Annotated in this window: 141 protein-coding genes and 15 pseudogenes; 95 read left to right on the forward strand and 61 right to left on the reverse strand. The window is 58.6% G+C overall.

The genetic code is table 11. The features are described from left to right. Together J2X71_RS31810 and J2X71_RS31815 are read right to left on the reverse strand one after the other, a co-directional pair. Window positions 1–2,105, reverse strand: a pseudogene (locus J2X71_RS31810) (hypothetical protein); the annotation flags it as partial. 447 nt (window positions 2,106–2,552) lie between these two features. After that, window positions 2,553–3,524, reverse strand: coding sequence for a 3'-5' exonuclease (locus J2X71_RS31815; protein ID WP_310388660.1), 972 nt, complete (start codon window positions 3,522–3,524; stop codon window positions 2,553–2,555). Window positions 3,525–3,665: 141 nt separating this feature from the next. On the opposite strand from J2X71_RS31815, the gene J2X71_RS31820 reads away from it, so the two are divergent. The 5 genes from J2X71_RS31820 (at window position 3,666) to J2X71_RS31840 (ending at window position 8,109) form a co-directional block, all read left to right on the forward strand. Continuing rightward, window positions 3,666–4,349, forward strand: coding sequence for a LuxR family transcriptional regulator (locus J2X71_RS31820; RefSeq protein ID WP_310388662.1), 684 nt, complete (start codon window positions 3,666–3,668; stop codon window positions 4,347–4,349). A 334-nt stretch (window positions 4,350–4,683) separates the two neighbouring features. Next, window positions 4,684–5,733, forward strand: a complete 1,050-nt coding sequence (locus tag J2X71_RS31825; protein WP_310388663.1) for a class I SAM-dependent methyltransferase — start codon at window positions 4,684–4,686, stop codon at window positions 5,731–5,733. Between the two features lie 60 nt (window positions 5,734–5,793). Then, on the forward strand, window positions 5,794–7,185 hold the full coding sequence (locus tag J2X71_RS31830; protein WP_310388665.1) for a hypothetical protein: 1,392 nt from the start codon (window positions 5,794–5,796) through the stop codon (window positions 7,183–7,185). Between the two features lie 43 nt (window positions 7,186–7,228). Beyond that, entirely contained in the window at window positions 7,229–7,738 is a 510-nt protein-coding gene (locus tag J2X71_RS31835; RefSeq protein ID WP_310388666.1) for a GNAT family N-acetyltransferase, read from the forward strand. 77 nt (window positions 7,739–7,815) lie between these two features. Continuing rightward, complete coding sequence (locus J2X71_RS31840; RefSeq protein WP_310388898.1) at window positions 7,816–8,109, forward strand: type II toxin-antitoxin system HigB family toxin; 294 nt, start codon at window positions 7,816–7,818, stop codon at window positions 8,107–8,109. On the opposite strand, the gene J2X71_RS31845 is transcribed toward J2X71_RS31840, so the two are convergent. Continuing rightward, the gene (locus tag J2X71_RS31845; RefSeq protein WP_310388669.1) at window positions 8,030–8,473 is read right to left on the reverse strand and encodes a hypothetical protein; all 444 of its coding nucleotides are present in this window, start codon (window positions 8,471–8,473) and stop codon (window positions 8,030–8,032) included. The genes J2X71_RS31840 and J2X71_RS31845 overlap by 80 nt on opposite strands. A gap of 173 nt (window positions 8,474–8,646) precedes the next feature. On the opposite strand from J2X71_RS31845, the gene J2X71_RS31850 reads away from it, so the two are divergent. From J2X71_RS31850 to J2X71_RS31890, 9 genes are all read left to right on the forward strand, one after another. Then, window positions 8,647–9,051, forward strand: coding sequence for a hypothetical protein (locus J2X71_RS31850; protein ID WP_310388671.1), 405 nt, complete (start codon window positions 8,647–8,649; stop codon window positions 9,049–9,051). Between the two features lie 53 nt (window positions 9,052–9,104). Then, entirely contained in the window at window positions 9,105–9,476 is a 372-nt protein-coding gene (locus J2X71_RS31855; RefSeq protein ID WP_310388673.1) for a hypothetical protein, read from the forward strand. Continuing rightward, entirely contained in the window at window positions 9,473–9,670 is a 198-nt protein-coding gene (locus J2X71_RS31860; RefSeq protein WP_405049778.1) for a DUF982 domain-containing protein, read from the forward strand. Before J2X71_RS31855 ends, J2X71_RS31860 begins: the two co-directional genes overlap by 4 nt. A gap of 257 nt (window positions 9,671–9,927) precedes the next feature. Further along, a complete protein-coding gene (locus J2X71_RS31865; protein WP_310388674.1) occupies window positions 9,928–10,116 on the forward strand; it encodes a hypothetical protein in 189 nt (62 codons plus the stop codon). A gap of 47 nt (window positions 10,117–10,163) precedes the next feature. Continuing rightward, a complete protein-coding gene (locus J2X71_RS31870; protein WP_310388676.1) occupies window positions 10,164–10,379 on the forward strand; it encodes a hypothetical protein in 216 nt (71 codons plus the stop codon). 152 nt (window positions 10,380–10,531) lie between these two features. Continuing rightward, the gene (locus J2X71_RS31875) at window positions 10,532–11,311 is read left to right on the forward strand and encodes a hypothetical protein (RefSeq protein ID WP_310388677.1); all 780 of its coding nucleotides are present in this window, start codon (window positions 10,532–10,534) and stop codon (window positions 11,309–11,311) included. Continuing rightward, entirely contained in the window at window positions 11,308–11,889 is a 582-nt protein-coding gene (locus J2X71_RS31880; RefSeq protein WP_310388679.1) for a PIN domain-containing protein, read from the forward strand. Before J2X71_RS31875 ends, J2X71_RS31880 begins: the two co-directional genes overlap by 4 nt. A gap of 1,133 nt (window positions 11,890–13,022) precedes the next feature. Next, window positions 13,023–13,286 (forward strand): DUF982 domain-containing protein, encoded by a 264-nt coding sequence (locus tag J2X71_RS31885; protein ID WP_310388681.1) that lies wholly within the window; start codon window positions 13,023–13,025, stop codon window positions 13,284–13,286. A 1,513-nt stretch (window positions 13,287–14,799) separates the two neighbouring features. Then, entirely contained in the window at window positions 14,800–15,057 is a 258-nt protein-coding gene (locus tag J2X71_RS31890) for a DUF982 domain-containing protein (RefSeq protein ID WP_310388683.1), read from the forward strand. Window positions 15,058–15,502: 445 nt separating this feature from the next. Here J2X71_RS31890 and J2X71_RS31895 read toward each other — a convergent pair whose 3' ends face one another. Both J2X71_RS31895 and J2X71_RS31900 read right to left on the reverse strand, forming a co-directional pair. Further along, on the reverse strand, window positions 15,503–16,006 hold the full coding sequence (locus J2X71_RS31895) for a hypothetical protein (RefSeq protein WP_310388685.1): 504 nt from the start codon (window positions 16,004–16,006) through the stop codon (window positions 15,503–15,505). Window positions 16,007–17,353: 1,347 nt separating this feature from the next. Then, window positions 17,354–17,673 (reverse strand): annotated as a pseudogene (locus tag J2X71_RS31900) (terminase small subunit protein); the annotation flags it as partial. Between the two features lie 121 nt (window positions 17,674–17,794). Here J2X71_RS31900 and J2X71_RS31905 point away from each other — a divergent pair. The 3 genes from J2X71_RS31905 to J2X71_RS31915 all read left to right on the forward strand — a co-directional run bounded on the left by J2X71_RS31905 (window position 17,795) and on the right by J2X71_RS31915 (window position 19,522). Next, entirely contained in the window at window positions 17,795–18,037 is a 243-nt protein-coding gene (locus J2X71_RS31905) for a DUF982 domain-containing protein (protein WP_310388687.1), read from the forward strand. Window positions 18,038–19,088: 1,051 nt separating this feature from the next. Further along, on the forward strand, window positions 19,089–19,319 hold the full coding sequence (locus tag J2X71_RS31910) for a hypothetical protein (protein ID WP_310388688.1): 231 nt from the start codon (window positions 19,089–19,091) through the stop codon (window positions 19,317–19,319). Between the two features lie 2 nt (window positions 19,320–19,321). Continuing rightward, a complete protein-coding gene (locus J2X71_RS31915) occupies window positions 19,322–19,522 on the forward strand; it encodes a hypothetical protein (RefSeq protein ID WP_310388689.1) in 201 nt (66 codons plus the stop codon). 79 nt (window positions 19,523–19,601) lie between these two features. Here the strand turns inward: J2X71_RS31915 and J2X71_RS31920 are convergent, their stop codons facing one another. From J2X71_RS31920 to J2X71_RS31935, 4 genes are all read right to left on the reverse strand, one after another. Further along, window positions 19,602–19,895: a DUF982 domain-containing protein gene (locus J2X71_RS31920; RefSeq protein ID WP_310388691.1), complete on the reverse strand. Its 294-nt coding sequence runs from the start codon at window positions 19,893–19,895 to the stop codon at window positions 19,602–19,604. Window positions 19,896–19,995: 100 nt separating this feature from the next. Continuing rightward, window positions 19,996–20,217, reverse strand: coding sequence for a hypothetical protein (locus J2X71_RS31925; RefSeq protein ID WP_310388692.1), 222 nt, complete (start codon window positions 20,215–20,217; stop codon window positions 19,996–19,998). A 165-nt stretch (window positions 20,218–20,382) separates the two neighbouring features. Then, complete coding sequence (locus J2X71_RS31930; protein ID WP_310388694.1) at window positions 20,383–20,631, reverse strand: hypothetical protein; 249 nt, start codon at window positions 20,629–20,631, stop codon at window positions 20,383–20,385. Next, window positions 20,628–20,882 (reverse strand): hypothetical protein, encoded by a 255-nt coding sequence (locus J2X71_RS31935; protein WP_310388697.1) that lies wholly within the window; start codon window positions 20,880–20,882, stop codon window positions 20,628–20,630. The genes J2X71_RS31930 and J2X71_RS31935 overlap by 4 nt, the downstream gene beginning before the upstream one ends. Before the next feature lie 332 nt (window positions 20,883–21,214). On the opposite strand from J2X71_RS31935, the gene J2X71_RS31940 reads away from it, so the two are divergent. Then, the gene (locus J2X71_RS31940; protein WP_310388699.1) at window positions 21,215–21,469 is read left to right on the forward strand and encodes a DUF982 domain-containing protein; all 255 of its coding nucleotides are present in this window, start codon (window positions 21,215–21,217) and stop codon (window positions 21,467–21,469) included. 107 nt (window positions 21,470–21,576) lie between these two features. Here the strand turns inward: J2X71_RS31940 and J2X71_RS31945 are convergent, their stop codons facing one another. Both J2X71_RS31945 and J2X71_RS31950 read right to left on the reverse strand, forming a co-directional pair. Beyond that, the gene (locus J2X71_RS31945; RefSeq protein ID WP_310388701.1) at window positions 21,577–22,017 is read right to left on the reverse strand and encodes a hypothetical protein; all 441 of its coding nucleotides are present in this window, start codon (window positions 22,015–22,017) and stop codon (window positions 21,577–21,579) included. Between the two features lie 61 nt (window positions 22,018–22,078). Then, on the reverse strand, window positions 22,079–22,327 hold the full coding sequence (locus tag J2X71_RS31950) for a hypothetical protein (RefSeq protein ID WP_310388703.1): 249 nt from the start codon (window positions 22,325–22,327) through the stop codon (window positions 22,079–22,081). Window positions 22,328–22,493: 166 nt separating this feature from the next. Here J2X71_RS31950 and J2X71_RS31955 point away from each other — a divergent pair, with 166 nt between their 5' ends. Continuing rightward, a complete protein-coding gene (locus tag J2X71_RS31955; RefSeq protein WP_310388705.1) occupies window positions 22,494–22,886 on the forward strand; it encodes a hypothetical protein in 393 nt (130 codons plus the stop codon). Between the two features lie 76 nt (window positions 22,887–22,962). On the opposite strand, the gene J2X71_RS31960 is transcribed toward J2X71_RS31955, so the two are convergent. Next, window positions 22,963–23,190, reverse strand: a complete 228-nt coding sequence (locus tag J2X71_RS31960; protein ID WP_310388707.1) for a helix-turn-helix domain-containing protein — start codon at window positions 23,188–23,190, stop codon at window positions 22,963–22,965. Window positions 23,191–23,416: 226 nt separating this feature from the next. Between J2X71_RS31960 and J2X71_RS31965 the strand changes: the two genes are divergently transcribed. Beyond that, window positions 23,417–23,905, forward strand: a complete 489-nt coding sequence (locus J2X71_RS31965) for a hypothetical protein (protein WP_310388709.1) — start codon at window positions 23,417–23,419, stop codon at window positions 23,903–23,905. Here J2X71_RS31965 and J2X71_RS31970 read toward each other — a convergent pair. Continuing rightward, window positions 23,805–24,188, reverse strand: a complete 384-nt coding sequence (locus J2X71_RS31970; protein WP_310388711.1) for a helix-turn-helix transcriptional regulator — start codon at window positions 24,186–24,188, stop codon at window positions 23,805–23,807. The two genes, J2X71_RS31965 and J2X71_RS31970, sit on opposite strands and share 101 nt — an antisense overlap. A gap of 162 nt (window positions 24,189–24,350) precedes the next feature. Between J2X71_RS31970 and J2X71_RS31975 the strand changes: the two genes are divergently transcribed. The 6 genes from J2X71_RS31975 to pepT all read left to right on the forward strand — a co-directional run bounded on the left by J2X71_RS31975 (window position 24,351) and on the right by pepT (window position 32,236). After that, window positions 24,351–25,967: an ABC transporter substrate-binding protein gene (locus tag J2X71_RS31975; RefSeq protein WP_310388714.1), complete on the forward strand. Its 1,617-nt coding sequence runs from the start codon at window positions 24,351–24,353 to the stop codon at window positions 25,965–25,967. A gap of 5 nt (window positions 25,968–25,972) precedes the next feature. Beyond that, complete coding sequence (locus J2X71_RS31980) at window positions 25,973–26,950, forward strand: ABC transporter permease (protein ID WP_310388716.1); 978 nt, start codon at window positions 25,973–25,975, stop codon at window positions 26,948–26,950. A gap of 10 nt (window positions 26,951–26,960) precedes the next feature. Beyond that, window positions 26,961–27,836: an ABC transporter permease gene (locus tag J2X71_RS31985; protein WP_310388717.1), complete on the forward strand. Its 876-nt coding sequence runs from the start codon at window positions 26,961–26,963 to the stop codon at window positions 27,834–27,836. Next, complete coding sequence (locus tag J2X71_RS31990; RefSeq protein WP_310388718.1) at window positions 27,833–29,503, forward strand: ABC transporter ATP-binding protein; 1,671 nt, start codon at window positions 27,833–27,835, stop codon at window positions 29,501–29,503. The genes J2X71_RS31985 and J2X71_RS31990 overlap by 4 nt, the downstream gene beginning before the upstream one ends. A 99-nt stretch (window positions 29,504–29,602) precedes the next feature. Next, window positions 29,603–30,838, forward strand: coding sequence for a CapA family protein (locus J2X71_RS31995; RefSeq protein WP_310388720.1), 1,236 nt, complete (start codon window positions 29,603–29,605; stop codon window positions 30,836–30,838). Window positions 30,839–30,982: 144 nt separating this feature from the next. Next, entirely contained in the window at window positions 30,983–32,236 is a 1,254-nt protein-coding gene (pepT, locus tag J2X71_RS32000; protein WP_310388722.1) for a peptidase T, read from the forward strand. Window positions 32,237–32,505: 269 nt separating this feature from the next. Here pepT and J2X71_RS32005 read toward each other — a convergent pair whose 3' ends face one another. The 7 genes from J2X71_RS32005 to J2X71_RS32035 all read right to left on the reverse strand — a co-directional run bounded on the left by J2X71_RS32005 (window position 32,506) and on the right by J2X71_RS32035 (window position 40,592). After that, window positions 32,506–33,948 (reverse strand): hypothetical protein, encoded by a 1,443-nt coding sequence (locus J2X71_RS32005; RefSeq protein ID WP_310388724.1) that lies wholly within the window; start codon window positions 33,946–33,948, stop codon window positions 32,506–32,508. Continuing rightward, window positions 33,914–36,466, reverse strand: coding sequence for a hypothetical protein (locus tag J2X71_RS32010; RefSeq protein ID WP_310388725.1), 2,553 nt, complete (start codon window positions 36,464–36,466; stop codon window positions 33,914–33,916). The genes J2X71_RS32005 and J2X71_RS32010 overlap by 35 nt, the downstream gene beginning before the upstream one ends. A 238-nt stretch (window positions 36,467–36,704) precedes the next feature. Further along, the gene (locus J2X71_RS32015) at window positions 36,705–37,325 is read right to left on the reverse strand and encodes an SOS response-associated peptidase family protein (RefSeq protein WP_310388727.1); all 621 of its coding nucleotides are present in this window, start codon (window positions 37,323–37,325) and stop codon (window positions 36,705–36,707) included. Window positions 37,326–37,445: 120 nt separating this feature from the next. After that, the gene (locus tag J2X71_RS32020) at window positions 37,446–38,216 is read right to left on the reverse strand and encodes a competence protein CoiA family protein (protein ID WP_310388730.1); all 771 of its coding nucleotides are present in this window, start codon (window positions 38,214–38,216) and stop codon (window positions 37,446–37,448) included. Window positions 38,217–38,468: 252 nt separating this feature from the next. Beyond that, complete coding sequence (locus J2X71_RS32025; protein ID WP_310388732.1) at window positions 38,469–39,221, reverse strand: Abi-alpha family protein; 753 nt, start codon at window positions 39,219–39,221, stop codon at window positions 38,469–38,471. Between the two features lie 17 nt (window positions 39,222–39,238). Further along, window positions 39,239–39,718 (reverse strand): hypothetical protein, encoded by a 480-nt coding sequence (locus tag J2X71_RS32030; RefSeq protein ID WP_310388734.1) that lies wholly within the window; start codon window positions 39,716–39,718, stop codon window positions 39,239–39,241. A gap of 25 nt (window positions 39,719–39,743) precedes the next feature. Beyond that, window positions 39,744–40,592, reverse strand: coding sequence for a DUF3800 domain-containing protein (locus J2X71_RS32035; protein ID WP_310388736.1), 849 nt, complete (start codon window positions 40,590–40,592; stop codon window positions 39,744–39,746). A gap of 270 nt (window positions 40,593–40,862) precedes the next feature. On the opposite strand from J2X71_RS32035, the gene J2X71_RS32040 reads away from it, so the two are divergent. After that, complete coding sequence (locus J2X71_RS32040) at window positions 40,863–42,581, forward strand: amidohydrolase family protein (protein ID WP_310388737.1); 1,719 nt, start codon at window positions 40,863–40,865, stop codon at window positions 42,579–42,581. Window positions 42,582–42,677: 96 nt separating this feature from the next. Continuing rightward, window positions 42,678–43,616 carry a hypothetical protein gene (locus J2X71_RS32045; RefSeq protein ID WP_310388739.1) on the forward strand — a complete coding sequence of 313 codons (939 nt, stop codon included), beginning with the start codon at window positions 42,678–42,680 and terminating at the stop codon, window positions 43,614–43,616. A 345-nt stretch (window positions 43,617–43,961) separates the two neighbouring features. Here the strand turns inward: J2X71_RS32045 and J2X71_RS32050 are convergent, their stop codons facing one another. Then, window positions 43,962–44,849, reverse strand: a complete 888-nt coding sequence (locus tag J2X71_RS32050; protein ID WP_310388742.1) for a DUF4365 domain-containing protein — start codon at window positions 44,847–44,849, stop codon at window positions 43,962–43,964. A gap of 29 nt (window positions 44,850–44,878) precedes the next feature. After that, entirely contained in the window at window positions 44,879–45,259 is a 381-nt protein-coding gene (locus tag J2X71_RS32055) for a hypothetical protein (RefSeq protein WP_310388744.1), read from the reverse strand. Window positions 45,260–45,314: 55 nt separating this feature from the next. Between J2X71_RS32055 and J2X71_RS32060 the strand changes: the two genes are divergently transcribed. The 9 genes and pseudogenes from J2X71_RS32060 to J2X71_RS32100 all read left to right on the forward strand — a co-directional run bounded on the left by J2X71_RS32060 (window position 45,315) and on the right by J2X71_RS32100 (window position 57,312). After that, window positions 45,315–45,971 (forward strand): 3-oxoacid CoA-transferase subunit B, encoded by a 657-nt coding sequence (locus J2X71_RS32060; protein ID WP_310388746.1) that lies wholly within the window; start codon window positions 45,315–45,317, stop codon window positions 45,969–45,971. Window positions 45,972–45,983: 12 nt separating this feature from the next. Beyond that, window positions 45,984–47,167, forward strand: a pseudogene (locus J2X71_RS32065) (acetyl-CoA C-acetyltransferase). A 117-nt stretch (window positions 47,168–47,284) separates the two neighbouring features. Next, window positions 47,285–47,542 (forward strand): TetR family transcriptional regulator, encoded by a 258-nt coding sequence (locus tag J2X71_RS32070; RefSeq protein WP_310388747.1) that lies wholly within the window; start codon window positions 47,285–47,287, stop codon window positions 47,540–47,542. Between the two features lie 71 nt (window positions 47,543–47,613). Next, a protein-coding gene (locus tag J2X71_RS32075) for an IS630 family transposase (RefSeq protein WP_310388902.1) occupies window positions 47,614–48,556 on the forward strand; the annotation gives its coding sequence in 2 pieces (ribosomal slippage) (window positions 47,614–47,951 and window positions 47,950–48,556; 945 coding nt in all). Window positions 48,557–48,706: 150 nt separating this feature from the next. Then, complete coding sequence (locus J2X71_RS32080; protein WP_310388749.1) at window positions 48,707–48,901, forward strand: hypothetical protein; 195 nt, start codon at window positions 48,707–48,709, stop codon at window positions 48,899–48,901. A gap of 313 nt (window positions 48,902–49,214) precedes the next feature. Continuing rightward, window positions 49,215–50,078: a hypothetical protein gene (locus J2X71_RS32085; protein WP_310388750.1), complete on the forward strand. Its 864-nt coding sequence runs from the start codon at window positions 49,215–49,217 to the stop codon at window positions 50,076–50,078. A gap of 161 nt (window positions 50,079–50,239) precedes the next feature. Continuing rightward, a complete protein-coding gene (locus tag J2X71_RS32090) occupies window positions 50,240–51,214 on the forward strand; it encodes a hypothetical protein (protein WP_310388752.1) in 975 nt (324 codons plus the stop codon). Next, window positions 51,215–51,736, forward strand: a complete 522-nt coding sequence (locus tag J2X71_RS32095; RefSeq protein ID WP_310388754.1) for a hypothetical protein — start codon at window positions 51,215–51,217, stop codon at window positions 51,734–51,736. A gap of 443 nt (window positions 51,737–52,179) precedes the next feature. Then, window positions 52,180–57,312 (forward strand): hypothetical protein, encoded by a 5,133-nt coding sequence (locus J2X71_RS32100; RefSeq protein ID WP_310388755.1) that lies wholly within the window; start codon window positions 52,180–52,182, stop codon window positions 57,310–57,312. Between the two features lie 364 nt (window positions 57,313–57,676). On the opposite strand, the gene J2X71_RS32105 is transcribed toward J2X71_RS32100, so the two are convergent. Continuing rightward, a complete protein-coding gene (locus J2X71_RS32105) occupies window positions 57,677–59,650 on the reverse strand; it encodes a hypothetical protein (protein ID WP_310388757.1) in 1,974 nt (657 codons plus the stop codon). A 177-nt stretch (window positions 59,651–59,827) separates the two neighbouring features. Here J2X71_RS32105 and J2X71_RS32110 point away from each other — a divergent pair, with 177 nt between their 5' ends. From J2X71_RS32110 to J2X71_RS32120, 3 genes are read left to right on the forward strand one after another with little or no spacing between them, the layout of a single operon-like run. After that, complete coding sequence (locus J2X71_RS32110) at window positions 59,828–61,444, forward strand: Mu transposase C-terminal domain-containing protein (RefSeq protein WP_310388758.1); 1,617 nt, start codon at window positions 59,828–59,830, stop codon at window positions 61,442–61,444. Between the two features lie 6 nt (window positions 61,445–61,450). Continuing rightward, complete coding sequence (locus tag J2X71_RS32115) at window positions 61,451–62,332, forward strand: TniB family NTP-binding protein (protein WP_310388760.1); 882 nt, start codon at window positions 61,451–61,453, stop codon at window positions 62,330–62,332. Beyond that, window positions 62,307–63,194 (forward strand): TniQ family protein, encoded by an 888-nt coding sequence (locus J2X71_RS32120; RefSeq protein ID WP_310388762.1) that lies wholly within the window; start codon window positions 62,307–62,309, stop codon window positions 63,192–63,194. The genes J2X71_RS32115 and J2X71_RS32120 overlap by 26 nt, the downstream gene beginning before the upstream one ends. Window positions 63,195–63,230: 36 nt before the next feature. Here J2X71_RS32120 and J2X71_RS32125 read toward each other — a convergent pair whose 3' ends face one another. After that, entirely contained in the window at window positions 63,231–64,448 is a 1,218-nt protein-coding gene (locus J2X71_RS32125; RefSeq protein ID WP_310388764.1) for a hypothetical protein, read from the reverse strand. Between the two features lie 636 nt (window positions 64,449–65,084). Between J2X71_RS32125 and J2X71_RS32130 the strand changes: the two genes are divergently transcribed. Both J2X71_RS32130 and J2X71_RS32135 read left to right on the forward strand, forming a co-directional pair. Beyond that, complete coding sequence (locus J2X71_RS32130; RefSeq protein ID WP_310388766.1) at window positions 65,085–67,040, forward strand: serine protease; 1,956 nt, start codon at window positions 65,085–65,087, stop codon at window positions 67,038–67,040. Continuing rightward, window positions 67,022–68,374, forward strand: coding sequence for a metallohydrolase (locus J2X71_RS32135; protein ID WP_310388768.1), 1,353 nt, complete (start codon window positions 67,022–67,024; stop codon window positions 68,372–68,374). The genes J2X71_RS32130 and J2X71_RS32135 overlap by 19 nt, the downstream gene beginning before the upstream one ends. 385 nt (window positions 68,375–68,759) lie before the next feature. On the opposite strand, the gene J2X71_RS32140 is transcribed toward J2X71_RS32135, so the two are convergent. Beyond that, window positions 68,760–73,802 (reverse strand): hypothetical protein, encoded by a 5,043-nt coding sequence (locus J2X71_RS32140; protein WP_310388770.1) that lies wholly within the window; start codon window positions 73,800–73,802, stop codon window positions 68,760–68,762. Here J2X71_RS32140 and J2X71_RS32145 point away from each other — a divergent pair. Further along, window positions 73,767–74,288, forward strand: a complete 522-nt coding sequence (locus J2X71_RS32145; protein ID WP_310388772.1) for a hypothetical protein — start codon at window positions 73,767–73,769, stop codon at window positions 74,286–74,288. The two genes, J2X71_RS32140 and J2X71_RS32145, sit on opposite strands and share 36 nt — an antisense overlap. A gap of 307 nt (window positions 74,289–74,595) precedes the next feature. Here the strand turns inward: J2X71_RS32145 and J2X71_RS32150 are convergent, their stop codons facing one another. Then, window positions 74,596–81,708 carry a hypothetical protein gene (locus tag J2X71_RS32150; protein WP_310388773.1) on the reverse strand — a complete coding sequence of 2,371 codons (7,113 nt, stop codon included), beginning with the start codon at window positions 81,706–81,708 and terminating at the stop codon, window positions 74,596–74,598. A 291-nt stretch (window positions 81,709–81,999) separates the two neighbouring features. On the opposite strand from J2X71_RS32150, the gene J2X71_RS32155 reads away from it, so the two are divergent. The 3 genes from J2X71_RS32155 (at window position 82,000) to J2X71_RS32165 (ending at window position 86,314) form a co-directional block, all read left to right on the forward strand. Next, a complete protein-coding gene (locus tag J2X71_RS32155; protein ID WP_310388775.1) occupies window positions 82,000–82,632 on the forward strand; it encodes a M23 family metallopeptidase in 633 nt (210 codons plus the stop codon). A gap of 321 nt (window positions 82,633–82,953) precedes the next feature. Then, window positions 82,954–83,616 carry a hypothetical protein gene (locus tag J2X71_RS32160; protein WP_310388779.1) on the forward strand — a complete coding sequence of 221 codons (663 nt, stop codon included), beginning with the start codon at window positions 82,954–82,956 and terminating at the stop codon, window positions 83,614–83,616. A gap of 286 nt (window positions 83,617–83,902) precedes the next feature. Continuing rightward, complete coding sequence (locus J2X71_RS32165; protein WP_310388781.1) at window positions 83,903–86,314, forward strand: MBL fold metallo-hydrolase; 2,412 nt, start codon at window positions 83,903–83,905, stop codon at window positions 86,312–86,314. 348 nt (window positions 86,315–86,662) lie between these two features. Here the strand turns inward: J2X71_RS32165 and J2X71_RS32170 are convergent. Both J2X71_RS32170 and moaA read right to left on the reverse strand, forming a co-directional pair. Then, window positions 86,663–86,781 (reverse strand): annotated as a pseudogene (locus J2X71_RS32170) (ABC transporter substrate-binding protein); the annotation flags it as partial. Further along, window positions 86,782–87,770: pseudogene (moaA, locus tag J2X71_RS32175) on the reverse strand (GTP 3',8-cyclase MoaA); the annotation flags it as partial. 9 nt (window positions 87,771–87,779) lie between these two features. Here moaA and J2X71_RS32180 point away from each other — a divergent pair. After that, window positions 87,780–88,412 (forward strand): hypothetical protein, encoded by a 633-nt coding sequence (locus J2X71_RS32180; protein ID WP_310388783.1) that lies wholly within the window; start codon window positions 87,780–87,782, stop codon window positions 88,410–88,412. Between the two features lie 100 nt (window positions 88,413–88,512). Here J2X71_RS32180 and J2X71_RS32185 read toward each other — a convergent pair. Then, window positions 88,513–89,365 (reverse strand): annotated as a pseudogene (locus tag J2X71_RS32185) (RHE_PE00001 family protein). Between the two features lie 187 nt (window positions 89,366–89,552). Between J2X71_RS32185 and J2X71_RS32190 the strand changes: the two are divergent. Together J2X71_RS32190 and J2X71_RS32195 are read left to right on the forward strand one after the other, a co-directional pair. Beyond that, the gene (locus J2X71_RS32190; protein WP_310388785.1) at window positions 89,553–90,701 is read left to right on the forward strand and encodes a site-specific integrase; all 1,149 of its coding nucleotides are present in this window, start codon (window positions 89,553–89,555) and stop codon (window positions 90,699–90,701) included. Between the two features lie 472 nt (window positions 90,702–91,173). Then, on the forward strand, window positions 91,174–91,377 hold the full coding sequence (locus tag J2X71_RS32195) for a cold-shock protein (RefSeq protein WP_310388786.1): 204 nt from the start codon (window positions 91,174–91,176) through the stop codon (window positions 91,375–91,377). Between the two features lie 112 nt (window positions 91,378–91,489). Here J2X71_RS32195 and J2X71_RS32200 read toward each other — a convergent pair whose 3' ends face one another. The 5 genes from J2X71_RS32200 to J2X71_RS32220 all read right to left on the reverse strand — a co-directional run bounded on the left by J2X71_RS32200 (window position 91,490) and on the right by J2X71_RS32220 (window position 97,712). Beyond that, a complete protein-coding gene (locus J2X71_RS32200) occupies window positions 91,490–91,783 on the reverse strand; it encodes a DUF2934 domain-containing protein (protein ID WP_310388788.1) in 294 nt (97 codons plus the stop codon). 539 nt (window positions 91,784–92,322) lie between these two features. After that, window positions 92,323–93,609: a plasmid replication protein RepC gene (gene repC / locus J2X71_RS32205; protein ID WP_310388790.1), complete on the reverse strand. Its 1,287-nt coding sequence runs from the start codon at window positions 93,607–93,609 to the stop codon at window positions 92,323–92,325. A gap of 155 nt (window positions 93,610–93,764) precedes the next feature. Next, window positions 93,765–94,772: a plasmid partitioning protein RepB gene (repB, locus tag J2X71_RS32210; protein ID WP_310388792.1), complete on the reverse strand. Its 1,008-nt coding sequence runs from the start codon at window positions 94,770–94,772 to the stop codon at window positions 93,765–93,767. 4 nt (window positions 94,773–94,776) lie between these two features. Further along, window positions 94,777–95,970 carry a plasmid partitioning protein RepA gene (gene repA, locus J2X71_RS32215; protein ID WP_310388794.1) on the reverse strand — a complete coding sequence of 398 codons (1,194 nt, stop codon included), beginning with the start codon at window positions 95,968–95,970 and terminating at the stop codon, window positions 94,777–94,779. A 1,619-nt stretch (window positions 95,971–97,589) separates the two neighbouring features. After that, the gene (locus J2X71_RS32220; RefSeq protein ID WP_310388796.1) at window positions 97,590–97,712 is read right to left on the reverse strand and encodes a hypothetical protein; all 123 of its coding nucleotides are present in this window, start codon (window positions 97,710–97,712) and stop codon (window positions 97,590–97,592) included. 989 nt (window positions 97,713–98,701) lie between these two features. On the opposite strand from J2X71_RS32220, the gene J2X71_RS32225 reads away from it, so the two are divergent. The 13 genes from J2X71_RS32225 (at window position 98,702) to J2X71_RS32285 (ending at window position 110,747) form a co-directional block, all read left to right on the forward strand. Then, on the forward strand, window positions 98,702–99,328 hold the full coding sequence (locus J2X71_RS32225) for an acyl-homoserine-lactone synthase (protein ID WP_310388798.1): 627 nt from the start codon (window positions 98,702–98,704) through the stop codon (window positions 99,326–99,328). A 9-nt stretch (window positions 99,329–99,337) separates the two neighbouring features. Continuing rightward, window positions 99,338–100,297, forward strand: a complete 960-nt coding sequence (trbB, locus tag J2X71_RS32230; RefSeq protein ID WP_310388800.1) for a P-type conjugative transfer ATPase TrbB — start codon at window positions 99,338–99,340, stop codon at window positions 100,295–100,297. Then, entirely contained in the window at window positions 100,287–100,655 is a 369-nt protein-coding gene (locus J2X71_RS32235; RefSeq protein WP_310388803.1) for a TrbC/VirB2 family protein, read from the forward strand. The genes trbB and J2X71_RS32235 overlap by 11 nt, the downstream gene beginning before the upstream one ends. Further along, window positions 100,655–100,954, forward strand: a complete 300-nt coding sequence (locus J2X71_RS32240) for a conjugal transfer protein TrbD (RefSeq protein WP_310388805.1) — start codon at window positions 100,655–100,657, stop codon at window positions 100,952–100,954. The genes J2X71_RS32235 and J2X71_RS32240 overlap by 1 nt, the downstream gene beginning before the upstream one ends. An 8-nt stretch (window positions 100,955–100,962) precedes the next feature. Continuing rightward, entirely contained in the window at window positions 100,963–103,392 is a 2,430-nt protein-coding gene (locus J2X71_RS32245; protein WP_310388903.1) for a conjugal transfer protein TrbE, read from the forward strand. A 34-nt stretch (window positions 103,393–103,426) separates the two neighbouring features. Continuing rightward, entirely contained in the window at window positions 103,427–104,173 is a 747-nt protein-coding gene (gene trbJ / locus J2X71_RS32250) for a P-type conjugative transfer protein TrbJ (RefSeq protein ID WP_310388905.1), read from the forward strand. After that, the gene (trbL, locus tag J2X71_RS32255; RefSeq protein WP_310388807.1) at window positions 104,167–105,369 is read left to right on the forward strand and encodes a P-type conjugative transfer protein TrbL; all 1,203 of its coding nucleotides are present in this window, start codon (window positions 104,167–104,169) and stop codon (window positions 105,367–105,369) included. The genes trbJ and trbL overlap by 7 nt, the downstream gene beginning before the upstream one ends. 16 nt (window positions 105,370–105,385) lie before the next feature. Then, the gene (locus tag J2X71_RS32260) at window positions 105,386–106,045 is read left to right on the forward strand and encodes a conjugal transfer protein TrbF (RefSeq protein WP_310388809.1); all 660 of its coding nucleotides are present in this window, start codon (window positions 105,386–105,388) and stop codon (window positions 106,043–106,045) included. 14 nt (window positions 106,046–106,059) lie between these two features. Beyond that, the gene (trbG, locus tag J2X71_RS32265) at window positions 106,060–106,890 is read left to right on the forward strand and encodes a P-type conjugative transfer protein TrbG (protein ID WP_310388811.1); all 831 of its coding nucleotides are present in this window, start codon (window positions 106,060–106,062) and stop codon (window positions 106,888–106,890) included. 1 nt (window position 106,891) lies between these two features. Next, complete coding sequence (locus tag J2X71_RS32270) at window positions 106,892–107,314, forward strand: conjugal transfer protein TrbH (RefSeq protein WP_310388812.1); 423 nt, start codon at window positions 106,892–106,894, stop codon at window positions 107,312–107,314. 10 nt (window positions 107,315–107,324) lie between these two features. Further along, window positions 107,325–108,617 carry an IncP-type conjugal transfer protein TrbI gene (gene trbI, locus J2X71_RS32275; RefSeq protein ID WP_310388814.1) on the forward strand — a complete coding sequence of 431 codons (1,293 nt, stop codon included), beginning with the start codon at window positions 107,325–107,327 and terminating at the stop codon, window positions 108,615–108,617. A 147-nt stretch (window positions 108,618–108,764) separates the two neighbouring features. Next, window positions 108,765–109,580, forward strand: coding sequence for an autoinducer binding domain-containing protein (locus J2X71_RS32280; RefSeq protein WP_310388816.1), 816 nt, complete (start codon window positions 108,765–108,767; stop codon window positions 109,578–109,580). 300 nt (window positions 109,581–109,880) lie between these two features. Then, window positions 109,881–110,747: an ABC transporter transmembrane domain-containing protein gene (locus tag J2X71_RS32285; protein WP_310388818.1), complete on the forward strand. Its 867-nt coding sequence runs from the start codon at window positions 109,881–109,883 to the stop codon at window positions 110,745–110,747. Window positions 110,748–110,795: 48 nt separating this feature from the next. Here J2X71_RS32285 and J2X71_RS32290 read toward each other — a convergent pair whose 3' ends face one another. Next, complete coding sequence (locus J2X71_RS32290; protein WP_310388820.1) at window positions 110,796–111,203, reverse strand: GFA family protein; 408 nt, start codon at window positions 111,201–111,203, stop codon at window positions 110,796–110,798. A 1,038-nt stretch (window positions 111,204–112,241) separates the two neighbouring features. Continuing rightward, the gene (locus tag J2X71_RS32295; RefSeq protein ID WP_310388821.1) at window positions 112,242–112,523 is read right to left on the reverse strand and encodes a hypothetical protein; all 282 of its coding nucleotides are present in this window, start codon (window positions 112,521–112,523) and stop codon (window positions 112,242–112,244) included. Window positions 112,524–113,093: 570 nt separating this feature from the next. Between J2X71_RS32295 and J2X71_RS32300 the strand changes: the two genes are divergently transcribed. The 4 genes and pseudogenes from J2X71_RS32300 (at window position 113,094) to treZ (ending at window position 116,119) form a co-directional block, all read left to right on the forward strand. Further along, window positions 113,094–113,237, forward strand: a complete 144-nt coding sequence (locus J2X71_RS32300) for a hypothetical protein (RefSeq protein WP_310388915.1) — start codon at window positions 113,094–113,096, stop codon at window positions 113,235–113,237. A 484-nt stretch (window positions 113,238–113,721) separates the two neighbouring features. Then, window positions 113,722–114,057 carry a DUF982 domain-containing protein gene (locus tag J2X71_RS32305; protein WP_310388823.1) on the forward strand — a complete coding sequence of 112 codons (336 nt, stop codon included), beginning with the start codon at window positions 113,722–113,724 and terminating at the stop codon, window positions 114,055–114,057. Between the two features lie 131 nt (window positions 114,058–114,188). Then, a pseudogene (locus tag J2X71_RS32310) lies at window positions 114,189–114,314 on the forward strand (SDR family oxidoreductase); the annotation flags it as partial. A gap of 26 nt (window positions 114,315–114,340) precedes the next feature. Further along, window positions 114,341–116,119, forward strand: a complete 1,779-nt coding sequence (gene treZ / locus J2X71_RS32315) for a malto-oligosyltrehalose trehalohydrolase (RefSeq protein ID WP_310388825.1) — start codon at window positions 114,341–114,343, stop codon at window positions 116,117–116,119. Between the two features lie 26 nt (window positions 116,120–116,145). Here the strand turns inward: treZ and J2X71_RS32320 are convergent. Beyond that, window positions 116,146–116,247, reverse strand: a pseudogene (locus J2X71_RS32320) (manganese catalase family protein); the annotation flags it as partial. 314 nt (window positions 116,248–116,561) lie between these two features. Between J2X71_RS32320 and J2X71_RS32325 the strand changes: the two are divergent. Then, window positions 116,562–116,741, forward strand: coding sequence for a hypothetical protein (locus tag J2X71_RS32325; protein ID WP_310388826.1), 180 nt, complete (start codon window positions 116,562–116,564; stop codon window positions 116,739–116,741). A 9-nt stretch (window positions 116,742–116,750) separates the two neighbouring features. Next, on the forward strand, window positions 116,751–117,140 hold the full coding sequence (locus J2X71_RS32330) for a hypothetical protein (RefSeq protein ID WP_310388828.1): 390 nt from the start codon (window positions 116,751–116,753) through the stop codon (window positions 117,138–117,140). Window positions 117,141–117,708: 568 nt separating this feature from the next. Here the strand turns inward: J2X71_RS32330 and J2X71_RS32335 are convergent. The 6 genes from J2X71_RS32335 to J2X71_RS32360 all read right to left on the reverse strand — a co-directional run bounded on the left by J2X71_RS32335 (window position 117,709) and on the right by J2X71_RS32360 (window position 123,862). Continuing rightward, window positions 117,709–119,904 carry a glycogen debranching N-terminal domain-containing protein gene (locus J2X71_RS32335; protein ID WP_405049779.1) on the reverse strand — a complete coding sequence of 732 codons (2,196 nt, stop codon included), beginning with the start codon at window positions 119,902–119,904 and terminating at the stop codon, window positions 117,709–117,711. A 17-nt stretch (window positions 119,905–119,921) separates the two neighbouring features. Further along, the gene (locus J2X71_RS32340; RefSeq protein ID WP_310388909.1) at window positions 119,922–121,016 is read right to left on the reverse strand and encodes a glycosyltransferase family 4 protein; all 1,095 of its coding nucleotides are present in this window, start codon (window positions 121,014–121,016) and stop codon (window positions 119,922–119,924) included. An 88-nt stretch (window positions 121,017–121,104) separates the two neighbouring features. Next, window positions 121,105–121,527, reverse strand: a complete 423-nt coding sequence (locus tag J2X71_RS32345; protein ID WP_310388830.1) for a hypothetical protein — start codon at window positions 121,525–121,527, stop codon at window positions 121,105–121,107. Next, on the reverse strand, window positions 121,502–121,804 hold the full coding sequence (locus J2X71_RS32350) for a hypothetical protein (RefSeq protein ID WP_310388832.1): 303 nt from the start codon (window positions 121,802–121,804) through the stop codon (window positions 121,502–121,504). Before J2X71_RS32350 ends, J2X71_RS32345 begins: the two co-directional genes overlap by 26 nt. A 58-nt stretch (window positions 121,805–121,862) precedes the next feature. Continuing rightward, complete coding sequence (gene groL / locus J2X71_RS32355; protein WP_113321190.1) at window positions 121,863–123,491, reverse strand: chaperonin GroEL; 1,629 nt, start codon at window positions 123,489–123,491, stop codon at window positions 121,863–121,865. Between the two features lie 56 nt (window positions 123,492–123,547). After that, window positions 123,548–123,862, reverse strand: a complete 315-nt coding sequence (locus J2X71_RS32360; protein ID WP_310388834.1) for a co-chaperone GroES — start codon at window positions 123,860–123,862, stop codon at window positions 123,548–123,550. A gap of 277 nt (window positions 123,863–124,139) precedes the next feature. On the opposite strand from J2X71_RS32360, the gene J2X71_RS32365 reads away from it, so the two are divergent. From J2X71_RS32365 to J2X71_RS32375, 3 genes and pseudogenes are all read left to right on the forward strand, one after another. Beyond that, window positions 124,140–124,412 carry an usg protein gene (locus J2X71_RS32365; protein WP_113321192.1) on the forward strand — a complete coding sequence of 91 codons (273 nt, stop codon included), beginning with the start codon at window positions 124,140–124,142 and terminating at the stop codon, window positions 124,410–124,412. A gap of 94 nt (window positions 124,413–124,506) precedes the next feature. Further along, on the forward strand, window positions 124,507–124,797 hold the full coding sequence (locus J2X71_RS32370; protein ID WP_310388840.1) for a hypothetical protein: 291 nt from the start codon (window positions 124,507–124,509) through the stop codon (window positions 124,795–124,797). Between the two features lie 300 nt (window positions 124,798–125,097). Then, window positions 125,098–125,184, forward strand: a pseudogene (locus J2X71_RS32375) (molecular chaperone Hsp20); the annotation flags it as partial. Here J2X71_RS32375 and J2X71_RS32380 read toward each other — a convergent pair. Continuing rightward, window positions 125,180–125,908, reverse strand: coding sequence for an SDR family oxidoreductase (locus J2X71_RS32380; protein WP_310388842.1), 729 nt, complete (start codon window positions 125,906–125,908; stop codon window positions 125,180–125,182). The pseudogene J2X71_RS32375 and the gene J2X71_RS32380 sit on opposite strands and share 5 nt — an antisense overlap. A 95-nt stretch (window positions 125,909–126,003) precedes the next feature. On the opposite strand from J2X71_RS32380, the gene J2X71_RS32385 reads away from it, so the two are divergent. Then, window positions 126,004–126,426 carry a helix-turn-helix domain-containing protein gene (locus tag J2X71_RS32385; RefSeq protein ID WP_310388844.1) on the forward strand — a complete coding sequence of 141 codons (423 nt, stop codon included), beginning with the start codon at window positions 126,004–126,006 and terminating at the stop codon, window positions 126,424–126,426. Window positions 126,427–126,472: 46 nt separating this feature from the next. Here the strand turns inward: J2X71_RS32385 and J2X71_RS32390 are convergent. Further along, window positions 126,473–126,932, reverse strand: a pseudogene (locus J2X71_RS32390) (LysR substrate-binding domain-containing protein); the annotation flags it as partial. On the opposite strand from J2X71_RS32390, the pseudogene J2X71_RS32395 reads away from it, so the two are divergent. Further along, window positions 126,930–127,915: pseudogene (locus J2X71_RS32395) on the forward strand (nucleoside-diphosphate sugar epimerase). The pseudogenes J2X71_RS32390 and J2X71_RS32395 sit on opposite strands and share 3 nt — an antisense overlap. 66 nt (window positions 127,916–127,981) lie before the next feature. Here J2X71_RS32395 and J2X71_RS32400 read toward each other — a convergent pair. The 3 genes from J2X71_RS32400 to J2X71_RS32410 all read right to left on the reverse strand — a co-directional run bounded on the left by J2X71_RS32400 (window position 127,982) and on the right by J2X71_RS32410 (window position 130,632). Further along, complete coding sequence (locus J2X71_RS32400) at window positions 127,982–128,245, reverse strand: hypothetical protein (RefSeq protein WP_310388846.1); 264 nt, start codon at window positions 128,243–128,245, stop codon at window positions 127,982–127,984. 670 nt (window positions 128,246–128,915) lie between these two features. Continuing rightward, on the reverse strand, window positions 128,916–129,350 hold the full coding sequence (locus J2X71_RS32405; protein WP_310388849.1) for a GNAT family N-acetyltransferase: 435 nt from the start codon (window positions 129,348–129,350) through the stop codon (window positions 128,916–128,918). 976 nt (window positions 129,351–130,326) lie between these two features. Further along, window positions 130,327–130,632 (reverse strand): hypothetical protein, encoded by a 306-nt coding sequence (locus J2X71_RS32410; RefSeq protein WP_310388850.1) that lies wholly within the window; start codon window positions 130,630–130,632, stop codon window positions 130,327–130,329. 81 nt (window positions 130,633–130,713) lie between these two features. Here J2X71_RS32410 and J2X71_RS32415 point away from each other — a divergent pair, with 81 nt between their 5' ends. The 3 genes from J2X71_RS32415 (at window position 130,714) to J2X71_RS32425 (ending at window position 134,405) form a co-directional block, all read left to right on the forward strand. After that, complete coding sequence (locus J2X71_RS32415) at window positions 130,714–131,772, forward strand: alpha/beta fold hydrolase (protein WP_113321489.1); 1,059 nt, start codon at window positions 130,714–130,716, stop codon at window positions 131,770–131,772. A gap of 168 nt (window positions 131,773–131,940) precedes the next feature. Continuing rightward, window positions 131,941–132,990 (forward strand): class I SAM-dependent methyltransferase, encoded by a 1,050-nt coding sequence (locus J2X71_RS32420; protein WP_310388911.1) that lies wholly within the window; start codon window positions 131,941–131,943, stop codon window positions 132,988–132,990. 740 nt (window positions 132,991–133,730) lie between these two features. Next, on the forward strand, window positions 133,731–134,405 hold the full coding sequence (locus tag J2X71_RS32425; RefSeq protein ID WP_310388853.1) for a transcriptional regulator: 675 nt from the start codon (window positions 133,731–133,733) through the stop codon (window positions 134,403–134,405). 13 nt (window positions 134,406–134,418) lie between these two features. On the opposite strand, the gene J2X71_RS32430 is transcribed toward J2X71_RS32425, so the two are convergent. Beyond that, complete coding sequence (locus tag J2X71_RS32430) at window positions 134,419–134,760, reverse strand: MBL fold metallo-hydrolase (protein ID WP_310388854.1); 342 nt, start codon at window positions 134,758–134,760, stop codon at window positions 134,419–134,421. A 126-nt stretch (window positions 134,761–134,886) separates the two neighbouring features. Then, a complete protein-coding gene (locus J2X71_RS32435) occupies window positions 134,887–135,264 on the reverse strand; it encodes an RT0821/Lpp0805 family surface protein (protein ID WP_310388855.1) in 378 nt (125 codons plus the stop codon). Between the two features lie 942 nt (window positions 135,265–136,206). On the opposite strand from J2X71_RS32435, the gene J2X71_RS32440 reads away from it, so the two are divergent. The 4 genes from J2X71_RS32440 (at window position 136,207) to J2X71_RS32455 (ending at window position 137,539) form a co-directional block, all read left to right on the forward strand. Beyond that, the gene (locus tag J2X71_RS32440; RefSeq protein ID WP_113186317.1) at window positions 136,207–136,416 is read left to right on the forward strand and encodes a cold-shock protein; all 210 of its coding nucleotides are present in this window, start codon (window positions 136,207–136,209) and stop codon (window positions 136,414–136,416) included. Between the two features lie 130 nt (window positions 136,417–136,546). Further along, complete coding sequence (locus J2X71_RS32445; RefSeq protein WP_113186316.1) at window positions 136,547–136,771, forward strand: hypothetical protein; 225 nt, start codon at window positions 136,547–136,549, stop codon at window positions 136,769–136,771. Window positions 136,772–136,800: 29 nt separating this feature from the next. Further along, the gene (locus J2X71_RS32450) at window positions 136,801–137,181 is read left to right on the forward strand and encodes a DUF6481 family protein (RefSeq protein ID WP_113322098.1); all 381 of its coding nucleotides are present in this window, start codon (window positions 136,801–136,803) and stop codon (window positions 137,179–137,181) included. 82 nt (window positions 137,182–137,263) lie between these two features. Then, the gene (locus tag J2X71_RS32455; protein WP_113186314.1) at window positions 137,264–137,539 is read left to right on the forward strand and encodes a hypothetical protein; all 276 of its coding nucleotides are present in this window, start codon (window positions 137,264–137,266) and stop codon (window positions 137,537–137,539) included. 903 nt (window positions 137,540–138,442) lie between these two features. Here J2X71_RS32455 and J2X71_RS32460 read toward each other — a convergent pair. Further along, window positions 138,443–138,756, reverse strand: a pseudogene (locus J2X71_RS32460) (plasmid stabilization protein). 140 nt (window positions 138,757–138,896) lie between these two features. On the opposite strand from J2X71_RS32460, the gene J2X71_RS32465 reads away from it, so the two are divergent. From J2X71_RS32465 to J2X71_RS32480, 4 genes and pseudogenes are all read left to right on the forward strand, one after another. Next, a complete protein-coding gene (locus tag J2X71_RS32465) occupies window positions 138,897–139,790 on the forward strand; it encodes an SDR family oxidoreductase (RefSeq protein WP_113322096.1) in 894 nt (297 codons plus the stop codon). A gap of 40 nt (window positions 139,791–139,830) precedes the next feature. Beyond that, window positions 139,831–140,300 (forward strand): annotated as a pseudogene (locus tag J2X71_RS32470) (alpha/beta fold hydrolase); the annotation flags it as partial. 439 nt (window positions 140,301–140,739) lie between these two features. Beyond that, complete coding sequence (locus tag J2X71_RS32475; RefSeq protein ID WP_310388914.1) at window positions 140,740–140,988, forward strand: type II toxin-antitoxin system VapB family antitoxin; 249 nt, start codon at window positions 140,740–140,742, stop codon at window positions 140,986–140,988. After that, entirely contained in the window at window positions 140,985–141,398 is a 414-nt protein-coding gene (locus J2X71_RS32480; protein ID WP_310388863.1) for a type II toxin-antitoxin system VapC family toxin, read from the forward strand. Before J2X71_RS32475 ends, J2X71_RS32480 begins: the two co-directional genes overlap by 4 nt. Before the next feature lie 875 nt (window positions 141,399–142,273). Here J2X71_RS32480 and J2X71_RS32485 read toward each other — a convergent pair. The 3 genes from J2X71_RS32485 to J2X71_RS32495 form a co-directional block, all read right to left on the reverse strand. After that, window positions 142,274–142,573 (reverse strand): DUF982 domain-containing protein, encoded by a 300-nt coding sequence (locus tag J2X71_RS32485; protein ID WP_113186310.1) that lies wholly within the window; start codon window positions 142,571–142,573, stop codon window positions 142,274–142,276. A 627-nt stretch (window positions 142,574–143,200) separates the two neighbouring features. Next, a complete protein-coding gene (locus J2X71_RS32490) occupies window positions 143,201–143,710 on the reverse strand; it encodes an Hsp20/alpha crystallin family protein (RefSeq protein WP_310388865.1) in 510 nt (169 codons plus the stop codon). A 52-nt stretch (window positions 143,711–143,762) separates the two neighbouring features. Next, the gene (locus J2X71_RS32495) at window positions 143,763–144,239 is read right to left on the reverse strand and encodes an Hsp20 family protein (RefSeq protein ID WP_310388867.1); all 477 of its coding nucleotides are present in this window, start codon (window positions 144,237–144,239) and stop codon (window positions 143,763–143,765) included. Between the two features lie 214 nt (window positions 144,240–144,453). Here J2X71_RS32495 and J2X71_RS32500 point away from each other — a divergent pair, with 214 nt between their 5' ends. Further along, a complete protein-coding gene (locus J2X71_RS32500) occupies window positions 144,454–144,678 on the forward strand; it encodes a hypothetical protein (protein WP_113322091.1) in 225 nt (74 codons plus the stop codon). 57 nt (window positions 144,679–144,735) lie between these two features. Here J2X71_RS32500 and J2X71_RS32505 read toward each other — a convergent pair. Beyond that, window positions 144,736–144,989: pseudogene (locus J2X71_RS32505) on the reverse strand (amylo-alpha-1,6-glucosidase); the annotation flags it as partial. Window positions 144,990–145,290: 301 nt separating this feature from the next. On the opposite strand from J2X71_RS32505, the gene J2X71_RS38180 reads away from it, so the two are divergent. After that, on the forward strand, window positions 145,291–145,515 hold the full coding sequence (locus J2X71_RS38180) for an SPW repeat protein (protein WP_405049780.1): 225 nt from the start codon (window positions 145,291–145,293) through the stop codon (window positions 145,513–145,515). 680 nt (window positions 145,516–146,195) lie between these two features. On the opposite strand, the pseudogene malQ reads toward J2X71_RS38180, so the two are convergent. Next, a pseudogene (gene malQ / locus J2X71_RS32510) lies at window positions 146,196–148,025 on the reverse strand (4-alpha-glucanotransferase); the annotation flags it as partial. 1,428 nt (window positions 148,026–149,453) lie between these two features. Between malQ and J2X71_RS32515 the strand changes: the two are divergent. Both J2X71_RS32515 and J2X71_RS32520 read left to right on the forward strand, forming a co-directional pair. Then, window positions 149,454–149,738 (forward strand): hypothetical protein, encoded by a 285-nt coding sequence (locus J2X71_RS32515; protein ID WP_310388872.1) that lies wholly within the window; start codon window positions 149,454–149,456, stop codon window positions 149,736–149,738. A 30-nt stretch (window positions 149,739–149,768) separates the two neighbouring features. Continuing rightward, window positions 149,769–151,433 (forward strand): winged helix-turn-helix domain-containing protein, encoded by a 1,665-nt coding sequence (locus tag J2X71_RS32520; RefSeq protein WP_310388874.1) that lies wholly within the window; start codon window positions 149,769–149,771, stop codon window positions 151,431–151,433. Window positions 151,434–152,140: 707 nt separating this feature from the next. On the opposite strand, the gene J2X71_RS32525 is transcribed toward J2X71_RS32520, so the two are convergent. The 3 genes from J2X71_RS32525 to J2X71_RS32535 all read right to left on the reverse strand — a co-directional run bounded on the left by J2X71_RS32525 (window position 152,141) and on the right by J2X71_RS32535 (window position 154,230). After that, window positions 152,141–152,419: a helix-turn-helix transcriptional regulator gene (locus J2X71_RS32525; RefSeq protein ID WP_310388876.1), complete on the reverse strand. Its 279-nt coding sequence runs from the start codon at window positions 152,417–152,419 to the stop codon at window positions 152,141–152,143. 17 nt (window positions 152,420–152,436) lie between these two features. Then, entirely contained in the window at window positions 152,437–153,759 is a 1,323-nt protein-coding gene (locus J2X71_RS32530) for a HipA domain-containing protein (protein ID WP_310388878.1), read from the reverse strand. 303 nt (window positions 153,760–154,062) lie between these two features. Beyond that, window positions 154,063–154,230, reverse strand: coding sequence for a hypothetical protein (locus J2X71_RS32535; RefSeq protein ID WP_310388880.1), 168 nt, complete (start codon window positions 154,228–154,230; stop codon window positions 154,063–154,065). 146 nt (window positions 154,231–154,376) lie between these two features. Here J2X71_RS32535 and J2X71_RS32540 point away from each other — a divergent pair, with 146 nt between their 5' ends. Then, on the forward strand, window positions 154,377–154,625 hold the full coding sequence (locus J2X71_RS32540) for a hypothetical protein (protein ID WP_162748115.1): 249 nt from the start codon (window positions 154,377–154,379) through the stop codon (window positions 154,623–154,625). 150 nt (window positions 154,626–154,775) lie between these two features. Here J2X71_RS32540 and J2X71_RS32545 read toward each other — a convergent pair whose 3' ends face one another. Next, entirely contained in the window at window positions 154,776–154,979 is a 204-nt protein-coding gene (locus tag J2X71_RS32545; RefSeq protein ID WP_113324757.1) for a hypothetical protein, read from the reverse strand. A 364-nt stretch (window positions 154,980–155,343) separates the two neighbouring features. On the opposite strand from J2X71_RS32545, the gene J2X71_RS32550 reads away from it, so the two are divergent. The 5 genes from J2X71_RS32550 (at window position 155,344) to J2X71_RS32570 (ending at window position 161,160) form a co-directional block, all read left to right on the forward strand. Continuing rightward, window positions 155,344–155,517 (forward strand): hypothetical protein, encoded by a 174-nt coding sequence (locus J2X71_RS32550; RefSeq protein ID WP_310388884.1) that lies wholly within the window; start codon window positions 155,344–155,346, stop codon window positions 155,515–155,517. Window positions 155,518–156,030: 513 nt separating this feature from the next. Continuing rightward, a complete protein-coding gene (locus J2X71_RS32555) occupies window positions 156,031–157,593 on the forward strand; it encodes a PAS domain S-box protein (RefSeq protein WP_310388886.1) in 1,563 nt (520 codons plus the stop codon). Between the two features lie 573 nt (window positions 157,594–158,166). Further along, window positions 158,167–159,609 carry an ATPase domain-containing protein gene (locus J2X71_RS32560; RefSeq protein WP_310388888.1) on the forward strand — a complete coding sequence of 481 codons (1,443 nt, stop codon included), beginning with the start codon at window positions 158,167–158,169 and terminating at the stop codon, window positions 159,607–159,609. Next, window positions 159,606–160,646, forward strand: a complete 1,041-nt coding sequence (locus J2X71_RS32565) for a sensor histidine kinase (protein WP_310388890.1) — start codon at window positions 159,606–159,608, stop codon at window positions 160,644–160,646. Before J2X71_RS32560 ends, J2X71_RS32565 begins: the two co-directional genes overlap by 4 nt. Window positions 160,647–160,788: 142 nt before the next feature. Continuing rightward, window positions 160,789–161,160, forward strand: a complete 372-nt coding sequence (locus J2X71_RS32570) for a response regulator (protein ID WP_310388892.1) — start codon at window positions 160,789–160,791, stop codon at window positions 161,158–161,160. A gap of 113 nt (window positions 161,161–161,273) precedes the next feature. Here J2X71_RS32570 and J2X71_RS32575 read toward each other — a convergent pair whose 3' ends face one another. Next, on the reverse strand, window positions 161,274–161,783 hold the full coding sequence (locus J2X71_RS32575) for a GNAT family N-acetyltransferase (RefSeq protein WP_113186299.1): 510 nt from the start codon (window positions 161,781–161,783) through the stop codon (window positions 161,274–161,276). Window positions 161,784–162,761: 978 nt separating this feature from the next. On the opposite strand from J2X71_RS32575, the gene J2X71_RS32580 reads away from it, so the two are divergent. Continuing rightward, window positions 162,762–163,619 carry a polysaccharide deacetylase family protein gene (locus J2X71_RS32580; RefSeq protein ID WP_310388896.1) on the forward strand — a complete coding sequence of 286 codons (858 nt, stop codon included), beginning with the start codon at window positions 162,762–162,764 and terminating at the stop codon, window positions 163,617–163,619. The last annotated feature ends 863 nt before the right edge of the window (window positions 163,620–164,482 follow it).

Raw genomic sequence — 164,482 nt, forward strand, 5'->3', positions numbered from 1 at the left:
CCATAAGCATCGATGAGGGTGCCGACGAGCTTGACCGACCCGCCGTCGCCGGCCCCCGGGCTGCTTTCGGCAATGGTGATGGTCAGATCCGTGCCAGTGTAGGAGAGGCTGATGTCGGCGGGATTGATGTCAGTGAACACCAGCCTGTCGCTGCCGTTCCAGGCGTCCTCGGTGATCGTGTCGTTGCCGTCGCCGCGGCTGTAATAATAGGTGTCGTTGCCGCCGCCCCCATACAGAGAATCGTCTCCTCGTCCACCGGCTATAAAGTCATCTCCAGCATACCCAAAGTGGTTCCCCGCACTGTCATTGCCATAGACGATATCGGTTCCAGGAGTGCCCTTGAGATTGCCGTCGGTGTCAACGTTAGCCAAACTCACGTCTGAGCGAAATATATGAGCAAGCTGTGTCACCACCTCGGGCGGATAACCGACACGCATTGCGGCTCCGAGGAATTTCTCTAAAAAGCTGTCTCGGTCGCCATCGAAAAAATCAAGGCTAAAATTTGAAAGGGCAGGAAGTACACGATCCCAATAGCCAGGCTTTTCTGTTGCTACGGCTGGTTCATTGGCTTTCAGCGCGGTAATTAGTACATTAAAATCGACATTCAGGCGATCAGCACCTGCGTCGTATTGCACGAGCACAAACGGCATCAACGGATGCTCATTGATCGTCGCGGCATCTATGCCGAACCGCCACAAAGCCGAAGGAATTTGGGATATGAAGCGTGCCTCCATGGACGCGACAATCTTCTGATAGATTCCTTCATATAGATTTGCCGTTGCCGCATTGGGACGCGTCGGGTATGCCGTCTGTATCGACGGATTGATCCCATAGTACTTATAAACAAAGGCCAGATGTCGAGCGTCTATATGCCCTCCCGCTGAAGACGGATCTATGTTCTCGGTGCCGGCCCATTCCTCTAAAAGGCTCTCGAATTGAGATTTAAAATCCGTTGCGGAAAGCATTGCGCTATCGAGAACGAGCTGCTTTGCGGACTCGGCCAGTTCAGAGTCGAGTGAGGCTGCAACTCGAAAGTCCGCTAGAAGCCCGTACCCGACGATCTGCGGAATCGCGATAGCGCGTCCCGTATAGGTCATGTTTTCAGGAAGTGTTTGATGCGATATCTGCGTATTTGTTAAGAAATCCACTTGGGCGATCTCGCGCTCCACCGCCTGTTGCGTGGTCGGATCAATCATTGTGAAAGATGACGTCGCAATGATCGTGTTGCCGTTGCTTTTCTCAATTGTTGACAGACTTTGGATATTAATTCTGGTGATGCCTATTTCAGAGAGAGTGTGCAGTTCGCCCTGACTTGACGATCCATTTCCATCGGAATCGATCCACATCTTCAACGTCGTGAATGAGGGATCATTAATATCAATCAGGCCATCGTGGTTAACGTCATAGTCCGCTAGGTCGCCGAATCCGTCACCACTCACAGCCCCAATTACGTTTGCAGCTGTGACAATATTTGAACTGCCGGGATCTGAAACGAGAATACCCTGACCGGATTTGATCCAACCAGACTTCTCCGCGAAACCATCACCGCCATAATCAAAGTAGGCGTGAGAGCTTTCTAAACCTTCGAGCTCTATTCCAGTACCGAGTAAATCAAAGATGAGTGGGTCACGCGGCAACGGTGGCGATCCGGGTATTCCGGGTGGTGGAACAGGCTCCAACAATCCGGTGCTGGGTTGGCCTAGTTCGCCTTTGCTAGGCGGGGCGGCCGGAAGCTCAGGTTCATCCGGGAAGTTCTCATCAAACCAATGCTTAAAATCGTTCCAAGTGGGGAATTCCTGGTATATCCCAACTTCTAGAAAGTCACTGATGCCAGCTCCCTCACTGAAGAAAACATGGCCAGACGGAAAATCATACAATGCTGACCAAGCTGCGCCTGGAGAGCCCGTCACCGATGCGAATCCAACTGCAGCATACGGCGTAACGCCAGTACTACTAAATGAAGCCCCTCCAGCTGCACCTACACCTGCCCCCACTTGAGTATAAACCGTCGCTCCCCAGCCACCGCCGGTACCGGCACCTCCTGCAATCCCAAATGTGAAAAACTGGGCATAATACCCACCCCCGATTGGCGGCGCATCCGGCATATTCATCTCCATTATTGCAACGAGGCCGTGCGCAACCCTAACGGGACTTGGAGAAAATGCAATCCTGTATTATCACGAAGGAGGAACGTTCGCCCCTGAATAGGTCAAAATATATGCTACGGAGCAACTAAATGACTAACCTATTATTTTTTCTAGCGTTCGCGATACTTGGTTCGGTAATCTTGATCATGGCGCCTTTAATCGCAGGCAAGAAGAAGCTTACCGACTTCGATAAGCCGACTTTGATCAAATACAGCAAAATAATTCTACCTTTGATGGCGATTTTCTTCTGTCTGGTGCTGATAGCCAGCCTCAATGGAAAATTTCACTGGTATTAAACCTGGGCTGCAGATGTAGGGGTCAGAACAAGGTGCGCCGGGAGACCGGCAAAGTCGCTCCTATCGAGCCGCGCGCAACCCGTATCTGAGGACATCCGAGCGGTGTCGCTCAGGCCCGGAACCGCTCGAATGCGGTCAGCCGGCTCACGAGCGGGTCGGCCTCGTCCCAACAATAGATCTCCGCTCGAAGATACTTCAACTCGTCTTCGAGAGAGTCTTCGGCGACGTCGATCCACCAGGATTTCGGCTGGCCGTCGCTGCCGTCCGCCCATCGGTATCCTCGCGCCTTGAGCTGATCCTTCATGTCGAAGGGACTGTGCTCGGCGAAGATGCGCGCGAACGAACGTCGGCTTGCGGCATAGAGCTCGGCAAAGGGTGCCCCTCTCGGGACGTCCGGACGCGCTGCAAGAAGCTCGAACAAGGCAAAACAATCGTCGAGTGCCCGGTGCGCTTCGTGGAAATATCCGGACTGGGTTATCAGGTAGCCGAGCTTGGTCCCTTCCATGCCACGCGCCATCCAATCGATTTCGGACGCCGAACAGGCCCAGGCCTTTCCCGAAAAAAGTGGAGAGAAAGCCTCGCAGAACGGACGATCGAAGCCGGCATTGTGAGCAACAATGAGATCGGCGGGCTCGACAAGCGCACGCAGCGTGCCGGTGTCGATCATCTTGCCGGCAACCATCTCGTCTGTAATGCCGGTCAGTTGTGTGATTTCCGCCGGTATCGGGTTCATTGGCTGTTGCAGCCCGCTGTAGATCTCTGTGACATCACCGATAGTGCCGGATGGACCAAACGTGAACGCAATTGCGCCGATCTCGATGATCTCGTCGCTGCGATGATTGAGACCCGTCGTTTCGACATCGAGGATCACGCCTCTCAACAGAAACTCAGGCCGCGGGATGACCGCGACTGGCCGCGGTTCGATCTTGGTCAGAACACGATAGCGGCCCGTCGCCTGCAGATGCCGGATCATCTCCCCTTCGCGGGCGGCGTCCGGAGGCCGGCGCTCCGGCTTCGCAGAGCCGGGCGGCCCCACTGGCCCGGTCTGTTCCGAAACAAAAAAATCGAACTGCTGGGTCATCCGCTCTTTTCCCGTCATGTCCGAATTACAGGTCGCGTTTCCTGCGAGTGAGTTTAGCATCGGCTGGTTCCACGACATTCGGGTCGAGTCGGGATGGAAAGTCGCAAACCGTTATCGACATATCTCAAGGCATTGCGAAAGATGCAAGGCAGCGACAGCCTGGCACCGTTCATCGCGGACATGCGCAGGCAGTATTCTTTTGCGCATGTCGCGTTTCTCGTTGTCCGACACGGCACCAGCGCGGCCGCGTATCCTTTCTTTTGTGCGACCTATCCTCTCGAGTGGACGAGGTTTTATATCAGGAACGACTATTTCGAGGTCGACCCTGTCATCGCGGCGGGCCGCTCCGGTTTTCTGCCCATCGACTGGTCTGGACTGGATCGGTCCTCGTCTGCCGCCCGCGAGCTGTTCAGGCAGGCGAGATCGCAGGGGATTGGCCGCCATGGCATGACGTTGCCGATCAGGGGCGCGAACGGTGAGCGCAGCCTGTTCTCGGTGACATCGAACCTCAACAGGTCTGACTGGCTGAAGTTGAGAGACGCGCATCTCGGAGACCTGCACGTCCTTTCCCAGCATCTTCACGAGACGGTCCTTTCCGTTTCGGGTTTGCGAACCAATGAAAGTCGAAGGCCTCTTTCGCGTCGGGAACGAGAGTGCCTTCAGCTCGTGGCACGGGGCCTGCTTTCGAAGCAGATCGCCGTGGCGCTTGAGATCTCCGAAAGTGCTGTCCGGCTCTATCTGCGCTCGGCAAGGCTGAAATTTGGCGCCGCGACAGTCTACCAAGCGGTAGCCCGAGCCAGTCTTCTCGAGCTCATCCAGATCTAAGCCTCGCCTATCGCAAAAGCGCGAAACCAATCGGAAGGAGCCCGCCGACAGTCTTTCATCCAAACCATGACCTGTTCGCATCGGCGTTCCATCAGACGATAGGCAAGCAGTCCTCGCGCTGAAGCAAATGCACAGAACTCGGCGTCGCCGTCTCCAGCCTACACCTGACGTTGCGTGTCAATCTGACGATATCACCAGGTTGTAGCCTTGATCCTCCTCGGCAACATCTGTGGCAAGGATTTCGCATAAATCCTGACGAGTTCGGCCGCCTCCAAGGACCAGTTCCCGGATCCCGACGGAGCAGCCTCTTCATGTCATCGAGGAGGATCGCATCATGGTAGATTCGCAAATCATTCACACTTGGCAAAATGCGCCACGGCTCACGTCCTTTGCGGCGTTTTTTGAGTTGACTGCCCGCGGCGACGCGAACCAGCCGGATCTCGGCCAACCAGAACCCGACATGGCACTGCTGGGCTTCGATCTCGACTGCATGACGTTCTGGGACACGCATCGGCGCCTTTGGGGCAATTTCGATTACCACTATTTCGCAAGCATTCCCTACCGGCTTGAGGAAGAAATGCGCCTGGGCACGGCAATACTCGCCTTCGGCCTGCAAGTCTGGGGCAGAACCCACCGCACGGCGACCGTCTATACGTTGGGTGCCGGCGCCGGCACGCTTGCGCGTGCGCTGGCAAGGATAGGCGATGGCCGCTTCAAGACCCTCTGCTGCAGCCCGACCGACGGCAACCGGATCAGCTTCTTCGCACGACGGGGAAGCGACGATGCGCATTTTCACCACGGTCCGTTCTTCGAGCTCGACGAGGCTCGATATGCCGCCGACGAGAACCTGGCGCCATTTCGCGATGGATATGATGTGCTGCTCGAGGACACGACCTTTCAGATGTATGGCCGAAACCGCCAGGATCAGCTTGCGGTGATCGCACCGCGGCTCCGCCCTGAAGGGTTGCTCATCCAGGTACAGAAGATCAGCCATCCAGACATCGACACCTATCTCCGACGCGAAGACCAGAAGGACGAGCAATTCAAATCGCGATATTTCTCGACGGGACAGATCGCCGCCAAGAAGCGCGATGTCCTCGATGTCATGACGACGTTCCAGGTCGATCTGAAGGCCTCGCTTGCCGCACTCGCCTCACATTTCGGCTATTCCGCCGTGACCTGGAACAGCGGCAACTTCTACACGATCGTCTCGTCCAATTCCCTCCCTGCCCTGCGAACCTTCGTCTCGTCGATGCTAAAGCCCGCGATCCCGCCGGACTATTGCTACGAAGCGCTGCCGCAGATCTTCGCTCGCGAGGAAATCCTGCCCGTGACGATGGATTGGGTATGGCGGCTCCCAAAGCCGGTTAGCGCCGAAATCTGAGAAGGTTCGATCGGATCGTGGCCTCGCTTGCCCGGTCGCGAGGAAGTGGAGGCGTGCCGCATGCCGGGACACAAAACGGAGGTGCAATGGAACGGCGACGCCCGGGCAAACGTCAAGATCGCGCTGTCATTTCTCATGCCGCATCTGCGATCCTTCTGGGAGAGACCGTTGGAAGACTATGCTTACGCGGTCTACGACGCGCGCCCACACAGGGCCGGCTGCGCAGCGCGGACGGAAGCATTGCTCCGGCTGCGGACATGCATCGAGCGGATCGCTATCCGATCGGGTGCCACACCGGAAGACGCCGCCCTTGCGGGAGAGCAGCTGATAGCCGCGCCAGTCATCCAGACCGGACCGCACTGTCTTCTTCTGCCGGACCCCGATGCATTCTACACGCTTCTCTTCGGCTTGCTCGGGCTTGGAGCTCACGGCCTTGGCTGGCAAATCTGGTGCAGCGCCTCGACCGTGAAATTCATCGAGAGCCCAAGAAAAGGCCCAGGATGGCTGCACCTCGAGAACGAGGCCGTCAATGTCTTTGGCCTTCCCCGTCGGCGGATGGATTCCTATAACATCTGCGGTGTCGGCGGCCCTTATCGCTTCACCCTGTCGAAAGATCGCGATGGCGAGCCCGCCAACGCGTCAGCCGCCAGGCTAAAAGCAGCGCTTCCAGAGGCGGAGTTTTCTTCGGCTGCGGACGCCATCAAGGCTGGAAACACGGCTCTCTGGCAGACGATGGCGGGTCCATCGATCCGGCTTTTGCAATTCGACGATATCGACGTCGCAGATTTGTGGGCCGACCATCTGGAAGATCCGGCGTCCTGGCTTTCGGCTCACTTTTTTGGCGACGGGATGCTGGCGGAGGCCATGCTCCAGGCTCTCGACGACCTGCATGCCGGCCCCTTTGCGGGATGGATACGGAAAACGACCGACCTCTTCTGGGGTTTGTTGGGGGGCCGGATCATCGGGCTCAGACTCCGCGACGGCATTCTCTCCGATCAAACGGGCATCCTGTTGAATATCCCGTTCACGCGCGGCGAGATTGCCGCGGCCCTTCGCCGGCGCGAACTCGTTCCAAACCTTCTCGCGATGATTCTGGTCATTTCAATCCTCCCCGGCGCACGCGTGCTCGGCGGCTGCCGCCAGGTCATCTACTATCCGCTGATGCGCCATGTGGTTGCGGCCGCGCTCGATAAGGTGGGCGCGCATGACATGGTCAGCGCCCTTGCAACGGATGTCCGTCCCGGCGTGTGGGGACATCGGGTGCTGAAGCCCGATCATTGCGATCCTTTCCTGGATCTGATCTCCGCCTATCGCATGCAGCCGCTGACGGAAGCCTGCGGCGATCTCGCGAGCTTCACCGGCGACCCGCTTTGGGCAAGCCTGTGCGAACACATCGCCGTCGGGAGGATCAACGCCACCTCGCCCGATTGGCCTTGGGCGCACGTCTCATGATTGGCCGCGACATTGATCTCGCCATTTGCTCCAGGAAAACGGGATGACCCGCACTGACGGCATAACCATCCGGCGATTGTCCGCGGACGAGCTCGATCTTTACCGCGCGATCCGCCTGGAAGCACTTCGCAGCGAGCCGTCGTCTTTTGCCACGACGATAGAAGACTGGCTGCGGCTTTCGCGCGAGGAATGGTTGGCGAGGATGGCGAGCGCCGTCTTCGTGGCCTTCGAAGAAAACGAGCCTGTCGGCATGATGGGATTATCGCGGCAGATGCCGAGCAAGATGAACCACCGCGCGCGTCTTGTCGGCGTCTACCTTCGCAAGAACCTGCGTGGATCGGGTGTTGCGGCTGACCTCCTGGACGCCGTTTGCGATCATGCGAAAAGCATCGGGATCCAGCAGCTGGAGCTCACTGTCAGCGCCGAGGTTGCGCGTGCTCTACGCTTCTACGAACGTCACGGCTTCGAAGCGGTCGGCCGTGTCCCCAATGCACTGCGCGACGAAGGCGAAATCATCGATGAACTCATCATGATCCGCCGGCTGAACGAATGACGGTTTCTGTCACAAAATTCGATGCAGAGACCCAGCGAAGGCAAACGGAGTCGGCCTGACTTCGGCCCAAAACGGGTATATCCGCGAAGGATGCTTGTACGAGCTGGAAAGATTTCAATGAACTCAAAACGACCTTCAATTCAGCGGATTACGTCGTGGACGGAAAGGTCGTTTTTAACGTTGGAGGCAATAAGTACCGGATCGTTGGTTTGGTAGCGTATCGGACGAAACGCATTTTTGTTCTTTTTGTCGGAACGCATGCACAATATGACGACACAGGTGCTTCGGCTGCTACCTGGGCCACCTGTCGTCACTTGGAAAGCCCAGCAAAAGAGTGCCTATTCGCTCCCGATGCTGCACAACAAGATTAGTCACCACGCCACCAGCATTTCCATACTCGATGTCAAATTCTCGGTCATCGGTAACGTAGACGCGTGACCTACCACCTGGAAACGAGCAGTCGCCGCAGCGAATATCGAGCTCATAACTGTTGCGGGCTTCTCGCGTCACGGACAAAGAAAGCAACGGATCACCCTGATCGAAAAGCCGGCATTTCACCTTCTGTTTGCAGAGGACGGTTCCGGAGACGGGCTTTCCACGAACCATCATCGCAAAAGTGACCGAGAACGTCTCATCTCTTTCATTCGCAATTGCCCCGGGTGGAAGACCGAGGATCGTCGATATCGTTGCAGCAGGCAGCATGTTTCGCCACTGCATCTTTATAGTGTTTGACATGAACCTGTTACCCCGTCCACAGCAAGGTAATCGGCAACTTGTGGGAATTGCGGAAGCTTTCAACGAATTCGCGCTGCAGAGAGGCATTTTAGCCTTTCCGAATCTTCATCCTTGACTCAATCAAGAACGAGAACATAATAAGAACATCACGACCAAGAAGGAGGATGATGGCGATGAGCAATTTGCCGAACGATAACCCGTGCGTCGAGCCCTATGAGGATCCGACTGGCACTTATTGGACGCCGCCAGAACCTCTGAACATCGCGCAGATCCATCCCGACATTCGCGCGGCTCTAGTCGGCGCTTTAGGGCGGCGCGGTCCCGCAATACTCGCGACAACCGAAGGTCATGGAAAATTTGAGTTCTATGCCGCAGGAACTGTCGACATGGCGTCTTGTGTGCCCATCGGAAGCTTCACTATTGCAATCGACAGAGAGAATAATCGCGCTTGCGGTGTCTGCTATTGCGACGGCGAACCCGGTCTGACCGAACCGATGAAATTCGCGTTCAGGGGTGACATCGATATCGCTTTTGCGGACTTCTACTGTCTCGCTAGAGATGAAGACTATGTGGCTTGATGGTCATGCCCCGGAAGAGTGCTGCGTGAGAATGCAGATCGGGCAACTTTACCATGCCGGAAATGAATCATTCGAAGAAGCTCGCGCGCTGGTCTTTGACAGACGCGAGCGCGGTCGGGCAAATCCTCGTTGTCCGGTGCGGTCTTTGCAACACGACGCGGCGGTTCCTGCCCGACGACATCCTTAAATTCCGCAAGAACACAACCATCAACCGCCTGAAGTTCATCTGCCTGAGATGCAATAAGCGCGACCACATGGATGTGACCGTTTACGTCCCCTCTCGGTCAGAGATCGGGAAGCTTCCCGTGCGCCGCTTGGCTGCCATTAAGGACGTGAGGATGCCTGTTTGGCGGGACGCTGATGAAGTGGATCGGAAAGGCACCTGGCGGCCATCCTTGTCTTCAAGGATGGGAGCAAACGTGTGATTGTCCGAACGGTCGGAGAAGCCGCCAACGCCCTGATGAGGGACTGGCCCTCCGACGACGGAGACGAGTTCCTTGCTGCTGTGAAAGCCTGCATGGACGTGATGATTGGCAAAGATGAACCCGAGCATTTACGTCAGGCGATTATCCGCGCCGCAGACGAAGCTGGCGTAACGGCCATCGCCGTTCTTCACTGAGCCAAGCAGAGCGTCTATTGAAGGTCTTGGATGTAGCGCCGCGCGCGCTCGGCGGCACGGCGCTTCTTGCGATTTTCTTCTGTTCGGGTTTGTGCGGTTGTGGTCGGTTTCATGGCGATCCTCCTTGCTGTCAAGGCGAAGATCTCAGCATGGATTGCAAGCGACAATTCGAGTTTTCGGAGGGCCGTCTATGGCTGGAAGAGCGACAGAATATTTTGCGGGGCTCGGTTAGCGATTGAGAGCGATTGGACTGCGAGTTGCTGCTGGGTCTGGAAGGCAGCCAATTGTATGTCGAGAATGTTGGCAAAGAAGCCAGCAAATTTGTCCGCGCTTACAATCGCGAATGCGACGACTTCAAGACGCTTTCCCTTGACGCCCCTCTTGCCGGATACGACGGACTCACACTTTTAGACAGGCTTGCAGATCCGCACTTGGCCGGCGAATAGTAGTGGAATGTGTCACGTCCTGCCTGAAGCACGAATTGGAGCCCACCATGACCCCTGCTCGTTTCACCGAATGCCTTCTGCACATCCGCTGGACGCCAATAAACCTTGCCAGCGCGATACAATGCGACCTTTCATGGGTGGAGGCGATGGAAGCCGGGAATGCCGAGGTGCCCGCTGGCTTGGCTGCATGGCTGGAGGTGCTTGCTCAGTGCCATGAAGCAGCTGGCATCCCTCAGACATACCGCGGGCGCGGACACCAATAATTTGCTTGGAGATGTAGGCGCACCAGGCATACAGCGGCTATTCTATTGCGGATCTGGTGGCAAAAACATAAGGATGCTACAACCATTCCGTTCTACGCTTCGGAAGGCATTAGGTTTCAGGTGTATCCGTGACGGACTCTGGGAAAATCACATTGACCATCCATGGTCTGGAGGCTTTCCACGGCGAGGTGGATGCAGAGGTGTTTGCGGTCAAATTCTCTGCGTTCATGAAAGGCTTGGCAGAGTCGGATGAAGAAGCAAACGGCAGCCGAGCTCATAAGTTTGTCCTGACTGATCTGCGCAAAAACACAGCAACCGCTGAGTTGGCCGAACGCAAGATAAGGGCAACCGAGGCGCCGCCAAATTCCGGAATTGCATTTTACGCCCAGGGTATCGAAGAAATTCGAGCCAATTCGCCGCGCGCTCGGCAGCTACCTAAGGCGCTTGTGGAGTCGGTCGTGGCTCTCGGGAACGGTGTGTCAAAGAAATTTGAGTTCGGTGAACTTAAGATGCCCGATGGCAGCGTTCTCCTTCTCGACGCCTTTCTTGAGGAACGGGCAAAGCTGGTTCTATCCGATATCAAGAACAAGTCGACGGACCTAGGGCTGTTCCAGGGCATCGCATTCGGATCTTTCGACGGCGTCCTAAAAGCCGTTGATTTCCAGCATGAAACAAAAAGGGGCACCATCCGCCTTTCTGCCGGCGGTCTCCCTGTTGTCTGCAACATTACGGATGTGAACATAGATGAGATTCGTAGTGCGCTTGATCAGCGCGCCCGCTTCTACGGCCGCGCCAGCTATGGCGGGGCAAGCCCGCTTCCGAAGATGCTGGATGTAAGAAGAATCGAAGTTATTGAAGTCGGGCTCGGATTATCTCGTTGGCGGGGTGCATTCGATATTCAGATCGATGAAGATGGCTGGGGCGACTCGTGAATAAAATTCCAGCCTACTACTGGGATTCGTGTGTCTTCATCGCGCATTTCAATAATGAGCGCGATCGGCATAACCATCTCATCGACCATATCGAGCAACATTTAAAAGAGGCTCAGGCCGGAAAATGTCAAATCTACACGTCCACGCTTACTATAGCTGAAATCACGACCCCGACTCTAAATGCCGCGTCGGTGGGCTCCTTCAACGAGTTCGTTAGGGATTTCCAGTCCTCAATTTTCTTAATGGAACCTGACCCTAATACGATGACGCTCGCCTCTCACCTGCGGAGTCAGCGCTATTCAAAACAAGACGGTGCAAAACCAAGGCAACTCTCGCCACCTGACGCGATCCACTTGGCCACGGCCATCAATCTCAAGCCGATGTACAATGTGGAGCTGGATGCTTTTCATACATTTGACGCGGGGAAGTCCCGCGGTCTTGATGGTGGAAGGGGCCTCCCCATGCTTGGATTCGAGGAGTGGGCCGCAGAGTGTTCACAGGACATTTGGGTCAAACGCGTCTGCGATATGCGAAGATCCATCCCCGAACACCCAACCCCACAATTGAATTTGGGATGATCTTGAAACGCGATGCATCGGGAGGCGCTTACGGGCTGGCGGAATGACCGGTGGCGCGGATCGTGGAGAGCTCACGCTCCAGCCGCTGCTGATTTTCGCGTAGTTCCAGGATCACATCCCGGCACCTTGCTCAGCGCAGTGCGCACGCATAAATCGAGCAACTCTTTGTTAGCCAACGTTCTTTAGCGAAATTTCGCGGTGGCTGTGCACAGTCATGGCGCAGCATCAAGGGAGAACACTATGCGCCGTGAACAACTTCGAGATGACCGTGGCCACATCTTCGCTACCGTCGAAACCCAGTCGAATGGTGATGCCATTATCAGGGACGACCGTGGGCACATCTGCGGGCAATACGATGCTAGCACAAATAAAACCCGCGATGACCGCCAACGGATCGTGGGAACAGGGAATCTACTCACCCGGCTGGTCTGATGGTCAATGACAGCCGCCGCCCTGCTTGTTTGCTCTTCGCTAACCGCTGTCGATGGTGACACTGTGCGATGCGACGGGCAGCTTATCCCTAGCGCCATAGACAGACCCCTGGACCGTCTTGACCTCATCGATCTGGCGTTGCTGATCAACGAAGCGTTGATCGTAACAGGCCGAACGGTCCTGGCGCGGTCCTCGGCACCTCTTTCGGTTCTCCACTCCAACTCCTGCCGCGTCACCATCTTATCGGCGAAGGTGCCGACGGACTGCTTCAGGTCGCTGGTTGCCTCTCGGATCGGGAGGTATGCCAGGCCTCCGAGCATGGCTGCAAACGTCAGCGCCACGCCCAGCGCCTGCCATTGCGGTTTGTTCCGCTCGGCGAGATTGCTCGATAGCGCGGCGATCGAGGCGCGCGTTTCGTTGGCAAGGGACGTAACGGCGGTGTCGATGTTCTTGAAGCCGGATCGTACCTCCGACTCCAGGTCGGTCTGCCGGCGCCCGAGGTTGGTGACCCGCCCGCCAAGCTGAGCGGTAATCGCATCCGTATAGACACGGTGGGCATCGTTGTTGTTGCTCATGTCGTCTGCCATCCTGTTGATGCCCTGCCCTTTCAAATGCAATGCCTGTGTTTGGATAAACCGTCGCGTGTGCGGCACGCCTCTTGCAAAGCTAACAATATGTTATCCTTGCAGGAGTTGAGCGTTATGAAATGGGACACATCTGCGCAGTTTGCCCCTGTGATCCTGGCCTTTGAGGCTGAGCGCGAGCGCGTCTTAGTGCGCACCGTTCAGGAAGCGGCCGACGCGCTGATGAGGAAATGGCCTATCGATGACGGCGAAGAATTCCTTGCCGCGGTGAAGGCCTGCCTTGATGTGATGGCTAGGAAAGCCGAACCCGAGGACTTGAGGGCAGCTCTCATCAGAGCTGCAGACGAAGCTGGCGTCACCGTCGTTACTGTCCTGCACTGACTGAGGGCGATGGCAGACTTGCCGACACGAGGAGAACCATCCATCGAAGGATGATGGCACGCTCGGCCGGTCAGCACGAGGGATCGGGCCTCTGCCTACCCTCGAAAATTGCCAGCATGTTTGAAAATCCTGGTGTGCAGTAAGGGACAAGATCCGATCGGAACCTTTAGCGATTTCGTCAGTTTTCAAGGCATGGAGCGCACGGCTGATGTGCAGCCCGCCAGACCCTTCAATCGCCTCGGTCGTGCGGCCCCTCCTTTCCACTTCCCTACTGCCCGCGCCGTCGGCTGCCACAGTCTAGCGATGCGCTGAGCATGGCTGGTTACCACGGCGTAGGCATCGCGCCTTGGCCAGCGTCACGTGGAAAATAGCGCTGGCTGAAAGGTGCAAACTGAGGCTACAGCCAACCGACTAGTCTAAAGAGGGCTGCCCACAACAGCAGAGATATTGCCGCGGCGGCGATCAGGTGATGAGTGCGCGTCATGTTGCCTCCCTCCTCCCAAAGGAACATCCCCATAATGCGCCGATTCGCGATTAAAGCGAAATATTCGCGATTCAGTTGATGGCGGGGTCGACCTCCGGCGAGCCTCATCGGATGATGGCCCGAGGGTTAAGCCTCATTAACGACTTGTCCTTCGAGGCTCGTCTCGATCATATCCGCGCCGGTTCCGCCCTGAGATCAGTCGATGCCACACCCAACGGTTGGCTGGAATATGCGGACCCGGCGCCTTTAGCGGTGGGGAGTGCTGTCAAAAGAGTGCGCAGATGACCGCACTTCCCTTTTGCTCTAGGGGCGAGAGCCATCAAACCCCTAACGGTTATGTCGCGGTCAGCGCAACGCACAATATGACACCCATCCTTTGATGATGAGGCGGTGGCGGGTTAGGTTGTGATTGTCATTTCATTGACATCTACCGCTTATATGTCGGCCTTGCTGATGCTGCACCATCAGCAGGAGAAGGTCCCTTCGTCCTAACTCAGGGTCCTTCTCCACCCATCTCAATTTTTGATATGGTGAGCCGGCACTCTGACAGGTCCGTCGCAGTTAGTTGAGAAGCTGCGATCGACTGAGCAATTTTTCCGCAATGCCCTTGAGGGTATCAATCGTGCTCATGCAATAGCGTGCTCTAACAGCGTGGCAACCTTATCGGCGGCAAGGCCATCGCCAAGGGCGGGATAAATACGCCTCGGGTCGCGGAGTTGATCTATCAGTTCTCTGAGGTCAACGGTCATGCGCCACCGAACCAACGGTCTTCGCACTTGTTCCCGATCGGCAGTGATAGGACGAACCAGGTGACTGGCAAAAATTAGCTCCATCATCGGAACTTTGCAGATCTCCCAAAGTTGAGAGTGAGGATCGCGCGGCGTGATCTCTCGGTCGACCTGCCCATCAGGCGTCGTGCTATCCAATTCCTGTGAACTCCCCCCAAAAAACTAGCCCGCTTCGGCGGGCTCTTTTTCGTCTGATGGAAATCGCATCACCAAATTCAGGGGGCGAAATTTCGCTCACCACATGTGGCGGTTAGACCTTCTGCCAGGGCCGTGCTGTTCTTCTGGCGAACCCGGCCGGCGGTTGATCGTTCGAACTGTCCAGGAGGCTGTCAACGCTTTGATGAAAGATTGGCCGTCGGACGATGGCGAGGAGTTTTTGTCTGCGGTTGAGGCTTGTCTGGACGTCATGGTTGGTAACGCAGATCCCAGCGAGCTCAGAAAAGCGATCATCCGGGCAGCCGAGGAGTCAGGCGTCGCCGTCATTACTGTTCTCTACTGATCAAAGCTGCAGAACAGGCTATGTCTGCCTGTTCTCATCGGAACCTTTCCATCGATCGTGCGTTTGCGAGGGGCCGCAAGAACAAAGGTCGTCACCGTGCTTGCGGCCCTTTCCAAATGTCAGCCCTTCTTGCCCCGCTATCGCGGGGCTTTTTTGCCATTCTCCGACAATCTACGGATATCTTTGGATGGACGGTCGGCACATTCTGACCATGCGTCGAACTGCGTCGGACTTTAGTCCGATTGCAGGCAGCGGTCCGTCCCCTAATTTTCATCTTGCTGGCGCCCCTTCAGAGCCAGCACGAAAAGGGGTGTCTTCCTGACCGGGAGGCACCCTTTTCAATTCATTGTTGAGATATCCTACAGGGCCGCGGCACCAGATCTTCCATGTTGATCCGACGCGCCCCTCACATATGAGGGTTAGACCTCCTGCCGACGCAGAAAGGCTAGGACTGCTTTCCGATGCAGGCTACGATTGCCTGACCAGCCGCAGTAGAACCCCGCGCACTGAGAAGATGCGGCTTATCTGCAATCCCATCGTCAATAGCGATCTGCTTTTTCGCGGCGGCAAAAGCTTCAACGAACTGTTTTGCCTTGTCGGGCTCCAACGTCACCTGCGAGCTCGCGAGATTGTTTCCTACTGATGCGGTCTCGCCTTCCACGTCAAAAAGCAATTTGCCGTCGAAAGCGAATTTGACAGTTGGCGTGAAACTGTCGAGCCGACTATCGTAGTCAAACCCGGGAATAGCACGAACAACCAGCCCGGGCTTTGCCGTATCGCATAACAGGAATACGCCCGATCGTAGCGAAGACATGAAGTCTATAGTTACGCTCTGACCTCCCGAGAAAGGATCTTCTTCCTTGTCGACAGACCAGCTCTGAAAGCCGGCTACGCCCTGAGAAAACGAAACCAGAAACAATGCCGAAGCGGCTATGGCAACCCGAAGCACTTGAACCCCCTAACTAGTTCTGACTGTACCCTCAGTCCTTCATACCCGACGCAACCTGAAATTTAGTAAACAGCGAGCCCCTGCATTCCATGAGGGGGCGCGCCAGGGTCAGTCAAAATGGGTTTCTGCAAATTACGGTCTGTTAACTCTGATTTGGCATCTTTTGCACGCAAACCTCGCAACTTTGCAAAGCAACAGGAGGCACGCAATTCGCACTGCGTGCCTTCTTTTAACGTGAGGAACAGGCGGGTGCAGGTAAGAAGAGGTACCGCCACCTTTTGCTCCGCCAGCGCTGACAGGCGCCACCCCGCTTGGCGGTGATGGTACGGTGATGTCACGCCATTTTCACGAGACGCGCGCGTCGAATCTGATTATCGTCGCGAGATACGGTGGGGACCGACCGCGTGAGGGGCTTGCCTCTATATTATAGGCGAGTCCCTCTACGCGATGATCGGGCCTTCGGAGTCGGCAAGAAAAGGATGTCGTTCCCCGACCGAGAGACACCCTCATTCAATATCGAGTGGCGCTATGCGCCGAATCCCCAAAAGTGCGACAGGATCAACATCTTCCATGACTTTGATCTTGGAGAACTGAATTGCCGACGGCGGTGAGGTTCGATCGCCGGTGATACGAAGCTCGATCCCTACGCGGTCGGCGGTTCCCATACTGAATCCCACCGGAACGGCTCAGAGGTGAGCTTGTAGGCTCCGGAGCGCCCATGCTGAGGATGAAGGTGTCAGATGAAAGACGGTACCCGCTGAAGCCGCTAGAACGGTTGGTCGTGCCCTGTCGGGTCATGTAACGAAGCTCAACGAAGGCCGGCGTCTCGTCCAAGATTTGGATCTCGCACATTGCGCGATACCATTTCGTCTGCTCGAGCGTGAACGGAATGGAAATCGACTGGGCTAATATTTCAAAATAGGCGCCCGGGTCCACCTGGAGCGGGGTGTAATCAATGCGCTGCGCGTTATAACCGCCACCGACATCCACGAGCGAAGCCACAGCCGAGACATTGCGCAGGACGCTGATGGCAACTCCTGTGGCAACAGATCCAGTCCCAGTTCGGTTCGCATTCGTATTCGCCCACGTCCCGGATGTGCCACCGTTGAGCTGTGATATTCCGGTCGGAGCAAGGTTATTATTGGCGGGATTGAGGTCGATGAAGGTTCCGGCAGAAAACAGGCTCCCAGATTTCGCGCTGTTGAAACCCGAAGTATTCAGCCCCAGCGGTGATGTCGGATCGAACCACTGATCGGCCTGGAAGCGTGGGTCAAGACGTTTCGCCCATTCGATCAAACCGATACCGATGTTGAAGCCGGCGCGGCCGGCCGGTGTGTCGGGGATAAGGATGCGGAGCTGCGATCGACGAAGCGCCTCGCCGTTCTCGACCCAGCGGGTTTCTTCGCCGAAATTCTTCTGCATCCAGTCGTTCGTGCCGTCATCGGCAATCTCGACCATTTCATCAACGAAACCGTCTGCCTGGATTTCGCGCGCGAGCGCATACTTGGTCCGGAATTCTTGATGCCCATCATCAGCCAGCACACCATCACAGTCGACTTCGCCGGCATCGTATCGTCTCGGCAGATCGAGCGGAGGCTTTCCCCGTCGGCAATGCGTTCGCAGATGCTATGCGCCAGCGACGGCGTGAACTTAGTTGGCCTACCTATCATTGATCACCTATAAGGAGTTACGTCTCCTGCTTCCTTCCTCGCCAACGGACGGACATCCGCCGGAACGATCCCCCATGGACGGCGTTTGTGCGATTGGCGAGAAGGAGGAGGAAAACAAATGCTCAACAATCAATGGAGCAAACCCGTAGAGGTAGGATTTGGCGTCGCCGGATACCGAGTGGTAAACGGGCCGTTCGAAGCGCTGATAGTTCTGCAAGACATGTGGCCGCATCGAAGCGGTGCGCACTTCATCAAAGCTAGAAATGCCTGTAGGGCTGCGATCGAAGGTCGGGTAAACCCCGAGCGTGCCCGGGACGAATTTATCGCCGCTGCGGAAGAGGCGAAGCTCTCGACCCATTAACGTGGCGTCGATCCGCAATGTTGGCGCGAGTCGTCTACATTCTGGTCGGCATATCGGCTCTGTATCAAACTATCCCCTTCTCCAACGCCATCTCGATTGATGAGCCGGCCGCTGAAGGATCTCTGGGCCATCGCCACTGAGCTTTCGTCCATCGCCACCATAGCCGCGAACGTTTCGACTCCGGCGGCTTTCGCTTTTGCCGTCATGGCGCCTTTGTTATCGACCCCCTACTATTTCCCATCGCCTCGGCAGAGCGGGCGGGCCGGTGGTCAGTGAAGGGACCGATTTGATCAGCACCCGTGAGACGGGAACAACTTACCTCGTCGTCAGTTGAGGACCACATGGAGCCGTCCAATGATCCTATCCAGGCTCCCGCGAACACCGAAGCGGGAAAGAGGACCAGACGAAACGCTGGGAGGATAGCTGTCGCCATCATCGCGATGGTAGGAGGTCTGGCTTTCCTGCTCTACCTATCAATTCTGATTTGCGCGTCGTTGGGAGGCCGAATGTTCCCTGGTTGAAGCGGGGTAGCGCAGAAGCCGCCAAACCGCGCGAGTTAAACTGATGATCAATCATGCCCGCGAAAACAAAGCCGAGACCACCGATAAGGAATCTCACGCGCTGATCTCCGCCCAAAACGCCGCCCGCGCCGAAAAGACTGCTCGCCTTCGCGAGCTGCGTCTCGCAAGGGATGCTGAGTCCCGCCACGAAAAGCACGGCGCCTAGAACGACCTGAGCCCCTTCGGTCCGTGAACGGCGCTGGCGTGACGATCATGCTCGTTACGGTTCGATCCACCGCACCGGGCTCGTCGAGAACCGCCAGCATAAAAAGGGATACCCGGATTGCTGCGTATCGAACAGTAGCGGGGAACCTTCTAGATCCTCGCTTGTTCGCTTGCCATGAGCGACACCGAGAAAAAAGCCAGCAAGGGCATGATCAAGTACGCGCTGACGATAATGGTCATCGCAGTGATCGTCGCCGTGGCGTACCTGGTTTTCTTTACGCCCGGAAAGGCTGAGCCGGCTTCGCCAGTGATCCGAGGAGGCCCCAATGCGATACTATGTCTATGCGATACACACCGACGACACACGCAACCGGCTTCACGACGTGTTTGATAATCTAGCCGAAGCCGCAGCTATTGAGCGAGAACTGCAAAGCCGTACCCAACCAGGCGACAACTATTTCGTCAGGATGTTCCCTGCGCAGAACGTCGAGGAAGCGCGGGTAAAAGCTGATAGGATGCGAACAGTCCCCCCTGATGCTCAACTGACCGGAGCGTAGCGATGGCCTGGGAAATTGGGATCTACATGGATGCCGGTGAACCGATTATTGTTGAAACCTTCGATGAAGCGGTGACCGAAGCGAAGAAAGTCAGGGACGCCGGGCATCAACTGTATCTGTATGCGCCGAAAGATGCCACTCAGGAGCAACTGGATCAGTTCGCAGCTCTATACGGTGCAAGCGCTGTTTTATCGCGACCGTGAGGTTCGCTCTCCTGCAAAGAAAAACCCGCCTTGGCGAACCGGGCGGGCTGAAAAGTCAGTAATCTGCCGCCTTTACCGCTCAAGAGTTGATGTTGCGATCAGTCGAACGCTTGGCGACAATAGGCACTTCTTCGATGTTCGCCAACATGTGGCGCTTTATCAGGAACCGGCGGAGGTTTTCCCGAAACGCTGGCAAAGGGAAGACCCCATGAGCTGCCATGCGACAAGCCTTTTCAAGCACCTCGTAGGTCTTATCTCTTTCTTCCTCCGGCCAATCGTCAAGGAAGTCAAAGACGTCTTCGAGGTTAGCGAGTTCCTGAATGTAATGCCGCTTCTTCAGGAACAGCGGAGCGTCAAACAGGGTGTTCGCCATAACCATCTCCCTTCTCAAGCGCGTGTGACGGCCCAAAATTTAGGAGCAGAAGGCGAGAATTCAAAACCTGTTCTAGCATACTAAACAACGCCGCGCCCGGTCACCCGGTGGTCGAATTTCCTGCATCGGAAAGGGTCGATTGCGGCTCACCGTAGGCCCGATCCTGGATCTGCCGGCGGCGTTCGTTGCGCCAGTGTGTGAGGGCGAGCGTGTCGGCTCTCACCTGCTCCTTCTGGCCGGTTACTTCGTCATCGCGCCAGTCCGTCGCGCAATTCTTCGAAGCTACCGTTATTGACGTGGGTTTTAGATCAATTTCCGTCACGGCGTCCAGTGCCACTGTCAACCGGACGCGGCACTTTTGATTGAGGTTGCTGCAATCTGTTGACAATACGACTGAATTCGGCGCTCGAAAGTGCTTCGCGACATGTCGATTTGCGTAGATAGGCCTCTAAGTAGACGCCCTTGCGGGTTTTAATGAAGGCATATTCTAAACACGCTTGCGGCCTTCCTCGTTCAGGTAGGTGTTCACCCAGTCCCAGGTCTCGTACATTCTGCTCATCGCGCCGGCAGAAGGAATGCGTGGCGGCGCCTTGGCTTCGTCGTAGCCGTAGGACTCCATCATGTCCCTGACGATGCCCGACATAACCCCGCCCTGCAGCCGCGGCCCCAGGAACGCTGGTGAGGCGCGCAGGGTATAAGCAGCCTCGTATGTCCATTCCGCGAAAACCACCGTCATGCTGCTTCTCCTCGATAGGGCCACAGGCCGAACTGAATTCTGAGGGCTACGAGGATTTCGTCGCTCGTTGCCATTCCGTATTTCATGTTCCGAGCGCCCCGCCGCAGAGCGCCCAGATCGACAGCATTGAAATCCGACACTAGTGACGGGCGGCGGATCAGGTCAGGGTTGGCGACCAGCAGGCGGCTGACCGCCTTCAAGGCATCGGCATACAGCTCGCCGGCGTTGCGGGGCGTGCCCGTCACGAGCATCAGGACCGGGCGCAGGTGATCCTCGCCGTACCGACGGCCGATCTCCCGGACCGTCGGCTTGCAGAAGCACTCCCTGGCACGCCGGCTTGTCGGACTGTGGTGCTCCTAATCCCTGAGCACCACGCCGCACTGACGGGCCACCTTGTAGATGTTACAGCGGCGAACTCCGGCTTCGCTCATCTCGTCTCCCCAGTGCTAGGGTAAGGCCGTCCGTCCATGATCGCGGTGCCGTGCTGGGCGTACATCCGGGAAACGGGCGATTGAGGTGTTGAACGAGGTGTCGCAAGCCCTATGTTTTTAGGAACGGCACGTTTGAAACATGGAGGCTTGCCATGTACACACACAACATTGCCGAAGTCCGATGGACTGCACCGGTGGCAATCCGGATCGGCAACCGCTCGTCTGAGTTCATTCACGGTCCAGCAGAGGCTATTGACTATCTGGAGCACAGGTGGCCGTTGCACGACGGCCCAAGCCTTGAGACGGCAAAGCGGCGTTGCGTTGAGGCGATGAACCATCTGGCGCATATCGAGAGTGCTCGGGAGGCCTTTATAGCCGCGGCCGCTGAAGCCCGCGTGTTGAATTAAGGCTGCCATCAGAGGCTTCCAAAAGCACTTCCGGCTTCTTTTGCGGGTGGGGCTTAGGTGTTTCCAATCCCGGAGCACTACGCCGCATTCCCTGCTAGTGCGCGAATTCAATGCTCACCTCGCGCGGCTTTTTCTGCGAGATATGCGGCCGGGTCGATATGTTTGACTTCTGAGGCCGGACCGAAATTCCCGAGCCGGTGATTCCGAAACTTGCGCGCTCCAGCCGGATCGAACTTGACAGCTGCGATGCTACGCACCCAGCTCGCAGCCTTGTGCGCATCCCGCTTCATCTGCTTTTCCTGCCTGGCCTCGATCTTCTTCTCGCGCTTGAGCCGCTTCTTGGACTTGCCCTTCTCAGGCTTGCCCCACAGCACGCGCTTGTTCGAATGGCGCTTGTCTGGAACGCCGGCGTCCTGGTTATCGAGCCGATCGAGCGCCTTCCACGCCGCGGCATTGGTGTCGAACGGGCCTTCGATCACCTTGCCCTGCTGGTCCGTGATTTCGAACTGGCCGTCGTCGTTTCGGGTTACGTTGAGGATCTGGGTCATCGGGCCAAATCCCTCAGAATGCGGCGCAAGACCCAGCGGAGGACGAGAATCTTGAAGAGGGTCATTGCTCGCTCCAGAAATGATGAGGTAGCAACCGGCGGATCTTTGCCTCGGCCTTGGCGTATTCCCGGCCGGCAAACTTCTCGATGCGCCGATACATCTCGGCCTCGATGCGGTCATCGGTTTTCTCTCCGATCGCAAAGAACCGATCACGAAGGGAAAGCATCTTTTTCTTGGTGCCGGCCGCGATGACGTTTCCCCGCCACTGCCGCTCTTTGGCATAGGCGTGAGGGAGAGTATTCGCGGACACGTCCTATATCGATAACTACGTGAAAGAATACGAAGCCGAGAGCAAGCGGATTGTTGCTGAACGGAGGAACAGCCGAAGCAGCGAACGCGCGCTGGCTGACGTCCAGGAGCGGATAAATCGGCTTCTTGATTAGGTGGCACGAGGGACGATCGAGGAAGAGGACGTCTTGTCGATGTTGCCGCCCATGAAGGCCGAACGCGCGAGGCTGAAAGCTGAGCTTGAAGCACAGGAGCCGCCGACGATCGTCATCGAGATCAAGCCGAAGGCAGTGACGAAATTTCGCGAACGTGGAAAGCCTGGCCGGCGAGGCCTACACTATGAGATCAATGGATGGCTGGAAGGAATTACCGGCCCAGACTTGTCGTCTGTTTTGTTGGTAGCGGAGGAGGGATTTGAACGCCCGACACAAGGATTGATATGCCGCTTTTTAGCGTCTGTAGCGTTTTACAACCCAGTGTTTTTCCAAGCGCTTCTGCTGCTGGAGAAAACCCTATCCTCTTCACCTCGGCAAAACTTCGTCGCCAAATTTCTCGTCGATCAGCCCTCGGTCTCGCTTTAGGTCGTTGCCGACGACGCTGTCATTTTATCAGATTTCACATCGCCGACGTTGGGACGCGGAACGCGAGCCTCATGTCTCAAATTCGCCTCTTGAATCGAACGCCGACGCCGCCACCATTCTCTGGAATAAACTCAATGCCGGCGTCTTCAAGAACGCGCTGAATATTTTCCAACGTGCTTGAGCGCAGCTGTTCGCCTTTTTCAAGACGAGTAATTGTCTGCGTTGAAACGCCCGCGGTTTTCGCAAGATCGAGTACTCCCCACCCGAGCGCAACACGAGCTAACTTACACTGAATTCCGTTCATATCACCATGCCATGGTGATTTTGGTTGCGCATTTTGAGATAGCCCTGTATAGCGTTGAACTGCTAGCAGCTGGATCCGGTGTTACGAGCACCTGATCCAGCCTGACCACAACCTAAGCTTTCAGGGAGCTCGGATCATGGCTGATTCCGACAATAGCAGAACTTTGCCCGCGGTCACCCGGGGTGAGCTTCATATGTTCGTGGCGGCATCCCTGCCGCGATTTCCAATGCACAACTTTTTGACGCGGAAATGCCCAGACGCTGGCTCCGACGACCCGCTTCTCTTGCTCTGGACCCAATGGCGCGAAGCGCGGGAAGACGCGCTGGAACTCAGCCGGCGTCAACAGGAGCTGGAAGCAAAACTGTTTCCTGCAGTCGGCCGGTCCGACCGAGCAACCGAGACGGCTGACGCGACCGCCCGCGACATCGAACACAGCCAGGCCCTGGAGGCCGAGGATCGTGCGTTCGACACCGAAGCGACACTCGCCGAAAGGCTCTGGGAAACTCCTGCATTTACCCTCGTGGGCACGATCGCCAAGCTGCATGCCGTCCTCGTGAGGGGACAGCCCTCCACGACCCATGACGAATATCCCTGGCCGCCGCTCCGCGCCGTCCTCACCGATCTCCTGAAACTCGACATGGGCATGTCGTCCGGTGGCGATAACCTTCATCCGAAAACGGCGGCGCAAAGCCAAAGAGAACTGCGAACCGGCTAGCCTCGCCGTCATCGCGCGGCCGGTTCCCGATCCTCGCCTCACTGGGGCGCAGCATCCGACGCTCATGTGCCGGGCTCCGTCTTGAAGAGCCGATGACCTCAATTCCGAGCGGGGGTGCGAGCTTTTCCAGCATCTCGACCGTCGGATTGTATTCGCGACGTTCGAGCGAGCCGACATCGGGACGGTCGACATTCACCAGAAAGCTCAGTTGTTCGTGGCTGAGTTCACGTGCCTGCCGCGCCCGTCTCAAATTCCGCGCGATGGTGTCCCGGATCACATGCACCTCGTGGCGTTCCGCAGACTATTCACCGACGGAGTATACACCGCAAAACCAGCAGATACGACCTTCGTGTCGAGACCATCATCCAACCCGGTCGCGAAAGCGTGGTGAGCCTTCACCGCGGCGAGCGCGGCTGCGGCAAAAATTCAAAAAGGGAACACGATCATGACATTGACCACTCGACGCCGCCCGCTCCTGCTTTCCATGTTGCTGACGCTGGCAGCGCAGGCCGGCGCCCTCTCGGCCCTATTGGTTGGCATGGCTGGACCAGCCGCCGCACAGGAAGAACTGCGGATCGCGACATCCTACAAGCTGATGACGCTTGATCCGCAGTATGCAAACCTCAACGAGAACAATTCGCTGCTCTCCCAAATCTACGAACGGCTGATCTATCAGGACGAGCATCTCGCCCTGACGCCCGGCCTTGCCGTCTCTTGGCGCGCGCTGTCGGACACGCAATGGGAGTTCAAGCTCAGGCCGGGCGTCCGGTTTCATGACGGCTCGCCGTTCACCGCCGACGACGTGATCTACTCGATCGACCGCATCCGCACTTTCCTCAAGCCGCCCGGAGAGGGTTTTCGGGGGTATCTCAGCGGCATCAAATCGGTATCAGCGCCCGATCCGCTGACGGTTATCATCGACACGGAGGGTAATGTTCCCGACCTGCCGCTCTCTTTCTCCTCGATCTTCGTCATGCATCGGCCAGCGCAAGGCTTCCAGAGCACCGAGGAGCTCAATGGTGGCGCGGTCCCGGTCGGCACTGGCCCCTACAGGTTCGACAGCTGGAGTTCGGGCGAGGCGCTGAAGCTCGTCAGGAACGATGGCTATTGGGGCCGCAAGCCCACCTGGTCGGTCGTCCTTTTCCGGATCATCGAGAGCCCGGCGGCCCGCGTCGCCGCGCTGACGACCGGTGACGTCGATCTTGCCGATTCTATCCCGGCACGCGATGTCCAGTCGCTGAAGCAGCGTGGAGTGAAGGTCGAAAGCATCGGGGCCGCCCGCGTCAATTTCCTGCAATTCGACGTGGCAAGCGACACGGCACCTGGTGTCACCACAAAATCGGGAGAGCCGATCGGCAATCCCTTCAAGGATCCGCGCGTGCGGCGGGCTCTGGCGATGGCAACAGATCGCTCGGTGCTGGTCGACAAGATCCTGTCGGGCTACGGCACGCCCGCCGCACAGTTCTTTCCAAACGGCTTGCCCGGCACCTCCCGGACACTCAATCCCGAGACACCCAACTACGAGACGGCCAAGGCGCTTCTGGCGAGCGCGGGCTACCCGGACGGTTTCAGGGTCGTGCTCGCAGGACCTGCCGGCCGCTACCCCGGCGACGGCGAAAGCCTGCAGGCTGTCGCGCAAAGCTGGGCGCGTATCGGCGTGAGCGTGGAGCCGATCGCCGCCCCCTTCTCGGTGTTCAACACCAAGCGGGCCGCGGGCGATTATGGCATATGGTACGGCGGCTGCTCGGGAGAAGCCGTCGACGTCATTCTCGATGCCCTGCTCGCATCTCCCGATCCCAAGCGCGGTCTTGGCGCCCTGAACTTCGGCCATTACCGCAACGCCGCCTTCGATACCATGCTCGCCAAGGCAGAAAGCTTGCAGGACGGTCCCGAGCGCGATGCGGCGCTTGCCACTGCCACCGAATTCGTGATGGCCGACCAGCCGATCATTCCCCTCTATCATTTCCACCACATCGTCGGCTTCGGACCGAAGGTCGGATCCTACGTGATGCATCCGCGCGGCTGGACGACCGCCATGCAGACGATCCCGGTGACGGAGTAACGCCAATGGCTTTGATCTCTCTGGCACTTGGGAGGCTGTCGCAGGCATTGCTCCTGCTTGCGGTCATGTCCGTCATCGGTTTTGCCGGCATCCACGCCGTCGGCAACCCGGTCTTCAACGTCGTCAACATCGAGACGGCCACCGCCGAGGACATCCGGCGCGCCACGGTGGCGCTCGGGCTCGATCAGCCGCTCTGGCGTCAATACCTCGTCTTCATCGGCAATGTGGTCGGCGGGAATTTCGGCACCTCCTATATCTATCACCTGCCGGCGTCCGAGCTGCTGCTGAGCAAGCTGCCGGCGACGCTCGAACTCGCCTGCGTCGCGATGCTGGTCGCAGCACCTCTGGGAACGGGGCTCGGGCTCGTCGCCGGCTGGCGCACCGGAACGTTGCTCGACCGGATCATCCTGCGGACCAGCGTCTTCGCTCTCAGTCTTCCCTCTTTCTGGCTCGCCATGATGCTGATCCTCGGCGGCGCCGTCCTGACGGGGTGGTTTCCTTCGGGGGGCAGAGGGACGACGGCCGACCTTCTCGGCGGCCAATGGAGTGTCGCAACAACAGACGGGCTTCGGCACCTGATCCTTCCTGCCCTTGCCCTCGCTATCCCGAACATCGCGCTGATCGCACGGCTGGCCCGGTCAGGCACGATCGAGGTTCAGGGCCTGGAATTTTCGCGCTTCTGCCGCGCCAAGGGCCTGCCCGCCCGACAGATCCTTATGCGCCATACGCTGCCGAACATCGCCGTGCCTATCGTCACGATCATCGGCCTGCAATTCGGAGGCATGCTTGCCTTCGCGGTGGTGGTGGAATCGATCTTTGCCTGGCCGGGCGTCGGCAAGCTGCTGATCGATTCCATCCAACTCCTCGACCGGCCTGTGGTCATGGCGACGCTGACCTTCATCTCAGTCGCCTTCGTCGCGCTGAACGCGCTCGTCGATCTTTTCCACGCCGTGCTCGACCCGCGCGTACGCCTCTCCACATAGGTGAACCCTCATGAAAGCACACATCATCCGAGCATATCGGTGGCGAGCCGCTCAGCCGGCCTTGACCCTCTCCGGGATCGTGCTGGCAAGCTTCGTCCTCGTCGCATTGCTCGCTCCGGTCATCGCCCCGCAAAACCCCTACGATCCCCTGCAGCTTTATGGATGGGACGCGTCTTCGCCCCCAGGCACGCGGGGCAGCGGTGGATTTGTCTACCTTCTCGGCACGGACGGGCTCGGGAGGGATATTCTGAGCAGCATTGCCTATGGGCTGCGCATCAGCCTCACCGTCTCTATCACCAGTGCGGCGGTCGCCGCCGTCATCGGCCTTTGCGCCGGTGTCAGCGCCGCCTATCTCGGCGGATGGGCCGACATCGTGATCATGCGTATCGTCGACCTGCAGCTCAGCCTGCCGACAATCATGATCGCGCTGATTGCCGTCGTGACACTCGGACCGGGTCTCGACCGCATCATCCTGGCGCTCATCATCGCTCAATGGGCGCCCTATGCGCGAGTGGCGCGCGGTGTCGCGCTCAGCGAAACCAGGAAATCCTACATGGATGCGGCCCATCTGATGCGGCTTCCGTCATCGAGGATCGTTCTGCGGCATCTGCTTCCAAACAGCATGGGGCCGGCGGTGACCCTGATCCCGATCGAGATCGGACACGCCGTGGCACTCGAGGCAACGCTTTCCTTCCTGGGGCTCGGCGTGCCGATCGACAGGCCGTCGCTCGGTTCGAGCGTGGCGAGCGGGTTTCAGTATCTTCTGACCGGCCAATACTGGATCAGCCTTTTTCCCGGTCTCGTGCTGTTCGGTCTGATCGCCAGCATCAATCTCGTCGGCGAGGACATCAGACGCCGCCTCGATCCGAGGAGCCGCGCACTATGATCCATCCATCGGCGAATGAGACTGTCCTCGAGGTCAAAAACCTCAGTCTTCAATATCGGTCGTCGGCAGGACCGATACCTATCCTTCAGGACGTGAGCTTCGCGCTGCGGCGCGGAGAGATCCTCGGCATCATCGGCGAGTCCGGGGCGGGCAAGTCGACGGTCGGCAACGCCCTGATCGGCCTGCTTGCGCCCGGGGTCGAACGGGCCGCCGGCGAGATCCGCTTCATTGGCGGACCAGGTGACACCGGGGATAGAGGCAGGCGGCGCGGCGACGAAAGTCGGCGGATATCGGCGGTCTTCCAGGATCATACGGCCTCGCTGGACCCGCTGATGAGCGTTGGCGGGCAGATCGAGGAGACGATCCTTGCCGCGAATGCCTCCTTGTCGCGGCGGCAGGCCCGGGCTCGGGCGATCGAGCTTCTGACGCGTGTCGGAATTCCGGAGCCGGGCCGCCGCTATGCCGACTATCCCCATCAGTTCTCGGGCGGACAGCGCCAGCGCATCGTCATCGCCATCGCGCTTTCGGCATCTCCTGACGTCATTGTCGCCGACGAGCCGACATCGGCCCTCGATGCGACCGTCCAGAAACAGGTTCTCAAGCTCCTGCGCGACCTCGTCGACGAAACCGGTGTCTCGATCGTCCTGATCACCCACGACATGGGCGTCGTCGCCGAGATCGCCGACAGGGTTCTGGTGATGCGGGGCGGCATAGTCGTCGAGGCGGGACCGACGGCCAGGATCCTTGATGCACCCTCCAACGACTACACCCGCGCCCTGCTGGCGGCAGTGCCGCGGCTGCGCACGTCGCCAACCGCACGCCCCGGGCAAGAAGGCGCAATGCCAGCCGCATCGCTGCCGTCAGCAGACGGCCGCGACATCCTCTCGGCACAGGCAATCTCGAAGATCTTCGAGGGGCGAAGGATGCCCTGGGGCCTCGGCGCCGATCGCGGCAAAACCGCGTTGCGGGATGTGACGATCCGGATCGCCCGCGGCACCATTACCGGCATTGTCGGCGAAAGCGGCAGCGGCAAGACGACGATCGGCCGCATCATTGCCGGACTGGACACGGCGTCGTCCGGAAACGTCACTCTCGATGGCATCACCTTCGATGCGTCTCGAAACGGCTGGCGCACTGGCCTCCTCGGACGGGTGCAGATGATCTTCCAGGATCCGGCCGTCTCGCTCAATCCGCGGATGACGATCGGCCAGGCCCTCATGGAGAGCGCAAGGTTCGGCGCGCGGGCCGGCCGGGAGGACAGACGATCGGCGGTGACATCGATGATGGACCGGCTTGGTCTTCCGCGCGCCCTGCTCTTGCGCCATCCCCACCAGCTTTCCGGCGGCCAGAAGCAGCGTGTCTGCATCGCCCGCGCCCTTCTCGCAAAGCCAAGCATCATCGTCGCCGACGAGCCGACATCGGCGCTCGACGTCACGGTGCAGGCCGAGATCATCGCGCTTCTGAGGCAGAGTGTTGTGCAAGACCAGATCTCGATGCTGTTCATCTCGCACGATCTCGCTTTGGTGCAGGACCTCTGCAGCGATGTCTACATCTTCAAGGATGGGAGGGTCGAGGACGCCGGCTCGGCCGACGACATCTTCACGCGCCCCGCAAATCCCTACACCCGCGATCTCATAGGCGCGCGACCGAGCCGGTTCGTCGTCTGACGGACCGCATGTCGCGGCGCACGAACGCACATGCCGCCGCGGCGTCCACTTCCGCCCGCTCGAGAAGAATGGCTCCTAGCCGCAATGAAAGAATGACAGATGCAAAAAAGCTATACCGTGGCCGTCACCGGCCAGTCCCTCATCAAGCATGATGTGCGTGAAATCCAGGCACCGGAATTTTCAAGTATCCGTGCGCTGCTGCACCGTGCCGACCTTGCCTTCACGAATTTCGAAGGAACGATCGACGGCCGCCATGGCGGATGGCCACTCAAAGGATCGTTCTTCGGGAGCAGCGACCCGGTCGTGCTCGACGCCCTTCAGGAGATGGGGTTTCAGGCACTCTCGCTATCGAACAACCATGCCTTCGACCTTGGCCCATCGGGCGTCCTATCGACACTGGAAGAGGTCGAGAAGCGAGGTTTCCTGCACGCTGGTCTCGGACGCAATCATGTGGAGGCGGCGCAGGCGCAGCATAAAACGATCGGGGGACGGCATGTTGCGCTGGTCGCCATGGATGGCGGACCTGGACCCGACTTCATGTACGCGGCAGACGCCTGCCGGGGCAGACCCGAGCGACCGGGCGTCAACCGGCTTCGATTGTCCCAGGTGATAGAGGTCGATGACACCGCATTCGAGCAGCTCTGTTCCGTTCGCGACAAGGTCGGCTACAGCACGATCGATCTTGCCAATGACAGCCAGCCCGACGATCCTCCCTGTCTCGATGGGCAGACGGAAGTGGCAATCGCCCGCGCCGTCTTCACCCGCTCCGCCAGGTTCGGACGAAGCGTCAAGGTCGATGCCGACGACATGCAACGGAATATCGAGGCGATTGCATCGGCATCGGCGCAGCGATCCCTCGTCATTGCCTATCTGCACCACCATCATTGGGCGGCCGACTGGTATCAGGTTCCCGAGTGGGTGAGCAGCGTCGCGAAACGTTGTATCGACGCCGGCGCCGCCATGTTCGTCAGTCACGGCGCGCCCGTTCTGCAGCCGCTGGAAATCTATAAGCGGCGGCCGATATTTTACAGTCTCGGGAATTTCATCTTCCACGTGCGATCGGAAAAATCGACTTGGACCGCACCGGAGGTCTGGGAAAGCGTCGTTGGCCTTTGCTCGTTCGCCGAGAATGGAGACCTTCTCGGCGCCACCTTTTCCCCAGTCGTCATCGGCGGGAATGACGCGTTGACGGATCGCGTCTTGGAACGGCGGTTGGTTCCGCATCTTGCAACCGGGGCAAATGCCGAGAAGATCCTTCACCGATTCCGCGAGCAGTCGGCGCGCTTCGGTACGACCATCGAAATCTCGAACGGAATCGGATTGCTGCGTGTCTAGCTTGAGAGCCGAGGACACGACCTTCCGTCGTTTGATTTACCGTCGCGCCGGCGACAGCGCGTGCGAAGCGCTCGTGGGCCGTTCCTCGCATAGTGGCCGGACAAAAACGACGGCATCAATGACAGTGTCAAATGGGAGGACGCCGTGAGCAGGCGGGGCGAACTGATTGAACGTTTTTTTCGCTATGTGGCAATCGAGAGCCAGAGCGACGCCCGTTCGGACGTCCTGCCGTCCTCGCCTGGCCAACTCAAACTCGCTTGCCTGCTGGCGGAAGAACTGAAGGGGCTTGGCGTCGACGACGTGCTGATTGACGACCAGGCAATCGTGACAGCGGTCAAGCGCGGCACGCGGCCCGGCGCTCCTAAGATAGGCTTCATCGCGCATCTCGATACGGTCGATGTCGGGCTTTCTCCCGACATCAAACCGCAAATCGTTTCATTCGACGGGGCGGATATTTGCCTGAACCTGGACCGAGACATCTGGCTGCGCGTCGAAGAGCACCCGGAAATCCTTCCCTGGACGGGGCATGACATCATCCTCAGCGATGGGACCAGCGTGCTCGGCGCCGACAATAAGGCGGCGATCGCCGTCATCATGACGCTTCTGGCGGGCCTCCGACCCGGCGATGCACATGGGGATATCTTCGTCGCCTTCGTGCCGGATGAGGAGATTGGACTACGCGGCGCCAAAGCCTTGGATCTCAGCCATTTCGCCTGCGATTTCGCCTACACGATCGACTGCTGCGAACTGGGCGAACTGGTGCTTGAGAATTTCAACGCGGCATCCGGCGAGATCCTGTTTACCGGCGTCAGCGCCCATCCGATGTCGGCGAAGGGTATGCTCGTCAATCCCCTGCTGATGGCACTCGACTTCATCGCGCATTTCGACCGGCGCGACACGCCGGAATGCACCGACGAACGGGACGGGTTTTTCTGGTTCAAGGAACTTCGCGCAAACGATAGCGAGGCGCGATTGAGTGTCATGATCCGGGATTTCGACGACGTTGAATTTGAAAGACGCAAGGCGAAGATCCATTCGGTCGCCGAACGGGTGAAGGCAGGCCATCCGGGTGGCGGCATCGAGAGCCGGGTGACCGATACCTATCGGAATATCGCAGGCCATCTTGCGGCCGATACCCGTCCCGCATCCTTGCTGATCAGGGCCTTTGAGAAGGTCGGGGTTGAGCCTAAACACATTGCCATGCGCGGCGGCACCGACGGCGCGGTCCTGTCGGCGCGCGGCATTCCGACCCCGAACTTCTTTACCGGTGCCCATAATTTTCATTCGCGGTACGAATTTTTACCGGTGCCGGCGTTCGAGAAGTCACTCGCGGTCGCATGGGCAATCTGCGCGCTCGCGGCCGAGGAAGCTTCGTGGGCGCCAATTGCATCGAGTTGATACGGATTAGCCTAACTCGGTGTCCGAAAAACCGGCAGCAAGCCAGAGCTGCGCTCCTTCGGCATAGCCGGAGTTAAATTGCTGGCTAGGGTTACGGACGAGGATATCTGCGCCCGCACTCTGTAAGAGGAACGAGATCGGTCTCGTCCGTTCGTGCCTGCATAGGCCGTGAGCAACTGTGTCACAGAACCAAATCACGTGTCGACCGGCTATGGCGACGAACCTCGGGCTCAACTAGTAGAGCGCGGACGAATTGACGGTCTGATCGTTCATCGCGACAGGTCGCTGGGTTTGGCCAGACCACCCTGTAGCAAGCAACTCACAACATAAACAGGGCTTGTGCCCGTATCGACCGGAATGATCGTCAGCCCGTCGGCAACAGGAAATGGTGGTTGCGACTTCGGGCTCGAATCGAGCACACATAAGAGGGCAATCCGACGGCCGCTCCCGACGGCATAACTTGCTGCCTGGGCGGCGAATTTCTGGCAATCGTCTGGCAAAAGGCGACGGGCTCGCTCGGACTTGAGTTCGATCCTTATTCCGCGGAACGTAAGATCAACCCTGCCTCCGGCCACGTGGCCCTGGACTTCGAGCTCACTCCCGATCGCAGCGTTCGAACGCAAAAACTGTTGGAAGTCGGCTTGAAACGCGGCCTCGTCGATCGGCTCGGGATACCGTTTGTCCTGCACCGCCTGTCCCATCAGATTCCCGACCGGAGTGAGCAAGGCAAGAAGGTCGCGAATATCCATTTCTGAAATCAGCGGCTCCAGTCGTAGACGCTCGCGCAACTTGATTATTTTCGCGTCAACGTCTCCGTAGCCTGTAAGGGGGTGACGCGACGTGTTAGTCCCATCGAGGCGCAGAGTCCGTTGCCCGGCAACGACAATCGATTCCTCACGGTTCGGCCGCGGCTGAAACTCGGCCGCATAACGGAATTCAAGCGGTCGGGCATTGAAACCCTGGGAAGCATGCAGCGCCATCCTGCCTTGCCGCTGGAAGACGAAGGGTGGTTGTCCGCCCGGACGAAGAAATTCAAAAGTCGGAAAATCCCAGGTGCTTGGCGGCTCGATCGAGACTGGCGCAATCACCAGGCGGTCAGCGTCGTTTGGCCACCGCGACACCCGAATGGTCAGGTCGAGATCGTGCACCTCTCCCGCACGGAGACTGTGAAACGTCTCAGCGGCCTTTCCATCGATCGCAAACTCCAGAAATGCAACGGCGATATCGTCCGGTTTGACGGTCGTGTCCTCGCCGACAGGTGATCCATAATAACCTCTGTCCTCGATGCTAAAAATTCCCACCGGCATCGCCAAGGCCGCTATCGCATCACGAAGTGACGGCATCGCATCAACGTCAAGATCGCCGTCCAAAGGTGCAAGCGCCGCGGCAAGCGCCAAACCATAGTCCGTGTGAGCAGCATCTCCCGCAAACTTGCGGTAGCGAAGTCGAGCGGCACGCAAGAAGCGATCGGCGTCAATCGCCGCCGTATGCACGGCCTCACCCCAGTCAGCGAGCAAACTCAAGATTTCCAGAGCGCTGGCGAAGGACCGCCATTCTTTCGCGATTGCGGCTTTCCCAAACAGCTCGGAAGCAGAGGCGACTTCCTCGGCGCGTGCGCGTAATTCCGTGCCGCCGGCATAGGTCGGATGAGCCCTGAGCAACTCGATTGCGGCGATCCTAGAAGGGTAGGCGTGAGCGAGCACGACGTTCATGCCCATCCTCCTCATCTTGTGCATCCGTTGCGGCTGCATGTCTCCAGGCACTGCTTACTGCTGAGATCGCGTCCGCATCTCGCGCCGTGACGGCCGCCTCGAACTGAAGGGCAAATTGCGGCCATTGCAATAGTGTGCGCCGCCGGCGTAGCCGCACGGTATTGCCGTTGCGATCCAACAGTGCGGTGACGAGGTCGTCGGCCTCCTTTGACATTCCGGCAAGCGAGAAAGCTTCAACGATCCCCAACGCAGTCTGCAGATCGGCGTCGAGGACTTGGATAGCGGCGGCGTGCAAAGCTTGGGCATGGGCCTTCACCCCCTGAGGCGCAATCCGACGAATAAGACTAAGCGCCTTGTCGGATTGATTGTAGCGGTCCGCCAGATGCGGGATCATGCGGGCGGCAAGCTTGGCGAATTCCGAATCCGTTCCGAGACTGTGTGACAAAGACAGGATGTCGGATCGCAAAAAGATCGGGTCGATGCCTATTGCCACGTCAATGAGATAACGCCTTATCGCGCCGTTGGCCTCGCCGAAAAGGTCGGCCATACCGGCGAGAAGGCTCACGCATTCCGTCAGGAAATGGTCTTCGTTCGACTGCACGCGGTAATAGCGAATGAGGTTGAGAATAGCCTGCGCTGCATTGATCCGATACGGTTCTGGGATGATCGAGCGATGAAAGGCTGCAACGGTCGATTTGTGGACCACGACGTATTGATCCCACAACAGGGCCCCGAACGCTTCGAATAGGAGATCGGGAATGTTTTCCCTGCTGCGATACGACAACTCGCCGACTGCTGTCGCTGCGTACGATCGACCGATGGCAGATGGTCCGACAAGCGCTGTGTAAAGGTGGGGCAGCAACTGCTTCAGTCCGGTCAGATCACGCGACAGTTCCTTTGTCGCACCCAACAGCACGCCTCGAAGATTGTCTCTTCCCTCGGGGATCGTGTCGAATACTCCGATGATTTTAGCCACCGCCGGGTCGTTCCCGGCAGCCGCCTCGCTCGTCCACTCCACGAACTGTTCCATGAGGCCACGGACCACCATCCGTCGGTTGTTACGCTCCATCGCCACGAGCATGCTCTCAGCCGGCTCATTCATGAGCGCATCGAGTTCGGTAAGCCGATCGTCCAGCAGGAACAGGGCGCCGATGAACGCATCAAGTTGCTCGCGGATGACATATTCCAGTCCTTTCGAGCCAGAGCGAAAGGCCGACGTCACTTCGTCCAGGACCCGGTCGTCGCGCTCGACAGTGGGCGCCCAAACGAGCCGCCGCAATGCCAGGGAATGTCGCAACGATGTAGCCAAGACTGGCGGATCATTGTATCCGACATGCACGGCGTGCGCATATGCCTTCATGATACGAACGCGGTGGGAAGTAGGAGCGCCCGCCTGCAACGACTGCAGCAGAGCGTCCACTTCTTGGGGCGCAGCATCAAAAGCGCTGTTCAGTGCATCGGCGAGATCCGGTAACCGATCTTCGGCTTCTCTCAGATCTGACACAAGGCTTGGCGCGCGCACATAAACTGACACCAGGGTGCGCAGGATTGGTTTTGCAGCGGTCGGGTCGGATGCCTGCAACACGTGGAGACCTCGACCCGCGCGCTCGAGCGCGGACCGTTTGCCGCCAAGCAGCATTTTTTCGATCGCGGCGACGACCTCGTCGGGAAATCGGCGCCACAACGCCTCTAGAAAAACAGCATCGCCGGCAGGCCGCCGCTCGCCGTCCCCAAAGATAAAGTCCCGGTCATCGGGGCTCGCGAATTCGATGGCGGCACTCAGAATGTCCACGACCGAACCGGCGGGAATGGAGTCAAGCCGCGGCAGCAGCTTTTCAATTGCGACTTGCGAAGGATAGCCGCGTTGCAGAACCGAGATCGCCAGTTTGACGATCATCGTGTCGTCGGCTCCTACCGCGTCAAAGATGGTAAGTGCGGGCTCGGCAAACCATGGTTGAGCGCTCGCAAGCGCAAACACATATTCGACGAGTTCCGGGGAAAAGTACTCTGGTGCGAGACGTGCGCTCTGTGTCACACGCTCGCGATTGTCAGATGAACGATCGGCATCGAACGCGCCGATGTCTTCCAGCAAGGTGCGCCCTACAGCTCCGAGCCTTGGCAACAACACTGCACGCACCGCATTGCGCTCAGCAAGCGCCGTCGCTGATGCCTGCTCATCGGCCTTGACCTCGGCCTCGCGCCTTGTCTTTTCGCGATCACGTTCGGCAATGACCTCGAGAAGATTGGGCAGGCCAACAGGTTTGCGATGCGTACAATTCGCGCAGTTGCGGTCGTAGAAATCGATAACGGCGTCTCTCAAATCCCAGGTGGACATGCCGCCTTCGGGCGCGAAATCACAGCGCATACCATGGTGACCTATGGGAAGGCCCGTAGCCTGCACAAGCATCCCGGTCCTGCCGAACCTCTCCACGCGTGCATGGGCGCAATAATTGCGAACAAGCACCATCGTGTCGCGATTGCGCTCTCCAACCTTCACTGAATCGGCGATGTCACGCATTGCGCCTACCGTATTCTCCCCTGACGATATCGGCGCCTCAATGTCGAGCTTTAGCAACCACGCCGATCTCAATAAGAGCGCACGCTTGCAAAGTACTCAATTTATACTTGAATAACAGCCGAGGGTGTCAAACCGTCGAAACTTCCAACAAGTAAAAAAGGCCAGGCGGTTCGAGCGGCGGATTTTTGCAGCCCCTTCAGGTTTTTCCACTGGGCGTCCCAGACGTCGATCGATTCCTTCAGAGCAGTGCAGGTTCCTCGGTACCCGTCGACTTCTTCTTGACCCACAGATCGTTCGTTCTCTCCATAAGCATGGATGCGGCTGGGTATTTGCGCTCCTGCAAGGCAAGGAGATCACCCAAGCTTCCGTGCAGCCACAGATCATACTCGTCGGCATGGAGAAGCACCGGCATTCGGTCGTGAACCGGAGCGACCGCCTCGTTGGCATTTGTCATCGCCCCGGAGTAGACAGAACTCCACTCGTCGCTGACGCGCCAGAGCCCGCCCCAGGCAAAGACAGGTTCACCCTTCACGCTGAACCAGGTTCTGGTCATGCTTCCCTTGACGCCCTCGGCTTCCGCGAACCCCGTCATGGGGATCAGGCATCGATAGCGTGGATCGACGACGGTACGGTCCCAGAGCGGATTCGTGAGATCGGCTACGAGGCCGATACGGCTGTGCGGTTCGCCATTCTGCCGCATTTCGCGGGTCTGGCGTGGAAAGCCCCAGGGAGCGGACTTGAGCAAGCGGAGACCGTCTTTTTCAATGACGATCAGTCCTTGCGCGCCCTCAATGGTTTCAGTCGGGACATCGCAAGATGGCGGCACATCGATACCGAAGTTGGCAGTAATCTCATCCATGCCTCGTGCCACTGCAAACAAACGCGACATCGCCGATCTCGCATGCTCCACAACGATCAAGCGCTTATAGCACATGAACGAAAAGAGAACAATGACAACGAAACCGACGCCGGGCCGGCCTTAAAATCTCGGCCGCCGCGCTTGCCTGGCGGCTAGATAAGCTTCAAAACCCGACAGGCCCATCCTGGTTGGCTGCGCCGGCAGGGGCGTCAATCTTGGCAGCCCGCGCATCGGTGTTCCAGAGAGGTAGTGTTCGATAACACTCTGTCGCAATAGCGGCATGACCAGGACGGTATTCTCCCTTGAATACCGCAACCACCAGAGTAGGCTGCTCGTCGCCTGCCGGCCGGGGACCAGATCGGCCTCAGCAAAATCCAAGAGCACCGGACAACGGCTTCCAGCCCAACGCTCGACGATGGCGCTGCATCTGTTCGACAATATCCAGCCCCGCGTCTTTGTCGCGGCGGGGCGGGCGAAATTCAACGCATCCCGAAAAGAGGACAGGTCTCGCTTCAGCCGGCGCCCGTTCACGACCCAGGCCATGGAACCGTAGAAGGCTTCCCGCGAACCGCGCTCGCCCGCGCTGATTGGTGAATGTTGAAACTCCAGAACGATGCCGCTCGCGGTCCTGACGTCGGCGATGTGGATCTCGCCCGTTGCAGTGTGATAGCGTATCTCCTGTAATTCGGGGGGAAACTCGTTCTTCCAGCCACGGTGCCACTCCGTTTCCGGCTCGGACCAACGATCACATGTGATTGTGCTTCGATGCGCCCAGTGGTGCAGCCGTTTCAGGCCACATTTCGCGACCACGGGCGAACCGCACCCCGGACAGACGGCCCGAATGCCGGGTATTGCCTCATGACGATTTCCATCGACCAGGGCGAATTTCATGGATATCTCCAAACAGCCATAAGCTGCGCTCAAAACGGCGCGTGCTCGTTCACAGGGGAAATTGGCGGGCGGCTTTTTTACCGCTTGGAGATTGTTCGGGCAGTTTTGACTGCCTCATGTTCTTCATCGTCTGGTCCGCCTGACGACAGGACATAAAATATCGATCTGCCATCTTAAAATCAATCGCCGATCTTGTTGAAGCCAAAGTCGGCTGCGCAACAGGCCGTGATGGGAGACCAGAGAAGCAGAGCGCTAGCGCTCTTGCGTGCAGGCTTTGAGGAACAGCTTTCCGAATTGGGTCAGCTGGATTGAGAACAGTGTCATTCCGGTGCCGGGCTCCCTCATCAATCGAAGATCCCTGGCGATCGGTTCCATGACGTTTGAATATTCGATCAGCCCGAGGTGTTGCAGATGCTCCTGATAGACGGGGAACATCTCCGGCTGATTGAGAGTCTCGTACCCGAACATCATCTCTTTGATGGTGGCGACAATGCGAGGCGGCGTGTCGAGCTCGATGAGCCGGCGATCCCGTTCAGACGGCGGTGGATAGACCTTGCGCCCACGGGGCGCCATGATGATTGCCTCCTCGCGCATAGCGACGTCGTTGAGGAAAAGCAGCTCGTCCGGTGCCAGTTGCGTGATGACCGTGAAAAACGCTGGATGTGCTTCTCCGACCCGCTGGCCGTCCATCGCGCGTGAAAGCAGGTTGATGTAGAGCGCGGTGATGGGGTCGCCTTCGGCCTGAAATCGAAGTTTTTCGGCGATCGGCAAGGCAATCGACTCAAGCGGCGCGATGCGCTCGGCTTCGGGAACCTGACGGATCGCCCGTTCTATGTACCCCTCCAAGCGGTTCTGCCACGCTGCAGCAAACTGGAGCGGAGCAGTGATGAGACGGACTGTCTTCAGGATATCAGCGCCAAATCGGTCGATCTGCTCCACGGTCCTTGGAGCCACTTTGCCCGCCACCTCAACCGCGGCGATGGCCGTCTTTGGATCAATACTCATCGTTTCCCCATCCTCGCTCAGGCCGTAACAGCCCGGCTCTTGAAGCCCTCGTATTTCGGCTCCAGTTTGCACTGGATGAAGGCTTCGAGCAACGCAAGCACATGCCGGCCGTAGCTTTCGTCGATCAGGAAATTGACGCGATCGACGTTGTTCCTGATCCAGCTGCCCATCCCGGCAAGATCATCTGGGTTCAGGCTATGGGCGTCGGCGTCTGAAAGAATGGAGGCGGCGAGCGTGCTCGTCGCATTGCCGGCATTGTAGTACTGGCTCGTATATCGGGCGTGGCTTTTGGTGCCGACCTTCCCGACTTTGAGGGTCTGGTCGCCTCTGGCAAACACATACACTGCGACTTTCCCCGCCGGGAGTTTTTGCGGGGGGAAATGAGGAGCGGGAAGCTTTTCAATGACGATGGCGGTGTTCGGCAATTCCACACCGGCAAGCCGGGCAACAAACGTGAAATCGGCGGCAATCTGCTCTGCAAGGGAAATAACCGTCACATTCTTCACCATATTCGATATTGGCTCAGGGTCTTTTGAGGGGCCGTGGTGTCAGTCCTTTGGCAACCCTATCCGCTGACAACGCTTCTTCGTACGACTCCCGCCCGAATTTGTCCGGGACCACCCGGTGGAATGGGAGATTCAGAATATTGACACCGGAGCCGGCACGCAGGATCACCTCCTCGGCTTTATCAATCGGACCTGCCTTCCTCGTGGCGGCGATCCACTGGCTTCGATTGATGACGAAGGCAGCGAAGTCGGCCAGTTGCAGCCCCGGAAGATCGGCGGAATCGCGAAAGCGCGCTGTCGGTCCCTCAATCACGTCCTGCCAGTTCGGCAGCTCGCGATCCCGCCCTGCGCCCAGGATCCCCTGATCGACGTAAAGCGGAAAAGGCAAGTCAAAGTCGTTTGGGCTTCTAGCTCTCATAGTGCGGATATGTTGCGATGTCTGAGAGCACAGCATCAGCAGTCCGACATGAGATAGATTTTTCAGATTCCAATCACCAGACTGTGCCGGGAAAGCCCGCTCCGGATGATCGAGCATCGTGAATTCGCTAACGGATTGATGGACGATCGGCAGGCTAACCGCAGCCATCACTCTGGCCATCAGGTTGAAGATCTCCGCACGCCGGTCGACCGATACGGACGCCCATCTTTTTTTCCCGCTGTAGATCTCTGTAAAATGCAGTTCGTCGACCCCAAAGTCACCGCGCACGCCGTCAAGAAAGATGCGCATCCCTTTTTCAACGCGGTCGGCGACCACGGATGGCACGATAACTGCGGTCCAGGATTTGCGGGCAGAAGGAAGAAACTCCGATCCGGACTCGGCACCAGGGTTGCCAGAATCGTCGACATAGATAGCTCCTTCGGCCACTGCTTCCTCCTACAGTAAAAGACAATCGAGGGATGCCGCGTGGGCCATGGCCACCAAAACCGCGGAAGCTCGCGACGAGCCATTCTCAAATAGATCACAATCTGAACGGGCTTAACTCATTTCCTCGCGCGTATATGTCACCAGCCTATCAGAGGGGGCAAGTGCAAGACCAGCATCCCCTAAGCCCAGCGCAGAGGAGAATGTGGAGACGCGCATCTTGCGCCAGCCATCGTCTTGTGATTGCATCCCTACGGGATTGGGGGCTTTTCCATGTTTCGTCGTGATTTTCTGAAGCGGACATCCGCGTCTGCACTCGCGCTTGTGTGCGGCTGTAAACCGGAGTCCCCGACGACCCCAGGCGGTGGTCGCCTGCTCATCGACGCCCATTGCCATGTCTTCAACGCTTCCGACCTGCCGACAGAGCGATTTTTGCGTCAGGTCGTGTTGGAAGAATACCCAGAGCAATCTCGGATCCAGATCCAGGGGATCCGCGACCCTGACGTCACCGACGAATTCATACGGCTACTGACGCGCCTGCTTGGTGCCGACAAGGCCCCGAGCGCTGACGATGAGATCGCATTTCTGACGCGCGGGCAGAATGCGCGTTCCTCGGCGCTTTCGGTGGAACAGGCCCGCGCCTCGGCGATCGAGGACACCGTGCAGCACCTGCTCAATCTCGATCGTGAAAGCAGGCGCATCGTCACGATGCAGGCGCCCGACGATCTCAGCGAACGCAAGCCGTTGAAGGCAGAAAAATTCTTGAATTTCATGCTGGGTGATCCGGTCACGACGTTGAGGGCCGGTGAGCCGCTCGAACCGGCGCGAGCGCGGGCCGCCAGCCAGCGCGCCTTCATCCAGGAGGGGGTGGTCGGCCGCTATCTGAACTGGTTCACCCTCTTTCGCCTTTACCGTCATGTTCTAGTCGATCAGCTGATATCCGATACGAGCTCCCAGGGCTTTCAACCGGTCATGCTGACGCCTGCACTGGTCGACTACGACGAATGGCTGTTCCAGGATGTCGACAAATCGCCGCTTCCACGACAGATGGCAGTGATGGACGTCATTTCGCAACGGTTGGCGAAGGCGAAATCGGGGCCTGTGCTGCACGGTTACATGGGTTTTGATCCGCTTCGGGAGGTCGCCTACCGCGCGCGCAAAAGCAAGGTCAGCTCGCTGGTGACTGCCCGCGCCGCGTTAAGTGAACACGGCTTTGTCGGAGTGAAACTCTACCCGCCGATGGGTTTCCGCGCGTCCGGAAACCATCGACCCTATCCCCGCCGAACGGTGGATCTCCTCGGTTTTGTGCCGGACAAGCAGCTCGACCGGGCGCTTTTGGACCTCTACAAGCTGTGTGTGGAACTCGACGCGCCGATCCTTGCCCATGGTTATTCATCGAACGGTTCCGGCCCGGACTACGCAGACCGCGGTGATCCGGCTTACTGGATACCGGTCTTCGAACAATTTCCTGACCTTCGGGTGTGCATCGCCCATTTCGGACGATTCGATGCACCTTCAGCCGGACGAGAAAAACTGCCGTTTCCGGATCGGAGCTGGGAATGGCGGCTTGGCGAGTTCATCAAGGCAAATCCAGGTCGCAACGTCGTCGCCGACATCAGCTATTTTTCCGAGGCCCTATCGGCAGGCCCGAAGCTCCGTCAGGAACTGGCGGGTTTCTTGACACGCTGGCTGAGCGAGTTCGACCCCGGATGCGACCACATTCTCTATGGAAGCGACTGGATCATGCTCGGCAAGGAGGCCGGCTACGATCACTATGTCGAAAGCATCAACTCCTTCCTTCGCACGGACTGCAAACTGTCTGACGACGTGTGTGACAAGATCTTTCGTCGCAATGCCCTGCGTTTTCTGCCGCTTGAGCGCGGGAGTCGCGGGCGCGAGCGACTGCTTGGCTACTATGCCAAGCACGGACTTGACCCGTCGCGGTTACCGGCCGCAAGCCCCCGCCTGGTCGCCCAGATTTTCGGTCGATGAGATTCCTCTTGAACGACCTCGACGGAAGCAAGGGGCCGCTTTCAAAACCGCATGTCTGGGATGCTCAGATGTTGCTTCCCTATTGCGTTGGCAAAGTTGACCTTTGTCGAACGCTCTTTGGGAACGAATTACGAGAATGGTACGTCATTGAAAATGGAAAGAGCTGTCAGCGAGCCGATGCGTCGGGTGATCGACCACCACAATTCGTTCAACCGAAGGGTAAAGCTGTTGTTCGGGTCGTTGAACAAAGTGATGGATGACGGTCTGAAAGACAATTTTCCGACTTCGCTTCCCTATGGACAGGAGCCATGGGGTGAACCCAAGATTTGGAGCTCCGCGGCCGATGGCCACGCCGCCGCAGAGCTATTGGGCGAGCTTGGTGTCGTTCGGGCCGCCTCCGCTTTTGAGGACTTCCTACAAGGAGTGATCTCCGAGATTGACCGATCGCAACTCCCAACGCCCCTTTCGACGCCCTCGGACTTGATCGAAAGGGTGCTCTCTCGGCTCTCGATGGAAGATTCGGCGCGACCATCATTGGCAGCAGTTCGGTTTTTCGACTGCGCCCGCAATTGCATTGTGCACCAGATGGGCCGGGCAAATAGCGAGTTGGTGACGCTAAGTGGCTCCAAAGAGCTGCATGAGGGTTTGGCAGCTTCCAGCGCACGCAAGAGGGCCAAATGGAAACCTGCGTTGCCGGCGATCTCACTGGGCGAGCCGATAATTTGGAAACCGCGGCATGCAATTCTTGCCTCGGAGTCGTATTATCGGGTTGCGATCGCAATTAACATCGGCCTGGTCGATTTCTTGGGCCGTGCCCATTTTGTTGCGATGGCCGCGCATTGGGCACTTGCGGTCCCGGTTCCCTGCGTTGCGGTTCGTCGCTCTCTTATTTCAACTATACGAACGGCGCTTAACAATCGTTATCGCCTGACTATCGATGCGCAAGAGATCGCCCCTTTGCTGAAGTCAATCGACAGGTGGGAAAACGTCAAGGCACTTTTTCAGCAGAATTATCCAAATCATTTGCTCACGTGACCCAGCTTCAGGCACGTTGGTCAGGTCACCGCATATCGGGTGCCGAGCCGCGCGAGCACCCGCCGCATGCCTTCAAAGACGATTGCTCGGGTCGATTCCCAGAACAGCTCGCCCGGTGGTGGTGGCGATCACATTCGCAGCAGCGCCGCTGGTCGTGGCAAGCGATAGCCGTTCTGAGTCAGCCCCAAACGATTACGATGCCCAACTCTAGGACCGATGCGGTCGATCAGGAACAAGTCAACGCTCGGAACTGGTCACTCTCCGCGGGCGTGATCTGCTTTGCAAAAAGGCTGAACCGCGTCCAAGGTAGGCGCGGGCTTCGACGGCGGCGTGCGGCGCCGATGGTCAATTGGGCTCCTCGATATCCCATTCGTCCTCCCGCTCATCGCGAATGTACGAGATCTCGGGCTCCGGCTGAAATGGCGGCAGCTTCGATTGATAGAATTCGTCCAGGGTGAGCGCTGCCTTGCCTACGTCCGATAGCTCGACGCGAAGGATATGGAGGGCAACCTCACCCGCGCCGTCGTCAGCATCCTGATATTCGTGAAGCGTCCAATCGAGCCAAGGAAAGAACACTGCCATGAAATAGTCGATGGTGTAGGCCGGCATCGCCACATTGAAATACAGGTCCGCTTCGGCATCGGGCTCTTCGCTGAAAACCGCCGCGGCGCCGCGGAAGTTGAGCGTCTTGTTCACCCAGTCCTCGATGCGCAGATAGATTTCGCTATGCTCAGCAAATTGGCGGATGGCGGGTAGATCGAGCGCCAATTGCGCGCGACGTGTGCTCGCGACGTCGGACGCGATGCCCGCAGCGATGAAATGCTCATGCCGCTCATCAAGCGTTTGATCTGCCGGAATCGCGATAGCCCAGCGGCCATCCTGGCCCTCCTCTATCAAATGCTCTTCGATGCGCTGCCAAAGCGTGACGTTGGTTTCCGGATTGTGGAGAATCAGGAAAACCGGAAGCGAGTGGTTCGACCAATATTCTCTGTGGCGGGCCTCGCCATAGTAGACAAAGCCGTCACCGCGCGGGCGGAAATACGAAGGCCCCGATTTGATCTGCAAGGCGATAAGCTTGCCGCCAGCCTTACCGTCAGGATTGCGCTTCTCCGCTTGCGCATCGATTCCATAGTCGCTGGTCGGTTGTTCGCGGAAAATCCAGTTGAGCCGGGTGAATATCAGGCCCACAGCATGAATGCCTTCGCGATCAGTCTGGTCCAACGTATCTGCCATGACTTACATTTTATCCTCGCAGCGAGCGATCATTCATCATCATCGTCAAGGCCGAACCGGAGCGGTCCGCCATCCACTCGATCTGTTGGCATGACGTCACCACATTGCGCATCAAGCCATTTGGTCACAACACCCCGGACAAATTCCAGCGCCTCGAGCAGGTTCATCAAGGTCGACTGGTCGATCGTCGTGTCGCGCTTCGACGCGCCATGCCGACCGAACGCGCGATTATTGGCGGCCGCCTTGAACGCATTGAGAGCAGGTCGCTTGGCCAACCCGACATCGGTCAGCTTGTCGAGCGTTGTCCCGCGCTCACCTGCTATATCTTCCAGCAGCCGGTAATAATCGGCCCAGTTAGGCTGGCCCGCGATGACGGACGCCGCGTAAGCGGCGAGCGGCATCGACATCATCAACGCTACACGACTATTGCGCATCTCCGCGAGTCGGGGATGCCGGTCGACAGTAATGCCGCGCCGTGGCTTGTTCGTGGCGCTCTCCCCAAACGTCATCCCACCGCCGCAGGACGGCTTCTACGTCAATCTCGGGATCGGCATTCCAACGCTGGTTGCCAACTTCATTCCCGAGGGGATGGAGGTCACGCTCCAGAGCGAGAACGGCATGCTTGGAATGGGCCCCTTTCCTTTTGAAGGGGAAGAGGATGCGGATCTGATCAATGCCGGCAAGCAGACGATTACGCAACCTTCGAAAACCAGCTATTTTTCTTCCGCCGACAGTTTTGCGATGATCCGGGGCGGACATATCGATCTGTCGATCCTCCGCGCCATGCAGGTTTCTGAAAACGGCGATCTCGCCAACTGGATGGTTCCGGGCAAGATGGTGAAGGGCATGGGCGGCGCCATGGATCTCGTGGCCGGCGTCAAGCGCGTGGTTGTCGTCATGGAGCACGTGGTAAAAGGGGAACCACCCAAGCTGCTCAAGGAATGCACCCTGCCGCTGACCGGCAGAAGCGTGACCGACCTTGTTATCACGGACCTCGGGATATTCCGTGTCGCCCGCCATGGCGCGCCGAAATTGACGTTGATCGATCTGGCCGACGGGGTTTCGACCGACGAGATCAAGGCAAAGACGGAAGCTGCATTTGATATCAACTTGATCGACTGATGAGGTAGACCCGTGTCCAAACGTTCAATTGTCATCGCCAGCGCAGCGCGCACCGCTGTCGGTTCGTTCAACGGTGCTTTCGGCACAATTCCCGCGCATGAGCTTGGCGCTGCGGCGGTGAAGGGTGCGCTGGAGCGAGCAGGCGTCGATGCCGGCGAGGTGGACGAGGTGATCCTCGGCCAGGTCCTGTCGGCCGGCGAGGGCCAGAACCCGGCCCGGCAGGCGGCGATGAAGGCCGGCGTGCCGAAGGAGGCGACGGCCTGGGGCGTCAACCAGCTCTGCGGCTCCGGCCTGCGCGCCGTCGCCCTCGGCATGCAGCAGATCGCGCTCGGCAATGCGAAGATCATCGTCGCCGGCGGCCAGGAATCCATGTCGATGGCGCCGCATGCAGCGCACTTACGCGGTGGCGTCAAGATGGGCGACATGAAGATGATCGACACCATGATCAAGGACGGCCTGACCGATGCCTTCTACGGCTATCACATGGGCATCACCGCCGAGAATATCGCCCGCCAGTGGTAGCTGACCCGCGAGGAACAGGACCAGTTCGCCGTCGCCTCGCAGAACAAGGCGGAAGTCGCCCAGAAGGCCGGCCGCTTCCAGGACGAGATCGTTCCCTTCGTCATCCAGACGCGCAAGGGCGACGTGACGGTCGATGCCGACGAATATATCCGCCATGGCGCCACGATCGAGGCGATGGCCAAGCTTCGTCCTGCCTTCGACAAGGATGGCACCGTCACCGCCGCCAATGCTTCCGGCCTGAACGACGGCCCTGCCGCCGCCGTGCTGATGAGCGAGGCGGAAGCCTCTCGCCGCGGCATCCAGCCGCTTGCCCGCATCGTGTCCTGGGCGACGGCCGGGGTCGATCCGCAGGTCATGGGGACGGGACCGATCCCGGCTTCGCGCAAGGCACTGGAGAAGGCCGGCTGGTCTGCCGGCGATCTCTCGACCTCGTCGAGGCCAACGAGGCCTTTGCCGCTCAGTCCTGCGCGGTCAACAGGGACCTTGGCTGGGATCCTTCGATCGTCAATGTCAATGGCGGGGCGATCGCCATCGGCCATCCGATCGGGGCTTCCGGTGCACGCATCCTCAACACGCTGCTGTTCGCGATGAAACGTCGCGGTGCCAGGAGCGGCCTCGCCGCGCTCTGCATCGGTGGCGGTATGGGTGTCGCTATGTGTTTCGAGGCGCTTTGAGTATTCACGCCCTTGTGCTGGTGAAGGGATTTGAATTGCTACACCCAGTCCGCACCTAGGCTAGTGAGCCAGATTGCACAAGGGTCGCAGGCGGCGACCAATTACGGAAGAAATTAGATGCGCTTTGAAAACGGTCACAACGAAAACACGCGGCGTCGAATAATTGATGTCGCCTCCAAGTGCTTTCGCAGCGAAGGCGCGGCGGCTTCGGGCCTGGCAGGGATCATGTCGGCGGCCGGCCTGACAAACGGGGCCTTCTATCGGCATTTTGAATCGAAAGAAGCTCTCGTAAGAGAGACCATCGTAAGCGCTCTGAACGATCAGCTTGCGAATTTGGAGCAGGCCCAGACGGCGGACCTAGAGCGCGTCCGCTGAACGCGGAATCGGAATTGAGATGACAGTCGCTGTTTGCCGTGATTCCCTGTCTTCGAATCAGGGAGATAGGGATGTCACGTGCATTAAGCGATGATCTTCGCAGCCGTGTTCTGGCGGCTTCTGCAGACGGGATGTCTGCACGCTCGGCAGCGGCGCGGTTTGGGATTGGGATTTCGACGGCCATTGCCTGGATCGCCAATGCGCGACAGGGTCAACTGACCGCAGGCAAACAAGGCCGACGTTCTGGCTCCAGGCTGGATGCGCATGAGGCATTTATCATTGGCCTGATCGATGTGGAGAAGGACATCACGCTCAACGAGATGGTTCTGCGCTTGAGCACGGATAAATCTGTATCGATCGGCCGTAGTGCTCTTGATGTGTGGCTTCGCAAGCGGGGCTGGACCTTTAAAAAAGACCGCACATGCATTGGAGCAGGAGCGAGACGACCTTTTGAGCCGGCGTCAGGGCTGGTTTGATGGCCAGCCCGATCTCGATCCCGCCAAGCTGGTTTTTATCGATGAAACCGGTCTTTCCACGAAGATGGCGCGACTGCGCGGGCGATCTCTATGCGGACAACGCTGTCGGTCGGCCGTTCCCCACGGACACTGGAAAACCACGACCTTTACAGGCGCTCTCAGGCTTTCCGGCATGACGGCACCGATGGTCCTCGACGGCCCGATGAACGGTGCGGCATTCCTGGCCTACATCGAACAGGTTCTCGTGCCAACGCTCAGTTCGGGTGATACCGTCATCATGGATAACCTGCCGGCTCACAAAGCCGACGGTGTCCGCCAGGCCATCGAAGCTGCTGACGGCAGGCTGCTCTATCTCCCGCCCTACAGTCCCGACTTCAACCCGATTGAAATGGCCTTTTCCAAACTTAAAGCGCTTCTGCGGGCAAAGGCCGAGCGATCCGTTGACGCCTTGTGGGATACCGTCGACAAAATCGTCACGCTCTTCAAGCCGCAGGAATGTGCAAACTACTTCGCAGCAGCCGGATATGACCCCGATTAAAATGGACGTGCTCTAGGGATTGAGGACATCATTCGCGGCTATCTGAATGTTGCCCATTTGCAAAAAAGAGAAGATGGTTGCTCCTCGGCTGCACTCTTACCCGAAATCGGGCGGCAGCCGGACTCCACTCGTAGGGCCTATGAGGTTGGAGTGGCGAATTACATCGAAGCGCTCGCGTCGTATCTTCCAGCCACGTCATCAACCTCATCGCATGAACGCGCAATGGCGATCTTCAGTCTGATGGTCGGCACGCTCCAGATTGTGCGAGCCATCCCCGGTTCTTCCAAGGCGATCGAAATCCTTGAAGGTGGCATTAAAGCTGCACTGACACTGGCGAAGACATAGAGAGACGCTGACCGCGATCATCACCTTATCCGATTGCGCATGGCTCACCGCAACTGCTCGAGCGAGTGCGGAGACAACTTATTATTGTATTATCCGAACAAAAGGGTCTATCTTTGCTTTTGTGAAGGCCGAGAGCGGAACGTATCTGCATTGATTTGGCTGCGCATAGAATATTCCAGGCATCGCCAAATATCCCGTATTCCCCCGGATTTCACACCCAAGGGCACGGGCAAGTCGACAGGTGTCTTTGTGTCCGCTTTGACCTCTCGGTCGAGGAGAACCTAGCGAAATCCTGTTGAAACTGGAGGTTCGTATGTCATCGCTGTTCAGGTATCTTACCCCGTCGATCGCGACAATAGTTCTCGCGTGTACCATGGCTGGCCCGCTCTCGTCCGCTGAGTTGTCGTCGGCCACAGTTGACAGGGTGCTCGACGCCGGCCGATGGAGTCCGACAGCCGATGACAGAGAAAAAGGCGAGCGGCTTCCAACCGATTTCGTCCAACAGCTCGTCAGCAGCTACCCGGCGGACACGCGCTCCATTGGACTCTTGTCCTTAGCCTTAGGTGCAGGGAAATGGGGGATCGAAGGTGATATGAGCGGGCTCGCAGATCCGGCGGGCGACAATTGGCAGGGACCAACGCGAGGAAGCGGCAAACATCTGATGAGCTATCTCGTCGGAGGAGTAGGCCTGCCTCATCTCGATAGGGCGCAGTTGGCGACGTTCATAGACTATATTGTGGCTCAGCATAGTGATATCGGGCCGACACCAGAGCGGTCTCGGATGACAGAACTAGCTCAAGGCCTTCGCAAGGGAAGAACCTACGCCCAGATCAAGAGCGATGCGACCTTTCGCAAATGGATGCTTCATGGTTTGCGATACAAGGACGCGCAGCAGTGGGTCCTCAACTATTGGCTCGACACATATTGGGAGCCCGCATATGCCGCCAGTGGGGGTGATGTAAGGCTGGCGCTCGTTGTGGCGAGGATCTGGAATACGAGACCCAAGTTAGGTCAGTGCGCAGCTGACCGGGCGCGTAAGGCTGGGAACAATATTCAAGTGGCGCTGGATGCCTACGTGCATTGTCCCGGCGGGGATCAAGAATACAAGAGCAGACGATGGGGATGGATGAAGAGGCCTGTCGTCCTGTTCGACGCATATTCTCGGTCGGTCAAGTAGAAGCAACTTGGGGATCGCCCCGAGTCTGGTTTGCCCGAAGACTCTTGGCAAACGGTATTGGAAGCCGGCGGTTGATCACGTCTTTCGTTCACACATTACGCGACGCTCCCTCCTAGCCATTTCGCTCAAAGCGTGTATTGTGGCGAAAAAGGGGCGAACTCATGAAATCCTGGTTGGCAATCTTCCTGCCCGCTGGCCTGGCGGCATGTGCGTCGCTGCCAGAAACGACAAAAGTCACCGCATTTGGCACGGCAGTCGATGCGGGGGTGACAGTCGTGAGGCAAGTCGGTGTCGAAAACGCCAGTATTGCGCTCCTATACGATAAAGAAGCGCAGGCCGGCCGATACATGTGCGGAGACGAGTGGGAGGCTGTCACCAAGCCGAAGTCTTCCATCAAACCGGAGGAAATCGCTTTCAGGATAAAGCGTCTTGAGGCATTGGCGGCCTATGCATCGGCGCTGAAAACCGCGACGGATCAAAGTGGCGTTGATAAGCTCGCCGACGCGGCGAACAACCTTATCGTGACCGCGACCAGTCTAGTTGCTGCGTCGGCACCAGCAGCTGCACCCCTCGTCGCTCCGATCGGAAAAATTGTCGGCAAGGGTGTCGGGTTGGCAATTCAGGACCGCTACGCGCGCCAGGTGAATTCGATAATTGCGGTGACCGATCCCTCCCTGCAGAAACTCGTTTCTCAGCTCGTCACCGATATGTCGAAGGTTGAGCGAGCCTCCCAAAAGACCTTGAACGACTACAAAATTGCTCGTGACGTGAACCTGGAAAACATGCGGATTCAGCAAATCGTCGTTTCAAAAGGGACTGACACGCCACCCGACACCTTCAGATGCATCGATGGCGAAAAATTTGATCCGACCGGTCCGAACGTAAAGGTCATTCTCAACGAAACAGAAGATCGTGGCGCCGTCCACGACAGATTGATTGCCGGTATCGACGAGGAGATCGCGGCGCAGGCGGCGATAGAGGCTGCCAACCGGTCGGGGCCGGTTCTCAAGAAGATCGCAGTCACTCACCATGCATTGGCCCAACAGAGCCCCGACACGAACGCCGATATCCGCGAATTGCTGTCGCTCACGGATGCATTGGCTGATTTGGTCAGCGCAGCCAAGAAGGAGAAGTAATTGGCTAAGTCGGCTCCATCTCAGCAAAAAATAAAGCGCGCGGCCCGGGAGAGGTTTTTGAGGCAGGTCAGGATCGTGCGTCGATCATTGCTTCCAGATTCTCTTGACATTCTAGCCGCGTTTTCCAGCCCCCAGGCCAGTGCCGACAAAGACATGGCGCGCTTTGAACTTACTGACGTTGCAAAAGTGACGGACGCAGGACTTAGCAATGCCGAAGCAACAAAATCAGTACTTGCAAGCATGGCGGCGATTGAAGCAACGCTCGCGAAGAATCCAAGCAATCATCTTCTGCAAGCTTACTATGCCCCGACCTATCACGCGCTCCGTATAGAGCTAGACCGGCTCACCAATTTGGCGCTCGATCAAAGTGAGGCTGCATACGCACCGATCGGTGAAATCCTCACGGCCACTCAGCAGCTCCAAAGCCTTGCCGATCGAATAGAGGCCGACACGGATAAACTCAATTTGGCCAACAGCGTGCTCGGCGCCATCGCCAAGCTTATAACAGCCTTGGGCGGATGAAGCTGGGTGCTTTGCATTCAGGCTGCTATGGCACGGTCGGTACATAACCGCGTGAGCGCTCTCGATCTTTATTCGCTGCGGAGATCCTCAAACGAGTTCTGCAATGTAGCGAACATTTCCTTGCCGTTGCGCTTCCACTTGCTGCGTGTTCGAAGTGACTTCAAGCGACCAAGGGCGGGCAAAAAATGATCGTTGCACTATTGCTAATAGGTATCTGAGCGGACTCGACGAACTGCGCGATGACTAAGGCATCGAGGACGACGACCCAAGGCAACCTGATATCGCGCAGGATAAACCGCGTCTAGCGCACCCCGGGGGAGTGGTACTGGAATGCGATCAAGCGACGTTTGCATGCAAAAGCTATCGAATTGGCATCAGGTTCGCGCTATTGACTGAAGAAGCCCCTTGAGGGTCGCGCAAGGACGGTAAAGCCGGATGGTCATGTGACGGCAGGCGGTGTGAAAGAAGAAGAAGAGGACGGCTCCAGCCCGGTCGGACGCGGGGGCGCCGGGACTTACATTGAAGGCGAACTGGGTGCCTTCTATCTCCTCCAGATGCTGGCGGGAAGCGAAGCCCGCGGTCTTCCCAACGCCCGGATTCAAGAAGTTCAGTTCCAGGGGGGGGATGAAGGATACGCCCTGGACGATCTGATTGTTCATGGCAGCTCCCACAAGGGCAGTTCGCTACTTGAAATCCAATCGAAGCGAACGATCAAATTTTCGCCGAAAGACGCCATTTTCCAGAGTGTTTGTGAGCAGATCGTGCGCAGCGCACCTGGTGACAAGCCGAGCGATCGGCATTTATTCGCCGTCGCCGCTGAACGCACAAGCTTTGCGATTTCTGGTCCGTATCAGGACGTACTCGCGTGGGCGCAAGTTGCAAAGACGGGCGCGCAGTTTTTCGAGCGACTCCGGCTGAAAGGGGTCGCCAGCGATGCGATGCGCGACTTTGCCCAGACCTTTCGCGCGAACCTTATCGATCAAGGCATCACCGACGATGATGAGACAATCTGGGGCATTGTTCGCCGATTTCTTATCCTGGAATTTGATTTCGAGTCCGCCGCTCCGATGGCGCGGGCCCATTCATTGGCGCTTGCGGCACATGTGCTCGCTCCAGAGGACGCAGCGCGCGCCGAAGCGCTGTGGAGCAATCTCATCGAACTTGTGATCAAGACCGGCAAGACTGGCGGTTCGATCTCGCGCGCCGAGCTGCCTAAGCTGTTGACTGATCGCGGATTTCGTCTTGCCGGCAATCGAAACTATGCCTTGTCCCGGGCACGCCTCGCCGAGATGTCATCCCTCACGCTCCGGGATATCGGAACGACGGTGGGCGGCGTAAACCTCTCCCGTCCAAGCGCGCTGGCTGCCGTCGAGGGCGCCCGCGACCAACATCGCTTCATCGAGATCACCGGCAAGCCGGGCGTCGGCAAATCCTACGTGTTGCGCCATCTGGCCGAACGGATAGGCAGAGAGTCGCATGTCATCGTTCTAGATCCAATCGGAACACCCGACGGTGGTTGGACAGCGCTGGCGCAGCGCCTCGATATTCCCGGCACAGCCAAGGAGTTTCTGGCGGACCTCGCTGTCAGCGGCGGCGGTGTTCTGTTCGTCGACGGCCTCGATATGTTCGTTTCGCCCGAACGGCGACGAACAGTAAACGATCTGCTGCGAGAAATTGCCAAGATCGATGGTTTCTCGGTTGTCGTGTCGACCAGGCCCGATTTCGACACCGAGAGTCGAAGTTGGCTCGCCGAGGATGCGCTTACTCTTCTTGGCCCTCCTCACAAGGTGGTTGTTGGCGAACTCGATGACGAGGAGATTGCGACACTCTCTGAACTGGCACCGGAGTTAAGTGCGCTCCTAGCACCCGGCCATCCCGCCGCCAGCATCTCTCGCAATCTCTACCGGTTGACGCAACTGCTCAAGGTGCCAAGCTCGGTCGAGATTCGGACGGAGGCGGCACTCGCCGACCGATGGTGGCAAACCGCCGACGGCGCGCAAACCGGACAGGTTCGAGCTGCCCAGCGCATTCTTGCCGACCTCGCAAAAGCCGCACTCGCTGGGCGCGACACGATTGAGGCCGCAGCAGATTCACCGGCACGAGACCACCTGCTGCGAAGCCTGACCTTGAGCGAGCAAAAGCGGGACCGACTGGGCTTTTATCATGACGTCCTTCGCGATTGGACCATCGGCGCCCTCATTTACGAAGACCCGACGCTCCTCCAGGAGATTGACCTATCGGTTCCGCCATCGCCGAGCTTGATGCGCGGCATCGAGTTCGCAGGCCGCTTCGCGCTTGAAAAGAACAAGGACGGCTCCGCCTGGTACGCGCTCTTGGTCACGTTGTCCCCAGCCAGATCGCATGATGGATGGCGACGCCAGGCGCTCATGGCCGTTGTCAGGTCCGAGCTTTCCCTCCAGCTTCTAAACCGCTGCAAGTCGACGCTGCTCGCTCACGGTGGTGCGCTTCTTTCCGAGCTTTGCACGGCGATCACGGCGGTCGAGACTACTCCAGTTGCCGAGATCCTTGCGAAGGCTGGCATAGCAAACGGTGAGTTTCTCGAGACGCCAAGATCGCTGCGCACAGCAACCTCGTCATCGGCACTGAATGTCATCATATGGTGTGCCGTCAACGTCAACGAGATCCCGATCCAAGCGATCGCATCCATTGTTAAACTGGTCGAGATTCAGATCTTCCTCGCCGTCGGCATTTCTCAATTCGGTCAGATGACAGCTCGGATGCTGTTTAAATGGCTGATACAGCTAGATCTTCAGGACACGGCAGTTGAAATACCATCTCCGCCGGACGCCCCGAGACTTCCGAGCCAAGCCCGTCAGCAGATGATCAGCGATCTCCGCTCCATGACGCTCATGCTGGCAGGTAATGCCCCAGAAGAAACAAAGGTTTATCTCGCAGCCGTTGCCGCGGAAAACAATCCCTACAAGGTCAAAGAAATTCGGCAGTTCAGCCGAATATTGGCAAGCGCCGCACCTTGCGAGTTTGCTGCACTTGTCGAGGCAAGCCTGATTGAGACCCCGCATCACGAATTACCGAGACGCAGTCTGTCGGACCGTGCACTCAGTTTTGCCGACACGGATTATCTGCCCGCTTCTCCGGCTCAGCCGCCTTTCCTCGACTTGCTCGAAGCGGCACCGGAGACCGGACTCGCTCTCATCCGCAAGCTTGTCGCAACAGGCGTCGCGTTTCACGCGCGTGCCAAGTCGACAACGACGAACGGCTACACATTGGTCTTCAACGGCAAGCCGCGCTTCTTCCCGTGGGTTGAAACATACTTCTGGGCTCGAGGTCAGGCTCAGGAATATTCGGCTGCGTCAGGACTGATGGCGCTTGAGGCCTGGTCGCAGGAGCGGCTCGACCGGAGCGATGACGTTCAGGCCGTTCTCGATGATATTTTTGGACCGGAGGGCAGCTGCGCTGCTTATCTTCTGGTCGCCATCGATGTTCTCGTCTCCCATTGGCCAAGTACGAGAGAAGCGCTGGTTCCATTTCTGGCCACCCCGGAACTGCTCTCCAATGACCGCACTCGCACGACACATGAAGCGCTCGCGGGCATGTTTGTGCGCAAGGAGCCAAACGGGCGGGTAAAGCTCGCCGATCTTGCGAAGCGTCCCTCGAGACGGATAATACTCGAGGATCTCCTCCCCTATTATCTCGCTGATGACGGTGCCGGGCGCAATCTTCGAACTCTTCTCCGCAGTGCAGTCGAGGAAATCGGACCGTATTCCGACCATTCCAACTTTGGCGACCCAGCGTTCATGGGAGCCTGTGCGCTCAATAGGCTCGATCGGGCCAATTGGGTCGAAGTTGATGAAGGGCTGTCCTATCGCTCTCCGCCGGTCGAAGCCGAGCATCTGGCGAAACTCGAGGAAAGCCGGCGCAAGCTCGTTGGCTCAAGCGAGATCGAAGCGAAGATCCAGCTCGCGGTCAATGATCCAGCCAGAGGCGCTGTTGAGTTGGCACGAGAGGCGGTGGATTATGCCGGTGGCAGCCTGCCCGACGGCAGCGACACTGATCACCTCAAGTCGCGGTCGACCCGCTTGATCGCGACGGCAATGCTGGTTGCCCGCGATGGCGACGATGACCTTCTTATGAGGCACGAAGGCTGGGTCAGAGAGGTCATTGCAAAAGCGCTGGAAGAGGAAGGCGAGCGCTTTAGCTCAGGCGATATCCTGGGATATAACCGGCCGGGGATGAGTATTTGCGCGTTGATCCATCTTTGGAACCGGCGCGGACGCCAATCCGATCGCAATCTTTTCATTGAAACCGCGACCCGCAAGGATCTAGCTGCGGTTCTTGCCTCCAAGGCGGCGTTGACCGTCATCACCGAGACCGATCCACGCGTCCTCAAGTCAGCTGTCCGGGTTGCCTTTGCATGCCGCCGGTGGAGGTGGCATCCCTACGACGAGGACGTGGCGAGCCGGGCCGCGTATGAGGCTGAGAAAGAGCGTCTTCATCGAGAAGCCGTTTCATCGGAAATCGTTTGGCTTGACGGCGGCCCGGAACCCATCTGGCCGATCTTGCCTGAAGAGAGCCCGTCTTTGCGAGATGAGTCAAGTGCCAGGCGCGCGAAGGCGCTCAGAGGCTCGCGGGAAGGCGCCGATGAAGCTTCCGTCGCATCGTGGTCGAGAGCCGCGTCCGTCCATGTTGATACGCAGGCCATTGCGAAATGGCTGGAATTGTTGAGCCAAGAGGGTCATGCGACCCCGGAATGGTATGTGGAGCTGATCGAGGCCTATGCGTCATGGTCCGTCCGCCTGAATGGCTATGGCCATCCGGCCGATACCGACCTCGACCGGTCGCCGGACGACTGGAACTACGCATTCTATAAACTGATCGCTACGGCACTGATGGACGCAGCCCCCGATCGGTTCGGCTCAATTCTTCAGCCGATAGTCGAGCTTCCGGACCGGTCGTTTTGCGATATCGCCCACACCATCGTTCATGCTGCTGACGTCCTCTACTTCAACGATCGAAACCGCGCGGCCGATCGTGCCGTCGAACTGCGCGAGCGTTTCGTCGAGCGGATGATGGCATTTCGTCGCTGGTCGTGGGAGGGGCGACACGGCGGGATGAGGGTCGACTACACAAACGGGCCGCCGATCGCGGTTCTGGTGATGAACCTCTATACTGCGTTCAGCGGTACGCAGAGCTATCTGGTCCCCGCGGTTTTCGACCGTGTCGATCCTCTGTTGGAAACGCTACGGCCGATGTTGCCGGGCGGACCGACCGCCTTCATTGCGCTTTGCACAATGAATACACTCTTGGTCGCCCCAACCGCACGACATCTGGATTTCCTCCTGCATGCCGCAGAAACCTGGCTGGCAGAACCTCAGAAAGATCCCTCTATGTGGCAGGCACTCGGTATAGGCCGGAAGATTGCGCAGTGGTTCGAAGGGGCGGCTGTAAAGGACCCCTCTCTGATCAGCCAAGCACATTTTGAACGATCCAGGATTGACACGATACTCGGCCGCTTGGTCAGCTTTGGAGTGTCGGAGGCTCACGATATCGAAGTCCAGATACAATCCGGAAAGGGAGACATCGCTGCTAGCCGGTAAGATCACCACACGCAGAGCCATCGATCGAAATGTCAATTTTTCGGTGAATACTCGATGTCCCGCTGCGACCGATCTCTAGCGCCAGTTCGACTGCTTCTCCGAGCCGTGAGTGTCTTCGAAAATCGAAACGAAGAATGGCCGCGGGAATAGCTGTGACTATTACTCCGTCGGCACAAACAAGATGAGAATTGATGAGAATGCTGTGGTCGACTATGTCGGCCCTTCTCAGGGACAGCACCAACACACCGAGTATGATGATCGGTGAGACGGCTGCCGACATGATCAGACGCCCTCAAAAACTAGCCCCGGAACTTATCAGCGCGCGTTGGCTAACCCGCCGGTGACTTTTAGCGACGCTGATGATCTAACCTTTGGCAGCGGGGCGCCAACCATGCCGCACTGTGTGTCCCTGCTGGTCAGCAAAAGCGATTTCGGTCCAGAAATCCCGTGATCCGAAAGTCAGATGCTTCAGCGGCAAGAAAGCAGCGGATACGGAAGGTGCTCGATCGAGCGCATACAAAAGCTGCCCGAGATCGATCCAATAGACGTCGATGAAGTACGGGAAAACATCGAGCCTGCCTTCACTGTCAGGCTCGATGATTTTAGTGAGGCCATCTGCTATCTCCCTCATCGCGCCGTTGAAGTCGGACATGGCTTTTTCATATTCGCGCGTGGGCTCAACGGAGTGAAATGTTCGGCCGACGAGCGCCGTTATCGTATTCGTGTTCAGAAGGCGGTCCATGATCGGCCCGTAGCTTAGCGGAGAGACCGCTACCTTGAAGAGTTTCGTCTTTTCCGGGCAGATTGGTTCTGAAGTCAACGGTGGTATGGGAATAGTTCGGAGATAATGATCGTGCCGGACCAGTTGAACCAGCATCGCCAGAAAACTATCCGCATAGTCCTTAAAAGCCGAGTGGGTGAAGCCGGAGCGTGATCCAGCGGTCAGTGATTTCGCCTTGGTCTCGAACAGGACGATGGTGTCTTGCTCACGTGTCCCGACATCGATCTGATATTTTGCCTTGTCGGCAGTATACCGTACATCATGCTGTGCGATGCCCCGGACCTTTGACTGACAGGACGCGCTGATAAGTGTCTCCAGAACATCGCCGATGATCTTTGCCGCTCGGCTCCGTGGCAGCGCGGTCCATAATTCCCGGAAGATCATCTCGCAGGCAGTGTTTGCCGCCAACGGCCTGGGTAGCAGTATGGTGTCGCCATCAAAGCTCTCAAGCGCCAAAAATCTCTCATGATCTCGAAGGGAGGTTTCTGAGGGTTTGCGGAACCCCTTGTTCACGACGCCTCGGCGGCCGTAGGATTTCTGCCATAGCATGGGTGTTCGGGCCCGGAACGCGTCAGCCGTGATCTTGTTCAAGCTGTAGGTGTTGGTCTTGGATAGCAGATATCGTATCTCGCTTTGAAGCGTGCCCATATCGAACCCGAGTGCGATCCTGTCTTCAGCCGTCAAGATCGAATTGAGGGCATCCGCGACCTTGTCAAAGAGCTGATATGGGCCTTGCGGCATGGAGAAGAATTCGCGCCAGAGCATGGTCTCGCGCATCACCGTCTCGAAGTCTTCCCCAGGTACAGAGGTCAGTTGTTCGTACTGACTGTATCTCTGGCAGTCGTGAGCGGCGGCAAAGTCGCTGGCCAGATCGATCAGGTTGCGCCATACGACCGCAGGCTTTCTGGCTTTCGGGTGGTGGTTGAAATTGGCGATGGCGAGCGCCAGAAGCCACCCCCACGGATAGGCTGGACCATTCGAACCCTTATGAGAGAAAACGCGGTTTCCGAAAACGAAAAAGCCGTCATGGGTGCTATTGGCATCGTTCAAGATCCTAAAAATCTGCTTGGCGCACTCCTCGCCTCCAATGAGACGGACATGCGCTTCAATCTGATCTAGGATCGCCGTGTGGCTTTGCTCAGGGAGCGCGACGCCATAAGCAGTAATTTCGGCATTGAAACCTCTTTTGATGAGACGTGCAAACGCTTCCCCCACGTTTTGGACTCGTTCGCTCCACGCCGCATGCGCATTAAAATCCGGTTGAGCCCGAGCCCAGGATATGGCCTCGATCCATTCCCCGGCGTTGGAAAAATCGACGTATCGGGTGGTGTTGGTCATTTGTTGTGAAATCAAGGTTGCGGCAATGCCGACGCCTGGCTCCACCAATCCAGCGACAGAGGCAACTTGCATCGATCGCGCCAGTCTCCCGATCTCCCATTTTGTGATTCCCCCCGATGGTGTTTTGAGCACCTCCTCGACTGAGCGCGGCATTGGCACAGGCGCACGAGAGCTCTGTTGAAAATGCTCTCGAAACAGCTTTCCGTCATCCGCATGCATGGGCATCTTCAACCGACTCGTGTCGTTTTGCATTTAACCGTAAGATTCCGCTTCTAGCAGTTTCAACAAGATAGCCTGGCAGTTAATTTGAGACTTGGCACTTAATTTGAGATTCCTTCTTGGATTTTGGCACTTAATGTGAGATTCAATCGTCGATGCAATCGACGGTGTTTCTGCATGATTGATCCATTCCCTGGGGAGGTTGACGAAGCGCTTTGGGATGAGGCGTGTCGACGAGCCGAGGCCATCCGAGGATTTCTGATACGTCGATCTGGCAAGGTTGCAGCCGGGGATATGACGCTGCTGGCTGCCGAACTAGAAGTCAGTCGGGCAACTGCATTCCGTCTTATCAAGCTATTTCGAGCTAGAGGAACGGTAATGTCGCTGGTGGAGCGCAAACCCGGCCGGCCTGACGGCCGCAGGATGCTCGACGACAAGCGAGAGGAAATCATCCGCACCAGCATCAACCGATTCTACTTGAATAAGAACCGCCCGGGCGTTTCTCAGTTAGTTCGAGATGTACAGACGAGCTGTGTCTCGGCCGGGCTCAAGCCGCCACATCGCCGGACGATCGAAACTCGTCTTGAGGACATCGACCTGCAGAAGCGCGCCAAACGACGAGGCGAAATCGAAATCGTGAAGCGGACAACGGCTGTGCCGGGAGGGCTCACCGCCTCGCGTCCACTCCAGATCGTCCAAGTCGACCATACGAAAGCAGATATCTTTGTCGTCGACGAGGAGACACGTCAACCGATCGGGAGGCCTTGGCTAACCCTGGCAATGGATGTCTGCAGTCGGATGGTGACAGGGTTCTACCTCACGATGGACGCCCCCTCCCGACTTTCGACCAGTTTGTGCTTACTACACTCCGTCTTTGACAAATCGCCTTGGTTACGAGAGCGCGAGATCGTTGAGCAATGGCCGGTCGCCGGACTCCCTGAAACACTGCATGTCGACAATGGCAGCGACTTCAGGAGCCGCGCTTTTAAGAGGGGGTGCGACGATGCTGGCGTAGCGATCGACTGGCGGCCACCGGGCGAACCACGCTTCGGCGGGCATATCGAGCGGCTGATCGGCACCCAAATGGGAAGACTCCACTTACTACCCGGCACAACTTTCAGCAATGCACAGGAGCTTGGCGAATACGACTCGAAGCGGCATTCGGCGCTGACTCTGCGCGAACTCGAGCGATACATCGCCCTCGACATTGTCGGTAATTACCACCACTCGATCCATCGCACTTTGGGCCGCCCGCCGATCGCGGTATGGCGCGATCACGAGGGCGAAATTCCGCTCCGCTTGCCGCAGGACCGGATGCGATTTTGGCTGACGTTCCTGCCCGAGCAGGAGCGTACACTGCAGCCTACCGGAATCCATCTCTTTGGAATGCGCTATTGGTCGGCAGCCTTGAGTGCCGACGTCGGGACTGCAAATCGCCGGCTGCTTGTCAAATATGACCCGAGGGATATGTCCCGTGTGTTCGTGCGGCGACCATCGGGCAACTTTGTGGAAGCACGTTACGCCGATCTTACGTTGGCCTCGGTAACTCTGCACGAAGCATTGGCTGCAAGGCGTACTTTGCTGGCAAAAGGGCGACGAGAGGTCAGCACCCGCACGATCGTTGGTACAGCGATTGAGCAACGCAAACTGGTGGATGCAGCAGTGGAGGCGACAGGGAAAGTACGACGTGGCCGTACTCCCATCCGAAAAGCGAAAGTGAATGACAGCGATTGGGGCTCGCTTCGGGGGATCGACTCCAGCAAACCTGTGGCTTTCGACGAGGACATAGAGTGAGCTGGCATGAACACAGAAATCTCCCACCTGACTGTAACCGCCTCGGCACTGTTAGGTGAAGCGGATAAACAGCGCATCCGCGCGATAAGATCACGTCGCTGGCTGGTCTATCCGCGTGCCAAGCAAGTACTCGATCGCCTCAACTTCTTGGTGGATCATCCACGCGGAACACGAATGCCTTCGATCGCCATTTACGGTGACAGCGGCATGGGCAAAACAATGATCATGAAGCGTTTCCGTGATCAGCATCCGCCAAGCTTCAATTCGCTCACCGGCAGGCTGAAGACGCCGGTTCTCGCAATGGAGATGACCAGTCGACCGGGCGAAAGACGGTTCTATTCCGAACTTCTGACCCTCCTCGGCGCACCACAGCGACCGCGCACCGATATTGCCCAAATGGAGCAAGCGGCACTGCGCATCATGGAAGCGATCGGCGTGCAAGTGCTGGTGATCGACGAGGTGCACAACATTCTCGCAGGAACATATCGCGAGCAACGCATCGTCCTCAATACATTGCGCTTTCTCAGCAACCGCCTTCAGATCTCGCTCGTTTGCTTCGGGGTCAATGACGCCCGTGAGGCCATTGGCGGCGATGTACAATTGGCGCGCCGCTTCGAACAGTTCACGCTGAGCCGCTGGGCCGCAAATGAGCAATTCGAAATGTTGGTCGCCCTGATCCTGCGCAACACGCCACTGCGCCATCCATCGGTGTTAACTGCAAAATCATTGCGGCGGATACTGCAGATCACCGAGGGCATCACCGCCAACATCTTCCACATAATTAACTCACTGGCTATCGAGGCAATCGAAAGCGGAAAAGAGCGGATTACCGATGATGCCATTGAGAAATGGGAGCCGGAATTTGACGCCGAAGCAGCGTTCGCATGAGATGGGAATATTCGCACGGCAATTGCCGGTAAGGCTGGCTCCCTACCCCGATGAACTTCTGTCGTCGTGGATCATTCGGCACGCCGCATTCTACGAAATCCCTCCCCTGGCCATGCTTCGGCATTGCCTTCCCGAGGTGCTATCATTGCGTGCGGCCGATTTAGACCTCAACGAAGGTCAGGTCGTCCGCATAGCTTGTATGTTCTCGATCGAGCCAACAACGGTTCGCCGTATGACCTTCTCGAATATTCCGCAATCGTCACGGCGGCTAATTGCCGGCGAGCCTCGGCAATTATGCTGCGGCTGTCGTCCGAATATCGACGGGTCGCACATCATTCTTCGAAGCCAATTTCTCGGCTGGCGGATCACCTGCCCGCTTTGCGGGGGCCTCCTTCAGAGCATTGGCGTGCGTGACCGCCGCTCTCCCTTCAGTCGCTACCACCGTGCTGCGCTGACAGGAGAGCGGATACTCGACAACGAGGCCGAGCACGGCATCAAGAACTGGGTGTCGCCAAGTGAGATCGCCCGCCTCCTGCTGATGCGGCGCGTTCCAAAGCCTCTCCCCGATCACTACGAACCGTCAAGCTTTAGAGTGCTCGGCGTCATCATCCCTGATCTCGATGACGTCCTGAAGATGGAAACTAGCGAACTTCCTACCCCAGTAAGTCCGATCTTGCCACTGCACTTGCGGGCGGCTCTTTTAGCTGGTGTGGCAATCGTTCAGCGAGCCGGGCCGGAGATGCTTTACATGCCGCGTGGCCACATGATGGGTGAGAACAAAGCCCGCTTCAGCAACGCTATAGAAGAGATTGTGGACTGCGCTCGTCAGTCGCGCACGTCTTCGCAGTTACACTTAATCTGAGATTCTCGGTCCACAGAATCTCAAATAAACTGCCAATTACGAAAAAAACGGCCGCATTCTCACGGTTAAGTGCCAAACGACAACCCGACCGCAGATTGCCCGCGCATCGGCGAGCGGCATTCCATGGCGCCTGTCAAAGCTGTCCGTCTCGGTCCAGGCGCGCCAGTCCTCGAGGACTGTTTCGGTCTTCTTTTGTGCGCTCGCCGCGTCCTTGGCCGTGAACCGCTCGACAAGCCGGGTCTCGATCTTGTCCCACGCCTGGCGCCAGGCGCGGCCACCGATGCCAGGTTCCGTACTTAAGGCGCGGGACAACAGGCTGGCGGCCCATCCATCGATGGGTGGCCGGGGGAGCAGCAGCAGGTCCAGCAGCACGCGCGGATCGAAGGGACGCCACGCTGCCGCAAAGGCGAGCGGCAGGACCTGGAGCGCGCCCCGCCATGGCGAGGCTGCCGAAAGGCCAAGCGCCGGTACGTCGCGGGCGCGCAAGCCGTGATCCAGCAGAGAGGTGTCACCGGTCGGCTCGAGGATGACCGTACCATCCAGGTCTTCAAGGGGGCTTGCAGCAAGCCAGTCTGCGACCACCTCGGCGGCCATCAGTTCGGTGTCAGCCTCGACGATGGTGAAGGTGCCGTCACCGCACAGCGGCTCGAGCGATCCTCCCGCAAGTGCATTCTGGACCTTAAAAAGATCCGAGCCTGGCTGTGCGGACGACACTCCCGGGTCCTCTTCCGATACAATGACGCCCGCCTGCTCCAGGATCGCGATCAGCCGCTGCCACAGGACCGGCAAGAGCGCACGCGGTTCGACCAACATCAAATGGCGTATCCGGAGGCCGGGTCGGTTCGGCACCGCATCGATCAGCGCGGCGGCGCGGTCCGATATGCCGGCAGGCAAAGGCGGAGACGCGGTTTCTGCAGTTGCGAGATCGTCGACCCTTGCGACACCGGCCTCTCCTCCTTTCCAGCCGCCGGCCACGAGGCCGTCGCGCCAATCCAGGAGCGTCGAAGCCGTCGTCCATGGATCCTTCGCGTAAGACTCGGCCCAAAAGCGCCCGTTGCCGGTCACGCGAAGCTTGGTGGCGTAGGTGGCAATGCGGGCGGCATTGGAAACCTGAGGGCCAAGCAATCCGACTTGCGTCTCAATCATCTGCACGAGACCCAAAGGGCCGACGATGGCTTTGTCGAGCATGCCGGCTGCGCTGTCGGCGTCTGGAAAGACCCGGCCATCGGCCTCATATCCGAACACGAGGTTCACTGCCCGTCTCCCTGTACTTGCCGCTGATCATGCGATCGGCGATGTTTCTGCCGATCGTCGCAGAAATACCTGCCCTCGGGTTCCCGCGAACCTATCGTCGTGCACGCGAAAGGTGCAACAGCAATATTCGGCTGCTGCACAATATGCACACCGATATTTTGCATGGTTGGGAGCTTGCGCCGGTTGCCTGTCTCCAGGCCATGTGCAGCCATGGCGCACGGGCCTCGCCATCGCAACGACAATAGCGGAGAAATTGCCCGACCTTTCGGAAGAAGCGTTCCAAACGTCTGATTTCGTCAAGCGCCGACGACGCCAGGATAACGCCTAGATTGTGAGGTTGCGCGATTGCACTTATTTCTGAACGCCTTTATAATCGCAATAGACTTGCAGCAAGTCACGCCACGATCGGCCTATATATTGTTACGCACTTTCCGATCTGGAGCATGCATCCTGATTGAGTGCATCGCAGTGCTTTGTCGACGCGGATGGAATCTCCAATTCGCGTCATATACGATGGATGTTTGTTTGGAACAAACCCGCTCTTGCGATAACATTTGCAAGAATACAGATTCTGTTTCACACTTACTTTCACCAGAAAACTCTTTACTATAACGCTCGAGTACCGAGCCAATACTGTTGGGCAAGACTCGCAGCAGGACCATAAGACAGCCAATTGTTTCTCCAATACAGCTGGGCGGAGCTGCGATGCCAAACTTATCGGACACATCAAAAGATCCCGGTACCAAGACCTCAGGGAGAAAATCGATCAAGACGAGCCGGCTCGAGCTTTACGCGGCGCGACAATCCCTGGAACGCGAGACGCAGATCGCTCTGGGCCTTCGGATCCCCTTCGACGTCTATTTCCAGGACCCGTTCGTGACAGCCTCTGATCCGACCTTTAATTTCCAGGAGGAGTTCACCGTACCCTGGGAGCCGGGTATCAGCGACGGCCCGACAAGCGCGCGATTCGCCGTTGTCGACTATGACGGTTCGGCGGAGACCCTCTATTCTCCGGCGATCTGGGATAACGAACGCAACAAATTCGTCGACGCGGATCGACGCGTGTTGGATCGCAACAACCTGGACTCACCGCAATTTCACCAGATGAATGTCTGGGCCACCCTGCAAAACGCCCTCGACTTCTTTGAGAACGGCTTCGGGCTAGGTCGGCGGATTGACTGGGGCTTTGAGGGCAACCGTCTGATCGTCGTGCCGCATGCCGGCTACGGCGAGAACGCTTTCTACGACCGCGACAGCAAATCGTTGCAATTTTACTATTTCGACCGCGGTGAGGACGGCGCCCGTCACCGGGTGTACACCTGTCTGTCGGCCGACATTGCAAATCACGAGTTCGGGCACGCGGTCCTCGACGGCATCCGCCCGCACTATCATGAATCGATTTTCGCCGAGACCGCAGCGTTTCATGAATTCCTCGGCGACATCGCCGCGATCCTGATTGCCTTTCGCAACACCGCCTTCCGGCACCAAATTGCCAAGGCGACCGGGGGCGATCTCGACAGCGACAATCCGCTTTCCAGCCTGGCCGAGGAGTTCGGAAACAATATTGGCGACCGGCCTTACCTGCGCAGCGCGCTCAACGAGCTGAAATATGCAGATGTGAAGAACGATCAGCGCCAGCACTACATGTCCCAGGTGCTGACCGGGGCGATGTTCGATATTATCCGCAAACTGACACGCTATTACATGCAGGTTCGCGGCCTGTCCGTCGAGAATGCCCTTTGGTCGACGATCCGGCGCATGCAATGCATGACAGTACAGCCGCTCGATTTGCTGCCACCCTGCGACGTCACCTTTCAGGACTATGCCCTGGCGGTGCTGCGCGCCGAGCAGATCGTCAATCCGACTGATCCCGACGGCTATCGCAGCATGATGATCGACGTCTTTGCTGCACGCGGCATCCTGAGTGACACGATGGCTGGCGAGCTAAGGCCTCCTGTTGCGGTCTTCGATCGTCTCAACGTCGCGGTTTTCCATGATCCGCTGAGCGTCGCCACATCGAGGGCGAACGCCTATCGTTTCCTGGACGATAATCGCAGGGAACTTTTCATTCCCTATGCGGCCGATGTCAGGATCACCGACCTCTCGATCGCACACAAACTGACACTGACCGGACGACGACTGCCAAGACAGGTACTCCTCCAATATATCTGGCACGAGGATGTGGTGCTCGAAGGGACGCGTTTCGGGCGCTTCGAAGGCGAAACGACCAGCATGGTTTGCGGTGCCACTCTTGCACTCGATATTGACGGCAACTGCCTTGCGTGGGCCCGCAAGCCCGGAACGATGGCTTTGATCAAGGGCTCGCGCAAACGCCGCGGCGAAGACGAGGAGACCGAGGCCGGAAAAGCCAGGCGGGAAGAGTTTCTCAACGCTCTTGCTTCCCGCATCGCAGCCGGCCGCATCGGCGACGGCGTTGCCGGGGGTGCCGTCGGGCTGCTGGCAAAGTCGATCGCGCCGATCACGGCGCAAAAAATGGACGGTACGCTGCGTTTTGGCCTTTCACCGCATATCGGAATTCACAGTGATGAGGACGAGGAGATGGGAGAGCGCCCATGGATGATCAGCTCTTGATCCGTGCCTACAGTGTCGGCGTCGGCGACTGCATCTACGTTCGCATCCCCAAGGCGTGCACCAAGGACGGCGTGGTCGATGATTTTCACATTCTGATCGACTGCGGTAAAAAGGGCAGTGCCGATTTGCTGAAGGTCGCGCTCGACCACCTCGTCCAGGAGCTTCCGAAGGTCAATGGCAAGGGTCGCCTTGATCTTCTGCTGATCAGTCATGAGCACGAGGATCATATCAAGGGTATCGATCCCGCGTGGTTCGCCAATATCAAGATCGAAAATATCTGGATGAGCGTCGCGATCGATCGCACGCACCCCCAGGCCCGATTCACCCATCAGTTTCATGACATGGCAGCAATGGCTATGCGCAACATCGCCGCGCGCGGCCTGGCGCTCAGCCCGGAACTCGAGGATATCGTCGAGCGATATGGTATCGGCAACGATGGTGCCGTCGATGCGCTTCGCAAGGTCTTGCCGCAGCAAAATGGTATTGCCCCGCTTTATGTCCATGCGGACCTCAAGCCTGAAGCGCTGCGGCCGCCGACGCTCACCGGTGCGGTCTTCAAGGTAATCGGTCCTGAATTCGATATAGACAGCTTCTATCTCGGCGATGCCGGAGAGAGCGTTCTCCATGGTTTTTCGGCATCGACAGGCGTTCTGAAACCAGCTGGCAAGGCTGCCGATTGTGGCCTTCCCTCCAACATCAGCGCCTCGGACTTCAAGAGGCTGCAGTCGCGCATGATGTCCAGCGCTTTCGCCTTTGCCGAAGAAGAGGGCGAGGTCGTCAACAATACGAGCGTGATGCTGTTGATTGAATGGCGCGGACGCCGGCTGTTGTTCGTCGGGGACGCCGAATGGAATACGGCCTATCGCGAGAAAAAGAAGAACTTCGCCTGGAACACCGCCTGGGCTCTTCACAAGGACGAATTGAACAAACCCGTCGACTTCCTCAAGATCGGCCATCACGGCAGTATCAATTCGACACCTTGGAACGACAAGGAAGACGGCGCCAGGACCGAGGCGAGTTCGATCCTGGATGCCATATTGCCGCTGCCAGACGGAGGCGTTGCGCCGAGCGCCAAGGCGATCGTTTCCACCGAACGCACCTTCTACAAGGTGATCCCTCGGGCCACGCTTCTTGTCGAGATCGCCAAGCGAATCAGCAACACGAAGGTCTATTCGACCGCCCTGCCCCCCGACCAACTGGCCGGGCTTCCGAACTTCACCGACTATGAGAAGAAATGGCTGGGTTCTCCCCAACCGCTGCGAACGGATCTGGAAAGCCGCCTGACGGGCAAGGGCTTTGTCAATGTGATGATCGATCCCAAGACAGCGCCATGACGTCTCTGCGACCGGCCGCCGCACGATCGTTACGACGCCTCGCTGTTAAGCATCAAACGCTCCCAAATCGACGCATTGATCATGCGTCTCAATCGAAAGTGCCATTCATCGAAAGGAGTGCCATGACATTTGTCCCGGCGGCTACAGTAACGAAGACACCTCTTACTTTGTCGACGATCGATTGTTTAAACGGATGCCCTCCATTGCAAGTGAAGTGCGGAACACCCTATGCTCACACAAACAAATGCAGATTATAATACTTTGCATACAGCATGGTGGGGAGCGAAAAATGGGTGAAACATCTGAATCAAGCCACCGCCAAACGACCTCGCAACTTCAGATGAGACAGATGATTCGTGAGGAGCGCTGCCAGGATCTTGCGATGTCAGGTGTCCGTTCCTGGAAACGGCCGCGACACCGTCAAGATCATTCCGAGCGCATCGGCCGGCACTTGCGGGCGCGCATCGAACGGCTCGGCAAATAAGTCTTCCAGGCTGGTGATTTCGTCGTTCGCTCGACATAGCACCCGCAACAGCCGCCACCGCCCGGATCGCGATGGCTTCGAGCCCGGATCATCCTGCCACAAGATGCGCTGAACACCGGTTACGGTCTTGGTCTTATGCTGGACGTCCCCAAGCAGAACTGCGACGACTGGCCGTTCCCGCACTTGATGCGAAATGTCGAATGCATCTTCGGTAAAGATGGCAACCCGTTTTTCTGAGAGTTCGGACCCGGAGTCCGGTTCCGGCGCAATGTCGGCCAACATACGGCGTGGCTGATCGGCCCGATGCAATATCATTTTGGTCCAGTCCTTGTCCGTCGTGCCGTTCGGAAGCCTGAAATCTAGCGCTTCGATCTGCACCGTCTCTACAGTCGCGCCCACGGCACTGATTGCCTCAAGCTGCACCTTCGAACTTGCAACGGTAAATTGACACCAGATAGACGGAGAATAGTCGGACAACCGCACGTGTTCGACGCGGACAGGCACATTGACGATCACACGCGGCTCGCTTGACACCGGAGCACGGAAATCCGCCTCAATCGGCAGAGCAAAAATCGTCATCCACCCGTTGCCACCATCTTCAACCTCGCCATCGCCCATATTGGCCTGGACCAACACGTCGCCAGAAGGCGCCCAGTCCGCATCGCGCTCCGGCCGGGCGCGTGCCGAAACAATCAGCCGGATTCGTGGCCGGTGCGGCCCCGGCCTGAAGCTGTAAGTTCCGGCATTTGCTGCACGGTCGGCGCTCGTCCAATCGGCAGCATGGGCTGGATCGACCTTGAGCACAAACACGCTCACCAACCAGCCGTCCGCATGTTGTGACACAATGAGTTCGAGACGTTGGCCGACCGGACCTTCGGCGAAGCTGCCTTCACGGTAAAAACGAATATCGAACGCCGTGTCGAGCAAAAACTGCGGCTCAATTACCAAACCCTCGAATGGCATTCCATCTTGTGATCCGACATCTGGTAATCCTTGGGCTGACTGCGCACTGCGCACGCTCAGCGGACCAGTTTCAGGATCAGCTGGTGGCGGATGACCCGACCTTTCGAAGCGCCGCATCTTGAGTTTGATCATCGACCATGGGTCGAGCTTGTGGCGGATCGGCGAAATGAGGTAGCCCGAATGCGTTACCCGGCCCGCTTCACTCCCCAGATCGAAGCCGTAACCGATCGGGCCATCGAGCCGCATCGCTATCGCATCGCCTGGATGGGCTTTTCCGGATCGGATCGGATCGGGTCCGACCTCGGGCAAATATTTGAGCTTCTGCTCTGGCGGCAGGCCGGTCGCCGTTTTGTCGCGCTGGAAAGCCGGAAAGGGATGGCGCGTCACGTCGACCGCTACCAGGACGCCGTCACCAAAATGGTCGTTCGCGTGCATTGGCTCCGCGATCAAGGCAAGCAGCGGCGGCACCATGCCATCATCGATGCCAGCTTCGGTGAGCGGAAGGATCAGGATGAGCGGCGGCTTGCTGACCGCACGCCCGTTAGCCGCATCGGGTAAAGAAACATCGAGCCACCGGTATCGCGTATCGTCTCGATGCAGTTCCTTGGCAGCCAGATGCTGCACATGAGGTTGAAACAACGCGCTGTAGCGGCTGTTCAGCAGCACACCGAAGCGCCATAGATTCCAACCGCCGCGCCAGTCGAGATCGCGCGTTACGATCGTCGGCGGCGGCTCGACAGAGCCGGGTTCGAGCGAAAGCGCGTGAGCCACACGCAACATGCCCGTCTGCAGGCTGCCATGATCATTGTTGCGCCGGCCAGCAAAGGCACGGTCAAACAATTGGCTTTCGCCTTGGGGACTGGGCCTTCCGCGCCAGGTCCAACGCTGCGGGGCAAGGCTTGCAGACACGCAGTAGCGCAGTGCGCGACGCCCGCCATCGGTACCCACAAAGAGCGCTGGCGGAAACTTCAGATCGACCACTCGCCTGGCTCCTTCCCAGCGGCGCCGAACGACCGTGTTTGAGCTCCATTGCGCGCTCTTGAGGATGGGAAGTTCGGCTGTCGCGACCTCGATCGGCAACACCGAGATTGGGCCGAGCAGCAAAGTCTCGCCCGTTAGTACCGTTTGCGAACAACTCTCCAGCAGCGCCGAGCCGAGCCGATCCCTGTTTTGCGTGATCCCGTCGAACGGCCTGTCCTGACTGCGAACTACCGCGCGCGCGAGAACTTCGTAGACGCGACCCGCAACGCATTGAACGGTCGCCTTGTCAGCCCCATCGCGAAGGAAGCTGCCGCCGCCCGCCAAATCGGGTTCGCCCACCGATATTGCCAACGCGACGCGCGCTCGCGCGAACGGATCGGCGCGATCGGCAAAGAAGGCGAGCGGACTGGCAATGCGCGCGCGGTTTGGAAACACTTCCCAAAGTTCAAGCCAAAGCCCGCTGACCGCAGGATCGGCCAGATCGGACCGGTTGTCAGCGCCTTCGCCTTGCAGTTGATCGAGTGTGGCTGCGACCCGTGTTCGTAGCGCGGAGCTTGCCCCATCGGCAAAGAGCGCACAGTTGACCCATCGCTCCCAGCTGTGGCGATCAAGAGAAGGCCCGCGGACCTCAACAACCGCGCTCGATCGCACAAGACCGTTCGACAGGCGTTGGGCGGGTCGTGGTGACGAGCGATCAAGCCCGTCGAGCAACAATGGTGCTGCGCGCGGTGCATCTCCGCCACTGCTTTGCGAAAGCTCCGACACGTTCCCGCCAATATCGGCAATCAGCGTCACCGCTAACGGCTCTACGTCGACATCCATCGCCGACGCCAATCGCAGGCCCACCGCATCCGGCAGATAGGGAAGCTCGACGCGCGCGACCTCGGTCCAGTTGGCCGACATGCGGAGTTCGTCCTCGGCGCCAATACCCACCGGGCGCATCGAAACGATGACATTGCCGTCGCGGAATATATCGAGCCGATACCATTGCCCGGAGACAGCGCCCGCCAGATCGATTGCGAGCGGGTAATCGCCTTGCCCGACGGCCTCGATGAACAGATCGATGCGCGCTGGCCCGGTGCTGTCGACGACGAATGCAAAACGCAGTCCGCCACCAGGGCCCGGTGCGCAGGCAATCTTCGGCATGCCCTTTATCCTATTGTGGTTCATCCGCAGCCCCGCCGCGCCCAACCGCCGTCGCGGCACCCGTTTCGGCAGTTCGTTGGCAAGCAGGTTGATCGCTGTGGGCGGCGGCGGTGCATCAGTGCTGAAAGACGGCGCGGAAATGGCAACCGTGCGCACATAATCGATCGACGCGGTTAGCGATGGCGCATCGGGTATGTCAGAGCGCAGCACATAGGGATTATTCGGATGGCGTGCGAAGGGGGCGAGTACGCCGCCTTGGGCGACAAGATGCGCGCGCATCTCATATCTCCGCCCAAAGGACAAGGTTGGAAGCTTGAGGGCCTGGGCGCCAGGTGGACCGAAGAGAAAGCGCGCCGCCTCGACTCCGACAGCGCCGCCGTCCTGTCCTAGAGCTGCCTGACCCGGCATGGGAGCGGTTTGCCACGCATTGGCATATTCGGCAATCGCATCGCTGACGCCGACCTGATCACCAGGGGCGAATGGATGGGGATCGACAAAGAGTCTTGGCGCCCCGTCGGCGGCAACGCCGGGGACCGGCTCGCGTGCTTCGTGCAGCGTCCTGAGCTCCTTAAGAAACGCCGGATCACTTGACTGTGCCGGCTGTTGACGAAGGCCAAAAAACATCGTCGCGGCGTTGAGAGACACGAAGGGCGTCGGGTTTGCGGCTCCTGCGCGCCGTACCAGAAGCCCGTAGCCCGATAGTCTCGTCCAATCATCCACATGGCGCGAGAAGGTCTGCAGCTGATCGATCTGGAAGGCCAAGGGAAGCGGCAGCTGCGTTTCGGTCTTGAACGGGTCGATGCGTGGGCCAAGAGCCGTGCCAATTCTGATCGCTTCTTCGGCTGCCCGGTCCAGGAGATAGGTGATGAGCTCGAAGAGCGGCGAAGCCGCCGCCACGCCGGCATCTGCAGCCGCCTGAACGGCCATCGTCGCATAGAGACCCTGAACCTGAGCATCGCCTAGTAGCAGCGCGCTAAGGCTCTTGTTGAACCGTTCAAACAGCGGTGTCGAGGTGTCCCCGGGCTTTGCCCTCGACCAATCGGTGCGACCGCTGACCAATCCTTCGATGAACGGGGCCGCAAAAGCGAGTGATGCGCTTGCGCGAACGCGATCAAATGAAACGCCGGCAAAAATGTCGCTGCTATCCGCACTCTGGCCCTGGCCCGCTGGGGGCGGATCGATGAACCGCTGAACGAGCTGCAGTGGAAGTCCCATTCCGCCTGGCTGTTCGCGGGGCAGCTCGAAATAACGAAGTCCACGAATCTCGCCGGGTTGCGCAGCGCTGACCTCTGCGGCATGGCTCCACATCAAACGCAGGACATCGATGTCCTGCTTTATCTGCTTTTGCGTCGAAGTAATATCAAATCCTGCCTGCTGGCGGAGCTGATCGAGGGTGAATGGGGAGGCATCGGCGATCCTGAGGGTTACATCCGGCTGATAGGTCGCGCCGAAGACGGCTGGCGGCTGCACGCGCCAGGCCGCAGGTAGCAAGCTTTCGTTGGCTCCAACAGGCATTGCCGCGATATGGGCCGCCAGCAATAATGCGGATGTGGCGTCCTCGCGACCTTCCAGCGCTTCGACCAGCGGCACCTCAAAGCGCCCGACCGCATCATAACGCGCGCCGAGAACCTGGATGGCGATCGCGTCGAGCATGCGTTTCAGAAGGGACGTTGGCGCTGGCTGGCCCGACGCTCCCCCCACTCCGAGATCGGCGCGCAAGAGGTCCTCACGTCCAGGGGCGCCGGCAATCCATTCGCGAAGGCCTTCGGCCAAAATCGATTGCAGCCGCGCAAGCGGGTCGATCGCATCGGCGAGTGCTTGAGGCAAGGTCGCAAGCGCCTCGGCAGTCGGCAAGGTCAAAAGCGGATCAGCCGTAACCGCGATCGTCTGGTCAAAGAGATCGAGCACCCGGCCTGCCGCCTGGTCGGCACGCATCGCGGTCACGATGCGGCTTGCTTTCAGTTCACCGCCATGGCTCGTGCCTTGAAGCGTCCAATGCACATTCTCGTGGTTATCGGGGTCCTCGACATAGACAGGGGCAAGCGTAGTGGCATCAAACGCTTGGCCCGGCGTGGGCGTCACGCGCGGCGCGGCAAGGATCTGCAGGCCATCCACCGGTCCCAAGCCCGCAATATCAACGATTGCGAGAAGTGCGTGGACCTTGGCAGCGCTCGGTACGGGATGTGGCATGGTGGCGAGGCGCTCGACAAAGCCGGGCACCGTTCCGGCTGTGACAGCCTGCGCCTGCCCGTCGGGCAAGTGCAGGCTCTGCGGACGAATGGCTCCTTGTGGCGAGGCTATCGCTCCCACGGCTGCGTCCAACCGCGCCTCGAATTGTAGGACGGACACGGGTTGCGATCTGACCGAAATCCGCGTGTGCGGCACGGGGACCGCGTTGGTGGGATCGGCCGGATCGATGAGCCACAACGCCCAGGCGTCAGCGCTGTGAGGTGTCCAGGACGCACCACCGGCGAGCGTCTCCCATTTCCAGGGTAGCAGCGCATCAACGTCGGCCTGAGTCGGGGCGGCAAGAGGCTGGTCTGCCTGCGCAGATATCTTTACCGCGACCCAGGCTTCTGTTGCCTCGTCATTCGATTGGATGCGGTCGGCCTGTACCTTGAAGGTCACCATTGCGCGCTCCTGGCCGTCAGCCGAAAGATTGGGAATAGTCGTTTGAGGGCTCTGAACGCCGCTCGCCGATCAGTTGATATTGCACTGCCTGATTAATCCGAAGCGTGTAGAACATGCTGATGCGGAAGCTCAGGCGCAATGTGCCGCGAGCCACCATCGTCGAGCCGTCGTAAGAGATTTCGAGGCGCAGCATGATGTTTGCGCTCACCAGCCCCGCGATGTCGACATTGCCGCGGGCAAGAAGAAAAGCAGTCACCGTGGTGAGATTGCCACCTGCGCCGGTGGTCCAGCTGAGCGCGACGCTGCATCCGACCTGGAGCCACACACCGCCCGAAACCAGGCCAAATCCGAATCCGATGCCGACGCCCGCCACGATCGCCACGTCAAGCGTATAGGTTAGCACAGGCCTCGGACTGGCCATCGGGCGATATGAGAGACGCTGCGACACATAACCGCCGCCGTTCAACAGCCATACGGCAAGCGTGAATGGAGCGTCCCGGGAGGCAATGTCGAGCGAGGCGATGATCTCGAATTCAGGAATCGCAATGATCCCGAAACTGGCACCGAGGCTCAGATCGGTGATTGCAAACGCGCCGGTTTGAACGGGCGGCAACTGCATCGACAATTTTGTGATAAGGCCCGCCGGCATGCCGTCCCGCATGATCGGCTCGACGCCGGCGGGCATCGCTTTTCCGACCTTTGCCATCAGATTTGTCAGAAATTCAAGCGAGGGAGCCAGCCGAATGCGGTCCGTGGCGATCTTGAAATCGATCTTTCCGGATTTATCGAACAGCAGCGGGGTCTTTTCGAATGTGATGACGTCCATGCCGGCACTCACTAGGCGCCAGTCCCCGGCAATCTGTCCTTTCGCCTCCTTCTGAAGGCGGCCATCGGCGCCAAGTGCAACACGGGTTTCGGCTCGAAACTGCCCCCGATCGACCATCAGGGCAACCGGGCCGATATCGAGGATTGATTCCGATCGGCTGAGCTTTACGTCAATCTCGGCGGTCAGCCACGCCTCGCGGCGATCTTTGTCGAAACCGCGGGTAATCTTGACCCCTTGCGATTCTTTGCCCGAAAGATCGGGAAAGCCGGCGTTCTTGAGCAATCCTTCAAGATTTAGGCCCGCGAAGTCTGGAAACAGTTTGCCGAGCGAAAGATCCTTGAGCTTATCGGGAATAAGATCCTGGCCAAGGCTGCTGACAGGCAAGCGAAGGCCGAAAGACTCCAGCAGCTTGCCTGCCGCATCGCCGGCCTGCTGGACAGCCGCGGCGGAGTCGTTGACGCGGTTGGCAAGTGCAAGAACAGGCGTTACATCGACGACGGGTTTGAGCACATCGAAAACATAAGCGACTTCAGGCCGGTTGAACCCAAGCGCATCCGTCTTGGGCGGATCGCCGACGGCGCGGATTAGCCTGAGGACATTGTCGCCCTCCTGGTAGAGGTAGCGCGCTCGGTCGGCCGCAGCGACAACGCCATCCACTATGTCTCCCGGCTGTACGCCTAGTTGCCGGCCGAGTTCACGCTCGACACCACCGAGATAAGATTCCAGCCGGCCGGCAATTTCCCGGGCCTGCTTGTTCACCGCGGTTTCGATCGCCGCGCGCGCCTTCTCGATCTCATCTCCGACACTGTTGATCGTTGCGATCAGGGCGTTTGCGAACGCATCGATCTGCGCGTCGATCTCCTGTTCGACGGTCGTTTCCGCATCAAGCGGTGCTGCGATCTGCTTTCGAAGCCCGTCGATGAGGTTCTGGGCGGGCGTTGGCGCCACGACCGTGCCCACCTCGATCAGATAGGCCCGCGCAGCCGCAACGATCGTGTCGATGCCCTTGCTGAGTGTGTTGTCGGCGGCCGTGACACCCTGGAGCATCCGGGCTTTGATATCGGCGATATCTGATTGGACCGAGCTTCGCGCCGAGCGAATGAAACTGGCAGCCCTGCTCTGCAAGCCAGACGCCAGCGCGTGTGCCGCCTCGGCCGCCTCGTTTGTGGCCGTCTGTCCAGCGTCGAAGAAAGCGCTTGCCGCCTCCTGTGCCTCCCCAATCGCGCGCCAAACCTCGTCAGCTTCGGCAACGAGGGGATCAAGCACTGCGCTCCAGCAATCCGTATTCAGCTGGTTGACCAGGGCTTCGTAGACCAACATCAAATTGATGTCGGTCCGGATGGCGCCAAGGATCAGCGCTGCAACGTTCGTTTGGGCCGTGGAGATCCCTTCATCGAGCTCGGCCAAGAACCCATCGAGACGGGCTTGAAGGGCCGCAAAGTCGCCCGGTGGGTAGGGAAAGTTTTCAGCTTCCTGGTTGAGCTTGCCGAGCACGGCGTCAAGTGCCCGTAGACCCTGGATCGCACCCGCAATCAGGCCAGCGTCATTGGTCGTTTGCCCGGGACCCAGCGAGGATCGGATACCCGGCGACGTTGCGAGCGTCTGCAGCCGGCCGCTGAGTTCGAGCACCCTGCGCCGGGCAAGCTCGGTGAACGCGAGAAAGTCATGGCGCTTTGCCGCGGCATCATCAGCGCTACCAAAAGGTTGCCAGCTCCCAACCGTTTGCCGTGCATCCGCGATCGCGGTTTGCGCTTGAACAAGACCGGCCGTGACCTCGCGCTGGAGGTTGCGAAGTTCAGGCCTGAAATCGAGCGCACGTTGAACTCGATCAATGGCGGGGGAAAGCCGCGACAGCAGCGAAACAATCTCTTGCTTGGCGTGGAGCGTATCGTCCTGCAACGCCTTGAGAGCCGGACGGATCTTTCCTTCGAGAAGATCCTTCGAGCTCTTCTGCAGCTCTGCAATGGGCTGGTTGACCGCAACAAGCTCCAATAGCTTGATCGTGGCGTCGAGCTCGTCCGTCCAGCGTTTGGCCACGTCTCCCGCTCGCGCCAGAAGATCGGCGGCGGCCAATTCGATCGCGCCGGCCGCGCTCTCCTTGAGCCGCAGGCGCTCCTTTGTCAGCTGCTCTTGCAATTCGCGCGTTAGTTTGCCGGCCAACGACGTTGGGTCAAACGAGACCTTGTCGAGCTTGCTCGTCACCTCGGTGGCTTCGCGCTCAAGATCCTGATGCAGCTTTTTCAGTTCCGCCTTGAGTTCGTCACGGGCGCCTTCGACCGCTTCGACCGCGCGCTCGCGACCGCCCAGGATTTCGCGCCCGAGCCCTTCGAATCGGGCTGTGACAATTGCAAACATACGATCGAGACGGGCGCGAAGGTTCGCCGCAAAAGTAACCGCTGCGTCACCGGCAGCCTGCGCCAGATCTGGTTGTTGCATGCTGTCTGGCGCAGGCTGGGCTCTCGGTCTTGCCCGAGAGATCGTCACGTTCTTGAGCGGCGCGGCGGGGCTTGTCTCTGTTCTTCCGGCACCGACCCGGATCGGCAGCTGCGTATCCACCAGTGCGAGCGTCAGTCGATCGTGACCGCCAGCAGACCGTGGCGCCGGTGGAAGTGAGCCGTCGTGCAGCGCCTCGCTTCGCGGCTCAAGTGCCTCGACGCGCGGTGGCGGAGCATCGCAAAAATCTATGCTCTCCACCGCGTGCCAGTCGTCAATGTTGTCGGCCGTCTCACCACTAACCGTCGACGTGTAGAAGACCAGGCGTTCGGGACTATCGATTGCAATTGGTACCTCGTCGCCGGCTTCGCTGTTCATGAGCATCTGGACGAGGGGCTTTGGATAGATGTTGGCGGGACTGTCCGGGTCGCCCGGATCGGTCTTTTTTGCGGCATTGAACATGTCTGCGCGCCATAGCGGCACCATCCATCCTTCGTTGCGGACATCTCCGCCCCAATCGCTGTCGACGAGGATTCGCCGGCTGACAAACCGGGCGCCTGCGAGACAGCCTGGCTCGCGTAAGCTGTTTCCCTTCTCCGGATAACGCCGCTCTGGCTCCAGTATATCGATAAATTCTTCCACCTTGCGCAGGATCGGCCGCCCGGCATGCTCGTCCTGCTTGATGCCGATCGATGCAGCGTTGAAAAACTGGGCGGAGGGCGCCACCGTGCGGCGATAGACGATTACATGCTTGGCGCGGTGGCCGAGACCACCGATTCGGCCGAGCCGCTCCAGTTTGTAGACAGCGAGGCGGCCCATTGCCGTTTCAGTCTCGACGACGGACTTTCCCTGCGCAAAGGCCGCGCGCTGTTGCCCCCAGCCACCAAGGGCCGAGAGGTATATGTCGCTGATCCGGCCCTCTGTGGTGACAGGCTGATCGTATGCTTCCGTCAGAATGTTTACGCTCGGAAAGGCCCACGCAATGCCACCCGCGAAACTGCGGTTATCAATTACGCGAGGATCTTCGAACGTATCGCGCAGGCGTCGCGCTGTCGGGTCATCACCTGCGTCGGGATAGCCGGTGGCGACAGGGAAACGCAGCTTCGTGCGCGGGCCGCCGTCCTGCGTTTTTGCCCGGAGGCCAAATGTCAGTGCATCACTCGTCTCGAAGCGTCTCTCGGGACGTCCTGACCATAGCTTGTCGACAGCCAGACGATGGTCAGCCAAGCGCAGTATGTCATTGCCATAGGAGATGAACTGCGAACCGGTATCGCCATTGTCGAGCGCATCGGGGGCAGCACCTATGATCCCGCTCATTTCTGCGAGCCAGGTTTCGTTCTGGGGTTGATGGCGCGCAACAAGCCCGTAGGCAAGCTCGAAACGGATATCGCGAACAAGTGCGCCCGGCGCTGCATCGGCAATGCGGTCGAACACGCGCCTCAGATTCCAGCTCGGCTCGCGCGTCCCCGTCTGGCGATAGGTCGGATCGAAATCGATGCGGGTCAGCGATCCGAAGCGTGCAGCGGCAGCCTTGCCCGGGGCGATGTCGTCGAGCGCATGGTCAGCGCCGTCGACATAGCGCTCCATTGCCTCACCGATGATCTGCGGCGGCAAAAGCATACGCACGGTTTCGTCCGGATCCGTGACACGCCAGGCGAAATCACCGTCGTCACTGCGCCGCCACAAGGCGATTTCATTATTGTCGGGACTTGGCTTGAACCCATACTCCACCGCAGCGACGCGGAATGGCTGTGGGTCAATGACCAGCAGCTTGCCTGAAGATCGTATGAGAGGCCCCCGGAAGCGCCATTCGACTTGCTGATCGGTGCCTCTATCGAACCGTTCCGAGCCGACAAGCTCGAACCCCTGTTCTCCTGCGAGGGGATCACCGAGTCGGATCAGAACCGGCACATCAAGCGTCTCGCCCAGGCGCCGCCGTCCCCCCAACCGGTCCTGTTCGATCGGAACCGCGCTCACCACTTCCAGCCGCGTCGCCACGGTGAGCTTGCGTGGGTTCCGGTCAGCCCTCCGATCGAATTTAAGCTTGATCGTTTGCACAAATGGTGCATCTGCCCGTAGATCAAACTGTAGGGCACCAATCCGCACCTGCTGCGCCTTTTGTCCTGGCGCAAACATGCCGGAGAGCTGAAAACACACCCCCTCATCCGGCAGCGGCTGCGAGCGCGCATCGGGGCTCAGTTTGAGCGTTCGCGCAACATCGATCGCCTCAAGCATGGCGCCCGGTGTGGGCGCCAACGTGAGTGGGTTGCCATCGACGAGGCAGACGGTCGAAAGATCGAGCCTGACTGGGCGTGAGCGCCACCGGGGTGCATTGCGCCACGCATCCTCGGCACGCACCGGCTGGAAGGAGCGAAACGACAGCTTCGCGCCGATCCAGCGGGCCATGGACCACGGTGGGTTGTTCGGCCCTACATAGATGCGCCGATCAGTCGAAACAGGCTTGAAGCCGCCGACCGAGTACCAAGACAAGGGTGCCATGCCGTCAATGTCGATCGCCGGAATGCTCGACATGCCAGTCTCCGGCCGCAAGGCGCGCAAGGCAGGCTTGGCCAAGCTCTGCGCTTGTCCAACCGCGCGCGCCAGGAGCTGTTCGACCGACGAGGTGCCCCGACCTTGCTCGATGCGTGCCGTGACGAGCCATTTGGCAGCATCGACATCGCCAAAATCCGTGCCGATATCCGTGAACACTTGCTCCTGGGCGAGGATAAGGCACGGATCCGCGTTGCTTGTGCGCAGGCAATCAGGTCGATCGAGCCCCGTTATCCGCCCCGCGACACCATCCCATAAAGGCGTCCAATGGGCGATATTGGCGAGCGCCAAGTGGAGCTCGGCACGCAGCACAAGTGGTTTGTCCGCGCCAATTCGGCGAAAGCCGATCTGTCGTCGCACGGCAATGAGATTGTCCGGCGGCGTATCCGCCAAGCCGTCGATATTGGCAAACAAGGAAGCGGCCGTTGCTTGCGTGCGATCGGTCAGATAGGCGTGATCGTTGCCGATCAGATCGGTCAGGGCGAAGCTGGTCCCTGTGAGGCTTCCCGGCACGACAGGTTGTGATGGCGTCAGGCCATCGACATCCGAAAAACGCAAGCCTATGGCGCGAAAGGCCGGCGCACAAGGAGTTTGCTGAGACCATAAGGCGCCTTGCTGATCCCGACGGACCGCTTCGCCAATAAGTACCGCGCGCGCATCGTACTGCTTTGCCCGGCCATCGGCATTGTTGGCCCGCATGTGCGGGTTGACCGCCAAAGGCACGTGAGAAACGATGCGATAACCGTCGAGCTCGGTTCTCGCGCGCGGCTGTGCCGCGAAATCCGCCCAAGAGACGGCCGCATCGAGCCGCAGCCGTGAAACAACCCAAGCAGGATCATCGACGGGCTTGCCGTCTTCTGTCACGACAAAACCCGCGGTGTCGAGCCGCACGAAAGGAAGATCTTTCGGCGCTTCGCCAAATCGAAACTCCTGGCCGGCCGTGTAGAAATGAACCCGGATCAAATGATCGATCCACAGCCGCGACATTGCCTTTGGACCGGTCGCCGGTGTCATGCGCGCTTCGAGATCGTCGCCGCTTCCGTCGCAGATGCCGACCGGCCCCGCCGTCAACCAAGTGCTTAGGAGATCCATCGGCGGCGGCAGGTCGAAGATGGTGGCAACGCCTTCTCCCGGCCTATCCCCATCGGTCTTAAACCAGGTCTCCGCGCGATCGGCATCGGCAAAACTGACAAGCCATGGCAAAGGCGGATTAGCCGTCGGCGGCCCCTCGGTTCCGATGAAAATCGCCATACGACCAGAGCGATCCGGCGTTGCCGCAATCGCCATCATTGCGATGTAAGCTTGTGCGGATTGCGGCATCAGTACCCCCTTGTCCGATACCCGCGAAATCGAGATCGTGCCCCGTTGACAGGAGACGAGTCTATGACAACAGGACGGAATTATTAATTGGACGCACAAATTTACTTGCCGAATCCATTGTGTTTGGACAGAGCATAGCAAACGTAAGAATCGACCCTGATATTTTATCTGATTTTTTGCTTGGCAAAAATACTGTTATGCTTGCAAGCATAACTTGCAATAACAATTCGCCTGTGTCAACATTCCGGGCGTCCGAAAATGAACTTTACGATACTTTCAGATGGAGGACATATGGGCGAGGATATCGAAGTTCCGAATGCAATGTTCACGCCGGCCGAAACGCCAATTCTTCCGGCAGGTCTCGTAACGACTACACCGTTCACGACGGCGCTATATCCCGTTCAATTGGAGGGGGCGGCTGTCCTTGGCCGTGCGGGTGAACTTCGCGGCTTTTATGCGAATAATCGCTGGAAGCCCAAATGGAGCGGTTTCATGTTCCCGCGCACGCCGGTCAACAGTCATGGGGGCGTTGATATCTTTGCGCCGCACGGAACGCCGATCGTGGCTATGACCGACGGTGAGGTAGAACAGCGCACGACAGCCAACGACATGGGGTTGCGTGTGCACCTCCGCTTCACATTTGCCGGTGTCGCCTACCGCTTCATTCTCGGCCATCTCGACCGGTTTGATGGTGGCCCGCAGTCCGTTTCGAAGGGCACAATCGTCGGTTATGCCGGTTGTACGGGTAATGCCGCTGGCGCTCAGCCTTGTCTCACCCCCAACCTTTGCGGCAAATATTCGACGCACCTTCATCTGCAGCTCAAGCGCGACGCCGACGGCAAATTGCTCGATCCTCTGAGGGCGCTCGGATGGGCGCTCTCCTATGACGATGACGACCGAGACGTGCCTTGCGACGAGGCTTGATTTTCAAGCGATGCGGCCTGTGGCGGCCTGCCACGATTTTAAGCAGAAGGGGATAACATGATCTCGTTGGACAGTGCCGCATCCAAGTCGCTCCGTTGCTATCTGGTGCTCGCAGCTACGCTCCTGGCATTGGCTGCAGCTCCAAGCGCGATCGCTCAATCGGCCCCCGCGACGAATGGGCCGCAATCGGTCCCAGCTTCGCCGAGCACGCCTTCGCCTACTCCGGTGGAGAACAAAACCGGCGCGTCCAATCCGGCCCAATCATCGACACCAGATGTTCCTGCATCGGCACAGAGGATCGATGCAGAGGTCTATGGCGAGATGTTCAAAATTTTATTCGTCGTCTTTTCGATCGCGGTGGTGCTTGAATCCGCTCTGGCCGTCATCTTCAATTGGCGCCTGTTCCTGGCCTATTTCGATGCGCGGGGCACCAAGACGATCGTCTCGGTCGTCGTCGGTATCCTCGTTGCATGGTCACTTCAACTCGATCTCATCGACCGCCTTTACAAAGCTATGTATTCCAGCGGCATCGCATTAGGCCCTTTCGGATATGTGCTGACTGGCCTCGTGCTGGCAGGCGGAAGTTCTGGCGTAAACAACATCCTCAAGGCGCTCGGGTTTCGCAGTCTTCAGAGCGAAGAGACAAAGCAACCGCGCCCGCGCCCCAGCGAAGCCTGGCTGGCCGTCGTACTCGTCAGAAAAAACTCTACAAAGGCCCCAGTGCAGGTCTTCCTTACCGCAGACAATGAAGGAGAGCGCCTGATCGGAACGATCAAAGGAACAAAGGTTCCGAGGTTCCTCGCCCGCTTGAGGACCAACCCAATGCGTTACCCGACGGTCGCCGGCTTTGCGGTTCCCGCCGATAGCATTGTCACGGTCAAGCTTCGAGACCCAACCCTTCCAATCGGGCAGAACACTTCCGAGGATTGGGGACCCTATAAGATCGCCGGGGGCGCGATCATCGATTTCGATCTGACTGTCTGAATTCGTGATCCAGCGTCTCTCTTTGGAAGAACATGCCGCCTCGGCGGGCGACTGCTTCGGCGACATGAATACGACGTAAGGTCGTGAGGCAAAGCCAGCGGTAAGCCGATTTGAAAAAGCGGCATGCCACATCGTCGGTGCGATGGTGCGCTTGGCCCTTTGGCATAAATCGCTGGCGATGCGTCCGGCAGGACGCTGGTGCTCGATCCTCAAGAGGGATGGTTTCAGGCGAATAGAAGGCAGTTGTATCGAGAAAAGGGCACTTCTGAAGGTGAGGGAGGTTTCGATGGAAAGTCCGTTCCTGACAAGAACCGCGTGGGTCCGCCTCGTTCTTAGCTTGAGTTGTCTTTTAATCGTTTTGATCAGTCACGACGTGAGTGCGCAAGCAAGCGATGTTCAGCGCATGCGGATTCCCGTCGGGACCTATTGGATCGGAGGTGGTGGAGGTGGAGGTGAAAAGCCTCCTGGAGGATCGCTTCCGCTCGCACACGGAGACGGCCCGGATGGTACTTTCACTTTGCCGGCCTTTTGTATTGACCGAGGCCGTCTCGCGCCCTACGAGAAGACGGATCTGCGCGCGTTTTCCGGAAATGTCACGGTCGCACGCTACCAGGATAACAAGAAGATCGACGAGCGCAGTTTGGCGGAGGCCGTCTCGGGTGCCGATCCTTGGCTCATAGTCAATGGCATAGGCGAGGATGAAAAGTACGGATCGGCCGGCAGCTTGGCCGTGACACCGCTGGACAAGACCTATTCCTACTCCATCACGGTGGCCGGTCTGGCACTCGCGGGGACCGACCAAGACGACGTTGACACCATCGCAAAACAATGGGTGGGGCGTGCAGATCTCCAGGAGGCCGCTGCAGCTTTTGATGGGTTGAGACAGGTGATGCTGGAGAGCGGTCCGGAGGGACAATCGGCAGCCACTGTTCTGGAAAGACTGAGGCAAGACTTCGAGTGGGAGATGTTCGGCATGGCGCCGCAAGGAGCGCAGATGCCCTCCGCCCCCATCGATCACGCGGACACACGAGACGCTTTGGCACTCTTGCCTGCCGAGGCGTTCCGCTTGGCGCCCACGCAGATCGACAAGGAGCAAATGTTCGATTGGTTGCGACTTTCCACGGCCACGCTACCGTCGCAACAGCAGCTTGATAAAATCGCACAATCACTGAAAGCCGTTGGTTTCGATGGTGACTGGCATGCCAGTGAGGGTGGCGCGACTGCGGCGCTGCTAAAGGCCTATCGCAGCGGCAGCAGACAGCCGAGTATGGATCCCAACTGGTCAGCCTTTCCCGCTCTTCGAGATACTGCAAAAAGCGATTTTGATGATGCGCTGCGTATTCTCGCCCTATCAGACCTTGGTGAACTGGCGCTGACATCTGGGCGCGTCGATATACCTGTCCTTGAGGAATTGCAGTGCAATCGCATCTTGGATGCGAATGCCGGCCTTGCGGAAGAGACCGATCTTATCGAGTCTTGGGAAAAGCGGCTCAGTTTTGCAACAGCCCTCGACGTTGCTCGCCGAGACGACCGTCTGGTCAAAGTCACTAAGATTGAGGACAAGCTCTGCTTCCAATGGATCGAAAAGGGGGAAATCAAGACCCGCATTTTCGACAAGTCCGACATTCAAAAAGGTCAGCTTGCCGCCATAGGCGGCAAACTTTGGCTGGTTGACGACGACTTAACGGACACGGAGGATCTTCTTGCAGCGGCTGGCGTGAAAGTGGAGACCGCACAGGCTCTTCAGGTGCGCCTGGCCGCCGAAGCTCAAGTTAAAAATAAAAATAAGGATGACGTGCATATTCGCTCAATCCAACGGTCGGGCGACAAGGGGCTTGATGTCGCAATCCTGAATTTGTCGACCAACGGGGATGCGAATGTCGTGCGTCTTCCCGACGGCAGCTTAATGGTCATAGACACCGGTCTCGGATCCGACATCGTCCAAAAAATCAAGGGGTATCTTGGCCGCAACTACAAAAAGGAAACGCCTCCGATCCGCTTGATCATAACGCATACGGACCAAGATCACCTAGGAGGGTTGACGGCCCTGCTGGATGCCAAAATCGAAATTCAGGAGGTCATCATCGGAACGTCGGTCGCCGATGAGCAGAGGCCGGAGAGGGTTGATCATGTGAAGGCTGCTTTCGATGCAGCGGGGTATGAAGTCGATTCAAGGGAGAGCGTCATTCACATCAAACAACCCGACATTGCCCCGCTGATCGACCTCGACAAATCGATATCCGATATTTTTGGAGGTATCGAGGGATGGAAGCTTTATCTCGGCAACGAGACAGAGTTCTCGCTCTACCACGCTACCAATGCAACCTCGCCAAACGATTCGGGTTTTTTAGTCAAACTTACGCATCGTGGCATGAGTGTGCTCCTCACCGACGATTTGAGTGCCATTACACTGCGGGCCATGACGACGAGCCTCGGTTCCACTGTTCTGAAAGCCGGCTTCTTGAAATGGCCCCACCATCTCTGGTTTCCGCCAGGACTGACGCAGGCGCGAAAAGCTTTGGCCGATTTCGTGCAGATCGTCTCGCCACATACGATTGCGTTTTCGGGGGTCGGACACAAGAGCCACAATCAAAAACGATACGAAGATATTTGCAAATTTTTGCGCGGACAGCTGACCGATAGCGTCATCTGTCACTGGACGCGTGAGGAGATGGCCAACCTGGGCCTGGAACTCTAAAAGGGCGATCGCTAATGCTGGAAGACCGCGCGTCAAGCTAAACGCTGACCCAGGAACAGGTTGCCGACATCGCTGGCATATCCTGTCATCGGTATCGGGAAGCGATCGGCCCGGAGGTGCGGAAACGTGGACTTGTCGAGCAATCGGAATTGAAACGTTGTCGGACGGAAAACATGGCGGGCGACCGCGTCAATGTACATGCCACGTGTCTTCGGCGTCCGCCTTGATGGCGTGAAGACTCGCCCTGTCTGCATGCTTCGCGCGGCCGCGCGATAGCATTGCTTCCGAAAAGGCGATTAGCATTAACTTCATGGCTGAAATAGTGGCGGGTTGCTTTACCGGTGGCGGGGATTCGAAGCTTGAATCATTGTCGGCGAGCCGTTTGATATTGCTGTTGACCTCGGCATACTGCGGCGGGACGGGCGGACCTAAACGGCCGTGCCGGCAATCCTGTCGGCAAGACCGAGCCGGGCGATCTGCGGAACCGATGCGCGATCCAGGACGAAGTCGTGGCCCTTGGGCTTATGCTTGAGGGCATGGGCGATCGTCTCCAGCAGCAGATTGTTGTCTTCTGAGGCGCGCGTATGGCCTCCTTCGGATCCGCCGCATCGTTTTGGCCGAGACAGGTATGGAGCACGCCGGCGGCAGTCACACGCACACGATTACAGTTTTCGCAGAAATTATGCGTCATCGGTGTGATGAAGCCGATGACGCCTCCGGTTTCGTCGACCCTCACATAGCGCGCCGGTCCGCCGGTGCGCAGGGCGATATCGGTCAGCGACCATCGCCCCTCTATCTGACGACGCAAGCGGTCCAGCGGCAGATATTGAACGAGCCGATCCTCCCCCGTTTCACCGAGAGGCATGGTCTCAATCAGCGTCAGGCCCATGCCGCGCTTGTGGGCGAAGGAGATCAGGTCATCGATCTCGTTTTCCGTGTTTCCGCGCAGCGCTACCGCATCGATCTTGACCGCCAGCCCGGCATCCCGCGCAGCATCGATCCCCTCAAGCACGGTTGCCAGAGAACCGCCACGGGTCAACGCCGAGAAACGATGCGGATCGAGCGTGTCCAGGGATATGTTGACCCGCCGCACACCCGAAAGCGCCAAATCTCTGGCGTGCCGGGCCAGGCGAGTGCCATTGGTCGTCAGTGTCAGCTCCTGCAAGGATCCGTCTTGCAGGCATGTCGAGAGATTGCGGAAGAGGTCGATGATGTCCTTTCGGACAAGCGGCTCCCCTCCGGTGATCCGGATCTTGCGCACCCCGATCCGAACGAAGGCGTGGGCGACACGCGCCCGTTCGTCCAGCGAAAGGATATCCCGCCGCGGCATGAAGGTCATCCGTTCCGACATGCAGTAGACACAGCGCAGATCGCAGCGATCCGTCACGGACAGCCGGAGATAGCTCACCCGGCGACCGAAGGAATCGACAAGCGCGCACGCAGAAGGGGTTTCCATCAGCACGCAATGTCCATCCTCATGGCAGCGGCAATTATCGCCTCAACGGAGACGAATTTTTCGCGCGGCTTGCCAGCGTGCGGCCCGGGCCACCTCCGCCATGTCGATGGCACGCCAGGCGTCGAAGTCGAGGCGCAGCCCCTGGCGCTCCCAGATCAGGGAGAGGACACTGTCCGCAGCGGCAGGATGTGGCGATGGCAGGGCATCGAGATCAACCAGGACCTTTTCAACCGTATCGAGCGCACAGTACGACAGGTTGCTGGTTTTGAAGGATTGAACAACGCGGGGATGGATCATGATGTTGTAGTAATTGGTATTGGCTACGACCACAACTTAGTCGGCCAAGTGATAGCGAATAAAGAAAGTGCGCGAGTGGTTCAGTTGCACTGTTTTCCATCCCTAAGCGGAGACATGTACCAAGAAAGCATTTTACGCCTTGCCCGGGTATCAGCTGTTTCTACCCAAAATGCCGTCGATCTCAACTTTTTCGCGACGGCGAACGATCCCTATGTGACGGCCGCAGTACTAGACGAGGCAATTAGCCTTTTGAACAGCAAACAAAGAATATCGAACCTATATTTGAGCCCACTCTCAACGAAACCTCAGGCACTCGGATTGGGTTGTACTATTTATCAAGTCTAGAGGGTCGCGCTGCCAGCATGATCTATCCGTTCACGGAGAGATACTCGCGCGAAACCAGCACAGGGGTTGGGAGGGGTTGGGTTTATCCGATCGTCTTTCGCTAAATGACTCCCCATGCCCGAAACCTCCCCTCCCCGTCATCTCCCTCAAGCCCAGCTCCAAAACAATCTGCCGCGCCGCCTGCGGCGTCACCTCGAGCGTCTTGGCCACCATCCCGGCCGACACCAATGGTTTTGCAATCACCAGCGCGACCAGTTCTGGCAGTTTTGAAGACGTCCGGCGCCCCTCCAGTTTTCGATCCATCATCGTTTTCGCCAACGTTAGCCGATCATGCTCCTTCATGCCGATCTCGGCGGCTGCCAGCAAACCGTGAGCAATCGCGAGCAGCCGGGTCTCGCGATTACGATGCCGGCGCCGATCGACGGGAATGGTCTTGAGGCCGAGATTCATGGCAGCCAGATGCTTCGCAGTGGTGACGCCGGCGTGGCGCAGCATCGCGGCGTCCAGCAGGCGGCCGAGCCAGGGCGCATGCTGCAGCACCGACAACTCGTTCCAAGCATCGAGGACTACAATCGCCTGCAGCACCGCCGGCAGGTTTTCCGCCTGGCGGAGTACGCCGCGCCGTCCGTCGAGCCGAGTATCCTCGTCCCAATCGAGATCATAGATCAGCGGATCTTTTTCGGCAGCACGGCTCGTGCCGGCGCGGCCGAGCCGCGCGGCGTTCTCGATCGGGTGGCGTCGTGGAGGACGAGATCCTCGAGATGCACAAGCTCGCCGTCAAGCCATAGCGAGGCGCAGGCGTCAGCGGACTGCGAGCGTTCGAGGAAGCCCGCGCCGACGCTTGAACGGGCAATCCGCTAGTCGCGCCGGATGAGCGCGATGCCGGCCTACGAGATAGGCCTCAACAGGCTCTGGATGGGCAACCTGACTAGATCATAAGTCATTGAAATCATGGTAAACACACAATTAACAAGAAGCAATATCGCTTCTTACTTCTGTCACGTCTATGGAATTTCAATGGCGTTATAACCATCGATAAGTATAGGTTATCGATGGTAGTTGATCTGGAGTCGCAAATCACGCAGAATCGGGGCAAATCACGGTCTCAGAGACCGCCGAAACCGTCCTTTTGGAGCGCCTGTGGCCAAACCCAAAAAATCACTGACCGCCGTCGAGCGCCGTGCCGAAGAACTCGACACCATCGCCGCGGTGCTGCCGATCGAGCGCAGAGACGAGCTGGCCGAACTGTTGACCGACCAGGATGTCGAGACGCTGCGCCATCTCGTCAACCAGGGCATGGGCGACAATACCCTTCGCGCCCTGACCTCGGATCTCGCCTATCTCGAAGCCTGGGGGATGGCGGCGACTGGGCATGCCCTCGTTTGGCCGGCGCCCGAGGCGCTGCTCTTAAAATTCGTCGCCCATCACCTCTGGGACCCGCAGCATCGCGAGATCGATCCCGATCACGGCATGCCTGATGATGTCGATGAAAACCTCAGGCGCCAGGGGTTTCTGAGATCCGTCGGTCCGCACGCGCCATCAACGGTGCGCCGGCGCCTGGCGAACTGGTCGACGCTGACCAAATGGCGCGGCCTCGACGGCGCCTTCGCCTCCCCTGCCCTCAAATCAGCCATTCGGCTGGCGATCCGAGCCGCGCCAAGACAACGTCTTCGCAAGAGCGCCAAGGCGGTCACCGGCGACGTGCTGACCAAACTGCTGGCGACCTGCGCCACCGACAGCCTGCGCGATCTGCGTGACCGCGCAATCCTGATGGTCGCGTTTGCTTCCGGCGGTCGGAGGCGCAGCGAGATTGCCGGACTGCGCCGCGAGCAGCTGACCGTCGAGCCGCCGATCGAGGTGGCCGACGGCCCTCCCCTCCCCTCTCTCGCCATCCATCTCGGCCGTACCAAGACCAGCAACGGCGACCAGGATGACGTCGTCTATCTCACCGGCCGGCCGGTGGAAGCCCTCAACACCTGGGTGGCGGCCGGCAAGATCGAGAGCGGGAGCGTGTTTCGGGCGATCGGGCGATGGGGGACGGTGTCGCGGCGGGCGATCGATCCGCAGTCGATCAACGCCATCCTCAAGCAGCGGGCAGAGATGGCCGGGTTGGATGCGGGGGAGTTTTCCGCGCACGGACTACGATCGGGGTATCTGACAGAGGCCGCCAACCGCGGTATTCCGCTACCCGAAGCGATGGAGCAATCTCGGCATCGATCGGTGCAGCAGGCGTCGAGTTACTACAACAATGCGACCCGACGGAGCGGGCGCGCGGCGCGGCTGCTTTGAGGGTTAAGTTTCGGACGCTTGTCATTACAGAGCGATGGTTCAAGATAGCACGCCAAACAGCGGACTTGCCTCCAGGAATACTCTTCGCCATCTTCAGAACACGGCGGAGAGTACACAGAGAGGCCTGACGATCGGAGTGACCTGTCTCACCATGTATACGGTCCGTCGAACGGTCCATAACTCACCGTCGCGAAGAGGGGCATGGCGTCGCCCTGAAACGAACCTGCGCTGTCGATGCGAAGGAAACCTCCATGGTTCCCCGCGGCGAAAGGGACGCCAGCCCACAATAGGCTGAACCATTTATCGGGTACCACTGGACAATTTGTAGAGCGCGTCCGCCGCCTGCTTCCCATTGAAGCCCAGGGCCTCGCCTCTTACTGCCGAGAAGACCAAAGATTCGGACTGGGTTGATCTGGCAGAATGCAGAGGTTAGGTTGCAGTTCCACAACAAGTGCAAACACACGAGGATGTCATGCCGACTGGCAAGGTTAAGTTTTTCAATCAGGACAAGGGCTTCGGCTTCATCACGCCGGAAACCGGAGGGCCAGATGTCTTCGTCCACGTCTCGGCGCTGGAGTACGGCGACGCGCTGAAGGAAGGCCAGAGCGTCTCCTACGATCTCGGCCAGGACCGGAAGACCGGCAAATCGAAGGCGGAAAACGTCAGATCGCTCTGATCGGCACGAGATTTATGAGCGAGACAACTGATTGCGGGGCGCCCATCAAGGCGCCCCGCTTCTGTAAGACCCATACGCCTATCGACCGGACTGCCGCTCGCACTTAAACCCGTCAGTGCTTGGTGAGGCCCGCGACAGGCTTGCCAGCTTTCGGCGGTGGGATTGTCGTTGGAACGCTCTGGGCGCCGCCTTTGGATCTGCTTGCGACCTTTGGCTTTACCGGTTTGTCGGCGCTTGTGGTCTTCTTCGCGCGCGACTTCCCGGCCGGCTGGCTGTCGGCGTCAGCACTGGCGGCGATTTCCTGAAATGCCTGAAGCCAGTGCCTCATATCCTCTCCGTCCGGCCGGCCTTCCCGCTCCCAGATTTCATAGGCGCGCTGTCTGATACGGTCTTCCTTGACTGACATCGTCGTCCTCCACTTGCTCATCCGGATGAGACAGATGGCACTGCAACCCGCGGTGACAACCGTGGTGCACGCTTTTCTAGCCTCAGCCGCCATCACGAAATCGCGATTGTCGGATCCATCCTGACGTTTGCTCCGACCTTGTGCCGGTCAGCCCCCTCCCCTCCTCAGGCTTCGGCTCAGCACGGGCCGGTTCGATCGCTTGAGGCCCGTTAACCATGTTAGCTTGTGGCTTTTGGAGAATTCCAGAGCGACCGCCCATCCACGACCGAAGCTTGAAAAGTAGGCCGATCCCCTTGCCCTTTCGGCCGGCCCAGGCGCTCTGGTCATTGGGAGCTCTTGATCGCCTACCGCATTACCGCGCTGGTTCAACACGGACTGTCTCATGGACCATCAGACGCTTCTCGCAACCGCCTTCGCATCCTTCGCGCTTTTCTGGTGGCAAACAAAACCCTGATGGCTCATACCTGCCGCAAACCCTGGATCCGATTGTCGCCGAGGGCGCAAAGGCCGCGGACGTCCATCATTGCGGCAGGACCGCCTTAGCCAGTGCCGGCACGCCTGCTCCCATTCCCGCTGCTGCGATAAAGCGCCATCAACATGGGACCAAGCGCAAACTCACCGCGTTCCGCACGCCTCGTCAGGTCGCGCAGATAACCGCCCGCCGAATTGATGTGGCCTCCCCTCTCCAGGATGCAGGCGATCACGGTCGCCGCATTTTCCGCACCCATCGTTTCGCAGGCATCCTGATAGGCAGACGGACTAACGCCGAGCATCGAGCGGACGATGACCGCTGCCGCCATCAGATCCCGCCAGCTGCCGATCGCGCCGCCCGGCGCGTAATCGGATATTTGCGGGCATGCCTGCACGACGAGCCCGAGCGGGAAGGATTTCAGGTCACCGGTGGCTTGTCCCCTCCCCCTTTCTGCCGCCATGCCCTTACTGCCGTCCTGCTGCCGCCTCGCCTTGGCATTCGGCCCGTTGTTGTCCTCGGCTTTCGCCCCCAGCTTCGTTTCGAAGCCATGTTCAAGTTCAGAAATAGAGTCGGGTTCTGAACTCTGTATGTGCCGCTCATTTTGAATGGCATTGCCGCTTGTTTTTCTGGAATCCAGCAGATTTTCCAACTGGTTGACCACATCTTCGCGCAGTTGTTCCATGTCTCCGAGGGCTTCTTCGAGTTCCGAAGCGGCAGGATTGCGCGAAAGGGCACCAACAATACCCTGCTGATAGAGGATAACGGCCTCCCAATCGCCGGAGAGCGCCTCCTCAAGCGCCGTTTCAACGAGCTTTGAGATGTCCCGCCGGCAGAGCGTCAGGCGCTCACGCAGGCGCTGAAGACGCATCCGATCGGAAATGACTTGCGCGGCCAGAGTCTCGATCTCTTCGGAGCGCGCAAGCAACGGCGCCAGCGAGAAGCCGAACGCGTCCTCCACCGTTCCCGACCTGCCCTTATGCGCATAGCGCTTGCCGTTCGGGCTGTCCTTTCGGATCAGCAGCCCGGCACCAATCAGCCCGGCAAGATGCCGTCGGATCGTTTGCTCGGCCATGCCATGGGCGCGCAGAGACAGCTGCACGTTCGATGGAAATACGACAAGCCCGTTTTCTTCCGATAGCTCGTTCTTCGGATAGAAGCTCAGAAGGGCGTTCATGACGGCGAGCGCCCTGTCGGACACGCCGAGCAGCGGCCGCGCTTCACAGAGGGCCCGATACAGTTTCCATTTGTCGACCGATTTGTCCGGTTCGATCCGGCGCGACGCCACCTGGCTTGAAAACATGCCAAGCGTCATCTGCCGCCGCCCAAAGGGCGTCGTCACACTTCTACTCTCCATTTTCTTTCACCCTCTATCAGGCAAAAGAAAGCCGCTCGCCAAACTAACGCTCAAAGACTCTTGACTGCGATTCGGGGAAATGCGATTCTCAAGTTGCTACAGATGAGAGAGGCTTCCACGACGGCGACGTTTGGGGGCCTTTTTCTTTTGCTTTCCTAAGCTCCTCTGTCTTGCTGATATTCCGCATAGAGACGCTTGAGCCTCTCCTGCACGAATTCGTCGAAACCGGGCGCTGCCTTGCTGTCGAAGACAAAGGTTGCGGTTGCCGGCGTACGTTTGAATTTCACCGGAAGGTCGGCGATCTGCGTCGATTTGGCGACAGGCTTCGGGCCGGTCTCCTTCTTCGTCGCCAAGCCGAATACCTGATGGAACCGGTCATTGCTGGAGAGGCTGCGCATGTAGTCCGCGGACAACATTGCCACCAGCCCATCGATATCCTTGCCTTCCAGATGCTCGCCGAACTCCAGCCAGCGCCGGCGGCCAATTTCCGGCGCGGCACCGATCGCACTGATCAGCACAAACGGCACCTGGCGCGTGATGACGCGCATTTTCGAAAGTGCCGCCCTGTCGACGTTGAGCGCCGCCATCACGACATCGTTGCTAAAGCCCTTCTCCTCTAGCCGATGCGCAAACAGCGCCCGCTCGATATAGGAGAGGTCTGTACGGGAATTGTTTTCCTGGCCCTGGCTGACGACGAGCTGACCATCGGTCAAGGTCCGTACGATCGCCTTGACCTTTATCCCGAGCGCCTTTGTTGCGGCGAGGCGACGATGACCGAAGGCGACCTGATAACGCCCTTTGGCGTCCGGGTGCGGACGCACCAGGATCGGCACCTGCTGGCCATGCTCGCGGATCTGTTCAATCAGCTGCGCCAATTCGGCAGCGTCGACTTCGAGCCTGTCGGCGACGAAGGATGCGTCGATCAGCGCCGTATCGAGTTCCACCACCGTCTGACCTTCCGCCAGCTGGCGTTCCAGATCATTGGCCCGCTCCACCTTTTCGGTGATACTGCCGAGCGTCTTGGTGATGCCGCCGACCGGGCCGCCGCTACGTGTCTGCGGGATGAAGCCGGCGATCGGCCGGCTGTCGCGTGGCGACACTGCGGCCTGTTCGGGACGGGCTTCATGGGGGTTTGAGACTTCGATGAGATTCTTGCGCGCCATTCAGCTATCTCCTGCCCCAGGTCGAGCGGATATGAGCCTCGATCTCACCATTGACGAGGTTCATCGATTCCAGTGCCCGGTCGTAAGTGCCGCGTATGAACTGCGATCGATCGACCTCATAGAGCGTCTGCTTGGTGACGCCGGCATCGGCGATTGCGGTGGATTTCAGCATCGCGTTCTGCAGCATGCGATTGCCGAAAATCGCCCGCATGAAACCGGTCATCTGGCTCTGCGGGCTATCATTAGGCTCGAAGCGGGTGACGAGATAACGCATCCAGTCATAGCTCGTTCGTCCCCCTGCCCTTTCGACGACCGTCATCAGCTCGCTGGTCATGGTCAGGAACTGCGACATCGACATGACGTCGAGCATCTGCGGATGAACCGTGATCAGCACGGATGTTGCAGCACAGAGCGCCGACATGGTGAGAAAGCCCAGCTGCGGCGGGCAGTCGATGACGACGACATCGTAGAGGCTCTCGATATCGGTCAGCGCCTGACCGATCCGGGCAAAGAACAGGGATTCGGCTGTGCCGCCCGCCATTGCCTTTGGCGTCTCATGTTCGAATTCCATCAGTTCCAGGTTGCCCGGAATGATATGGAGGTTCGGCGTATAGGTCGAGCGCACGACCTCGGAGATCGGCACCGGACTGTCGTAGCGGATCGCGCCGTAAATCGTTTCCCCCTCGCCGACGTCAAGCTCAGGCTGGTGGCCGAAGAGCGCGGAGAGTGAGGCCTGCGGATCGAGATCGATGGCAAGGACGCGATAGCCACGCAGCGCGAGATATTGTGCCAGATGCGCCGCCGTCGTCGTCTTGCCGGAGCCCCCCTTGAAGTTCATGACCGAAACGACCTGCAGCTTTTCGGCGCCGCGCCGGGCCGGTACATATTTTGGCGTGCCATTGCGCTCGTCCAGCGCCTGGCGAATTCGGTTCATGTCGTCTGCGTCGTACTGGCGCCGCCCGTTGGCGAGTGGATCCGGTCCGTGGCCGTCCTTGGCAATCTGGCGAAGATAGCCTTCGCCAATGCCAATGAAGGAGGCGGCCTCCGCCGGAGAAAACACTCGCATGGTCTTTTGCGACAGCGGCGGGAAGATTTTCGCCTGGTGCTGCTGAAGCTGATAGGCGAGTTCCTGAGCGTCCGTTGCCAGTAGCGACGGAAGGTGCTCTTGATCGTCTTTCAGAACTGGATTCGCTAGCATCGTGGTTTCCAACTTAATTGCGCAATTTTCGGGAATAGGGCATCAACTGCGCAGTTATATTATCGCGCGATTCGTTACCGATTTACAAACGCTTAACCATAAGCCTATCCACAGGGTCTTTTCACCTCGCTTTCCCAATAAAACGGCGCTCCTCCACAAACGCTGTCGCAGTGATCAATCTGTTCACGCGCCGCGACGCGATACGGATTCAAAGGGTGCCATCACGATTGGTGTTCTGCGCAATTCCACGCAAGAAACGACGATAAGCGAAGGCCCCTTGGCGTCATCCCCGCGAATATGGGGGGACGCGGACATGGTGCACCGCTGAACGCAGCCGCGAGCGAAATGTAGTCCGCGGACTACAAGGATAGTGATTTTGCCGACGCGACCGCGGGGGTGTAGGTGCAATCGGTTACCCTCCAGCCATTTCTTGCCACATCGCTGAGCGCGGTCGCGGATGATGTAGTCCGCGGACTACAAGGACGGTGATCGTGCTGACACGACGGCGAGGGCTCGATTGGATCGGTCGCGATTGGCAACCTTCTCCGTTGCGAAGCTGAAACGCCTCCACCGGCGATGTAGTCCGCGGACTACAGGGATAGTGATCTATTCGGCAACGGCGGGATCTCGATTGGATTGATTGCGCTTGGCAGCCACTTCCTGCTGCATCGCTTAACGCGACAGCCAGCGGTGTAGTCCGCGGACTACGAGGACGGCGATCTTGCCGACACAACGGCTAGGAATCGATTGGATCGGTCGCGCTTGGCGACCTTTTCCGTTGCGAAGCTGAACGCCTCCACCGGCGATGTAGTCCGCGGACTACAGGGGTAGTGATCTATTCGGCAACGGCGGGATCTCGATTGGAGTGGTTGCGCTTGGCAGCCATTTCCTGCTGCAAACCTGTCGTGACTACCCTCGATAGCGGTTGGTGCAGCCCCCGCTGCGCTCTACGAGACGTCCTTTAGGGCGTGATCGGCGCCGAACTTGAGAGCACTCGGGTCTAACCGTGCATCCAGATCCGAAAAACGATCAAGCCAGCGCTTACCACAGATATCGAGCAGAGAGCAGTCGGAGGACTGCGCGACGTCTTCGCCGAAAAGGAGGGTCTTCGTTTCGATGAGCGGCATCTCCGTCCGGGCTTCAGCGACTTGCTTCCGTCCGGGTATCGATCGAATCGCTCATGACAATGTCGCGCATTATTCACCGGATCGCCCCGACGGACAGGCAGGAGAACATGCGGCGCGCTAGATGATGGAACGACAGATGAGGGCAGGGGACGTTCGCGGAACCGGCAATCGACAGGGTGGGGATGGTTTGGTCGTGGTCGGGTTGGTGCGGCCTGCGTCGTCCTTTTGACCGCGAAGGAAGGCCAGCCGTCTTCAGCACGACAGCTACCGGCCTCGGGTCGGCCCGGCTGGGCGACTCAGGCCTGGACCCCCGGCCCTTGCGCTCTAAAATGTAGGCGCAGGTCCCCGTTGCGATGCGGGCGGTAGTAGCGGTGATGGTATTGCCGATGGCGATGCTCCCGCCAGCGCCGTTCGGCGCGCCAATCCCGGTGGCAGAGATGGTGACGCCGGTAATGTCGGTTGTGACGATGGCGGCCCGGAACGATCTCAATCTTATTCGGCTGCCACAACAGGTGACGGTGCCGCAGCTCGCGGCATCGCAGCAGCAGGCTCAACCGCAACAAAGGCCGAACCAAGCGAGAGCACGGCCGCAAAGGCAAAGTGAGGAATTTTCATAGCGCATCTCCTTGATGTCTCATGACCAAGGGGGCCCGACCGGCATCAACTCGCTCTGACACGTGGTTCACGTCGGGTTCATGGCCACAACTCCGCTGGCCAGCGTCGTAGAGGCCGAGCCAAGCGCGCGTGAGCCAAAGCGGTTCCTGAAAAGCAACGTCATCCCCGGTCTCGGCTATCTCCTCGCAGCGTTTGTCAGTCGACCGATCCGTCGTCCCCTGCCCGGTCCGCGATGGTCTCGCTTCCTACCGACGCCTTGCACCTCGATCCGGATGGAGAAAGAGCGCGCGAACCCTTCGTCGCTGCGGCATACGCACCGGTAGAGGTTTACTGGGGCGGGTGCCATGAATGGGGTGAAGAGATCCGGTCGATCGATGACAAAAAGTGCTGGATGCATGGCGGTTCGTTTCGGCAGATCGACAGGACCTCCAGGCAGATACCTGTGCGCCACATCAGCGCTGGCAATCGCCCATTTGAATATTGGATTTTCCTATAAGCCTTGCGTGTTTGACAGCCGAACTATCAATGGACGAGATCAGTGTTTTTGTATGGAGGGATCACCTCTCTCGACGCGCGATTATAGGTCCCGCGATTCATCTGGGCGATTGTAACGTTGATCGATCTGTTTCATGTTGCCGGCATCCGCGTCTCTATCGGCCTCAGCACGTCGGTATTCAGCAGGCATCCGCGAAACATGGTTTCGCGTGAAGATGGCTTAAAAATTCATCGATATCGAAGCCAAAAACGCTGAGAGCGGCTACACACCAGCATGGCTAGCGGAAGGGAACGGCGATTTGGCTTCCGCGTGGCGAAATAGAACTACTAACTCATATGGTTAATGAACCGAAAATTCTGGAATGCTGATTGATCGTCTACCAAAAGCCCGATGCGCCATCCGCGCCGACCAGTCCCCCTCACATCGGAGGGTCTGACAAGCGGCAGGCGTCGTGGTTTGCATAGCCGCACCTCAACAGGCGCGGAGAACGATTATGTTTGCGACGGCAGTGACACCGGCAGAGGCAGCATCAGGATCCTGTCTTCTCGACAGCATGTTTCGCCTCAGGGCGCGCGTCTTCGACGCAAGGCTCAAATGGCAGGTCACGGTGACGGAGGGCAGGGAGCGCGACCACTTCGATGCGCTCGCGCCCCATTACATCGTCATCGTCGGAGGAGAGGGCAAGGTCGTCGCCTCGGCACGGCTGCTGCCGGCACTGGGTGCGACAATGCTTTCGGATGTGTTTCCTGAACTGATTGGAAACAGACCCTTCCTGCCGCATGAACGCATGGTCGAAAGTTCAAGATTCTGTGTCGATACGCAGGCGGAGTCGGCGCCTGGCCCCTTCGGGCTGAGCCTTGCGACCGTCTTCCTGTTTGCCGGCATTCTCGAATGGTGTCTGGCGAGCGGCATGACGGAAATCGCAACGGTCACCGACCTGCGCTTCGAGCGGATCCTGAAGCGTGTCTCCTGGCCGCTTGCGCGCTACGGCGAACCGCGCCTGATCGGCGCCGTGCGCAGCATCGCCGGAAGCCTGCCGGTGTCGCAGGGCCAATTCGAGGCGGTGCGGCCGCCCGGCTATTGCTCGCGTCTTGCGCCCGGCTTTCGCGATGCCGCGTAGGGGTGAACGATGGAAGCGCGTTCTCTCCCGCGCCTGGTGCGCAAGCTCGAGGAAGCTCTTGGTCCGTCACTCCTGGGAGCGCTCACCGATCCATCGGTCAGCGAGATCATGCTCAATCCCGACGGACGTCTCTTCATCGAGCGTCTCGGAGCTGGCATCGCTGCGGCAGGCGAGATGGAGGAGGGGAGGGCCGAGATCATCATCGGCGCCGTCGCCCATGTCCTGAATACACACGTCGACATGGGGCGTCCGATCGTGTCCGGCGAACTGCCGATCGGTGGTCACCGTTTCGAGGGCCTGCTTCCGCCAATCGTAACGTCTCCTGCCTTCTCGATCCGCCGCCGCGCCTCTCAACTCATACCGCTCGACGACTACGTGGCATCGGGCATCATGACCGAACGGCAAGCCGGCATCCTGCGTGAGGCCGTGCGGGCGCGACACAACGTGGTCGTCTCGGGCGGCACCGGATCGGGCAAGACTACGCTTTCCAACGCCATCATTGCCGAGATTGCCGTCCATTGCCCCGGCGATCGCCTCGTCATCCTGGAAGACACGAGCGAGCTTCGATGCGCAGGCGCCAACGTGGTGGCACTGCGGACCAGCGACGATGTCGGCATGGCAGAGCTCCTCAAGAGCACCATGCGCCTGCGACCCGATCGCATCATCGTCGGCGAGGTGCGCGACGGTGCCGCACTCACGCTTTTGAAAGCCTGGAATACCGGCCATCCGGGTGGCGTCACCACCCTTCATGCCAATACCGCTCGCTCGGCGCTCCAGCGCCTCGAGCAATTGACGGCAGAAGCCAGTCGCCAGCCGATGCGGACAGTCATCGGCGAGGCCGTCGACCTCGTCGTCTCGATCGAACGGACCCCGGAAGGCAGGCGTGTCAAGGATCTCCTTCACGTGAAGGGCTTTGATGACGGCGCCTATCACCTCAAACCCTATGTGGAGGAACGTCATGCAGCCTAGTCATCGTGCCGCGCTGTCCGGGTTGGCCTTCCTGGCGCTCGCCGCCCTCGCTCGGCCGGCCCTTGCGGGGTCCGCAGGCGGCCTGCCCTGGGAGGCGCCCCTCGAACAGATCCAGGAATCGATTACGGGTCCCGTCGCCGGCTTCATCGCCCTTGCGGCGGTCGCCGTTGCCGGCGGCATGCTGATCTTTGGGGGTGAACTCAACGATTTCGCGCGGCGGCTGATGTATGTCGTCCTCGTGGCCGGCGTCCTTCTTGGCGCAACCCAGATTGTCGCCCTGTTCCAGGCGACGGGTGCCTCTGTCGGCATCGCCGCCGACGTCGCGCAAGTGGCCCAGGAGAGGGGAGGGGAGAGATAATGGCCCCGTCCGTCTCCAGCCTGCAGACCAACCGCATCCATCGCGCCCTGTCGAGGCCTAACCTTTTGATGGGCGCCGACCGCGAACTGGTCCTCGTCACCGGCCTTGCCGCCATCGTCCTCATCTTTGTCGTCTTGACCGTCTACTCGGTCCTCATCGGCATCGCGATCTGGGCGGCGATCCTTGGCCTGCTGCGTCGGATGGGCAAGGCCGACCCGATGATGCGGCGGATCTATCTGCGTCACCTGCGCTACCGACCTCGCTACCGGGCGACGTCGACGCCCTGGCGAAGTGCTTGAGGCCGACCATGGTGGCGCTACGACTTTTCCGCCATGCCGGACCGTCCTTTGCCGACCTCGTTCCCTATGCCGGCCTCGTTGATGAAGGCGTGCTGCTCCTGAAAGACGGCTCGCTGATGGCCGGCTGGTATTTTGCCGGTCCGGATTCGGAAAGCTCCACCGATGGGGAACGCAACGAGGTTGCTCGACAGATCAATCAGGTGCTGGCGCGCCTCGGCTCCGGATGGATGATCCAGGTCGAAGCGATCCGCGTTCCGACTGCCGACTATGCCGCGCCCGCGCGCTCGTATTTTCCCGATCGCGTCACAAGCGCGATCGACGAAGAACGCCGGCGGCATTTCGAAGCCGAGCGCGGCCATTTCGAGAGCCACCATGCAATCATCCTGACCTACAGGCCGGCCGAGCCTCGCCGCTCCGCTCTCACGCGCTACGTCTATTCCGAAACCGGTAGCCGAAAGCAGACGCATGCCGACATCGCACTTACAGCCTTCAAGGCGGCAACACGCGAGATCGAGCAATATCTGGCAAATACGCTATCGATCCGCAGGATGAAGACACGGGCGACGGTCGGCGGCGCCAACACGGTGCGCTATGACGAACTCCTGCAGTTCGCCCGCTTCTGCATTTCAGGCGACAACCATCCGGTCCGGCTGCCAGACGTGCCCATGTATATCGACTGCATGGTGACAGCCGAAATGGAGCACGGCCTGACGCCGAAGATCGACAATCGTTTCGTCGCGGTCGTGGCCATCGACGGATTGCCGGCCGAAAGCTGGCCCGGCATCCTCAACAGCCTCGACCTGATGGCGCTTGCCTATCGCTGGTCGTCACGCTTCATCTTCCTCGATGCCGAGCAAGCGAGGGAGAGGCTGGAGCGCACCAGAAAGAAGTGGCAGCAGAAGGTGCGGCCGTTCCTCGACCAGCTCTTCCAGACACAAAGCCGCTCGATTGACCAGGACGCGCTGTCGATGGTGGCCGAAACGGAGGACGCAATTGCGCAGGCTGCTTCCGAGCTCGTCGCCTACGGTTACTACACGCCGGTCATCGTGCTGTTCGACGATCATGCCGAGAGCCTGGAGAAGAAGGCCGAAGGCGTTCGCCGGGTGATACAGGCCGAGGGTTTCGGCGCCCGGATCGAAACGCTCAACGCCACCGACGCCTTTCTCGGCAGTCTGCCTGGCAACTGGTACTGCAATGTTCGCGAGCCGTTGATCACGACACGCAATCTTTCCGACCTCGTACCGTTGGACTCGGTATGGACGGGCAGTCCGACCGCCCCCTGTCCCTTCTACGAGGCGGGCGCTCCGCCGCTGATGCAGGTCGCCTCCGGCTCGACACCCTTCCGCCTGAACCTGCATGCCGACGATGTCGGTCACACCTTGATCTTCGGCCCGACCGGTTCGGGAAAGTCGACGCTGCTCGCGTTGATCGCCGCCCAGTTTCTTCGCTACAGGGATGGCCAGCTCTTCGTCTTCGACAAGGGCTGTTCGATGCTGCCGCTCACCCTTGCCGCCGGCGGAGATCACTACGAGATCGGCGGGGAAGGGGAGGGGAGTGACCTGAGTTTCTGCCCGCTTGCGGAGCTGTCGAGTGAAGCCGATCGGGCCTGGGCAAGCGAGTGGATCGAAACGCTCGTCGGCCTCCAGGGCATTGCCGTCACACCGGATCACCGCAATGCGATTGCGCGGCAGATCGCGCTGATGGCCAATTCTTCCGGACGCTCGCTGTCGGACTTCGTCAGCGGCGTGCAGATGCGCGACCTGAAGGAAGCGCTGCGCCATTACACGGTCGATGGACCGATGGGCCAGCTCATCGACGCAGAAAGCGACGGCCTGACGCTTGGCCATTTCCAGACTTTCGAGATCGAGCAGCTGATGACCATGGGCGAGCGCACGCTGCTTCCTGTCCTCACCTACCTCTTCCGGCGCATCGAAAGGCGGCTTTCCGGCGTGCCGAGCCTGATCATCCTCGACGAAGCCTGGCTGATGCTCGGCCATCCGGTGTTTCGCGAAAAGATCCGGGAGTGGCTGAAAGTGCTCCGCAAGGTCAATTGCGCCGTCGTTCTTGCCACGCAATCGATCTCGGATGCCGAGCGATCGGGCATCATCGATGTTCTGAAGGAAAGCTGCCCGACGAAGATCTGCCTGCCGAACGGGTCTGCCCGCGACGTCGGGTCGCGCGAATTCTACGAGCGGATCGGCTTCAACGAGCGCCAGATCGAGATCGTCGCCACGGCAAGGCCAAAGCGGGACTACTACATCGTCTCTCCCGATGGCCGGCGCCTCTTCGACATGGCGCTCGGACCGCTCACCCTTTCTTTCGTAGGCGCCTCGGGCAAGGACGACCTCAAGCGTATCCGCGCGCTCCGCAACGAGCATGGAAACGACTGGCCATCTGTCTGGCTCAAGGGGAGGGGAGTGTCCCATGTCACGATCTAGACGCGGCTTTCTCGCAGTCTCACTCGCCACCCTCATGGCAGCAGCCAGGCCGGTTCCTGTTGTCGCAGGGGCTGCGACCGGCGCGGCAACCGAATTCACGCAGCTTGCCAACAATGGCGAGCTCATTAAGCTGCTCGAAAGTTCGGGCGTCCAGGTCGACAACCAGCTGACCCAGATCACGCAGCTTGCCGAGCAGATCCAGAACCAGCTGAAGATCTACGAGAACATGCTGCAGAACACCGCGCAGCTTCCCACACATATCTGGGGAGAGGTCGAAGGCGATCTCAATCGGCTGCGCTCAGTCGTGTCCGACGGCCAGAGCATCGCCTTTGCGATGGCCAATGCCGATGACCTTTTGCGGCAGCGGTTCAAGAGCTATGCCGATCTCAGGGCGAACCTGCCGGACGCAGAAAGCTTCTCTGCGACCTACCAGACCTGGTCGGACACCAATCGCGACACGATCGCGGCCACGCTCAGCGCGGCAAGCCTGACGGCCAAGCAATTCGACACCGAGGAGGCGACGATGGCATCGCTTCGATCGCTCTCCGATGGCGCCAATGGCCAGATGAAGGCGCTTCAGGTCGGTCACGAGATTGCCGCCCAGCAGGTTGCCCAGATGCAGAAGCTCCGCGGCCTCGTCTCCCAGCAGATGACGATGATGGGAACCTGGCTGCAGACCAATCAGACCGACAAGGACCTCGCGCAAGCTCGTCGCGAGCAGTTTTTCAGGGCAACCATCCCGCAGACAAGCGGCGGCAGGACCATGGAGCCGCAATGGTGAGGCATCTGCGAAGACAGAGAGCGGCGAGCGTCGCGCGCGATGTCGTTTGGGCAGCCCTTCTTCTTTTCGTCATGGTTGCGCCCGTCCATGCCCAGGAAGGATCCTTGATCACATCGCTACAGGACGAGATCAGCGGCGCGGCGCGCGGATGGGAGCAGACCGTATCGAATGCTTCGCGATCGCTCTTTTGGATCCTGGCATCGATCGAGATCGGGCTTGCTGCGATCTGGCTCGCCCTGCAGGCGCCGTCGCTGCAGGAATGGTTTGCCGAACTCGTCCGCCGCATCATGTTTGTCGGGTTCTTCGCCCTTGTTCTTGAGCGGGGACCAGCCTTTGCAAAAGCGGTCGTCGACAGCCTCTTTCAGATCGGGGCGTCGGGCGGAGATGCCTCGCCGGCCGATATCTTCAATGCCGGACTGGTGGTGGCGGGCAAGATGGCCGAAAAGATCCGCTTCGGCCTGTTCGAAGACAATGCGCTGGCGGTGTCGGCGGCCTTCGCAACGATCGTGGTCGTGATCGCTTTCTCGCTGGTGGCGGCGATCTTCGTGGCGATCATGGCCGAGATGTATATCGGCCTCCTTGCCGGCATGATCATGCTCGGGCTCGGTGGCTCATCCTTCACCAAGGATTTCGCGATCCGATATCTGGTCTACGCCTTCAGCGTCGGAATGAAGCTGATGGCGCTCGTCATGATCGCCCGCATCGGTTCGCAGGTCCTGATCGGCCTCGCCAACCGTCCTGAGATCGGCGACCAGTTTCAGACGGTGCTCGCGATCGCCGGAATTGCCGTCGTCGTCTTCGTCATTGCCATCTATGTACCAAACATCATTCAGGGCGTGATCCAAGGCGTGTCGGTCGGCAGCGGCATGGAGGTTATCCGGCACGGCAGCCAGGCCGCCTCCTTTGCGGCAGGGGCCGGCTTCCTGGGGGCCGGGAGCGCCTCGGCAGGCATGTCGGCGGCGAGATCGGCCCGGGCTGGCGGCGCATCCATGGCGGGCGCCGTCATGCGCGACTTGGCGGAAGGTGTGAGCGCCGCGAGCATGGCGACCGCATCAGCCTTGAAGGACAAGGCGATCGAGGCGCCGGGCTCGCATGCCGGATCGCTGCTTGGACTTGCCAATGCCAAACTCGAACAGGGCCGGTCCGCGGCAGGCAAGGGATCGTCGACAGCGCCCCGACCCGGACAACGGACGTGAACGAGGAGTGGGGATCATGAAGTCGAACGCTGCAGAAAACCCCTATCTCTCTGCCCGGCTGGAATGGAACGAACGCTATGGCTCCTATGTCAGGGCAGCGGCGGCCTGGCGTATTGTTGCAATCCTCGCCTTGATGATCGCGATCATCGGATTCGGCTACGCGCTCTTTCTCAGCACACAAGTCAAGCTCATCCCCTACATCGTCGAGGTCGACAGGCTGGGTACGCCGGTATCTGCAGGCTTTCCCGAACATATCGAATATGCCGACCCGCGCGTGGTGCGCGCGACGCTTGGCGGCTTCGTGACCAGCTTTCGCTCGGTAACACCCGATGCGGTGGTGCAAAAGCAGTATATCGATCGGACCTATGCGTTGCTGCGGACCTCTGACCCCTCGACGCAAAAGATCAACGCGTGGTTTCGCGGCAATTCCCCCTTCGAGAAGGCCAAGGCAGCGACGATCGCGGTCGAGGTGAACAACATCGTCGCGCTGTCAAGCCAGTCCTACCAGATCGACTGGACCGAGTTCGAGCGCGACCGGCGCGGCAAAGAGACCGGTACGCGCCGCTTCCGCGCGATCGCCACGGTGACGATCACCACGCCTCAGGACGAGGCGACGATCCGGCTCAACCCGATCGGTCTATATCTCAAGGACCTCGACTGGACGGCACAGCTATAGAACGAGGATAGGGCATGCATAACCGAACACACTTATCGGTCGCCTTCAGCTGCGCGATCGCGGCCACTACGCTCTGCGCTGCTCCCGTGGCAAAGGCCCAGGCCATGACGCCCAAAGAGGCGAAGGGTACGAACCTGTCTTCCAAGTGGCGCGATAGCTCGGGCCTCGTCACTAGGGGTTCCGATGGCAAAGTCGTCTTCCTTTTCGGCGAAACCCAGCCTTCCGTCATCTGTTCGCCGCTCCAGGTATGCGATATCGAACTTGAAGCCGGAGAGGTGGTTCGTGACGTGTTGGTCGGCGATACCGTCAGATGGAAGGTCGAGCCCGCGACCTCGGGAGCCGTGGGAGGACAGGCGATCCATCTGATCGTCAAGCCGGCCGAACCCGGCCTGGTGACATCCATGGTCGTCACCACGTCGCGACGCACCTATCATATCCAGCTGAAATCCCATCCCAGCCAATACATGGCGCGCGTCGGCTTCTCCTATCCCGAAGACGTTTCCGACAAGCTCGCAGATGTGAATGCGCGCCTGGAAGCGAAAGGAGTGCCAGGGACCGGTATTGCCGCCGACCAACTGAACTTTTCTTATTCCGTCAGCGGAAGTGCCGCCTGGAAACCGACGCGCGTCTATTCCGACGGCCAGAAGACCTACATCCAGTTCCCGCGCTCGCTTGCCGGACAGGATGCACCCGTCCTCTTCGTCGTTTCCGGCGGACAGAACCGCATCGTCAACTACCGCATGGCAAACAACATGATGGTGGTCGACTACAATATCGAGCGCGCGATACTCGTATCCGGGGTCGGCTGGCGAAAGCAGCAGGTTACGATCCGGCGGAGCAGTTGACATGCGCCGGTCCCTTCTTGCCGTGACTGGTTGCCTGGCTCTCTGCGGCTGCCAGACCGGGGATATGGATTCACAAATCCGGCCCGCGCCGGTTTCGGCGGGCGCGGCGGCGGCGATCGCCGGCGACATGGCCAACCGCCTGTCCGAGCGTCTTCCCCGGGAAGCAAGCCCGATCAACCTGCCGGACGACCGGTCGGAATTCGGCCTGGCACTACAGGCGATGCTCAAGGGATCCGGCTATTCGGTCGTGAGCGTCCAGAAGACCGAGGCGAAGGCGACCATGCTTTCTTACGCCCTCGACGGATCGGACGGCGGCGTGCTCGCCAGCCTGTCGACGGATGGTTTGCGGCTTGCGCGGCTCTATGTCGTGACGGGCTCCGGTGCGAGACCGGCAAGCCCATTGTCGGTGATGACGTTCAAGTAGGAGGGCACAGATGGCACAGTCACTCCAGCTCGGCAACATGCATGGCGGTCAGGCGCAGGCGGTCCGGCGGCTCAACCGGCTGCCGGTGCTTGTTGCCATCGGTCTGATCCTCGTCTTCTTTGCGGTGGTCATTTTCGGGCTTTCCGCCAGGGGGTTCTACCCCACGCAACATGAGCGCGAGGATGGAGCGGGCGCCCCTGCATCGAACTACGCCGACCAGCTGAAGCGTGGTGTTCAAGACGGCATCATTGGCGAACCCGAGCCGGCCGAACTGTTCGACCCGCGACCTGCTATCGACAAGGCGCCGGCGCAAGTAAAGCCCGACAACCCGCCAGCCACACCGAACGCTGCCACCAAAGCCGCCCAACCCGGATCTGATGACGATTTCGAGGTACGACTGGCACGAGAAGGCCGCGAGCGCTATCTGCGCGAGCTCCAGCGCCGGAGGATGGCGCAGCTCCAGGCCGAGGAAGCAGCGCTCGATTCACCGCTTCAGGTCGACATCAGCCGGGCAGGGCCCTCCGAAGGTCAGGTCGACCCGTCGGAAAGACCGTCAGGCGGCCGGACCGCAACAACTCCCGCCAATGTCTATCAGGCTGCGCTGCAGGCCGGATTTGCCGGGCAGAACGCGGATCCGAACAAGCAGCTTTCGAAGGAAGACTTCTTCAATCAGGATATTAAGGAGCTTGGCTATCTGCCGAACAAGATCGTTCCGCAGTTGTCGCCTTTCGAGCTCAAACGCGGTTCCGTCATCCCTGCAACGTTGATATCAGGCATCAATTCGGACTTGCCGGGGCGTATCAGTGCCCAGGTCGGCCAGAACGTCTATGACAGCGCCACCGGCGACCGACTATTGATCCCACAGGGAGCAAAGCTGTTCGGAAGCTACGATTCGAAGGTCGCCTTCGGTCAGGCCCGGGTTCTGGTCGTCTGGACCGATATCATTTTTCCGAACGGATCGACCTTGCAGATCGGCGGCATGGCGGGCACGGATGCCGAGGGTTATGGCGGCTTTAACGACCGCGTCAACAATCACGCCATCAGGACATTCACCTCGGCGGCCCTCATCGCCCTAATCGGCACGGGCATCGACGCGTCCATTCCGGAAAGCTCGACACGGTCAACGCAGGATACGGCCTCCGACGCTGCAAGGCGCAATTTCGCCGAAAGCTTCGGACGCGTTGCCGAGCGGACGATCGACCGAAACCTGGATGTCCAGCCGACGCTGGAAATCCGGCCCGGATACAGGTTCAACGTCCTGGTTGATCAGGATATCGTCTTTCCCGGTAGCTACGACAGGTAAGGACGCGCCGCTCAAGGCGGCTGCATCACCGGCTAATAATTTCGCCCTTTGGTAGGCTTTGCCGCGATGTAGACCGTTCCATAAGTATTTAGAGTTGAATAAATCGCCTGTTGCTGTTCAAGTGAGACTGGAGCGGCGGAGGGGACGATGAACCAAGATCGGTTTTTTGATGACAGGCTGTGCGAATTGGCGGCAGCAGCAACGTATGAAGACATGACTGCAGTCGTCCATACGATGCGCGATCATTACGGCGTGCGCAACCTCACCTATCGAAAGCTTCGACAGGAGGGCGCCGGAAAGGTCTCCTCGCGGCTTGCGCTTTCGACTGTCGATCCAGAATGGTTCAGGCAATACGAGGCACGGGAATTCATTGAGATCGATCCGGTCGTCAATGCTGCCTGGCAATCACCATTGCCGCTCGACTGGGACGGGATCGACAGGAGATCAAGGAACGCCCGTTATTTCTTTTCGGAGGTGGATCGCTATGAACTCGGCGATCGCGGCCTAACGATACCGATTTCGCCGATCAACAAACCGCCCGGCTTGCTGACGATTTTGGCTCGCGGGCTCAGCGACGTCGAATGGAAAGCCCAGAAACGTCGTTGCGAGGCAGACCTGCTGCTGTTCGCCAACCACATTCACTTCCATGCCCTGCGGCTCGATGAGAGGCGGCCGGCCGATCCGCTTCTGACAGATCGCGGCCATGTCTGCCTCGAGATGGTGCTGAACGGGCACAAGCCGGCGCTGATCGGCAAGCTCCTCGGATTGTCGATTCATACCGTGCGCATGCATCTCCGCCACGCCCAGGAGCGCCTGCATTGCCAGTCGCTGCCTGGGGCCGTTGGCAAAGCAGTTGAGCTCGGCATCATCAAGAAGACCGCGCAGATCATGTCTTATGGGCTGCTGGTCCAGCTCGTCCGGGAAAACTCGTTCCTCGACGTAGCGTCGGCGCTGGCGGCCTGAGCCACCGCGGGGCATGGCCGATGGCATGTTCGCGCATCCTAATAGAACAGACCGGAATAAATTTTCGCCTGGATGCCAACATGGGACGCATTCGGGTATAATTTGACAGAACGACGCCAATGTCCGGTCTTGAATTCCAATTGTTCTGCTGTGTAAATTTCCTAACGAGCCATTTTTCACGAACCGGATCAATGGCATAGGCATAGCTTTACACTACTCTGCATATATTGATTGAATTGCCAGTTCCCTCATAGGTTACGCCCGCAAAGTGCTCATCAAGCATGTTGGATGGAGGGTCTGATGCGCGCGAGCCGTTTGAATTCCCGCTCGGAGCTGACCTTCGCGGTCGTCGGAGCGTTCATGTTTTCATCGATCATCAATGCGTTGGCATTCACCGCGCCGCTTTTCATGATCGAGGTCTACGATCGTGTCATTCCAAGCCAGAGCCTGCCCACACTGATCGCACTGCTTATTCTAGCCGCCGGCCTCTATGCCTTTTCGGGTATCCTCGACGTTCTGCGCAGCCGCGTTCTGATGCGGCTCGGCGCCATGCTAGACCAGGCGCTTTCAAGGCGAGTCATTTCGGTCATCGCTGGCGCCTCGCTGCGAACCAAAGCCAATGGCGACGTCCTGAAACCAGCCCAGGATCTGGATCAGATCCGCGGCTTCTTGAGTGGCTCCGGACCGAGTGCCCTCTTCGACCTGCCATGGATGCCGGTCTATCTTGCCGTATGTTTCTTCCTGCATCCGCTGATTGGCTGGCTGACCGCCGCGGCAATGGCTGTCCTCGTCGCTATGACGATCGCCACCGATGCCCTGACGCGCGCGCGCACCCGGGAGGCGGCCGATGCCATGGCGGTTCGCAATCGCTTCGGCGAGGCGAGCCATCGCAATGCCGAGGCAATAGCAGCCATGGGCATGTTGGAATCTGTCAGGACACGGTTTGCGGCGATGCACAGCGCGGCCACGCTTCTTCAGCGCAGAACCGGCGACGTTGCCGGCCTGTTCACGGGCTTGTCGAAAGCAATCCGGCAGGCCGTTCAGTCGGGATCGCTCGCGCTCGGCGCCTATCTCGTCATTGAGGGAGACCTGACCGGCGGCATGATCGTCGCGTCGTCGGTGATCGTGACCGGCGCTCTTCAGCCCGTCGAGCATCGCGAACGATAGCAGAAATCTCCAAAGTGAGAACGTCTCACCTGTGGACGACATGGGGCTTCAGAACGTCTCTTGCGTTTTCTCTTCAGGCAAGCCGCGACCGCAGTCGGCCCAGTCCAATCTGCTTTCAACGCCGTAGTGCCCCGTTGGCCGGACCCTTTCAGGATAATCGAGCGAGCCGACGGTCACGCGTATCAACTCGTCGTCGTCGTACTGAAGGTAAAGAGGTGTTCCACATAGGTCACAGAAACCGCGCGTCGCAACGGGCGAGGAGCGATATGACCGAGGCCGACCTTTCGTCCATCTAAACTCCTCGAGACTTGCCTGAACAAGGACGGCGAACGGGCCCCCGGTTGCCTTTTTGCACATGTCGCAATGACAATAGCCGGTGTGCGGTGGCGCGCCGCGGAATTCATATCGGCATGTTCCGCACAGGCACCCGCCGATCCATGTCGTCTTTTCGCTCATGCCTCGCGAAATGCCCGCGCTCGTTTTTTGTTCCCTGGAACGTGCGACTTGGTGCCGAGCAGTCGCCCATGGAACATTTTTTTCGCATCGCGGTCTTCGACGAAGGGCGACCGTTTGCGCTTGTAATCAACTTTATTAGGAGAAAAGCATCATAGGATCTCGAGCAGGCGACCGGCGCACCTGAACCAGGCTTCATCTTGCTCGCCGTGGCTTAACTCGTGCAGACCTGAACAGGGATCAAAACGCATTAGAAGAACGGTCGGCGCGCGACGGCCCTTGCTGCAGCCGGCAGCGCTTGTCTGTCCCTCGACTTTGCTCATTTGCCGTACGCTAGCGAACCGTCGGTGAATAGCGGGAACCAATCTCAACACTCCTGGTTTGATGCTCCCATGAGAGGGAGAATGATGATGCATGTAGTCGATTGGATGACAGTTTTTTCGGTCGTAACGTTGGCGAGTTGGATGGCTGCCGGAGCGATGGCGATTTTTGGCGTGCACGAGCACCTGAGACACCCCGCTACTATCCCACACGCGACGGAGTTGCTGTTGGGGGCTTCATGCTTATCGGTGCGACCTCAGCTGTAGTGGTCATCCTCGTGTCGGCGCTCTCGTGACAACGGTTAGCCCTCAGGCGCAGGCGCGGTGGTGATGCAATCCGAGAGATTCTTGCGCCGGTGCCCGTGTTGGCAACCTGGTCGTATTTTTCAAGAAAATGTATGAAGTTCCCGCCAATGGTACCGCTGCTCTTGAAAAAGAAAGCCGTATTTCGCCGCTGATAGGAGTTCCTGGGCGGCGCCCCGATGATCATGCGAGTAGGCCTCGTTACGCCGGCAAAGCGACGCTGGCGGAGTGGTGGAAAGTGTTCGCAAGGAGCCAGGGGTAGAAAGGGCGAAACACTCGCCGGGCGATCGCGCTAGCGAACTTCGAACGTCATGGTCGGCTCCCCACCGGGTGGGCGCACATCCCGTTCCAAAGGGGACCCATCGAAAAGGGGTAGCCGTACAATCAAATCCCCGACCACGGGTGCGATGGAAAGATCCTATCTGTCCACACTACGTCTTTTCAGGCTTTCATAATGCTTCTCGACCAGCCGCAACGCTTTACGACGCGTTTCGGCCCACCCCTGCGGTGGCGTGACTGTCCGCGGCACCCATGGCGCAGCGGCGACGTTCCACCGCCAAAGTCCAGCTTTGTTAGGGGTGGTTTGGTCGAGCTGAATGCGGCCAATCACTTCTTCGTCGTCGAGGCCAATAAAGTCATGGCGATTCTCACCGCTCCATGTCTCGCACCATTTGAATCTCTGTGTGTACCTCATCAGCATGGGCACATTCCTATCAACCGCAAAGCCGTTGAAGCCTAGTTCGATTCATCTCCTTAGAATTAAAGACGAGAAACTTGAGATTGAAGCCGCCACTCAATGCCTAAGGAGGGTTTCGAAGTCGCGCTTTCCCGAGACAGCCGGGAGCGCTAATGGTGGATCGCGCAGCGAACGCCAAGGATTGGAGGAATCGCAACAGGGATGGTTCGCCGCGCGACCCGCCCTTCAAACGGAAGTAACGGTCAAAAGTTCCTTTCCATAGACAAATTGTCCTATTGCGGTGCCACCGTTAATCTCGGGATGCCCAAAATGAGCTGTGCCGAACCCCGTTGCGCGGCCACTCCGTTACGTCGGTGAAGCTAGGGTTGGGTTCCGGCTGCCGCGAAGCTATGTGGCCGCCCGCTTTGAGAATCGCACGATTGTAGCGTTCCCTCATCGCAAAATTGCCTCGTCAACGCTTCGACTGCTTGCCACCGTCGCGCAGTAGAGGAGAGCCGCAGAAAATCCGGATCCAATACCTCGAAGGGAAGGTTTCCTCTGATGTCCATTGCGACACGATTGAGAGGCATCGACATGACACAAACTGTCGGCGACTTCGTCGTTTCCCGTCTCTACGCGTGGGGCGTCCGGCGAATGTTCGGCTATCCAGGTGACGGCATCAACCGCGACCAGATCGAATTCATCCAGTTCCGTCACGAGGAAATGGCTGCCACATGAGCCGACTGCCGATTAACCTAGTTCTGAAACAATTCAGCCTCGGACTGTACGCTCTCAGACCAAAAGCGACCGCCCCTAAGTCGCCCGTTGCCTTAAATGTGTGCACTTCCTAATATGCTAATGACCTTGATTGGCTAACTGGGAGGATGGTGACGTTCCAGGATTTGCATGGCGCCAAGTGTGCCATTGGTCCGGAAGCCCTTTCAATAATCACGGAGGTGCACGAGGAGTGGTGCGCGGCTCGTTGTTGTCCGAAAGCCCTGTTGGAGTGAAGGCGGCGCAGCAGTTGATCTCGATGTTCGAGCAGGGCCTCAGAACCAAAACGATCTCCTAACCATGATCGGGACATTGGCTTCGCACTTGAAGCACTGACACGTGAAACGACAGCAGCCGCGTGTGGCCTGGGCAAGGCCTATCTGCGCGCCACCTTTGTCGCCACGTCTTTCGCATTTGGCACCCTTGAGTAGCGCAGGAGGAGTTTGTCATGATATCGGGTTATCGTTTTGAACGACCCATCTTTATTCAGAATACCTTCTTTGTTGAAGAGATCGTCGATCTCGACGGCGCTCTTCGATTTCTCGACGACTGGCCTGAACCAAAGAGAGATATAGCCTACGACGTCATTCAACGTGCGTGTATAACTGCCCGCCACGGTCGTTTTCCCGTGGAGGCTGCGGCCGAGAATTTCCGGCGGTTTGTGAAGCGTGCCGGACTTTCTTTAGAAGTGGACGGTTCGTCGGCGGTCCATTGTTGCGGTAGCGATCCGGCTTCTGTGGATTCAGCCAGCGCAGGACACGAGCGTGAAATTCTACGCCAGTAAGTTCTTTACCGTTGTGGGAATTGTCGAACCGGCCATCGTTCCGATTGCGCGCTCGGAAGCGTTTGGTAGCCCGACGGTAGCAGACGGCGGACTGGGAGCGCCGCGCATTGCACGTCCTCGGATCTCGACTAGGCCGGCCAGGTCGCAGTGAAGATGTTGCGGATGTAATCGTCTTCCTGGCTTCCGACAAGTGCCGCCACATTACCGGCTCCCCGGTGTGGATCGACGGCGGTCAGGACCTTTCTCCGCTCGGATAGCATACACAAATCACAGAGGTGATGTATTGGATTATGCGTTTGGTCCGCTTGTTTCAGAAGCAGGCGTGGAGTTCCGGCTGTGGGCGCCCCTTGTTGAAGCTGTGTCTTTGAAGGTCGAGGGTGCCGAGCCGCATCCGATGGAGCAAACAAAGGACGGCCGGTTTCGTTGCCATGTTGCCGGCGCCGGGCCGGGCAGCCTTTACAAATTTGTGCTTCCCGACGGCAGCGAAGTCCCAGACTGTGCATCCCGCTTTCAACCGCGTGACGTTCACGGGCCCAGCGAAGTCGTCGACCTGAGAGCCTTCCAATGGGAAACTCGCTCCTGGGTTGGGCGCCCGTGGGAAGAATGCGTGATCTACGAACTGCATATCGGGTCGTTCACCGCGGAAGGCACATTCCGGTCTGCGATCGAAAGACTGGATCACTTGGCCGAGCTCGGCGTGAGCGCTATTCAAGTCATGCCCGTCAGCGATTTTCCCGGCCGCTACAACTGGGGGTATGATGGCGTGCTGCCCTATGCGCCCGACAGCTCCTATGGTCGCCCTGAAGATTTGATGGCCCTGGTGGACGCGGCGCACGCGCGCGGGATCAGTGTCTTCCTGGATGTCGTGTACAACCACTTCGGCCCGGATGGAAATTACTTGCCCGCCTACGCGCCGCTGTTCACCAAGCAGCATAAGACACCGTGGGGAAATGGCATTAACTATGATGGCCACGCATCGACGGCGGTTCGGGAGTTCGTCATCCAGAATGCGGTCTACTGGATCAAGGAGTTCAGGCTGGACGGTCTTCGCCTCGATGCAGTGCACGCCATAAAGGACGATAGCCGAGAGCATCTCCTTCACGAGCTTGCCCGACGTGTTCGCGAAGCTTCCGGTGCCCGGCATGTTCACCTGATCGTCGAGAACGAAGACAATGACAGCGATCTCTTGAGACGAGACGAGCAAGGGCGGATCCGTCAATTCACGGCTCAGTGGAATGACGACGTGCATCACGTGCTGCACATCGCCGCGACCGGAGAAATCTTTGGTTATTACAAGGACTATGCCGACGACGGTGACAAAGTCGGACGCGCGCTTGCGGAAGGTTTTGTCTTTCAAGGCGAACACATGCCCTATCGCGGCGCTAGACGCGGCAAGTCCTCTGTCGACCTGCCACCCACGGCATTCATCTCCTTCATTCAAAACCATGATCAGATTGGCAATCGGGCGGTCGGCGACCGCATGACTACATACCGGCCGCTCGAGCCCATCAAGGCTGTCACCGCAGTCTATCTATTGTCGCCGCAAATCCCGATGCTCTTCATGGGCGAGGAGTGGGGCGCGCGCGAGCCGTTCCCTTATTTTTGCGACTTTGATGAAGAGCTGAACGAGAAGGTGAGGAATGGGCGTCGCGAGGAGTTGTCGCGCCTTCCTGGGTTCGATGATGATGACCTCATGGATCCGACCGCGCAGTCCACATTCGAAGCAGCGAAGCTAGACTGGCGTGGGCTGCACAACGCTGCTGCGGCACATATGCTGGTGTTCTATAAGATCCTTCTTAACTTGCGACACCGGCGGATTGTGCCGCTTCTTAAGGGCGCCCCTCGCGGAAGCGGTAGATTTCGACGTGAAGGAAGCGTCATTGCCGTGGAATGGATGCTGGCAAAGGGTGCGAATCTCCATCTCCAGGCAAACCTTTCAAATGAGCCAGGCAAGATCACGCCGCTGCCGGGAGTGGAACAGATTTTTACGTTGGGATCGGCTGCTTCGCGCACTCTTGCTCCATGGTCGGTGATTTCGAGCATCAGCGTTGGTCCTAGCTGAACTCAGCCAAGCACAGGCGGAGGGTGCGAGATGCTCGCTACAAGGGTATAGAACGGCCGCAGCTTTGATTTCGATCGAAAATTGAAGCTCTGGAACATGTAGATTCCAAGCGTGGACATTTCTCCGTATGGCGGTCTCGATCGCGAAGTCGCGGTAAGAATGTAGTAGCGGCCTAGAATTTTCCTCAAGCGCTCGACGTCACCAGCCTACGGGAGCATGCCGTCGCTGACAAAGTGCTCGCCCATCAGGCGCATCTGAGAGGCGGCCCACCTGGGCATGAAGGTTGCGAGGTTCTGCTCGAAGCCGCTTGAGTCATCGCCGCAATAGGCGACCTGGTGCCCCAGAATCTGCTACCAGATTGCCGTCGCGTCCGTGCCGGCCAGTGCGTCGGGATGCTGCTTTTCAACCTGCTCGTCGAGTTTGTCTCCTTTCAGACCGACCGATGTTTCACGCGGTTCGCCAACGATTGCCGCTGGTGCGGGTCTTGCCGATTGCCTTAAGAAAATATGTCCTTGCAGGCCGCTTTCATGTCTCAATGGGCGCGGGTTCTGCCCTCGAGGCAACACTGCTCGATGCCTTTGAATTTTTTGTGATCGGAACATTATGGGCGCGCCGTGATTGATCCTCGGTGATGAAACCCAAGGAGAAAATTATGCGCATGAGAATTATCGCAGTCTCACTGCTAAGCCTCGGCATGGCGACTTCTGCCTTCGCGCAATCGAGCGGCGGCGCCGGTGGCAACGCAGCGGGAGGCAGTTCCGGCGGCAATATGTCCGGCAATTCGGGCAGCAATTCACAGAGCGACAGCGGTTCCCAAAACAGCCAAAGCAATAGCCAGAATGGCAGCGGTACCGATAGCAATTCCACCGGTTCGGTCAACGGCGGCAACAATGCCGGCAACAATTCACTCGGCAATCGCAGCGCCAATGGTGATAATTGCAGACCGAAGAGCGGTGGCTCGTCGACACAGAACGACGGGACAGCAAAGCTCAGCCCGGATAGCGAGCAAGACTGCCACTAACAATAGCGCACCGAGGAATGAGAAAGGCCCCAGCAAGCGGGGCCTTTCTGGTTTATGAGCGGCGACTGACAATAGGGTCCAGATAAATGATGCGTCCTAAACCTGTCGTCAGGAGTGCCGGGGAGTGCTGAGTGGCGCGATACCTGCCTTGATCGCTCGGGATGCGTTCGTTGGCGCTTGCCTTGACGCCGGTATGCCGAGTGTTGCGGCGGGATGGGATAGAAAAACCTCAGCATGGCTGCGCGGGCAGCCTAAGGTCGCCCTTTCTAGCCGTTAACCTTTGTCAAGCGACGACGATTTAGACGCGCGAGCTGGGCGCTTTTTACCTTGGGTCGCTGCGATTGCGACGCGACCCGGCGGCGAGTGTCCGAGCCTCAACCTTGCACTTGAATTGCTTCTCCCCTTATCGCGCGGTTCGCGGCACCGAGGAGGACGGGGCCGACCTGCCAAGACACCTGGGCTCCACGGGTGACAGGGCCCTGATTGATTGGCAACGCCGCCCGGGCCACTGCCACCCTCATCGAGCTGTTGCATCAATGGAAGCATCCTCCCTTGTGTTCTTGATGATCTATGCCGTGGTGATAACGCGAATATCGCCTCGCCGATCAACGACATCGACCGAGACGTGGCGGCCCGAGCGGCGCACGGCGACGTCCGCCGAGCCATTGCCGATCCGCAAGTGACGCAGGATGACCTCGTCCAGAAAAGCGGGCAGGCGCGGTTCGTTGAACCTGATACGTCCAGCGTCGGCCTCAAAAACAAGGCCCAAGCAGGATTGCAACAAGAAGAGAGGCGCTGCCGCGGCCCATGCCTGGGGAGCGCATGCGACCGGATAAAAGGTCGGCCCCTGTGCGCGCTGACGTGACATCCCGCACAACAATTCGGGAAGACGGCGCAGTTCGATATAGGTCGACGCCGCAAAAAGTCCCTCGAAGATCCGCGCAGCTTCAGTCCGATAACCATAGCGCGCAAGACCGCTGGCAATCATGGCATTGTCATGCGGCCAGATCGAGCCGTTGTGATAACTCATCGGATTGTAGCGTGCCTCAGTGGACGGAACCGTACGGATGCCCCAGCCGCAGAAGGATGATGCGCTCATCAATGTGCGAGCGACCACAGCCGCCCGTTCAGGGTAGGCGATACCGGTGAGCAATGCATGGCCAGCATTTGAAGAACGGATGCGGCAGGGCCGTTTTTGCCCGTCGAGCGCCAAGATGTAGGTGCCTAATTCCTCGTCGAAGAAATTCATGTCGAAAGCACGACGCATGTCTTCCGCCCTCGCCAGAAATTTTACTGACCGTTCGGGGCGGCCAAGCCTCCTGAAGATCTCGGCGGCTGCCTGCCAGGCTCCATAAACGTAAGCCTGAACCTCGGCGATCGCGATTGGTCCTTTCGCCAATGTACCGTCGGCATGGAAGACGGAATCGTGGCTGTCCTTCCAGGCTTGGTTGATGAGACCTTCGTCCGTCAGCCGTCCGTATTCAACAAAACCGTCTCCATCTCGGTCGCCGTGCTCGTCTATCCATGTCAGTGCGGCCTCGATATGCGGCAGGAGCCGCCCGATGGAGGCGAGATCTCCGGTCCGGCCGAGGTATTCCCCGGCGAGCATGATGAAGAGCGGCGTTGAATCGATGCTGCCGTAATAACGCCGGAAGGGAACTTCGCCAAGCTCGGCCATTTCGCCACAGCGCACTTCATGTAGGATCTTGCCCGGCTCTGCGTCGGAAGCGGGATCTATCTCGGTCGCCTGATTGGCTGCCAGATGTCCAAGCACCCCGCGGGCGACTTGCGGGTCGAACCAGAGGGTTTCCAGCGCGGTGATCAACGCATCGCGCCCGAACACGGTGCTGAACCAGGGGATGCCGGCATAGGGATATGGCCCTTCCGGCTTGTCGGTGATGAGCATGTAAAGGTCCGAAACGCTGCGCCGGGCCATTTCGTTGAAGATCTCGTTCGACGTCGTGATCGACGCCACTCGCGAGCGAGAGGCGCGCAAGGCCCGCCGGGCATCGCGTAGCGCCAGGAAAAAGGAAAGATGGCCGGGATCGCCATCTGTCTGGTCGCACCCGATTTGGAAGAAGAGCGATTTTGTCTCATGCGGTTCAAGAGACAGATCGTAGGCGACGAGATTGCTGCGGATGTCGTCTGGTTGTGGCGAGAAGCATAGGCGAGCGGATCGCTTGCGCTCATCGAGGCCAATGTAAGAGAGAAGGATCGAGTCACGCTTTATGACGGCGGGAAGCTGGCGCCCTTTTCGTGCTCTTGAGGTGCCACGGACTTCGAATAAATCAGCGAAATCTGCGCCAAAGGCGATTTCGATCCGGACCTGCTGGCGTCGGTCATCGTAGTTCCTGACCGCCAAGCGTTCATGACAACGTTCGTTCCAGAGAAAACGGGTCCTACGAATATGAATAAGATCATGACCAAGGATGAGTTTGCCCTTCTCATCGAAGAGATCAGGATTGGTCAGATCACATGTGAGCGTGGCATTGTCGTCTCGAAGCGTCGACGACAGCAACATTGGACGCTCGCCGTTGATCGTCAGATAGAGATGCGAGAGATATCGCGTATCACGGTGGAAGAGACCTTCCGGGCTGCCCACCCCAGAAAGCGCGTCGCCATTATGGTCGAAGACGGCGAACGTGTCGCCATGTTTGAGAGTGCGCGGCCGCCGCTCCTGAAGTGAAGCGGTGGCAGGAATGAAGAACTGGGCAATCGGCGACGGTGCTCGTGTCTTGGAAACATCGTTGATGGTCGTCATCATGTTCGACCCGCCTCTCCTTATGCGACGACCTGCAGGTCGCGAACGGACCCGTTGGGACGGTGCGTGCTTGAAGTACAGGTGCGAACGCCGGGCAGGCTGCGGTAGATGTCGAGGTAATCGCGTGCCATGCGTTTCGCAGAAAAGCGCCTCTCGAACGTCTTACGAACCTTGCGACGATCCATGCGCAGAGCCCATTCAACGTTCTCCGCCGCTTCGGTGACAGTATCAACGATGATCCCGGAGATCCCGGCGTCGATCACTTCCGGAACGGAACCGCAGCCGAAGGCAATGACCGGCGTGCCGCATGCCATGGCCTCGATCATGACGAGACCAAAGGGCTCTGGCCAGTCAATCGGGAAGAGCAGCGCACCCGCATTGCCGAGGAACTCAGCCTTCTGATGTTCGTTAATCTCGCCGATGAACTCGACGTTTGGGCGGCTCTTCACCAGCGGTTCTATCACCGTGTCCCAATAGGCCTTGTCGGCATTGTCGATCTTTGCGGCGATCTTTAGCGGCATCCCCGCCTTAGCAGCGATCTGGATGGCGCGATCGGGTCGCTTCTCAGGGGAGATACGACCAAGGAAAGCAAGATAGTTTCCTTTCGGCCTCGCGGTGAACGGTAGAATATCCACTGCAAGACCGTGGTACACGGTACCGACCCAGTTGACAGGCGGCATAGGCTGGCGCTGATCGTTCGAGATCGACACCAGCGGAATGTCCGAGAAAGCCTGATAAAATGGGCGAAGGTCAGGCAGGTCCAGACGCCCGTGCAGCGTCGTTACGGTCCGTTCGGCAAAATCCCGGATCAATGGGAAATGCAGGAGATCGACGTGGAAGTGAAGGACGTCAAATTCATGGGCGCGCCTGCGAACTTCCTCCAGCATCACTACCTGGTGTGGCAGGTGATCCCGGATAGCCGGGTTAAGCCTGAGCGCGACATCCGAGCATGCCACTAGCTTGGCGTCCGTAACAGAGTCGCCGCTTGCGAATAGGGTAACCTCGTGGCCCTGACGGACCAACTCCTCGGTCAGATAAGAAACGATCCGTTCCGTGCCGCCATAGAGCTTGGGCGGAACACTCTCGGCAAGGGGTGCGATCTGAGCGATCTTCATCGGCAAAACCTCCTCAATTGAGCAAAGAGTCGTCGGCAAAAATCATGCCCGCGTCCTCGAACAGGCACACGGCAGCTGGTGGCAGTGTTTAGATCTCAAACGGCTGTCGGCGGCGGTCTCTTTTCCGGTAGCTGCACAGACCAACGCCGCCAAACCGGCGCGACGGCGAGCGACGGCAACGGCTTCTTTGCATGTCGAGGAAATTGGATGCACCCTGATCCTCGGATTGCCAATCAGACTGGTCCAGAGTCTTCAACGCTTCGATGATCTCGTCATAAGAGACGGCTTTTTCCGTGCCGGGATAAAGACGAAGTGCCGGAATGGACTCGATGGCAAAGAGGTCGGATGCCCACGATGCGAGAATGGCGCGTTTTGCGTCATCGCCGATATCGCTGGCAACAAGCACGTCACGGGGGTGATTAAAATGCTTGGACGGATGAAGCAGTTGCGCAGCGCTGATTGCTGCTTCGGTACTATGGTTCGTTCTACTGTTGTTGATGTCCTCTCTCATTTTCTGGCTCCATAGATAAATCGATGGTACCTGTGGTGATGTGTCGGAGCTCGGCAAGAAGCGGACGGTGCTCCTCGTGCGCCACCGGTATTTCGGTGATTGCCATTGCTTGCGACAGCAGACTGTCCCGGTCTCGCACGCCCCTGCTGAAGAGCTTGGCGACCGTCGCGGTCAGCCGACCGATCGAGGCCGGCTCGCCCGTTATTCCTTTGGAGCGGGCAACCTCTTTCACGACACTGGCGCAGAGGCGCGCATCTTCTTTCGATGGCAAACTCATGTTTTCTCCGCGAGTGGCTCGCCCCGCGGCGGCTGGGACGAGCCTTACCGATCACTTCTTAGAAGTCCATTCCTGCGCCAGGGGGCATGGCCGGAGCAGTGTCCTTCTTCGGCTTTTCGGCGATCATGGCCTCGGTTGTCACGAGAAGGCCGGCGACGGAGGCCGCGTCCTGGAGTGCTGCGCGTACGACCTTTGCAGGATCGATGACACCCTGTGCATAGAGATCGCCGTATTCGCCGGTCTGGGCGTTCCAGCCGTAGGAGAACTCGGCCTTCTCGCGCAGCTTGCCGACGATGATCGAACCTTCTGCGCCGGCATTCTCGGCAATCTGGCGCACCGGGGATTCGATTGCGCGCCGCACGATCTCAACGCCGACACGCTGGTCCTGGTTGGCCGTATTAAGATTGTCGAGCGCCTTGACGGCGCGCAGCAACGCGACACCGCCACCCGGCAGGATACCTTCCTCGACAGCCGCACGCGTGGCATGCAGCGCGTCATCGACGCGGTCCTTCTTCTCCTTGACCTCAACTTCAGTGGAACCGCCAACGCGGATGACGGCAACGCCGCCAGCGAGCTTGGCAAGACGTTCCTGCAGCTTTTCGCGATCGTAGTCGGAGGTCGTTTCCTCGATCTGGGCGCGGATCTGTGCAACGCGACCGTCGATCTCGGCCTTGGAACCGACGCCATCGATGATAGTGGTATTCTCCTTCTCGATCGCCACCTTCTTGGCGCGGCCGAGCATGTCGAGGGTGACGGACTCGAGCTTGATGCCGAGGTCTTCGGAGATGACAGTGCCGCCCGTGAGGATAGCGATGTCTTCCAGCATGGCCTTGCGGCGGTCGCCGAAGCCCGGAGCCTTGACAGCGGCAATCTTCAGGCCGCCACGCAGCTTGTTGACGACGAGGGTTGCAAGGGCCTCGCCTTCGACATCTTCAGCAATGATCAGCAGCGGCTTGCCGGACTGCACGACGGCTTCCAGGACCGGTAGCATCGATTGAAGATTGGAGAGTTTCTTCTCGTGGATCAGGATATAAGGATCCTCGAACTCGACGCGCATCTTCTCGGTATTGGTGACGAAGTACGGGCTCAGGTAGCCGCGGTCGAACTGCATGCCTTCGACGACTTCGAGCTCGGTTTCAGCGGTCTTGGCTTCCTCGACGGTGATGACGCCTTCGTTGCCGACCTTCTCCATCGCTTCGGCGAGATAGCGGCCGATTTCCTCGTCGCCATTGGCCGAGATAGTGCCGACCTGGGCAATTTCCGCATTGTTGGAGATCTTGCGAGCGTTGGTCTTCAATTCCTTGACGACCGCGTCCACGGCAAGGTCGATACCGCGTTTCAGGTCCATCGGGTTCATGCCCGACGCGACCGCCTTGGCGCCTTCCTTGACGATCGCCTGGGCAAGAACGGTTGCCGTCGTCGTGCCGTCGCCGGCTATGTCATTGGTCTTCGAAGCAACTTCGCGCAGCATCTGCGCGCCCATATTCTCGAACTTGTCTTCGAGTTCGATTTCCTTGGCGACCGAAACACCGTCCTTGGTGATGCGCGGTGCGCCGAAGGACTTGTCGATCACGACGTTGCGGCCTTTCGGGCCGAGCGTCACCTTCACGGCGTTGGCCAGAACATCGACGCCTCGCAACATGCGGTCACGGGCATCGATGTTGAATTTCACGTCTTTCGCAGCCATTTCTTTAACTCCTCAATAGGCAGCTATTGTTGACTGATGGGTTGATAGCCGGATGCTCAGGCAGCCTTCTTCTGCTCGCTCTGGGCTTCGATGATGCCCATGACATCGCTTTCCTTCATGATCAGCAGATCCTCGCCGTTGATCTTGATCTCGGTGCCGGACCATTTGCCAAACAGGATGCGATCGCCTGCTTTGACGTCGAGGGCCTGGACCTGGCCGGCCTCGTTGCGCGCGCCGGGACCCACGGCGATGACCTCGCCTTCCTGCGGCTTTTCCTTGGCGGTGTCGGGAATGATGATGCCGCCCCGGGTCTTCTCCTGAGTTTCGACGCGGCGGACGAGAATGCGATCATGCAGCGGTCTAAACGACATGTTTTCCTCCATCGGACAAAAAAGATGACGCAATCCCCTGGCCGGACCGGATGACCAGTCCGGGCGGGTGCAAAACCTCTATCGAGCGTTTTGCGCAAAATGATCTGGTTTTGCGATTTTTCGATTTCAAGAGGGCAAAGAGAAAAAATTAGCAATCCACAACAGGTGCTGCTAACCTACTGGAAGGGAACACAAAACTGGCTTCACTCGTTCACAAACCCGTTGAAAGCCGCAAATTCTTGCGGCAAATTTCAAAGGTCATGAAACGGAGATGAGCATGCAATTTTCATCCGACCTGGAACGTCAGCTCAATGGCTATGGTCTCACCACCGCCCATATCCTTTACCGCATTCCCGATTTCGAATCCCTGTTGCAGACCTATGTCTGGCAGGACTACGATCTGGCGCCCGATTTTCCCGAGATGCACAAGTTCCTGGACTTCTGGCAGGAGAGCCTCGATGGCCCGCTGCATTCCGTCCGCTACAGCCATCAGCGCCTGATCGGGCCGAACGAATGGCGTCGTGTTGAAGGCGAGTTCAAGCTGAACTGAGTCTTGAATCCGGATTTTCCACTTCCTAGTTCACGTGATGATCGGGGCTTGATGAGCCCGGTCGCTTTCCCGCGTCTGCATGGAGTGAGACCACATGGAAGAGACCATCAATATCATCAGAAGCGCCAGCATCCCGGAGAGGGAAGAGATCATCGTCGATTTCGCCCGATGGCTTGAGACCGCTTCGCAGGAGGCTCAGGTCTATGGTGAAGGGCGGTTCGCTTTGATGTCTGCCAATATGGCGGAAGCGATCCGCATAAACGCCGATGAACTCGCACGCGACAATCCCGAAACGACTGAGCGGGTATTGCAACAGGCGTGCGCAATGATCTCGCAGTTCAAGGCGGCGTACCCGCATCGCGTTCTCAGTCGTGCAGTCCATTAACCGGGCTCCCAACTCGTCACCGGTGCGCACGATATTGGACGGCGCACCGAGAGGTTCTTTCTTGACTACACAAGGGAAGCGCATCCAGTCCTCGCGGCGTGCATGAATATCGGAGGCGACAAGAAAAGGGCGCTCCCGAGCTCGGCTCGCGGGCGGTAAAAATTTTTGTCTGAGCAGATCTCGAATCGGGGAATCGGCAAAACACAAATTGAATTCCACCGTCCGCTGAAATCAGGGCTGGTTTTGCCGGGAGCGCCGCTTTTGGCACTCCCGTACCCTCGTCGCTCCTAGGATATGGCTATGGCAACATCTTACCACTATGCACCTCTCTATCGCTCGAGCGTTGGCTTCGAGCGGGTCTTCGATCTCTCGAAGGCAGCCATCAGACCTGACCCATACCCCCATCAACGGCTATTTCTGCACCGGTGGTAAAACTGCTCTCGTCGCTCGCAAGGAAGAGGGCAGCTGCCGCCACCTCATCAGGTCTGCCCATACGTCCGAGAGGGATCATACTAGACAGTGCGTCTCGAACCTCCTGTGATGTCCTTGCCATCATCGCCGTATCGGTCGGTCCAGGGCTGACAACGTTGACGCGAATGCCTTTGGGAGCAAGTTCGTTTGCCCATGTGCGAGTAAACGATCGGACTGCGGCTTTCGTCGCACCATAGACACCATATCCTCTTGTGCCGATATCGCTCGCAATAGAGCCAATCAGCACAATCGTACCGCTGGGCTGCATGATGTCGATGGCACCCTGTACCGCAAATACAAGGGATCGGACGTTCAGGCCAAATGTCCGATCAAAATGAGCTTCGGAAATCTCATCAAGGGGTGCGTATTCAGATAGGCCCGCGTTCACGACAAGCACGTCGATGCGGCCTTGTTCCGATCGGATCCGCTCAAAGACGCGCTGAAGATCGGCGTTGTTACTGGCATCCGCCTGGATCGCGTAGATGCTGCCCATGCCGGTTAAGTCTGGTTGGCTCTCCGCGCCCTTGCGGCTGGTCGCGTAGACCTGCGCTCCCTCGCTGGCGAACCTTTGAGACACGGCTCCGCCGATGCCGCCGACACCGCCGATAACGAGGGAGATCTTGTTTGCTAATCTGGTCATGTTAACTCCACCAACAATGATGAAGCCAGGATATATTCTCTATACCTACGGTCAATTACGCACTATATGTAAAGCAGATATCGAGGAGTATACCCATGTCCGCAGGGAAAGAAGGTCCGCTCATCAAAGCTTGCTCGTCTCATAGCCACAAAGCTGTCTCTGCAGAGGCGTTGCTGGACGTTGAGAAGGCGCGGCCCGTGCTTGAGCAGATCGCCAACAAGTGGTCGGTCTTGATCCTGACCGTCTTGTGCACCCGGCCATCGCGCTTCAACGAGATCATGCGGCGCCTGGACGGGATCACTCACAAAGCACTCGCCGACGCATTGAAGCGCCTGGAGCGCAATGGTCTCGTTCGCCGTGACGTACTCACCACGACAACGCCGGTCGGCGTCGAATATACCATCACCTCGCTCGGCCGCTCCCTTCAGCAACCCTTCGAGGCGCTCTACGCTTGGTCCATGACCTACGGTCCGGAGCTTGAGCGCGCGCAAGAAGAATACGATCGGGTTCGAGACTAACTCGACTGATATCGGCGGACATTCGATTGGTTGGCCGGGCCGCTCATCACGCGGCCGCATTCATCAAGTGCTCAAAGACGGTCGAGATGAACGCACGAAGACGCTGAAGACGTCGTAGGTCTAGGTGACATCGCATCCAGATGTCTCGCGCCGACGGCGTCGTCGGCAGTTCCAGTCTGCGGATACCGGCGATCTGATTGCTGACTACGCGGGGCAGGACGGCGCTCCCGACGCCTTGCCTACACACATGCGCCCCTGGACGTTGCGGTTATTTGATCGCAGGACTGGTCTCGCGTTGGGAAAACTCTCCATGAGCCAAGCGATATCGGGGAACTGCCCGGTCGACGTATCGTGAGTAATCAGCCGGAAACCAGTCCAGTCGCCATATTTGGGATCAGGCGACTCCTCGGCGATATGGACGCCGTATTCCAGCTGAAGAGCCGGCGCTGAACGACATCGGCAGCGTTGAACGGAACGATGCGAAAAGCAACATCGGAAGCGCCTTGTTCCTCGCCGGGTGGAGGCAGGTCTTGATTGCAGACTGCTTCTGCGGGCACCTCTTGGCCAAAGGCCATTCAGTCAAAGCTCTTTCGAGAGGAGGGCCCGCCCTCGATGCACTTGTCGCGAAAGGAGCAGAACCGTTCCTTGGCAGCTTCGACACAGGTGCTGGTGAGCTTGACGCGTTCTTCGAAGACGCTGACGCTGCGTTCCTCATGGTCAAAACCATTTGGGGGTCGGAGGACTTCCATGGGCACTACCCTATGGTAGCGCTTCGGTTTTTCGACGCACTTCGGGATTCCCCAGTGAAATTGGCCGTGAGCCTGACCGGGATGGGATCCGAGGTCAGCGGAAATACCGGCCATTTCCAGGGCTTCCATATCCTGGATCAGATCCTCAACCGACTACGCGACATCAAATTGGTGCACCTGCAGGGTGGCTGGTTCATGCAGGACCTGGCCGGGTGGACCGACTCGATCGCGCAGCACGAGAGGATCGGCTGGTCACTTGACCACAACGTCAAGACTCCTTGGGTTGCCATTCAGGACATCGCGGATCTCGCGGCGAAGAATTCGACACGCCGACTGAGCAGCACCGATTCGCAAAGCAACTGGGCATCGATTACACGATGACCGAGATCGCTGCGATTATTGGCCAGGCACTCGGTAGAGAGGTAGACTATCGCTTCATCAATAGGAGCGATCGCGAGGTTGAGACGGTATTCCGGAAAAGGCTCGGAACCCTCTGACGGTGGGTCTACGATAACGACACCATGGCTGCACTTAACGATGGGCGTGTAACGTTTCGCGATGATCGTCCTGCGCTGCGCACGACAATGGAAGAATTCGTCAAACACACCCTCAGACCGCTGATCGAGAAGGCGCGGAAGGATGGCGTCAAACCAGAGACCTTCCTCACGTGGAGCTCACAGGCTATCGCTCGGCGAAGTGCCGCGTTTACGCGCACCCGCCAAACTGGCCCCCGGAGATAGTCTGTCGAGTTGACTGGCATGGCGCGCGATCGGTTTGCCGACCTTGCCGCCTGTTTCTTATGTTGTCTACGACAGCGAACTCAGATGAATGAAAAGAGAGCCATTCGCGCCCTCAATTTTCTTTAGGAGATCCGCGCTGACTTCGTCTCTTGTCACCGCTTTAAAATGACGCCACTTCTGTTTTGTGGCGTTCGCAGGTATTGCCTTTCCTTCACGCAAAAAAAGCGTCACGTCGGGTTCGTCATCCGATTTGTAGATGCAAATCCTCATCGCCGCCCCCGTTTTGCAGTGCAAAATATTGTGCGCCGCAATGTCAATGATGGCAAACAATATTTTGCCGGATAAGCGAAAATCGTGACCGGTCAGAGTAGATGCTATCGAGATCGCCGGGTGGATTCTGTAGCCTATACCGCCGCCGGGCGAACTTTGCGTTGTTATTCAGAGCAACCTCGTGCCAAGCGTCTCCAGGCTGATTCTTCCGAAAATGGCATAGGAGCAAGCCTTGATGGCGACGCCGCTTGCACCTTCTCCGCTGCTGTTCCGCAGGAACTCGGGATCAACAGCGCAGAGCTCGCGCTGCTCAGGCTCGACGCGCTTGCGGAAAACGGAGAACAAATGAAATGCAAATTTTCAGCTGATTGCCGTAGAATTTTTCCAGGCGCTCTGTTTCGGGAGAATCGGGGCGCACGCCGACCGCCGAGGCTGCCCTTGTTGGCGAGGCGTGCAACTTCCTGATCGAGAAGGCGATTGGCCCCGACATCCTAGCCTCCACCTGTAACTCGCCGGAGGAGCGGGCTGTGTGCGTTCTTGTCAAGTTGAGGCAGGTCTGCAGTGCGACGACAGGGCAGGTGGCGTCCGAGGTGAAACAAGGGGCCGACAATCTCGTCCGTACGGCGATGCATCGTGTTCCGGCTGACGTCGGATTTCTCGCCGGCTTCCTCATTCCCTCAAGATCAACGAGGAAATCGTCAAGCCGCATCTTTGACACTCCACCGGCCTGTCAAGAAACTTTCTTCGCCATACCCACCGAGCGCGGCGCGGTTTCAGTGAAACCGAACTGTTGATAGAGCCGGTTTGCCGGCACGTCGGCGATCAGACTGACATAGGCGGTCTTTGGCAGCTTGCTCTCGATATGGTCCATCAGTGCTGCCATGATCATCTTGCCGAGCCCTCTTCCCCGGTGCTCGGGCATGATCGCGATGTCGGTCACCTGAAAGAAGCAGCCCCCGTCGCCGATGATTCGACCCATGCCGATGACCGCGCCGCCGCTCATCAGGCAGACGCCAAAGATAGAATTGGGCAGCCCCTTTTCGGCCGCCTCTTTCGAGAAAGGGCTAAGGCCGGAGGCCTCGCGCAGGCGCAGGTAATCGTCAACGCTCGGGAGGTGGGGTTCGATGCGGTAGTCGTTAAGCGGGGTTAAAAGGGTGCCTGCCAATTGATGCCTTCCAAAATTCCCGCCGCCGGCTCGCGGCCTTGCCGGTTGATGACGCAAACAGTCGCGCAATGAAAACTGCCACGGAGTCAATGTCGAAGGGAATACAACGGAAGCGACCGACTGCCGCCCGAAAATCGGATCATGCCGCACATGTAAATGTTTGTCGCTCCAATACACAGCGCTCTAACACCATCATCGATTGGGTTGCCTCCGATCCTGATACTACCCAAAAATATCCTCGCCGAAATCACAATTTTCTCGCAGTTAAGGCTTGATAAACGTAGCGACAGGCTTGGTGGGACCGCGCGCTGGGCCGTAGGCGCCTGGGTCGAAAGAGGGTCTGCCCTTCGCGCGATCCCAAATTGTAGACGTGGAAATCTGTCGATCGTTGCGGGAAATAGGCTTGCAACTCAAACAGATGCAAGCTCCTCATGCTCCGTCCCGACACGCCTCTGTCACGGTAATCACGATTCAACACCCGAATCCCGTGACAACGGCGTGACATCCACAGCCGTGATGCCGGTTGGTGGATCGCGCGACGCACCATGTGCTGCATGTGATCCGGTAAAGACGAAAGCGCCACGTGATCCGGACGCCCAAATTCTTGGTGTACGATAAAGTTCCAAGACCGAAGAAGAAATTTGTGGAGGTGGACCGCGCAACGACCGCCAGGGCTTTGAAGGGATCCATCACAGTGACGGTTCGCCGCACGATCCGGATATCTAATCGCATCTCCGGCGAAAAGTTCCGACTTATTTTCGTCGCGCTTTCTCAGTGTTTCTTCGGTATCACGTGGATCGGTTGCAATCGGACCGCCCCTGGCCGACGCGAGGACCTCGCTCTCTTGAACGCTCAAGCCCGGCGTTCGCCTCCTCAAGATCCTGGATGTCACCTCGGCTTGCGCCGGTGGATAAGCCACTCGGCCCGGAATTGCGTGCCCGAGGCGGTGGCGTCGCAGCTGAGGACTTGCAGACACCTACGACATAATCTTTGCAGCCAGCATCGCGACGCCGGAGAAAAGCCGCCACAGCGCCAGCAATATCCCGAAAACAAGATATAGGGTCGCGACGGAAAGCGATATCCCGAAGGGAACGATCATCCTGTAGACGTAGGAGGCCGGTGCAAAGTCGAGCAGCCAGACATGCTCCCCGAACCTTAAAAGGTCGCTCGTCTTCTCCACGCCGAACACCCGGCGCTTGATCAGGCTCGCCCAGTATTTGGTTGATCGAGGAGCAAGATTGGGTACGCCCTGATCGAAACTCGCTACCGGCTTTCCAAGCATAGCATTTGACCGTTGGGGGCACCAATTGATGGGGAGAGGATAGGTCTGTTATGCGACCGTTCCGTACGATATTCTCGGCGGATGAAACTCAGCCAGACCATACGGTTTTGTACCTCCGCCGACGGCACCCGCATCGCCGTCGCGTCTTGTGGACAAGGCCAGGTGATCCTGCGGGCGGCGCATTGGCTCAGCCACGTCGACTATGATCTCGAGAGCCCGGTCTGGCGGCCCTGGCTCCGGGCGATGTCTGCCCGGAACCGTTTTGTACGCTACGACCCGCGCGGCTGCGGCCTGTCGGACCGGCATGTATCTGACCTTTCGCTCGACGCGTGGCACGCCGACCTTGATGCCGTGGCTGCTTCGATCGAGGACCCGCGCTTCGTTCTCCTCGGTCTTTCACAGGGCGGCGCACTCGCTATCGTGTATGCGCTGAGGTATCCGGAGCGGGTCTCGCATCTGGTTCTCCTAAACGCGTATGGCCAGGGTGCCAGGACGAGAGCTCAGACTGAGGCCGAGCGGCTGGAAGCCGAAACACTTGTCAATTTCGTTCGCATCGGCTGGGGACGAGACAATCCAGCCTTTTGTCAATTTTTCACCAACCTTTTCATCCCCGACGGCACGCCTGAACAGCATCGCTGGTGGGGTGATCTGGAGCGCCTGACTGCGACTCCTGAGGTTGCAGCGCAATTGCTTTGGCAAATGCAGGGGATCGATGTGCTGCAGCTTGCGACGATGCTTCGTGTACCGACATTGATCGCTCATAGCCGTGGCGACGTGCGCGTGCCGTTCGACCAGGGCTGCAAGCTTGCCGCTGCAATTCCAGGCGCCAGCTTCGTGCCGTTAGAGAGCAAGAACCACGTGCTCTTGCCAGATGAGCCCGCATGGAGCGTATTTCAGGCAGAACTCGCTGCTTTTCTCGGGCAGGACAGCCCCGTACGACCGCGCGCCATCAGTGAGGCGGATCTCACACCCGCCGAGGCGGCCCTTCTCGACCTCGTGGCGGAAGGTCTCGACAACCGGGCGATCGCAGAACGGCTCGGCAAGAGCGTCAAAACCGTACGAAATCAGCTATCGGTGATCTTCGGCAAACTCGGGGTGCATAGCCGCTCGCAGGCGATCGTCATCGCGCTCTCCAATTAGTCCCCGACAGCTAGCTGCTCTCTGTGCGGCGGACGGGACGTATGTCCCTCCAATCAGCGGGATTGTTCGCCGCTGCGGGACGATCGCCTCATGTTCCTGGAGGCGACTTGTTCCATCCTCGGCGTCACGGATGGCAAGACGCCGTCCAAGGATGAGGAGGAATGCGAGATGTCGGAACTCAACGAAACAGCTCTCAATGAGCTGGTGGGCCGGGTCCTCGGCGATCTTGGCGGCGCAGTCAGCGTGCCGCTGGTACGGATCGGAGATGCGCTCGGGCTATATGCGACCCTCAGGGAGATCGGCCCAGCGAAGGCCGACGAACTCGCCGAGGCTGCGGGCTGTGCGCCGCGCTATGTGCGCGAGTGGCTGGCAGCCCAGGCGGCTTCGGGGTATGTGCATTACGAGCAGGGGCGCTTCTCGCTGACGCCCGAGCAATCTCTCGTGTTTGCCGCACCGGACAGCCCGGCCAATCTGATCGGCGCGTTCGATACCGCCGCTGCGATGGTGGAGAACCAGCCGAAGGTACAGGCCGCCTTCAAGACCGGTAGGGGTGTGGCCTGGGGCGATCAGGCTGGCTGCATGTCCTGTGCCGTCGCGCGGCTCTTCCGCCCTGGTTACGTCAATGCGCTTGTGCAGGATTGGCTGCCGGCGCTCGACGGCGTCGTCGACAAACTGAAGAAGGGCGTGAAGGTGGCCGACGTCGGATGCGGGCATGGTCTATCGACGATCTTGATGGCGCAGGCGTTCCCAGACTCGCGGTTTACGGGCTACGACTTCCATCCGGGCTCGATTGCCGCTGCGACTGCGCATGTCCAGGCGCACGGATTGACGAATGTCCATTTCGAAGTCGGCCGGGCGCAGGATTTCGAGGGTCGCGATTTCGATTTTATCACCTGCTTCGACTGCCTGCACGACATGGGCGATCCGAACGGCGCGGCGGCTCATATCCGACGTGCACTGAAGAACGGCGGCACTTGGATGGTCGTGGAGCCCATGGCCGGGGATACGCTGGAGGAGAATATCAACCCAGTGGGACGGCTCTATTACTCCGCCTCGACGATGATCTGCGTTCCGACCTCGCTTGCTCAGGAGACAGGTCTCGCGCTTGGTGCGCAGGCAGGAGAACAACGTTTGTCCGACGTGATCCGGTCGGGCGGTTTCACCCATGTTCGACGGGCGGCCCAGACGCCCCTCAACATGATTCTCGAGGCAACTTAATGTCGGGGTCGCCGTCTACGGCCAGAAGGACGCGCAATCTCGGGCGTTAAAGCGATCGACCGCAAAGTCCGGTGTTCCTTAGATTCCCTGCAGGGCGAAGCGAGGGCTGACCGCCTTCGACCGCTTCAGGGCGTGATACACTGCTTCGGCAACGCCTTATCAGCATAAACGCTTAGTCTGCAGTTTGATCGGCTTCGAGTGTACGGACGACCACGCCGTTTCGGACATTTTGTGTTCGCATGATAAACTGCCTCGTCATCGTGACGCTGGAGGTGTTTGGCTGCCAGGAGTTTTCACTTCGATGTCGCCGTCGCTCTTTGAAGCAAGGAATAGATTCGAGTGTCTTTTGGAACCTCGACGCAAAATTCCCACCAACTCTTCGCCACTGTGGTCTTCCCCGTGATCACGAATTGGAAGCTTTTGGTCGGGCTGGCGCTGGCCTGGAAGCCAGCGCCAGCTCTCGACCGCGTGTGGGTTTCATAAATGGACGTTATGTCTCGACGTTCGCCCTATCAAGCGCTTAGCTCGTTTGAGTAAGGCGTCGCCGTCTCCGATCGCTTCAAGACCGTGCACCTCGTAGCGTCAAGCGTTACGACCTTAACCGCGTTCGGTCAGCCACACCGCTGCGGAATTGTGCGGCAGCATCGGAGGTGACTATGGACTGGTAGTCCGGTAATCGGTATTGCGAATGTCCCAGCATATCACCAAACCATCCCGTGGATTCTCCAAGGCTTTTTATATTGAAAAAAGTGCAACGCAATTTTGCGGTCGAGTACAAAACCGGCAGGCGAAAACTCGATTCCAGGTCAAACTCGATCTGGGGCAACATGGATCTAAAATCCGTTGCTCGCGATATTGAGAGAGAGGCAATCCCATATCTCTCAGGCATCTCTCAGAGTGGCAAATCCGACCGCGAGGTGTCTTTACCGGAGCGAGATCAGGCCGAGTCGTTGTTGACACCGCTTTCCGGGACGTCGACAACTGAATCAATGACGCAGGAGATGGGCATGGCCGACGAGACTGATACGATCACAAATGCCGACGTACTGACCGTTGTCGAAACGTCCGATGCGCCGAAGAAACAGCGCAAACCCCGCGCCAAGAAGGCCGCGGCACTCGAAACGGCATCAACTGACGCAACGGCAGAGCCATCAGCTGCTCCGACCGGCGCCGTTGGCGAGAAAAGGAGAGGTCGTAAGGCAAAGGTGATCGAAGCTGCCTCCAGTAACAAACGTGGACGTGTGAGCCGTGCCGCAAAGGCTGTGCAGACAGCCTCGGCCGTGCCGATGACGGTGATCGATGAGATGGCAGATCTCTTGCAGTTGGAAGAGGAGAATCAACGATTGCGCAAGCTCCTGTCTGAAAAACTGCGCGCCGAAAATGCCGATCTGCGCAAACGGCTCAAGCTCGATTGATATAAGCAGCCGGTCAATCGCCGAACGCCCGGCCACTTCCTGCAGGGTTTTCACCCCGCCCGGCTTGAAGGGTCTTCACGTTTCTGTCGATCACCTTGACGATATTCGCAAGCTGGGCGTTCTTCTTGGCGAATGCCCATTCCGCCGAGGACATGCGGATTGTTGCCTTGGGGAAGGCCAACTTCCCGCCCTTAACGAGGCCGCCCATGTGGTCGGGATGCGAATGGGTTATCAGAATGTCGGTAACCTCTTCCGGTTTGGTGCCTGCCTGAGCGAGGGACTGCTGCAGCGCCCCGCCAACCCCAGTATCGATCAGGATCACGCGCTTTGGCGCTTTCACCAACAACGCGTCCACGCTCAGCGTGACGGTATCGGAGGGCGCACCTGCTGCTTTGAGTACTTCACCAGTTTCCTCTGGAGAGTGTCCGACACCGAAGACCTTGCCGTCGTTCGGCAGTACGAACTGGGCGTCGTGCTATATTCAAGGAGCTAGGGCAGGGGTTGGATACTGCCCACCAAGTTTCCAACTGTTCCCAGACGGGCAAGCTACGCCGTTGAAGCGCGCCATACCGTCGAGCGATTGCCGACTGGTTACAAATCCGCGACAGCCGTCCGGTCCATCGTTACCGGGATCGATCTGTTCGATAACGCCCGTGCTGCCTGTCGATGGGTTGGCCCAAGCGAGCGCAGTTGCGCCGACAGCACTGCGACCGACTGTATCTGCGATCACCGCTTGATCGGTCAAGGGCGCCTGGTGCGGGATTGCTGATTGGGCGAGGGGCGTCTCGAGCGGCTCGATATGTGAGCATGCCGTTAAAGCCGCGATGCCTATGGCCGAGATGAAGTGCTTCGGATTCATCGCCCCGATAAAGCGTTTTGCTTTTAGTATTTCAAGTTACTTATAGTTCACGTTCTGGCGAGGTTTCAGTGATTGCCTTTGCCGGAGAATGCTCCGGCAGCGCCGCAGCCGCCGCTTCTTGCGCAAACGCTGACAAAGACTGGCCCTTTGGGGCATTGGCGAAACTTGATTTTTTGACAGAGCGACTTCAAGGACGACAGGTCGCCACTGATCCTTACCTGCGCGAATGCCCATGCCGTGCAGATTTTTCGCGTTTCCGTCAATATCGATGAAGCACGCAGAATATCGCGAGGTACGACCCCAAGCAGCCTGCCAGGACGGGTCGATATCACCGTTTGGCGCGCGGTACAGCAAACGATGGGTTAGCGGATCAACGATTATTCACGAATGAGCTGTGAATTGAGCTCGCAAACGAGATCAGCTCGTTCGGCTCCATAGCTAACATGGTGAAGCGCCCTGTGGCAGTTCGGACAAATCGCAAGCATTCTGAACTCTATCGCTGCCGCCGTCGGCAAGCTTCTCCCTATGACGTAGGATAATCATCGCCCGGAGCGGTCGTGAAGGGCGCTGGTGTGCGGCAGCACTCGCAAAGGCCGCGCGTCCGCTTCAACGCGTACGCTTTGAACCCTGGGTCTTCTTAGAGGGCCGACTATGCCCTGAGGGTAGGGCAGGTAGGGCACGGTGAAGGAGTGCAGTCTGGGCAATGTCACTGTACCTCGGCCGGAAGCAGATTCAGAGTGACTAAGTCGGAAGTCTATCCCGCTCGAAATCTGTTGACGACGAGGACCCTTTGGCCTATTGAACAAGACATCGATATTTGCTTGCTGAGCTTTGGTTACCGCGCGATTGGCAACGCGCCTTGAACGAACCCCTCTTTCAAAAATCGCTATCTTCCGCAGCGCTTTGGCGTTGTGGTTCCTCTATTGCTATGAAAGGGTTCTCATGACCACTGGCACAGTTAAATGGTTTAATTCCACCAAGGGCTTCGGCTTCATTCAGCCCGACAATGGCGGCGCCGATGCGTTCGTTCATATCTCTGCTGTCGAGCGCGCCGGAATGCGCGAACTCGTGGAAGGGCAAAAGATCGGCTTCGATCTTGAGCGTGACAACAAGTCGGGCAAAATGTCAGCCTGCAATCTCCAGTCGGCTTGATTAAACACTGCTTCCCTTTGACCACGGATGTACTGGCACTGGTTGAAGCAACTTATCGAAACGAGGCCAGGCAATTTGCCTGGCTTTTTGTTTATCGCCTTCCAGCGAGCCCATCCGGATCGGAACTCCCATGACAGAGACATACAGCAAATCCCGCCAGCGGGCGGAGGTTGCCTTTGGCGACGTCCAAAAGCAGTTCTTCGCCAAGGATAAAGCAGTCGAAGAACTCGACGCCTTTGTTCTTGCACGGGAGGCGAAGACATTGCGGCTTCGCGAGGCGCGCCTTTCGAAAGAACTTCAGGACCGAGCGTCAGCAACGTCCGCGCTTCTTGCAAAACGCGCCAGAGCGCGCTGATCCCAAGCAACACAATCCAGGACGAAAATTTGAAAAACGCACGAAACAAAGAGCTATCAGATCGGCGCGCCGCAGCGGCGGATGCCAAGACAGCTCTTCTCAATGCCTATCGCGCTGCAAGGGCTGCAGCCGAGCCTCTGCGAGCGACAAGAGAGGCTGAGCGCCTCGCTGCCGCTTCCGCCAGGGAACAAAGGCGCCAGGAGCGCGACCGGCTCAAGCTCGCAGAGCAGGAACGGCGGAATGCGGAAGCCAGCGAGCAACAAGCCGCCGCGGACGCGGTAGCTCAAGGCGCAAACGAAGCCCGCGTCGCAGCCGAGAACGCCCGGATAGCGCGGGTGATCGAGGATGAGGCGGCGCGAAAGGCTGAACGCGACCGTCGTTATGCCAACCGTAAAGCGAGACAAGCTTAGCCTTCCGCTCGATGATCCGAGCTGCCGACGCCGTCTCATCGCGACTCGCTGAAGGTTCTCACTCACACCACAGGAGCCTCCGATGGCACCCGATACGAAGGAGCTTCAGGCGATCAACACTGCCTGGCAGATCGCGATCCAGGAGATCTTGCGCATGGTCATCCGCGACATGTATCATGCCGGCGGGGAAGCCGCGTTCAAGACGCATATTAAGCGGATCGAAGAAGCAGCTGTCGACAGCATCTATACGGATCTAAGGCTTCGCGGAACCGATGAATGGACTGAGGTTCTGGTCAAGGAACGGGCGAGCAATTTCGTCACCACCCTGCTGACGTCATTTACCTACGACCGTGCGTGACCCCGCTTGGTGCCCACGGACCAAGTTGGCACAGGTTTCGCGGGGCCTTGTCCTCGAGGGTGGTCGCCGGCGATCTCATGAACTCTGAACAAGCCTATCGAGTCCCAGACAAGCCGATGCTAGGCCACGTCACGACGATGAGGCGCCGCTTGCCTCATCGTGCTGGCACACAATTCGGTCGGTCGGATCTTCTAGCATCAATAAGGGCGGTCAGATCGAGTCTCACGAGCCCAAACAGGCCTTTCTCAAGCGACTGCATGCTCCCGAGTTCAACCACGTCGATGCATAGCTCCCGCCAACGGGCCGCAAGCTGCACTTGGGTAAAGGGCTTGGCGAGCCTGACCATAGTTGTGTCGCCCCTTCCGGCAGTTCGGCATACCCGGTGGCCAGCACTAGGTGCCACGTGCCGGATCTCGTCTGCAAGCTGTGAGCCGGTCATAACCGGCATCGCGTAATTGGTAACGATCGATCGCAGGGGCCATCTTAAGAGCTTCTAAAGGCTCTTGGGCTGAATTCGCCTCGACAGCGGTATCCGACCTCGCACCTCATCCATCGTGCCATGTGGGATTGGTGCGAGAAGCCGGCCGAAAGGGCTACTTCGCTAGCACTCACGTCGCCCTCCCTCCGTCGCGGGCGATGCCCATCGCTTGCTTGAAGCCATGCGACGATGCGAAGTGCTGGCCCCCGCCCCGCGCGCCAGGGTTGGCGATCGTGAGCGTTTGATCGACGTTGGCCTCAACGAAATCAATTAGAAGGCGCGGTTGCCTGTCGGAGAGGCCCGTCCGCGCTCGGTATGACCTGGGCCTGGCTGAGCCGCCATGTGAGCTGTTTCTTGCGAGGGACCTCGGATGGTGTTCGACGGCATCGCCACGCTCGTGACCTCGCGCATGATCATGTGGTTCATCAATGATGAACGCGGTGCTCGGCGTTCCGCTTCCGCGTCGCCGCCGCCTTCTTTGCCGAAGCCGAACGGTCTGCGGCCGATTGCGACGCTGGAGCTTTGCCGCCTTTCTCGCCGGCTTTGTGGCCTGCGGGAGGTATGCTTGCCTTGCCCTGAACCGCCAGCCTCCTTGCCACCGCCATCATCCTTGTTGACAGTCGCCCAGGCTGGGCGCTCGGCCTCCTTCCCGGATCCGCCGCGGTCTTCGTAACTTCGGCAATGTGGTCCGCCCGCGTTCCTGCTTGTCTGTGTGATTGGACTTGTCACCACGGCGCATGACATTCCTCCTTCGATAATAAGGACGAACGAAGGTTCAGAAAGTTTGCTCCACCGGAGGGCTTACAGGAACCAAAGGAGCAAACGGGCGTTCGCAGACAGTCATTATCGCGCAATTTTGCGAAAGCATCAGGTGTCATCATGAGCGACAAAACCTTCTTGAACGATCCTCGCGATCTCTATCCCGCGCCCCCTTTTCCGGTCCAGCCGCAGCAGGCGCCTGGCCTCGCCCGCAAGATGGATCCCGTGCCGGATCACGGTGAGCAAAGCTATCGGGGATCGGGAAGGCTCACGGGCCGCAAAGCCCTCGTCACGGGCGGGGATTCCGGCATCGGGCGTGCCGCGGCCATCGCTTTTGCTCGCGAGGGCGCCGATGTCGCCATCGCCTACCTCCCGGATGAAGAAGCGGATGCCAAAGAGGTGATCGGCCTTATCGAAGCCGAAGGCCGCACATCGCTCGCCCTGCCGGGTGACATCAAGGACGAAGCATGGTGCCGTGAACTGGTCGAGAAAGCCGTTTCACGGCTGGGCGGTCTCGACATTCTCGTCGTCAATGCCGGCCGGCAGCAATATCGCGAGAAGATCGAAGATCTCTCCAGCGAAGATTTCGATAAAACGATGAAGACCAATCTCTATGCGCTCCACTGGATTGCACAGGCTGCGGTTCGTCATATGCCAGCAGGAGCGGCGGTGATCACGACAGCTTCTATCCAAGCCTACCAGCCGTCTCCGATCCTGCTCGACTACGCCACGACCAAGGCTGGTATCGTGGCGTATACGAAAGCGCTCGCCAAGCAACTGATCGAACGTGGCATTCGCGCCAATGTTGTCGCACCGGGCCCAGTTTGGACAGTTCTCCAGCCGAGTGGCGGCCAGCCAGACGAGAAGGTCAAGAACTTCGGCAAGGACAGTGATTTTGGTCGTCCTGGCCAGCCGGTCGAGCTGGCTCCCGTCTTTGTGCTCCTCGCCTCTCAGGAAGCGAGCTTCATCAACGGCGAGGTTTACGGTGTCACCGGCGGCAAAGGCGTCGCCTGATCGGAACGACTTTTAAGTGAGCATGTCGCACGTACCAGCTTTGATACATGTCTCCGCGGGTGTCCTGAATATTGCCTATTACGAGTCAGGTCCAGCGGATGGCACGCCAACGATCCTGCTTCATGGCTTTCCCTATGACGACGTTGCGATGACCCTCTCGACATCGGGAAGCCGTTGCATCGTGCCTTTCTTGCGAGGGTATGGCCAGACCCGGTTTCTGTCGCAAGAAACGCCGCGCTCCGGGGAGCAGGCGGCACTGGGCGCCGATTTGTTGGCACTGATGGACAGCCTGTCGATCGAAAAGGCGATCCTTGGAGGATACGACTGGGCTGGCCGCGCCGCCTGCATTGTTGCCGCGCATGGCCGGAAAGGGGGCTGGGACTGGCCAGCGCCGGGGCTACCTACAGCAGCCAGGACATCGTTGGCGCCGTCAATCCGGGTTTGCCCGATCGGGAGACGCGCGACTGGTATCAATACTATTTCCATACCGATCGGGGCCGCAAGGGCCTTGACCAGCGAACCGGTCGATCGGACATGGCGTTCCGCTCCTCAAATGCAAACACGTGCTCTCACCGATAACGGCCTCGGCGTCATCCAGTCCAATCCAGGAGGCGCGTGGTCCTCGTATGCTCCCGGCCAAAGGCAAATTTCTCGACGCCAGCGGCTGTCGGCCTTTCACGTGCCATGAGGTAGGCCGATGATGTATGGCCATGTGGAGGAGCTTTGGCGGCGTAGTTCTAGATCCCCGTTGAAGCGTCGTCGCCTTCCCAGAGTGATGGCGTGGAGCCGCAATTGAGATTTGCAGAGGGCATCGGCATTCAGTGGTTCAATTCTGCCTCGGCAGTGCCGGGCTTGGATGTCTTAATCTGATTGACGGCAAGCCATCAGGCGCCATCTTGATGGCAGCCGATTGTTGGCTTATATCTGGCTAAAAGGAGAACCACCACAAATGGCCGCACCACAACTCTCTGTCCGAAGCTCAAAGGCAAGGGATCTGGCTCACAGGTTAGCGCGCCGTGAAAATCGTTCGATTGCCGAAGTGGTTGAACGCGCGCTTGAAGCCTACGAGACCCGCGAGGCGGGGCGCGAGCCTGCTTCTAGTTTCTATTTGCGTGTAAACGCGCAAGCTGCCACAGACATTGATCTGGATGCCGTGATCCGTGAAAACCGTCCTCCTCATCGAGGCATCGAGGTTTGATATTTCTCGACACCAACGTCGTCTCCGAAACTTTAAGGAGGGCTCCAGGCGAAGCTGTCATGGCTTGGCTGGTTCGGTTCGATGCGGAACTGGCGCTGCCAACTGTGACAATCGCCGAGATCGCTTTCGGTATCCAGAAGATTAGGCCCGACCAGCGGGCCGATCGTCTGGAGCAGGGTCTGGCGGAGTGGCGTCGTCGGTTTGCCGATCGGATCTTTGGGCTGACGGAAGAAGCCGCCCTCGCTTATGGGGAAATCATGGCGGAGGCGATTCGTCGAGGGCGCGCAATGTCAGCACCTGATGGAATGATCGCTGCAGTCGCTCGAGTGAATGGCGGGCGCCTGGCCACACGCAATCTCAAGGATTTCGAAACGACGGGTCTCGATCTCCTGTGCCCGTGGGACTTCTGACCGTTCCTATTCCAGTCTCTGATTGCCCGTCACGCCCGCGACGCCGAATCGCTGATCGAGCTTCTGGCCCAGTTCAAGCCATCTGGTCCGCGTCAGACTTCTGTCGTGCGGCCCATCCAGAGCCGGGACATACTAGTGGCCTCGCCAGCGTGCTCTTAGCCGCAAGGTCGCACCCGCCGTCACCGGGTATGCCGCGGTGGCCTACGATGCTTTGCCTCGACGTTGGTCAGCTGTCATGCGCGCTGTGGGTATAGGGATTATAAGCATAGTAGGAATGGATATGGTGCAGAACATGCTGGCTCGGGCGGGACCGCGTCGGTGCTGTTTGGCAATACCAACAGCGTAGGTTTTTAACTTTCAGGTCTCGGCACGGGAATCTGGACCAATGCTTTTGGATGCCGGTCCATGTTCTCGCTATGCGCTACGCTGTGCGATTTTGGGGAGAATCGCTCGCTTTTCCTTGGGGGTCTTGTCGTGTGGCTGACTTCAGTTCTCGCCCGTGGGCTGAATCCGGAAGTCCGAGGCTAAAACGTGAATCGCTGCCTTAGCGGTGCGTCGTTTGCCCAACCGCGAGCTAGGCAGTCCTTTTCACTGACTCCACCGTCGTTCAGGCCGGCGAGGACGGGCAAATGATCGGTTGTTGCAATTTTGAGCTTAGAGAGTTCGATGGTGTCGGGCCATCCTATTCAAGTGTCTGGGGCAACTCGAGAAATCGACAGAATGCGTTGGCGAGCTGCATTTGCTTCGGCGTCTTGCATGGCTGATGTCGGGCATAGCCAGCGTGCGCGGCGGCAACCAAGGTGAGGCGCGTCTCATCCTGATCGCTGCGTTATATTAGAGAGGCCGCATAAACGGCCTCCCCATCGCCTGCTGTCTTAGGGTGAAACGCGGCCACCACCGGTTGGCGTCTTGATCATCCACGGCTGAACCGCAGGCTGCTTCATCAAGATACCCTTCTTATTCCCGAATGCCCGAACGGCATCGCGTGCTACCTCAAGCGGCTTATGTCCATCATGGGCCATGTAGCAGGTCTTGATGGTCGCCTCATGGACGAAATCTCGGGCGTTCTCCGGCCAGTTTTCGAGAAAATCGATAGCGTCCGCCAGAGACAATATCTCTCGAATCAAGCCTTCCCGTTCCTTCAGATAGACGGGACGATTAAAGTTGGCGTTCATTGCTACCTCACTGAAAACATTGGTGATCAACAAGGACGACGCCGGAATCCGGCGCCGCTCAAAATTTACTTTCCCGGTTTTTTCGTTTCAATACATCCTCCATGAAAATTTGTCAGATGCCGAATCCATTCTGGAGGAAATTCGCAGTGGCGAGTCAGCCGGCCCAGCGAGCGACGATCTTGGTCGAGACGTTGGAGCACTCGGTGCCGTTGGTAGTGGCGGGATGGCGATTGGGGGGCACATTCGCCGACGCCATCCGTCGTGGGCACGCTGTGGTCTCTGGTTGGTAATCGCTGCCCGCCATCGTCGGCACGTCCCGTGTCGGCCATCAAATCTTCGATATGGCACGCTGCGCCGGCCGAAAACAAGCCACCGGCCCTTCGTCCGCGCGGTCCCTGTCATTGTCACCGAGCGCGACGGTTGAAGACCCGGGTAACCGCGTTATCGGGGATAGTGGGTGCCCCGAAACAAGGATGCCCCCGCCGACTATCGCTCGAGACGCGCAAACCGGAAGCCGTTGCTATTCTCTCGTTATCTGTGTCTGCCAAACTCCATCATTTGTCCTCCCCATCTAGGCGAGGGATGCGCGCCGGCCGCCAGATGGCCGGCGCCGCGCGTTCGTTTCGATCAGCTCTTGATGGCGATGCGCCTGACCTGCGACTGCGCCTTCTCGGTCTTCGGCAAGGTGACGGTCAACACGCCGTTCCTGAAGGTGGCCTCGACCTGATCTTCGTCGAGCTCGACACCAAGCGGAATGCGACGCTCGAAGCGGCCGTAGTAGCGTTCGGAGAACTGCCGATCCTTGTCCTCGCTCTCGGAGCGCTTTTCGCCCTTTAGCGTCAACACGCCCTCATTGAGCAAGACCTCGATGTCCTTCTCTTCTAGGCCGGGGACTTCGGCCGTCACCTTGATCTCCTTGTCGGTGTTGGAGATTTCGACGCTTGGCCACCCACCTCCGAAGACGGAGGTGTTGCCGAAAGATGGCAGGCCGGAACCAAAGCCGCGGAAGACGTCATCGAATAGACGGTTCACCTCGCGATGAAGCGACAGGAAGGGATCACGGTCGTCATCGCGTAAGAGACTTGGCACCTGGGCGCCATTATTGCGGCCCCAGGGGATCAGATCACGAACACTCATGTTTTTTCTCCTTTCTGTGGGTTCGTTGGCAAGACTTTTCTGCTGCGAAGGCTTAAGCCGCCTGCTGCTTGCCCTCGATCTGCTGGGCCGCGACCTTCGGCATTGTCTGGCCGGTTCGGATCTCGATCTGACGCGGCTTCATCTCTTGAGGGATTTCGCGCCTGAGATCGATGGTCAGCAGACCGTTGACTAAACCCGCACTCACGACCCTCACGTGGTCGGCGAGTTCAAAGCGACGTTGGAACGAGCCGCTACCGATGCCGCGATGCAGATATTGGAGGTCATCGGCACTTGCCTTCTGTCCCGAGACGATGAGCATGTTCTGCTCTTGGGTCATCGTCAGTTCGTCCTGTGAGAATCCCGCCACTGCCATGACAATGCGGTAATCATTCTCGCCAGCTTTGACGATATCGTAAGGCGGCCAACTATCGCTCGTCTCGGCGCGGCTTGCAGCCTCAAGCGCTTCGAACATACGGTCAAAGCCTATGCTTGACCGGAATAGGGGTGAGAAATCGAGGTTTGTCCTCATAGCCATATCCTCCTTATAAGCAACATGGATATAAGGAGACGCCAAGAGCGACCGGCGCCTCCTGGACCTGTGTCAATCCCGATTAGGAATCGACTAATATTGATATAATTCAGTGTATTAGAATTTCAAGGGAAGTGGAATTTTCCGGTGTAAAGATTGAATCTTTCCGAAGCGTCACCTATCTCAGCCGAGTTAGAGAGAGGAGAAAGTGGCCATGACAATGATTTCAGGCGACGTCATCGCCATCCTTGGGCCTGCCGACGAAACTCTGGTGGCTGAAGTCATCGCGACAGGTGCGACCCAGGCCGAACTCGCCGAAGCATTCGCGTGGGCCAACAACGACGAAGCATTGTTTGGCGAAGGTCGCCGTCTGCCGACAGGCAGGATTGCCGTGCTCATCGATCTGCTCTCCGCCGACGAGGAAGAGCAGGACAAATGACGTTGCCGGGGCTTGGCCGCCCAACCGGTCATGCGGTCGTGAGCCCGCGGATATCGCCCTTTCGATCACGGCCACCACGACATTGCGACCGGAGCGTCGAATGGCAATGTCGGCCAAACCCCTGCCTATCAGCAGGTGCCGCTCCGTGACCTCGTCGAGGAAGCTCCAAAGGCGCGGCTCGTTCAAGCTGAGGCGTCCGGTTCGAACTCGAGACCGAAGCATAACTGCAATAACGACAAAGGCGCAGCCAATGCCTGCGGCGAGCAGGCGACCGCATAGAAGGTCGGTCTCTGCGCGCGTATGCGCGGCAGGATTTCCCCGCCGGCGATCAGCTATTTACCGGGAGGTCACGGCCCGTTTGCACGAATGGCAAATTGCAGTCTTAAGGCGGACTTGAATTCGAAAAATCGGCGTCCCAAATCTGTTCTTCGCAACAGCCTTTCTGAGGTCGTCATGCGAAAAACCGAGGAACAAGGATCACTACTTCCACGACTCCACACCCTGAGCGCGATTGCCGGAGCGGTATTGTGCTGCTGCCCCTTCGTACTGGATTATGGCACAACATCAATCGGTTTCGCACACGCGCTCATTTCGGGCATGGTACTGGTCATCATGGCATCAATCGCTGCCACAGATATTTGGCCGACGATAGAGCGTGTCTGTCTCGGCCTTGGTGCCTGGATCACGGCCGCGCCCTGGATCGTTAACTTCGACCATCTCTCAGATCCGTTGATCTCGCATATAGTGGTGGGTATCGTGGCGATGTCCGTGTCGTTAATATGCCTCTTGGGACGCAGTGCGCGTGGTGTCGCCACTCACCGATTGGACCGGCGCTAAACAGGCATGCCAGTGACGCCGCTGGTGCTGCCACCAATCACGAGCATTCGCCTGTTCCACCTTAATGGGTTGGCTGTCTCTACCGGTTCCCATGACCCTGTCTCGGCCAGCAATGCTATGTACAAAACCTTGCGGCCCTGGCGGAGGATCCTCCGACCAATCTTTCCCACAAGGACCGGCAGTCAGAGACCGAAGAGCCAGCAACCGTGGCGCAACTGCGGCACGACGCTGCAGCCTTTCTCGCTGCGATCGTCGAATCCTCGGACGATCCAATCATGCCCCGGTTTCTACTTCGCCAGTTTCGCTTCGAGCCAGGTGATCGCCTTCAAGGTCGGGCGCTGCAAAAACTTGCTGTCCTGTGCAAGGATGATCAAACCCAACGGCACCATCCAGAAACCAAGGATGGGGAGAAACCCGACGAACCCGAAGAGAACAAACAAGATGCCGGCTCCCAGGCGGAGCCATCGCAGCTCAGGCTTTCTCAGCCATCTGACAAAACGACCCAAAGGCCGTGGAATTTTGTCGGCGTATTTCTCGACGATCGCGTCGAGCTTTTGGGCATCCGTCTTGTCGGTTGCGTCGCTCACCGCCCCAGGTCGGTTGGACAAGCTGGATGTTTCCTGCGAGTGCTGCTTGCCATGATGGCCGAAATTCCGAACACGGTCCGACAGGCTCACCTGCCGACCCTTGTTCATCGTGTCCGAAATCCCCCTCACGGAGGGAAGGGCAGACAGCCTCTCGATCGACACCGAAAGTTTCGGTTGCCAGTTGGGGTAACTACTGCTCGTACCCGGGACATTGGTTGGTCGCTTTTCGTTGGTCAGGTCGGCGAGACGAACAGCCGCCAGGATGCTCGGCGTCTCGGCGATAAACCGATGCGCCCGGATGGTCATGTCGTCCAGGGCGGATGCCGACGGGGTCTCGGTTAAGATATCGGAGTTCGAATTGCCAATCGCTTGGATCAGCTGCTGGCGTTCCGCGTGGCGCTCATTCTCATGCTGTCGCGTCAGTTCCGGCGAAACAATCCCGTGTTCGGCACGTAAGGCGATATCGGCGCCGCGCCACCAGCCCGTCAGCGTCTGATGGTCATGCGTCGATATGCAGGCGAGAGCGAGAGCCGGGTAGTCGACTGCTGCCTTGAAGCCTGCATCATCACGTTCATAGGAGAGAATTCGATAGGACAGGATGTTTGCCGCCGCCAGATCGTGCTGAAGTCCCTGAGGTAGCAATCCCAGATCCTCACCGATGACAAGGCAGCGATGCTGGGCGGATGTTTCTGCCAGGATCCGGATCAGGTCGTCCTGCGGATAACTGACATAAGCGCCGTCGGCCGGCGTTCCATCGACAGGGACCAGGAAAAGCCGGCGCAGGGCCGCGGCATGGTCGATCCTGATGGCGCCGGCATAATGCATTGCCGCTTTTACCATCCGCTGGAACGGCGGGGCCTCACCAGAAGCGATCCGCGAAGGCTGAAACGCTGCAAGATGCCAGTCCTGACCGTCCGGCGCGAACGGATCAGGCGGGCTGCCGATGGTCACGTCCGTAAGATAGACCTCGCGGTCGCTCCATGTTGCTGAACCGTCCAGAGCCTCGCCGACAGCGAGATCGAGATAAAGTCCAATCCGCAAGCCAGATGTTTGAGCATGCGCGGCGGCTTGCGAAAGCTGGCGATGCGTGACCCATTGAAGCCAGAGATGAAAGCGGATGTCATCGTCATTCTCGGCGGCGAATGAACCGACCGCCAGCGCATTCGGATCCTGAAACTCCTTTGGCCAGGAGTGCCAGCCTGCCGAAAAGCCGCTTTGCGTCATCTGCGCCGACAGAGCCTCAAAAAGCGCGTGACGTCGAAGCGTGACGTCGCCATTTCGGACGAACGCTTCAAATTCCGCCACCGTGAAATCAGCCGCATCAGCGCTTTTCCAACGCGCCCATATCGTTCGCAACGCGGAAAGCTTGGCCGATGCGACGGCCTCATATGCGACGAGATCGGTGTCGCGCAAAGCGGCGATCGCCGTTTGGTGGTCGGCATCCGATTGGAAGCCGGGCAGCTTTTCCACCGCAATATAAAGTGGGTTGAGGAATAGCCGGCTGGACGGTTCATAGGGACTGCATCGTCCTGCGTCAGCAAGAAATGGAGCGTGCAGCGGGTTTAATCCGACAAAGTCACCGCCCAGCGAAGCGACCAGATCAATTATGACCCGCAGGTCCTCAAAATCACCAATCCCCCAGTTTCGCTGAGATCGCAGTTCATAGAGTTGAAGACTTACGCCCCAAACCCGTTCGCTCGACAAGAAATTGGGAATGAAGCATCTAGTCGCCGTTTGAAAGATGTTTCGCTTGATGTTCCGGTCATCGGGGCCGCGAGCTTGACTGCCGGGCTGCACATTCAAGGCGTGCAGAAGCTTTCGCTTGGTGTCATCAGAAATTTCCACCGTCTGTCCGTTGGGCGTTGGACGCTTCAGATCAATACCATGCTCAAGCGCCAGTTGATCGAGCGCGCTTCCGTTCAGGCCGGATAGGGGCGTGTCAGACATGCTTCGTTCCTGCACCATGGCGCCCCACTTTCTCACAAAGCATCGGCGCGAAGACGCTGACGCTACCGCCGTGAACCGGCAGGCTTGCCTTGCCGTGACGACAAGCCATGTGGGACCGCACGACTGCCCAGAGGGTGGCCTAGGCTAAAAGGGGCGTTAGCCCCCTCCGCGCGATCCCAATCTGTAGACGTGGAAATCTATCACTTGTTCCGCGCGATGGGCCTTCGCAGCATCAATACAGATGCGAGCGCTCGGTCCCTCACGCATCTCGCCACGGCAATCAAAACTCGAAGCCAGAGTCACCTGGCAACGGCGCGACATTCACAGCCGTGATGTCCCTTGCTGATTGCGCCTTTTTTCCGGCGGCTTAGAGAGAAATCGTCGGCCGTGTTAATTCCGGCGAGGCTTCTGCCTCATGTTGGAGATGAGGCTGGACAGGAGATGCTCCTCCAATTCGCTGCATACGCTCATATAGTGGGCAAGGATCATCTGGTGATCTTCACCGTCGGTCAGGTATTTCTCTTTGAACCGCAAGGCATCGCCATATGTCTCTATTAACTCTGTCAAATTGCGTGCCATGGCACGCAGGGCCTGAGTTCCGGATGCTTATCCAGCAGCGCTTTTAGACCAAACTGAAAACTGTCAGAACCCACGTCTTCCACTCGTTTACACCTTCACAGGCCCAGCATGAGTATGCGATGAAGAGCCAGCAGATGGTACCGCCCCCCCGTCTCCGGGCTAGCGGTCCAGGGGACGCGCTATGGGGAGAGGAAACGTGGGGCCGGCATAAAATATGAACGAAACATCGGGTGCCCAGACAAGTAAGGAAATCGGATGTAATCCGATCGGTGTTAGTCGAGCTTCAACACGGATTTGAATGGGGTCTCGCGCAGGACGTGGCCAACTTCGGATGTAATGGCGAAGGATTGGCCGTCAACGACCTCACCAGCCAGCAACTTTCCCGCCAGAATCTCCCTTGCCCCCGAATTTGCTTCCTCTTCCGCCTTCAAGTGAGTCGAGTTCAATTCCCTCTGAATCCTTCTCGAGCAATCCATCCTTACGCACGTGGAAATAAAAAAGTGGCATGTTCAGCACCTCAACCGTACCGAGGTGCTTTAACCGAGAGGGGCGCGAGAGGTTCCACGCAAAGAGGCGGACCGCACAGCACCATTGAAGGTCAGTCGACACAAAAGAGGGTCGCCGCACAATCTATTCCTCGAACCGCGCGTACGGCGGAAAGTTCCCGCCTATCTGTGGGTTTTTCCAGCTTTTGATAATGCTTCTCGACCAACCTACCCACCCAACGTCTTCAGGCAGAATTCAGCCGAATTTCCTCAAACCTTCCGGACTTCGCGGCATGTACGTGGGAGCCTTCGTCCATTCGAAACGAATGGAGCGCGACCCATGGCTTATCTGCGCATCGATAAGGCAGTTTTCTCGGCCACCGTTTTCCAGACGATGATCGGACTTCTCAAGCGTCTGATCTCTCGGCCCGAAAAGGCAGACGTCGAGCCCGCAATACGCGTGACGGACGCAGAGGCTCTCGAAGCCTTTTCCCGGCTGAGTGACCAGCACCTCGGCGATATTGGCATCTACCGCAAGGTACGCCGGGTAGAATGGGATACTCTTGCCCGGCCGCTTCTTCCGGAAAAAACGGTGACGTTCGACTATTTCCGCCTGGATGGCTGAGGTGTATTTTCGCCATATGGGAGGAGTGGGATGAGACCCGAACGTATTTACGAATTCGCAGGCCACAGCCTCGATCTCGGCCGCGGGCGTTTGCAGCGCGGCAAAGAGGATGTCGCACTGCGGCCGAAGTCCCTAGCCCTACTCGCCTATCTGCTAGAAAATCCGGGCCGGGTCCTCGACAAGGAAGAACTGATTGCTGCCGTCTGGCCAACATCGATCGTCACCGACGACTCGCTAAGCCAGTGCCTGAAGGATATTCGTGGAGCGCTTGGCGCCGCGGCCGAAGGTTTCATTCGCACGGTACCCCGCCGTGGCTATATAGTCGATGCCGAGAACATTCAGAGTCGCAGCCGGCTTCCGGCGCGCCAGTCCGAAAAGCCTTCCATCGCGGTGCTGCCCTTCCGGCCGCTGGCGAGCGACCGGGAGCATTACTGGTTCGCCGAAGGGCTGACGGAGGATATCGCGACGGCACTGACGCGTAGCCGGCAGTTGACCGTTATCTCTCCCCTTTCGCGATCCGCCGAGCCGGCCGCTTCCGCGAACGAGGCCGCCGAGGCGTTGGGCGTTCGCTATGCGGTGGACGGCAGCGTTCGGCTGGCGGGGGAGCGCCTGCGCGTGTCCGCCCGGCTTGTCGACGTGCTCTCCGGCACGATTCTGTGGGCCGACCGTTTCGACCGCTATCTCTCCGATGTCTTCGCCATCCAGGACGAGATTACCGGGGCGACGGTGCGTCATCTGGAATTGGAGCTTCTGCCGGAGGACCGGCGCGCCCTCCAGCTTTCCCGCACCGAGAACATGGAAGCATATACTTACTATCGCCACGGCTGGCAGCTCGCCCGCCACTGGTCCAAGGAATATCTGCTCGTCGCCCGCCGGATGTTCATGCAGGCCGTAGAGCTTGACCCGGCCTTCGCCAGGGCGCATTCGGCGGCTGCCCTTTGCGATTGTTTCCTTCTGGAATGGCTCGCGGGCAGTGAGACGCCGCAGTCGATTCTTGCCTTGGCGGACAAGGCATTGGCGCTTGACCCGAGTCTCGCCGAGGCCCACGTCACGCGAGGCCTTGCTTTCCAGCGTCTCGGGCGGCTCGAAGAGGGGCGGGCGGCTTATTCGAAGGCGCTTGCCATCGACCCCACCTGCTATGAGGCGCGCCTGTTCGCAGGCTTTCTCGCCCGGATGGAGGGAGAGCACGAGATCGCTAAGGCGCATTTCTTCGAGGCGGCGCAGCTGCGGCCCGACGACTATCTTGGTCCCTATTTCGTCCTCGGCGAAGTCGACCTCGCCACATCGGAAAAACTGGTTTGGGCACAGCTGACGCTTGAACTAGCCGAACGGGCTGCGGTCCTGCAGCCCGAAAATCCCGCACCGTTGTCCCGCGGCGCCGTTGCGCTAGTCCACCTCGGACGGCTGCCAGAAGCCTTCGCATGGACCCGGAGGGCTTTGGTGCTTGATCCCGACGATCCCGTCACCTGCTGCAACACCGCGTGCATCTATTCGATGGCGGGCGACCAGGAAACTGCGATGCGGTACCTCGAGGTTTATGTCCGGCAAAGCTCGGAGGACATGATAGGCTTGATCCGCCATGACAGGACGCTCGACGGTATCCGCAGCCATCCGGACTATGAGGCGCTTGTCACGACAGGCTGGCGGCCGCGTTTCTTAGAGCGGGCAAAGGAAGAAACGGCCATCCGGCTTTGATCGAAATGATCGCTCCGCTTTAGTTGGGAACACGTCAACCTGACCCGCATCCACACCTGGGATGCGGAACATCGGATGCAGAACGGATTTCGATCTCTCCGGCTAGGGCACGGCGCGCCGCATAAGTTGCCGGTCCGTTCGCTTTGGCGTATGATTTGGTCACTCTTCTTGTTCCGCCCCCGGTGTTGACCAAGCCTTCTCTGCTTGCGAGGCTAAGCCTGCGCTCCTCATCGGATAGGAACGCCAAGTAGGCCCGCCGACCCCGACGTCCCTGGGGCGGGCATGCCACTGTCTGGTTGAACGAGCTGCCCTGAGCCGGGACGAATGAGTCCACATCTAGCGGCATCGGAAGCCAGGCGATCCAGCGCGCCAAAAGCAATGGGCGCAAAACTGGCCGTAACCGCCGGCTCGGACGCAATGCACCGACGGCTTAAGAAAGTGGTCTTTGGAATGGATACCCTTCTTCGTGCCGAAAAGGTGGCGCGCGTCAGCAGGGCGAAATTAGGCACAAGAGGAATTGTTCCTCGCTTGTCCGAGAACAGGTTTGGCGACGGCAGACCGCGTCTTCTTTTGGTGGGTAACGCTCGGCGTTAAGGTTATAGTCCCCGTCTTCGGCCATCCCCCGGCCAAATTCGGCAGTGAACCGATATTCCCAACTCCGTTAAAGCACAAATTTTAATCGATGCGGCAAACTGAAAATTCAGCCATCATTGCGCCTTTGGAACAAACCCCACAGCAAATCCAAACAATCGACCGATTTTCACTAAAGTTTCGAGCGTTGGGTTCGCGCTCCCGGCTTCGATCTCGGCAACTTGGCGTCTTGTGAGCGATAGCGTCTTGGCGAATTCATTCTGCGTCAAACCAAGTCCCTTACGGATTTCGACAACCGCTTCAGGCAGCCTTAAGTCGCCAGTTCGAGCACGCTCCGCAAGTGTTCGCCGGTTTTCGAGAATCTCTTCTTTCGTGGGTTTCTTCCATCGAGCCATTTAGCTGTCTTTCGGCATCAGTGGCACGCCGCCAGAACGCTGTCTGTTATCGCGATGCAGCGTTCCATCGCACGGTCCAGAATCTCCGGAGACGCTTTCAAATCTTTCGCCATAGCCGGAGCCTGGCGCAGATGTTCGGCAAACTCGGAAAGCGTAGCCGCGAGCGTTTTGTGCTCTGCAGGATCAGGCATCAGTTCGGCACAAATGCGCTTCCAATCGGGAAGATGATCGCGACCGCCGTCACGCATCATAGCCCATCGGGTGGAGCGAACGATCCCCTCCCTGGCGAGCCGCATAGGCGCGAAATCGAAGAGCGGAGACAGGCAGATCGTGCCGTCCTGGTGCTTGCTGAGAGCTGAATTCCGGCCGTGATTGTCGGGATTGCCGAGCGCCAGATTGGCGATGTCGCGCTTCAGGTATTCCACAACGTCCGAGAAGGGATCGGCCGAATATTGGCGCAGAACGGCGATATAGGCTTCGTGCGTGCCGACATAGCCGAAATCAGCAATGCCGATCGCCGAGACGAGGCTTTCCTGACCAAGGCGAACGGTGCCGCCGCCGTCTCTCTTCTTCCGGTCGAAACGGGGAATGATCAGAACGCCTTCGGCATAGGTCGAGGGTTCGTTGACATCAAGACCGATTTCTTGAGCGATCAGCGAATAGAGGGCCTCGCCTTCAAGAATCAGGCGGTCCATGGGTTCATTGCTGCGTACCAGCTTGACGATGACGTGGCGCGCAGCCTCGTCATCAGTCACGAAGCTGTCGGGATAATAGAGGTCGTCATTCGCCTGCGTCATCGAGACCTTCGGCCATTCGCCTTGCAGGCCGCTGGAGCCGGAGGCCAGCATTCCAAAGCGGTCGGCGACTTCCATGAAGCGATCTGACCGTTCAAGGATTTCCGCTTCTGTCACCCCTTGGCGCTCAACACCGCGCAGCCGTTCCGCTTCGGCGTCCGCCGCTTCTTTGACGCGAATATTGCCTATGCCTCCCGTTGCCGATCGCAAAAGCAGCGGGAGATCAGAGGCGCGCGAGCCTTCAGCAAGGCTGAGATGCTCGGCAAGCTTTCGCCTTGCATGTCCCTGCGGCATGAGATCCAAAAGGAAAGGCGGCCAACTGCTGCCATATCGATTTTCAAGATCAACGGGGTAACGGACGGACAAGGCGCGATGGTCGCGCACCGTCTTTCCGGCCGCAAACTCCGCTGAGGCCACATTGACGAAATAGTCGAGATCGTAGTCAACTATGGACGCGCCCTGAAAACCGGCCGCGTCGTCCTTGAGTTCTAGCGTCGCGGCGTCATGCCACTCACCGTCAAAATGGGTTTGGAGCGTTAGGCGCATTAATTGACCCTTTCAATGGTGCAAATAATGCATTTTTTCAATTTATTCAACCCATCAAAGTGGGTTGAATAAATGTCGCTAGCGGCGAATATGGTCAAGACCAAGAAGGGCCTTTGAGCGGATTAAGCGCCGTCTCGTCCGAAAGCGCCAGTAACGATCATCAAGTAAGTCGGTAAACAGGGAGTGATTTGAGCAGCGCGTCGCCCACCCGCAGGCAAACCCGATCGTGATGTTGTCGAACACGGTCTGGTCGGGAACGGCGCCCAGTCCGACGCCGATCCACATACCTCGAACCATCGTTCGTTATGGTTCTTGGCCGCCTTCGCGTACGGTGGGTACCTTCGGGTCGGTTTCAACTTCGCCAGGGGTAAAAAAAGTCAAATATGCTACAGCAAGAATGACCGCGATGACGAATATCGTCAGCACGAACTTGATCATCCCTCCGCTGGCTTTTTGTTCTGTTTCGGTCATGCCGAGTACAACATGGATTAGGCGTCGAAGTTCCCCCGCCTGGCATACTTCGCGATTGCCAAGGGGTGATCCTTGCAGCCGAAGCAAAGTATTTCATCGCAATTCCCGATCCGCGCTCTATTTCTACCTTCAGAAGGAGCATCGACGTGGAAAAACTCAGAGAATTTGCTTCAAGCACGAATGGCGATCAGTGGTTTCTTGGCTTCGACACTGCCACCGACAGAGAAGTAGTCGTTCACCGCGGCAATCCATCGTCAGGTGGCCATGAAACGACAATCCCTGTGAATTCGTTTTTGAATCAGCGGCCGTTTGGCCCGGAACATCAGGCTTTGAACTCGTTACTTGCGGATCGAAGAGCATCCGAGATCGAAGAGACCCCTGCCAAACTGGTCTAGGCCGTGGGAGGATGCCCACGAAGCCCCAAATTCTCTAGTGCTTGAGGCCGTATGCGTAAGCAGCGGCCTTTTTGCTTGTCAGGAAGTCTTCCTCGACTGGTCACCGGTCCACGCGCAAAAAGCAGGAAACCGCACGATGAAGGAATGCGCCTATTCTCCTTCGGCTCCCAAGCCCTTTGGGCCTGTGAGTTGGCGTAAGTCTTCACCGAGAGATCTAACCGCATCCATCGTCACAGCCAGCGCCGACATGATCATTGCTACGTCATGGTCCTTACCCGCCTGCGAAAGCTCGTAGGATCTGGTCTGTAGCTGGTGGCTGATTGAGGTGAGCTGTGCAAAAGTTTCTTCGGTCATGTTAATCCTCCGAAGGTTTAAAGCCCCTGTGGAGGTTTTCGTTCCCAACATTCAAAGGCATCTGCTGGGCCGTCGCGAAGAAGAGCCCACTGGCGCAGAAAGGACCGATTGAAACAGTCTTGATTGTGCGTCGTGGATGGCCGCCGAAAGCCGCCCGCTCAGATCGTACCATGTCGATCAAAGCACCGTGGGATGAGGCGTAACACTCCATCAACGCAGCCATCACCGGCTTCAGGTCTTCTTGGGCTCTTCTCTTTCGGGCTCGGCGCGCCTGGATCAGAGAGAATATGACCGCCGCGACGACGTCATCGATATCGCCCGATCGCTGTTGCGACCGGGCAGGTGACGAGGAAAGGGGCCGACGATGAATCGCGAGGATAGCGACGGTGGTGAGCTCGGCCTCAAAGCGGAACACGATGGCGCGGAGCAGTCGGTCCCGCTTGCGCCAACGCGCAAGCTCCTGCGGCTGCCCTTCCTCGCGTCCTCGTGTGACGCGAATTCCCGCTTTCCCGCACTTCTGGTGCGGCCGCTTTGCTGAAAGCTCCGATACGCTTCATTGTTTTCGAACTGGGGTAGATCAGATGAGCTTTGCCTCTTACAATCTGGGAGTGCAAGGTGATTAAGGCGACTTGAGGGTCCCCCAACGGCCTCGTAATTTGCGCAGGGCACATTTTGGCAGCCACCCCTCGATCAGTGCAGGATTGCGCCAGAACAGGGTGGACGTCTATTCAAGAAGGTTGTGCAACGTAAGAAGAATTTCGGACCAAGGTCCGTGTTGTAAGCGCTCTGGTTGTGCTATCTGACTCTTGGTAGAAAAAACAAAAGGCACTGGTCGCCGATATCAAACGTGCGCGGACGACGCTCACCGACTCGCGTTCGCGGACAGGTTTTGACTCCTCAAGAGCATACAAAGACGCACGAGTGGAGTTCGAGCCATGACCATCGGCAGTGTGACGGCACCGGAAAACGCATTCACCGTCCATTGATTTCAGCGCGCTTGGCTATACAACTTGGAACACAGGCACCTATTTGGTCGCAGAGCATAGATCGGATGGAACATTCCAAGGCGGCGAAGAAGTTGAACCAGCACCAAGCCAACGAAGAGCAGCGTTATCGGCTTCTTGTCGAAGCGATCACCGACTACGCGATCTACATGCTTGACCCGGAAGGCATGATCACGAGTTGGAATCCCGGTGCAGAGCGCCTCAAGGGATATAGCGAAAAGGAGATCGTCGGCCGCCACTTCTCGACCTTCTACACCGAGGACGATCGAGCCGATGGCCTGCCAGCACGGGCTCTTCAAATTGCGCAACTGGAGGGGCGTTTCGAGCGCGAGGGCTGGCGCCTTCGAAAGGACGGCACGCGCTTCTGGGCGAACGTCATCATCGATCCGATCCGCGACGCCCAAGGTAGTCTCATCGGCTTTGCGAAAATCACACGCGACATCAGCGAAAAAAGGGCCGCCCAGGAGGCAATCTTCCAGGCCCAGAAGATGGAGGCTGTCGGTCAGCTCACCGGTGGGCTGGCGCATGACTTCAACAACCTCCTGATGACAATTCTGGGTAGCCTGGAAATCGCCCATAAGCGCGCTGTACGCAAGGACGTCATCGACCTCATCGAAAATGCCATCCAGGGCGCTCAGCGAGGAGCGGCCCTTACGCAGCGCCTGCTGGCATTTTCGCGCAGGCAGGAACTTCAGCTTCGTCCCGTCAATGTCGCCGAGCTGGTCGACGGCATGGTCGAAATGATGCAGCGCACGATCGGGCCCGGCATTGTGATCGAGACTGACCTTTCGGCGGATCTTCCGGAGGCAAGAACCGACGCCAACCAGCTTGAGAGCGCACTTCTCAATCTTGTCGTAAATGCGCGTGACGCAATGGCCGGCCAAGGACGGATAGCTATCACCGCGCGAACGGAGGCGGTGTCCGAGAGCCAAGATCCTGAGCTTGCCGCGGGTAGCTATGTCTGTCTGGCAGTTCGGGATCAGGGTGAAGGTATGGACCCACAGACCCTGGCGAGCGCGATTACACCGTTCTTCACGACCAAAGGCGTCGGGAAGGGGACTGGGCTCGGATTGCCGATGGTCCACGGCCTGATGGCGCAGTCGGGCGGCAAGCTGTTTCTCCGATCGAAGCAAGGCGCCGGAACTACAGCGGAGCTCTGGATTCCCGTTTCAGATGAAACCGATGCCGAAACTGTCCCCGCGCAGGAAGTCCCATCCTCAGAATCGGAGGAGCTCCATCCGATGACGGTGCTGGTCGTCGACGATGACGGGTTGGTCCTAATGAACACCGTTCTATTGCTTGAAGACCTCGGCATGGAGACGATGCAGGCTTCGTCCGGCGAGGAGGCGCTTTCCGTCCTCGAGGCAGGCCCGCTTCCCGACGTCGTCATTAGCGACCATGCGATGCCACAGATGACGGGTGCACGCCTCTATCAAGAAATTCGCCGCCGCTTTCCCGCGCTTCCCGTCGTTCTGGCTACCGGCTACGCGGAGTTGCCGAGCGGTGCCGAGGATGTTTCCGGAGCGATCCGGCTATCAAAACCTTTTAGTCAGGATCAGTTGTCGCGAGCCTTGGCGGAAGCCGACAGAAAACGAGAAAGCCGGACCTAAGACTTTCAAAGCAAGCACTATCGGTTGAGACGGTGGCTTTCAGGCAATCCCCGACAAATCCCACCGAACGCCGAAGCGCCGAACCTGCCGATAAAGCCGAGAGCCGAATTTGCGGGTGGAACTGGAGAGTGGACGATAGATGTCGGACCTGATCAACGCCAATGCAATTTGGTATTCCGTCGTCAACCATATTTTAGCTGACCGCAACTTTGCACTGTCGACGGATAGCATGGAGGCGTGGCACGACCATGAGCCTGGCAAACGCTGTAGCGGCCAGATCCGCAAACGCCTAGATAGGCCGGCTCCGCCGCCTTTCCCCTCCAGCAAGAGCTCGTGCACGTCCTGGATCGCCCTTTCGTAGCACCGAATCCCGACGTCTGTTGGCGACAGCCCGGTGCGTCAAGCGTACGAGCAGCCGCACCTGCAGACGGTCCGCCAGTTGGCCGGCGGACATGAGGCCGATGCCCTGGTGTCATTGATGTTTTGACAAACGCAAATATAACTGAAACGACCTCATGAGCGAGGAGGCACGGTCCAACTGGGTCCGCGCTATTTGGTTTCGAAAGAAGAGATATGCCCAAACAGAAGAAGTCTGCCGTTGTTAGCACAGGCATTACGGGTCTGGACGAAATCCTGCGTGGCGGGCTTCCGGCGTCCAATCTCTACATGATTCAAGGCGCGCCTGGCTCCGGCAAGACAACGGCTGCCCTCCAGTTCTTGCGGGCGGGCGTTGAGGCTGGTGAAAGCTGCATCTATGTGACCCTCTCGCAGACAGCTGCCGAACTCGAGGCGATCGCTGCGTCGCATGGTTGGACGCTCGATGGCATTCGAGTGGAAGAATTGACAACCTCAGGCAGCATTAACGAAGCGGATGAACAGAGCATTTTCTTGACCTCCGACTTGCGGCTTGACGAAACACGCAAGGCAATCGAGGCGGCCATTGATAAGCATAAGCCCCGTCGACTCGTCTACGATTCCCTTCTCGAAATCCGACTGATCACCGGCGATTCTCCACGGTTTCGTCGTGAATTGATCGCCTTCAAAACCTTCCTGGCCAAGCGAAACGTGGTCGCGCTGTTACTCGACACGCAGACGCCTGGGTTCGATCGCAACGGCGAGGAGGTGGAAGGGTTGGCGCACGGCGTCATTCGATTTGACAAAGCGCTCGAAGAATACGGTGGTGTGCGCCGTCGCATCGAAGTATCCAAGCTGCGCGGCGTTCCGGTCGCTGACGGATACCATGATATGGCCATTCGGCAGGGAGAGGGCGTTGTGGTGTTTCCCCGGATCATGCCGAGCACGGGATTGGAAAACACCAAGCCGCAACTGATCAAGTCCGGCGTCGCGGCTCTCGACGACATGTTTGGCGGGGGCCAGGAGGCCGGCACCACGACGCTTGTTATCGGCCAGTCCGGCACCGGCAAGTCGACAATGTCATCTCTTTATGCCACCGCCGCGCTTGAACGCGGCGAGAGTGTCGCGCTGTTCCTGTTCGAAGAGCGCTTGGAAACCTTCTTCCGTCGTTCCGAAGGCCTGGGTATGGAGCTGCGGCAGTTTCACAAGGACGGAAAGCTAATCCTGCGGGATTTCAACCCGAACGAAATCTCACCCGGCGAATTCGGCCGAATCGTCCAGGATGCGGTCACTGAGAACAAGGTCCGTGTCGTTGTCATCGATAGCCTAACCGGGTATCTAAACTCTCTGCCGCATCGGGAAAAAGCAGTGCGCGACATTCAGTCGCTTCTGAAATTCCTGGCTCGGTCCGGCGTGCTGACGATGTTGATTGTCGCTCAGCATGGCTTGCTCGGTCAAAACGTCGGTATTGACGTCGATGTCAGCTTTCTGGGCGACACCGTTCTGCTTTTGCGGATCATTGAGCACGAAGTACGGCTGCGCCGAAGCATCACGGTCGTAAAAAAACGGCATGGCCCGCATGACCTCAACGTTCAGGAGTTACTGATCGAGAGCGGAAGCGTCAGCGTCGTCGCCTATAATCCGCTTCCTGATCCGAAATGAGCGGACATCCGTGCGAAAGTGAAATTGATTGGGTGCTCGTTCTCGCCCCTTTCCGCAAGGACGCCGATTATATTGCTGCCTTGCTTCGGGAGCAAAGGGTCGAGGTGGTGGCGTTACGCGGAAGCGAAGATGTCGCCCATCACCTCGCTATGTCGCCGGGCGTTATCGTCATCGCCCACGAAGCGCTGAACCCACAGATCGTGGCAAGCATTAGTGAACATCTCGCGGGGCAGCCCGACTGGTCAGAAGTTCCCATCCTGGTACTGCTTGAACGAGCCGCATCCATCGCCAAAATTCGCACTCAGCTTGAACGCGCATGGTCCGGTTCGCGCCTATTGTTTCATACCCGACCGATCGCTCAGCTGGAACTTGTCAACAGCATTCAGTCAAACCTGCTCGTCCGTTTGCGTCAGCGTCAGGTTCGCGATGCCATCGATCGTGAAAGAGAGCTGCGTCTCGAGCTCAATCATCGGATCAAGAACATCTTGGCAAGCGTCAGCTCCATCTTCCAGATGACGCAAAGAGGCGCGACCACCCTTGAGGGGCTTTCCTCGGAATTCAAGGGACGCCTTCAGGCATTGTCGGATGTGCACAGCGCGGTCTTCGAGGCAGGCGGGGAGGACGTCTTCCTCTCCTCTGTCGTCGAGCTGACGGTCGCGCCCTACAACACCCGAACGAAGCGTCGGATCAACGTTCGAGGGCCCGAGATCGCGGTGGGGCGGGACGCGGCGACGACAATTGCTCTTTGTCTGCATGAGCTCATTACCAATGCTGTCAAATACGGAGCCCTCTCCAACGGGGAGGGGTCAGTAGACATCGTGTGGGACGTTTGCGAAACGGACGAGCCAGTGTTTACACTGGATTGGGCGGAAAGCGACGGCCCCGAAGTCTCAGTGCCAAGTCGGCAAGGCTATGGCACGCGATATGTTCGCTCAGCACTCGGGTCATTGTGCGGGTCGACGCCGGAGATCAGTTTCGCCCGTGGAGGTTTCAAATGCCATGTTTCCGGTCCACTGCGCCGGCTAGCCACATGGTAACCCGCTGTGCCGTATGTCCGGGAACGCAAGCGTCATAGACATCCAAATTTAACGTCTTCTTGTGGATCGGTCGTGTTCCGAGCGCGTTTACGGACTCTACGCCTATAGTAAAAAGCTGAGCACAGCACCGTCGGAGTTTCGCATGGACTACAACGGGATCACTGTTCTGGTCGTGGAGGACGAAACACTTCTTCGCATGAACATAGCATTGTCGCTCGAACAAGAGGGTTTTCGCGTATACGAAGCCGAAAATGCTGATCAAGCGATCGCCGTCCTGGAGGCCCACGCGGAGATAGGGCTGATGTTTACGGACATCGATATGCCGGGAAGTATGGACGGGCTGAAGCTTGCGACCGCCGTTCGCAACAGATGGCCGCCGATCAAGATCATCGTGACTTCAGGTCATCGGGAGATGAGCGACAGGGTTCTTCCGGTAGAAGGAAGGTTTTTTGGAAAGCCATACAATCCTGCAATCGTCATGACGGCGATGAGAGAGATGGTGGCGTCGTCTTAAAAGCTCGAGTCCAAGACTCCGCCTCGCTTGCAGACAGCATCCTCGTCGCACGTCTTTCCCGGTGATGCTCAGCGGATTGCTCTTCGCGTCGACGGCGCAAACGGCGATCGGACTTACGGCAGGATCGGCGGTATATGATAGACGACGCAGTCGTATTTATTGTTCTGGCGGTGTTCTCGCATCTCGCCGCCATAGGCCTCTGCAATCCGCCTGCTGGCCAGATTTTCCTCGGCCACCGGATACTCGAAATACCGAACCGGATGCATCCTGCTCACCCACCTCGCCACGGCGCCGATCAGCTCGTGACCAAACCTTCTTCCATGCACGTCGCGGCGTAACCAGATTCCAAGCTCGGGTGTCCCGGATTGAAGGGCGTGTACGCCGAGAATGCCAAGGCACCGACCATCGTCGCGACCGCGGGGGACGAGCGTAAGCTCCGATCCTTCGTCCATAGCAGGTAGCCAGTTTTCCCACACTTCGGCAAAAGCCTCTTCGGTCGGAGGCGGTTCCCAGGCCGTGAACTGCGTGATCTCAGGAGAGATACAGGCAAATACCTCGCCTGCGTCCTCTGGTGCGAAGGGGCGGATGATCGTGCGTTCCGTCGGTATTTCGATGTCCCGCATTTGTCTTGTCCAGCGCGCTCGTAAGTTTTCTACCGGGCTGAATGCTACCTTAACCGGGTTAGCGCCGGTAGCAATTCGCAAAGATTCCCTTGGGTTGGCGCGCGATGCCCCCTTTGACGATGATCGCTTTGAGTCAGCGTCATTCCGCAAGCGCTGGCCTGGCCGCGCCTTGATCACAATGCGTTAGAAAGTTTGGAGGCTCACCGCCATAACGGGACGCCGCCTCGCGCCAGAAAGCGGTGGAATTTTTTCCGATTTCTTTAATTGCGCTCGATAGGGCTTGCGAGATCAATCCGTTGGAGGTCTCAAGGATTTCGGCGACTTCAAGACATATTCGTTCGCCGCGGCACCGATAATCCTCTTCAGCGCACCGCTGACATACTGGCAACTTGCGAAAGACAAGTTCAGAGCCGGACAAACGTGGCTGATGATCAAGGTCCTGCTCATAGATGCAGCAATGATAGCATTCGGTGGATGCTCCTGGGGCGACGTGTCCACTACCAGCGACTTTGTGAAGGGACTTGCCGGCATCATCGGACCAGCGGGGTTGTTCCTTTCTTTCCTGTTGGTCCCCGTGCTTGGTGGTGGACTTCTGGGACAGGGGCTGGGTTGGGCAATTTGGCGGCTTACGAAGCAATTCCGATCTTGATGTCTTGGAAGGTAGCTTTTGGGCGGGTTGGAGCCTTTTGGGCCCATATCATCCTGAGGGATAGTTCCACGGCAGAAGGCCCCTCAATCTGGTTCTGCTTATGGTCGTTGGTGATAGCTGTGAGCGTGGCGGTCAGGTTCAATGTGCCTTTGGCCCCATGTCCCGGCCCCCTTTGACTTGCAAGCCGGCGCCTGCGGGTGCAAAATCACGCTTGGAGCGAAAAAGGGACGTCGCAGAAGCGTCCTGGAATCTGGCGTTACGGCGCCTGGTCCCCCGAACTCGATGAAGCTGCCGCATGTCGCGGCGGCCCGCGAGAAAGGGTGACCAGAATGTCCTCGCAATCCGTTTCCCGTTTCGTTGTCGTTCATGAAGACGACGTCGGCGTCAGCCATGGCGCCAATACCGCATTCCTCGAGTTCACTCGCCTGGGGCTCTGCACTGCCGGCTCGGTGATGGTGCCGTGCCCGCGGTTTGCGGAAATCGCTGCCATCGCCCGCGACAATCCGGAGCTCGATCTCGGCGTGCACCTGACCCTCAACTCGGACATGAAGCCCTATCGCTGGCGTCCATTGACCGGTGTATCGGATAAGGGCCTCACCGATGCGGACGGCTATTTCTGGGCCGAAGTGCCCGACGTGCGCCGCAACGCCGATCCGGCGGCGGTGGAGCGCGAGCTGCGCGCCCAGATCGACACCGCGCTTGCTGCGGGCATCGATGTGACCCACCTCGATTGCCATATGGGTACGGCGATGATGCCCGAGTTCGTTGCCGTCTACGAGCGGCTGGGGGCCGACTACCGCCTGCCGATCCTCATGATGAAAGACTACATGACGTTCTCCGTCATGGACTATGTCGGTCCCGTGACGACGACGGAATTCGACGCAGCATCGTGTCGGGCGCGGCGGCGCGGGAATCCGATTGTCGACTTGCAGCTAGAAACGCCCTGGGCGTGGCCGCAGGGCATCGAGGCGGCCTACCGCGACCTGTTCTCGCGCGTGCCCGAAGGCGTGAGCTGGCTTGCCCTGCATTTCAATGCACCCGGCGAGATCGAGCGCATGGCGAGCGATGCGGCCTTCCGGACAGGAGAATATGAGTTCTTCCGCAGCGGACGGGCCGCAGACCTGATGGCCGAATACGGCATCGAGCCGGTGGGCGTGCGGGATTGGCGGGACCGGATGCGCGGATAGGAGACGTCCAGGCGTCCCGAGCCACTTAGCGCCAAAGCAATGTGCCGGGTCGGCGGCGGCGCAGACCGCGAAATCGTGCTGCCCGGACCGGTCCCAGTCGGTCCGCCTTGGGCCTGAGCGTTTCTGAACTGATTTATCCGCATACTTCTACAGCGACCGGAGCGCCTCTGACATCGCCGTGCGACCGACATCGCGGTCGACGGGCACGTGACGTGCGGGGCACTAATCCCGGACCCCTGTCGTCACCGTATCGATTGCATCTTCCGGCAGCGACAGATGTCCCTCCCAGATTGGCACTTGTTGGTGAAGGTCGGGCTCCGGCTTTCTGCGCGGAGCCAGGGAAAATTATAAAACGCATTCGTCGCCGCGCCAGTTATTTGGCCGACTGTCAGCACGCCAAGCTTGATTTCCCGCCTCTTTCTCACCGGCGGAGAACATGCGCGATCCGCAGTCAGGGCAGGACGACGCTCGCATATCTCGCCGTATTGCCCTTTGCTCTGCTAGGGGTTTGCCGGCCAGACCGCGAGGTAGGTGAACGCAGATGGAGCTCAAGACACTCGACAAGAACAGTCGCCACCCGGGGCACGTGATCGCGGTTGAATCGTCGCGCTTCGTATAGCGACCACTTGTCGAGCATCGCGGGCCACGCGTTACGGAGACGATCTTGCCGTATCGAACGAGCTGCGTGGTTTCATGTTCGGCGTGCTCAGTTGCGGGTTGGCTTCACCTCGACGGTAAAGATGCGAAACTGTCCAGCCCATTGCTTTTTTTGGCTTGCGCGTCGATCTTTTTGCAGGCATCCCCGAACGGATCGCGCATCGGCACGAGTGGCGAAGCGCCAAGGAGGAGAAGCGCTTTCAAGT

Origin of the sequence: Rhizobium sp. 1399, assembly GCF_031455475.1 — a bacterium.
Classification (GTDB): domain Bacteria; phylum Pseudomonadota; class Alphaproteobacteria; order Rhizobiales; family Rhizobiaceae; genus Rhizobium.

Excerpts from the sequence above, each read along its gene's own strand:
- J2X71_RS31815 (WP_310388660.1), bottom strand. The coding sequence starts at position 3,524 with ATGACCCAGCAGTTCGATTTTTTTGTTTCGGAACAGACCGGGCCAGTG.
- J2X71_RS31820 (WP_310388662.1), top strand. The coding sequence starts at position 3,666 with ATGCAAGGCAGCGACAGCCTGGCACCGTTCATCGCGGACATGCGCAGG.
- J2X71_RS31825 (WP_310388663.1), top strand. The coding sequence starts at position 4,684 with ATGGTAGATTCGCAAATCATTCACACTTGGCAAAATGCGCCACGGCTC.
- J2X71_RS31830 (WP_310388665.1), top strand. The coding sequence starts at position 5,794 with ATGCCGGGACACAAAACGGAGGTGCAATGGAACGGCGACGCCCGGGCA.
- J2X71_RS31835 (WP_310388666.1), top strand. The coding sequence starts at position 7,229 with ATGACCCGCACTGACGGCATAACCATCCGGCGATTGTCCGCGGACGAG.
- J2X71_RS31845 (WP_310388669.1), bottom strand. The coding sequence starts at position 8,473 with ATGTCAAACACTATAAAGATGCAGTGGCGAAACATGCTGCCTGCTGCA.
- J2X71_RS31850 (WP_310388671.1), top strand. The coding sequence starts at position 8,647 with ATGAGCAATTTGCCGAACGATAACCCGTGCGTCGAGCCCTATGAGGAT.
- J2X71_RS31855 (WP_310388673.1), top strand. The coding sequence starts at position 9,105 with ATGCCGGAAATGAATCATTCGAAGAAGCTCGCGCGCTGGTCTTTGACA.
- J2X71_RS31870 (WP_310388676.1), top strand. The coding sequence starts at position 10,164 with ATGACCCCTGCTCGTTTCACCGAATGCCTTCTGCACATCCGCTGGACG.
- J2X71_RS31885 (WP_310388681.1), top strand. The coding sequence starts at position 13,023 with ATGAAATGGGACACATCTGCGCAGTTTGCCCCTGTGATCCTGGCCTTT.
- J2X71_RS31890 (WP_310388683.1), top strand. The coding sequence starts at position 14,800 with ATGTGGCGGTTAGACCTTCTGCCAGGGCCGTGCTGTTCTTCTGGCGAA.
- J2X71_RS31905 (WP_310388687.1), top strand. The coding sequence starts at position 17,795 with ATGCTCAACAATCAATGGAGCAAACCCGTAGAGGTAGGATTTGGCGTC.
- J2X71_RS31910 (WP_310388688.1), top strand. The coding sequence starts at position 19,089 with ATGCGATACTATGTCTATGCGATACACACCGACGACACACGCAACCGG.
- J2X71_RS31915 (WP_310388689.1), top strand. The coding sequence starts at position 19,322 with ATGGCCTGGGAAATTGGGATCTACATGGATGCCGGTGAACCGATTATT.
- J2X71_RS31920 (WP_310388691.1), bottom strand. The coding sequence starts at position 19,895 with ATGGCGAACACCCTGTTTGACGCTCCGCTGTTCCTGAAGAAGCGGCAT.
- J2X71_RS31930 (WP_310388694.1), bottom strand. The coding sequence starts at position 20,631 with ATGACGGTGGTTTTCGCGGAATGGACATACGAGGCTGCTTATACCCTG.
- J2X71_RS31935 (WP_310388697.1), bottom strand. The coding sequence starts at position 20,882 with ATGCTCGTGACGGGCACGCCCCGCAACGCCGGCGAGCTGTATGCCGAT.
- J2X71_RS31940 (WP_310388699.1), top strand. The coding sequence starts at position 21,215 with ATGTACACACACAACATTGCCGAAGTCCGATGGACTGCACCGGTGGCA.
- J2X71_RS31945 (WP_310388701.1), bottom strand. The coding sequence starts at position 22,017 with ATGACCCAGATCCTCAACGTAACCCGAAACGACGACGGCCAGTTCGAA.
- J2X71_RS31960 (WP_310388707.1), bottom strand. The coding sequence starts at position 23,190 with ATGAACGGAATTCAGTGTAAGTTAGCTCGTGTTGCGCTCGGGTGGGGA.
- J2X71_RS31965 (WP_310388709.1), top strand. The coding sequence starts at position 23,417 with ATGCACAACTTTTTGACGCGGAAATGCCCAGACGCTGGCTCCGACGAC.
- J2X71_RS31975 (WP_310388714.1), top strand. The coding sequence starts at position 24,351 with ATGACATTGACCACTCGACGCCGCCCGCTCCTGCTTTCCATGTTGCTG.
- J2X71_RS31980 (WP_310388716.1), top strand. The coding sequence starts at position 25,973 with ATGGCTTTGATCTCTCTGGCACTTGGGAGGCTGTCGCAGGCATTGCTC.
- J2X71_RS31985 (WP_310388717.1), top strand. The coding sequence starts at position 26,961 with ATGAAAGCACACATCATCCGAGCATATCGGTGGCGAGCCGCTCAGCCG.
- J2X71_RS31990 (WP_310388718.1), top strand. The coding sequence starts at position 27,833 with ATGATCCATCCATCGGCGAATGAGACTGTCCTCGAGGTCAAAAACCTC.
- J2X71_RS31995 (WP_310388720.1), top strand. The coding sequence starts at position 29,603 with ATGCAAAAAAGCTATACCGTGGCCGTCACCGGCCAGTCCCTCATCAAG.
- J2X71_RS32005 (WP_310388724.1), bottom strand. The coding sequence starts at position 33,948 with ATGAACGTCGTGCTCGCTCACGCCTACCCTTCTAGGATCGCCGCAATC.
- J2X71_RS32010 (WP_310388725.1), bottom strand. The coding sequence starts at position 36,466 with ATGCGTGACATCGCCGATTCAGTGAAGGTTGGAGAGCGCAATCGCGAC.
- J2X71_RS32015 (WP_310388727.1), bottom strand. The coding sequence starts at position 37,325 with ATGGATGAGATTACTGCCAACTTCGGTATCGATGTGCCGCCATCTTGC.
- J2X71_RS32020 (WP_310388730.1), bottom strand. The coding sequence starts at position 38,216 with ATGAAATTCGCCCTGGTCGATGGAAATCGTCATGAGGCAATACCCGGC.
- J2X71_RS32025 (WP_310388732.1), bottom strand. The coding sequence starts at position 39,221 with ATGAGTATTGATCCAAAGACGGCCATCGCCGCGGTTGAGGTGGCGGGC.
- J2X71_RS32040 (WP_310388737.1), top strand. The coding sequence starts at position 40,863 with ATGTTTCGTCGTGATTTTCTGAAGCGGACATCCGCGTCTGCACTCGCG.
- J2X71_RS32050 (WP_310388742.1), bottom strand. The coding sequence starts at position 44,849 with ATGGCAGATACGTTGGACCAGACTGATCGCGAAGGCATTCATGCTGTG.
- J2X71_RS32055 (WP_310388744.1), bottom strand. The coding sequence starts at position 45,259 with ATGATGTCGATGCCGCTCGCCGCTTACGCGGCGTCCGTCATCGCGGGC.
- J2X71_RS32060 (WP_310388746.1), top strand. The coding sequence starts at position 45,315 with ATGCCGCGCCGTGGCTTGTTCGTGGCGCTCTCCCCAAACGTCATCCCA.
- J2X71_RS32070 (WP_310388747.1), top strand. The coding sequence starts at position 47,285 with ATGCGCTTTGAAAACGGTCACAACGAAAACACGCGGCGTCGAATAATT.
- J2X71_RS32085 (WP_310388750.1), top strand. The coding sequence starts at position 49,215 with ATGTCATCGCTGTTCAGGTATCTTACCCCGTCGATCGCGACAATAGTT.
- J2X71_RS32090 (WP_310388752.1), top strand. The coding sequence starts at position 50,240 with ATGAAATCCTGGTTGGCAATCTTCCTGCCCGCTGGCCTGGCGGCATGT.
- J2X71_RS32105 (WP_310388757.1), bottom strand. The coding sequence starts at position 59,650 with ATGCATGCGGATGACGGAAAGCTGTTTCGAGAGCATTTTCAACAGAGC.
- J2X71_RS32110 (WP_310388758.1), top strand. The coding sequence starts at position 59,828 with ATGATTGATCCATTCCCTGGGGAGGTTGACGAAGCGCTTTGGGATGAG.
- J2X71_RS32115 (WP_310388760.1), top strand. The coding sequence starts at position 61,451 with ATGAACACAGAAATCTCCCACCTGACTGTAACCGCCTCGGCACTGTTA.
- J2X71_RS32135 (WP_310388768.1), top strand. The coding sequence starts at position 67,022 with ATGGATGATCAGCTCTTGATCCGTGCCTACAGTGTCGGCGTCGGCGAC.
- J2X71_RS32150 (WP_310388773.1), bottom strand. The coding sequence starts at position 81,708 with ATGCCGCAATCCGCACAAGCTTACATCGCAATGATGGCGATTGCGGCA.
- J2X71_RS32155 (WP_310388775.1), top strand. The coding sequence starts at position 82,000 with ATGGGCGAGGATATCGAAGTTCCGAATGCAATGTTCACGCCGGCCGAA.
- J2X71_RS32160 (WP_310388779.1), top strand. The coding sequence starts at position 82,954 with ATGTTCAAAATTTTATTCGTCGTCTTTTCGATCGCGGTGGTGCTTGAA.
- J2X71_RS32165 (WP_310388781.1), top strand. The coding sequence starts at position 83,903 with ATGGAAAGTCCGTTCCTGACAAGAACCGCGTGGGTCCGCCTCGTTCTT.
- J2X71_RS32180 (WP_310388783.1), top strand. The coding sequence starts at position 87,780 with ATGTCCATCCTCATGGCAGCGGCAATTATCGCCTCAACGGAGACGAAT.
- J2X71_RS32195 (WP_310388786.1), top strand. The coding sequence starts at position 91,174 with ATGCCGACTGGCAAGGTTAAGTTTTTCAATCAGGACAAGGGCTTCGGC.
- J2X71_RS32200 (WP_310388788.1), bottom strand. The coding sequence starts at position 91,783 with ATGTCAGTCAAGGAAGACCGTATCAGACAGCGCGCCTATGAAATCTGG.
- repC (WP_310388790.1), bottom strand. The coding sequence starts at position 93,609 with ATGGAGAGTAGAAGTGTGACGACGCCCTTTGGGCGGCGGCAGATGACG.
- repB (WP_310388792.1), bottom strand. The coding sequence starts at position 94,772 with ATGGCGCGCAAGAATCTCATCGAAGTCTCAAACCCCCATGAAGCCCGT.
- repA (WP_310388794.1), bottom strand. The coding sequence starts at position 95,970 with ATGCTAGCGAATCCAGTTCTGAAAGACGATCAAGAGCACCTTCCGTCG.
- J2X71_RS32220 (WP_310388796.1), bottom strand. The coding sequence starts at position 97,712 with ATGAAAATTCCTCACTTTGCCTTTGCGGCCGTGCTCTCGCTTGGTTCG.
- J2X71_RS32225 (WP_310388798.1), top strand. The coding sequence starts at position 98,702 with ATGTTTGCGACGGCAGTGACACCGGCAGAGGCAGCATCAGGATCCTGT.
- trbB (WP_310388800.1), top strand. The coding sequence starts at position 99,338 with ATGGAAGCGCGTTCTCTCCCGCGCCTGGTGCGCAAGCTCGAGGAAGCT.
- J2X71_RS32235 (WP_310388803.1), top strand. The coding sequence starts at position 100,287 with ATGCAGCCTAGTCATCGTGCCGCGCTGTCCGGGTTGGCCTTCCTGGCG.
- J2X71_RS32240 (WP_310388805.1), top strand. The coding sequence starts at position 100,655 with ATGGCCCCGTCCGTCTCCAGCCTGCAGACCAACCGCATCCATCGCGCC.
- J2X71_RS32245 (WP_310388903.1), top strand. The coding sequence starts at position 100,963 with ATGGTGGCGCTACGACTTTTCCGCCATGCCGGACCGTCCTTTGCCGAC.
- trbJ (WP_310388905.1), top strand. The coding sequence starts at position 103,427 with ATGGCAGCAGCCAGGCCGGTTCCTGTTGTCGCAGGGGCTGCGACCGGC.
- trbL (WP_310388807.1), top strand. The coding sequence starts at position 104,167 with ATGGTGAGGCATCTGCGAAGACAGAGAGCGGCGAGCGTCGCGCGCGAT.
- J2X71_RS32260 (WP_310388809.1), top strand. The coding sequence starts at position 105,386 with ATGAAGTCGAACGCTGCAGAAAACCCCTATCTCTCTGCCCGGCTGGAA.
- trbG (WP_310388811.1), top strand. The coding sequence starts at position 106,060 with ATGCATAACCGAACACACTTATCGGTCGCCTTCAGCTGCGCGATCGCG.
- J2X71_RS32270 (WP_310388812.1), top strand. The coding sequence starts at position 106,892 with ATGCGCCGGTCCCTTCTTGCCGTGACTGGTTGCCTGGCTCTCTGCGGC.
- trbI (WP_310388814.1), top strand. The coding sequence starts at position 107,325 with ATGGCACAGTCACTCCAGCTCGGCAACATGCATGGCGGTCAGGCGCAG.
- J2X71_RS32280 (WP_310388816.1), top strand. The coding sequence starts at position 108,765 with ATGAACCAAGATCGGTTTTTTGATGACAGGCTGTGCGAATTGGCGGCA.
- J2X71_RS32285 (WP_310388818.1), top strand. The coding sequence starts at position 109,881 with ATGCGCGCGAGCCGTTTGAATTCCCGCTCGGAGCTGACCTTCGCGGTC.
- J2X71_RS32290 (WP_310388820.1), bottom strand. The coding sequence starts at position 111,203 with ATGAGCGAAAAGACGACATGGATCGGCGGGTGCCTGTGCGGAACATGC.
- J2X71_RS32295 (WP_310388821.1), bottom strand. The coding sequence starts at position 112,523 with ATGCTGATGAGGTACACACAGAGATTCAAATGGTGCGAGACATGGAGC.
- J2X71_RS32300 (WP_310388915.1), top strand. The coding sequence starts at position 113,094 with ATGACACAAACTGTCGGCGACTTCGTCGTTTCCCGTCTCTACGCGTGG.
- J2X71_RS32305 (WP_310388823.1), top strand. The coding sequence starts at position 113,722 with ATGATATCGGGTTATCGTTTTGAACGACCCATCTTTATTCAGAATACC.
- J2X71_RS32325 (WP_310388826.1), top strand. The coding sequence starts at position 116,562 with ATGTTTCACGCGGTTCGCCAACGATTGCCGCTGGTGCGGGTCTTGCCG.
- J2X71_RS32330 (WP_310388828.1), top strand. The coding sequence starts at position 116,751 with ATGAAACCCAAGGAGAAAATTATGCGCATGAGAATTATCGCAGTCTCA.
- J2X71_RS32335 (WP_405049779.1), bottom strand. The coding sequence starts at position 119,904 with ATGATGACGACCATCAACGATGTTTCCAAGACACGAGCACCGTCGCCG.
- J2X71_RS32340 (WP_310388909.1), bottom strand. The coding sequence starts at position 121,016 with ATGAAGATCGCTCAGATCGCACCCCTTGCCGAGAGTGTTCCGCCCAAG.
- J2X71_RS32345 (WP_310388830.1), bottom strand. The coding sequence starts at position 121,527 with ATGAGAGAGGACATCAACAACAGTAGAACGAACCATAGTACCGAAGCA.
- J2X71_RS32350 (WP_310388832.1), bottom strand. The coding sequence starts at position 121,804 with ATGAGTTTGCCATCGAAAGAAGATGCGCGCCTCTGCGCCAGTGTCGTG.
- groL (WP_113321190.1), bottom strand. The coding sequence starts at position 123,491 with ATGGCTGCGAAAGACGTGAAATTCAACATCGATGCCCGTGACCGCATG.
- J2X71_RS32360 (WP_310388834.1), bottom strand. The coding sequence starts at position 123,862 with ATGTCGTTTAGACCGCTGCATGATCGCATTCTCGTCCGCCGCGTCGAA.
- J2X71_RS32365 (WP_113321192.1), top strand. The coding sequence starts at position 124,140 with ATGCAATTTTCATCCGACCTGGAACGTCAGCTCAATGGCTATGGTCTC.
- J2X71_RS32370 (WP_310388840.1), top strand. The coding sequence starts at position 124,507 with ATGGAAGAGACCATCAATATCATCAGAAGCGCCAGCATCCCGGAGAGG.
- J2X71_RS32380 (WP_310388842.1), bottom strand. The coding sequence starts at position 125,908 with ATGACCAGATTAGCAAACAAGATCTCCCTCGTTATCGGCGGTGTCGGC.
- J2X71_RS32385 (WP_310388844.1), top strand. The coding sequence starts at position 126,004 with ATGTCCGCAGGGAAAGAAGGTCCGCTCATCAAAGCTTGCTCGTCTCAT.
- J2X71_RS32410 (WP_310388850.1), bottom strand. The coding sequence starts at position 130,632 with ATGCTTGGAAAGCCGGTAGCGAGTTTCGATCAGGGCGTACCCAATCTT.
- J2X71_RS32415 (WP_113321489.1), top strand. The coding sequence starts at position 130,714 with ATGAAACTCAGCCAGACCATACGGTTTTGTACCTCCGCCGACGGCACC.
- J2X71_RS32420 (WP_310388911.1), top strand. The coding sequence starts at position 131,941 with ATGTCGGAACTCAACGAAACAGCTCTCAATGAGCTGGTGGGCCGGGTC.
- J2X71_RS32435 (WP_310388855.1), bottom strand. The coding sequence starts at position 135,264 with ATGAATCCGAAGCACTTCATCTCGGCCATAGGCATCGCGGCTTTAACG.
- J2X71_RS32440 (WP_113186317.1), top strand. The coding sequence starts at position 136,207 with ATGACCACTGGCACAGTTAAATGGTTTAATTCCACCAAGGGCTTCGGC.
- J2X71_RS32445 (WP_113186316.1), top strand. The coding sequence starts at position 136,547 with ATGACAGAGACATACAGCAAATCCCGCCAGCGGGCGGAGGTTGCCTTT.
- J2X71_RS32455 (WP_113186314.1), top strand. The coding sequence starts at position 137,264 with ATGGCACCCGATACGAAGGAGCTTCAGGCGATCAACACTGCCTGGCAG.
- J2X71_RS32465 (WP_113322096.1), top strand. The coding sequence starts at position 138,897 with ATGAGCGACAAAACCTTCTTGAACGATCCTCGCGATCTCTATCCCGCG.
- J2X71_RS32475 (WP_310388914.1), top strand. The coding sequence starts at position 140,740 with ATGGCCGCACCACAACTCTCTGTCCGAAGCTCAAAGGCAAGGGATCTG.
- J2X71_RS32485 (WP_113186310.1), bottom strand. The coding sequence starts at position 142,573 with ATGAACGCCAACTTTAATCGTCCCGTCTATCTGAAGGAACGGGAAGGC.
- J2X71_RS32490 (WP_310388865.1), bottom strand. The coding sequence starts at position 143,710 with ATGAGTGTTCGTGATCTGATCCCCTGGGGCCGCAATAATGGCGCCCAG.
- J2X71_RS32495 (WP_310388867.1), bottom strand. The coding sequence starts at position 144,239 with ATGAGGACAAACCTCGATTTCTCACCCCTATTCCGGTCAAGCATAGGC.
- J2X71_RS32500 (WP_113322091.1), top strand. The coding sequence starts at position 144,454 with ATGACAATGATTTCAGGCGACGTCATCGCCATCCTTGGGCCTGCCGAC.
- J2X71_RS38180 (WP_405049780.1), top strand. The coding sequence starts at position 145,291 with ATGGCATCAATCGCTGCCACAGATATTTGGCCGACGATAGAGCGTGTC.
- J2X71_RS32515 (WP_310388872.1), top strand. The coding sequence starts at position 149,454 with ATGGCTTATCTGCGCATCGATAAGGCAGTTTTCTCGGCCACCGTTTTC.
- J2X71_RS32520 (WP_310388874.1), top strand. The coding sequence starts at position 149,769 with ATGAGACCCGAACGTATTTACGAATTCGCAGGCCACAGCCTCGATCTC.
- J2X71_RS32525 (WP_310388876.1), bottom strand. The coding sequence starts at position 152,419 with ATGGCTCGATGGAAGAAACCCACGAAAGAAGAGATTCTCGAAAACCGG.
- J2X71_RS32530 (WP_310388878.1), bottom strand. The coding sequence starts at position 153,759 with ATGCGCCTAACGCTCCAAACCCATTTTGACGGTGAGTGGCATGACGCC.
- J2X71_RS32535 (WP_310388880.1), bottom strand. The coding sequence starts at position 154,230 with ATGACCGAAACAGAACAAAAAGCCAGCGGAGGGATGATCAAGTTCGTG.
- J2X71_RS32545 (WP_113324757.1), bottom strand. The coding sequence starts at position 154,979 with ATGACCGAAGAAACTTTTGCACAGCTCACCTCAATCAGCCACCAGCTA.
- J2X71_RS32550 (WP_310388884.1), top strand. The coding sequence starts at position 155,344 with ATGAATCGCGAGGATAGCGACGGTGGTGAGCTCGGCCTCAAAGCGGAA.
- J2X71_RS32555 (WP_310388886.1), top strand. The coding sequence starts at position 156,031 with ATGGAACATTCCAAGGCGGCGAAGAAGTTGAACCAGCACCAAGCCAAC.
- J2X71_RS32560 (WP_310388888.1), top strand. The coding sequence starts at position 158,167 with ATGCCCAAACAGAAGAAGTCTGCCGTTGTTAGCACAGGCATTACGGGT.
- J2X71_RS32565 (WP_310388890.1), top strand. The coding sequence starts at position 159,606 with ATGAGCGGACATCCGTGCGAAAGTGAAATTGATTGGGTGCTCGTTCTC.
- J2X71_RS32570 (WP_310388892.1), top strand. The coding sequence starts at position 160,789 with ATGGACTACAACGGGATCACTGTTCTGGTCGTGGAGGACGAAACACTT.
- J2X71_RS32575 (WP_113186299.1), bottom strand. The coding sequence starts at position 161,783 with ATGCGGGACATCGAAATACCGACGGAACGCACGATCATCCGCCCCTTC.
- J2X71_RS32580 (WP_310388896.1), top strand. The coding sequence starts at position 162,762 with ATGTCCTCGCAATCCGTTTCCCGTTTCGTTGTCGTTCATGAAGACGAC.